The sequence below is a fragment of the Nocardioides sp. F233 genome (assembly GCF_057813895.1).
On the sequence record NZ_JBVASH010000003.1, the window covers coordinates 110,943 to 340,453 of the forward strand.

Genomic DNA, 229,511 nt, shown 5'->3' on the forward strand with positions numbered 1-229,511 from the left:
TCTACGCCCCCGACGCGCCCAAGGAGTTCGCCGGTCAGCTGGTCGTCGGCACGGCGTACCTGGACGACCCGCAGGTGGCGAAGCTGCAGAAGGTCTTCTTCGACCCGCGGGTCCAGGAGTACCTCGCCACGAACGACGACCCGAACCTGTCCGGCCAGCTGGCCCCGGTCTCGGCGAGCTGACGCGGGTCCGGAGGGACTCAGGCCGCGAGCCTCCGCGCGTGCGCGACGAGCGCCGCGTGGAGGTCGCGGACCGCGGCTCGGACGTGATCGGTCCTGCGCTGCAGCAGGACCAGGGTGACCCGGGTGGCGTCGTCCGCGATCGGGCGGGCGGTGATCAGCCCGGCGAGCTCCAGCGGATCGCCGAGGACGCTGTAGTCGGGGAGCACGGTCACGCCCAAGCCCTGGGAGACCATGAACTTGCCCATCTCGGCACCGTCGGTCGTGTGGCACACGCGCGGCATCCTGCTCCCGAAGATCCGGTGGGCGAACCGGTGCATGACGTAGCCGGCGCGCATCGCGACGAAGCGCTCCTCGCGCAGCTGGTCGACGCTCACCTCGTCCCCGGCGGCCAGCGGATGGTCGGCCGGCATCACGACGACAGGGCGCCCGTGCAGCAGGGCGGTGCCGAGCAGGTCGTGGGCGGGCTCGTCGCCGGCCAGCAGGTTCACCAGCCCCAGGTCGAGCGATCCCTCGAGCAGGCCCTGGTGGATCTCGGCCTGCTGGACGTTGAGGACCTCGACGGTCGCGTTCGGGGCGGAGTCCTGGAACTCGCGTGAGGCCGGCACCAGCAGGGTCGAGGTGGCCGCGTTGACCGTGCCGATCCGGACGGTGCGGCTCACGTTGTGCTGGTCGCCCGCAGATGTCCGGAGCCGGTCGACCGCATCCAGGACGGCGACCATGTTCGGCAGCAGGTCCAGGCCCTGGCGACTGATCCGGGCGCCGGTACGACGGCGGTCGAGCAGGGTCACCCCGAGCTCCCGCTCGAGCTTGCTCACCGCCTCGCTGAGCGCGGGCTGCGAGATGTGCAGGCTCTCGCTCGCGCGCCGCAACGACCCGTGCTGTGTCACGGCGGCGACGTACTCCAGCTGCTCGATCCTCATGACGTCCCCTCAAATGCAGTAAGTACAGTTAGTTACTATGAAAAGCGTAGCGCAGCACGCCCGGGGCCGGATCTGCGTGGAGTGGAAGGCGCTGCCGATGGCTCCGTCGTCCATTGCGACGGCGAAACGCACCGTTGGGCCTTGTTCGGCCCGTCAAAGACAAGCAATCTGATCGACATACCCGAATTGAGGAGCAGCGATGACCAGCAATCCGACCCGCGCGCCCGAGCCGTTGAAGTTCGCCTACTGGGTGCCGAACGTGAGCGGCGGCCTCGTGGTGAGCAAGATCGAGCAGCGCACCGACTGGGGCCTGGACTACAACCTCGAGCTCGCCCGGCTCGCCGAGGCCAACGGCTTCGACTACGCCCTGTCGCAGGTGCGTTACATCGCGTCGTACGGCGCCGCCTACCAGCACGAGTCGACCTCGATCAGTCTCGCGATCGCGCTGGCGACCGAGCGGCTCAAGGTGATCGCGGCGGTCCACCCGGGACTGTGGCAGCCGGGCGTGCTCGCCAAGCTGGTCGCGAGCTCCGACCAGTACACCAAGGGCCGGTTCTGCGTGAACGTCGTCAGCGGGTGGTTCAAGGACGAGTTCACCAAGCTCGGCGAGCCGTGGCTCGAGCACGGCGAGCGCTACCGCCGCTCGGAGGAGTTCATCCGCTACCTGCGGGAGATCTGGACCAGCGAGCACGCCGAGCTCAACGGCGACTTCTACCGGCTGCACGACTTCGACCTCAAGCCGAAGCCGTACGACGTACCCGGGCGCGCGCACCCCGAGATCTTCATGGGCGGCAACTCGACCGACGCCCGCGGCATGGGCGGCCGGGTCGCCGACTGGTACTTCATGAACGGCAACACGCCCGACGGCATCGCCGAGCAGATCCACGACGTCAGCGACGTCGCCGCGGTCAACGGCCGGGCCGGGCAGGTGCGCTTCGGTGTCAACGGCTTCCTCATCGGCCGGAGCACGGAGGCACAGGCGCGCGACGTACTGCGCGAGATCGTCGACAAGGCCGACCGTGAGGCGGTCGAAGGGTTCGGGTCCGCGGTCAAGCAGGCCGGGCAGTCGACGGGCGACAAGGTCGGCATGTGGCAGGACTCGGAGTTCGCCGACCTCGTGCAGTACAACGACGGCTTCCGTACCGGCCTGATCGGCACGCCGGAGCAGATCGCCCACCGGATGCTGGAGTACAAGCGCCGGGGCGTGGACCTGTTCCTGCTCGGCTTCCTGCACTTCCAGGAGGACGTGCAGTACTTCGGGCGCGAGGTGCTCCCGATCGTGCGGGAGCTCGAGGCGGCGGAGCTGGAGCGGGTCTGATGCCGGTCCCCGTCCTGTCCGACCACGAGGCGCTCGCCGTCGCCGCCGAGTTCGGCGAGCGGTTCGCCAAGGGCGCCGCCGCGCGCGACGCCGACCGGGTGCTGCCCGTCGACGAGCTGGACGAGCTGTCCGCGTCGGGGCTGCTCGCGGTGACCGTGCCTGCGGCGTACGGCGGCGCCGGACTCCCGGCGTCGGTGCTGGCCGAGGCGTTCCGGCTGCTGGCCACCGGCGACCCGAGCGTCGCGCAGATCCCGCACAGCCACTTCGTCTACGTCAACGCACTCAGCCACCAGGGCACGCCCGACCAGCAGGCGTTCTTCTTCGGCGAGGTCCTGGCAGGCAAGCGTTTCGGCAACGCCCAGTCCGAGATCGGCAGCCGCCACGTGCGTGACTTCCGGACCACGTTGCGGCCCGACGGCGCCGACGGCTGGGTGCTCGACGGGGAGAAGGGCTATGCCACCGGCGCCCTGCTCGCCGACTGGATCCCGGTGCTGAGCCACCTCGGCGTCGACGGGCCGTTGCACGTCGCCTGGGTCGAGCGGCACGCCGCGGGCGTGAGCGTCGTCGACGACTGGAACGGCATGGGCCAGCGCACGACGGCCAGCGGCACGGTGCGGCTCGTCGGCGTCGCCGTCAGCGCGGACCGGGTCACGCCGTACCACCTGACCTTCGAGGGGCCGCAGACCTACGGCGCCTTCGCGCAGCTGCTGCACGCGGCCATCGACGCGGGCATCGCCCGCGCCGCCCTCGCCGATGCGGCGGAGTTCGTCACCACCAAGAGCCGGCCCTACCCGGACGCCATCGCGGAGCTCGGCATCTCCCGGCACGCCGACGACCCCACGGTCGTCCAGGCCTTCGGCGAGCTCGAGCTCTCGGTGCGGGCGGCGGAGGCGCTGGTCGCCGCGGCCGGTCGCGCGGTCGACCGGGCCGACGCCGATCTCGATGCAGAATCGGCCGGTGCCGCGAGCCTCGCGGTCGCGGCGGCGCGGGCCGCGACGACCAGCGCGAGCCTGGAGGCGGGAACGCGGCTCTTCGAGGTCAGCGGGACCCGGTCCGCCCACGACTCCCTCAACCTGCACCGCCACTGGCGCAATGCGCGCACCCACACCCTCCACGACCCGGCCGCCTGGAAGGTGCGCCACCTGGGGCGCTGGGCCCTCGACGGCCAGCTGCCTCCCAACCACGGCCAGCTCTGACCACCCACCCGCGGACTCGCAGAAGGACGACATGACTCAACAGCTCAAGTTCCACTGGTTCCTGCCCACCAACGGCGGCGACGGACGACACGTGGTCGGCGGGGGACACGGCGTCACCTCGTTCGCGGGAGAGCGGCCGAACTCGGTCGCCTACCTCGGCCAGATCGCGCGCAGCGCCGAGCAGCTCGGCTTCGAGGCGGCCCTGACCCCGACGGGGGCCTGGTGCGAGGACGCCTGGGTCTCGACGGCCATGCTGAGCTCGTTGTCGGACCGGCTGAAGTTCCTCGTCGCCTTCCGGCCCGGTCTCACCTCGCCGTTCCTCGCGGCCCAGATGGCCGGCACCTTCCAGAACCTGTCCGGCGGCCGGCTGTTGCTGAACGTGGTCACCGGGGGTGAGTCCCACGAGCAGCGGATGTACGGCGACCACCTCGACAAGGAGGGCCGCTACGAGCGCTGCGACGAGTTCCTGCACCTGGTCCGCGCGCTGTGGGCGGGGGAGACCGTCACCCACGAGGGCGAGCACTACCGGCTCGACGACGCGGTGCTGGCGCAGATCCCCGACCCGCTGCCGGAGATCTACTTCGGAGGATCGTCGCCGGCCGCCGGCCGGGTGGCCGCCAGGCACGTCGACGTCTACCTCACCTGGGGCGAGCCGCCGGCCGCCGTACGGGAGAAGATCGAGTGGGTCTCCAAGCTGGCCGCCGACGAGGGGCGTCAGCTGCGCTTCGGCATCCGGCTCCACTCGATCGCCCGCGACACGTCCGAGGCCGCCTGGGCCGAGGCGAACCGGCTCCTCGACGGCATCGACGACGAGCAGATCGCGCAGGTCCAGGGGGGCCTGCGGCGCAGCGAGTCGGTGGGCCAGGCCCGGATGCTGGCGCTCAACGGCGGCAGCAGGGACTCGCTGGAGATCCACCCGAACCTGTGGGCCGGGGTCGGTCTCGTCCGGGGCGGCGCCGGTACTGCCATGGTCGGCAGCTTCGCCGAGATCGCGGACCTCGTCGAGCAGTACGTCGAGGTGGGGATCTCGGAGTTCGTGATGTCCGGCTACCCCCACCTCGAGGAGTCCTACTGGTTCGGCGAGGGTGTGCTGCCCGAGCTGGCCCGGCGGGGCCTGTGGTCGCACCCGGCTCCGGCCGCCCGGTCGGTCGCAGCGGTGCCCTTCGGTGGCCGTCAGGTGGTGTCGTGAGCACAGCGGTCGTCGTCGGCAATCCCAGGCCGGCGTCGCGCACCCTCGCCGTCGCCACGCTGCTCGCCGGCCAGCTGACCGGCACGACGCCCGGCCCGGTCGTCGACCTCGCCACCGTGGGCGCCGGCCTGCTGGAGCTGGACGACCCGGGGATCCGGCGCCTGGTCGAGCAGGTGGAGCAGGCGGACGTCGTGGTGTTCGCGTGCCCGACCTACAAGGGGACGTACACCGGGCTGCTCAAGCTCTTCCTCGACCGGTTCGAGGCGCGGCCCCGACCCGCGCTCGCCGTACCGCTGATGCTGGGGGCGAGTCCCGGGCACTCCCTGGCTGCCGAGCTGACCCTGCGTCCGGTGCTGACCGAACTCGGCTTCACCACCGTGCGCGGCCTGTACGTCCTCGACAGCCAGCACGACGATCCGGCCGCGTACGCGACCTGGCTGGAGCAGGTCCGGCCGGTCGCCTCCGCCCTCCACCGATCGGGAGCATCCGCATGAGCGTCACCGCACTGACCACCAACCAGGACCTCGACCCGGGGCGGCTCCGTGAGGCCTTCGGCGTCTTCCCGAGCGGCGTCGTCGCCGTGGCCGCCGAGGTCGACGGCGCGCTGACCGGGCTCGCCGCGAGCTCCTTCACCTCGGTCAGCCTCGACCCGCCGTTGGTCTCGTTCTCGGTGGCGAACACCTCGAAGACCTGGCCGGACCTGCGCCGTGCCGACCATCTCGGGCTCACCGTACTGGCCGAGCACCACGGTGACGTGTGCCGGCGGCTGGCAGGCCCGGTCGAGCACCGCTTCGACGACGTCGAGGTGACGGTGAGCCCCGAAGGCGCGGTGCTGCTGGACGACGGGCTCGCCCGCTTCGACTGCACCATCCACCACGAGGTCCAGGCGGGCGACCACACCCTCGTGCTGCTCGAGCTGCACGCCGTCGACCACGCCGACACGGCGCAGCCTCTGGTGTTCCACCGCAGCGGATTCGGGAGGCTCACCGCGGCCGTGTGACCTGTGCCAGCATGAGGCCATGAGCGCCGCCGACCGCACCGCCGTCGTCAAGCTGCTCAAGGCACGCGGTGCCAAGGCGCGCCGCGGTCACCTGCGGATCCCGGTCGGCGAGCTGTTCTGGTACGTCGACGTGCTCGCCGACGGCGTCGGCCCGACCGCGCCCCTGCGGCTCGAGGTCGGCTGCTGGACCGGCGCACTCCCGCCCGAGCCCGACGGCGGGGCCGTCGACTGTCCGCTGCTGATGGACGTGCCGCTCGGCATCGACCCGGTCGGCGCGACGGCGACGCTCCTCGACAAGCTCACCGCGCTCGGCGACCTCGCCACGCTCGGCCGCAGCCTGGGCGACCTGCCCGGCGCGCTGGTGGACCAGCGGCTGCGGGACCTGTTGTAGCGCTCGGCGTACCCCGGAAGACACGCACGGCAGGTTGCAGCAAGTGGAAACCTGCTGTGCGTGTCACACGCCGTGCTCGGCGAGGGTGATCATGAGATCGCGGTGGTCGAGGATGTCGTCGAGGGGCGGTGGAGGCGGCCCCAACCGCCAGCCCTGCGGGTGGCTGCCGGCTCGTGCTGCCGCGGCCACCATCCGATCGATCACCAGTTGCCGGTCGTGGAGATCGGCGCCGACGACCTCGACGTACTCCAGGCCGGCGCGCCGGAACAGGTCTTCGCGGCGTACGTCCGTGCGGTGGCGCGAGCGGTGGCGATGGATGGATCCGGCGAACTCGCCGACGATGCCGCGGTCGGGGTCGAGCAGGTCGGGGCGGCCGAGGAACCGGCCGTCGAGGTCGAGGACATCGTGGTTGACCAGCGGCCGCGGCCATCCGGCGTCGAGCTGCCAGATCAACCGGAAGCGGGGCTCCTGAGGAGAGGCGCTGCACTCGTCCGCCAGTGCGAGTGCTTCCCGGGCCAAGCGACTGCCGCGCGCACCCGGGCGCCGATCGAGGTGGGCGCCGAACCGGCGGATCGTCGTCAGGTGCGCCGCCATGGTCATGTCGATGGCCACGACTGCCTCGCGCAGGTCGTCGAGTCGCGCGAGATGGTCGAGAAGAGCCCGTTCGGGGGATGTGCAGCGCACGCCGTGCACGAGCACGATGTCAGCGTCGGGGAGGCGGTCACGCACGACCTGCACCTCTGGGGTGGACCTGAGACGGGCGCCGCCCTCGACGAGGAGCACGGGTACCGGAGTCCTGGCGTCAGGTCGGAGGCCGTCGAAGTAGGCGGCCCGGTGCAGACGGAGGGATGCCCATCCCGTGATGACGCCGCGGCCGCGCGATCGTGCGAACGCCTCGACGATGCGTTGCTCGGGCGTTGATCCGTCGATCGACGTCGGTACGTAGAGGTTCACCCCGGTACGTCGCCAGCGCGGGCCGGCAGCCCGGCCGCGCGTCGGTCCCGTGCGTCCGCAGGGATCCACCGGCACCGGCCAGGTCAGCTGCGGTCGCCCACGCAGTCTCGGTTGCCACTCGTCCGTCATGCACCGTGCCGTGCCCGCGGTGCCCAGTGCGGCAAACGCGGGAGGTCGGCGCCTGTGGACGGCCGTGAGAGCGCAGAAGACGCAGACGGCAGGTCCCGGACGCCCGGAACCTGCCGTGCGTGTCAGACCTCCTGGGTCAGCAGGCCCGTGTCGACGTCGTAGATGAATCCGCCGACCTTGACCGAGTCGGGGATGAGCGGGTGCGAGGTGACCTTGCGGACGTCCTCGGCGAGGCTCGCCTTCTGGTCCTCGATCACGTGGAAGGCGTGCCAGGTGACGTCCTGGCCGACGGCGGCGCCGATCTTGTCGTGGATCTCGGCCTCGGTGCTCGACGCCATCGCGCAGCGGGTGTGCGGGATCACGAGGATCCGGTCGACGTTGAGCAGGTGGGCGCCGAGGACGAGCGCCTCGAGCGCGGCCTCGGTGATGCGGCCACCGGGGTTGCGGAAGATCTTGGCGTCGCCGTAGTCGAGGCCGAGCATCCGCAGCGGGTCGATGCGGGAGTCCATGCAGGTCACGATCGCGACACCGGCATGGGCCTTGCCGTCGAACCCGCCCTGGTCGAAGGTCGCGGCGTAGTCGCGGTTGGCCTTCAGCAGATCGTCGAAATCACCCATGACCCTCAGGTTAGCCGCCCGCGCGCAGCACCTCGGCGGTGTCCACGTCCCGGGTGGGGGCGCGCGAGAGGAGCGCCACAGCGAGCACGGCGGCCGCGAACGCTGCCGCGGACGCACCGCGGAAGACCGCCTGCTCCTGCAGGATGCCGAGCTCGCTGATGCCGAGGCTGGGGTCGGCGGCGCGGGCGGCGTACAGGCGGCGCAGGCCGATCGTGGTCAGCGCGGAGATGCCGACCAGCATGCCGACCATCCGCGCGACCACCACGAGGGCGCTGGCGAGGCCGTGGGTGTCGTCGTCGGTGGTGGCGAGGATCGCGGCGTTGACGGGCGCGAGGGCCAGGCCGAAGCCGAAGCCGCCGACGACCAGCGGGACATTGGACGCGAACCCGTCGAGGCTGTGCGCGCCCCACTGGCCCATCACCAGGAAGGCCCCGCTGGCGGCGAGCATGCCGACGGCGGTGAGAACCCCGGCATTGGCACGCCGCAGCAGCCAGCCACCCACGACCGCACCGATCGGGAGGGCGGCCAGGAAGCGCAGCAGGATCAGCGCCGCGCCGAGCTGGGACTCCTTCTCGGTGGTCGTGCGGGCGAACAGCGGGATGTCGACGAGGGCCGCGATCAGGGCCCAGCCGACGAGGAAGCTGACGAGGAGGGAACCCCACGCGGGCACCGCGCGCAGCGCGCCACGGGGCACGATCGGGGCGTCGGCCCGGCGCAGGTGCAGCACCAGCAGCACCGCGGCCACGGCCGAGCCCGTGAGGAACCACGGGCCCTGCGGCGAGAACACCGCCACCTCAGGGTCGGCGGTCGCGAACGCCAGCACGATGCCGCCGAGGACGACCGCCAGCAGGCCCGCGCCGGGCAGGTCGGCGGCGAGCAGGTGGCCGAGCCAGCCGCGCAGGTCGACCAGCGCCCGCGGCCGGAACCAGCACCACGCCACCAGTAACACGCTGGCCACGACCGCCGCGACGCCCACCGGGGTGACCCAGCGGCTGCCGCCGTCGACGTACGGGATGAAGAGCCGGCCCCAGGTCAGGTCGCGCTGCAGGCTGCCGGGCTCGACGAAGGTGAGGAAGCCGGCGACCAGGGTCGCGGCGAGGAGCAGGATGCCGATGACGTCGGGGAGCCGTCGGGGAGCGTCTCGATACGCCGCCTGCGCTCCTTCGTCGCTCCGGCGGCTACTCGACGAGCTCACGAGCCCGACGGCGACCACGAGCAGCGCACCGACGGCGAGGTTGATCGCGAAGATCCCGCGCCAGGAGGTGAAGGAGAGCACGAGGGCGCCGAACAGCGGGCCGAGGACACTGCCGAACTCCTGGACCGCGGAGACGATGCCGAGGGGGAGACCCCGCCGGTCGACGGGGTACAGCGCGGCCACCAGCGACATGGTCGCCGGGACCAGCCCGCCGCCGCCCATGCCCTGCAGGAACCGGCCGGCGACCATGCTGGGCAGGTCGTAGGAGATCGCAGTGACCAGGGAGCCGGCGGAGAACACCACGAGCGACATCGCCAGGACCGGGACCTGGCCACGCAGGTCGGCGATCCGGCCCACGAGAGGCAGGATCGCGACGTAGCCCAGCAGGAAGCCGGACACGATCGGGGCGGCCCGCTGGAGCTCCTCGACCGGGATGCCGGCGCCGGCCATCATGTCGGGCAGCGCGAGCACGACGACGTACGTGTCGATCGCCGCGAACGCCACGGCGACCGCGCAGAAGGCCAGCAGCAGCCGGTTCGCCGCGCTCATCGCAGTGGGCTCACTGGGGAGCCGAGATGTCCTTCGTGACGCCGTACTTCGTGACGTCGATGGTGTACGTCAGCGGCTCGGAGTCCTTGAAGAAGACGCCGGTCAGCCGCGCGGTGCGCAGGTAGCCCTTGTCGTCGAGGCGGTACGTCGCCTTGAAGTCGTCTCCCTCGGCGCACGGCAGGATCTTGCGGATCGCGTCGCCCGTGGCGGTGCCGGCGTAGGTGTGGAAGATCTCCTTGTTGTCCGTGCCGCCGCGCTCGGACTTGCCGGCCTTCACGTCCGTGCTGGTGGTGAGCACGGTGGAGACGCCGGTCGACGGGTCGAGCAGCTTCGCCGGGTCGGGGGCGCACAGCTTCGCCGGCTGGTACTTGTCGGTCCAGCCGATCACGGGGGCGTCGATCCACAGCGTGCCGTCGACCGAGACGACGTTGATCGAGCTCGCCTCGAACCCGCTGACCCGGCCCGCGACGGTGCCCTCGAAGGCCGGCGGATCGGCGACGATGGTGCCGCTCGCTGCCGACAGGTAGTCGGTGCCGGGGTCGTCGCCGGTCGACAGGGAGACCTCGATGCCGCTGGTGTCGTCGAGCAGCTTCTTGGCCTTGGCCCCGGCGTCGGACCACGACGCGGCCTTCGAGCCGCCGTCGTCACCCGAGCAGGCGGTCAGGCCGCCGACGGCGACGAGAGCGGAGAGCAGGCCGGCGGCCACGCGGGTCGGGGTCGTCATGCGCTCACCCTGACACACCCAGGGTCACGGCAAGCGGACCAGCCGCTGCGGCGAGCGCCTGGCTGCTCGGTACGCCGGACCCGTCGCGGCGGCCGTTGGCCTCGGGCAGGTCGACCGGGGCACCACTCGCGGCCGAGGCCCGGGCGGGCGCGGGGCCGGCCCAGGCGAACACGATGGTGTCCTCGCCCTTGAGGAAGCGGTGGCAGCGCACCCCGCCGGTGGCACGTCCCTTGGCGGGGTACTCCCAGAAGTCGGTCACCTTGACCGAGCCGGGCTCGGTGCCGGGCAGGGCGGTCGAGGAGCCGGACGAGGTCACCAGGACCACGCCGCCGGGGGAGTTGAGGTCGAGCACGCCGAACCAGACCACGCGCTCGCGGTCGGTCACCCGCACGCCGGCCATGCCGCCGCCGGAGCGACCCTGCGGACGGACCGAGTCGGCGGGGTAGTGGAGCAGCTGTGCGTCGGAGGTGACGAAGCAGAGCTCCTCCTGACCGGTGCGCAGCTCGACCGCGCCGACGACCTCGTCGCCGTCCTTGAGGCCGATGACGTCCCACTCGTCCTTGCCGAGCACCTCGGGGTTGACCCGCTTGATCACGCCCTGCTTGGTGCCGAGCGCGAGGCCGGGGCCCTCGGCGGTGAGCGTCGTCAGCGCGAGCGCCCGCTCGCCGGCGCCCAGCTCGAGCACCTCGGTGAGCGGCAGGCCGCCCTGGAGGTTGGGCTCGTTGGCCGACGGCGGGATCGCCGGGAGGTCGAGGACCGCGAGCCGGATCAGTCGTCCGGCGGAGGTGAGCACGCCGATGTCGGCGCGGGCCGTCGTACGGACGGCGGAGACGACCACGTCGTGGTTGGCGCGGCCGCCGCCGGTGCCGATCTCGTCGGCGTTGCTGGTGCGGGCCAGGAGCCCGGTCGAGGACAGCAGCGCGAAGCACGGGTCGTCGGCGACCTCGAGCGGCGCGGCCGCGGCGGCGACCGCCGTGGTGCCGGCCGACTCGAGCAGGACGGTACGACGCGGCGTGCCGAACGTCTTGGCGACGTCGCCCAGCTCCGTGGAGACCAGCTTCTTGAGCAGGCCCTCGTCGCCGAGGATCGCGTCGAGCTCCTCGATCTCCTTGCGCAGCTCCTCCTGCTCCTTCTCGAGCTCGAGGCGCGAGAACCTCGTGAGCCGGCGCAGCTGCATCTCGAGGATGTACTCGGCCTGGATCTCGGAGAGCTCGAAGACGCTCATCAGCCGCTCCTTGGCGGCCGCCGAGTTGTCGCTGGTGCGGATGACCTGGATGACCTCGTCGATGTCGAGGAGGGCCAGCAGCAGGCCGTCGACCAGGTGGAGACGGGCGGCCTTCTTGTTGCGGCGGAACTGCGAGCGGCGGCGCACGACCTCGTAGCGGTGCTCGAGGAAGACGTCGAGCATCTCCTTGAGGCCCATCGTGCGGGGCTGGCCGTCGACGAGGGCGACGTTGTTGATGCCGAACGAGTCCTCGAGCGGGGTCAGCTTGTAGAGCTGCTCGAGAAGCGCCTCGGGCACGAACCCGTTCTTGACCTCGATGACCAGGCGCAGGCCGTTCTCGCGGTCGGTGAGGTCCTTGATGTCGGCGATGCCCTGCAGCTTCTTGGACTGGACGAGCACCTTGATCCGCTCGACGACCTTCTCGGTGCCGACACCGTAGGGCAGCTCGGTGACCACGATGCCCTTGCGGCGCCCGATCGTCTCGACCCGGGCGGTGGCGCGCATCTTGAACACGCCGCGGCCCGACTCGTAGGCGTCACGGATGCCGTCGAGGCCGACGATCTTGCCGCCGGTCGGCAGGTCGGGGCCCGGGATGAAGCGCATCAGGCCGTCGATGTCGGTCTTCGGGTGCTGGATCAGGTGGCGCAGCGCCTGGACCACCTCGACCAGGTTGTGGGGCGCCATGTTGGTCGCCATGCCGACCGCGATGCCCGTCGTACCGTTGACGACCAGGCTGGGGATCGCCGAGGGGAGCACGGTGGGCTCGTACTCGCGGCTGTCGTAATTGGGCTTGAAGTCGACGGTGTCCTCGTCGATCGACTCCGTCATCGCCAGCGCGGCCGGCGCCATCCGGCACTCCGTGTAACGCATCGCGGCCGGCGGGTCGTCGGGCGAGCCGAAGTTGCCGTGGCCGTCGATGTAGGGCAGCCGCAGCGACCACGACTGGGCGGTGCGGACGAGGGCGTCGTAGATCGCGCCGTCGCCGTGCGGGTGCAGCCGACCCATGACCTCACCGACGACACGGGCGGACTTCACGTGCCCCCGGTCGGGCCGGAGGTTCATGTCGTTCATCGTGTAGAGGATCCGGCGCTGCACCGGCTTGAGCCCGTCGCGCGCGTCGGGCAGCGCCCGGGAGTAGATGACGGAGTAGGCGTACTCCAGGAACGACGACTGCATCTCGTCGCGGATGTCGGTGTCGAGGATGTGCTCCTCGAAGTCCTCAGGGAGGGGATCCTGCTTGGTACGCCGTGCCATGGGCGCCATTGTTCCGGGTGGGACCGACAGGTGGAGCAGGGGCACGCCGAAGTGGGCGCTCGGGGTGGCTGCGATGAGTTCGGCGGCGCCGGCGGGTCTGCCCCGGCATGGCGACAGTGATGATGCACGCGGTGGCCTCGCTCGACGGGTTCATCGCCGACGACCACGACGACGTCGGACCGCTCTTCGAGTGGTACTTCAACGGCAGCCTCCCGCTCACCGGGGACGGCTCCGGGCACGGCTCGTTCGCGGTGTCGGAGGCGTCGGCGGCCTACGTCCGCCCGATGTGGGAGAGCATCCGGGTGATCATCCAGGGCAGACGGCTCTTCGACCAGACGAACGGGTGGGAGGCGAGTCCGCCGGCGGGGGAGCACCTGTTCGTGGTGTCGCACCGGCCGAAGCCGGAGGGGTGGCACCCGGAGGCCGACGTACCGTTCTTCGACGACGTGACCGCCGCGGTCACCGAGGCGAAGCGGGTCGCCGGGGACGGCGTGGTGGCGCTCTGCGCGGGCGAGATGGGCGGGAGCGCACTGGCGGCGGGCCTGGTGGACGTGGTCGCGATCGACGTGGTGCCCGTCGTGTTCGGGTCCGGGAAGCGCTACTTCGGATCGGTCGACGCCCAGCACCTCCTCGAGGACCCCGAGGTCGTCGTCCAGGGGGACCGGGTCCTGCACCTCAAGTACCGCGTGCGCCGCTGACGGGTGTGGCGCGGGCCGATAGATTTCTCCCCGTGAGCCCCGGCGACCCGACCCCCACCGACGAGATCGAGGCGCCCCCGGCGCACTGGGAGGGCGACGTCCTGCTCCGCGACGGACGCACGGCGCACATCCGGCCGATCCGTCCCGAGGACGACGAGCTGCTCGTCGAGTTCTACGCGCGGGTCTCCGACGAGTCGAAGTACTACCGCTTCTTCTCCCCGATGCCGGTGCTGTCCGAGCGCGACGTACGCCGGTTCACCCACGTCGACCACCGCGACCGGGTCGCCCTCGTGCTGATCCTCCAGGAGCGGATGATCGCTGTCGGCCGCTACGACGTCGTCGAGAACCGCGAGGCCGAGGTCGCCTTCCTGGTCGAGGACGAGCACCAGGGCCGCGGCATCGCCCAGCTGCTCCTCGAGCACCTGGCCCAGGCCGGTCGCGAGCGCGGGGTGGACCGGTTCACCGCCGAGGTGCTGCCCGACAACTCCCGGATGATCCAGACCTTCCGCGACGCCGGCTACAAGGTGGTCAGCGGCTACCACGACGGCGTGATCACCCTCGAGTTCCCGATCGACCCGACCGACACCGCGATCGGGGTGATGCGCGACCGCGAGCACGCGGCCGAGGCCGAGTCGATCGACCGCTTCTTCCACCCGCGCTCGGTCGCGATCATCGGTGCCAGCCGCCGCCAGGACACGATCGGCCAGGTGCTGGTGCGCAACCTGGTCAACGGCGGCTTCACCGGTCGGGTCCACGTCGTCAACCCCAGCGCGCCCGCGGTGTCGGGCTTCCCGGCGTACAAGAACGTCAACCAGGTCCCCGACGACGTCGACGTCGCGATCGTCGCCGTGCCCGCGGACGCGGTCACCGACGTGGTGCTCGACTGCGCCAACAAGGGCGTGCACGGCCTGATCGTGATCTCGTCGGGCTTCGCCGAGACCGGCGAGGAGGGCCGCAAGCGGCAGCGCCACCTGGCCGGGCTGTGCCGGTCCTACGGACTGCGGCTGATCGGCCCCAACTGCCTGGGCGTGATCAACACCGAGCCGGCGGTGCAGGTCAACGCGTCGCTGTCGTCGGTGATGCCGGCCCGCGGCCGTGCGGGCTTCTTCTGCCAGTCCGGTGCGCTCGGCTCGGCGATCCTCGAGAAGGTCAAGAACCGGGGCCTCGGCATCTCGACGTTCGTCAGCGCGGGCAACCGCGCCGACGTCTCCGGCAACGACCTCCTGCAGTACTGGGAGGAGGACGACGCCACCGAGGTCGTCATGATGTACCTCGAGTCGATCGGTAACCCGCGCAAGTTCTCCCGCATCGCCCGCCGGGTCTCGGCCCGCAAGCCGATCGTCGCGGTCCGTTCCGGTCGTACGACGCAGGGCGTGCCGATGGGCCACACGGTCCGCCGGATCGGGGCCCCGCAGGCCGCGGTCGACGCGATGTTCCGTCAGGCCGGCGTGATCCAGGTCGACACCCTCGACGACATGTTCGACGTCGCCCAGCTGCTCGCGCACCAGCCGTTGCCGCGCGGACGCCGGGTCGCGATCGTCGGCAACTCCGACGCCCTCGGCCTGCTCGCCGCCGACGCCGCGTCCGCGGTCGGCCTGGTCGTCAACCGCTCGGTCGCCCTCGGTGCCGACGCCACCGCCGAGGACTTCGAGGACGCCCTGGACGACGCGATCGACGATCCCGACGTCGACTCGGTCATCGCCGTGTACATCCCGCCGCTCGACGTGTCCGGCGAGGAGGTCGCCAACGTGCTGGCGGCCGTCGGGGAGCAGTCCGACAAGCCGCTCGTGTCGTCCTTCCTCGGTGCCGAGGGAATCCCCGAGCTGCTGCGGGTCCCCGATGTCGCCGGATCCTCGGCGGGACGCGGCTCGGTGCCGTCGTACCCGGCCGTGGAGGCGGCGGTCCGGGCGCTGGCCCGGGTGGTGGAGTACGCCGTGTGGCTGCACGCGCCCGACGGCCCGGCGGCCGACGCGGGCGAGGTCGACGCGCGCAGCGCCCGGCGGCTGGTCGACCGGGTCCTCGCCGACCCCGACGTGGTCGCCGCCGACCGCGAGGTCGAGCTCGACCAGGACCAGGTCCGTGCGTTGCTGCACGCCTACGGCATCGAGCTGTGGCCCTCCGAGTCCGTCGCCGACGTCGACGCCGCGGTTGCCGCGGGCGAGCGGCTCGGGTGGGACGTCGTGCTCAAGTCGACGCTGGCCTCGGTGCGCGAGCGCCCCGACCAGATCCACGTGTGGCGCAACATCCCCAACGGGCCCGAGATGAGGGAGGCATGGGGCTACCTGGCCGGCCTGATCGACCCGGGTGTCGGGCGGTTCGTCGTGCAGCGCAACGCGCCGACCGGCGTACCGATCTCCGTGCGGTCCTTCGAGGACCCGCTGTTCGGGCCGGTGGTGTCGTTCGGCATCTCCGGTCCGGTCATCGACCTGCTGGGGGACTGGTCGTACCGGATCCCGCCGCTGAGCGCGCACGAGGTGTCGGGGATGGTGCGCGAGGTGAAGAGCTCGCCGCTGCTGTTCGGCTACCGCGGTGCCGACCCGGTCCAGGTGTCGGCGATCGAGGACCTGATCACGCGGGTCGCCGCGCTGCAGGGCGACCTGCCGCAGGTCAGCGCGCTGGAGCTGTCGCTGGTGCTCGCCGGCGTCGACTCGGCCGCCGTGCTCACCGCGTCGGCGCGCGTGGCTGCGGTCAAGGACCCGCGGCCGGACTCGCTGGTGCGCCGGATGCCCGATCTCGTCACCACGATCCCCGAGTGAGTGGTCCTTCGCAGACGCCGGCGACGGGCGTGCGAAGATGCCGCCATGACTGACCGGGACCGGAGCGCCGAGCTGAGCGCTGCGATCAACCGCACCGGCTACTACCCGGAGGTCGTCGCCGATGCGGTCGTCGACGCGGTCGCGGGCGAGCCCGTGGTGTCGTACTACGTCCACCACGAGCCGACCTTCGAGCGCGACGAGGTACGCCGGCACCAGACCGTGGTCGTGCTGACCCCGTCGCGGCTGATCCTGGCTCACACCGACGAGCACGCGGGCGACGACCTGCTGCCCGAGCCGTACACGTCCACCTCGACCGAGGCGGTCAGCCTGCGCTCGGTGGCGTCGGTGGTCGTGACCCGGATGACGACCAACCCGACCGCCGGCCCGCGCCCGCCCGCCGAGGCGGTGCTGACCATCGGCTGGGGCGCGGTCAACCGGGTCGACCTCGAGCCGGCCGGGTGCAACGACCCGCAGTGCGAGGCCGACCACGGCTACACCGGCACCCTGTCCTCCGACGACTTCTCGCTGCGCGTCTCGGCCGCTGCCGACGGCACGGACGCGGTCGGCGGGCTGCTGTCGTTCGCGGCGTCGCTGTCGGCGCTGACCCGGGGCTGACGCGAGTGGCGGCGGTGGAGTCCGTGGAGGAGAGCGCGGGGGCTGCCTTCTGCGAGCCGGCGTACGGCGTCCGCTCGCTCGGGGACATCGTCCCCGCGGCGGCGCACGCCCTCGGCAGCCCGCTCGGACCGGCGCCGACCGGGCTGGTGCTGCCCGGCGCGGCGTCGTACGTCATCTTCCTGATCGACGGGCTCGGCGCCCGGCTGCTCGAGAAGTACGCCCACGCGGCGCCGTACCTCTCCGCGCTCCTCGAGACCTCCTCGCCCGCGACCGCCAGCGTGCCGTCGACGACCTCGACCTCGCTGACCACGCTCGGCACCGGCCTGATGCCGGGCGCGCACGGACTGGTCGGCTTCACCACCCGGATCCCCGGCACCAACGACCTCCTGAACGCGCTGATCTGGGACGCCGACATCGACCCGGTCCAGTGGCAGCCGCACCAGACCACGTTCTCGTCGCTGCAGGCAGCCGGCGTGCGGGTCACGGTGGTCAACAAACGCGAGTTCAACGGCAGTGGCCTGACCGTCGCGGCCCACCGGGGCGCGGAGTACGTCGGCGTCGACCGGGTCGGCGAGCGGATCGCCGCCGTCGTGGCTGCCTCCGCCCCCGCTCCGCGGCAGCCCACGCTGACCTACGTCTACGACGGCGACCTCGACTGGACCGGCCACCGCTGGGGCGTCGCCTCCAGCCAGTGGCTGCAGCAGCTCGCCATGATCGACCACGAGGCCGAGCAACTGCGCGAGGCGCTGCCCGCCGACCGGCGCCTGGTCGTCATCGCGGACCACGGCATGGTCGACGTACCCGCCTCGTCGCGGATCGACGTGTCCGCCGACGACGACCTGCGCTCCGGCATCGCCCTGGTCGGTGGCGAGGCACGGTTCCGGCACCTCTACTGCACCGGCGGCGCGGTGCCCGACGTCGTCGCCACCTGGCAGGAGCTGCTGGGGGACCGGGCCGAGGTGATGACCCGCGCCGAGGCGATCGTCCGCGGCTGGTTCGGACCCGTCGATCCTGCCGTGCTGCCCCGGATCGGCGACGTGGTGGTCGCGTGCCGTGGCGACTTCGCGGTGCTGTCGACCGACGGGTTCCCGTACGAGAACAAGCTGATCGGGATGCACGGCTCGCTCACGGCGGACGAGATGCTGATCCCGGTGCTCGTCGACTGAGGTTCCTGGTGACGGTGGACCAACCTCGCCCCTAGGGTGCGTGCATGCTCCCTAGGCTCCTCGCGGTGCTGTGCGCCGCCACCCTGATCCCGCTCGCGTTCGCCGTCCCCGTGGCGTATGCGGACCAGTCGTTCAGCGGGACCATCGACGGCAGCGAGGAGTGGTGGGACGGCTACACGCTCCCCGATTACGCGACCCAGACCTGTGGGCCGGCGGGCGCCGAGCACGGTGACCCGCTGCCCACCGACACGGTCACCTTCGTCTCCGAAGCCGCCGGGCGCCGTCGCTTCGTCCTGCGCTCCTCGACCGATCCGGCAGCCTTCCTCGGCATGTGGATCTATCGCAACGGGGTGTGCGTGGCGGCCGACGCCCAACCGGGCAACCCGCCCGAGGTGGACGATGCCGAAGAGCTGGTCATTCGGGGCGTGGAGCTCGCCGTCGACGACGTCGTCGTGGTCAAGATCCTCGGCAACATCCCGCTCCCGGGGACCTGGCACGGTCCGGTGCCGTGGAAGCTGAGCGTCGAGCAGCCCGGCACGGCGAACGCGAGGACGACGGGACGGGGTGCGCGGTACGTCGACCCCGCGTACCAGGTCCGCTGCTCGGACGGCGTGACGTCGGCGAGCCTGACGAAGCGGCTGCTGGCACGGATCGAGCGTGTTCGGTCGGTGAGCTTCAACGCCGGTCCCGTGCGGCTCCGCACGCTCACCGGGACGAAGCTCGCCAGGATCGCGAGGAGGGCGAGGAACGGCAAACCGGTCCGGCTCGCCGGCGTCCCGGCCGGTACGACGTCCCTGACGGCGGTCGTCACGTTCGACAACGGGAGGAAGGCCCGGGCCGCCCGGTCCTACAGCGCCTGCTGACCCCCGTCCTGGCGCCGCTTCCGGGGGCCCTTATGGTGCGCCCATGAAAATCTCTCGGGTTCTCGCGGTGCTGTGCGCTGCCACCCTCGCTCCGGTCGCCCTGTCCGTCCCCGCCGCGCACGCGGACCAGTCCTGGTCGGGTCAGGTGACCAGTGCCGACCCGTCGGCGGAGTTCATCCGCCCGGTCCATGCCACCGAGCGCTGCGGGTCCGGGGCTGATCGGGGCACGTTCAACTACGACTCGGTGACCTTCACCTCCACGACCGATGGACCGCGACGCTTCGTCCTCCACGGCGGCCCGGGCTTCCAGGACTTCAGCATCTTCGTCCACGTCAACGGAGTCTGCGCCAAGGCCGACGACGACACCGACAACGCTGACGAGTACACAGCGAAGACCATCGACGTCGACAACGTCCAGGTCGCCAAGGGTGACAAGGTCGAGGTCCGAATCATCCGCTCCACCAGCCCGTGGCGGCTCGATGTCCTGCAGCCCGGGTCCTCGAACGGCCCCACGAGCGGCACGGCGACCACGTACGTGGCCCTGCCCGAGCAGGTGGTGTGCGCGACGGGCACTGCCAGCGCGACCCTGACGAAGGCGACGAGGCAGGCCGCACGCAAGGGCAAGGTCCGCTCGATCGTCTTCACCGCCAACGGCCAGAAGGTCGCCAAGGTCAAGGCGCGCGGCGTGCGCAAGGCCGTCAAGAAGGGCGTCCTGCTCCAAGGCATCCCGAAGGGCGCCGTCACCCTCGACGTCGTCGTGAAGCTCAAGGGCGGCAAGAAGGCCACTGCCAGCCGGCCTTACAGCGCTTGCTGAGACCGTTCGCCGAAAAGCGGTGACAGGGCGGACGGCAGCCCCTAGCGTCGAAGCCATGAATGCCCCCAAGCTCCTGGCAGCCCTCGGCGCTGCCGTCCTGCTCCCGCTGACCGTCGGCGTACCTGCCGCCCATGCCGACGAGTCCTTCTCGGGCACGATCGAGGGCACCGAACAGACCAAGGTGTTCCGCGAGCCGATCGTCGCGACCGACCAGTGCGACCCGGCGGGTACGCCCTCCGCTCCGGTGCCCTACGACGCGGTCGAGTATCTCTCCCAGACCAGCGGTCCGCGCCGGATCGTCGTCACGGGGGCTGTCGGAGGCCCGCCCATGGCGCTGCCGTTCGCGGTCTACGCCTATCGCAACGGCGTCTGCGTCGCCGCGGACTATGCGACCCCGAGCGACACGGCCGAGTTCGCTGAGGTCCAGGCAGGGGTCCTCGACCTCGACAACGTCGTGTTCGCTGCTGGTGACCAGGTTCGGATCGAACTCATCGCCTTCGCCATGCCCGCCGCTTGGAAGATCTCGGTCCTGCAGCCGGGCACCGCGTCCGTGGCTGCGCCGGCGATCGGCAACGCCGGCAAGTACGCCGGTCTCGGGTCCCAGATCGACTGCACCACCCACTCGACTCCGGTCACCCTGACGAAGAAGCTCGCCAAGCACGTCGACGACGTGACCTGGGTCAAGATCAAGGCCAACGGCGCCACGGTCAAGAAGCTCAAGGGCAGCAAGCTCGCGAAGGCTGCGAAGAAGGCGAGGAAGGGCCACCCGTACGTGGTGAGCGGCGTACCGGCCGGCACGACCCAGCTGAGCGTCGAGATCAAGCTCGAGAACGGCAAGAAGAAGACGCTGTCCCGCGCGTACAGCGCCTGCTGATCAGCTGAAGGGCAGCGGCTCGGGCGACAGGCTGACGGCCCGCGCCCGGGCCGCGGTCACGCCGCGCCGGTGGTGCTGGCGGCACAGGACCTCGTAGGCGACGTCGGCCTCGTCGATCGCGGCGGGCGGGTGCTCGGTGGGGTCGACGTCGCCGACCACGATCACCTCGCCCTCGGTGACCATCACGCCGTTCTCCGTGCGGGCGTTGTGGGTCGCGCGCTTCCCGCACCAGCACAGGGCCTCCACCTGGAGCACCTCGGTTCGGTCTGCCAGCTCGACCAGGCGGGCCGCGCCGGGGAACAGGCGGGTGCGGAAGTCGGTGAGGATGCCGAAGCAGAACACGTCGATCTGCAGCTCGTCGACGATCTTGGCCAGCTGGTCGATCTGCTCCGCGGTGTAGAACTGGGCCTCGTCGCAGATGAAGTAGTCGATCCGGGCGCCCTGGGTGAGGGCGTCGACGGTGTAGCGCCAGAAGTCGAGGTCGGGGGCGACCTCCTCGGCGTCGGCCACCAGGCCCAGCCGGGAGGACACCATCGCGGTGCCGGCGCGGTCGTGGCTGGTGAACAACCGGCCCCGCCGCCCGCGAGCCGCGTGGTTGTGGTTGGTCTGCAGGGCCAGGGTCGACTTGCCGGCGTCCATCGTCCCGGTACGGAAGATCAGGTCGGCCACCGGCGCATCCTCTCACCCATCTTGGGGACGAATTGCACCGCATCTGGTGAAGAAGCCCTGATTTGGCTGCGCAACCGCGATTCGCGGGAGAACACTGGAGGCCCCAGACCAGGAAGAAGGTGGACCATGGGGGTCGCCACCGGGCGTGGCGGGCAACGTGTCCGTCGGGCCATCACGATCATCTCGGTGCTAGCGGCCATCGCCGTCGTCCTGACCACGACCGGAGTCGTCGGCGGTCGCACGTCCTCACCCCCCGGTGCGGACCGCGTGACTGCCGCCACCGGCCACGGTACGACGGCCCCGGACGCCCCGGCGGGCGCGCCCCCGGCGGCGGTCGAGCCCGGTGCCGGCGCGTCGGCGGCGGTCGTCCGCAACGTCTCCACCACGGAGGGGCACGGCGACCGGTTGGTCGACGCTCCGGCAGCGGCCGTGGCGGCGTACCAACGCGCAGCGACGGTCATCGACGCGGCCGCTCCCTGCAACCTCGACTGGCTGGTGCTGGCCGCGATCGGGCGGCTCGCGTCGAACCACGGCCAGGGCGACGACCTCAGCCACCGGATCACGGTCAAGGGCCGGATCAAGCCGGCGATGGTCGGACGTCCGCTGAACGGCAGGGGCGGGCGCAGCCAAGTCTCCGACACCGACGCCGGCGACCTCGACGGCAACCCGCGCTGGGATGCGCCATTGGGGCCGATGGGACTGCTGCCCGAGACCTGGTCGCAGGTCGCGGTCGACGCCGACGGCGACGGGGTGCGCAACGTGCAGGACCTCGACGACGCCACGCTCGGCGCCGCGGTCCTGCTCTGCGCCAGCGGCAAGGACCTGACCCACCCCAAGGCGTTGCGCAAGGCACTGCACGCCTATGACGCCACCCCGCACTTCGCCCGCACCGTGCGCCGCCTCGTCGACGAGTACCAGGCCGAGACCACGGCGATGTCGGCCCTCCTGATCGGACCGGTCACCGTTCCGATCTACCTGCCGGGCGATTGCGGCTGTACCGGTGTCGAGGCAGCCCTCGCCCGCACCCGTTCGGCGCTGGGCATCGTGCCGGTGACGCCGGAGCCGGCGGAGCCCGCTGCACCGGAGGTCCCGCCGTCGACCGAGCCCGAGCCGCAGCCGCTGCCCGACCAGCAGCCCGACCCGGACCCGGACCCCGAGCCGTCGCCCGAGCAGACGCCGGACCCGACCCCGACCCCGGCCCCGGACCCGCAGCCGCCGGTCGACGAGCCGACGCCCGAGCAGGCGCCGGCCGACGTACCGCCGCCCGAGGACGCGCCGAGCGACGAGCCGCCCGCGACCGAACCCACCAGCGAACCCACGCCGGAGGCTGGCCCGACCTCCTAGGGTGAGGGAGTGACGACGGACGCACTTCTCGGGACCAGCGACCTGCCCCACCAGCTGCCACGGTTCGCGGACATCGACGACCGCGACTACGCCCCGGCGATCGAGGCCGCCATGGCCGAGCAGCTCGCCGCGGTCGCCGCGATCACCGGGGATCCGGCGGCACCGACCTTTGCCAACACGCTGGTCCCGCTCGAGCTGAGCGGGACCACGCTGGGACGGGTGCTGCGCGTGTTCTGGAACAAGGCCAGCGCCGACGCCAACCCCGACATCGACGCCGTCCGCGCCGCCTTCGCGCCTCGGCTCGCCGCGCACAGCGACGCGATCCTGCTCGACCCGGCGCTGTGGGCCCGGCTCCAGGAGGTGTACGACGACCGGGCGGGCCTGGACCCCGAGTCGGCGTACCTCGTCGAGCGGTACGTCACCGAGCTCCGGCTCGCCGGCGCCGCGCTGGGGGAGGACGACAAGGCGCGCCTGCGTGAGCTCAACGAGCGGATCTCCAGCCAGGAGACGGCGTTCGAGCTGGCCCTGCAGGCCGACAGCAACGACCTCGCCGTCGTCGTCGACGACCCGGCGACGCTGGACGGGCTGACGCCGGGGGAGCTGTCGGCGGCAGCGGCCGCGGCGCAGGCGCGGGGTCTCGAGGGGCGCCACCTGCTGACGCTGGTGCTGCCCACCGCGCACCCGCACCTCGCCTCGCTCACCGACCGTGATCTGCGCCGCCGCCTCTCTGAGGCCCAGCGCAGCCGCGGCAGCCGGGGCGGCGAGCACGACACCCGCGCCACGGCACTCGACATCCTGAAGCTGCGCGCCGAGCGCGCCCGGCTGCTCGGCTTCGAGAACCACGCGGCCTCGGTGACCGCCGACAACACCGCCGGTACGCCGCAGGCGGTGCGCACGCTGCTCGAGCGGCTCGCCGTACCGGCTGCCCGCAACGCCCGCGCCGAGCAGGACGCGATGTCCGAGCTCGCCGGCTTCCCGGTCGAGCCGTGGGACTGGCCGTTCTACGCCGAGCGGGTCCGCAGTGCGCGGTACGACGTCGACCTGGCCGCGCTGCGCCCGTGGTTCGAGGCCGAGCGGGTCCTGCGCGACGGCGTCTTCTTCGCCGCCGGCCGGCTCTACGGGCTCACCTTCGAAGAGCGCCCCGACCTGCCCGGCTACCACCCGGACGTCCGGGTGTTCGAGGTGAGCCGTGACGGCACGCCGATCGGGCTCTACCTCCTCGACCTCTACACGCGTGACACCAAGCGTGGCGGTGCGTGGATGAGCAGCTTCGTCACCCAGTCCGGCCTGCTCGGCATCGAGACGTCGGTCGTCGTCAACAACCTCAACGTGCCCAAGCCGGCCGCGGGGGAGGCGACCCTGCTGACCTGGGACGAGACCCGCACGCTGTTCCACGAGTTCGGCCACGCGCTGCACGGGCTGCTCGCCCGGGCGACGTACCCCAAGTTCGGCGGGACCGCCGTCTTCCGCGACTTCGTCGAGTACCCCTCGCAGGTCAACGAGATGTGGGTGCTGTGGCCCGAGGTCCTCGCGAGCTACGCCGTCCACCACGAGACCGGCGAGCCGATCCCCGCCGACGTCGTCGAGCGGCTGCGCGCGGCCGAGACGTTCAACGAGGGCTTCGCGACCAGCGAGTACCTCGCCGCCGCGCTGATCGACCTCGCCTGGCACGAGCTCGGCCCCGACGACGTGCCCACGTCGGTCGAGGAGGTCGCCGCCTTCGAGCAGCGCGCCCTCGCTGCCGCCGGGCTCGACAATCCCGCGGTGCCGCCGCGCTACTCCACGCCGTACTTCGCCCACAGCTGCAGCTCCGGCTACGCCTCGGCCTACTACTCCTACATCTGGAGCGAGGTCCTCGACGCCGACACCGTCGCGTGGTTCGGCGAGAACGGCGGGCTGACCCGCGAGAACGGCGAGGCGTACCTGCGCCACGTCATCGGCATCGGCGGCACCCGCGACCCGCTCGAGTCCTACGCGCAGTGGCGCGGCCGGCCCGCGCCGATCGAGCCGCTGCTGGCACGGCGCGGGCTGACCTGAGTCAGCAGCCTGTGGAGGACGGGCGCACGGTCCTGCCTGATCGCGGATCCTTCCGGGCATGGTCCCGGAGGAGTGGAAGCGCGTCGCTGCGTCGCAGGCAGGGCTGCTCACGCGCGGTCAGCTGAGCGCGCTCGGCATCGACCGCTGGGCGGTCCGGCACCGCCTGGCCACGTAGCGGTGGGTCGCGCACACCCCGACGGTCATCGGTACGACGACCGGCGAGCTGACGCGCTCGCACGTGAGGTGGATCGGCGTCCTGCACGGTGGTCCGGATGCGCTTGTCGGGGACCTCTCCGCTGCTGAGGTCGCCGGGCTGCGGAACTGGCAGCGGGAGGTGGTCACCGTCCTCGTCCCGCACGGGACCTCCGTCGGCGCCGGGTTCCCGGGCGTGCGGTTCGTACGGACCCGCCGCCCGCTGCGGGAGTGGCGGCGCCGGGGCGGTGGCCTGCCCCTGTGTCGTCTCGAACCCGCTGTGCTGCGCTTCGCCTCGACCCAGAGGAACCCGCGTGTCGCGGAAGGTGTGCTGGCCGCGGTGGTGCAGCAGCAACTGACGTCTCCCGAGACGCTGCTGGAGTGGGTGGACAGGATGCAGCCGCTGCAGGGCGCCGAGCGGTTCCGCCGGGCGCTGGCCGGCTGCGGTTCCCCGACTGCGAGTGGCGCCTGGCCGACGGGCGGGTGCTGGTGCTCGAGGTCGACGGCGGCTTCCACCGCGAGGTGGAGCACTGGGAGGACGACATCGCTCGTCAGCGTGCCCTGGCCTCGCCGTACCGGATGGTGGTGCGGTGCACGGCCCGGGAGCTGCGGGACGAGCCCGAGCGGGTCGCGCGGGACCTGCGGCTGCTCGGCGTTCCCGCGGTCTGAGGTTGGGTGGGTGAGAGTGACCCATGGGTCACTCTCACCCACCCAACTCGCTCAGAACGTGTGCTCGGGCGCCGGGAACGCGCCCGACTTCACCTCGGAGTCGTACGAGCGGGCGGCGTCGAGGAGCACCGAGCGCAGGTCGGCGTACTGCTTGACGAAGCGGGGCAGCTTGCCGGTGCGCAGGCCGAAGGCGTCCTGCCAGACGAGGACCTGGCCGTCGCACTGGTTGCCGGCGCCGATGCCGATCGTGGGGATCTCGAGCTTGGCGGTGACCTCGGCTGCCACGTCGCCGGGGACCATCTCCATGACGACGGAGAACGCGCCGGCCTCCTGGACGGCGAGGGCGTCGCGCAGGATCCGGTCGGCGGCGTCGCCGCGGCCCTGGACCCGGTAGCCGCCGAGGGCGTGCTCGGACTGCGGGGTGAAGCCGATGTGGGCCATGACGGGGATGCCGCCGCGGGTCATCTTCTCGATCTGGGGGACCATCTCGACGCCGCCCTCGAGCTTCACGCAGTGCGCGCCGCCCTCCTTCATGAACCGGACGGCGGTCAGGTAGCCCTGCTCGGGCGAGGCCTGGTACGAGCCGAACGGGAGGTCGCCGACCACGAGGGCGCGCGACACCGAGCGGCTGACCGCACGAGTCAGCGGGATCAGCTCGTCGACGGTCACCGGCAGTGAGGTCGCGTTGCCGAGGACGTTGTTGGACGCGCTGTCGCCGACGAGGAGGACCTCGACGCCGGCCTCGTCGAAGATCTGCGCGGTCAGCTGGTCGTAGCTGGTGAGCATCGAGAAGCGCTCGCCGCGCTCCTTGAGATCACGCAGGTGGTGGGTCCGGACGCGCTTGATCGGCGCGGATCCGGGGGCCGCCGCGGGGGCGGTGCCGCCGCCGTACGGGGCGGTCTCTTCGGGGGTGGTGCTGCTCATCGTCGAGCTCCGTTCCGGGTGACTCGCGGCCCACTCGTGTGGGTCCACGTTCGTTTGACGGGCACTGACGAGGCTAGTCCGGTACGACGGCCGCGCGCGCTGTGTGCTCCATCACCCCGAGCCCGGGGAACCGGCCGCATCGGCCGCCGCCTCCAGCTCCGTGACGACGATCCGCCGCATCCCCAGCAGTGCCCGGCTCGCAGCCTCCGCCCGCCGCGCGTCCGGGTCGGCGAGCAGGTCGTGCAGCCGCGCCGGTACGACCTGCCACGACAACCCGAACCGGTCCTTGAGCCACCCGCACACCGACTCCTGGCCGCCGTCGGCGAGCGAGTCCCAGTAGTAGTCGACCTCGGACTGGTCGCGGCACACGATCGAGAAGGACACCGCCTCGGTGAAGGCGATCTCGGGGCCGCCGTTGACGCCGCGGAAGGTCAGCCCGTCGAGGGTGAACTCGCCCGCCACCGGGCCGAGGTGGGTGATCGAGGAGTTCGGGAAGATCGCGGTGTAGAAGCGGGCCGCCTCCTCCAGCCGGTCGTCGAACCACAGGCAGGGCTGGATGTGGCTGCTGGCGATGCTCATGCCGGGAAGACCGGGGCCGCCCCGCGGACTCATCGGCTCCCTAGACTCACACCGTGGACTTCTACTCGGCCTACGCCCACGGGTTCGCCCGGGTCGCGGCGGTGACCCTGCCCGTCGCGATCGCGGACCCCGCCACCAACGCTGCCCGCGTCCTCGAGCAGGCCCGTGCCCTGCACGACGACGGCGTGGCGATCGCGGTGTTCCCCGAGCTGGGGCTGACCGGGTACGCCGTCGACGACCTCTTCCTCCAGGACACCCTGCTCGACGCGGTGCGCGAGGCGATCCTCGACCTGACCGTGGCCTCGGCCGACCTGCGGCCGGTGCTGGTGGTCGGGGCGCCGCTGGCGAGCGGCAACCGGATCTTCAACTGTGCCGTGGTGATCCACGGCGGGCGGGTGCTCGGCGTGGCGCCGAAGTCCTACCTGCCGACGTACCGCGAGTTCTACGAGGCCCGCTGGTTCGCAGCCGGGGCGACCCGGAGTGCCGCCGAGGACAGCATCGAGCTCAACGGCGAGGACGTCCCGTTCGGCAACGACCTGATCTTCTCGGCCTCCGACGTGCGCGGGCTCCACCTGCACGTCGAGGTCTGCGAGGACATGTGGGTGCCGATCCCGCCGAGCGCGACCGCCGCGCTGGCCGGGGCGACCGTGCTCGCCAACCTCTCGGGCAGCCCGATCACCATCGCGCGGGCCGAGGACCGGCACCTGCTCGCCCGCAGCGCGAGCGCGCGGTGCAACGCGGCGTACGTCTATGCCGCGGCCGGCCAGGGGGAGTCGACGACCGACCTCTCGTGGGACGGCCAGACGATGGTCTACGAGATGGGCGACCTGCTGGGGGAGAGCGAGCGGTTCCCCGACGGGCCGCGGGCCACGGTGGTCGACGTCGACCTCGACCGGCTGCGCCAGGAGCGGATGCGTCAGGGCACCTTCGACGGCAACCGGCTCGCCGAGGGCGTCGAGCCGTCGCAGTTCACGCGGGTCGCGTTCGAGCTCGAGCCGCCGGCCGGCGACATCGGGCTGCGGCGCAAGGTCGACCGGTTCCCGTTCGTTCCCGACGACCCGGCCCGCCTCGCGCAGGACTGCTACGAGGCCTACAACATCCAGGTCTCCGGCCTCGAGCAGCGGCTCTCCGCGATCGGCCAGCCGAAGATCGTGATCGGTGTGAGCGGGGGCCTCGACTCGACCCACGCCCTGATCGTCGCAGCCAAGGCGATGGACCGGCTCGGCCGCCCGCGCAGCGACATCCACGCGTTCACCATGCCGGGCTTCGCGACGGGCGAGACGACCAAGTCGTACGCCACCCGCCTCGCGACCGCGCTCGGCTGCACCTTCGCCGAGCTCGACATCAAGCCGGCCGCGACCCAGATGCTGCACGACCTCGACCACCCGTTCAGCGACGGCGAGCCGGTCTACGACATCACCTTCGAGAACGTCCAGGCCGGCCTGCGCACCGACTACCTGTTCCGGCTCGCCAACCACCGTGGCGGGATCGTGCTCGGCACCGGCGACCTGTCCGAGCTGGCGCTCGGCTGGTGTACGTACGGCGTCGGCGACCAGATGTCGCACTACAACGTCAACGCGGGCGTGCCGAAGACCCTGATCCAGCACCTGATCCGCTGGGTGATCGACACCGACCAGCTCCACGACGGGCACTACGACGACGAGGCCGACCAGGTCCTCCAGGCGATCCTGGAGCAGGAGATCACCCCCGAGCTGATCCCCGGCGGCGAGCAGCGCACCGAGGACTCGGTCGGCCCGTACGCGCTGCAGGACTTCACGCTCTACCACGTGCTGCGCCGCGGCTACCGGCCCAGCAAGATCGCGTTCCTGGCCCACCACGCGTGGGGGAGCGGCGAGGCGTCGTACGACCTCGCGACGATCCGCAAGTGGCTCGAGGTGTTCGTCCGGCGCTTCTTCAGCAGCCAGTTCAAGCGCTCGGCGCTGCCGAACGGGCCGAAGGTCAGTCCCGGCGGCACCATGTCGCCGCGCGGCGACTGGCGGATGCCGTCGGACGCCAGCCCGGTCGCGTGGCTGGCAGAGCTGGACGCGGACGTTCCGACGGATTGATCTCGGACACCCGCCTGCAGCCCTGTCACTGCCCTACGATGGGTCGACGTGCATGAGTTCGGGATCGAGGATCGCCACGCCCTCGATGCCGTCGCGAGCTGGATCTCCGATCGGCTGTCCCACCCCGAGAAGTTCGCATCGCTCGGCGGCGTCCAGCACGTGTCGCTTCCGACGGTGAGCGCGACCGGGATCGGGATCGAAGCCACCTGGAAGGTGCTGCGCGACGCGATCCTGCCGACGGCGTTCCCCGTGGACCACCCCCGCTACCTGGCGTTCGTCGGCGGCGCGCCAACACCCGCTGCGGTGCTCGCGGACGCGGCGCTGTCGGCGGCGTCGGTCTACGGCGGCAGCGAGCTCGAGGCCGGCGCGGTCGTGGCGGCGGAGCGGGCCGCGGTTCGTTGGCTGTGCGACATCGTCGGCTATCCGCAGCAGGCACACGGAACCTTCGTGAGCGGCGGCTCCATGGCCAACCTGAGCGCGCTGGTGGCCGCGCGCCACGGGCGAGTGGCCGCCGGGCGACCGTTGCCGCGCATCGTCGTCGCGGGAGCGGGGGCACACGCGTCCGTGGCGGCCGCGGCCGCGATCATGGGGTGCACTCTCGTGCAGGCCGGACCGAGGGACGGCGCGCTGCGAGGCGCCGACCTGGCGCCCGTGCTGAACGAGCTCGATGCCGACGACGTGGTCGCCGTCGTGGCGAGCGCCGGGGCGACCAACAGCGGGAGGGTCGACGCGCTCGACGAGGTCGCCGCTGCTTGCGCGTCGCACCGGATCTGGCTGCACGTCGATGCCGCCTACGGCGGCGCGGCGCTCCTGGTGCCGGCCTCGCGCCCGGTGTTCGAGGGCATCGATCGCGCCGACTCCGTCACCATCGACCCCCACAAGTGGCTCTTCACGCCATTTGACTGCGCTGCGGTGCTGTATCGCGACCCACAGGTCGCGCGGGCTGCGCACCGACAGACCGCCGACTACCTCGAGTCGGCCCAGGACGTCGGCACGGACAACCCAGCCGACTACGCCGTGCACCTGACTCGGCGGGCGCGCGGTCTGCCGGTGTGGGCCTCCGTGGTGGCGAACGGGACCGACGCCTATCGCCGTGCCGTCGAGGCCTGCCTGAGCACCGCCAGGTACGCCGCCGAGCGGATCGCGGCGAGCCCGGTGCTGGAGCTCGTCGCCGAGCCGCAGCTGTCCGTCGTGCTCTTCCGTCGACGCGGGTGGACCCCGACGGCCCACCAGCAGTGGTCGCACGATGCGCGCTCTCATGGCCTGGCGCTGGTCACCCCCACCTCCTTCGGCGGCGAGACCGTCCTGCGATTCTGCTTCGTCAATCCCCGGACCGCTCCACTCGACGTCGATCTGGTGCTGGCCAGCGTGGAGAGGGGATCGCGGGCCGGATGACGTGCCTGGTGAAAATGTCTCGTGAATGTGGTAAGGAGGGCCCCGAGCCCGCCGACTGGAATCTCGGGCCCCACCTGGGCCGTTCGGAGCAGTGAGGGAGGTCGATGGCCGTGCGCAGCTGGAGCGTGTCCGGGTCGCGATCGCCCCGTGTAGCGCTCGCCGAGCGTGTGGTGGCCCGCCTGTCCTGGCTGTGGCTGGTCGTGGGGCTGGCGGCCAACCAGGTCGCACAGTCGGCCACGCACGAGACGAGCCAGGCGATCCTGCTCACCACCCTCTCGATCTTCTTCCCGATGCTGCTCCTCCGCCTCGCGCTGGCGGCGCGCCTGTACCCGGGACGGCGTGCGGGCCTGCTCCTGCTGCTCGCTGCGGTCTTCGCCTGGTCGTTGGGGTCGATGGCGGTCAATGCCGAGAGCGCAGCCACGCGTGCGCACTTCCCGGCGCCCGGCGAGTGGCTGTTCCTGGTCTCGTATGTCGGCATGGCCGGGTACCTGATGCTCGACGTCGACCGGCGACAGATGCGTCCGACGCGGGGGTGGCTCGACATCGCCGTCATCTGCGGCGCAACGTCCTGTCTGTCGTCGCTTCTCCTGGTGACCCCGATCCGGTTGGCGTCCGGCCAGGAAGGGGCGCCGCTCCTGCTCGCCCTGATCTACCCGCTGGCCGACCTGGTCCTCCTGCTCGCGGTCCTCGGGCAGGCGCTCCTCCACGCCCGAGGCGACCGCTGGAAGACGGTCATGCTGGGCGTCGCGTTCGCGTTGCTGGCCGGAGCGGACTCGGGTTTCACCCTTCAAGCCTCAGCCCGCACCTACGACTTCGCCAATGTCAGCAACGCGCTCTGGGGCGGCGCCTTCGCGCTCCTCGTGGCAGCGGCGTGCCGCCCGCCCCAATCGGTCATCCGTACCGTCCCCAAGGCTGCTGGCACTGCCGTCCTGGTCAGCGCTGGTGCGGTGGCCACTGCCGTACTGACGATCCGGCCGGACGAGACCCTCGCGTACTACACGCTGCCTCCAGCGCTGCTGACGATGGTGGCGGTCGCCTGGCGGTTGGGGCTGGCGCTCAAGGACGCCAACCGTGCGACCGAGGCGTTCGCCCTGTCGCAGACCGACGACCTCACCAAGCTTCCCAACCGGAGAGCGGTGCGGGTCCGGTTGGAGGCTGGTCTTACCGCCCGCAAGCCGCTGGCGTTGATGATGCTCGACCTCGATGGCTTCAAGGAGATCAACGACGCGCTCGGGCACCACGTCGGCGACACCGTGCTCCGGTTGGTCGCGGTGCGGATGCGCGAGGCGGTCGACCAGCACGACCTGGTCGCGCGGCTCGGAGGGGACGAGTTCGCGATCATCCTCGGGTCCGACGACGAGATCGAGCTGATGGAGGTCGCGCACCAGGTGCTGCGGGACCTCGGGCAGCCGATCGCCGTGGACGGCATCGAGGTCTGCCCGTCGGGCTCGATCGGGATCACGATCGCCCAGGTCGACGATGTCGACGGCGGCGAGATGCTGCGCCGGGCTGACGTCGCCATGTACCAGGCGAAGAGCTCGAGCATGGGGGCGGCACTCTATGACGCCGAGCTGGACGACTTCTCCCGCTCTCGACTGCAGCTGGCCGAGGACCTCCGCAAGGGCATCGTCGATGACCAGATCGAGGTCTGGTACCAGCCGCAGCTGGACGTTGCCACGATGCGGATCTCCGGTCTGGAGGCCTTGGTGCGATGGCGCCATCCCGTGGATGGCGTGATCAGCCCCGTCTCCTTCCTGCCGGCGGCGCGACGGGCCGGACTGATGGGGGCGCTGTCGGAGACGGTCGCGCGACAGGCCGTGCGAGACCATGTCCGTCATCTCGATGCGGGCCTCGACCTGCGGGTCGCCATCAACTGCGCCCCTACCGAGCTACTCGGACAGGCCTTCCTCCCGCATCTCTACGCCGCCATCGAGGAGAGCGAGATCCCCGTCGACGGCCTGGTTCTCGAGGTGACCGAGGACTCCTTCCTCGCCGACCCTCAGCACACCCGTGAGGTGTTGCAGGACCTGCGCAGCCACGGCGTCCAGGTCTCGATCGACGACTACGGCACCGGGTTCTCCTCGCTCACCTACCTGCGCAATCTCCCCGTCCAGGAGCTGAAGATCGACCGCTCGCTCGTGGCCAACGTGGCGACCGACACCCGCAGCAGGATGATCGTGGCATCGACGATCCAGCTCGCTCACGCTCTCGACATGCGGATCGTCGCCGAGGGGGTGGAGAATGCCGCAGACCTCGGCGCCCTGATCGAGATGGGTATCGACACCGTGCAGGGCTATCACCTCGCCCGTCCGATGCCGGCCAGCGACGTCGTGGGCTGGGTGCGCAGCTGGCGCGCCGACGCGCTCGCCCAGGGCCAGCACGCTGCTGACCGCATGATGGCAGGATGAGACCACGGAGGACCTGGCGCCTGGCCGGTCCGGACGACGAGGAAGCTGTCATGAGCGCTGCGCCCCTGCGGTTCGTGCTCGACCCGGTGGGTGAGGAGCTCGCCGCTGCCATGCGGTGTGAGGCCGACGTCTTCCTGGAGAGGTACGGCAACACCGCGGAGGAGTTCGCGTCCGAGTACGGACCGTACCTCGCCTCGACCGGCTTCATGACCGTGCTGGACGAGCGGGGGGAAGCCGTGGCGACGGCACGATTCATCGCGCCGGGACCGGCAGGCCTGAAGACGCTCAACGACGTGGCGCGTCCACCGTGGGAGGTCGACGGTCTGCGCTCGGCCCGCGCGGCCGGGGTCGATCCCAGCCGGACCTGGGACATCGCCACGGTCGCGGTCAGGCCGGGTGCCGGACGCGAGGGCCTGTGCGCGGCCGCGCTCTACCACGGCATCGTGACAGCGGCCTTCGCCAACGACGTCGAGTTCGTCGTCATGATCATGGACTCGCACCCGCGACGCCTGCTCACGGAGCTCGGGATGCCGACCCAGGTCCTCCCCGGCACGATGACGGGGGAGTACCTGGGTTCGGAGAACAGCACCCCTCTGTGGGCCAACCTGCACCGGATGTTCGATCGGCAGCGCCACGAGGTGCCGGACGCCTACCGGTTGATCTTCCAGGGCATCGGCCTGGACGGGATCGCCCTGCCGAAGGACTGGACGTGGCGTCCGGCGAATGCCGCCGACGACCGTCGACGGTGAGATGACCGTCGGGCGCCGGCCCAGCCAAGTGGCTGGCGGTGCCGGCGGCCGACGTCCCCACAGACTGACGGTTGCTACGCCTCGCGCCGGTGGTCACCTCGCATCATCCGCGCCATGCAGAAGCAGCACGCGGCGAGCGCAACCATGCCCAGCCCGAGGTAGGCCATCTGGTCCACGCTGAACAGGTTGACCGCGAGCAGGACGAACCAGATGCCGAGCACGTCGGCGCCGAACTGCGGCATGGCGGCGACGAGCAGCCCGATCAGGAGCGTGATCGCGCCGACCCACATCACCGCGTCGGCAGCGTTGCCGGGCAGGAAGTTGTTGGCCCACGTCGAGATCGAGCCCTCCCACGTGGTGCTGTCGGTGACGGCGTTGGTCATCATGTCGAGCCCCCACAGGACGGGGAGCGCGACGAAGGTCGCCCAGAGAGCCACGCGGCTCTGGTGGGCGGCGTCGACGGTGGCGAAGTGCGTGAGGTCGTGCATCTCCTCGCGCATGTCGTGGGTGAGGTTGTCCCACGCGTGGGTGCTGGCCATGGTTGGCCCCTTTCTCGAGCGGTCCCCTGTTTGTAAGGGACATCACGATTGACGGTAGACCTGCGGCGATCTTTCGACAAGACTCGTGTCCGCTAGAAAATCTGGGGAGGGAGCAGGTCATGGACGAGGCGTTCGGACAGCGGGTGGCGCGGGTCGGCTCCCTGGCCGATCCGGTACGACGGGCGCTGTACCGCTTCGTCGCGGAGCAGCCCGGCGCGGTGAGCCGCGACCAGGCGGCCAGCGGCGTCGACGTACCGCGGCACACGGCGAAATTCCACCTCGAGCGGCTGGTCGACGAGGGCCTGCTCGTCACCGAGTTCCGGCGGCTGACGGGTCGCACCGGGCCGGGTGCGGGCCGGCCCGCGAAGCTGTACCGCCGTTCGCGCCGCGAGCTGACCGTGAGCCTGCCGAGCCGGCGCTACGACCTCGCGGGGCAGGTGCTCGCCGACGCGGTGGAGCGGACCCTGGCTGGGACGCCGATGCCGGACGCGCTGGCTGCGGCCGCGGACGACGCGGCCGATTCGGTCACCGGAGGTGTCGTCGAGGGGCAGCCGCTGATCGAGACGCTCACCCCGCTCGGCTACGAGCCGCGGGCGGAGGACGACGGCTCGCTCTGCCTGGTCAACTGCCCCTTCGACCGGCTCGCGGCCGACCACCGCGACCTGGTCTGCGGGGTCAACCGGAGCTTCCTGTCGGCGCTCGCCCGCCGGTTCGGTGCCACCGTCGAGCCGGTCGAGCCGGGCCCGGGGTGCTGCGCGCGGGTCAGGCCAGCGCGGCCGTGATCGCGTCGAAGGTCGCGAGCGTGCTGAACAGCTTCCACGCGTGCTGCCGCTCGGGCGAGCTCAGCAGCTTGGCGGCGACGACGCCGGACCCTTCTGCTGCAGGGTCGGCAGGAAGCCGTACTGCCCGGTGCGCCGGCGTACCCGCTGGCCTCGAGCGCCGGGACGTCGTCGGTCACCGGCCGGGCCGGGTTGAGCAGGCCTTGCCCGGCGGGCACGCTGGCGACCGGGCCGCCCGGCGACTTGCCCACCGGCATCAGCAGGTGTTGCGTGCCGGGCGTCATGCCCCGCGTATGGTGCTCGGTCACGGCGCGCTCGTTCGCCGACCAGTTCCTGGCGCCGCTCGACGCCACGGCGCGGAGTCGGGGATCGACCGGTTCGACCTGTGGTTCGCCCTCCGGGTGACCCGCTCCGGATCGGCATCGAGGAGGGACGCATGACCGGCACCCACATCCGCAACGGCGGCGACGTCGTGGTCGAGACGCTCACGGCGCTCGGCGTCACCCACGTCTTCGGCATCCCGGGCCAGCACGCCCTCGGGCTGTTCGACGCGATCCGGCGCAGTGACCTGGAGTTCGTCAGCTCGCGCGTGGAGAACAACTCCGCCTTCGGGGCCGACGGCTACGCCCGCGTCGCCGACCGGGTCGCCGTCATGTTCGTCTCCACCGGGCCCGGCGCGCTGACCGCGCTCGGCGCGTTGCAGGAGGCCTACACGACCGGCGTACCGGTCCTGGTCATCAGCAGCCAGGTGCCACGGCGCGGGATCGGTGGGCGCCGCAACGGCCTGCTGCACCAGACCGACGACCAGCAGAAGAGCGCCCAGAACGTCACCAAGTCCACCGCCGTGGTCCTGGACGCGGCGCACGTCCCGTCCGCGATCGCCGACGCCTGGGCGCTCGCGCAGGCCGTGCCGTCCGGGCCGACCTGGGTCGAGATCCCGCAGGACGTGCTGCTCGAGGACGCCCCGGTGCCGCCGGTGACCTCCGCCGTCACCGACATCCCGCAGCGGCCCGCCCGCGCCGAGCTGGCCGACGAGGCCGCGCGCCTCCTGGCCGCGGCCGAGCGCCCGGTGATCCTCGCCGGCGGGGGTGTACGACGCTCCCGCACCGGCCCGGCCGAGCTGGTCCGGGTCGCCGAGGCGCTGGGTGCGCCGGTCGTGTCGACCGTCGGCGGCAAGGGCGCGATCTCCTTCGCCCACCCGCTCTCGGCGGCCAGCTGGATCGAGGACCGGCACACCACCGACCTGCTGGAGCAGGCCGACGTCCTGCTCGCCGTCGGTACGACGATCGGCGAGGTCACGAGCAACTACTTCACCTTCGCGCCCCAGGGGCGGCTGATCCAGGTCGACGCGGAGCCGCGGGTGCTCGGCTCCAACTACCCGTGCCTCGGCATCCACGCCGATGCCGGACTCGCGCTCGGCGCGATCGCCGACCGGCTGCCCGACGCGGGCGACGAGGCCCGGCGGCAGGGGGCGGCGGTCGCGGCCCGGCTCCGGCAGCAGGTCGAGGAGCGTCTGGCCGGGCAGGACCTGGCGCCCGAGCGGGCGCTCCTCGCGGACCTGCGGGCCGCCGTACCGGACGAGATGCACACGTTCTGGGACATGACCATCGCCGGCTACTGGGCCTGGTCGGTCTGGGACCCGCGCGAGGCTGGCTTCCACTCGGCGCAGGGTGCCGGCGGGCTCGGCTTCGCCTTCCCGGCCGCGCTGTCGGCGGCGATCGCGGACGGCCGGCCGACGCTGGCGGTGTCGGGCGACGGCGGGGCGATGTACGGCATCGCCGAGCTGGCCACCGCCCGGCAGCACGACGCCGACGTCACCTGGCTGATCATCGACGACGGGGGCTACGGGATCCTGCGGGAGTACATGAACGGCGCGTTCGGCGCGGCCACCGCGACCGAGCTGGCCCGGCCGTCGTTCGTGGACGTCGCCCGCGCGTTCGGCGTCGCGGCGCACGAGGCGACGCCCGCGACGATCGGGTCCGTGCTCGCGGAGGCGCTGGCCGAGCGCGGGCCGTCGGTCGTGGTGCTGCCGATGCACCTGCGGATGTTCGCGCTCACCTGAGCCGCACGCGACGATGCGCCGGGCCCGAGCCCGGCGCATCGTGGAGTCGGGATCAGCCCGTCAGCTCAGCGGGGTCGCGGTGATCGTGGCCGAGGTGACCTTGATCTCGCCGCTGCGCGCGGTGCCCTGGTTCTCGTCGTACCCGAACGCGAGCAGGCCGACCTTGGTCGGCGCGGTCAGCGTGATGACCGTCGTGCCGCTGACGGAGCGGTGGCGGTTCTTGACCGTCGGCATCAGGGTGTTGGGGCTGATGTCGCCCTCGCCGTCCTGCCAGCGGAACGCGTTGTCGCCGTTCTTGTCGAGCCACAGCGAGAGCTGCGGGAAGACGTCGACCGAGCCGTCGGTCGCGTCGACCGAGCTCTCGAAGGCGCCGTCGACGGTGACGAGGTATGTGCCCGCCGGCAGCGTCAGCGCGGTGTTCAGGTTGGTGTTGTTGTCGTTGATCGGGCCACCGATGTGGGCGATGACGACGTCGTCGGCCAGGGTCGCGACCTCGACGCCGTTGACGCCGACGGCCTGCGCGGGCGCGGCACCGCGAGCGCCGGGCGCGAGGTCGGCCAGCGCGATCGAGCCGTCCGCGATGTCGGCGCCGGTCAGGTCGCCGTCCTTCACGTCGCTGCTCTTGAGCGTGCCGTCCTTGACGTCCTTCGACTTGATCGTCTCGTTCTTGATGTCCTTCGACGTGATCAGGTCGGCGGCGACGGACCCGCTCGCCCCGAGGCCCACGACGATGGTGGCGCCCACGGCGACGGCAGCGGTGCGGCTCTTCCAGACAGACATTGTGGTTCTCCCCACTTGTGTTTCTCACTACGAGGACCGGGACCTCCCGGCCGGGACCATGGTCCCGGGACCCCCCGGCCCAAATCGGTGATGTTTCACCAAAGAGTCGCGCTGCAACACGCCCGTCACCCGGGATCACTAGGCTGCGGCCATGGGTAAGCAAGAGGACTTCGTCCTGCGCGCTCTCGAGGAGCGCGACGTCCGGTTCGTGCGGCTCTGGTTCACCGACGTCCTGGGCTTCCTCAAGTCCGTGGCGGTCGCTCCGGCCGAGCTCGAGGGTGCCTTCTCCGAGGGCATCGGGTTCGACGGTTCGGCCATCGAGGGCTTCGCCCGGGTCTACGAGGCCGACATGCTGGCCCTGCCCGACCCGACCACCTTCCAGATCCTGCCGTGGCGCAGCACCGAGGGCCCGGCCACCGCGCGGATGTTCTGCGACATCGTCATGCCGGACGGCTCGGCGTCGTACGCCGATCCGCGCAACGTCCTCAAGCGGACCCTCGGCAAGGCAGCCGAGCAGGGCTTCACCTTCTACACGCACCCCGAGATCGAGTTCTACCTGTTCAAGGACGAGCCGAGCTCGGGCGACGAGCCGGTCCCGATCGACCGCAGCGGCTACTTCGACCACGCGGCGCACTCCCACGGCTCGGACTTCCGCCGCGAGGCGATCACCATGCTCGAGGCGATGGGGATCTCGGTGGAGTTCAGCCACCACGAGGGCGGTCCCGGCCAGCAGGAGATCGACCTGCGGTACGCCGACGCGCTGACCACCGCCGACAACATCATGACCTTCCGCACGGTCATCAGGGAGGTCGCGCTGAGTCAGGGGATCTGGGCAACCTTCATGCCCAAGCCGTTCACCACCCATCCCGGCTCCGGCATGCACACGCACCTCTCGCTCTTCGAGGGCGACCAGAACGCCTTCTACGAGGCGGGTGCGGAGTACCAGCTCTCGCGGACCGGGCGCCAGTTCATCGCCGGCATCCTGCGCCACGCCAGCGAGATCAGCGTCGTGACCAACCAGTGGGTCAACTCCTACAAGCGGATGATGTTCGGCGGCGAGGCGCCGTCGTACATCTGCTGGGGCCACAACAACCGCTCCGCCATGGTCCGAGTGCCGATGTACAAGCCGATGAAGGGCCAGTCGACGCGCGTCGAGCTGCGCACCATCGACTCGGCCTGCAACCCCTACCTCGCGTACGCCGCCGTGCTGGCCGCCGGTCTCAAGGGCATCGAGAACGACTACGAGCTGCCGCGCGAGGCCGAGGACGACGTGTGGGCGCTGACCGAGCGCGAGCGCCGCAGCCTCGGCATCGAGCCGCTCCCCAAGAGCCTGCACGACGCCATCGCGATCGCCGAGCACTCCGAGCTGCTCGCCGACACGCTGGGGGAGCAGGTCTTCGACTACTTCCTGCGCAACAAGCGGGCCGAGTGGGACGAGTACCGCGGTCAGGTCTCGGCCTTCGAGCGGGACCGGATGCTCCCGGTCCTGTAGGCCTGGATCCAGGACCTGCCGTGAACCGGGCCACCCAGCGCACCGAGCTGCTCCGGCTCGGGTTCGTCGAGCTCGACCGCGCGGTCGCGGACCTGGAGCAGCTCGGTCCGGGCGCCGGTGACCTGCTCGCGCTGCTGGGTCGGACCGCCGACCCGGACGCCGCCCTGCGTGGGCTGTGCCGCCTGGCCGACGCCGTCGACGACCGGGACGAGCTGCTCGCCGCCGTCGGCGACGACGAGGGCACGGCGATGCGGCTGCTCTGCGTCCTGGGCGCGAGCGCCGCGCTCGCCGACCACCTGGCCACCCATCCCGGTCAGTGGCGCGAGCTGGCCGACCCGGACCTCGGCTCCACCCGCCCGGCCGCCTGGGCGGTGCGTGCCGCGTTGATCGCGGCGGTCACCGACAGGCCCGACCACGAGGCCGTCGACGCGCTGCGGGTGGAGTACCGGCGCCACCTGCTGCGCCTCGCCGCCCGCGACCTGACCCACCACCTCGGCGTCGACGACGCCGCGGCCGAGCTGTCCGACCTCGCCGCCGGGACCCTGGACGCCGCGCTGGTCGTGGCCCGGGCGCGCGTCGGGGAGGCGGCGGTCGGCGTACGGCTGGCGGTGGTGGCGATGGGCAAGTGCGGCGGGCACGAGCTCAACTACGTCTCCGACGTCGACGTGCTCTTCGTCCACGAGGGCGACGAGCGGGTCGCGGCGCGACTGGCCGCCCAGTTGATGCAGGTCTGCGCCGACCACACCGCCGAGGGCACGATCTGGCCGGTCGACGCGGCGCTGCGACCGGAGGGCAAGGCGGGCCCGCTGAGCCGGACCCTGGCCAGCCACCAGAGCTACTACGAGCGCTGGGCCGAGGCGTGGGAGTTCCAGGCCCTGCTCAAGGCACGGCCCGTTGCGGGCGACCTCGAGCTCGGCCGCGAGTTCGTCGCGATGGTCGCACCGATGGTGTGGACCGCGGCGGACCGCGAGGGCTTCGTCGACGCCGCGCGGGCGATGCGGCGCCGGGTGCTCGACCACATCCCGGCCCGCGAGGCCGACCGCCAGCTCAAGCTCGGTGCCGGCGGGCTGCGCGACGTCGAGTTCGCGGTCCAGCTGCTCCAGCTCGTCCACGGCCGGGCCGACGAGTCGATCCGCCCGCCCACGACGCTGAGCGCGCTGGCCCGGCTCACCGAGGGCGGTTACGTCGGCCGCGAGGACGGCGAGTCCCTGCACCGCGCCTACGCGTTCCTGCGCCAGCTCGAGCACCGGATCCAGCTGCACCGGCTGCAGCGCACCCACGTCGTGCCTTCCGACGAGGCATCGCTGCGCCGGCTCGGCCGCAGCCTCGGCTTCTTCAAGGAGTCCCAGAAGAAGCTCGAGGAGACCTGGCAGGACCACCGCCGCGAGGTCAGCCGGCTGCACCAGAAGATCTTCTACCGCCCGCTGCTCACCGCCGTCGCGCGCATCGGTGCAGACGAGGTGCGGCTGTCCTCGGAGGCCGCCGGCGCTCGCCTCGCTGCGCTCGGGTACGCCGACCCGCAGGCCGCGCTGCGCAACCTGGAGGCGCTGACCAGCGGCGTCAGTCGCACCGCCGCCATCCAGCGCACCCTGCTGCCGGCGATGCTGCAGTGGTTCGCCGAGTGCCCCGACCCCGACGGCGGCCTGTTCGGCTTCCGCCGGATCAGCGAGGCGCTCGGCCGCACTCCCTGGTACCTCTCCACGCTGCGCGACGAGGGCGAGGCCGCTGAGCGACTGGCCCACCTGCTCGCGACCTCCCGCTACTGCACCGACCTGCTCGAGCGCGAGCCCGCCGGCGTCCGGCTGCTCGGTGGTGACCTCCACCCGCTCGGCTCGGCCGCGCTCACCGACGAGATGCTCGCCACCGGCGGGCGCCAGGAGGGCTTCGAGAAGGGCGTGCGAGCCGTGCGCGCCGTACGCCGTCGCGAGCTGCTGCGGATCGCCGCCGGCGACGTCCTCGGCCTGATCGACGTCGCCGACGTCGGCTTCGCGCTGACCCGGCTCACCGACGCGACGCTCGAGGCCACGTTGCGCGGCGCGATCGAGTCGACCGCCCGCGCCCGCGGCATCGAGACCGTCCCGACCCGGATCGCGATCGTCGCGATGGGTCGGTACGGCGGCTTCGAGCTGTCCTACGGCAGCGACGCCGACGTGCTGTTCGTCCACGAGCCGGTCGAGGGCGCCGACGCCCACGAGGCCACGACCTTCGCGCGCCTGGTCGCCGAGGAGGTGCGCCGGGTGCTCGCCGTACCCGGTCCCGACCCGGCGCTCGTCGTCGATGCCGACCTGCGCCCCGAGGGCCGCCAGGGACCGCTGGTCCGCACCCTCGACGCGTACGCCGCCTACTACGCCAAGTGGTCGCACGTCTGGGAGGCCCAGGCCCTCCTGCGCGCCGACGCCGTCGTCGGCGACCTCGACCTCCGCGAACGGTTCACCGCCCTCGTCGACCCGCTGCGCTACCCGGTCGGCGGGCTCACCGAGGACGACGCGATCGAGGTACGCCGGATCAAGGGCCGCGTCGACAAGGAGCGCCTCCCGCGCGGCGCCGACCCCGCCCTCCACCTCAAGCTCGGGCGCGGGGGACTGGCCGACATCGAGTGGACCGTCCAGCTGCTCCAGCTGCGCCACGGCGCCGAGGTCCCCGGCCTGCGCACCACGCAGACCCTGGCCGCCCTCACCGCCGCCGCCGAGGCCGACCTGATCACCCACGACGACGCCCTCACCCTCGGCGCGTCCTGGCGCCTCGCCACCCGGGTCCGCAACGCCGTCCTGCTCGCCCGGGGCCGGGCGGGCGACGAGTTCCCCCGCGCGGTGCTCGAGCGGCGCGCCGTCGCCGGCATCCTCGGCTACCAGCTCACCGAGACCGACCGGCTCCTCGACGACTACCTGCGGGTCACCCGGCACGCGCACGCCGTGGTGGACCGGGTGTTCTGGGAGTAAATAGGCGCCGGGCCGCGACCTCTGGGGGGGTCGGTCGCGGCCCGACATCGCACATCATAGACACATCACCGGACCGTTGGGGGCAGAAGGGTGAGGTTGACCTGACACGTGTCCACATTTGCCGTCGGAGTGCGCGTGCCGAGGCGGCCGGACGCTGAGCCGTCAGCTCGTACGGCGGTGCGCTCGGGTCGGCATGCATCGCATCTAGTTGAACATTCAAGTATATTGGGGTCATGACCTCCTTCCCCGAGCCCGTCGTGCTCCGCCGGGGCGGCGACGACCCCGACGCGCCCGTCGTCGTCCTGCTGCACGGCCGCGGCGCCGACGAGGCGTCGATCATCGGCCTCGTCGACCACCTGCCCGACGGTCCGTCGTACGTCGCCGTGCGGGCGCCGATCGCCGAGGGCGGCGGCTACGCGTGGTTCGCCAACCGCGGCATCGGCCGACCGGTCGCGGCCTCGCTGGCCGAGACGATGGCGTGGTTCCGGGCCTGGCTCGACGCCGAGCACCCCGAAGGCCCCGAGGCGCGGCCGGTCGTGCTGGTCGGCTTCAGCGGGGGAGCGGCCTTCGCGGGCGGACTCGTGCTCGCGCACCCCGGCCGCTTCGCCGGCGCCGCGATCCTGCACGGCACGCTGCCGTTCGACGCGGGAGTGCCCGTCACGCCGGGCCGGCTGGCCGGCGTACCCGTCTTCGTCGCGCAGGGCGACGCCGACCAGGTCATCCCGCGCGAGCTGCTCGACGAGACCTGGGCCTACCTGACCGGCGACGCCGGCTCGGTCACCACGACCTGGCGGGACGCCGGAGGGCACGGTGTGTCGGCAGGTGCGGTCGCCGCGCTGGGTGAGTGGCTCGCGAACCTCTCAGCCTGAGGTCACTGGCGCGGGCCCGGTGCGCTGCGTGCAGGACTCACGGTGTCATTTCGGCGCTCGCTCCGCTCGCGCATGTCGCGCCGCCTGCCAACGCCGTTTCTTCCTCCCCCGCTCGCTCGTTCCTCGCTCGCTCCTCCGTCCAGAAACGGCGGGCGGCGCGACGGAAGCCCGTTCGGGACTGGCGTGTCTCCAACAGGACTCGCGGTGTCATTGTGGCGCTCGCTCCGCTCGCGCATGTCGCGCCGCCTGCCAACGCCGTTTCTTCCTCCCCCGCTCGCTCGTTCCTCGCTCGCTCCTCCGTCCAGAAACGGCGGGCTGCGCGACGGAAGCCCGTTCGGGACTGGCGTGTCTCCAACAGGACTCGCGGTGTTGGTTGGGCGCTCGCTCCGCTCAGCCCAGACCATGCGGGGCGCCCGACGGCTCAGCTGGGTGACGTTCGGCCGCGCATGACATGCGGCTGATGCACGGGGAAGCTACCGCGGCCCGTCAGGGTAGATGCTGCGGGTCTCTGCCCGCTCGTAGCCCCGCGGCAGGTAGTCCCGGACCCAGATCTTCGGCAGCGCCTTGGCGACCGAGAGCGTCACGTAGACCATCGTGTTGATCGCGACGAACGCGGCGAGGACGGCGAACGCGTGCGAGCGGACCAGCGACTCGGGGAAGAGGATGCCGAGCGTGGAGAGCAGCGGGGCGTTCATGCGTCCACCTTGTGGCGCACGGGCGCGGGGGTGTGCTCGCCCCACTGGGCGTTGCGGCCGAGGGACATGTCGATGATCCCCTTGAGGTAGACGATGTCGAGGAACAGTGCGTAGAAGAGCTCGGGGAACAGCGTCGCGGCGAGGATCCGGGCCCGCCAGCCGCCGCGCCACACGGTCGCGATCCGCTCGATCGTGAAGACCAGGCCGGTGCCGAGCCAGAACGGGAACCACACCCAGCTGTCGAACGACAGCGCCATGAGCAGCATCAGGAACAGGTAGGCGAACAGCGCGATCACGCCGTACCCGATGCCGAGCTGCTGGGCCCAGTAGCGGAACGTCGAGGGGCGCAGGCCGTACTCGCCGAGGTTCTCCAGGGCGCCGCGCTGCCAGCGCAGCCGCTGGGTCCACAGGGTGCGCCAGGTCGGCATCACCTCGGTGACGACGGTGCAGTCCGACGGCGAGATGATCAGCCCGCCGAGCGACTTGAGCGCGAGGGTGATCTCGTTGTCCTCGGTGAGGACGAGGGTGTCGTAGACGTCCCCGGGTACGCCGGGCAGCAGCTTGCCGCGCTCGGAGGCGACCGTGCGCAGCGCGCGCGGGCGGAACACCGTGGCGGTACCGGTGAGGACGAAGACCCGGCCGCGGCGGCGGCGCAGGTCACGGGCGTAGCGGGTGTACTCGTTGCGCTGGAACTGGCCGATCAGGCCCTTGCCGTCCTCGCCGTAGAACAGGCCGCCGACCGCCATCAGGGCGCGGTCCTCGGTCATCCGGCGTATGACGGAGTCGAGGAAGCCGTCGTCGAGGACGGTGTCGGCGTCCATCACCATGACCAGGTCGTTCTCGCCCTGGGAGGGGAGGATCCGGGCCAGGGCCTGGTTCAGCGCGCCGGCCTTCTTGTGGACGTTGTCGACGCTCTCGATCACCTCGGCGCCGCAGCGGCGCGCGATGGCGACGGTGTCGTCGGTGCAGTTGTCGGCGACGACGATGACCCGCTCGGGGGAGCGGGACTGGGCGGTGAGTGACGCGAGGGTGGCCGCGATGCCCTGGGCCTCGTTGTGGGCCGGGACCAGGACGGTCAGCGTCACCTCGCCGTGGAAGAGGCCACGGGTGTCGGCCATCACGTGGCGCGGGGAGAGAGGAAGGTGGGTGCCGTCGTCGCTGCGACGAGCCTTGTTGGCGATCCGGCGCTCGAGCGTCGCGACCCCGGCCGCGAAGAGCAGGGCGATGCCGGCAGCCGCGGCGAGCGTCGGCACGGTGGGTGCCTCCGTGTCGTAGAGCACGTGCCACACACCGAGCACGAGGCCGTCCGACGGCTTCGCCCGACCGTGGGCGGTGTCGGACACCGACCACCACAACAAACCGGCACCAGCCAGTGCCGTCCCGAGAATGAGCAGTCCTACTGCTCGTTGCAACCAGCGCACGAGATCCCCTTCCCTCCACGACGACCCTAGGCAGGCGGGGGGCGAAACGCCGAAGAACGGCCCGTTGCCGTCCGATCGACAGCCGAACTCAGGACCAACGTCCCGATCCCCTCCGATCCTGCGGTCCCGAGCCGAACACAGAGTCATGCTCCGCGACGCGACCGACGACGAGCGGCTCCGGCTCATCATCGAGGCGGTGCCGAGTGCGATGGTGCTCGTCGACGCGAACGGCCGGATCGTCCTGGTCAACTCCGAGGCCGAGCGGGCCTTCGGCTACACCCGCGAGGAGCTGCTGGCCCTCGGCGTCGAGGACCTGATGCCGGAGCGGTTCCGCGCGCGGCACGGGCTCGAGCGGACGTCGTACGCCGTTCGCCCGGACCGCCGGGCGATGGGTGTCGGGCGCGAGCTGTTCGGCCTGCGCCGGGACGGCACCGAGATGCCGATCGAGATCGGCCTCAACCCGATCATCGTGGGGCAGGAGCGCTACGTCCTCGCCTCGATCATCGACATCACCGAGCGGCTGCGCGGCCAGGAGGCACTGGTCGCGGCGCGGGAGGACGCGCTGCGGCGCTCGATCCTCGACACCATGCCGTTCAGCATCATCGCCACCGACGCGAGCGGACGGATCGTCACCGCCAACCCGGCTGCGGCCGACCTGGTCGGCCGGGCACAGGACGAGCTGATCGGGCGCTCGCTGGTCCAGATCGACGGCTCCCAGCGCCAGCTCTACCCGGACGGGACGCCGGTGCTCGCCCACGCGCTCGGCGACGAGGCGGAGTGGACCTACCGACGCAGGGACGGCAGTGCCGTGCCGGTGCACGAGTGGATCGTGCCGCTGGCGCCGGAGGACGGTGCGCCGGGCGGATTCCTGGTCGTCGCGTACGACATCACCCAGCGGATCGAGGCCCGCGAGCGGATCGAGCACATCGTCACCCACGACAGCCTGACCAACCTGCCCAACCGCTCGCTGCTCGTACGGCACCTCGACCAGGCGCTGGAGCGGGCGGAGCGCGAGGGCACCGAGCTGGTCCTGGTCCTGATCGACCTCGACCAGTTCAAGCGGATCAACGACTCGCTGGGCCACCACATCGGTGACGAGCTGCTCATCGTCGTGGCCGAGCGGCTCCTGGCCTGGACCCGGTCCGATGACCTCGTCGCCCGACTGGGGGGCGACGAGTTCGTGATGGTGCTCGAGGACCTGGTCCCCGGCGCCGACCTGGACCGCCGGCTCCAGGAGCTGATGGCCGACGTGCTCGCGCCGGTCGTCGTGCACGGCTACGAGCTCGCGGTCACGGCCAGTGTCGGGGGGACGCGCTGCCCCGCGGACGGCCGTGACCCGGGCACGCTGCTCAAGAACGTCGACATCGCGATGTACCAGGCCAAGGCGGCCGGCCGCAACGAGATCCGCTGGTTCGAGCCCGCGATGCTCGAGGAGAACAACGACCGGCTCTCGCTGTCGGCCGCACTGCGCCAGGCCCTCGACCAGGACGAGCTCTCGCTCGTCTACCAGCCGCAGGTCGACCTGCTCACCGGCGAGGTCGTCGGCGTCGAGGCCCTCGCCCGCTGGACCAGCCCGAGCCTCGGACCGGTCCCGCCCGACCGGTTCATCCCGGTCGCGGAGGACGGCGGCATGATCGCCCAGCTCGGTGGCTGGGTCCTCTCGACGGCCTGTACGGCGCTCGCCCGGGTCCAGGACCAGATCGGGCGCCCCCTGCGTCTCGCGGTGAACGTGTCACCGCGCCAGCTGCGCGGCCGTGCCTGGCTGGACGAGATCGCGGAGGCGATCGAGCTGGCCGGCATCCAGCCCTCGCAGCTCGAGGTCGAGATCACCGAGGGCCTGCTCATCGAGGACCACGGCGACGTCGTCGCGATGCTCGAGTCGCTGCGCTCGCTCGGCGTCTCGATCGTCGTCGACGACTTCGGTCGCGGCTACAGCAGCCTCGCGTACCTGACCCGCTTCCCGATCGACAAGCTCAAGATCGACCGCTCGTTCGTCCAGGAGATCAGCACCGCGGAGAACGCCGCCATCGTCGACGCGATCATCGTGATGGCCCACGCCCTCGGCATGACGGTCGTCGCCGAGGGGGTCGAGACGCCGGCACAGGAGCAGTACCTGCGCGAGCGCGGCTGCGACGAGGTGCAGGGCTACCTGTACAGCCCCGGTGTCCCCGCCGGGTCGCTGGAGATGGTGACCCGGGCACTGTCGCGCCAGTAGCCCCGAGCCCGTCGAGTAGCTGCGAGCGCTAGCGAGCGGCGTATCGAGACGCCTTGAGTTCGGAGTTCGTCGAGTAGCTGCGAGCGCTAGCGAGCGGCGTATCGAGACGCCTTGAGTGGCCCCTGTGGATGAGCGTTCGACAGCCAAGCGCGGGTGTTCCACCGTGGCGCGCATGGCTTTCGTCTACATCCTGCGCTGCGCAGACGGCTCCTACTATGTCGGCAGCACCCATCACATCGAGAAGCGGCTGTGGGAGCACAACGCCGGTCTCGGGGCTGCCTACACGCGTCGCCCAGGCCGGCGTCCTGTCGAGCTGGCGTGGGCGTACGAGTGCGCTCACATCCGCGAGGCCTTCAATTTCGAGAAGCAGATCCAGGGGTGGTCACGGGCCAAGAGGGAGGCGCTGATCCGCGGTGACTACGCCGCCCTTCCGGCCCTGGCGAAGAAGGACTTCGCCCGGGGCGAGTAGATGCGTCTCGATACGCCCTCGACTAGCGCCTCGGGCTACTCGACGAGCTCAGCGTCAGTACGACTTGGGCAGGCCCAGCATCTGGGTGCCGATGTGGGCGAGCACCAGCTCCTCGGCGACGGGGATGTTCTTGGCGATCCGGGCGTCGCGGAAGATCCGCTCGACCGGGTACTCCTTGGAGTACGCCATCCCGCCGAGGGTCTGGAAGGCCTGGTTGGCGGCCTCCCAGCCGACCTGGGCGCCGGTGAGCTTGGCGACGTTGGCCTCGTTCCCGCAGGGGCGGCCCTGGTCGAAGAGCCAGGCGGCGTGGTACGTCATCAGCCGGCCGAGCTCGGTCTTGGCCTTGATCTGGGCGAGCGGGAACTGCAGGCCCTGGTTGGCGCCGATGGGGCGCCCGAACACCTCCCGTGACCGGGCGTAGTCGCAGGCGATCCGGAGGGCGGCGTCCGCCGTACCGATGCCGCCGGAGGCCGCGAGGATGCGCTCGGGGTTGAGGACGTCCCAGAGCACGGCGAAGCCGGCGTCGACCTCGCCGATGACGTTGGCGGCGGGCACCCGGACGTCGTCGAGGAAGACCTGGCTGGACTGCAGGATGTTGCTGCCCATCTTGGGGATCGGCGTGTACGACAGGGTGCCGTCGGCCAGGGCCTGCTTCACGTCGACGAGGAAGAGCGTGAAGCCGGCGGTGCGGGGCAGTCCGCGCTCGCGGGTCTCCGCGGCCGGGATGGTGCGGGTGACGGCGACCATCCAGTCGGCGTTCTCGACGTTGGAGATCCAGACCTTCTGGCCCTTGATGACGAACTCGTCGCCGTCGCGGCGGGCAGCAGTCTTGATCTCGATCGCGTTGCTGCCGGCGTCGGGCTCGGTGAGGGCGAGGCAGAACTGGAGCGATCCCTCCGCCAGGCCGGGCAGGATCCGCTGCTTCTGCTCGTCGCTGCCGTGCCGGGTCAGCGTCATCGCGCCGAAGCCGGGCGTGGTGACGTAGAAGAAGGTGCCGGCGACGCCGCCGGAGGCGCACAGGGTCATGTTGGCGACGGCCAGCTCGAGCAGGCCCTGCCCGCCGCCGCCGTACTCCTCGGGCACGCAGAGCCCGAACCAGCCGCCGTTGCCGAGGTCGTCGAAGACCTCCTGTGGAAAGCGGTGCTCCTCCTCGCAGCGCGACCAGTACGTGTGGTCGTAGCGGGCGGCGACGGCGGCGACACCCTCGCGGACGGCGAGGGCGCTCTCGGGCAGGTCGAAGTCCATGGTTCTCCTCCGCAGGTCAGACGAGGGGGCGGCGGAACCGGCGGCGCAGCCGCATGTCGGTGAGCCACAGGTTGAACGGGAAGTTCCGCAGCACGCGGGGGAGCCGACGCTCGACGGCACCGAGCGTGCGCAGCAGCCGGTCGAAGCGACGTTGCTGGCGCGCGGTCCACGGCAGGCCCATCGCGTCGCGGAACAGCGGCGGCAGGAAGCCGGTCGTCACGAACAGCACGAACGGCGCGAGCAGGTGGAACGGCTTGGGGAAGTTCTGCAGCCGGGTCAGCGACAGCAGGTACGACGCCACGGCCGGATCGATGTCGACCTCCGCCTCTGCCTCCTCCCAGTAACGCTGGAAGGCGGCCCGGTCGGCCGGCCAGGCGTCGGCGGGCATCTGCAGGGTGGTGCCGAACCGGGCGCAGTGGGCGTAGAGCGCGTCGGCCTCGGCGTCGGGGAGCGGGCCGTGCATCTTCTCGATCATGTCGACGGTGCCGTAGTAGAGGCAGGCCGCGACCCAGGTCTGCAGCCGCGGGTCCATCGCGCGGTACTGCACCTTCTCGCCGGGCCGCGACACCACCTGTGCGTGCTGGCGGTTGACCTCCTTGCGGAAGGCGGTCCGGTCAGCCTCGTCGCCGAGCAGGGCGACGGCGAGGTAGGTGAACGTGGTCCGGCCGCGCTTGAAGGGCCGCTTGGTGGCGGCGCCGTCGTGGACCCGGCTGTTCATCACGCCGTACCCGACCCCGGGCCAGCTCAGCTGCATGATCACGTTGGCCGGCCCGGCGAGGTGCGCGCCGATGCCGGAGACGTGGTCACGCATGTCGAAGCCCACGGGGACAGGGAGGTCGCGGACCTTCGGAGCCGGGGTGCTGGTCGCCATGGCGGCAACGCTAGCCTTTTGTTGGCAGGCTGCCAATAGTAGGTTGGGGCCATGACCGAGACGGCCCGACGCCAGCGCCTCGCCCCGGACGAGCGGCGCGAGCAGATCCTGGTGGCCGCCGAGCGGCTGTTCGCCGCGCAGTCGTACGCCGAGGTGTCGACCACCCGGATCGCCGACGAGGCCGGCGTCGCACGGGGCCTGCTCAACCACTACTTCGGCGACAAGCGGACCCTCTACCTCGAGGTCGTACGACGCGCCTCGCTGCTGCCCACGCTCGAGGACGTCCCGCTCCCGTCCGGCTCGCTGACCGCCCGGGTCGACGCGGCCGTGCACTGGTTCCTGGGCTCGATCACGCCCGAGCGGGCGACGTACCTGACCGTCCGAGCGGCCGAGGGCGTGGGGGAGGACGCCGAGGTCCGCGCCATCCTGGACCAGGCGCACGACCTGGCGGCGGGCCGGGTGCTGGAGATGGTCGGCGGTGACCCGCACGACCCGGCGGCGCGGGCCGTGGTGCGCTCCTTCGGCGAGCTGGCCCGGGGCGCGATCCGGGAGTGGTCGAGGGAGGCGACGCTCAGCCGCGAGCAGGCGCACCTGCTGCTGCGCGAGGCTCTCCTGGCCATCGTGCGCCGCGTGCTTCCCGGTCTCTGAGGCCGGGGCTGCCGGGGGGCTTGGCGTCGTACATCGCGCGGTCGGCGGCTGCGAGCAGCGAGCGGGCGGTGCTGGTGCGCTCGGAGACGGCCGCACCCACGCTGGCCGTGATCCGGTCGTACGGCGCGTCGGACGCCTGGCCGTAGGGGAGCGCGACCCGCTTGCGGATCCGCTCGGCGCACAGCTCCAGCTCGGCCGGGTCGCCCAGTCCGGGGCAGAGCACGACGAACTCGTCGCCGCCGAGCCGGGCCACGGTGTCGCCGGGGCGGGCCACGTCGGTCAGCCGGTGGGCGATCTCGACGAGCAGCAGGTCGCCCTCGTCGTGGCCCCAGGCGTCGTTGACCAGCTTGAACCCGTCGAGGTCCAGGAGCAGGACGCCGACCGTCTGCGGCGGCTCGCTGCTCAGCAGCTCCTCGAGGCGCTGGTTCAGCAGCGCCCGGTTGGCCAGACCTGTCAGCGGGTCGCGCAGCGCGAGGTCGCGCAGCTCGGCGATCAGCTCGTTGCGCGAGTCCCGGAACAGGGCGAGCGTCAGCACCACCAGGGCGACGCTCCCGACCATGCCCTGGGCGAGCACGGCCTGCCGCTCCGGGGGGAGGTCCTGCAGCACCCCGCGGTCGAGGAGGGTGCCGGTCATGATCGCCACCCCAGCACCCGCCGCGAAGAGGGTGCTGGTGGTGGTCGTGTAGCGCAGCGACACCCACAGGGCCGGAAGCATCACGGCGAAGGCAGTCGGGTTGCCGGGATTGACCCAGAAGACGCGGACGAACACGAGCATCACGACGACCGCGCAGGCGACCGTCTCGACGACGCGCGCCGTCGTGAAGTGCGGTCGGCGCCACTGGGCGTCACGCAGGCGCAGCACCACCACCAGGCCGACGAGCGCGGTGACGCCGTTGCGGACGGCGAACAGGGCGAACGTCTCGGGGAGGTCGGGGTGTCCCCGTAGGGCGAAGAAGGCCGTCGCGAGCGCGGCTGCGCAGACCGTTCCCGCCGCCACGGCTGCCGTCACCCGGCCGAGGTCGGCCGGGGCGCGCAGGACGACCGGGCGACCGCCGTACCCGAGCGCCGTGACCGTGACCGCAGCCAGGACGAGGTTGACGCCGGAGAACCAGGCCGCCAGTCCGACCGGAGCGCCGGTGGTGAGGTTGACGCCGAAGGTCAGTGCCCCGAGGCCGACCCAGTGGATGGCTGCCTGCACACGCGGGAGGTCGTGTGCATGCAGCCCCCACAGGACGGCGACCGCGGCCGCGGGCCACACGAGCGACACCTCGCTGCCGTCGACCCGGGTCGCCCGGCCGACGAGAATGGCCAGGGCGTACGCCACCGCGAACCCGGCCCCGGGCAGCACGGCCCGAAAGACGCGTCGTGCCACGGCTCGTGCTCCCCTCTCCTCGACTGCTCTCACGGGGCACATCGGCAGGGGGTACGACGACCGAAGCAGTCTGGTGAGGCCCTTGCCGCGAGCGTGGGCAGGGCTGCAGCCTGGCTCAGCACTCGATGACGTTGACGGCCAGGCCGCCGCGCGAGGTCTCCTTGTACTTGGTCTTCATGTCGGCGCCGGTCTCCCGCATCGTCTTGAGCGCCTTGTCGAGGCTGACCTTGTGCGAGCCGGTGCCGTGGGTCGACAGCCGGGCCGCGTTGATCGCCTTGACCGAGGCGATCGCGTTGCGCTCGATGCAGGGGATCTGGACCAGGCCGCCGACCGGGTCGCAGGTCAGGCCGAGGTTGTGCTCGATGCCGATCTCGGCAGCGTTCTCGACCTGCTCCGGGGAGCCGCCGATGACCTCGCACAACGCGCCGGCGGCCATCGCGCAGGCCGAGCCGACCTCGCCCTGGCAGCCGACCTCCGCGCCGGAGATGGACGCGTTCATCTTGGCCAGGATGCCGATGGCGGCGCCGGTCAGCAGGAACCGGACGATGCCGTCGTCGACCTGCTCCTGGGGCAGGTCCTTGGCCACGAAGCGCACCCAGTAGTGCAGCACTGCCGGCACGATGCCGGCCGCGCCGTTGGTGGGTGCGGTGACGATCCGGCCGCCCGACGCGTTCTGCTCGTTGACCGCCAGTGCGTACAGGTTGACCCAGTCGATGACGTCGAGCGGGTCGTCGCTGCCGGCCGCGCAGAGCGTGGCGTACAGCTCCGGCGCTCGCCGTGGAACCTTGAGCCCACCGGGGAGGACGCCCTCGCGGTGACAGCCCTCCTCGACGCAGGCCACCATCACCTGCCAGATCTCCAGCAGCCCGGCCCGGACCTCGGCCTCGGTACGCCAGGTCAGCTCGTTGGCGAGCATGACGTCCGAGACGCTCATCCCGGCCTCCCGGCACACCGCGAGCATCTCGCCGCCGGTCGTGAACGGGTGCGGCAGCACCGTGTCGTCCACGACCACCCGGTCGGCACCGACCTGGGTCTCGTCGACCACGAAGCCGCCGCCCACCGAGTAGTAGGTGCGGGCGCGCAGCTCGGCGCCGTCGGCGTCGTACGCCGTGAACACCATGCCGTTCGGGTGGGCCGGCAGCGACTGGCGCCGGTGCATGACGACGTCGTCGGCCTCGAAGTGGATGACCTGCTCTCCGGCGAGCCGGAGCTGCTCGCGCTCGAGGATGGCCGCCACCCGGGCGTCGTACGTCGCCGTGTCGGTGGTCGCCGGGTCGTCACCCTCGAGCCCGAGGATGACGGCCTTGACCGAGCCGTGGCCGTGGCCGGTCGCGCCGAGCGAGCCGAACAGCTCGGCCCGCACGCGCGCGACGCGCGGCAGCTCCCCGTCGGCCGCGAGGCCGGCGGCGAAGGTGTGCGCCGCGCGCATCGGGCCGACCGTGTGCGAGGACGACGGCCCGATGCCGATGGAGTAGAGGTCGAAGACGCTCAGCGCCATCACTGGCTCCTGAGTTCCATGGCTCGACGGTACAACCGACCTGCACGGTAGGACGAGCGCACGAGTGGCCCGGACAGCACGCCGCTGAAGCCGATCTCCTCGGCCTCGGTGGCGAGCTCGACGAACTCCTCGGGCTTGACCCACCGCTCGACGGGGTGGTGGCGGACCGAAGGGCGGAGGTACTGCGTGATCGTGACGAGCTCGCAGCCTGCGTCGTGGAGGTCCTGGAGCGCGACCGAGACCTCCTCGCGGGTCTCGCCCATGCCGAGGATGAGGTTGGACTTGGTGACCAGTCCGAACTCGCGCGCGGCCGTCAGCACACCCAGCGACCGGTCATAGCGGAACGCGGGGCGGATCCGCTTGAAGATCCGCGGCACGGTCTCCACGTTGTGCGCGAGGACCTCGGGGCGTGACTCGAACACCTCGGCCAGGAGCGAGGGGTCGCCGTTGAAGTCGGGGACCAGGTTCTCCACGCCGGTGTCGGGGTTGAGCTCGTGGATCGCCCGGACGGTCTCGGCGTACAGCCAGGCACCGCCGTCGGGGAGGTCGTCGCGGGCGACGCCGGTGATGGTGGCGTACTTCAGGCCCATCGTCTGGACCGACTCCGCGACCCGTCGCGGCTCGTCACGGTCCAGCGGCTGCGGCTTGCCGGTGTCGATCTGGCAGAAGTCGCAGCGCCTCGTGCACTGGTCGCCACCGATGAGGAAGGTGGCCTCCTTGTCCTCCCAACACTCGAAGATGTTGGGACAACCGGCCTCCTCGCACACCGTGTGGAGGCCTTCGGACTGCACCAGCTTCTTCAGGCCGCGGTACTCCGGGCCCATCACCGCCTTCGTGCGGATCCACGACGGCTTGCGCTCGATCGGGGTCTCCGCGTTGCGGACCTCCAGCCGGAGGAGCTTGCGCCCCTCCGGCACCACGGCCGTCATGCCGAGGCGATCAGGGCGTCGTACGCCGCGGCGTCCATCAGCTCGCCGTTCGCGGTCACCTTGACGATGAACAGCCAGCCCTCGCCGAACGGGTCGCTGTTGACCAGGCTCGGGTCGGCGTCGACGGCGTCGTTGACCTCGACCACCTCGCCGGTGACGGGCGAGTAGAGGTCGCTGACCGACTTGGTCGACTCCAGCTCGCCGCAGGACTCGCCGGCGGTGACGGTGCTGCCGACGGCCGGCAGGTCGACGTAGACCACGTCGCCGAGGGCGTCGGCGGCGTACGCGGTGACGCCGATCTTGGCGTTGTCACCGTCGACGGCGATCCACTCGTGCTCGGCGGTGTACTGGAGGTGGGTGGGGTTGCTCATGGTGTTCTCCTGGAAGTTCGGTGGGGCGTCGCTGGGACGGTCAGCTGTTGCGCTTGTAGAAGGGGAGCTCGACGACGTCGGCGTCCTCGAGGGTGCCGCGCAGCGACACCTGGACCCGGGTGCCCGGGGCGGCCAGCGCCGGCGGGACATAGGCCATCGCGATCGGCTTCTCCAGCGTGGGCGAGGGCGAGCCGCTGGTGACGACGCCGACCTCGGCGCCGGTGGCGGGGTCGACGACCGGGTAGCCCGCACGGGGCGAGCGGCGGCCGGTCGAGACCAGGCCGACGAGGGTCCGCTGGGGGCCCTCCTCCTTGCGCCGGGCCAGCGCCGCCTGGCCGACGAAGCCCTCGGGCTTGTCGAGGACGACGACCCGGCCCAGGTTGGCCTCGTACGGCGTGGTGTCGCGGTCCAGCTCGTGGCCGTAGAGCGGCATCCCGGCCTCCAGGCGCAGGGTGTCGCGGCAGGCGAGGCCGGCGGGGACCAGGCCGTGGGGCTCGCCGGCCTTGCTCAGCGCGTCCCAGACGGCGGCGGCGTCGCCGGGCTTGCAGTAGACCTCGAAGCCGTCCTCGCCGGTGTAGCCGGTGCGGGCGAGCAGCACGTCGATGCCGGCGACCGTGCCGGCGTCGATCGCGTAGTACTTCAGCGACGGGACGTCGAGCTCGGTCAGGCCGGCGAGGATCTCCGCGGACGCGGGACCCTGGACCGCGAGCAGCGCCCAGTCGATCGAGGTGTCGGTGACCGTGACGTCGTAGCCCGCGGCGCGGGCGACCAGCTCGGGGGCGACGACGGCGACGTTGCTGGCGTTCGCGACGACGAGGTAGTGCTCCTCGGCGAGGCGGTAGACGACGAGGTCGTCGATGATGCCGCCGTCCTCGGCGCAGATCATCGAGTAGCGCGCGCGGCCGATGCCGATCGCGGACGGGCGGCCGACCAGGGCGTGGTCGAGCGCGGCGCCGGCGCCGGGGCCGACCAGCTCGATCTCGCCCATGTGGGTGAGGTCGAACAGCCCGGCCGTCGTACGCACGGCGCGGTGCTCGGCGGTCTCCGAGCCGTAGCGGACCGGCATCTGCCAGCCGGCGAAGTCGGTGAACGACGCGCCGAGGGCGGCATGGACGTCGTGCAGCGGCGTGAGCCGCGGGGTCGCTGAAGGTGTGGTCATCGGGAGGCTTCCTCGTGAAGAGCGCAGCGGTACGCCGTGCTCGTGGCTGGGTTGCCTCCCCGCTCTGTCATCGCTACCTGAGAGCTTCACCGCCCGGTCGGGCGGCTTGCACCGTGGGTGCGGGCCGGTGGATCCGGTCCGTCTTTCCAGAGTTCGCCTCGTCCCGGCGGTCAGGGGGCCTGAGAGATTCTTGGGGAGATTTGCTCCTTCGGCGCCCGTCCTCGTGGGACTGGGACTCTCCCGCCGGGGTTCGAACGGCGCGATGTTGAGTTGTGACGCGCATCATGGCGCAGGGCGAGCATACGGCATCCGCCGGCCGGCGCCCGTACCATCGGGCGGTGCCTCACCCCGACACCGAGGAGCAGCTGACCGGGATCGACCCGGACGAGCTCGCCATCACCCTCAAGGTCCTTCGCCAGGTCCCGCTGCTCGACCCCGAGCACGACGACGTGCGCACCATGAAGCGCGCTGCGTCGTACATGTACAAGCTGATCAAGAAGCAGCGGCGGGCCGAGATCCGGATGGAGCGGCAGCGGCACGACCAGGACATCATCGAGCTGACGGCGACCGGGTCGCCGATGCGGATCGACGACGAGACCGCCGGCATCCCGCTGGTCTCCACCGCGCAGGGCGCCTTCGCCGGTGAGCTGCTCACCGCGCGCGGCTGCTACATCTGCAAGGAGGACTTCACCCTCGTCGACGCGTTCTACCACTGGCTGTGCCCGCGCTGCGCGGCGATGAGCCACGCCAAGCGCGACCAGCGCACCGACCTCACGGGCAAGCGCGCGCTCCTGACGGGCGGCCGCGCCAAGATCGGCATGTACATCGCGCTGCGCCTGCTCCGCGACGGTGCGCACACGACGATCACGACCCGGTTCCCGAAGGACGCCGTACGCCGGTTCGCCGCGATGGAGGACTCCGCCGACTGGCTGCACCGGCTCAAGGTCGTCGGCATCGACCTGCGCGACCCCACCCAGGTCATCTCGCTGACCGACGACGTCGCCGCCGACGGCCCGCTCGACATCATCATCAACAACGCCTGCCAGACCGTACGGCGCCTGCCCGGCGCCTACACGCACCTGATCGACGGCGAGAACACGGCGCTGCCCTCGGCCGAGTCGCTGGGCGTCAAGGCGCTGCCGGAGATGGTCACCTTCGACCGGATCTCCGAGGCGCACCCCGCCGCCATCGCCGGTGCCCTGTCCTCGACCGCCGTCGCCCACCACGACGGGGAGTCGGCCGAGGCCGCGCTCGCCTCCCGCAACGCGGCCTCGATGACCGCGCTCGCGCTCAAGGCCGGCGGTGCCTCGCTGGAGGCGCACCTGGCCGGGACCGCGATCGACGCCGGCGGCCTGATCCCCGACATCCAGGACAACAACTCCTGGACCCAGGTGCTCGACGAGGTCGACCCGCTGGAGCTGCTCGAGGTGCAGTTCTGCAACTCGATCGCGCCGTTCCTCATCAACTCGCGGCTCCGCCCCGCGCTGCGCGCCGCGGTGCACAACGGTGCCCGCCGCGCGTACATCGTCAACGTCTCGGCGATGGAGGGGCAGTTCTCCCGCCGCTACAAGGGCGCGGGGCACCCGCACACCAACATGGCCAAGGCCGCGCTCAACATGATGACCCGGACCTCGTCGGGTGAGATGTTCGAGACCGACAAGATCCTGATGACGGCCGTCGACACCGGCTGGATCACCGACGAGCGACCGCACCACGAGAAGCTGCGGATCGCGGCCGAGGGCTGGCACGCCCCGCTCGACCTCGTCGACGGCGCGGCGCGAGTCTACGACCCGATCGTGCGTGGCGAGGCGGGGGAGGACCTGTACGGCTGCTTCGTGAAGGACTACGCGTCCTCACCCTGGTGAGTCGGTGAGTACGGTCCGATCGGGCTTGTCATCACCCTTTTTTGGTACGAACCGTGCATCTTCGCGAACTTTGGCCGATGGTGAAGGCATGCGTCGCCTGCTGTCGTTGATGACCGTCCTCGCCGTCTCGCTCGGTGTGCTGTCCGCGCTGTCCCCGGCCAGCGCCGCCGCACGCCCCTCGGCCCCCTGGGTGTCGGCCCAGGCCGTGACGGGTGGCACCGTCACGGTGAGCCTCGACTGGGACTACGCCGGTCCGGGTCGCTACGAGCTCCTCGTCTCCTCTGCGGGACCGGACGTGTACCCGGGCGACGCGGTCCAGAAGCGGGTGCCGGCCGGCCCGACCCACGCCGACGTGACCGGCCTGACGCCGGGCACCACCTACTGCTACGCGGTGACGCTCGAGGGCAACGGTGGCGAGCGCAGCTGCAAGGTCACCCCGCCGGCCTCGCGGGCCGTCGTCCCGACCTCGTTGGCCACCACCGCCGCCACCTTCAACCTGCGCTGCGGCTCGAAGTCGAAGTGCAACAGCGGCTGGACGTGGAAGAAGCGGCAGAAGCAGGTCGTCGCCGACATCGACCGGATGAACGCCGACATCATGGTGTTCGTCGAGGGCCACGTCGCCCACAAGTACGGCAAGAAGAAGCGCTGGATCGGCAAGGCCATGGCGCAGCGCGGCTACACGCTGGCCTGCCAGACCCAGAAGAGCAAGAAGCGCAAGCTCTACAGCCAGACCGCGTACGTCCGTGCCAGCGTGTACGACGTCGTCGACGCCAGGAACAACAGCAAGGGCACCCGGTTCACGATGTTCGGCGACCGCGACCACGGCTACTGCCAGGCACTGGTGCAGCACCGGGCGAGCGGCAAGCAGGTCGCGATCGCCGCGGTCCACCTGCGTGACGGCAAGGCGGACGGCACCCGCCAGCAGGAGACCGCCTACGTGCTCAACCGGGTCACCGGAGCCTTCCCCGGCCGGCCCACCGTCGTGCTGGGCGACTTCAACTCGCACCGCGGCCTCGACCGCCGCGGACAGACCGACACGCCCCGCCTGGTCATGGAGAGCGCCGGGTTCGCCGACTCCGGCGACATCGCCGCCCACCTGACCTACCCGAACCTCAACTCCGCGCACGCCTTCAAGGTCAACCCGCCGCGCTCGACCACCTGGCCGACCCACGTCGACCGGATCTTCGTCTCGCCGGGCATCACGGTGCCGAGCTGGGAGAACATCGCGGTGCTCGTGGGCGGGCGGTACGCCACCCCGATGGCCTCCGACCACAACCCGATCAAGGCGACCCTGTACATCCCCTGACCTTCCTCCCGGGGCACTAGGGTCGAGGCATGGCCGAGGAGATCCCCGCGATCGCGACCGACGTCCCGCCCAGCGGCCCTGGCTGTGCCGAGTGCACGGCCGTCGAGGGCTGGTGGGTCCACCTGCGGCGGTGCGCGGCGTGCGGGCACGTCGGGTGCTGCGACAGCTCGCCCGCCCAGCACGCGTCCGCGCACTTCCGCGAGAGCGGGCACCCGATCGTGCAGTCGTACGAGCCGGGGGAGGACTGGTTCTGGGACTACGCCAGCGAGGACTACTACGCCGGACCTGAGCTGGCCGCCCCCTCCAGCCACCCCGACGACCAGCCGGTCCCCGGGCCGCGTGGCGCGGTCCCGGTGAACTGGCGGGACCTCGTGCACTGATGCTGCCAGCGGTCCTGCTGGGACTGGCCCTGGCTGCGGGGCCGGTCGTGACCCCGCCCCCGGGCGGGGTCGACATCGACTACCAGCTCGGTGGTGCCGTCTCGCCCGCCCCGAACGTGGGGATCGTGGCCCGCGACCGGCGGGCCGCGCCGGAGCCGGCGCACTACAACGTCTGCTACGTCAACGGCTTCCAGACCCAGCCCGGCGAGCGCAGCCTCTGGCGCCGCCATCCGGGCCTCGTGCTGCGCGACGGCGGCGTGCCGGTCGTCGACGAGGCGTGGGGCGAGCAGCTGCTCGACATCCGAACGGCCGGCAGGCGGGAGCGGCTCGCCCGCATCGTCGGCCGGTGGATCGACCGCTGCGCCCATGACGGGTACGACGCCGTCGAGATCGACAACCTCGACTCGTTCACCCGCAGCCACGGCCTGCTCCGCCCACGCCACGCGAAGAGGTACGCGCGGCTGCTCACCGCCCGTGCCCACGCCGCCGGGCTGGCCATCGGCCAGAAGAACTGGGCGTCGCTCGACGGCCGCACCCTCGGCTTCGACTTCGCGGTCGCCGAGGAGTGCGGCCGTTACGACGAGTGCGGGCGCTACGTCGCGTCGTACGGCGACCGGGTGCTCGTGGTCGAGTACCGCCGGCGCGACTTCCGGCGCACCTGTGCGGCGTACGGCGCCCGGCTCGGTGTCGTGCTCCGCGACCGTGACCTGGCCCCGGAGGGTCGCCGGGCCTGGTGCTGACGGCCGCCCGCCCGCTCAGGCGAGCGTGACCTCGACCGGCACGGCGTTGCGCAGCGTGTGACCGACCGGCGAGCTGGCGAGCACCGCGGTGTGGAGTGCCTCCAGCTCCTCGCGGGGCGCGGGGGAGTCGAGGGTGACGGTGGCGCGGATCGTGTCGAACCCGGCGTGCCCCTCGGCGAGGCCGAGGAAGACGTGGAGGTCGAGGTCGCCCTGCAGGTCGATGCGCAGGTCGCGGACCTCGATGCCGGCGACGGTGGCGTTGGCGGCGTACCCGACGGCGAGGCAGTTGCCCAGGGCGCCGAGCAGCTGCTCGACCGGGTTGGGGGCGGTGTCGCCGCCGCCGAGGGCCGGCGGCTCGTCGGAGCGGACCGGGGCGAAGCCGCGCACGCTGGCGTGGGAGGCGAAGGCGCCGTCCCAGGTGACGTGGGCGGCCCACGTGGTGGCCGCCTTCGTCGGGTCGTCCTGGACGGCCCGGACCAGGCCGGTGACGGCCTCGAGGTCGACGTCGTTGAGGCGGGTGCTGGTGGAGGTGGTGGTCATGGATCAAATATGAGTGGTTCGCTCATATTTGACGAGGGGCTGGGCGAGGTCGTGGCGGCGTGGCCGGGAACGCCTTGCACCGGCCGCGGCCCTGAGCGTCGCCGCGACGACCGTGCGGGTCTCGGCCGGGTCGATGACGTCGTCGATCTCGAAGACCCGCGCCGCGTTGAGGGCGCTGGCGTGGGTGCGCAGGTCCGCAGTGTGCCGGGCGACCGTCGCCTCGCGCTCGTCCTCGGGCAGTGCCGCCAGCTCGCGCGCCATCGCCAGGCGGACGGCGCCCTCCAGCCCCATCGGCCCGAGGTGGGCGTCGGGCCAGGCCACCGTGAGCAACGGCCGGTGCGTGCTGCCGCCGAGCATCGCCTGGGCGCCGAGCCCGTAGCCGCGACGCAGCACCACGCCGACCAGCGGCACGCTCAGCCGCGCGCCGGCGGTCACCATCCGCGAGGCGTGCCGCACCAGCCCGGTCCGCTCGGCGTCCGGGCCGACCATGAAGCCGGGGGTGTCGACGAGCGAGACGACCGGCAGCCCCCAGCGCTCGCACAGCTCGAGGAAGTCGGCGGCCTTCGTGGACGCGTCCGCGGTCAGTGCGCCGGCCAGGTGGGTGGACTGGTTGGCGACGATGCCGAGCGGGATGCCCTCGACCCGCGCGAAGGCGGTGACCAGCTCGGGTGCCCACGCCTCGCGCAGCCAGGTCACGCTGTCGACGTCGGCGAGCGCCTCCACGACCGGGCGCACGTCGAAGGCCTCCCGGTCGTTGGCCGGCAGCATCGTGCGCAGTGCCGTGGGGTCCCCGGCCTCGCCGGGCACGACCCCGCCATCGAGGTAGCCCAGCAGCCGTCGTACGACGGCGACGGCCTCCTCCTCGTCGGCGACCACGATGTCGATGACGCCGTTGGCGGCCTGCTCGTCGACCGGACCGATCTCCTCCGCGGCGTACTGCCCGAGCCCGCCGCCCGCGATCATCGCCGGCCCGGCCATGCCGAGGTTCGCGTCCGGGGTGGCCACCCGCAGGTCAGCGCAGCCCGCGAGCACCGCATTGCCGGCGAAGCAGCGCCCGGACACGACCGCGATCCGCGGGACGACACCCTCCAGCTCGCCCCACAGCGCGAACGAACCGACGTCGAGAGCGGAGACGATCGGCAGGTCGACGTCGCCGGGCCGTCCGCCACCGCCCTCGGTGAAGAACACCGTCGGCAGGCCCATTCGGCCGATCAGCTCGATCAGGCGGTCCGACTTGCGGTGCCCGCGCATGCCCTGGGTGCCGGCCATGACGAGGTAGTCGTAGGACAGCACCGCTGCCGGTCGCCCGTCGATGGTCGCGGTGCCGCCGATGATGCCGTCCGCGGGCGCCTCGACGACGAGCTCGGCCAGCGGGCGGCGCTGCTCCTGCGCGGCGGTGATGAAGCGGCCGTACTCCACGAAGGAGCCCGCGTCGACGAGGTCGGCGATGTTCTCGCGAGCGGTACGACGACCACGGGCGTGCCAGCGGGCGACCTGGTCGGGACGGGCCTCGTCGGTGGTGAGGAAGCGGCGGGCGATCAGCTCGGTGAGGCCCGGCGCGGGCGCGCCATCAGGTGCGTCGGTCACCCGGCCATCATGGCGCAGTCGGGCCGCTGTCCCCGTGGCGGTGCACGACCTGCCACCCACCCGGCTCCCGGCGGTACACCTGCGTCACCCGCAGCACGTAGCTCCGCTCCTCGCCGTCGACGACGGCCGTGGTGTGCTCCCGGTGGACGGTGTACGCGAGGTCGCCGCTGACGTCGGCCGCGACCACCTCGACGTCCGCGGCGACGCTGCCGTCGAAGGACTCGGCCAGCGCGTCGAACACCGCCCGCACGGCATCCGGCCCGGTGGCGTCGTACCACGCACCGAAGAGGGTGACCGGCGCCTGCCGCGACCAGGTGCCGTCGCGGGGTGCCGCGTCGCCTCCGTGGAGCGCGTTCTCGGCCGCGCGCCACGTCGTACCGAACCAGTCGAGGAACTCCGCACGCTCGTCCATGCCTGCAGGAGACGCCCGGACGACCGCGGTGTCAACGGGGGACCGAGGCCGGATCTCCGGTGAGGACCCGCAGCGCGAGCGCGGTGGTCGACTCCATGTCGAGGTGGCCGACCACCCGATCGACGCGCGCGATGTCGAGGGGGAGCAGGCCGGGGGTGCCCGGGATGTCGGGAGTGAGGCCGAGGTCGAGGTCGGTCCGGCCGGCCATCATCCGCAGGTTAAACTCGTAGGTGTCGCGCGCACCCGGCGCCGAGAGCCGCTTGAGCACGGTCGCGCCGGTACGACGCGCGCCGGTCTCCTCCGCCCACGCATCCAGCGCCGCGACCACCGAGCGACCCTCGTCGTGCTCGATGTCGGCCCAGATCTCCCGCATCGACCCGATGTGGGAGAGCAGGTAGGCGGCGGTCTTCTCGCCGATCCCGGCGACCCCGGGCAGGTTGTCGCTGGCGTCGCCGCGCACCGCGGCGAACTCGAGGTAGCGCTCCGCCGGGACGCCGTACATCGAGCGCAGGTGCGCGGAGGTCAGCAGCGGAGAGCCGTTGATGCCGCCGTTGATCAGCCGCAGCACCCGCGTGTGGTCGCTGATGTGGGCGAACGAGTCGCGGTCGGAGGTGATGATCACGCAGTCCCAGCCGTTCTCGCCGGCCCAGGTCGCGGCCGACGCGTTGACGTCGTCGGCCTCCAGCCCGGGGGGAGTGAGCGTGGCCATGCCGAGGGCGTCGAGCAGCGCCCCGGCCCGGTCCAGCTGGTCGACGAGGTCCGGGTCCTTCTCGGCCCGACCGGCCTTGTAGTCCGGGTACGCGTCACGGCGGTCGGACGCGACGCGGTCGTCGAGCCCGAAGATCACCGCGTCCGGTGCGAACTGGTCGATCGACTCGATGATCTGGCGCAGCATGCCGTGCAGCGCCCACGCCGGCCGCCCGCCCCGGTCGCGATGCCGGGTGTGGGCGCGCGCATGGTGGTTGCGGTGCAGCAGCGACGGAGCGTCGACAGCGAGCAGCAGCCTGCGGGGGCGGTCCGGGACGGGGTTCATGGCGATCCGGTCGATCCTAGGCGGCTGGACGTCACCGCTAGGAACCCTTGTTGAGCGGGGAGTCCTTGCGCGCGACCATGTCGAACCGCTCCTCGGGCGACAGTGCCCGGAACGGCTCGAGCATCTCCAGGCCGTAGCCACTGACCTCCGCCGCGTCGGTCGCCGGGACGACGGAGTGGACCACGCGGTCGTCGTACAGGTGCAGGAGGGTGAAGGCCTGGTGCGCGTCGACGCCGGAGAGCAGGCGCCCGTCGGGGGCGAGCTCGGAGGTGTAGCAGCTCGCGGAGGCGACGGAGACGGGGACGCCGGCGAAGGTGGAGTACGACGTGAAGTGGAAGTGGCCGCCGAGGATCCCGCGCACGTCGGAGCCCGCGACCACCTCGGCCAGGCGCGGCTGGTCGTGCAGCTCGATCAGCTCGGCCAGGCGCAGCAGCGGCACCGGGATCGGCGGGTGGTGCAGCGCGAGCAGGGTGCCGTGGGGTGCCGGTTCGCTGAGCACGTCGGCGAGCCAGGCGAGCTGCTCGGCGGACAGCTCGCCGTGGTGCCAGCCGGGGACGCTGGTGTCGAGCGCGACGATCCGCAGCCCGGCCACGTCGTGCACCCGGTCCTGCGGCTCGTCGCTCTCGATGCCGAACAGCCCGCGGCTGTAGGCCCGGCGGTCGTCGTGGTTGCCCATCACCCACACGACCTCGGCCCCGAGCTCGGCGGCCGCCGGCTCGACGACCTCGCGAAGCCGCTGGTACGCCGCCGGCTCGCCCTTGTCGGCCAGGTCGCCGGTGAACACCAGCGCCTGGGGCGGCGTGGGCAGCCGGCGCAGTCGCTCGAGCGCGCGCTCGAGGTGCGCCGTGGTGTCGATGACGCCGTACTGCAGGCTGCCGGCGAGCAGGTGCGGATCGCTCAGGTGGGCGACGACGTGGGTCGGGTCGGGGTACTGGCCGAGGGGCTCCACGGACAGGAGCGTAGGTCCTCGCACCTCCGGGCCGGGTGGCGCGCTACGCTTCGAACATGCGTTCGGTCCGAGGTGGTGCGGCGGCCCAGGAGTGCCTGCCGCTCGACCTGCCCCCGCCGATGCCGCCCGCGCCCCGCGAGCGGCCGGCCCAGGTGCAAGCCGACGGCGAGGACGTGCGGATCCGGCTGCGCAACGATGCGCTCGCCTCCCACGGGTGGCCGGCCGGGACCGAGCTGCTGGTCTCGACCGCCCGGCGCCCGCGCCGCGGGGAAGTGGCGCTGGTCCGGGAGGGCGGTCGGCTGAAGATCGGCGTGCTCGAGATCCAGTTCGGGCGCTCGGCGCTGCGCACCGACCACGGTGCGACGCTGGTCGGGTCGTCGGCCCGGATGGTGGGGGTGGTGACCGTGGCGGGTGCGCCGCTCGCGGGGATGCCGGCCGTCGTACCCGAGGCGTGAGGCAGGCTGGGGCCATGAGCCCCGACCTGCTGCTGGCCCGGCGCGACGTCGCGTTCCTGCTCCACGAGTGGCTCGACGTGGCTGCGCTGTGCTCGCGGGAGCGGTACGCCGAGCACAGCCGCGACACCTTCGACGCGGTCCTCGACCTGTCCGCCGAGCTGGCTGCCGAGCACTTCGCGCCGCACAACGCGCTCAGCGACGCCCACGAGCCGCAGTTCGACGGCGAGACGGTGACGATCGTGCCCGAGGTGGGCGCGGCGGTGCGGGCGTTCGCGGAGGCCGGGCTGGTGTCGGCGGCGATGGACGAGTCGGTCGGCGGCGGTCAGCTGCCCCACGTCGTGCAGCAGGCCTGCTTCGCCTGGTTCCAGGCGGCCAACGTGTCGACGTCGGGCTACCCGATGCTCACCATGGCCAACGCCAACCTGCTGCTCGCCCACGCCTCGCCCGATCAGGTCGCCCGGTTCGTGCCGCCGATGCTCGACGGGCGCTGGTTCGGGACCATGTGCCTCTCCGAGCCGCAGGCCGGCTCGTCGCTGGCCGACGTCGCGACCCGCGCCGTGCGCCAGGCGGACGGCACCTTCCGCCTGTTCGGCAGCAAGATGTGGATCTCGGGCGGCGACCACGAGCTGGGGGAGAACATCGTCCACCTCGTCCTCGCCCGGGTCGAGGGCGCACCGCCGGGGGTGAAGGGGCTCTCGCTGTTCGCGACACCGAAGTACGTCGTCGACGGCTCGGGTGAGCGCGGGGAGCGCAACGACGTCACCCTGGCCGGCCTCAACCACAAGATGGGCTTCCGCGGCACGGTCAACACGGTGCTCAACTTCGGTGAGGGCCGGCACCTCCCGGGTGGCGCGCCGGGCGCGGTCGGCGAGCTCGTCGGCGAGGAGGGCCGTGGCCTCGCGGTCATGTTCCACATGATGAACGAGGCCCGGATCGGTGTGGGTGCGGGCGCGGTGGCGCTCGGCTACACGGGCTACCTACGTGCGCTCGCCTACGCGCGTGAGCGGGTCCAGGGCCGACCGCTCGCCGGCAAGGACCCCGCCGCGTCGCCGGTTCCGATCGCCGGGCACGCCGACGTACGCCGGATGCTGCTCGCCTCGAAGTCGTACGTCGAGGGCGGGCTCGCCCTCGTGCTGAAGGCCGCGCACCTGCTGGACGACCAGCACACCCACCCCGACCCGGACGCGAGGGAGCGCGCGGGCGCGCTGCTCGACGTCCTGACCCCGGTCGTGAAGAGCTGGCCCTCCCAGTGGTGCCTGGTGGCCAACGACCTGGCGATCCAGGTGCACGGCGGCTACGGCTACACGCGGGAGTACGGCGTCGAGCAGCTCTACCGCGACAACCGGCTCAACCCGATCCACGAGGGCACTCACGGCATCCAGGCCCTCGACCTGCTCGGGCGCAAGCTGGTCATGGACGGCGGCGCCGGCCTGGCGGTCCTCGTCGAGGCGATCACCGGGACCGTCGAGCGGGCGCAGGCGACGGGTGTGGCCGAGCTGGCGTCGTACGCCGACCGGGTCGCGGTCGCCACCGCCGGCCTCGCGGACGCCGTCGCCGCGGCCTGGTCGACCGGCGACCCGGCCGCCGCCCTCGTGAACGCGACGACCGGCCTCGAGGCCGCCGGCCACGTCGTGGTCGCGTGGACCTGGCTCGACCAGCTGGTGGCGGTCGGTGACCGCGAGGGCGCGTTCTACGACGGCAAGCGTGCCGCGGGCCGGTACTTCCTCACCCACGAACTGCCCAAGGTCGGCCCGATGCTCGACCTTCTCGCCGGCGGCGACCAGCTGTTCAACGAGGTCGACCCGGCGACCTTCTGAGGCACGACCTAGGTGGCGCAGGCGCCCAGTGCCTCGCCGAAGAGGGCTCCCCACGCGTCCTCGATGTGCTCGAGGCCGCGACCGTTGGCGAGGTTGGGGTTCGAGCTGCCCTCACCGATCGTCTTGTCGCTGCGGGTCGTGAAGCCCTCCGGGCCGCCGTGCCCGAGCCAGTAGGCCACGAAGCAGTCCGGGTCGAAGCCGGGCGGGAAGTCGGGGCTGTGCGCGAACTCGTCGACCGTGACGCGTACCCAGCGGCTCGAGTGCGTGGCGCTGGCGTCGCCCTGGTCGGAGCGGCTGACGTTGTAGCAGTCATGGGCCGAAGCAGGACCACTCGCTGCGACGAGCAATGCTGTGGCGGCCGTAGTGGCGATCGCGAGACTGCGCTTTCTCATGGTGGCTCCGTTGTCTCGGGTGGGCGCGTCGGCAGGGGCACCGGCGCCTCCTCAGCGTGCTCGTCCCGTCGTCGCCACGCACCACCGAAATCGGGCATCTGCCCGCCCGATCCGCCGGCGTAGCCTCGAGTCATGACGGGCGAGCCCTCCAGCATGTTCGAGGCGATCTACGCCGGAGCGGACGCCGGTCAGGCCAAGCCGCCCTGGGACCACGGCGCGGCTCGGCCACAGCTCGTGGAATGGGCTGAGGCGCGAGACCTGGCGGGCGGTGGCCGCGAGGCGCTCGTGGTGGGCTGCGGCTACGGCGCCGACGCCGAGTACCTCGCACAGCTCGGGTACCGGACCACGGCCTTCGACTTCGCGCCGACCGCGATCGCCGCAGCGCGGCGCAAGCACCCCGGCAGTGCGGTGGACTACGCCGTCGCCGACGTCCTGGACCTCCCGCTGGATTGGCAGGGCAGGTTCGACCTCGTGGTGGAGAGCCTGACCGTGCAGTCGATGCCGCCCGACCAGCACACGTCGGCCGCCCAGGCCATAGCAGCGCTGGTGGCTCCGGCGGGCATGCTGCTGGTCCTCGCGACCACGCGGGAGGACGGGGTTGAGGTCGCTGGACCGCCGTGGCCGCTGACCCGGGCAGAGGTGGAGGAGTTCGCGAGCGGCGGACTCGACCTGCGTCGGGTGGAGCGGATCGAGAACGGTGCGTGGTGGCGTGCCGAGCTGGCCAGACGGGTGTGACGCGGGCGGCCTCGATCGCCCTGCGGGGCGGTGCTGGAGTTTGGGGATCCGTGCCCTGGGCCCACTTGCTGCGGAGGGGCACAAGCATCGCGGCAGATCCGGGCTATTGCGAGGTGACCTGAATCTCCGGTTGCCCAACGCCGAATGGGGACAGCGTGGAATCCTTGGGGGCGTGCCCTTTCCAGCGGCGATCGATCCAGAGATGGTTGGTAGGTACCCGGCCCTCGCTCATGCGGGCGGCGGCTACGTGTGGGACGAAGTCTTGGAGTATCGCGTCTGGTGCTCCCCGGGCAGGGGTGCCGAAGACGTCGCCGACGGAGACGACTACTTCTACGCGTTCGGGACCTACGAGGAGGCGAGCGCAGCGTCTGAGGTCTTGACCGGATCCGACGAGCCGCTGGCGCTAGTGCGACAGCGTGAGTACATCGATGAACCCGGGGCTGGGGATTACCGGCACGTTAGGGAGGAGCGCGTCGCTGAATGGCCGGTCGAGTTCTTGTCCCGACCGAGCCGCGACGACCGCACCATTCCAGAGTTCCTCGCCCCCGATGCGCCCCCGAACCGGCTCGCCATCCTGCGCGGCGAGGCCCCTCGCACCACGGCATAGCTACAACCGCTCGTCGGCATTGCCAGGCGAGCCGCGGCATGAGGGTGCCTCTCGGGCTCCGCTCAGACGACGATCAGCCGCTCGCCCAGATGGATCTGATAGCTCTCGAAGTTCTTGTTCGAGTCAAAGACTTGCAGGACCGACCCGTCTGCCCAGCACAGCGTCAGGGTCCCGGGTTCTGCGACCTCGGCTTCGGTCACGACGACGCCGAGGCGATCCGCGAGGACCTGGGCCGCATCCAGTGGCCGGCCATACCTGTGTGCCTCGCCCCCACTTCCCGTTATTGAGAACTCAGACTCAATGATGAGAGCAATTCCGTTGAGGCTATCCAGCCGTAGCTGAACCTGGTGTTCGGTGAGGTCGATCGATTCCAGGGAGCAGAGTTGAGTCCACGGGCGTGGTGTACGACGGGCCCGGCCTGGGCGTGGCGTCCTGACATAGCGACGGCCACCGCGTGATCCTTCAGAAGACCTGCGAAAGCACGACTGAAGGAGAACCAAACGATGACCGTCGACCCCAACTCTATTGACCTGCCCGCGTTCATGGCTGATCACCTGCAGCGTGCCGAGCCCGACCTGCTCCGGAACATGTTGTCCACGTTCGTGCAGGCGTTGATGTCGGCCGAGGCCGACGCGATCTGCGGCGCCCCGTATGGCGAGCGCTCGGCGGAGCGGACCAACTCCCGCAACGGCTACCGGACCCGGGACTTCGACACCCGTACCGGGACGATGGAGGTCGCGATCCCCAAGCTGCGTGAGGGGTCCTACTTCCCGGACTGGCTGCTCGAGCGCCGTCGGCGTGCCGAGCGGGCGCTGACCACGGAGGTCGCGACCTGCTACCTGCTGGGTGTCTCGACGCGGCGGATGGAGAAGCTCGTCGAGACCCTCGGCATCACCAGGTTGTCGAAGTCGCAAGTCAGCGTGATGGCCAAGGAGCTCGACGCGCACGTCGAGGACTTCCGCACCCGACCACTCGACCAAGGTCCGTACACGTTCGTGGCCGCGGACGCGTTGACGATGAAGGTCCGCGAGGGTGGCCGGGTGGTCAACACCCACGTCCTGGTCGCGACCGGCGTCAACGCCGATGGTCACCGCGAGATCCTCGGTGTGGACATCTGCTCGGCCGAGTCCGAAGCCGGCTGGCTGACCCTGTTCCGCGGCTTGAACGCCCGCGGCCTGAGCGGGGTCAAGCTGGTCACTTCCGATGCCCACGCCGGCCTCGTCGCCGCGGTCGGCGCGACGATGGGCGGCGTCTCCTGGCAACGCTGCCGCACCCACTACGCCGCGAACCTGATGGCGATCTGCCCCAAGCACGCCTGGGGTGGCGTGAAGGCGTTGCTGCACAGCGTCTACGACCAGCCCGATGCCAAGGCCGTGCACGCCCAGTTCGACAAGCTCCTCGACACCGTGGCCGACAAGCTGCCCGAGGTCCATGACCATCTCGACGAAGCCCGTGCCGACATCCTCGCCTTCACCGCGTTCCCCAAGGAGATCTGGCGCCAGATCTGGTCCAACAACCCCAATGAGCGGCTCAACCGCGAGATCCGTCGCCGCACCGACGTGGTCGGGATCTTCCCCGACCGCACCTCCGCGATCCGGCTCATCGGCGCCGTCCTGGCCGAGCAACACGACGACTGGATCGAAGGCCGCCGCTACCTCGGACTCGACGTCCTGGCCCGGTCCCGGATCGCGCTGATCACCACCGACGAGACCACCACCGAACAGGAGGACCTGACACCCGCTGCACTCACTGCCTAGAGTGCAGCCACCGGATCACGCGGTGGCCCCTTCATCCACCACGACCGTGGACTCGACCAGGGAGCAGCCCTTGAGAGTGCCTACGTCGGTGCCGACCTTGAGTCCGAACATGATCGCAGTTTGTCAGCCGGCGTCGTCCCCCTGCCGGCTCATCGGCATGATCGCGCGGTTCGCAGCATGTCCGGATGGCCGCAGCACCCGCCGGCTGCGCCATCAGTCCGCGTTGTCCCAGCCCTCGTCAATCACCTCGAGGATTGCCCGTGGGATGTCATCGAGCACTGAGGTTTGTAGGGCGAAGATCATGCTGGAGTCCTCAGGAGACCCGCCGATGGCAAGGACGAGTACACCGTCCGAGACGTGCCACCAGACTTCGAGCCCCATTGTGGTGCCTAGGCGGAAGTCGGCTTGTTCGCACGACCCGATCCGTGGAACGTCCGCAAGGCGGTCCCACTCGGCTGGCTTCGCCCAGATCGACAGCAGCCACGAGGTTGCCGCGAGCGTCACCGCGACGATGTCTCCGATGCCGTCGTCGAGAAGCATGTCAGCATCTACACCGACGTTCTCCATGGGGCGAAGGCTGCAGGAAGCGAAACCGCACGCACATCGGCATCACTGAGCGGATCGCGCCAGATGACCAAGTTGCGTAAGCGTGGCGAAACGGCCCAAACGAGACTCCCTCTCGTGAGCCGTGACATCTTCGTCCAGGACGTCCCGCAGGGCATCTCAAGTGTTGATGAGATCCCAGACGGCTGGGAGCCACAACCGCTTCCGTTCGGGCACGCCGAGGTGCTGGAGGCGGTGCGCGACCTCGCGCCAGACGCCGACTCGAGTGACCCTGAGTGGATGCACGTCTCACTGCCCGGTGTCGATGTCGAAGTCAACGTGACCGAGGGGTCTCCCCTGAAGTCGTTCGCCCTGCACGTGCGCGCCACCGACCATCGCGGGGCAGACACCTGGGTGCGCCGGCTCCTGGACCGGTTGGGCGCCTGTATGTTCGATCCTGAGTCCGAGAACGGCATCTTCCAGGCGTAGCCGCCTCACCGCTCATCGGCATGACCGCGCGGATCGCGGAGGATGGACGCAGATCCAGGCCTCCCTGTCGATGTGTGGCGCGAAGGTCTGGCTAGGGGATTTCAAGGACACCGTCATTCGACGTCCTTACTCTCAAAGCGTGGGCGCAGGTGATTCCGCACGCTACGAGGCTCAGCAGTCACTGCTCGACGCTGACGAGTTCGAGCGACTTGCTGCCGAGAAGCGTCAAGTGGCGCGGAACTACGAGAAGGGTGCGCGCGGAGAAGCGGCGGTCGCCACTCGACTCACCGCCCTTGAGGTTCTCGGGTGGCGGGTTCTCCCAGATCGGCGATGGGGCCGGAACGCCAATATTGACTTCTTGCTTGTTGGCCCCGGAGGTGTCGTCGTTGTCGACGCCAAGAACTGGAACTTGCTGCAAATCCACGGCGGGCATGTGTTTCGCGGCGATGACCCGGTTGACGACGAGATCGAGAAGCTCCGAGATCTGGTCGCTTCCGTGGCGGAGCGCCTCGACGACACTGGCATCACTGCCCAGGCGATCTCAGCGGCACTTGTGTTCGTGGGTCGAAAGTTGAAGGAGCAGGCGAAAGGAATACACCTTCTCGGGGAGTGGGATGTTGCGGCGTGGGCCACCCACTTGGGCACACGCCTCTCCCCGAGCCAGGTGGACTTCATCGCCGACAGACTGGCGGTGGAGTTCCCCGCCTACGAACTGTCGAACCGAGCACGCAGGCGCCAGCCGAAGCCCCACGTGCCAGTGCCGTTGGAATCGGCGAGCACGGCGGAGGCGTTCTTCGATCTGGATGAACTGGCAGATGCGCTCTGCCAGAACGCATTGCGAGGTCCGATCGAGGAGTGGATGACCTTCCTCCACCCTGACCAGAACAGACTCGTTCGCACGTCGTGGGGCGGGCCAGCGCGAGTGAGAGGCGGTGCGGGCACGGGAAAGACAGTCGTCGGCCTTCATCGCGCCGCATACCTCGCAACCAGGCAGGGGCGAAGGGTCCTGTTCGTGTCCTTCGTCCGCACTCTCCCCCTGGTCCAACGGAATCTCTGCGCGAGACTCGCGCCGGGTGCGGTCGATCGCATTGAGTTCACTGGGCTTCACCGATTGGCGGGCGCGATCCTCGATGATGCCGGAATCAGGCTTCGCGTCGATACCAAGCAGGTCGACAACGCGTGGGCGCGAGCGTGGCTTGCCGTCGGACGTGACAGCGTCCTCGGGAGCCTTGATGACCGGCCGGCGTACTGGAAAGAAGAGGTCGACTACGTCATCAAGGGTCGAGCGATCCGAAACCCGGCGGAGTACCTCGCACTCGCACGCGTTGGTCGGAAGACGCCGATGCGTGTCGAGCAGCGTGAAGCAATGTGGCGCTTGTATGTGGAGTACGAGGAGCGGCTGCGTCACGCAGGTATCCATGACTTCAACGACATGCTGATCCAGGCGACGCTGGCTGTCCGAGACGGTCTATCGGTGCAGCCTTACGACTCAATCATCGTGGACGAGGTTCAGGACCTGAACTTGGTTGGCCTACAGATGCTTCGAGAGATCGCCGGAGACGGTGCCGACAGCCTTCTGCTCATTGGCGATGGACAGCAGGCCATCTATCCCGGGGGATTCACGCTCGCCGAGGCCGGAATCGCCGTTACCGGCCGAGCCACCGTCCTCCGCACCAACTATCGAAACACTCGTGAGATCGTGACGTTCGCGCAGAGCGTCGTCGCGAGCGACTCCTTTGACGATCTTGAAGGAACGTCGGAGTCGGGCAAGCAAAGCCTCGAGACCAGAAGGTCTGGCCCGCCGCCTCGAGTCCAACATCATTGCAGTTTCACCCAACTGTCCGAGGCGCTGGTGAGTGCCATCCGGGTTGAGGTCACCGCCGGCAACTCTCTAGGGGATATCGCGGTCTTGGTGGAGACGCGAAGACAACTCGATCGAGTGTTGAAGACGCTCATCGCCCGCGGTTTCGACGCCATCGACCTCGCAGACTACGACGGGCGAACGGCGAACCAACTCCGCGTCGGCACGTTCAAGCGCGCCAAGGGCCTCGAGTTCAAGCAGGTGTTCTTGCCCGGTCTTCGAGAAGCTCCACCCGAGCAATGGCGCGGCGAATCAGAGGATGCCTACGCGGAGCGCGCCGAGCGGCATCGCCGCGAAGTCTTCGTAGGCATGACTCGCGCACGAGACCAACTGTGGGTCGGCTACCTGACTGCGTAAGCCCTCACGCTTCTTCGTGTTCCCACGTTCGCGGGCGAGTAGGGGCACGCCCTCATCGGCATGGCCGTTCGGGGCCCTCAGCACGGCATGAGCGTGCGGTCATCGGGCACACTCAGCCCGTGAGCGACGGCCAGCGATTCCCGAGACCCCCACGCGGGCAACGTCACCTCTTTGCCGTCTGCCGGTTCGACGGGGGGGCTCAAGGGAAACGCCCCCACGGATGCGTTCGTCCTGACCCGCGGCTATTGGTCTGAGAACGAGGCCAACGGAAAAGCCGCGGAGTTGAACGATGCCGTAGTCGACCAGTCGACGGTCTACTTCGTCTTGCCGGTGCGGGTCGCTGAGCCAGACTGATCGCATGACCGCTCATCGGCAGATCCGGACGTCCGATGCGCAGCGAACGGACGCATGCATTGACCAATGAGTGGCGTCGGGTCAGGCAGGCGCGCCGAGCTCGTAGCGGACGTCGTACCGCGGGCGGTACGCCTCGCCGACCAGCGTGCCGTTGGAGTTGCGAACCGGCTCGACCACGGTCGTGCCGTACCGGGACACCACCCGGACCAGGCCGTGCGGGGTCTCCCACCGGTAGGCGCCCAGTCCGAGCTGGCGGGTGCGGTAGGGGAGATGAGTCTTGGCCCGGTGGTGTCGGCGGGTGAGTGGGGCGTCGTTGAGATCGCCAGTCTGACCGGGCGGTCCGTCCTTGTCGTACGGCGTGACGTGGTCGTGGTCGAGACGGCGGGTGCGGGAGGCGGAGTGGGGGAAGACGTCGCCGCCGGTGCGGAGGTGGGTGCGCACCTTGCAGGCCGCGGGGTGCTCGTAGGCATCGACGGCAGCGCCCGTGTTGAGGTCGATGACCGGGTGCAGGTCGATGGAGCGGTGGCGCAGCAGGGCCGCGACCTGCTCGAGCAGCATCGGTCCCAGGTCCTCCACGCGGGCGACGCCGGTGGCGAAGCCGGCGAGGACGGCGGCGTCGATGTGGACGTAGATCGTGGCCTTGCGCGGGGTGCGGCCAGGCTGGGGCGCCGGGGTCGCCTCGGGCTCACGGAGGCCTTCGAGGAAGCGGACGGCGGCGTAGGGGTCGGCGAGCAGCTCGACCGCGCGGGCACGGAACTGGTCCATGGTGGGGACGTCGTCCTCGTCGTCGGGGACGTGCTGGTCGGCCAAAGCCTGCGCAACCTCGTCGACGCTCGTGGTGAACTCGAGGGCTCCTGCATGCGGGAGCCTGAGAGTGATCGGCTGGACGCCTGCCTGGCCGTCGATGTCGGCGACCGCGTCGCCGCCGCGGCGACGTCGGGCGAACACGCCGATGCGGGCCTCCTCGGCAGCGATACGCTCGCGGTGGGCCGCGGGGTCGGCCTCGATGATGCGCGCCTCGGCGAGCTCGATGAGCTTGCCCGGCGTCAGGTCGTGGGCCGCGGCAACGGAGATGTCGACGATCTCGACCGCCGCGCGGGAGAGCTTGCGGGAGAGGTCGGCGATCCTCCGGGCGACCCACACCTCGACCTCGAGGCGCAGCACGCGCTCCCACAGGCGGGGGAGGCGGTGGCGCAGGTCGAGCGCTGCCGCTGCGCGGTTGGACGTGGCGATCCACCCGGCGTGGCTGGCGACTGCGAACTCGGCCATGCACAGCTCGGAGGTCTCCGGCGTGCCCTCGCCGCCGAGACGCACGAGGCGGTCGCCACCCAACCGCGGCGGTACGGCGCCCGGCTGGGACTGCGGGTCGACCGAGTGCAGATCGCACCAGGCGAGCAGACGCAGCAGCCCGTCGACCTCCAGCTGCCTCTTCTGGCGCACGCCGGACTCCTCGGCAGCGAGCAGCTCCGCTGCGCTGAGGTTCTCGGGGGTCGGCATGTTCAGATTCTACTCGAACACATGTTCGAATTCAATCCGGCGTAGGGGCGCGGGCTCAGGTGTAGGCAGCCACGCCCAGGCTCAGTCCTTCCGCACCGCATCGGCGATGTCGGCAGGAGTCGCGTCGACGTGGCCGTGGTCGGCCTGGGCGTCGATGTCGGTGACCGGTGGTGGCGCAGGCGTCCTGCGGGGACGGGGCTTCGCAACGGGCGCCGGGTCGAGACCGAGCTTCTCGGTCACGTTGACGGGCTCGTCGTGGGAGATCGTGAGCGACTGCTCACGATCCACGCCCCGGATCCGGCGAGCCGCCGTCTGTGCGACGCCCACCACTGCTCCGGCCACCGCGGCAGGTGCCTTCACCGCGGCGCCGATGATGCGCGTGATCGTGCCGATCGGGGCGAGGTGGATCACGGGGAGCTCCTCCGCTGGTCGGGTCTCGGGTACGTCCGGCCAGTACCCGTTGACGCAGGTGTCACCCGCGCCAACGGGTCGGTGGGGCAGGGGAGCGCCTCCTAGCGACGTACCAGCGCGACGTCGAACGTCGTCCCGGGCGGCGCACCGGGCCCGAACGGCGGCGGGAACCCGAGGTCGAAGCGGCCGTTGACCGCGGCGATCGTGTCGCCCTTCACCGCCATGGTGGTCGGCACGTGGAACAGGTCGGAGGTGATCGTCTGGACGACGGTGCCCCGGGACAGGTCGCCCGACAGGGCGATCTCGACGATCGTGTTCGCGAAGTTCTCCACCACGAAGAGCCGGTGCCCCTCGAGCTGGAGGCCGTCCGGGGTGCCCGGGATCAGCCCTCCGCCGGAGATCGGGATCGCAGTGCTCACGCCGGTGTCCGGGTCGACGAGCGCGACGATGCCGAGGTCGGTGTGGTTGACGACGAGCGTCGAGCCGTCCGCGGTCGCGTCGATGCCGTTGAGCCCGAACGTGCCCGGCGTGGACGTGCCGGCCGGTCCGGTCACGTGGATCGCGACGGGCGGGCCGAAGCCGCCGTCGCCGTACGGCAGCTTGTAGAGGTACGGCGCGAAGGTGTCGGTGAAGTACGCCGCCCCCGGGGTGAGCGCGACATCGTTGGTGAACGCCGTCGGTGGCCCGACCGCGACGTCCGCGACCTGGGAGCCGTCGCGGGTGTCGTAGACGTAGACGTGACCGCCGGCCCCGCCCGCCACGAACAGCAGCTTGCGTGCCTCGTCGACCCGCATGCCGACCGCGGCCCGGCCGGTGTTGTCGACGAAGACCTGCCCCTTCCCGGTGCTCAGGTCGCCGCGGTAGATGTCGCCGTCGCGGAGCGACCCGACGTAGAAGGTGTCCCCGGTCCCGATCGCGATCCCCTCGGGCTGGAAGTCGTCCGGGAGCGGGACGGTCGAGGTCGGCCGCTTCGCCGACGCGGGCGAGGCGAGCAGCGCCGTGGCGGTGACCGCCACGAGGGCGAGCCGGATCAGGCGCATGGCACGCTCAGCCGACCGACGCGATGAAGCCCAGTGCCTCGCCGGAGATGGCGGCCAGGTCCCCGACCTCGACGACCGGGACGACCTCCATGTCGAACCAGGTCCCGAAGATCGCCATGTCGCGCACGACCGCGTTGATGTCGTCCGTCGTGACGACGGCGAACCCGCCCTTGGCGTCGGCTCGGCCCAGGAACTGCTCGAACGTGACGCTCTCGGCGGGCGTCCACTTGCCGAAGACCTGCAGGGACCGGGCGGTCTCCGCCTCGCCGACGTAGGGCTTTGCCAGCCACGAGATGACGTACTTCATGATGACCTCCTCGAGGAATGGAATGTCGGCCGCCGGCGCCGCATGCCCGAGATCCCGTGCGAAGGAGTGGGAGCGACCTCCCAGCGGACGCTACGCCGCCGCGGAGCGGCGGGCATCCGCCATTGGTGGTATGCGCGAGAGCCCTCGATCCGGGCGCAGCGACGTCGACTGCCGCACCAGGTCGGGGCGTCAGCGAGGTGCGCGCAGATCCTGCGCGCGGATCACGGCGAGCAGGCCGACTGCCGCGGTGGCCGCGAGCAGGACGCCTGCCCAGGCGACTCCCCATGAGACGAGACCGTCCGACGCGATGTTGTCGATGAGGTCCCCGTCGAACATGCCGGCCACGAGGCTGATCAGGCAGAACGCGCCGAGCAGGACCGCTGCGATCCTGCCGACCGGAGGCCGCACGTTGCCTGCGGCCAGCCACGCAAGGACGAGCTGCGCGGCGCCGATGGGCAGCGGCACCGTGTTCTCGGTGTCGAAGCCCCATGCCTCGTTCCAGGTGTCCGCACCCAGGGCGAGGGCGATGAAGCCACCGATCACGTCGCAGACGAGCAGTACCAGCATGGTGAGGAGGAGAGCTCGTCCAGAGGTCACCGACGGCAGGGTCCGGAGGCGCTGGAAGGGTGGAGGTCGATCGCGGCCGGGCGGCAAGCGCATGACGACGAGTATCGACCACGACCGCTCCTTGGTGCAGTGGTGAGGAGACGACCCACCCGACCGCCGCGGTACGGCGGCCGACGAAGTCTGGTCGACGCGACCAGAGCCTGCCTGCGCCCACGTCGTACCCCTGTGTGATGCTTTTCGTTCGCACCTAGCAGGCCACATCACGACGACGGACACCGGGGGACAGGGTTGAGCGACATCGCCGCCGAGCTGGCGCGGGTCAAGGGCGCCTTCGCGCAGCCGACCCTGACCCTGCTCCACCAGCGGCAGGCGCCGGTCGTGATCACCATCTTCCGGGCGGCGTTCGGGCGCAACAACAAGCCGATCCCGACCGCGCGGCTGCACACCCAGGTCGAGGAGCACCTCGCCGAGATCCGCAGCGCGGGTGACACGGACCTGCCGACGGGCAGTGGGCGCGACATCTGCCAGCGGTGGATGCGGGGGCAGTGGCTGGTGCGGTCGCTGGACGAGCAGGGCAACGAGGTCTACTCGCTGACCTCCCACGCGCAGCAGGCGCTGGAGCTGGTCAAGAACCTCGCGCGCGACCGGGCGACGCTGAGCGAGCACCGGATCACGACCATCCTGAGCACCGTACGACGGTTCAACTCCGAGGCGAACCCGGACCGCAGCGCCCGGGTGACGCTGCTCAACGACGAGATCGCGCGGCTCAAGGTCGAGCGCGACCGGCTGGTCGACGGGGCCGAGATGGTGAGCGCGACCGAGGACTACATGCTCGAGGGGTTCACCGAGCTGCTGTCGCTGATCAGCGCGCTGCCGAGTGACTTCGCGCGGGTCGAGGAGCGGTTCGCGACCATCCGGACCGAGATCCTGGCGGCGTTCCGGGCCGAGGACCGTCCGGCGGGCGAGGTCATCGACGACTACCTGGCGCGGGCCGACGCGCTGATGACGGCGACCCAGGAGGGGCGGGCGTTCGAGGGGGCCTTCGCGCTGCTGCGCGACGACGGCATGGTGACCCAGCTGCGCGAGGACCTCAACGCGCTGCTCGAGCACCCGCTGTCGCCGGGCATCCTCGGGGAGGCCGACCGGGCCGAGCTGCGGGGGACCGTCAAGCTGGTGCGCGACGGCCTCGACCGGGTGCTGGCCCAGCGCAGCCGGGTGACGGCCACGCTCAAGGAGTACATCGTCTCCCACGACGCCGCCCGCGACCGCGAGCTGGAGCAGACCCTGCGCCAGGTCGAGTCCGAGCTGATGACGTGGATGTCGACGACCGGGCCACGGGCCACCCACGAGGTCTCGCTGTTGCCGAGCCGGATCAACGTCGACCACCTGCGCGAGCGGTTCCACGACCCGGCCGACGACGTGCTGCCGGCTCCGATCAGCGCGGCCGACCCGTCCGAGGCGCCGAGACTGTCGCTCGAGGAGCTGATGGCCCAGGGCGGTCCCCAGCTCGGCTCGCTGCGCCAGCGGCTCGACGACGCGCTCGGCGACCTGCTGCCGGCGGGCTCGCTCGGCGAGCTGTTCGAGGCGCTCGAGCCGTCGCTGCGGCGTCCGGTGGAGATCTTCGGCCTGCTGCACCTCGCAGCCGACCGCGCGTGGGAGACCGAGGACGAGCTCGAGTCGTTCGCCGCCGTACGCCCCGACGGGTCGCGCCGTACCTTCGCGGTGCCGCGCACCCCACTTCCCGATCCCGACCTCGAGCAGACCCCAGAGGAGATCCGCCGGTGACCGTCGAGCTGGACGAGCCCGTCAACGACTTCGACGACCTCGACGAGGTCGCCGACGAGAACTCGGTCTCCCTGTTCGAGGGCGACGAGGGCGGGCTGGAGTACGCGCAGCGGCACGCGCTGGTCACGCTGCTCAAGCAGCGGTTCATCAGCGCTCGCACCCACCCGCGCGACTGGCAGGTGCTGGTCGAGAACGAGCGGGTGATCCGCTCGCGACTCAACGACCTCTTCCTCGACCTCCAGGTCGACCCGACCCGCGAGGTCGCGTGGAAGCGGCAGGCCACCTCCGAGACGGCCAGCCGGTTCCCGACCCTGCTCCACGACACCTCCTGGTCGCGCGAGGAGACCCTCGTGCTCGTCCACCTGCGCGACCGGCTTCGGGCCGGGCTGGCGAGCGGCGACGCCCGGGTCTACATCGACCGCGAGGACATCGTCGAGTACGTCGCCAGCTTCCGCCCGGGCCACGCCACCGACGAGGCCGGCGACGAGAAGAGGGCCCGCAACGCCGTGGTCAGCGTCGTGAAGGCCGGCCTGCTCATCGGCTCGGCAGCCGACGACCGCTACGAGATCAGCGAGGCCGTCGAGCCGCTGCTGCCGCTCGAGCTGCTCCAGGAGCTGCTCGAAGCGCTGCAGAAGGCCAACGGCTCCGAGACGGAGCCGGAGCCCCGGGACGACGACCTGTTCGAGGAGGAGGACGCCTGATGTCCGTCGACGAGATGGAGCAGGTCGAGGGCACCGACGGCCTCTTCGACAAGGAGGTCGTGGCGACGCCCGCCGACGACACCGTCCAGTGGCGCGCCGCGCTGCTGCAGCTGGTCAACTGGGGTGGCTTCGGCGGCCTGACCACGGTTCCCCTGCGTGGCGACGCGACGATGATCTCCGGCGCCTCGGGCGTCGGCAAGAGCACCATCCTCGACGCCTACACGGCACTGATGATGCCGTCCGACACGAAGTTCAACGGAGCCTCCAACGACGCCGTCGCGGGCCGCGCCCGCAGCGCCGGCCAGCGCAACCTGCTGTCCTACCTGCGCGGTGCCGTCGACGTCGTCGACAACCCCAGGACCGGACGGCCCGAGGAGAAGCTGCTGCGCGGCAAGGGCTCCGACACCTGGGGCGCGGTCGCGATGACCTTCGTCAACGACCAGGGCGGCCGGTTCACCGCGCTGCGCACCTACTACGTCCCGCGCCGTGCCGCCCGCTCCGGTGAGGTGCAGATGCAGCTCGCCACCCACGAGGGTGCACTGTCGCTGGAGACCCTGGAGGTCGCCGTACCCGAGCGCTTCCACGCCAACACGCTGAAGAAGCTGTTCCCCGGCATCCGCGTGCACCGCACGTACGCCGAGTTCGCGGCCGTGCTGCACGCCCGGCTCGGCATCGGTGCCAACGGCGACGGCTCCAAGGCGCTGCGCCTGCTGGCCCGGATCCAGGCCGGCAACCAGGTCCGCAGTGTCGACGAGCTCTACAAGGACATGGTCCTCGAGCGGCCGACGACGTACGCCGCCGCGGACCGGGCGATCGAGCACTTCGACGACCTCGACGCGTCCTACACCGCGATGCGGACCGAGGAGCAGAAGCTCGAGCTGCTCGAGCCGATCACCGACCTCCACGAGCGCAAGGTCGCCGCGACCAAGCGACTCGCCGAGCTCGACTCGTACGGCGTCACGCTGTCCGGCGACACCCCGCTGCGGCTGTGGCTGCTGCGCACCCACCTGCGCCTGATCGAGGCGGCCGTCGCCGGCAACCGCGACTCCCGGCAGGGCACCGTCGAGGCACTCACCGCGACCCGGTCCGCCGAGACCACGCTCGCCGGCGACCTCGAGGCGGCGAAGGAGGCGCACCGCGCTGCCGGCGGTGGCGACCTGCAGGCGCTCGCTTCCCAGGCCGAGCACGAGCGGGTGATCCGCGAGGAGCGCGGCAACCGGCTCTCCGAGCTCGAGGAGCGGGTCTACCCGCTGGTCGGGCTCACCGATGCGGACGCCCCCGACCTCGAGTCCGCGCTCGACTCGGCGACCGCGTTCGCCGAGCTGCAGCTGCTGGCCCGCAAGCGGCTCACCGCCGGCGAGGCCGAGCAGGCCACGCTGCGCGCCCAGCGCGACCGGGTGCGTGACGCGCTGGTGCCGCTGAAGAACGAGCAGTCCGTGCTCAAGCGCGAGCGGGCCTCGATGGAGAACCGCAACGGTCGGGTGCCGTCGTACCTCCACGACCTGCGGGCCGCCGTCGCCGACGCGAGTGGGCTGTCCGTCGACGAGCTGCCGTTCGTCGCGGAGCTGATGGACCTCGCGCCCGAGGAGGCGCGCTGGCGCACCGCGATCGAGACCGTGCTGGGCGGTACGGCCCGGATGATGCTGGTCCCGATCGGCCGGCTGGCGGAGTTCTCCAGCGCCATCGACGGGCTGCGGCTGCCCGGCCGGCTGACCTTCCAGGGCGTCGAGCTCGACCTCCCCGAGACCGGCCCGGCCGACCCCGAGCGGGTCGCCGGCAAGCTGCTGTTCAAGGACTCGCCGTTCTCCGGCTGGGTCCAGCAGCACGTCGAGGAGCCGTCGCGCAACGCCTTCTGCGTCGAGAGCGCCGCTGAGCTCGACGGACCCGGGTTCCGGGTCACCGCCGCCGGCCAGACCCGCAACGGCGACCGCGGCACCCATGGCCGCAGCGACCACCGCAACATCATCGGCTTCTCCAACGAGGACGCGATCGCCGAGATCGACGGCCAGCTCGAGGAGCTCGAGCGGAAGATGGAGCAGGTCGACGCCAAGCTCGCCGACCTCGACCGCCGCGGGCGGCTGCTGGAGCAGCAGCGCAAGGCGTACGACGCCATCGCGATGGTCCGCTTCGACGACGTCGACGTCGCGGGCAGCGACCGTCGGATCGCCGAGCTCGAGCAGCGGCGTACCGACATCCTCACCTCCGACGACCAGCTCAAGGTGCTCCAGGCCCAGATCGACGAGCTGGTCCACCGGCTCGACGACGCGCGCCAGGAGCGGTTCGCGCTCGAGCAGAAGCAGCGCGAGCTCAACTCCGGGCACAGCGAGCTCGTCGACTCCGAGGACCTGGTCAAGGACCGGCTCGAGGCGATGGAGAAGGGCGGTGCGGTCGAGCTGAGCGAGGAGCAGGAGGCCGCGCTGGCCGCCGACTTCGCCGCAGCCGCCGCCCCGGCGGACCCCGAGGACCTCGACCGGTTCGCCGACAACTCCCACCGGCTGGGGGAGCGGCTGCGCACCGCCGTCGCCGACGCCGACGCCGAGATGCGGCGCTGCGACGACGACCTGGCGCTGATCTTCAAGCACTACAAGTTCCAATGGGACTCGCCCAACCTCGGCGCCACCTCGGACTCGTACGCCGACTACGCCCGGATCCTCGACGACATCCGCGGCACCGGACTCGCCGAGCGCCGCGCCGAGTGGCGTCGCCGGCTCACCGAGTGGAGCGGCCAGGACCTGGTGCCGCTGCTCGGCGCGATGTCGTCCTCGGTCGAGGAGATCGAGGACCGGCTCGAGCCGATCAACGCGATCCTGCGGCGCCTGGAGTTCGGCGGCGCCTCCGGCGACCGGCTGCGGATCCGGCTGCGCCGGCTCGCGCCGGCCCACGTGCAGGTGTTCCACAAGGACCTGCGCGCCCTGTCGTCCGGGGTCAGCGGCGAGCTCGACGAGGCCGGGCTCGAGAAGAGGTTCACCGACCTCAGCCGGTTCATGCAGCAGCTGCGCAAGCCGGCCCAGTCCGGCGACGGCCCGGCCCTCACCACGGACCGCGACCGGCTGCTCGACGTACGCCGGCACGTGGAGATCAGCGCCGAGCGCTACGACCACCTCACCGGTGAGCTGCGGGCGACGTACCGCACGCTGGGGGAGAAGTCCGGTGGCGAGAGCCAGGAGCTGGTGGCGTTCATCGTCGGCTCCGCGCTGCGCTTCCGGCTGGGCGACGAGATGCGTTCGCGGCCGCGGTTCGCGCCGGTGTTCCTCGACGAGGGCTTCGTGAAGGCCGACTCGGAGTTCGCCGGCCGCGCCGTGCAGGCGTGGAAGGGCCTCGGGTTCCAGCTGATCATCGGCGTCCCGCTCGACAAGGTGACCGGCCTGGAGCCGCACATGGACGAGCTGCTGGCGATCACCAAGAACACCACGACCCACCAGTCGTGGATCACACCGATCACCAACGCGGAGCCGGCCGAGTCCTGATCGTCAGGGCTTGTCGCCCTGCAGGTCGGTGAAACGGACGCCGTCCAGGCCGGCGATGGTGATCCACGCGCCGTTGTCGCTCGGCAGGGGACGGCCGACGATCGCGGTGCAGGCTGCCGGCTCGTCGCCGCAGAGCCGGGCCACGACGGCGCCGTCCAGGTCCCCGACGTCGAACGGCTTGCGGGCCGAGAAGCCGGGGCCGCCCTCGGTGATCGACGTCCCGTCCCACAGCAGGGTGCGGGGCCCGTCGTCGCCGGGCACGGTGAGCACGGCCTGGACCTGGAGCAGGATCACCTCGAGCACCTTCGGTGAGCCGGTCTCCTTCACCAGCGCCTCGGTCATCGCGTCCGTCGCGGCGGTGGAGAACAGGTCGACGTCGCCGGTCGACTCGACGTGGACCTCGCTGCGGGTGGTGGTCGTCGTGGTCGTGGACGACGCGCTGTCGTCGTCGACTGCGTTGACGACCAGCGCCGTGATGCCGACGCCGGCGCCGCCGAGGACCACGAGGACCCCGACGACCAGCATGCCGATCCGGCCGCGGAGCCGGCGGCGTTCCGTGCCCGCGTCGTACGTCGCGTAGGTCGCGCTGCCGTACGGGCGGTGCGTGGGCGGCGGTGGAGGGGGCGGCGGCGGGGTGCTGCCGTCCCCGGGTGCGTCGTACGGGCGCCACTGGTCGGTCACGGGCGTGATCCTAGGTGCTGACCTGGATCTGGACCGGGGTCGCGCCGGGCGTCGTGATGGTGAGCGTCGCCGTGTCGTTGTTCCCGGTCTTCGTGATCGTGAAGGTCTGGTCGACGTCCCAGTCCGTCGACGTGAACGTCAACTCGGGGACGGAGATGTGTGCCTTGTTGCCGGAGTAGGCGAGGGTGACGGTGACCGGGCCGCTCGGCTGGAAGGCCAGGTGGACGTCGATGTCCGCGCTGGCGCCGGGCGACGCCAGGTCGATCGGGCCCGTCGGGTCGACCACGAGCGCCTGGGTGTCGTCGTCGACGACCGTGACCGTCACCTGGCGTTGCTGGGTCCCGAGCGCCACGGTCACGGTAACGGGATCGTCGGCGAGGTCGATGTCCTGCACGCCGTCCACCGGGACGAGAGCCGAGGTCTGGCCCGTCAGGATCGTGACGGTGCCGGGCACGGTCGCCGCTCCGGGCGGCGAGCTGCTGGCAGTGACGACGACGTCCGTCAGCGCTGGGACGTCGAGGGACACGACGAAGGAGGTGGTGGCGCCCTCGGTGACGGTCACCGTGCTGGGCGACGCCGACAGGGTGTACGCCGGTCCTGTCGTGACCTGCAGGTCGGTCGCCGGGCCGTCGCCCGCCGGGCCGTGCGGGACCACCCGGTAGGTGTAGCTCATGAGCGGCGAGGCGCTCGTGTCGACGTACGACGGCGTCGTGGTGGTGCCGAGGTCGCTGAACTCCCCGCCGTCCACACTGCGCCGCACCGCGTAGTCGGTCACCGGACCGGTCGCGGGCGAGGTCCACGCCAGCCCGACCGTGTACGACGTCGGACTGGTCCGGGTGAGGACGGGGGAGTCGAACGTGACCTGCCCCGGCGGCAGGGTGGTGTCGTCGACCACGACCGCCACGGTCTGCTGCTGGCCCCCGAGGGTCGCGGTGACCGTGGCGGCCTCGTCGTCCACGTCGTCGTCCGCGGCAGCGGTCACGGTGACCGTGGCGGAGCTCGAGCCGGCCGGGACCGTCACCGTGCTGTCCACGCTGACGGACGGGTCGGAGGACGCGAGGGACACCACGGTGTCGGCGAGGGCGGCGAGGCCGAGGCCGACGTCGCAGGTCGTGGTGGTGCCCTCGTCGAGCGTCAAGGTTCCGGTCGACACGGAGAGGACGTAGGGCGGTGCTGCGCCCGGTCCGATCGGGCCTGCCCAGGCCCCGCATCCCGCCTGGTTGCAGGCCCGGACCCGGTAGCTGTGGTCGAGCGCGTCGGCGCCGGGCGTCGACGAGGTCAGCGGCGCGTCGACCTGGGTCGTCGCGGAGCCGGGCGCCTCCTCGACCAGGTAGTGGCTCACCGGGTAGCCACCGTCGCTCGCGGGCGGCGACCAGGTCAGCAGGTAGGTCGCCTGCTCGGTGTTCCACGCCAGGCTCAGGTCCTGCGGCTCGGTCGGCGCGCCGGTGGGCATGGCCGCGACGGTAGCGCTGGCCGGGCCGAAGCCGACCCGGACCGTCGTGGACCGTGCGCTCACCCGGAACAGGTGCTCGACCCCGTTGGTCAAGGGGCCTGCAGAGAACGACGGGGCGGTGGTCTCACCGGCGAGGGTCCAGGTCGTGCCGCCGTCCACGCTCTGCTCGACACGGTAGAGCCCGGCCGCCGTCTCGCCGGGGGCGCCGCCGGTGGCCGGCACCCAGGTGAGCGCGACCGTGCCGTTGCCGGGGGTGGCGGTCAGCCCGGTCGGTGCGCCCGGAGGCGTCCGGGCGGTGTAGGGCCCGGTGCCGGCGAGGTCGCCGAACCCGGCGGCGTTGTGCGCCCGGATCCGCACCCAGTACCGGGCGCCCGGGACGAGTCCCGAGAGCAGCACCGGGTTGGTGGAGGTGCCCGGCGCGGGCGCGTCCACGGCGAGCGCCCAGCTGCTGCCGTTGGTCGAGGTCTCGACGCGGTAGAAGTCGATCGGGGCGCCGTTGCTCGCAGGTGCCTTCCAGTAGGTGCCGAGGGCGGCGGCATAGCTGTCGGCCTCGGGCGCGCCCGGTGCATCGGGGACGGTGCGTGGCGTGACCCGGACGCCGGTGCTCGGCTTGCCCCAGTGCGCCTTGCCGCGGGCCCGCACCCGGAACTCGTACGACGTCCCGTTGGCCAGCCCGGTGGCCCGCCACGACAACGTCCGACCGCTCACGGTCGCGACCGTCGTCCAGCCGGAGCCGGAGCGACGCTGGACGCCGTACCTCCGGATCGCCGAGCCACCGCGTCGGGCGGGCACCTGCCAGGTCACGGTCGCCGATCCGGCGTCGGCGACCGCGGCGACAGCGCGGGGCGCCGACGGCCTGCCGGCGGCCGAGGCGGAGCCGGCGGTGACCAGGCCGAGGCCGGTGAGGAGCAGGAGCATCGCCAGGAGCCGGGCGAGCATCGTCATCGCAGAGTCCCTCCTTCGGGCGGGACGCTACGGCGCGGGCACCGGCGCCGGACCGGGTTCAGCGAACCTTTACCTTCAGCCCCGCGCCGGCCCGGCCGGCCTCACTCCCCGTGGTACGACATCACGTGCTTGATCCGGGTGTAGTCCTCGAGCCCGTACATCGACAGGTCCTTGCCGTAGCCGGAGTGCTTGAAGCCGCCGTGCGGCATCTCGGACACGAAGGGGATGTGGGTGTTGATCCACACCACGCCGAAGTCGAGGTGCTTGGACATCCGCAGCGCGCGGCCGTGGTCCTTGGTCCACACCGAGGAGGACAGCCCGTACTGCACGTCGTTGGCGAAGCGCACGGCCTCGGCCTCGTCGGCGAACTGCTGGACGGTGATGACCGGGCCGAAGATCTCGTTCTGGATCACCTCGTCGTCCTGGCGCAGGCCCGAGACGACGGTGGCGTCGTAGAAGTAGCCACCCTCGCCGCCGGCGACGGTGGGCCGACTGCCACCGGCCTCGATCCGCGCGTGGTCGGGGAGTCGGTCGACCATGCCGGCGACGCGGGCCAGCTGGTCGGGGTTGTTGAGGGCGCCGTACGCCACCGCCGGGTCGTCGGGCATTCCCGTCCGCGTCGCCCGGGCCTGCTCGGCCAGGGCGGCGACCAGCTCGTCGTGGATACCTGCGCCGGCGAGGACACGGGTGGCGGCGGTGCAGTCCTGGCCGGCGTTGAAGTAGCCCGCACCGGCGATCGCGGCGGCGGCCGCCTCGACGTCGGCGTCGTCGAAGACCACGACCGGGGCCTTGCCACCGAGCTCGAGGTGGACCCGCTTGAGGTCGGTCGCGGCCGAGGCGGCGACCTCCATGCCGGCGCGCACCGAACCGGTGATCGCCACCAGTTGCGGCGTCCTGTGCTCGACCAGCGCGCGGCCGGCGGTGCGGTCGCCACAGACCACGTTGAGCACGCCCGCGGGCAGGAACTCGGCGGCGACCTCGGCGAGCAGCACCGTGCTGGCCGGGGTCGTGTCGCTCGGCTTGAGGACGATCGTGTTGCCGGCGGCCAGCGCGGGCGCGATCTTCCAGATCGCCATCATCAGCGGGTAGTTCCAGGGAGTCACCTGGCCGACGACGCCGATCGGCTCGCGTCGGATCCAGGAGGTGTGGTCCTTGAGGTACTCGCCCGCGCTCTTGCCCTCGAGCACCCGGGCGGCGCCGGCGAAGAAGCGGAACTCGTCGACGCTCGGCGGCATCTCCTCGTCGGCAGTGATGCCGATCGGCTTGCCGGTGTTCTCGCACTCGGCCCGCACGAAGTCGTCGGCCCGGTCCTCGATCGCCTGCGCGATGCGCAGCAGCGCTTCCTGCCGCTCCTTCGGGGTGGTCTCGCCCCAGGTCTCGAAGGCCCGCTCGGCGGCGCGCATCGCGCGGTCGACGTCCTCGGCGTCGCTGGCGGGTGCGGTGGTGTAGGCCTGGCCGGTCGCCGGGTTGACGACGTCGTAGGTCGCTCCGGAGGCGGCGTCGACGGATGCGCCGTCGATGAAGTTGCGCAGGGGGGTCATGGCTGGCGAGCGTAACCAGCCTGCCCGTCGTACGGAAGCCCGGGGGCAACGAAATCCGTTGCAAACGTGCCAAACGACCACTGATTCACTTGCTGTTTGCGGGAAGGAAGGTCAAGATGGGCGGGTGGTAGACGCAACGGCGCACGACGCCCTCCAGAAGTCCGCGCGGGATCACCTGTGGATGCACTTCACCCGCATGTCGTCGTACGACACGGCGGACGTGCCGATCATCGTCCGCGGTGACGGCGCGTACGTGTGGGATGCCCAGGGACGCAAGTACCTCGACGCCCTCGGTGGGCTCTTCGTGAGCCAGCTCGGCCATGGGCGCACCGACCTCGCCGAGGTGGCGGCCAAGCAGGCCTCCGAGCTCGCGTTCTTCCCGCTGTGGTCCTACGCCCACCCGACCGCGATCGAGCTCGCCGAGAAGATCGCGGGCTACGCGCCCGGCGACCTCAACCGCGTCTTCTTCACCTCCGGTGGCGGCGAGGCCGTCGAGTCGGCCTGGAAGCTGGCCAAGAACTACTTCAAGCTCGTCGGAAAGCCCGGCAAGCACAAGGTCATCAGCCGCGCCATCGCCTATCACGGCACCACCCAGGGAGCGCTCTCCATCACCGGCCTGCCGGGCCTCAAGGCGCCCTTCGAGCCGCTCGTGCCCTCGACCTTCCGGGTGCCCAACACCAACGCGTACCGCGCCTCCGAGATCACCGGCGGCTTCCTCGACGGCTCCGACCCCGAGGCCTTCGGCCGCTGGGCCGCGGACCAGATCGCCGTCGCCATCGAGAACGAGGGCGCCGACACCGTCGCGGCCGTCTTCCTCGAGCCGGTCCAGAACGCCGGCGGCTGCTTCCCGCCGCCGCCGGGATACTTCCAGCGGGTGCGTGAGATCTGCGACCAGTACGACGTCCTGCTGGTCTCCGACGAGGTCATCTGCGCCTACGGCCGACTCGGCCACATGTTCGGTGCCGAGCGCTACGGCTACCAGCCCGACATCATCACCTCGGCCAAGGGCCTGACCTCCGGCTACTCGCCGCTCGGCGCGATGATCGCCAGCGACAAGATCTACGAGCCCTTCGCCCATGGCACCGAGACCTTCCTGCACGGCTACACCTTCGGCGGTCACCCGGTCTCCACGGCGGTGGCGCTGAAGAACATGGAGATCTTCGAGGACGAGAAGATCAACGAGGGCGTCCGCGAGCGGGAGGGAGCCTTCCGGGGCACCCTGGAGAAGCTGCTCGACCTGCCCATCGTCGGCGACGTCCGCGGCGACGGCTTCTTCTACGGCATCGAGCTGGTCAAGGACAAGGCCACCAAGGAGACCTTCGACGAGGACGAGTCGGAGCGACTCCTGCGCGGCTTCCTGTCCAAGGCCCTGTACGACGCCGGGCTCTACTGCCGCGCCGACGACCGGGGCGACCCGGTCATCCAGCTCTCGCCGCCGCTGATCTGCGGCCAGGAGCACTTCGACGAGATGGAGCAGAAGCTCCGCGCCGTCCTCACCGAGGCGGCGGGGCTGCTGTAGCCGCGGGGACGCGCAGCAGCACGCCACCACACAGCGGCGGTCGGGGACGGTGGGGGTCCCGGGCCGCCGCTTCGTCGTGTGAGCTCGTCGAGTAGGAGCGAGCGCCAGCGAGCGACGTATCGAGGCGCGGTGAGGCGTCTCGATACGCTCTCGCCTAGCGGATCGGGCTACTCGACGAGCTACGCGGCGGCCTTCTTGCGGGTGACCAGCATGTTGGTGAGCACCAGGAACAGCGAGATCAGGAACATGACCGTGCCGACGACGTTGACCTGCATCGGGATACCGCGCTGGGCGACGCCCCACACGAACATCGGGAAGGTGACGGTCTGGCCGGCGTTGAGGTTCGTGATGATGAAGTCGTCGAAGGACAGCGAGAAGCTGAGCAGGGCCGCGGCGGCGATGCCGGGGAAGACGAGCGGGAAGGTCACCCGCCAGAAGGTCGTCCACTCGTTGGCGTAGAGGTCCATCGCGGCTTGCTCGAGGTTCTCGTCGAGGCCGGACAATCGTGCCTTCACGGTCACGATGACGAAGGACAGGCAGAACATCACGTGGGCGATGAAGATCGTCCAGAAGCCCAGCCGGCCGCCGAAGCCGCCGGCGACGAACAGCGCCAGCAGCGAGGAGCCCATCACGATCTCGGGGGAGGCCATCGGCAGGAAGATCACCGTGTTGGCGACCGAGCGGCCGATGAAGTCGTGCCGGACCAGGGCGAACGCCGCGAGGGTGCCGAGCAGGGTGGCCACGAGGGTGGCGAGCAGGCCGATCTCGATGCTGCGTACGACGGCCGCGCACATGCCGTCCGGACGGCACGGGTTGGCCCAGTTGTTCCAGGTGAAGTCGCGGAACGCGTAGACGTTGCGGGACTTGCTGTTGTCGTTGAAGCTCATCAGCATCACGACGGCGATCGGCACGAACATGTAGACCAGGACGAGCAGCCCGGCCGCCAGCACCAGGTGCTCGCTGATCCACCGCCCGGCGCGCTGCACCCCGTTCATACGAGCTCCTCCGTCCCCGCGGTGCGGATGTAGACCATCACCATCGCGACGATGATCGCCATCAGGATCACCGAGAGGGCGCCGGCGGTGGCGTAGTCACCGGTGCTGGTGAACAGGTTCTGGATGACGTTGCCGACCATGCGCTGGTTGGGGCTGCCCAGCAGTGCCGCGTTGATGTAGTCGCCGGCGGCCGGGATGAAGGTCAACAGGGTGCCCGCCACGACGCCCGGCTTGGACAGCGGCAGGGTCACCTTGAGGAAGCCCCGCGTGGGGGAGGCGTAGAGGTCGCTGGCGGCCTCGATCAGCCGGCCGTCGATCTTCTCGAGGCTGGCGTAGAGCGGCAGCACCATGAACGGGAGGAAGTTGTAGACGAGGCCGGCGATCACCGCGACCGGTGTCGCGAGCAGCCGGCCGTCGGCACCGAGCACGTGCAGGAACTGCAGGGTGTTCACGACGAACCCGTCGTCGGCGAGGATCAGCTTCCAGGACAGGGTGCGCACCAGGAAGCTGGTGAAGAACGGCGCGATCACCAGCACCAGCAACAGGTTGCGCCACCGGCCCGCCTTGAACGCGATGGCGTACGCCAGCACGTAGCCGAGCACCAGGCAGATCGCCGTGGCGGCGCCGGCGTACCACAGCGAGCGGAAGAGCGGTTCCCAGAACTCGTTGAGCGCGTCCACGAAGTTCGCGAAGCGGTAGTCGACGTCGTACCCGGTCAGCACCGAGCCCTTCGGGTTGAAGAGGCTGGTCGCGAGCAGGGAGTAGAACGGGATCACGAAGAACAGCGCGAGCCACAGGCCCGCGGGCAGCATCAGCCAGTAGCCGGTGAAGCGTCCCCGCCGCATGGCCTAGGCCTCCTCGATGACGCCGGCGTTGACGTCCTGGCTGGCGGGGAGCAGGAACGCGAACTCGGGTCGCCACGACACGTCGACCTTGGTGCCCTTGTCGAGCACGGCGCGTCGGCCGGTGTTCTGCTCGAAGGACATCAGCTCCTGGCCCCACGGCATCATCACGAGGTACTGCGTGCTGACGCCGACGAAGCTGACGTCGGTGATGATGCCGCCGGTCATGTGGTTGCCGGGCGCGTCGATCGGCTCACCGGCCGGGGCGACGAGCACCTTCTCGGGCCGGATGCCGACCCAGCCGTCGCCGTTGCGGGTGTGCGCGCGGTCGGCGGGGATCGAGACCTGGATGCCGTGCATGTCGACCCGTACGACGTCGCTGTCGGCGCTGGCGACGGTGCCGGGGATCAGGTTCGACTGGCCGAGGAAGTTGGCGACGAAGGTGGTGCGTGGGTTCTCGTACAGCTCGGCGGGGGAGCCCATCTGCTCGATCACGCCGCCGTTCATGACGGCGATCGTGTCGGCCATCGTCATCGCCTCCTCCTGGTCGTGCGTGACGTGCACGAAGGTGAGGCCGACCTCGGTCTGGATCCGCTTGAGCTCGATCTGCATCGCCCGGCGCAGCTTGAGGTCGAGTGCACCGAGCGGCTCGTCGAGCAGGAGCACCTCGGGCCGGTTGATCAGTGCCCGGGCCAGGGCGACGCGCTGCTGCTGGCCACCCGACATCTGCGGCGGCTTCTTGCCGGCCTGCGACTCGAGCTCGACCAGCGCGAGCATCTCCTTGACCTGCTGGTCGACGTCCTTGACCTTGCGCCGGCGCAGGCCGAAGGCAACGTTCTCGCGGATGTCGAGGTGCGGGAAGAGCGCGTAGTTCTGGAAGACCGTGTTGACCGGACGGCGGTACGGCTTCTCGTAGGTGATCTCGTCGTCGCCGAGGTGGATCGTGCCCGAGGTCGGCACCTCGAGCCCGGCGACCATCCGCAGGGTGGTGGTCTTGCCACAGCCGGACGGGCCGAGCAGTGCGAAGAAGCTGCCGGCGGGGACCTCGAGGTCGAGGGAGCGCACGGCCGTGAAGGTCGCGAACTCCTTGGTGAGCGCGGTGAGCCGGAGACTCCGGCCGCTGTCAGCCGCCAATGACATCGGCGAAATCTCCTTCGTAGGCGCGGATCTGGAACTCCTCGAGGGCCATGAACGAGTGCATCGTCTTCAGCGACTCGGCGGACGGGAAGATCAGCTGGTTGTCAACGAGGCTCGGGTCGACCTTCTCCATCGCCTCCTGGGCGCCCTTGACCGGGCAGATGTACCAGACGTACGCCGCGAGCTTCGCGGCCACTTCGGGCTCGTAGTAGTAGTTGATCCACTCCTCCGCGTTGCCCTGGTGGCCGGCGAGGTTCGGGATCAGCATGTTGTCGGACCAGATCATCTGGCCCTCCTCCGGCGAGACGAACACGAGGTTCTCGTCCTCGGCGGCCGCGACGTCACCGGACCACGCCTCGCAGGCCAGGATGTTCCCGGCGGACAGGTCCTGGATGTAGTCGTTGCCGGTGAACGCCCGCACCTGGCCGTCGTTGCGGGCCTTGCGCAGCCGGTCGATGGCGTTGTCCCAGTCGTTCTGGTCGAAGTTCGCCGGGTCGGCGCCCTCGGTCAGCATGATCAGGCCCATCGTGTCGCGCATCTCGGTGAGCAGCGAGATCCGGCCGCGCAGGTCGGAGCGGGTGAGCAGCTCCTCGAAGGAGCGCACCTCCTTGACCTTCGACTTGTTGTAGGCGATGCCGGTCAGGCCGCTCTGCCAGGGCGCGGAGTACGTGCGGTCCGGGTCCCAGCCGACGTGCTGGAGCGAGTCGATCAGGTTGGCGTGGACGTTGGGAACCTTCGCCTTGTCGAGCGGCTGGATCCAGCCGACCTGGATCATCCGGGCCGCCATCCAGTCGGTGAGCACGAACATGTCGCGCTTCGAGGACTGGCACGAGCCGAGCTGGTTGACGACCTTCGCGAAGAACTCGAGGTTGTCGTTGACATCGGCGGTGTAGCTGACCTTGATGCCGGTCCGGTCCTCGAACTCGGTGAGCGTGGACTTGTAGTCCCCGTCGTCCTCGTCGATGTAGCCGGGCCAGTTCGACACGACCAGCCGCTTGTCGGACGACGACAGGTCGCGGGTCCGGCAGCTCGCCGGATCCTGCTTGCGGTCAGGGGTGCCGAAGAGCGGGAGCACACCGAGACTGGCACCGCCGAGCAGGAGCCCGGCACCTCCTCGAAGTGCCGCCCTGCGACTCAGACGGGCATTGACCAACTGATTGCACCTCCCCAGAACAGAACGTGCCGATCGTGACATGGCCCACGTCACATGACAAGCGATTCCGAAGCCGATTAACCAGATTGCAACGGAATCCGTACTTGAGTGTTGCAACGCGGGGTCCGAGCCTGTGAGGATCGGCCTGTGTCCAAGCCGAAGTCACCGCCCCTCGATGACGTCTCGAAGGCCATCATCGCCGAGCTCCAGGAGGACGGCCGGCGCTCGTACGCCGCCATCGGCAAGGCGGTCGGCCTCTCCGAGGCGGCCGTGCGCCAGCGGGTCCAGCGGCTCGTCGACAGCGGCGTGATGCAGGTCGTGGCGGTCACCGATCCCACGGAGATCGGCTTCGCCCGCCAGGCGATGATCGGGATCCGCGCCACGGGCGAGCTCGAGCCGATCGCCGACGCCCTCGCCGAGTTCACCGAGGTCGACTACGTCGTGATCACGGCCGGCTCGTTCGACCTCCTCGCCGAGGTCGTCGCCGAGAGCGACGAGCACCTGCTCGAGATCATCTCGCGCCGGATCCGGACCATCCCCGGCGTGCTGAGCACCGAGACCCTGCTGTACCTCAAGCTGCGCAAGCAGACCTACTCGTGGGGTGTGCGCTGACCTTCCGGTGAACCGAACCGGGTGCTCGGCGGCACTAGCCGACCGACACCACGGAAGGGATGCACCATGCGTCAGCACCTCAAGGCCGGCCTGCTCTGCGCCGCGCTCGCCGGATCCACCCTCGCGCTCACCCCGACGGCCGATGCCGACGGCGCCGGCCGCGACTACACGCTCACCGACTGCGACATCCAGGTCGAGGTGACGGAGTGGACCCCGGAGCCCACCGTCACGAGGACGACCGCGGAGCTCGCGAGCTGGACGACCGAGATCTGGCTCGACCTGCCCAACCCGCTGCCGAACGGGGAGTGGGCGGAGGTCAACTTCGACCTCGGGCCGATCGACACGGACTTCCTGCCCTTCGACCTGGCCAGGGACGTGACGGTCGAGTACGACGTCGCGCTGGTCGATCGTGCGGGCCTGCCGGCGATGACCCTGACTGGCGACGACCTCGGGGGCATCGTCAGGGACGACTCGAACGTCGACTTCGCACCTCACTTCTACGACGTCCAGGCGCACACCGGGGCCCGGGAGCTGCGTCCGCGTGAGGTGAGCTTCGCGTTCTCGGGCACGGACGAGTCGGGCCTCAGGTCCGCCGTGGTGCGGGGGAAGTGCGACCCGCTGGTCAGCGCCCCGTCGTTGATGACCCAGTACGTCTACGACCTCGACGCACCGACCGACATCATCACCAGCACGGTCTCGCCCGTGCAGGTTCGCGAGCTGGCCTTCACCGCCTACAACCTGCTCGAGGCCGCACCGTCGACCGCCGACGAGAAGATCCCCGTGATGGCCTCGCTCGGCGGCTGGCCGATGAGCACCTTCCCGCTCGATGCGTCGGGCACGGTGAGCGGTGCGTTCACGATCCCGTGCTGCCTGTACGGCGCCCAGGAGCTGCGTGTCGTCAACGGCTCGCGCGTCGCCGCGATCACCGTCGTCCTCCCGGAGAAGGACGCGGCCGGGCCGAAGGGGCCGGTGGTCACCGGCGACGGCCGGCCGTCGGTCGGGCTGCGCGAGACCTTCCCAGCGAAGGTGGCCGCGGGCGGCCGTGCCCGGGGCACCGTCAAGGTGGGCACGCCCCGGGGATTCCGCGGGACCGTGAAGATCGTCGAGGGGAACCGGGTGCTCGGCACCGCCAAGGTCGTCGCCGGCCGCTCCGGCACGGTGACCCTCAAGAAGCTGTCGCGTGGCCGACACCGGCTGAGCCTGGTGTGGGCCGGCTCGGACACGTACGCCGGCTACCAGCCGACGACGCGCTCGTTCAGCATCCTCCAGCGTTGAGAACTGCTTGACGCGAGCCGGGTCACCGGCGCATGGTGGTTGCGCTATCCGAATCAGGTTGCGGATGGCGCAACCACAGGTGCCTCACGGGAGGGCGATCATGGCCGAGGTGACCCCGGAAGAATCGACCGCGCCACTGGACCGGGTCACGTTCGGCGTCGCGGCCGCCCTCGTCCTCGCCTTCCTGCTGTGGGGTGCTGTGGACTCGGACTCGATGACCACCAGCACGAGCAAGGTGCTGGCCTGGATCACGGACGACTTCGGCTGGATGTTCGTGCTCGTCAGCGCCGGGTTCCTGATCCTCTCCGGCTACCTCGCCCTGACCCGCTACGGCAACATCAGGCTCGGTCCGGACGACTCGACCCCCGAGTTCTCGACCTTCTCGTGGGTGTCGATGATGTTCGCCACCGGGATGGGGATCGGCCTGATGTTCTGGGGCGTTGCCGAGCCGCTGACCTACCTCACCTCGACCGACCCCGGCAGCACCCCTCCCGGCCGCGCCGAGGCGGGCACGCCGGAGGCAGCCCGCACCGCGATGGAGTACGCGTTCTTCCACTGGGGGCTGCACCCCTGGTCGATGTACGCCGTCATCGGCCTGGCCATCGGCTACTTCGCCTACCGCAAGGGCGCCGGCAACCTGGTGTCGGGGGCGTTCGGTCCGCTGCTGGGGCGCCGTGCCACGCAGGGACCGGGCAAGGCGATCGACGTGATCGCGATCTTCGCCACCCTGTTCGGGTCGGCCACCTCCCTGGGCCTCGGTGCCCTGCAGATCACCGGCGGGCTCGACGACGTGTTCGGCTCCGGGGACTCCAAGTGGCTCACCGTCGGCGTGATCGCCTTCCTCACGGTGTGCTTCGTGGCATCGGCGGTGAGCGGTGTCGACAAGGGCGTGCAGATCCTCTCCAACGCCAACGCGGTCGCCGCTGTGCTGCTGGTGTTCTTCCTCTTCGTGGTGGGGCCGACCGTGTTCATCATGAGCACCTTCACCGAGTCGCTGGGTGGGTACCTCACCCACCTGCCGGCCATGTCGTTCCGCACCGGAGCATTCGGTGGCGACGCGTTCATCAGTGGCTGGACGATCTTCTACTGGGCCTGGTGGGTGTCCTGGACGCCCTTCGTCGGCATGTTCATCGCCCGGATCTCGAAGGGGCGGACGATCCGCGAGTTCGTGGTCTACGTGATCGCGGTGCCCAGCTTGGTCTCGTTCGTGTGGTTCTCGATCATGGCCGGGTCCGCCTTCGACGTGCAGCTGAGCGGCGCCGACGACCTGGGGGCCGTGCTCGCGAAGGAAGGCACCGAGAGCGCCCTGTTCACGACGCTGCGCGAGTACCCGATCGCCTCGGTCACCGTGGTCCTCGCCGTGTTCCTGATCGCGATCTTCTTCATCACGGGTGCCGACTCCGCCTCGATCGTGATGGGAATGCTCAGCCAGCACGGCAAGGAGGAGCCGATGCGGTGGCTGGTCGTCTTCTGGGGCGTCGCCCAGGGCGCGGTGGCGTCGATCCTGCTGTGGTCGGGCGGACTGGGCGCCCTGCAGACCCTGGTGATCATCGTCGCCGGGCCGTTCATGCTGATCATCGTGGCGATGTGCGTGTCCCTCGTGAAGTCCCTGCGCGCCGAGCCCTACGAGTCCACGCTGCCGGCGCGCGTGCGCCGCGCGGTCCTGCATGCGCAGAAGTACGACCTGGTCGAGCACCAGACCGTCGCCCTGGCCAGCCTGGGTGCCGATCCCGCCCCCGAGGACGAGGTCCTGTGATGCGCACCCAGGACCGGGCCACGGTCCGCCGGCTGCTCGGCAACGCCCGCTACGAGATCCTCCCGACGGCGACCATCGAGGCGAAGATCCTCGAGGCGGTCCCGACCGAGGTGCCCCTGACCGTCACCGCCTCGCCGTCGATGGGACTCGAGCGCACCGTCGGCACCGCGGAACGGTTGGCTGCAGCCGGCTACACCGTCGTCCCGCACGTGGCGGCGCGGATGGTGAGCGGCCGCTCCGAGCTCGTGGAGCTGGTCGCCCGGCTGACCGCGGCCGGCATCACGAACGTCTTCGTGCCCGGCGGCGACGCCGACCCGGTCGGCGACTACCACGACGCGGTGTCGCTGCTGGAGGACCTCACCGCGATCGGCAGTCCCTTCGCGCACATCGGCGTGACCGGCTACCCCGAGAGCCACCCGAAGATCCACGACGACCTGACGGTGCAGTCGATGTGGGACAAGCGCAAGCACGCGACGTACATCGTCAGCAACCTCACCTTCGACCCGGCGGTGCTCAAGGACTGGCTGCAACGCGTACGACGGCGCGGGGTCGAGCTGCCGCTCCTGCTCGGTGTCCCGGGTCCGGTCGACCGGACCAAGCTGCTCGGCATGGCGACCAAGATCGGCGTCGGCGACTCGACGCGGTTCCTGGCCAAGCAGAAGGGCCTGATGACCCGCCTGGTCGCGCCCGGCGGGTTCACGGGGGAGTCGTTCGTGGAGAAGTGTGCGCCGACCCTCGGCGATCCACTGATGCGGGTGGCCGGCCTGCACCTCTACACCTTCAACCAGGTGGCCGAGACGGAGGCGTGGCGCCAGGACTGGCTGGCTCGGATCGACGGCTGAGCCTCGGGGGAGCGTCAGGTTCGCGGGTAGAGCTGCACGAGGACGTCACCCTCGAGCGGCTCGCCAGCGCGGCCGCAGCTTCGCCCCGCACCCTCGCCCGCCGCTTCCAGCGTGACATCGGGACCACGCCCATGCGCTGGGTGGCGGCTGAACGCATCGCGATCGCCAAGCGCCTGCTCGAGACGACCGACCTCCCGCTCGACCGGATCAGCCACGACGCCGGCTACTACTCGCCCACGACCTTCCGGACCAGCTTCACCGCCGACGTCGGGGTCACGCCGGGGCGGTACCGGCTTCGCTTCGCGAGTCGCACCATGCGTCCGTGACGAGGTGGGCCAGCGCCGACTCCAGGCCGGTGTGTCCGGTGTCGACCACGCTCAGCGGCAGGCCGATCGCCGCGGCAGCCTGCTCGGCCAGCGCCTGCAGCTCGTCGTCCGGTTCCTGGGCGAGCCACACGACCCGGGTGTAGGAGCCGAAGTAGTCGTCGCGCAGCTCCGGGTAGCGGTCCAGGCCGAGCTCGCGCAGCACCGTGCGGGCGAACGAGCGGACCAGGAAGTCGGTCAGCACGTAGGTGCCGGGCTGCTCCTCGAAGAACCGTGCCAGCCGCTCCGGTCCGGCGAGGACGTCGTAGCAGTGCAGCCCGGGCAACCGCGCGAGGCCGAGCTCGGCGCACACGTCGTCGAGCGCGCCGTAGGTGCCGCAGTCGGCGTACCCGATCGCGACCCGGTGACCTGCTGCGAGCAGCCGCTCGGCCAGGGGACGCACCTCGCCGGCGATCAGGTGCGGCTGGTTGTGCAGCAGCGGGGGGAGGGGGTGCACGGTGACCGGCCAGCCACGCCGCGCGGCGATCTCCGCCGCCGGCTGGGCGAGTGCGCCGCAGGCGATCAGGTCGAGGGCAGGCTCAGAACCCGAGCTGGTCGACGAACCGGTCGTTGAAGTCGGCGCGGTCCGAGAGCTCGACATAGGTCACCTCCTGCAGCAGGGCCGCGGCGCCGGCGCGCTCGCGCACGGACAACAGAGCCATCTTCGCGCCCTCACCGGCCACGTTGCCGGCCGAGACGATCCGCAGCACGGGCAGCTTCGGGACCAGCCCGATCCGGACCGCGGAGGCGGGGGAGATGTAGCTGCCGAACGAGCCTGCCATCAGCACCTGCTGGACGTCGCGGTGCTCGAGGCCGAGCTCCTCGAGCAGCAGCGTCCAGCCGGTGGAGATCGCCGCCTTCGCGAACTGCAGTTCACGCACGTCGCGCTGCGAGAGCACCACGCACTCCTCGGGTACGGCGCCCGCGTGCGGACGGTGCAGCACGAAGACCCGCTCCTCGCCGATCCGGGTCAGCCGGTCGGCCAGCGCCGGCGCGACCTCGGGTGCCTGCTCGTCGGGCACGAACCGACCCGAGGCGTCCAGCAGCCCGACCCGCACCAGCTCGGCCACCGCGTCGACGAGCCCGGACCCGCACAGGCCCTTCGGCTCGACGTCGCCGATCACGCCGAGCTGGACGGCGTCCTCGGCTGTCGTGCCGAGCTTGATCACCTCGATGGCACCGTCGGCGGCGCGCATGCCGCACTTGATCGCGCCACCCTCGAACGCCGGCCCCGCGGGAGCGGCGGTCGACAGGATCCGGTCGCCGTCGCTGACCACGAGCTCGCAGTTGGTGCCGACGTCGATGAACAGCCGGGTCCGCTTGTCGCGGTCCATGCCGGTGGCGAGCATCCCGGCGACGATGTCGCCGCCGACGTACGCGCCCAGGGCGGGGAAGAAGACCACCCGGGCCCGGGGATGGAGGTCGAGCCCCACGTCGGTGGCCAGCACCGTCGGCGGCTGCGCGGTGGACATCACGAAGGGAGCGACGCCGAGAGGCTCCGGGTCGATGCCCAGCACCAGCGCCGTCATGGTCGCGTTGCCGGCGATCGCGACCTCGTAGACGTGCTGCGGATCGACGCCACCCTCGCGGCACACCTGCGCGGCCAGCTCCGCGAGGGTCGCGGCCGCCGCCTGCTGCAGCCGGGGCAGCGTCTCCGGATCCATCATGGTCGCGCTGATCCGGGTGATCACGTCACCGCCGTACGGCTGCTGCTTGTTGAGCATCGAGGCCACCCCGACCGGCGTGCCGAGGGCGACGTCCAGCAGGGTCGCCACCACCGTGGTGGTGCCGAGGTCGAAGGCGATCGCGTAGCGCTGAGCGGTGGTGTCGCCGGGCTCGACGTCGATGAGGACCTCGTCGACGACGACCGCGGTGACCTTCCAGTCCGCCGCCCGCAGCACGTGGGGGAGCCGGCGCAGCACGTGCAGGTCGGGCTGCGGGGCGAGGTCGTCGACCGCCGCGAGCAGCCGGTCGAGGTCGGTGCGCTGGTCGGCGAGGTCGGGCTCGGTCAGCTCGACGTACCTCTTCTGCACGGCGGGACGCAGGATCACCTGGCGGCCCACGCCGACGGTCGCGGCCTTCGGGCGCGTGGTCAGCGGAGGCACGTCGACCTTGAGGTCGCGCGTCGCCTGCACCAGGCAAGCGAGCCGCCAGCCGTCGTCGAGCTGGTCGCGGGTGAACGTGCGGACGTCGTGGCGGGAGATGGGCGTGGCGGTGTCGACGCGCACCTTGCACTTGTGGCAGGTGCCGTGGCCGCCGCAGGTGGAGTCGATGGCGATGCCGTTCCACGACGCGGAGTCGAAGACCGTCACGCCGGGCGGCACCCGCACGCTGCGCTGCGTGGGCGGAGCGCCGCCGGCGTCCTCGACGGTGAACGACAGCTCGACCCGGCCGGTGCCGTCGTGGGTCACCAGCTCCGTACCGGGGCTGGCCATCAGCCCCTCGCGGCCGACGTGGTCGAGCGAGAAGTCCGGGCCCGGCGCCTCCGCGTCCGAGGTCATGCGGCGCTCATCCGGCCGTCACGCCGTCGCCGCCTGCCGGGCGCGGTGCGCGGCGATCCACGCGCCGCCCCACTCGTCGTGGCCGAGCAGCAGGTCGGCGGCCTTGACCGCCTCGACGATCTGGGGCGTGCGGGTGTCCATGATCGCGGACGTGAGCCCGGCCTGCATGGCCATCGGCAGGAAGGTGGCGCCGAGGGCGTGCCGCGACGGCATCCCGAAGGACACGTTCGACGCACCGCAGGTCATGTTGACGCCGAACTCGTCGCGGATGCGCCGCATCGTCTCCAGCACGGTGACCACGACGGTCTGGTCGGCGCCGATCGGCATGGCGAGTGGGTCGATCACGATGTCCGCGGCCGCGATGCCGTACTCCGTGGTCGCGACCCGGATGATCTTGCGGGTCAGCTCGACCCGCTTCTCGACCTCCATCGGGATCTCGTCCTCGTCGTTGGGCAGGGCGATGATCGCCGCGTCGTACTTCTTGACCAGCGGCAGGATCTGCGCCATCCGCTCGTCCTCGGCGGTGATCGAGTTGACCAGCGCGCGGCCCTGGTAGACCGCCAGCCCGGCCTCGAGCGCCTCGACGACGGAGGAGTCGATGCAGATCGGCTTGTCGGTGATCTTCTGGACCAACGTGATCGCCTTGGCGAGCAGGTCGGCCTCGTCGGTGAGGGGGACGCCCATGTTGATGTCGAGCACATCGGCACCGCCCTCGACCTGGGCCTGGACGTCGCGCTCGATCGCGGAGAGGTCGCCGGCGCGCAGCTGCTCCTGGAAGATGCGGCGGCCGGTCGGGTTGATCCGCTCGCCGATCAGGCAGAAGCGGGTGTCGTGCCCGATCACGACCTCCTGCGTGGCGGAGCGCAGCCGGGTCTCGAGACGAGGGGCGCTCATGCGGGGACCGTCGCGCGCTTCTCGTGGAGCAGCGCCTTGGCGCGCTTCACGGTCTGCGAGGCGTCGGCGGCGTACCCGTCGGCGCCGACCGCGTCGGCGTACTCCTGGGTGACCGGCGCACCGCCGACCATGACGATGACGTCGTTGCGCAGGCCGGCCTTCTCGAGGGCGTTCATGTTGGCCTTGAACATCGGCATCGTGGTGGTGAGGAAGGCCGAGAAGCCGACGATGTCGGGCTGGTGCTCCTCGATCGCGGCGACGAACTTCTCCGGCGCCACCTGCACACCGAGGTCGATCACCTCGAAGCCGGCGCCCTCCAGCATGATGTTGACCAGGTTCTTGCCGATGTCGTGGACGTCGCCCTTGACCGTGCCCATCAGGAACTTGCCGATCGTCTCGACGCCGGTCTCCGCCAGCAGCGGTCGCAACCGCTCCATGGCGCCGGCCATCGCCCGGCCGGCGATGAGCATCTCGGGCACGAAGAAGTCGCCGCGCTCGAAGCGGGCGCCGACCTCCTCCAGCGAGGGGATGAGTGCGTCGAAGAGCAGCGTCTGCGGCTCCATGTCGAGCGCGAGCCCGTCGTTGGTCAGCTCGAGCACGCGCGGAGCGTTGCCGACCAGCGTCTCGTCGTACAGGCCCTGCAGGATCTCTTCTGGGGTCATGCCACGCCCTCCTTGCGCGTGTGCCGACGAAGCAGCCCGGATAGCTGCTCCGCTCGGTCGCTCAACTTTCGTCCGATCTCGTCGCGCCGCTCGACCAGGCGCGGCGTGGGACCCGAGATGCCCAGGGCCGCCACCACCTCGCCGCCGCGGCCACGCACCGGCGCGGCGATGCCGGACAGTCCGATCTCGAGCTCGTCGACGGTGCCGGCCCAACCACGACGCACCACCTGGGCGAACTCGCGCCGCAGCGCGGCGCGGTCGGTGATCGTGTGCGGGGTCAGCTGCTCGAGCTCCCCGGTGGGAAGGTCTGCGACGCCGTGGGCCAGGAGCACCTTGCCGAGCGCCGAGCAGTGCGCGGGCACGTCCACGGCCGTCCAGTCGCGGGTGCCGAGCAGGTACGTCGAGTCGACCTGGGCGACCTGCACGACCCGGTCGCCGCGGCACACCGAGAGGTGCACGGTCTCACCGGTGTCGGCGCCCACCTTGTCCATCGTGGACCGGGCCAGCCGGACCAGCTCCTCCCACGGGTCGTGGCGGGCGGCGTACAGCCAGAACAGCGGGCCGGCGACGTAGGAGCCGGCGTCGTTGCGCTCGAGCAGCTCCGTGCGCTCGAGCGCGGCCAGCATCCGCGAGGTCGTCGACTTGGGCAGCCCGCAGATCTCCTGCAGGTCCGCGAAGGCCAGCGGCTCGTCGGCACGCACGACCGTCGCGACGAGCAGGGCGGCGCGATCGACCGCCTGCGTGCCGGTGCTGGGGGGCGTGCTCATCGGATGCTCACGAGGGGGTTCCGTTCGGTCTCACAAGAGTTCCATGATGTGGAACTCGGTTCCCATATCATGAGGCTAGGATGCGGAAGGATTCCCGGTCAAGGACCCTAGGAGGCTCGATGTTCCACAACCGGATGCCGCGCTACGAGGTGCTCTCCGCTGAAGCGATGGCCACCCTCGACAAGGGTTGGCGCAGGTTGATGACCGAGATCGGCGTCGAGTTCATGGACGAGCGCGCGCTCGAGCTGTTCCGCAAGGCGGGCCAGCGGGTCGAGGGCAACACCGTGTTCCTCGACCCGGACTTCGTCCTGGCGCAGGTCGCGAAGGCGCCGGCGGAGTTCGACGTCCAGGCCCGCAACCCGGCCAACAACATCCACATCGGCGGCGACTCGATGGCCTTCGGCGCCGTCTACGGGCCGCCGTTCGTGCGCCAGGGTGAGGTCCGCCGCGACGCGACCATGGACGACTTCACCAACTTCACCAAGCTCGCCCAGTCCTTCCCGGTCCTCGACTCCGCCGGCGGCGTCATCTGCGAGCCCAACGACACGCCGCTCGACAGCCGGCACCTCGACATGACCCTTGCCCTGCAGACGCTGACCGACAAGGTCTACATGGGCAACGTCGTCTCGGGCGTCAATGCCGCCGACACCCTGGCGATGACCTCGATCCTGTTCGGCTCCCGCGAGGCGATCGAGGCGACGCCGGCCACCATCTCGCTGATCAACTGCAACTCGCCGCTGCGCTGGGACGACCGCATGCTCGAGGCGCAGTTCGAGTACTCCGGTGCGGGCCAGCCGGTCGTGCTGACGCCGTTCATCCTGATGGGTGCGATGTCGCCCGTGACGATCCCGGCGGCCCTGGTGCAGCAGATCGTCGAGGCGCTCTCCGGCATCGCGCTCTCGCAGCTGATCCGGCCCGGTACGCCGGTGATCTTCGGGTCCTTCCTGTCCAACATCGACATGCAGTCGGGCTCGCCGACCTTCGGTACCCCCGAGTCGGGCCTGGGCCTGCTGTGCACCGGCCAGATCGCCCGGCACTTCGGGCTGCCCTTCCGCACCGGCGGCGGCCTGACGTCCTCCCAGGTGGCCGACGCGCAGGCCGGCTACGAGGCGCTGATGACGATGCTGCCGACCTTCCTGGCCGGCGCGAACTGGGTGATGCACTCCGCCGGCTGGCTGGAGGGTGGCCTGGTCGCCGGCTACGAGAAGTTCATCGTCGACATCGAGCTGCTGCAGATGATGCAGGCCGAGTTCACGCCGCTGGAGATCGACGAGGACTCGATGGCCTTCGGTGCGCACGAGGAGGTCGGTCACGGCGGCCACTTCCTCGGCGCGATGCACACCATGGAGCGCTTCCGCACCTGCTTCTACCGGCCGTTGCTGTCCTCCTCGGAGAACTACGAGCGCTGGATGCGGGGAGGCGGCAAGGACGCGAACGCCCGCGCCGAGGTGATCTACCGCAAGAAGCTCGAGGAGTACGAGGCGCCGCCACTCGACGCGGCGATCGAGGAGGAGCTGCGCGAGTACGTCGTCCGGCGTCGGGCCGAGCTCGGTGACTGAGCGGGCCTCGGGCGTGGCCAGCGCCCCGTCCGGCGACTTCGTCCTGGTCCTCACCTGCCCCGACCGGCCCGGCGTGGTGCACGCCGTGTCGGGCTTCCTGGTGGCCCACGGCGGCAACATCATCGAGAGCCAGCAGTTCGGCGACCTGAACACCGGCCGGTTCTTCATGCGGCTCGACTTCGTCGTCGCCAGCGAGGGGTCGAGCGCCGATGAGCTGCGCCGGGCCTTCGTCGAGGTGGCCGACCGGTTCGAGATGACCTTCGAGCTGTGGGACGCGCGGGCGCCGTACCGAACGCTGATCATGGTCTCCAAGCACCTGCACTGCCTCAACGACCTGCTCTTCCGCTACAGCACCGGGTCCCTCCAGATCGAGATCCCCGCGGTCGTCTCCAACCACCGCGACGCCGAGCCCCTGGCGCGGGCGCACGGACTGGAGTTCGTGCACATCCCGGTCACGCCGGACACGAAGGAGCAGGCCGAGGACCAGCTGCGTGACCTGATCGCCCGGCACGACGTCGACCTGGTCGTGCTGGCCCGCTACATGCAGGTGCTGTCGGACCGGATGTGCTCCGAGCTCAGCGGGCGGGCCATCAACATCCATCACTCGTTCCTGCCGAGCTTCAAGGGCGCCAAGCCCTACCACCAGGCCTTCGACCGGGGCGTGAAGCTCGTCGGCGCGACGGCCCACTACGTCACCGCCGACCTCGACGAGGGCCCGATCATCGAGCAGGACGTGGTGCGGGTGGACCACGGCTTCAACCAGGACCAGCTGGTGACCGCGGGCCGCGACGTCGAGGCTCAGGTGCTCTCGCGCGCCGTGCGCTGGCACGCCGAGTCACGGGTCCTGCTCAACGGTCATCGCACCGTCGTCTTCCGCTGACGGGGCGACCGCACGTCCGTTGACGTGTGCCGCATGAGGCCTATCGTTGCGCCATGAGCAACAGCGAGGCAGCCACCGTCCAGTCGGTCGACCGGGCGCTGACCATCCTGGAGGTGCTGGCCAGGCTCGGCACGGCCGGCGTCACCGAGATCGCGGCCGAGCTCGAGGTCCACAAGTCGACCGCGTTCCGGCTCGTCTCCACCCTGGAGGCGCACCGGCTCGTCGAGCAGGCGGGGGACCGGGGGCGGTACTCGCTCGGCGTGGGCCTGCTCCGCCTCGCGGGCGCCACGACCGCCCGGCTCGACCTCGTGCAGGAGGCGCGCCCGATCACCCGGCAGCTGGCGGCCGACACGGGGGAGACGGTCAACCTGACGGTGCGCGCCGAGCATGCGGCGCTCTACCTCGACCAGGTCGCGGGCTCCTCCGCGCTGCAGTCCCACAACTGGGTGGGGCAGCACATCCCGCTGCATGCGACGAGCAACGGCAAGGTGCTGCTCAGCGAGCTCACGCCCGAGCAGCTGGCCGAGGCGCTCGGCTCGCTGGCGCGGTTCACGCCGGCCACCATCACCAGCAAGGCCCAGCTGCGCAAGGAGCTGGCGACGATCCGCGAACAGGGCTACTCCCTGGCGATCGACGAGCTCGAGGTCGGTCTCACGGCCGTGGCCGCGCCGATCCGCAACGCCCACGGCGACGTCATCGCGTCGATCAGCGTCTCCGGTCCCACGTTCCGGCTCTCGTCGGAGCGGCTGGAGGCGGTGATTCCCCAGTGCCTGGCGGCCGCCGAGGAGATCTCGCACCGGCTCGGCTGGAGCTGGCGCGAGTGAACGCGGAGTGAACTGGATCACAGGGGGTCCTTGACGGGAGGGCGGGATCGCAGCATTCTCAGATCGTTGCGCAACGAGAAGTGATGTGCGTGATACGCAACACCATTCCAAGAGCGGGGTGCCACTGTGCCGGATCTGTTCGTCGACGGGGAGTGGTGTGCGCCTGCCGCTGGCGGCCGCCGGCAGATCCGCTGTCCCGCGGACGGCACCCTGGTCGCCGAGGTCGATGAGGCCAGCGCCGACGACACCCGCGACGCCATCGCCGCCGCCCACCGGGCCTTCCACGCTGGTCCCTGGCCCGGTACGCCGGCCCGCGAGCGGGGCGACCTGCTGCTGCGGGTGGCCGACCTGCTCACGCGTGACAAGGCCGCGCTGGCGCGGATGGAGTCGCTCGACACCGGCAAGCGCCTGGTCGAGTCGGAGTACGACATCGACGACATCGTCGGCGTCTTCCGTCACTACGGGCGGATCGCCGCCGAGGACGCCGGTCGTGTCATCGACACGGGAAACCCCGACGTCGTCAGCCGGATCGTGCACGAGCCCGTCGGCGTGTGCGGCCTGATCGCCCCCTGGAACTACCCCTTGCTGCAGGTCGCCTGGAAGGTCGCGCCCTGTCTCGCCGCCGGCAACACCTTCGTGCTCAAGCCCAGTGAGCTGACGCCGCACACCGCGATCCACCTGATGCGCCTGCTCACCGAGGCCGGACTGCCCGCCGGAGTGGGCAACCTGGTCCTCGGTGCCGGGCCGGACGCCGGTGCGCCGCTGGCCGAGGACCCGCGGGTCGACCTGGTCTCCTTCACCGGCGGCCTGGCCACCGGACGGCGCCTGATGGCGGCCGCGGCCGGCACCGTCAAGAAGGTGGCGCTGGAGCTGGGCGGCAAGAACCCCAACATCGTGTTCGCCGACGCCGACCTCGAGGTCGCCCTCGACTTCGCGCTCACGGCGGTCTTCCTGCACTCCGGGCAGGTGTGCTCGGCCGGCGCCCGACTGCTCGTCGAGGAGTCCGTCCACGACTCCTTCGTCGAGGCCCTGGTCGAGCGGGCGGGCCGGATCCGGCTCGGTGGCCCCTTCGACGACAAGGCCGAGACCGGTCCGCTGACCAGCGCGGCGCACCGCGACAAGGTGGAGGCGTACGTCGCCGCCGGGCTCGCCGAGGGGGCGGTGCTGCGCTGCGGTGGCCGGCGTCCTGACGACCCGGAGCTGGCCGACGGCTACTACTACCTCCCCACCGTGCTCGACGGCTGTCGCAGCGACATGTCCGTCACCCAGGACGAGTCCTTCGGCCCGGTGCTGACCGTCGAGACGTTCATCGACGAGGACGAGGCGGTCCGGATCGCGAACGACAGCATCTACGGCCTCGCCGGCGCGGTGTGGACCCAGGACGCCGGCAGGGGCCAGCGGGTCGCCGGCCGGCTGCGCATGGGCACGGTGTGGATCAACGACTACCACCCGTACGTCCCGCAGGCCGAGTGGGGCGGCTTCAAGCAGTCCGGCACCGGCCGCGAGCTCGGCCTCGCCGGACTCGAGGAGTACCGCGAGACCAAGCACGTGTGGCACAACATCCGACCGGCCGAGCAGCGCTGGTTCGCCGGATAGACGGGACGGGGCACAGATGGGTGCGGAGCGGTACGACTACGTGATCGTGGGCGGAGGCTCCGCGGGGTGTGCCCTGGCCAACCGGCTCTCCGCCGACCCGGGCACCACGGTGCTGGTGCTGGAGGCCGGGCGCTCCGACTACCGGATCGATCCGTTCATCCACATGCCGGCGGCCCTGCCGATCCCGATCGGCAACCGGCTCTACGACTGGAAGTACGAGACCGATCCCGAGCCGCACATGGGCGGCCGGCGGGTCTTCCACGCCCGGGGCAAGGTCCTGGGCGGGTCGAGCAGCATCAACGGGATGATCTTCCAGCGGGGCAACCCGATGGACTACGAGCGCTGGTCGCGCGACCCGGGCATGGAGACCTGGGACTACCTGCACTGCCTGCCCTACTTCAAGCGGATGGAGACCCGCTACCTCGTCGACGGGAGCGTCGGCGCCGACGACTGGCGTGGCGGGGACGGTCCGCTCCGGCTCGAGCAGGGCCCGGCGAAGAACCCGCTCTTCGCCGCCTTCTTCGCGGCCGCGCAGGAGGCGGGCTACCCGCTCACCGACGACGTGAACGGCTACCGCCAGGAGGGCTTCGCCCGCTTCGACCGCAACGTCTACCGCGGCCGTCGGTGGTCGGCGGCGCGGGCCTACCTGCACCCGGTCAGGAGCCGCAGCAACCTCACCGTCAAGACCTACGCGTTCGTCACGTCGGTCAACTTCGAGGGCAAGCGGGCCGTGGGCGTGGACTACACGCAGGCCCGGCGTACGCACACCACGCGCGCCGGCGAGGTCATCCTGTGCGGCGGCGCGATCAACACCCCGCAGCTCCTCCAGCTCTCCGGGATCGGTGACGAGGCGCTGCTGCGCCAGCACGGGATCCCCGTCGTCCACCACCTGCCCGGCGTGGGGGAGAACCTCCAGGACCACCTCGAGGTCTACATCCAGTACGCGTCGAAGCAGCCGGTCTCGATCGCGCCCGGCCTGCGCCTGCGCGAGCGGCCCCGCATCGGCTACCAGTGGCTCTTCCACCGCAGCGGCCTCGGCGCGACGAACCACTTCGAGGGCGGCGGCTTCTGCCGCAGCAACGACGAGGTCGACTACCCGAACCTGATGTTCCACTTCCTGCCCATCGCGATCCGGTACGACGGCTCGGCACCGGAGAACCTCGAGAAGGGCGCCCACGGCTACCAGGTCCACATCGGCCCGATGTACGCCGACACCCGCGGCTGGGTACGGATCAGGAGCAGGGACCCGCGGGTCCACCCGAGCATGCAGTTCAACTACCTCTCCACGCCGACCGACCGCAAGGAGTGGGTCGAGGCGGTGCGGGTGGCCCGCGACATCCTCAACCAGCCCGCCTTCGCGCCGTACAACGACGGCGAGCTGTCGCCGGGCCCGTCGGTGGCGACCGATGACGAGATCCTCGACTGGGTGCGGGCCGACGCCGAGACGGCACTGCACCCCTCCTGCACGGCGAAGATGGGCATCGACGAGATGTCGGTGGTCGACCCGACCTCGATGCGGGTCCACGGCACCGAGGGCCTGCGGGTCGTCGATGCCTCGGTGTTCCCGTACGTCACCAACGGCAACATCTACGCGCCGGTGATGATGGTGGCCGAGAAGGCCGCGGACCTGATCGCGGGCAACACGCCGCTGCCGGCGCTCGACGTGCCCTACTACCGCTACCGCGACGACATGCCACTCCATCCACCCAGCGACAGCCGCAACCGTGAGGAGCACAGATGAGCGTGGCGACCGAGAAGGACTCCGCAACCGTGACGTCCGCCGAGAGCGCGCTGTCGGTGCGCAACCTGTGGAAGATCTTCGGCCCCCGCGCCGACCGGATCATCGGTACGCCGGACGCGCAGCTCTCGCGCGCCGAGCTGAAGGCGAAGACGGGCTGCGTGGCGGGCGTCAAGGACGTGTCGTTCGAAGTGGCACCGGGCGAGGTCTTCGTCGTGATGGGCCTGTCCGGGTCGGGGAAGTCGACCCTGGTCCGCTGCCTGACCCGGTTGATCGAGCCGACCGCCGGGTCGGTGGAGATCGACGGGATCGACGTCACGACCGCCTCCGACGCCCAGCTGCGCGACCTGCGCCGCAACCGGGTCTCGATGGTCTTCCAGCACTTCGGGCTGCTGCCGCACCGCCAGGTGATCGACAACATCGCCTACGGGCTCGAGATCCGCGGCATGAAGAAGAAGGAGCGCCGGGCCAAGGCGGAGGAGGTCGTGTCCCTCGTCGGGCTCGACGGCTTCTCGCACTCCTACCCCGACCAGCTCTCCGGCGGCATGCAGCAGCGCGTCGGCCTGGCCCGCGCACTCGCGGGCGACCCGAGCATCCTGCTGTTCGACGAGCCCTTCTCCGCGCTCGACCCGCTGATCCGCCGGGACATGCAGAACGAGGTGATCCGGCTGCACCGCGACCTGCGCAAGACGATGGTCTTCATCACCCACGACCTGCAGGAGGCGCTCAAGCTCGGCGACCGGATCCTGATCATGCGCGACGGCGAGATCGTGCAGATCGGCGCACCGGACGAGGTCGTGGGAGCGCCGGTCGACGACTACGTGCGGGACTTCGTCTCCGAGGTGCCCCGCTCCCACGTGCTCACCCTCAAGTGGGTGATGCGCGAGCCGCGGCCCGACGACTCGATGGACGGGCCGGTGATGTCGTGCGACACCATCGTGCGGCAGGCGGCGAAGGCGGCCCTGGCCTCCGAGCACCCCGTCCGCGTGGTCGACGGCGATCGCGTCATCGGGATCGTGGACGACGACGCGATCCTGCGGGTCGTGGTCGCGGAGGAAGAGGCCCACCAGTGAGTGCCACCCTCACCCCGCCGGCCGCTGCGCCGCCGACCCCGGATCCGAGGCGGAGCGGCCGCAACGTCGGCAACGTCCCCCGGTGGGCCTGGGTGCTCGGCGTGGTGGTGCTCTGGGTGGTCGTGTGGGCGCTGACCAAGGGCACGCACACCCTGACGCCGGCCGGCCGCGAGCACACCGACGTCCAGACCGCGCTCGGGGGCTTCCGGGACGACGTGCTGGCCGGCCGCGCCCACAACCCGGTCATCCAGTTCACCTACGACATCGGCGCCTGGTTCACCTCGGTGGTCGACTGGTTCCAGCGGCTGGTGTCCGTCCCCGACTTCCCACGTCCGGTGCCCCAGGTCGGTTGGCTGGGCGTGGCCGCCGTCGCGACCTGGGTGGGACTGGCCGTCGCCGGCTGGCGGATCGCGGTGCTGGTGGCGCTGTCGTTCGTCTCCTTCGGCGTGTTCGGCTACTGGTCCGACGCCATCGACCTGCTGATCGTCACCTTCGTCGCGGTCGGCGTCTCGGTGCTGATCGGGATGCCGCTCGCGGTCCTGGTCGGCACGGGCAACCGCGCCGTCAACGCCGTGACCAACACGGTGCTGGACGTCTTCCAGACGATGCCGACCTTCGTCTACCTGCTGCCGATCGTGCTGTTCTTCGGCATCGGGGCCGCGGGCGCGGTCGTCTGCACGCTGGTCTACGCGCTGCCGCCGATCATCCGGATCGCCGGCCACGGCATCCGCAACGTGTCCACGACGACGATCGAGGCGACCGACTCGGCCGGCCAGACCTGGTGGCAGCGGCTCACCAAGGTGCAGCTGCCGATGGCCCGCAAGACCATCGTCGTGGGGCTCAACCAGACGATCATGGCGGCGCTGTCGATGGCCACGATCGCGTCGTACGTCGACGGCCCTGGCCTGGGCCAGCCGGTGCTGGACGCGCTGGTCAAGAACGACGTCGGCGGCGCCTTCGTCCCGGGTGCGCTCATCGTGGTGATGGCGGTGATGCTCGACCGGTCGACGACCGCGGCCAGCGAGTACTCCGAGATCGCAGCGCGCGGCGGCCTGGACCTGCGGCTGCGGCGGATCGTCCTGGCCGGGGCGGCGGTGCCGGTGGTGGTCGCGGTCTACCTCTCGCGAACCTACCCGTGGGCGGCCGAGTTCTCCGACCCCGGCTGGACGCCGAATGTCGCCGACGGCGTCGACAGCTTCTTCGTGTGGTTCACCGACACCTTCCGGGGCTTCACCCAGGGCTTCAAGGACCTGGTCAGCGCCGTGCTCCTCGACCCGCTCCAGTCGCTGCTGTCCGAGTCGCCGTGGTGGCTGGCTGCAGGCGCGCTCCTCGCGCTGGCCGTGGTCGTCGGTGGGATCCGGGCGCTCGTGCCGACCGTGGTCTGCATCGGCGGCCTGCTCTACTTCGGTCTCTGGCACGACGCGATGGTGACCCTCAACATGACGCTGGTCGGCACCGTGCTCGTGATGCTGCTGGCCGTGGTCCTCGGCGTCGCGATGGCGCGCAGCCGGGCCGTCGACGTCGTGCTCCGCCCGACCCTGGATGCCGGGCAGACCATCCCACCGTTCGTCTACCTGATCCCGGTGCTGGCGCTGTTCGGCCCGACCCGGTTCACGGCCATCGTCGCCGGCGTGGTCTACGCGGCGCCCGTCGCGATCAAGCTGGTGGCCGACGGGGTACGCGCCGTGTCCCCGTCGACGATCGAGGCGGGGCGGTCCACCGGGTCGACCCGGTGGCAGGAGATCGTCAAGGTGCAGCTCCCGATGGCCCGCCCCTCCCTGGTGCTCGCTGCCAACCAGGGCCTGCTCTACGTCCTGGCCATGGCCGTCATCGGCGGCCTGGTCGGCGCCGGCGCCCTGGGGTACGACGTCGTGCTCGGCTTCGCGCGGTCGGAGGAGTGGGGCAAGGGAGCGGCCGCCGGCATCAGCATCGTCCTGCTCGGGATCATGGTCGACCGGATCGCCCGGGCGGCCGCGCACCGCTCCGGCGCCCCAGCCGCCCGGTAGCGCACACAGCCTGCAACACGTCCGACACGACAACCAAGGAGAAAGAGTGCGACACATCAGTTGGAGGGCGACCGGCCTCACCTCGGTTGCGGCGTCCGTGGCGATCCTGCTCGCCGCCTGTGGCGGCGGCACGATCGACGAGCAGACCAAGGCCAACGAGTCCAAGGCCGGCGGCGCCGGTGACTGCGGCGAGCTCAACATCGCGGTCAACCCGTGGGTCGGCGACGAGGCCAGCAGCTACGTCGTGGGCCGGGTGGCGAGCCAGCAGCTCGGCTGCAAGGTCAACTACAAGGAGCTCAAGGAGGACGTGTCCTGGCAGGGCTTCGGCACCGGCGACGTCGACGTCGTGATCGAGGACTGGGGCCACCCCGACCTCGAGAAGAAGTTCTTCGCCGACCAGGGCGACGGCAGCGCCACGGACCTCGGCCCGAACGGCAACATCGGCATCATCGGCTGGTACGTCCCGCCGTGGCTCGCCAAGGAGCACCCCGACATCCTGGAGTGGAAGAACCTCAACGAGTACGCCAAGGAGTTCGCGACCTCCGAGTCGGGAGGCAAGGGCCAGTTCCTGGGCGCGGACCCGTCGTACGTCCAGTTCGACGAGGCGATCATCAGCAACCTGAAGCTGGACTTCAAGGTGGTCTTCTCCGGGAGTGAGGCGGCCAGCATCACCGCCTTCCAGCAGGCCGAGAAGAACAAGGAGTTCCTGATCGGCTACTTCTACGAGCCGCAGTGGCTCTTCGCCGAGGTCCCACTCGAGAAGGTGGCGCTGCCGCCGTACGAGGACGGTTGCCAGGACGTCCCGGCCAAGGTCGCCTGCGACTACCCGGAGACGGAGCTGAAGAAGGTCGTCTCCACCTCGTGGCAGAAGGAGGGCGGCCCGGGCGTCGACCTGGTGACGAACTTCAAGTGGACCAACGACGACCAGAACCAGGTCGCCAAGTACATCGCCGAGGACAAGCTGAAGCCCGAGGAGGCCGCGGACAAGTGGATCGCCGACAACCAGGACAAGGTCGACGCCTGGCTCCAGTGACCGCGCGCTGACCCGCGACCCGACGATCCTGCGCCCGGCTGGGCATTGACACCCGGCCGGGCGCAGGCGATTCTGGATCTGTCTCGCATTGCGCATTCAGTTGCGCAATACGCAACTCATCGGCTCACTCTTCCAAGGAGTCCCCATGGCCACCGTTCCCACCTCGGCCGGCGTCGTCGTGATCGGCGCGGGCATCGTCGGCAACAGCCTGGTGCACCACCTCGCGCGCCTGGGCTGGCGCGACATCGTGCAGATCGACAAGGGGGCGCTGCCCAACCCGGGCGGCTCCACCGGGCATGCGTCGAACTTCATCTTCCCCGTCGACCACTCCCGCGAGATCACCGACCTCACGCTCGACTCGGTGCGGCAGTACCAGGAGATGGGCGTCTTCACGCAGTCCGGCGGCTTCGAGATCGCGCGCACCGAGGAGCGCATGGAGGAGCTGCGGCGGCGGATGTCGAGCGCGAAGGCCTGGGGGATCGAGGCGGAGCTGGTGAGCCCGGAGTTCGTGAAGGAGAAGGTGCCCTTCATCGAGACCGACCAGTTCATCGGGGCGTTCTGGACGCCGAGCGTCGGCGTGGTCGACTCGCTGCGGGCCGGCACCATCATGCGCGAGGCGGCGCTCGCGACCGGCGAGCTCACCGTCGTCCCGACGGTCGAGGTGATCGGGATGGACACCGAGGAGGGGGCCGACGGTCACCGCCGGATCGTCCGGGTGCGCACCGACGGCGGTGACATCGAGACCACCCACGTCGTGATCGCCGCGGGCGTGTGGAGCCCCAAGCTGGGCGACATGGCCGGCATCAGCATCCCGCTCACCCCGGCCGTGCACCAGATGATCAGCGTCGGCCCGTGCCCGCAGCTGGCCGAGCGCGAGGGTGAGATCTCCTTCCCGATCATCCGCGACATGGACACCTTCTGCTACGAGCGCCAGCACGGCGCCGACATGGAGGTCGGCTCCTACGCCCACCGCGCGATCCTGCACGAGCCCGAGGACATCCCCTCGATCGAGCAGTCGAAGCTGTCGCCGACCGAGCTGCCCTTCACCTCCGAGGACTTCGACCCGCAGCTCGAGCAGGCCTACGAGCTGATGCCCGAGCTGCTCGGCGCCGAGGGCGCGGAGATGCGCTACGCGATCAACGGACTGCTGTCGCTGACCTGCGACGGTGCGCCGATCCTGGGGGAGAGCCAGGTCAAGGGGCTGTGGACCGCGTCGGCGGTGTGGATCAAGGAAGGCCCCGGCGTCGGTCGAGCGGTCGCCGAGTGGATGACGCAGGGCTGGTCCGAGATCGACGTCCACCACAGCGACATCGCCCGCTTCCACGCCCACCAGATGCGCCGCGAGCACACGCGGCTGCGCACGACCGAGTCGTTCATCAAGACCTACGGCATCGTGCACCCGGCCGAGCAGTACGAGTCGGACCGCGACCAGCGGCTCGCACCGATGCACGACGCGCAGAAGAAGCTCGGCGCCTTCTTCTTCGAGACCGCCGGCTGGGAGCGTCCGCACTGGTACGAGTCGAACGCCCCGCTCCTGGAGGTGTACGGCGACGCGGTGATGCCGCGCGAGCACGAGTGGGACGCCCGTTGGTGGAGCCCGATCATCAACGCCGAGCACCTGCGCATGCGCGAGGCCGCCGGCGTGGTGGACCTGTCCGCCTTCGCGGTCTTCGACATCACCGGGCCGGGTGCGCTCGACACCGTGCAGCGCACCTGCGTGGCCCAGTGCGACGTCGCGGTCGGCAAGGTGATCTACACCCCGGTCCTCAACGCAGCCGGCGGCTTCCTGTCCGACCTCACCGTGATGCGCCTGGGGGAGGAGCACTTCCGGGTGGTCACCGGCGGCGCGCACGGCATGGCGGACCGCAAGACGTTCGGCGACCAGGTCACCGATCCCGGCACCACGCTGGTCGACGTCACCGACCAGGTCTCGACGATCGGGCTGTGGGGCCCGCGGGCGCGCGACGTCCTCGCGTCGCTGACCTCCGACGACGTCTCCGACGAGGGCTTCGGGTTCCTGAGCTGTCGCGAGATCACCGTCGCGGGCGTCGCGGTGCTCGCCTCGCGGATCTCGTACGTCGGCGAGCTGGGCTGGGAGCTCTACGTCGCCATGGAGGACGCGGCCCGGCTCTGGGACGCGCTGCTCGAGGCCGGGGCGCCGCACGGCGCCGTACCCGTCGGCATCGGCGTCTACGGCACGACCGGCCGGATCGAGAAGGGCTACCGCGCCTACGGCTACGAGCTCGACTCGGAACGGAGCATCGTCGAGGCCGGGATGCAGCGACCCAAGGTCAAGGCCGCCGACTTCGTCGGCAAGGAGGCCTACCTGGCCCAGCGTGAGCAGGCACCGGCGACGGTGCTCTGCACGATGACCGTCGACGACCACACCTCCGCCTCGGGGACCAAGCGCTACATGCTCGGCGGCGAGCCGGTCCTGACCCGCGAGGGCGGCACGCTCACCGACGGGCACGGGCACCACCCCTACGTCACGAGCGCCGGCTCCGCGCCCTCGCTCGGCAAGCACGTGCTGCTGGCCTACCTCCCGCCCGACCAGGCCGTCCTGGGCAACCAGCTCGCGGTGTCGTACATGGAGGAGCTGTACCCGGTCACGGTCGCCTCGGTCGACGCCACCGCGCTCCTCGACCCGCAGAACGAGCGCATCCGATGAGTGAGGCACTCGACGTCCTGGTCTGCGTGAAGCGGGTCGTGGACTCCACCGGCGAGGTGGTCCTGACCGAGGACGAGCAGTCGGTCGACGGGCGGTACGCCGGCTTCACGCTGAGCAACCACGAGGAGTGCGCGATCGAGCTCGCCGTGCAGACCGCCGCCGCGACGGGAGGCAGCGCCTCGGTGCTGACCCTGGGCGGGGCCGAGTCGGTCGACCAGCTGCGCTCGGCGCTCGCGGTCGGCTGCACCGCGGCCACCCACGTCGAGGCCGATCCTGGCGCCTTCGGCCCCGCCGACGTCGCCCGCGAGATCGCCGCCGTGGTCCGGGACCACGAGGGCGCCGGGCGGCGGCACGACCTGGTGCTGCTCGGCAACGACGCGGCGGACACCGGCGACTTCCAGGTCGGGATCCGGCTCGCCCACGAGCTCGGGCGTCCGGTGGTCAACGGGGCGGCGACGGTCATCGTCGAGGACGGTCACGTGGTCGCCGGCGTCAAGGGTCCCGACGGCAGGGAGACCTACCGGGTCCCGCTGCCCGCGGTGGTCACCGTGCTGGAGGGCGGCGTCGAGCCGCGCTACCCCACGGTGCCCGGGCGGATGAAGGCGAAGAAGGTCGAGATCGAGCAGCGCACGCCCGCGACCGACCCGGTCGGCCCGAACCGCCGCCGGCTCCGGCTGCCGCCGCCGCAGCCGAGCGAGGTCCAGGTGCTCGGCAAGGGCGCCGACGCGGCCGCGGCGGTGGTCGACCTGTTCGAGCAGCTGGGCGTGGTGGCGCGATGATCCTCGTCCTGGTCGAGACCGACGCGACCGGCGCCGTCGAGGTGTCCCGCGAGACGCTGTCCTTCGCTCGGGACCTGTCCGCTGCGGGCGGCGGCGTACCCGTCGACGCGGTGGTCGTCGGCGCCCTGCCGTGCCCGGTGGAGGAGCTGGCCGCCCAGCTGGCGACGTACGGCGTGCGCGACGTGCACCACGCCACGGGCGATGCGTTCAGTGCCTACGGCGGTGCGGCCTGGGCCAGCGCTGTTCAGTCGGTGCGCGAGACCGTCGGGTCCGTGGTGGTGACCGCCGCCGGGACGCCGCGCGGCATGGAGGTGCTGGCCCACCTGGCCGCCCGCGCCGGCGTGGCGATGGCGGCCAACGTGGTGGCGTTCGACGGCCTGGCGCCCTTCACGGTGACCCGGCAGGTGGTCGGCGGAGCCGCGCTCGAGGACATGGTCCTGGGCGAGCGGCCGGCGATCTTCACCGTCGCCGGGCACGCCGTGGAGGCGACGCCCGCCGCGACGCCGGGCGACGGACGCGTGGTCACGACGGCGCCCGAGGTCGCTCCTGCCGACCTGGTGGCTCGCGTGGTGTCGGCCGAGCCCGCGCAGCAGGACCTCTCCGGCGGCCTGAAGTCGGCCCGGGTGGTCGTCGGTGCCGGTCGCGGTGCCGGCAGCGCCGACGGGTTCGGTGACCTGCTCGAGCTGGTCGACCTCCTCGACGGCGCGCTCGGCGTCTCGCGCGTGGTCACCAGCCTCGGTTGGCGACCCCACCACGAGCAGGTCGGTCAGACCGGGAGCCGGATCTCACCGGACCTGTACGTCGCCTGCGGCATCTCGGGCGCGATCCAGCACTGGGCGGGCTGTGCGAGCGCGAAGACGATCCTGGCCATCAACACCGACCCGGACGCGCCGATGGTCGCCAAGGCCCACTACGCCGTCATCGGCGACCTGCACGAGGTCGTCCCCGCGATCAACGAGGAGATCCGCCGCAGGCGAAGCTCCTAGGCTTTCTTTGCGCTGGTCGGCAGGTCGGGACGCGCCGGCGTGACCCGGACGCCGGTCGCGGCCAACGCGTAGCTCGCCAGCTGCTGCTCGGCCCGCTCGAGGGTCAGTGATGAGTTGTGGGCCAGCAGGTGCAGGCCGAAGGCGTCCTCGAGTGCCACGAAGTTGCGGGCGATCGCGTCGGCGTCGTCGGCCAGGGTGAACACGCCGGTGGCGCGCCCGACCTCGAGCACCGCGGTGTAGAGCGAGACCTCGCGGTCGAACAGCAGGGTCATCAAGGTGGCGTGCATCGGACTGCGGCTGGCGCTGACCGAGATCTCGTCGAGCACCTGGCTGAGCAGCAGGTCCTCGCCGCGGGGTAGGCCGGAATGCATCAACCGGGCCAGCTTCTCGACGGGGGAGAGGTCGCCCGCGACGACCTGCTGGCGCGACCAGTAGTAGCGGTCGGTCGCGGCCTGGTGGGCGGCCTCGACGAGCCCGTCGAGCTCGGGGTAGTAGTACGCGACCAGGCGCGGCGAGATGCCGGCCTCCTCGGCGATGTTCTTCATCGTGACGCCGCTCAGGCCGTGCCGGGCGATCACCGTCAGCGTCGCCGCGATGAGGTGCTCGCGGCGGGCCGCCTGGTCCTTGCGTCGTGCCATGGCGACCACCGTAGCGCCCTGCCCGATTTCCGGCGCGTCGTTGACAGCAGTGGGTGACCCGAGTCATATTTGCGCCGAAGCGCAAAGAAAGGATCCCGCGTGCGCACTCACCAGGACTGGCTCGCCGAGGCCGCCAAGGTCGTCCTCCCGACCCGCCCGTTCGTCGGTGGCGGCTTCGTCGACGCCGACACGGCCACCTTCGAGAACCGCAACCCGGCCACGGGCGCCCTGCTCGCCGAGGTCAGCGACGCCGGCGCCGAGGGCGTCGACCGCGCCGTGCGTGCGGCCCGGGCCGCCTTCGACTCCGGGGTCTGGAGCCGCGCCGGGGTGTCCTTCCGTCGCGAGCGGATGCTCCGCTTCGCCGACCTGTTGGCCGACCACGCTGCCGAGCTGGCCGTCCTCGACTCCCTCGACATGGGCAAGCGGGTCGTCGACGCCCACGAGCTCGACGTGCCGTTCTCGGTCAACCTGTTCCGCTACTACGCCGAGGCGATCGACAAGATCAACGACGAGGTCGCCCCGACCCCGCCGGGCACCCTCGGCCTGATCCGCCGGGTGCCGCTCGGCGTCGTCGGTGCGGTCGTGCCGTGGAACTACCCGGTCGACATGCTCGCCTGGAAGGTCGCCCCGGCGATGGCCGCGGGCAACAGCGTCGTCCTCAAGCCCGCCGAGCAGTCGCCGTCCTCCGCGCTGCGGATCGCCGAGCTCGCCGCCGAGGCCGGCATCCCCGACGGCGTCCTCAACGTCGTCCCCGGCCTGGGCGAGACCACCGGCAAGGCCCTCGGCCTGCACCCGGACGTCGACGTCCTCGCGTTCACCGGCTCGACCGAGGTCGGCGCCTACTTCCTGCAGTACGCCGGCCAGTCCAACCTCAAGCAGGTCTGGCTCGAGTGCGGCGGCAAGAGCCCCCACCTCGTCTTCGCCGACGCCGAGGACCTCGCGGCCACCGCGAAGCAGACCGCCTTCGGCATCTGGTTCAACCAGGGCGCGGTGTGCTCGGCGCACTCCCGCGTCCTCGTCCAGCGTGAGGTGCACGACGAGTTCGTGTCGCTGGTCGCGGCCGAGGCGGCGGCGTACGCCCCCGGCGACCCGCTCGACCCCGCCGCCGGGATGGGCGCGATCGTCTCGCCCGAGCAGACCGACCGGATCATGCAGTTCGTCGACGAGGCGCGGACGACCTCCGCCCGCCTGGTCACCGGCGGCGAGCGGCTCACCCGCGACGGCAGCGACTGCTACGTGCAGCCGACCGTCTTCGACGGAGTCGACCCGGCGTCGACCCTCGCTCGCGAGGAGGTGTTCGGGCCGGTGCTCGCGATCTCGCCGTTCGACACCGAGGACGAGGCGGTCACGCTCGCCAACGACACGGCGTACGGCCTCGCCGCCTCCGTCGCCACCAGCAACCTCGGCCGCGCCCACCGGCTGGCCGAGCGGATCCATGCCGGGACCGTCACGGTCAACGGCGTGGACGCCTTCAGCGCCTGGACCCCGTTCGGGGGGTTCAAGGGCTCCGGGTTCGGCCGCGACCTCTCGCTGCACGCCCTCGACAAGTACGTCGGTCTGAAGACCGTCTGGATCAACCACTGAATCCTGGAGCACCCATGTCAGACACCGTTCGCCCCACGGAGCTCGCCGCCGAGCAGCAGGCACTGCTGCACCGCACGCTCGGCCGCTTCGACATCATCTTCCTGCTCATCGCCGCCGTCGTCGGCCTCGAGACGCTCGGCCAGGTCTCGACGTACGGCGCCGAGGCGTTCACGTGGGCGCTCGTGCTCGCCGTGTTCTTCCTCGTGCCCTACGGCCTGATCTTCGCCGAGACGGGTGCCGCCTTCAGCGAGGAGGGCGGTGCGTACACCTGGGTCCGCGACGCCTTCGGCCGCCCGGCCGCGGCGGTCGCCTCGCTGCTCAACTGGGTCACCCAGCCGGTGTGGGTCGGCGGCTCGATGTCGTTCCTGGCTGCCGAGACGGTGAGCACCTACATCACCCCGCTGCCGGCAGGCTCCTTCGCCGACTACGTCTTCAAGTTCGTCTTCATCTGGATCACCGTGCTCGCGGCCGTCGTGAGCCTGCAGAAGGGCAAGTGGCTGCCGACCAGCGGTGCCGTGCTCAAGATCGGCGTGCTGGTCCTGTTCGTGGTGACCACGGCGATCTACGCCGTGCAGCACGGTGTCGAGGGCCTCGGCGCCGGCGACTTCAGCCCCACCCTGCTCGGCCTGTTCGGCTCGGTCCCGATCCTGCTGTTCGCCTACCTCGGCTTCGAGTCGGGCAACAGCGCTGCCGGCGAGATGGAGAACCCGGGCCGCGACGTACCCGTCTCGATCGCCCGCTCCTGCGCGACCGCGGCGTTCTGCTACCTGGTGCCGATCCTCTCGATCCTGCTGGTGGTGCCCAAGGACGACATCACCGGCATCGGCGGCTTCCTGGACGCCGTGAAGACCGTGTTCTCCGTGTACGGCGACGCGGCCGGCCCGATGCTCAAGATCACCGCGATCGTCGTGGTCTACGTGCTGATGAGCCAGGGCTCGGCGTGGATGATCATCTCCGACCGGATGCAGGCGATGACCGCTGCGGACGGTTCGTTCTTCGGTGGATACTTCGGCCGCTTCCACCCCGGCCTGGGCACCCCGGTGCGCGTCAACATGCTCTCGGGCGCGACCGCCACCGTCTTCATGCTCGCCGCGATGATCGTCTCCGGCACGGGCGGCGCGATCTTCGGCGTGGTGCTGACGATCTCGATCTCCACCTTCCTGCTCGCCTACCTCTTCGTCATCCCCGCCGCGATCAAGCTGCGCCGGATGTACCCCGACGTCGAGCGCCCGTTCCGGGTGCCGGTCTCCGACCGCGGCTTCGCGCTGCTCGGCTGGCTGGCCTTCGCCTGGATCGTGCTCGGCTCCTGGGTCGCCGTCTTCCCCGGCGCCCTCGAGCGCGTCTTCGGCCTCGACTACCCGTTCAAGGACTACTGGGGCGTCTCCCAGGGGACCTTCGAGGCCTTCACCCTGGGCACCCTCGCCGTGATCGCCGCCCTCGGTGCCATCGGCTACGTGTGCGGCCGCTCCGTGCGGGCCGGCAGTGCCCCCGGCAGCACCGACAACCCCGACAACCAGATCAAGGAATCCGTCCGATGACGTCGCCGTACGACATCCTCTTCGAGCCCGTGCAGATCGGGCCGGTCACCACGAAGAACCGCTTCTACCAGGTGCCCCACTGCAACGGCATGGGCTACCGCGACCCGAGCGCCCAGGCCTCGATGCGCAAGATCAAGGCCGAGGGTGGCTGGTCGGTGGTGTGCACCGAGCAGGTCGAGATCCACGCGACCTCCGACATCGCGCCGTTCATCGAGCTGCGGATCTGGGACGACCAGGACCTGCCCGCGCTCAAGCGGATCGCCGACGCGATCCACGAGGGCGGCGGCCTCGCCGGCATCGAGCTGGCCCACAACGGCATGAACGCGCCGAACCAGCTCAGCCGCGAGACCCCGCTCGGGCCGCAGCACCTCCCGGTCGCGCCCGACACCATCGCGCCGGTCCAGGCCCGCGCGATGACCACGCAGGACATCGACGACCTGCGGCGCTGGCACCGCAACGCCGTACGCCGCTCGCTGGAGGCGGGCTACGACGTCGTCTACGTCTACGGCGCCCACGGCTACGGCGCCCCGCACCACTTCCTCTCGCGCCGGTACAACAACCGCACGGACGAGTACGGCGGCTCGCTCGAGAACCGGATGCGGCTGCTGAAGGAGCTGCTCGAGGACACGATCGACGAGGTCGCCGGCCGCGCCGCCGTGGCCTGCCGGATCACGGTCGAGGAGGAGATCGACGGCGGCATCACCCGCGAGGACATCGAGGGCGTGCTGCGCGAGCTCGGCGAGCTCCCGGACCTGTGGGACTTCGCGATGGGCAGCTGGGAGGGCGACTCGGTCACCTCGCGGTTCGCGCCGGAGGGCCGCCAGGAGGAGTTCGTCGCCGGGCTCAAGAAGCTCACCACCAAGCCCGTCGTCGGCGTCGGCCGGTTCACCTCGCCCGACGCGATGGTGCGCCAGGTCAAGGCCGGCATCCTCGACCTGATCGGTGCCGCCCGCCCCTCGATCGCCGACCCGTTCCTCCCGAACAAGATCCGCGACGGCAGGCTGAACCTGATCCGCGAGTGCATCGGCTGCAACATCTGCGTGTCCGGCGACCTCACCATGTCGCCGATCCGCTGCACCCAGAACCCCAGCATGGGTGAGGAGTGGCGCCGCGGCTGGCACCCCGAGAAGATCCGCGCCAAGGAGAGCGACGCGCGCATCCTCGTCGTCGGCGCCGGCCCGTCCGGCCTCGAGGCGGCCCGTGCGCTCGGCGTACGCGGCTACGACGTCGTGCTCGCCGAGGCCGGCCGCGACCTCGGCGGCCGCGTGACGCAGGAGTCCGCGCTGCCGGGCCTGTCGGCGTGGGGCCGGGTGAAGGAGTACCGCGAGGCCGTCCTCGCCGAGCTCCCCAACGTCGAGATCTACCGCGAGAGCCCGATGAGCGGCGAGGACATCGTCGAGTTCGGGTTCGAGCACGTCATCACCGCCACTGGCGCCACCTGGCGCACCGACGGCGTCGCGCGCTTCCACACCACGCCGATGCCGATCGCCGAGGGCGCCCAGGTGCTCGGACCGGACGACCTGTTCGCCGGCCGCCTGCCCGACGGCAAGAAGGTCGTCGTGTACGACGACGACCACTACTACCTCGGCGGCGTCGTCGCGGAGCTGCTCGCGCAGAAGGGCTACGACGTCTCGATCGTCACGCCCGCGCCGCAGGTCTCGTCGTGGACCAACAACACCTTCGAGATCAACCGGGTCCAGCGCCGGATCATCGAGAACGGCATCACCCGGGTGCTCGACCACGCCGTCGTGGCGGTCGGTACGGGCGGCGTGACCGTCCGTGAGACCTACACCGGCCTCGAGCGCGACCTCGACTGCGACGCCGTCGTCATGGTCACCGCCCGCCTGCCCAAGGAGGAGCTCTACCTCGACCTCGTCGCCCGCCGCGACGCCGGCGAGATCGCCTCCGTGCGCGGCATCGGCGACGCCTGGGCCCCGGGCACCATCGCCGCGGCGGTGTGGTCGGGACGCCGTGCGGCCGAGGAGTTCGACGCCGTCCTGCCGTCGAACGACGAGGTGCCGTTCCGGCGCGAGGTCACCCAGCTGGCCTGAGGCGCAAACACGCCGGCTGGGCACACAGCCGCACCCCGGTCTCCTCGTGAGGCCGGGGTGCGGTGCTTTTCTCGCCCGGTGGTTGAGGTGTGACGAGCGCCAGCGAGGAGCCTCGCAACCTCCGGGTTGCTGTGCGTGGGTGAGAGGGCCGGCGTTCTTGTGTCGTGTTCCGGGGGTTTCGAGGCTCGGCGCCGGGGCGCCTCTCACCTCAACCGCCGGTGGAGATGCCGAAGGCCCGGACCCCTCCGGGGCCCGGGCCTTCGGCTCGGTGCGGCTGAGCGCCGTTGATCAGCCGCGCGCTGCGCGGTCGTACGCCGCGTAGCTGCGCTGGATGGCGATGTGTCCCGCGATGTGCTTGGCGTCGTGCCACACGCCCCAGATGAAGCTGGAGCCGCGGCGCGAGAGCCAGGGGAGGCCGACGAAGTAGACGCCGGGCTCGGTGGAGACGCCGCGGCGGTGGGCCGGGCGGCCGTTCTCGTCGAGCGCGTCGACCTGCAGCCAGCTGTAGTCGGTCGCGAAGCCGGTCGCCCAGATCACCGTGGTGACCCCGGCGGCGGCCAGGTCGAGGGCGAGCAGCGGCGTGGTGACGGCCTGCGGGTCGGCGCCGAGGACGCGGGCCTCCGGCTCCTCGGGCAGGTCGATGCCGTGGCGGGCGACGTACTCGTCGGCGGCGTCGAGCAGCGCGAGGTAGTTGGCGTCGCCGTTCGCGACGTTCTCGGCGAGGTCCTCGCGGAAGGTGAGCGTGCCGGCGTCGTACGTGTCGGTCATGCCGACGAGCTGGATGCCGGTCGCCTCGAGGGCCCGGAAGTCGATGGTGTGGCCGCCGCGGGCGCCGCTGACGGCGATCGTGACGTGCTCGGCACCGGCGGCGGGGGTCTCGAGGTCCCACAGGCCCAGCACGCCGAGCCACCAGCAGAAGTCGCGACCGCGGTAGCTGCGCGGGGGACGGTCGTGCGGGCCGACGGAGAGGAAGACCTGACGGCCCGAGCGCTGCAGCTCGTCGGCGATCTGTACGCCGGACGAGCCGGCGCCGACCACCAGGACCGCGCCCTCGGGGAGCTGGTCGGGGTTGCGGTAGCTGCTGGAGTGCATCTGCAGCTCGACGGCGCCGTCGGGCACGATCGGCGGGTAGACCGGCTTCTGGAAGGGGCCGGTCGCGGCGACCACGTAGCGCGCGTCGATGACGCCCTCGGAGGTCTCGACGCGGAAGCCGGGGCGGCCCTCGTGCCGGGTGACTGAGGTGACCTCGACGCCGGTCCGGATGGGGGCGTTGATCTTCTCGGCGTACGCCTCGAAGTAGCCGGCGACCTGGTCCTTGGTGGCGAACTCGTCCGCGGCCACGTCCTGGAACTCCAGGCCGGGGAAGCGGTCGTGCCAGGCCGGGCCGTTCGCGACGAGCGAGTCCCACCGCATGGTGCGCCAGCGCTCGGCGATCCGCTCGCGCTCGAGCACGAGGTGCGGAACGCCGTTGTCGCTCAGGTGCTCACTCATCGCCACACCGGCCTGACCGGCGCCGACGACGAGGACCTCGATCTGTTCGTTCGTCATGTCTCGATCCTCCGGGCCGGTGACTACCGCTGTCCAACAGATGTTGTCGGCCTTCTGCATCGACTGAACAGATGCAATGGCCGACGAGTCATCGAGCGGGCAGATGCAAGAGTTCGGAAAGATCTGTTGGACACATGGCTCGGATCTCCGGTGGACTGGCTCCATGAGCATCGTCGTCGGCGGCCACACCCGCATCCGTCCGTTCAACACCAGCGTCACCTACCCGGAGCAGAACCTCGACAACGACCTGTGCCAGGCCGTCGTCGCGGGCAACACGGTGTACGTCCGCGGTCAGATCGGACAGAACCTCGACACCAGCGAGTCCGTCGGCATCGGCGACGTCGAGGCGCAGACCGAGCAGGCGATGGCCAACATCACGATGCTGCTCGAGGAGGCCGGGGCCCGCATGGAGCACCTGGTCAAGCTCACCATCTACATCGTCGACCCGCGCTACCGCGAGACCGTCTACCGGACCATCGGCCGCTGGACCAAGGGTGTCCACCCGATCTCGACCGGCATCGTCGTCTCCGCCCTCGCCCGCCCGGAGTGGCTGGTCGAGGTCGACGCGATCGCGGTGATCTCCGAGTGACCTTCTCCGTCCTCGCGACCGACGGCAAGGGCGCCGTCGGCATCGCCGTCACCTCCTCCAGCCCGGCCGTCGCCGCGCGGTGCATCCACCTGCGCCCCGGCGTGGGTGGTGCGTCCTCGCAGAACATCACCGACCCGCGCCTGGGCGCCGAGCTCCTCGACGCCCTCGAGAGCGGTCTCGACGCCGAGGCCGCGCTGGCGAAGGTCACCGACGGTCGCGAGCACATCGAGCACCGTCAGCTCACCGTGCTCTCCCCGGACGGCGCCGGCGCTGCGTTCAGCGGCACCGGATCGCTCGGGGTCCACCACCACGTCGTTGCGCCCGACGTGGTGGCGGCCGGCAACCTGCTGGCCGGCACCGCGGTCGTGGACGCCGTCGCCGCGGCGTTCACGACCGCCACCGGCGAGCTCGAGGAGCGGTTGCTCGTCGCGCTTGAGGCCGGCCTGGCCGCCGGCGGCGAGGCCGGACCGGTCCGCTCGGCCGGCCTGTCCGTCGTCCGCGACGTCGCCTGGCGGGTCACGGACCTGCGCGTCGACTGGAGCGACGACCCGATCGGCCAGCTCCGCGAGCTGCTCGGGGTCTGGCTGCCCCAGCGCGACGACTACGTCACCCGCGGGCTGGACCCCACCGTCGCGCCGTCGTACGGCGTCCCCGGGGACGAGTGAGATGACCAAGCAGGCCGCTGCCGCCACGATCGGCTCCGACGCCGAGCGCCTGATCGCGCTCTCCGAGCAGCTCCACGCCAACCCCGAGCTCGGCTGGGAGGAGCACAACTCCTCGCGCTGGGTCGCCGAGGCCCTTTCCGAGGTCGGGTACGACGTCACGCCGGCCTACCTCGGCCTGGAGACCGCCTTCCGCGCCACCATCGGCAGCGGCCCGTTCCGGCTCGGCCTGTGCGCCGAGTACGACGCCCTGCCGGGCCTGGGCCACGCGTGCGGCCACAACCTGATCTCCGCGATCACCGTCGGCGCCGCCCGCGCGCTGGCCCCGCTCGCCGACGCCGCCGGCCTGACGATCGAGGTCTACGGCACCCCGGCCGAGGAGGGCGGCGGCGGCAAGATCGAGCTGCTCGAGCGCGGCGCCTTCGCCGGCCTCGACCTGGCGATGATGGCCCACCCGGCTCCGGTCGACGTCGCGGAGGCGGAGCCGTTCGCGGTGTCGCACTCCCACGTGGAGTACCGCGGCAAGGGGGCCCACGCGGCGGCGTACCCCGAGCAGGGCGTCAACGCCGCCGACGCGTTCACCATCGCGCAGGTCGCGATCGGCATGCTGCGTCAGCAGCTCCCGCCGTCGGTGCGCGTGCACGGCGTGATGACCAACGGGGGAGAGGCGCCCAACGCGATCCCGGCGCGCACCGAGGGCCGCTGGTACGTCCGCGCCGAGTCGATGGCCCAGCTCGCCGAGACCGAGGACCGGGTCTGGAAGTGCTTCGAGGCCGGGGCGCTGGCCACCGGCGCGAGCCTGGAGATCACCCCCGAGAGCAAGCCGTACGCCGAGTTCCGCACCTTCGCGCCGGCACTGGAGGCCTACCGGCGCAATGCGCAGGACCTGGGGCGCACCTTCGACGAGACCTCACCTGCGCGACGGATGAACCGCGCCTCCACCGACATGGGCAACGTCTCCCAGGTGGTCAACGCGATCCACCCCTACATCGGCATCAACTCGGGCACGGCGCTCAACCACCAGCCCGAGTTCGCCGCGCACTGCGTCGGCGGCGACGCCGAGAAGGCGCTGCTCGACGCCGCCACCGCGCTGGCCTGGACCGCGCTCGACGTTGCCGGGGAGGCGACCGCACGATGACCACCGAGGTGTTCCCCACCCGCACCGAGCACGACTCGCTCGGCCCGCACGAGGTCCCCGCGACGGCCTACTGGGGCGTCCACACGGCCCGGGCGCTGCGCAACTTCCCCGTGAGCGGTACGACGGTCGGCAGCCACCGCGAGCTCGTCGCCGCGCTCGGCGCGGTCAAGCTCGCGGCCGCGCGGGCGAACCGCGACCTCGGGCTGCTCGACGAACGCCGCTACGACGCCATCGCGGCGGCAGCGGAGGAGGTCCGGGCCGGCCTGCTCGACGACCAGTTCGTCGTCGACGTGATCCAGGGCGGGGCCGGCACCTCGACCAACATGAACGCCAACGAGGTGGTCGCGAACCGGGCGCTGGAGCTGCTCGGGCTGCCGCGGGGCAGCTACGACGAGATCCACCCTCTCGACCACGTGAACCGGTGCCAGTCGACCAACGACGTGTACCCGACCGCCGTACGGCTGGCCCTGGTGGCGGCCATCGACCGCGTCTCGGTGGCCACGGCCGCCCTGGCGGAGGCGTTCGCGGCGAAGGCCGACGAGTTCCGCGACGTGCTGAAGATCGGCCGCACCCAGCTGCAGGACGCGGTCCCGATGACGGTGGGCCAGGAGCTCGGCGCGTTCGCGACGACGCTGCGCGAGGAGCTCGCCCGGCTGGCCGACTCGCGGGTGCTGCTGTGCGAGATCAATCTCGGCGCCACCGCCATCGGTACCGGCATCACCGCCCACCCGGGCTACCGCCGGCTCGCGGTCGAGCACCTTGCCGCGATCACCGGCCTGCCCGTCGTGGGAGCAGGTGACCTCGTCGAGGCGACCAACGACACCGGCGCCTTCGTCCAGGTCTCCGGCGTCCTCAAGCGCGTGGTCGTCAAGGCCTCGAAGATCTGCAACGACCTGCGACTGCTCGGCTCGGGCCCACAGGCCGGACTCGCCGAGCTGCAGCTCCCTGCCCGTCAGGCCGGGTCGAGCATCATGCCCGGCAAGGTGAACCCGGTGATCCCCGAGATGGTCAACCAGGTCGCCTTCTGGGTGATCGGCAACGACCTCACCGTCACCATGGCCGCCGAGGCCGGACAGCTCCAGCTCAACGCGTTCGAGCCGGTGATGGGCCACGGCCTGCTCCAGGGCTTCACCTGGACGGCGGCCGCCTTCGACTCGCTGCGTGAGCTGTGCGTCGACGGCATCACCGTCGACGCCGCCAAGCTCGCGGCCGCAGCCGCCGGCAACGCCGGCCTGGCCACCGCCCTCACGCCGCTGCTCGGCTACGCCCGGTCAGCGGAGATCGCCAAGGCCGCGCTGAGCGGCGCCGGTGACGTCCGGGAGCTGGCCCTGGCCACCGGCGGGATCGATCCGGAGGTCCTCGACGCCCTGTTGCGCCCCGAGACCCTCGCGAACCTCGACGCGTCAGGCTCCCACGAGGCCTGACCTGCGGCAGGATGGCCGCATGGCCGAACCTGCCTTCACCCTGACCCAGCTGCGGTACTTCGCCGCGGCTGCCGAGCAGGGCAGCATGACGGCTGCCTCCAGACAGCTGATGGTCTCCCAGTCGGCCGTGTCCACGGCCGTGGCCCAGCTGGAGAAGGAGCTCGGGGTCCAGTTGCTGCTGCGCCACCACGCGCGCGGACTGACGCTGACCGCGGCCGGCGAGGAGTTCCACCGCGAGCTGCGCAGCTACCTCGTGCACACCAGCGAGCTGGTCGAGGTGGCCCGTTCGGCCGGTCAGGCGCTCGTCGGCGAGCTCGCGGTCGGCTGCTTCACGACCCTCGGTCCCTTCGAGCTGCCGCGCCTGCTGGCGGCGTGCGAGGCCGACCACCCCGGCATCCACGTCTCGGTGGTCGAGGACGAGCACGCCGTCCTCAAGCAGGCACTGCGCTCGGGGCGCTGCGAGCTGGCGCTGATGTACGGCTACGACCTCGACGACGACATCGACCACGTCCGGATCGGCCTCGCGGCGCCGTACGTCCTGGTTGGCAAGGGACACCGCCTGGCCCGCCGCAAGAAGGTCGCCCTCGCCGAGCTCGAGGGCGACCCGATGGTGCTGCTCGACCTGCCGCACAGCGGCCAGTACCTCGAGCGGATCGTGGCGTCGGCCGGCTTCCGGCCCGAGATCCGGCACCGAACCGCCGGGTTCGAGACGGTGCGGGCGATGGTGGCCAACGGCCAGGGCTGGTCGGTCCTCAACCAGCGACCGGCCAGCCACACGACGTACGACGGCGCCGAGGTCGTCACGCTCGAGATCACCGACCCGGTGGAGCCGCTGGAGATCGTGCTGGCCTCGATGAAGGGGGTCCGGCTGACGGCGCGGGCCCAGGCGTTCCTCCGGTCCTCGGTCCGGGCAGCACGAAGGGCAGGCCGCCCGGACTGATCCGGGGCGACCTGCCCTTCGGCAGGGGTGCGAGGTCAGGCGGCGACGGGCGTCGCCAGCTCGCTCGGGGCCAGCTTCCGGCCGCGGGCCAGGAAGTAGTAGACCGGAGCGGTCGCGACCAGGCCGATGATCCAGCTCAGGTCGGCACCGTCGAGCTTGTCGGCGATCGGGCCGGTGTAGAGCGGCGTGGCCATGAACGGGATCTGGACCAGGATGCCGATGACGTAGGCGAGGATCGCCTGGCCGTTGAACCGGCCGTAGATGCCGCCGTCGGCCGCGAAGATCGAGTCGAGGTCGTAGTTGCCGCGGTGGATCAGGTAGAAGTCGATCAGGTTGATCGCGGTCCACGGCACCAGCACGACGAGCAGCGCGAGCACGATGTCGACGAAGTGCCCGATGAAGTCGCCGGAGACGCCGATGGCGAAGTACGTCGACGCGGCCATCACGACGAGCGAGAGCACCATCCGGCTGCGGGCCGTCGGGATCCAGCGGGCGACGAAGGTCTGCACGCAGGTGATGATCGAGAGCACGGTGCCGTACAGGTTCAGCGCGTTGTGGCTGATGACCGAGAGCAGGAACAGGACCAGCAGCGGGGTGCCGAAGGCGCCGGTGGTGTCGCGGACGCCGGTCATCACCTCGACGCCGGGCTTCATCGCCAGGGCGACGATCGCACCGAACGCGAAGGGCAGGATCGAGCCGAGGGTGCAGCCGAGGTAGGTCGCCTTGAAGGTCGCGCGGACGCCGACGTCGGCGGGCAGGTAGCGCGAGTAGTCGGACACGTAGGGCGCGAAGGCGATCTGCCACAGCGCACCGAGCGAGACGGTCGCGAGGAAGCCGGCGGTGCTGTAGCCGCCCTGGGTCCAGAAGCCGGCCGGGACGCCGGCGACGAAGATGGCGAGCGTGCCGAGCACGATGCCGATGCCGAGCACCCAGGTGGCGACCTTGTTGAGCGAGTGGATGACCTTGTAGCCGATGACGGCGATCAGGCCCGAGCCCAGTGCGCCGAGCACGATGCCCGCCTCGACGGGGATCGGGTCGGCGATGCCGTGCAGCGACTGGCCGGCGAGCACGATGTTCGAGGCGAAGAACGCGAGGTACATGACAGCAGCGATCACGACGACGATCAGGGCGCCGAACGAGCCGAACTGGCCGCGGCTCTGGATCATCTGCGGGATGCCCATCTGCGGGCCCTGGGCCGAGTGCAGCGCCATGAAGACGCCGCCGACGAGGTGGCCGACCACGATGGCGACGAGGCACCAGAAGAGGTCGAGGCCGAAGACGGTGACACCGGCGGCGCCCGTCACGACGGGCAGCGGGGCGATGTTCGTCCCGAACCACAGGGTGAAGAGGTCGCGGACCTTGCCGTGGCGGTCCTGCGGTGGGACGTAGCCGATGGTGTGCTTCTCGACGACGGACTGGTCGGTCATGGTTCTACTCCAAAGGTTGTGAGGCGCACCACCCATGGTCCAGACGATCCGGGTCCTCTGGCAAACGAATCCTTTTGGATCAATGCATCGGTTCAGCAGATGGCTGGGCGACCCGCCGCCGGCCCAGCGCGTAGAGCGCGAACCCGGTCGTCAACAGCAGGCCGAGCAGCATCCCGATCCGCTGGCCGAACTGCGCCGGGTGCGCGGCGTCGAGCGCCGCGTAGACGGCGAGGTGGTCGCCGACGTACCAGAGCAGGTACGCCGTCGGCGGCACCAGCCAGCTCAGCGGGTGCCACCAGCGCACCGCGTGGTGGTTGCGGCCCACCAGCACGAAGTCGAGCACGACCAGTGACGGCGTCACGACGTGCTCGAGCAGCGACCAGGCGTGCCACAGGTTGCCGTTCTGCATCGGCACGTAGGCCAGACCGACGAGCACCATCAGGGTGGTCAGCGCGCCGCGCAGCCAGGGGGAGCGGGGCTCGCGCACCGCCAGGCCGAGGAAGCACACGGCCACGGCGAGGTTGGAGAGCTGGGACAGCGCGGTCCACCACACGTCGTACTCCCGCGCCGCGAGGACCACCCCGCTCGCCGCGCTGGCGACGACGAGGAGGCGCCAGAGCGCGACGGGGACCGTGTTCACCGGGGAATGGTGTCACGTTCACCATTCGTTCACCCAGTGAACACGGCCTCCGAGGTGCGCGTCAGGCGGTCGCGATCGCGGCGTCGCGGGCGTCGGACGGCGTGGTCGTCCTGGTGCGGCGCCGGACGGTCTCGGCCACGACCAGCACCACCAGGTTCGGCGCGAGCGCGATCAGGCCGGAGTCCCAGCTGCCGATCGGGACCTCGAAGAAGGTGATCCAGGCGACCGTCACGACACCGACGACCATGCCCAGCAGCACCGGCACCGCGCCCACGGTCACCTTCCGGCGCAGGCCGATCAGGGTTGCCGGAGCCATCTGGGTGAGTCCGCCGTAGGTGAGCAGCAGCAGCGAGGCGATGTCGGAGTTCGCCAGGCCGAAGACGAGGGACAGGCCGATCGCGACGATGACGAACACCGTGTTCAGCCGGAACCGGAGCGACTCGCGCACCGGCACCAGGTTGGTGGACACGAGCGAGGAGATCCCCATCGCGATCGCCGCTGCCGGCACCATGGCGGCGGAGGCGCCGGCGATGGCGACGACGGCCACCAGCCACGACGGGAGGGTCGCGTTGGCGGTGTCCAGCAGCACGTGGTTGCCGGTCGTGTCGGCCGCGAGCTCCTGGGTGGCGGTGAGGCCGACGATGATCGGGGCGAAGAGCATCAGCTGGTAGAGCGCGAGCCACTTGTAGTTGCTGCGCAGGACCTCGCCCGACTTGGCCGCGAGGACCGGCGGCCACAGGTGGGGGAAGGTGTTCAGGCCGGCGCCGATGCTGGTGACGATGACGGCGGTCAGGAAGAAGGTCGTGTCCCAGCCGGGCTGGCTGAGGTCGAGCAGCTGCGGTCCCACGCTGTGGACGTGCGCGAAGGTGTCCGGGATGCCGGCGATGCCGAAGACGGCGCCGCCCAGGACGATCAGCAGCGCGGCGATCATCAGCACGTCCTTGACCACGGCGACGCGGGCGATGCCGCGGATCCCGGACCAGACCACGAAGACCACGACGAGCAGGCTCGCGACGACCATGGACAGGCCGCGTCCCGCCTCGCTGCCGGTCGCGAGCTCGACGATGAGGCCCAGGCCCGTGATCTGGAGCTGCAGGTAGGGCAGCAGGAAGATCGCGCCGACGAGGGCGGACACCTTGCCGAGGGCCGGGCTGTTGAAGCGGTCGGTGAAGAAGTCCGCCTGCGTGAGGTAGCCGCGCTCCTCGCCCAGCTGCCTGATCCGGGGCGCGACGAAGTAGAGGCCGATCGAGCAGATCGAGAGGTAGGCGAGGGCGAAGACGCCCACCACGCCGCCCCCGAAGGCGATGCCGGCGAGGCCGAGGAAGCTGAACGTCGTCAGCGAGTCGCCGGCCTGGAGGAACCAGGAGGTCCAGCGCGGGAAGCCGCGACCGCTGACGGTCCAGTCGGCCATGTTCGTGCTGCGCCGCCCGCTCATGCCGAGCGCGCCGAGAGCGACGATGCCGATGATGATGGCGGTGGTGAGGATCATCGCTGCTCCTCCTCGGTCTCGTGCTGGGCGTCCGACGCGGCGAGCTCGGCGGCGTCCGCTGCCGCCCCGCCGTCGCGGCGGTAGCTCGCCTCGACGATCTGGAGGGCGACGACGGTGCCGACGACCCAGACGGCGGTCCAGACGAGGACGGACGGCAGGCCGAACCACAGGTGGGGGCCGTTGACGAACGGCAGCGGCGTGGCGAGGAAGCCGACGACCGGTACGGCGGCGATCGCGAGCCGCCGGGGGCTGGCGAGGGTGGGGGCGGACGAGGTCACGAGAGGTCCTCCGGGAGGCGAGGGGTGCAACGGCCGTGGCCGGTCGCTGCTTCGAATGCTGCGGCGATGGAGAGCAGCGCGGAGTCGGTGCGGGCCCGGGTGACGACCTGGAGGCCGACGGGCAGCCCGCCGGGCGTGAACCCCGCCGGCACCGAGATCGCAGGCACGCCGAGGGGAGTGAGGAGGTAGCTGGCGGCCATCCAGTCCAGGTAGGTGTGCAGGGCCGTGCCCTCGATGTCCGTCGGCCACGGCTGCTCGACCGGGAAGGGGGCGACCTGGCTGACCGGGGCCAGCAGGACGTCGTACTCGTCGAAGAAGCGGTGCGCGGCCCGCTGCAGCCGGGTGACCTCGGCGAACGCCTGCATCACGTCGCGGCCGGAGTGCCCCTGGCCCTGGCGGACGTTCCAGACCAGGTCGGGCTTGAGCGCGCCGGGCTGCTCGTCGAGCAGGTGGCCCCACATCAGGTCGAACTCGGCGGCGCGCAGCGTGCGGAAGGCATCGTCGGAGCCGTCGAGGTCGAGGCAGGCGTCCTCGACGTGCGCGCCGAGCTCGGCGAAGACCTTGACCGCGGGCTCGAGCACGTCGAGCACCTGGGCCTCCACCGGGACCCGGCCGCCGAGCGTCGGCGCCCAGGCGACCCGCAGGCCGCGCAGGTCGGCCGGCGTGACCGGTGCGGAGCCGGGGCGGTCGCCGTGGTGGGAGAGCGGGTCGTCGCGGTGGGGACCGGCCAGCACGGAGAGCAGCAGGGCGGTGTCGTCGACGGTCCGGCCCATCGGGCCGGAGACGGCCAGGGGAGTGAAGGCGACCCCGGTGGTGGGCTCGGGGACCAGACCCGGCGTCGGGCGCAGGCCGACGACGTTGCACATCCCGGCCGGGTTGCGCAGCGACCCGCCCATGTCGCTGCCGTCGGCGATCGGCTGGAAGCGGGCCGCCAGTGCCGCTGCCGCGCCACCGCTGCTGCCACCCGCGGTGCGGCCGATCGCGTAGGGGTTGTGGGTGGCGCCGAAGACCTCGTTGAAGGTGTGGGAGCCGGCCGCGAACTCCGGCACGTTGGTCTTGCCCACCCGGACCGCGCCCGCCGCCTGGATCCGGCGAACGACCTCGTCGTCGGCCGTCGGGACGTTCTCGGCGTGCAGCGGGGAGCCGTACGTCGTGCGCAGGCCGGCCGTGGCGTGGGTGTCCTTGAACGAGATCGGGACGCCGTGCAGCGGTGCCAGGGGTACGCCGGCCGCCCGGCGCCGCGTGGCCTCGTCGTCAGCCGCGGCGGCGGCGCGCTCGGCGCCCTCGCGGTCGAGGGTCACGATCGCGTTGACCGTCGGGTTGTGCCGGTCGATCCGCTCGAGGTGGGCCGCCAGCACCTCCCGTGCGGAGAACGCGCCCTGCTGCTGGCCCTCGACCAGCTCGCGGGCGGTGGCTTCGGTGAGGTCGTTGACCACGGAACTCCTCCAGAGGTGCTCGAGCGGCGGGCCCGGAATCGCCGGGTGACTCACGCCACACTGTTGTTTGAGCCACAGTCTTTGCCATGATGTCGATTCAGGTCAAGAGATCAAATGAAAAGAATGAAATGAGACAAATGGCGAGGCGTTCATGAACATGAAAGCCGTGCTGCCCGGTTCGCGAGGTCGGGTGCCGGATACTGGCCCGGTGTCGAGTGCCCCCCTGGACCCGTTGTCGCAGCGGATCGTCGGTGCCCTGCAGGTCGACGGGCGCGCGTCCTGGCGCAAGATCGCCGAGGTGCTCGACGAGCCCGTGCGCACCGTCGCCCGACGCGGTGCGGCCCTGCTCGAGGAGCGCACCGTCCAGGTCGTGGGCCTGCCGAACACCAACCCGACCCATCTCGTGCGGGTGCGTTGCCGGGCCGGCGCGACCTCCTCCGTCGCCGCGGCCGTCGCGGCCCGCCGCGACACCGTCTTCGTGTACGCCGTCGGTCGTGCCCCGGAGGTCGTCGCCGAGGTGATGACGCCGTATGCCGCTGTTCCTGGCCTCGTGCTCGACGAGCTGCCCGCCCTCGACGGTGTCGAAGGGGTGCAGGTCGACGCCGCGCTGCTGTACTTCCGCACGATCGCGGAGTGGTCGCCGGGCCTGCTCACCGCCGAGGAGAGTGCCGCACTCGGGGGCGCCGCGCCCGCCGAGCCCTTCTCGCCCGAGACGCACTTCCAGCTCGACGAGGGCGAGCTGGCACTGATCGACGCTCTCGTCGCCGACGGCCGCACCCCGCTGCAGGACGTCGCCGAGCTCCTCGGCTGCTCCGACGCCACCGCCCGCCGCCGGGTCGAGCAGCTCGTCGACCGCGGCGCGCTACGGATCCGTGCCGTGGTCGAGCCCGCCCTCCTCGGCCTTCCCGTCGAGACGCTGCTGAGCGTGCGGGTCCCGCCTGCCCGGGTCGACGCGGTCGGCCGGGCGCTCGTCGCGTCCCCGCTCGTGCGCTACTGCGCGTTCGTCGCCGGCGAGGACCAGCTCCTCGTCGACGTGACGACCCGCGACGTCGACGGGCTGCGCGCGCTGCTGACCGACCCGGCCTGGACCGACGGGGTCGACCACGTCGCCGCCACGCCGCTGCTGCGTGCCTACAAGCGCGGCGGGGTGCTCGTCGCTCGATAGGGTCGCTCCATGAGCGCTGACTGGCGGGCCGACACCGTCGAGAAGATCCGGTCCCTGATCGTGGCGGCGGAGCCCGCCGTGGTCGAGGAGGCCAAGTGGAAGAAGGCCTCCAACCCCGACGGCGTGCCGACCTTCAGCGCCGACGGGCTGGTCTGCACCGTCGAGACCTACAAGGACAAGGTCAAGACCACCTTCGCCAAGGGTGCCTCGCTCGAGGACCCGACCGGCATCTTCAACGCCAGCATGGACGCCGGCGTCCGGCGCGCGGTCGACGTGTTCGAGGGCGAGGTCATCGACGACGACGCGTTCATCGCGCTGGTCCGCGAGGCCGTCGCGCTCAACCGCGGCTGACCCCCTGCCGAGCATGCACTTCGTCGGGATCGACCTCGCCTGGGGCGACCGCAGGCCCACTGGGCTCGCGGTCGTCGACGGCGACGGCACCCTCGTGACGGTCGCGGCGGTCCAGGACGACGACGAGATCGTCGCCGCGCTGGCGCCGTACGTCGAGGGGGACTGCCTGGTCGCGATCGACGCGCCGATCGTCGTACCGAACGAGACCGGCAATCGGCCGGCGGAGGCGGCGCTCAACAAGGACTTCGCGCGCTTCGACGCCGGCGCCCACCCCTCCAACCGGGGCAAGCCGGAGTTCCGCGAGCAGCCCCGCGCGGCTCGGGTGGCGGCCAGGCTCGGTCTCGACATCAACCCGCGCTCGCGCCGGCCGCGCCGCGCGATCGAGGTCTACCCGCACCCCGCCACCGTCGCGCTGTTCCGCCTTGGCCGGACCTTGAAGTACAAGGACAAGGCCGGTCGCGACCTCGAGCAGCTCCGGGCCGAGCTGGTCGTGCTGATCGGCCTCGTCGAGGGCCTGGCCGCCGCCGAGCCGCCGCTGCACGTCGCTGCACTCCCGGTCTGGCAGGAGCTGCGCTCCGCCGCCGAGACGGCGACCCGCAAGAGCGAGCTGCGCGTCGTCGAGGACCAGGTCGACGCCGTCGTGTGCGCCTACATCGGGCTGTTCGCCGAGCGTCGGCCCGAGCACACCACGACGTACGGCGACCTGGAGACCGGCTACATCGTCACCCCGACGCTGCCCGCCGATCTCGAGCCCACCCCGCGCCCGCGTCGCGGCTCGCCGCCGCTCGACGTCGGCTCCGCCGTACGCCGCTACGCCGAGCTGCAGCCCGGCCTGCGCGCCGTCACCGACGGTTTCGTGGCGCTGGTGACCTCGATCCTCGACGAGGCCGGCATCAACTACCTGACCGTCACCGGGCGCACGAAGTCGGTCTCCTCCTTCGCGGCGAAGGCCGCCCGCACCGTCGACGGGCGCCCGCTCCACACCGACCCCCTGCACGAGATCACCGACCAGGTCGGCGTCCGCGTCATCACCTACGTCCACAGTGACGTGCAGGCAGTCGTCGACCTCCTCGACGACCAGGTCGTCGTCCACGACGACCGCGACCTCGGCCAGGAGACCGCCAGCGAGGGCCGGTTCGGCTACTCCAGCCGCCACCTGCTGGTCGGGCTCGAGCCCGGCTCCGACGGCCCGCTGCAGGGGCACCAGGCGGCGATCCAGATCCGCACCGTGCTGCAGCACGCGTGGGCCGAGTTCGAGCACGACATCCGCTACAAGGGCAGCGTCCCGCCCGAGCACGTCCTCGAGCTGGACCGCCGCTTCACCCTCGCCGCCGGTCTTCTCGAGCTCGCCGACCGTGAGTTCTCCACCATCCGCGACCTGCTGCAGGGCCCGGCCGGCTCCGCCGCCACCGGCGAGGACGACCCGTTCGACGAGGACGACCCGCGGATCAGCCCGCGCGAGCTGGCGGCCTTCCTCGCCGGTCAGTACGCCGACGCCGGCTGGTCGCGCACCGACCACTACACCTGGATCTCCGCGCTGCTCCTCGAGCTCGGCATCACCTCGCTCGCCGCGCTCGGCGACACCCTCCGCTCCGTCGACGAGGACGCGTTGCGCGAGCGGATGGGCTACCGCTACCCGCCGGGCGCCGTACGTCGCCTCGACGATGCGCTGCTCTGGGCCCACGGTGAGAGGTACGCCGACCTGCGCGGCAACGCCGACCGCGCGCCCGCGCTCCGGGCCCGGTGGGCGAAGATGCACGGCGAGGACTGATCGATCAGCGCTCGGCCGCCAGTCCGGCGGCCGTGAAGCGGGCGAGCTCGTCGACGAACACCGGGTCCAGTCCGGCGGGTCCGATCTTGCCCTCCGGCTTGCCCTGGTCGGCGCCGGCGAGGGACCCGAGCATCGAGAACATCGCGATGCCGAGCCGGAACCGGACCGCCGTGCTCTCGTAGTCGCGCAGTGCCCGCACGGCCGCGGCGTGGAAGAGCTCGGACGCGCTGGGCTCGCCGTCATCCAGGTCGGCCCAGGCGGCGGCGCGGTGATGGGCGAGCTGGGTGATCAGCTTCATCCAGGCCAGGCCGGCCTGCGGGTCGGCCGCGATCATGGCCACCATCGGGAGCAGGACGGCGTCGACCACGTCGCGTGTCGTCACCGGTTCTGGGTGCTCGACGAGCGCTGCGAGTCCGGCGCGCATGCTGCGGGTCAACGGCTCGCCGCGGCGGGCGACGACCGCGTCGACCAGGTCCTGGCGCTGCGGGAAGTGGTAGAGCACCCCGGCCGAGGACACCCCTGCGGTCCGCCCGATCGCGCGCAGGGAGTCGGTCCCGACGCCGTTGGCGGCGAACAGCTGCTCGGCGGTGTCGAGGAGCCGGGCCCGGACGTCGACGTCGGTGCGCGGGCCCGGCCGGTTCGCTCGCGTCGTCATGACGGAACCCTTGACAGCAATCTGATCACTTGCTCAGATTACGCCATGTCGAGCAGTCCAGACCAGCAGCCCGAGCAGCTCAACGAGCTGGGCTACTACGCCGTGACCCACCACCCCGCCGACGCCCGCGTCCTGTTCCCGGAGGCCACTGCCGCCGAGAGTCTGGGGCTCGGGTCCTGCCACATCAGCGAGCGGTTCACGGTCAAGGAGGCGGGCTCGCTCGCCGGCGGTGTCGCCGGCCGGGCCCCCTCGCTGGGGATCGCGAGCGCCGCGATCAACCACCACACCCGGCACCCGATGATCACCGCGACGCTCGGCTCGACGCTGCACCAGATGACCGAGGGCCGCTACGCGATGGCGTTCGGCCGCGGCGCCGCGCAGCACTGGAAGGCGATCGGCCTGCCGGTCGTCACCGAGGCCGCGCTGCGCGACTTCATGGGCCTGCTGCGCCAGGTGTGGCGGGACGGCTACGCGCTCGACCACGACGGACCGGCCGGCTCCTGGCCCGTCGTGCACAACCAGAGCGGGCTCGGCGAGGGACCGCCGCTCGGCCTGGTCGCGGTCGGGCCGCGGACCATGGAGCTGGCGGGGGAGACCTGCGACTTCGTCATCATGCACACCTTCTTCGGCGAGCAGGCGACCCGCTCGTCGATCGAGGCCGTGCGCCGCGGCGCCGAACGAGCCGGCCGGGACCCGGACGCGATCCGGATCTGGTCCTGCCTCGCCACGGTTCCGGACGGCCTGTCCGCCGACGACCGGGTACGCCGGGGCGTGGGCCGCCTGGTCACCTACCTGCAGGCGTACGGCGACGTCCTGGTCGCGGTCAACGGCTGGGACCCCGCTGCCTGGGAGCGACTGCGGACCGCGCCGGTCTTCGTCGACGCAGCGGCGGCGGGCGCCATCGACGCGTCGGCGGACGCCGAGACGCTGCACCGGATCGCCGACCTGGTCCCGGACGAGTGGCTCGAGGCCTCGGCCCACGGGACCTCGGAGCAGGCGGCGGCCACGATCGTCCGCGAGCTCGAGCTCGGCTGCCACTCGGTGATCCTGCACGGCGCCGAGCCCGACGAGCTGGCTCCGATCGTCGAGGCCTACCGTGCCGTACGGCCCACCCTGGCCCGCCCCGTCGCCACCAACCCGGGGCGGTTCCTCTAGGCATGGCCTAGGGTCGGGCGGGTCATGGCGCGCGACCTCTACATCCTCGACCTCGACGACATGCAGCAGTCGGCCGTCGACCTCGCCGACCCGACTCGCCTGGTCTTCGACTACGTCCGCCGGATCGGCGACCTCCTCGACGTGATGCCGCCCGGGCCGCTGCGCGTGCTGCACGTCGGTGGTGCGGCGATGACCCTGCCGCGCTACGTCGCCGCCACCCGGCCCCGCTCGTCGCAGATCGTGCTCGAGCCCGCGGTCCAGGTCGTCGAGCAGGTCCGCGCCGAGGCGCCGCTGCCGCCCCGCAGCGGGATCAAGGTGCGCCCGGTCGACGGCGAGACCGGGATCCTCGCGGTGCGCGACGACTCGCAGGACGTGGTCATCCTCGACGCCTTCGCCGCCGGGCAGGTGCCCGCGTCGCTGACGTCGGCCGGGTTCGTGGAGCAGGTCGGGCGGGTGCTGGCGCCGGGCGGGATGTTCGTCGCGAACCTGGTCGACCGGCCGCCGTACCCGCGGGTGCGGGCGTTCGTCGCCGCTGCCCGCACGCTCGGTGACGTCGTCGTCGGCGCGGAGCCCGCGACCCTCAAGGGCCGGCGGGAGGGCAACCTGATCATCGCCAGCGGCGCGGCCCCGGCGGGTGCCTTCGGGGAGCCGTCGCCCCTGGAGTACCGGGTGTTCCGCGACCGTGCGGTGGCCGACACCTTCGGCGGAGGTCGGCCGGCGCATTGACGCCGCGCCCGTTGCGCGTCGTGGTGCCGGCACGACACCGAATCCACCGGTTCCGGTGGGCTGGATGTGCGGATGCTGCGGTTGCGTAGTGCTGGCGTTCCAGGAGGCAGCGACGACGGAGTCGGGTGGTGGGCACCGTCGCGCTGTCGGCTTTCGTCCGATCTCGGGTCATCGGCGGAGATCGGATCAACCAGGTTCATCCGATCCCCGCCGGTAACAGGATCCGGCAGGTTTCGCGACCGAAAGCCGACCGCGGAACCTGACCGTCCGCCGACTTTCCTCGTTGCTGCCTTTCGGAGCTGTGCCGACGACGGCACCGCAGCCCGCTCACACCCAGGCCCGCCGAACCGGTGGGTTCGGAGTCTGGAAGCACTCGTGCGGGTCCGACCGTGGGGGAGCCGGACCGCACGAGTGTGTCTGCTGCTCGCAGCGTCAGCCGTTGAGCGCCCGGAACTCCGTCCAGATCGCGGCGCACTCCTCGCGTCCCTCGGCCAGGTGCACGAGGTCCATCGTGCTGGTGTCGCTGCCGTCGAGGTAGCGGCGCAGGTGCATGTCCGAGAAGCCGTTGTCCGCCGCGTCGTCGCGCGTCGAGGCGTAGTAGCACTCGGTGATGCCGGCCCACATCATCACGGCCACGCACATCGGGCACGGCTCGCAGGTGGCGTACATGACCATGCCCGACAGGTCGAGCGTGCCGAGCTTGCGGCAGGCCTCGCGTACGGCGACCATCTCGGCGTGACCCGAGGGGTCGGTGTCCTTCAGGACCGTGTTGCCGACGCTGACGACGACCTCGCCGTCGTTGACGAGCGTGGCGCCGAACGGGCCGCCGGTGCCGGCCCGCATGCCCTCGACGGTGATGTCGGCGGCCTGGGCGAACCAGGCGTCGACCTGCTCCGGGCTGGCGGACGGGCTGGCGGACGGGGCGGGGGTGGTGCTCATGAGGTTGCCTTTCGCGAGCCGAGGATCGTCAGCGTGTAGCCGACGAACCCGATGAGCAGGCCGGAGAAGAACGCGAGGTTCTTGACGTCGACGAGGAAGCCGACCTCCTTCAGCCCGGGGAGCGTGCCGGCCATGGTGAACACGAAGCTGACCACCAGCACCCCGATGGCGCGCCAGTTGTAGGCCACCTGCGGCGCCTTCGGGTCCGCGTAGATGTTGTCGAGGTCGACGGTGCGCTTCCGCTCCACGAAGTACGACGCCAGCATGATCCCGGCGATCGGGCCGAACATCGAGCCGATGAACGAGTAGAACAGGAAGAGTGCGTCGGTCGCCTCGAGGAACTTCCACGGCAGGAACAGCGTGCCCACCACCGCGGTGATGATCGCCCCGTTGCGCACCGTGAACCGCGCCGGCCACTCGGCGGTGAGCTGCAGGCCCGCCGGCAGCATGTTGCCGAACACACAGAACGCGGTCATGCCGACGTTCATCGACAAGATCAGCAGCACGACGACGAACGGGTTGCCGATCGAGTTGATCGCGTCCACGAAGATCGTCGGCCGGTTGACGTCGAAGTCGCCGTGCGTGCTGACGCTGAGCGAGGCCATGAAGGAGACCGTCACCAGCGTGAACAGCAGGTACGACGCGATGACGCCGACCGGGAAGCCGAGGGCCGGGGCCCTCGTGGACGTGGCGTTGCGGGTGTAGTCGCCGGTGTTGACGATCGGGCCGGCCCAGTTGGAGACCAGCGCCGCGACGCAGCCGACGAACACCAGCGGCGTCACCTCGGACTGCACGGGGTGCAGCTCGAAGATGTCGGAGAAGCTGCCGACGTTCTTGATGGCCAGCACCACGCCGATGACGATCAGGACGTAGACCGCCGGGTTCGCCCAGGTGCTGAACGTCCCGAGGAACTTCTGGCCCGCGAGGAAGAGCGCCACCGTGATCGACCACATGATCAGGTACGAGATCGCCGTGGGGACGGCGAGCCCGAGGATCGAGCCGTCGAGGTCGGCGTACCCGGGGAAGATCTTGTCCATCACGACGTCCAGTGCCTGCGCGCTGGAGACCGTCGAGAGGCCGAAGAACACGATGCCCGCGATGGTGCCGCGGATCGCGGCCGGGAGCAGCGCGCCCCTGGAGCCGAACGAGTCGCGCAGCAGCATCGCGAACGGTACGCCGTACCGCGCCGAGGCCTGGCCGTTGAGGATGTACCCCGCCGACACGATCACCGCGCTGAGCAGGATCGCCGCGACGACCTGCTTGGCCGAGAGGCCGAGCGCGAAGAAGCCGACCACCGTGAAGTAGGACAGGATGTTGTGGATCGGTCCCATCCACACGGTGACGAACTGCGGGGTCGACCAGGTCCGGTCCTGCGGACGGACCGGGAGGACGTCCTCGGCGTAGCCGCGGGCGGCGTACGTCGCGACGGCCTCGGCTCCCGGGTCGACCAGGTCGAGACCACTAGAGGTCGTGGACATGCCAACCCATCCCTTCAGGCACCGATGGTGTCGGAGAGCGCGACGATCGCCTGCTGGAAGGCCTCCAGCGGCGGGTGCACGATGCCGGCGCCGATCATGCCGATGCCCGGGTCCTTGTGGGCGATGGCGGTGTTGATCAGCGGCAGGATGCCGGTCTCGATGACCTTGCGGACGTCGATGCCGGTCGGCACGCCCATGAAGTCCAGCGCCGGGATGGTGACGTTGGGGTTGTTGGTCGTGGTGATGGCGTTCATCGTCTTCGAGTAGCCCATCGCCTCCTGCACGGTGCCGCCGACGAGGGCGACGATCGCGGGAGCCGCGGCCATGGCGAAGCCGCCGATGCCGAAGGTCTCGGTGATGGCCGAGTCGCCCATGTCGAGGCCGGAGTCGGCCTCGGTGTAGCCGGCGAACATCGGGCCGATGACCTGCTGCGCGGGACCGGTGAACCACTGGTCGCCGGTGCCGGAGACGCGGATGCCGAAGTCGACGCCGTTGCGGCACATGGCCGTGACGACGGTCGAGTTCTCGATGCCCACGGCGGCGTCCATCGCGGCCTTCGCGGTGACCATCCAGGTCGGGCCGGAGAAGTAGTCCGACGACGCGACGAAGTCGAAGACCTCGCGCTTCTCCCTGGTCGTGAAGTCCGTCTCGAGGATGTACGGCGCGAGCGCCTGGATCAGCAGCGTCGTACCGGCGACGTTGCGGTTGTGCGCCTCGTCGCCCATGTGCAGGGCCTGGGAGAGCAGCAGGCGCAGGTCGAGGCCGCCCTCGTTGAGCTCCATGGCGCCGGCCAGGATCGGGCCGAAGACGTCGCGCATCCAGTTGAGGCGGTCGATGACCGACTTGTCGTTGGCGCCGAACCGCAGGATCTTGGAGAGCTGCTCCGACAGGTTCGTGTAGGCGGTGTTGCCGTGGGTGCGGTTGGTGACCTTGTGGACCCACATGCTGGCGCTGGTGACACCGGCCATCGAGCCGACCGACTGGTGCTCGTGACAGGGGGAGAAGGTGATCTCGCCCGAGGCCGCGAGCTCGGCGGCCTCGTCGAGATCCTTGGCGAGACCCTCGAAGACGAGCGCGCCGGTGACGGCACCCTTCATCGGGCCCGACATCCGCTCCCAGCTGATCGGGGGACCGGCGTGCAGGATGGTCGTCTTCGTCATCCCGGGCACGGTGTCGATCGCCTGGCCGAAGCCCTCCAGGAAGGGCTGCGCGGCGAGGACGCGACTGACGGCCTCCTCGTTGGCGGCGTTGATCTTCTCGGCGAGATCGGGGCGCTCGAGGCGACCGAGGGCCGCGATGATCTCCGGGTCACCGCCGCCCGGCGGGGTCCAGTCCATCCGGACCGGTGCCACGCCCTGGGCGGTGAGGTCCTCGGCGAACATGTCGAGACCGAGGTTGACCGGCTTGAGGCCGGTCGAGAACAGGCTGTTGATGCTCATCAGTGGTCACCCTTCGCAACGAATTCGCGGGCCAGCAGGCCGAGATTGGTGGAGGAGGAGGCGATGGTCACGCCGGCGGCCTCGAGCTGCGCCACCTGGCCGGCGATGGCCGGGGTGTCGAGGTCGGTGCCGAGGACGTAGCCGAGGATCTCCAGGTGCTGGCCGCGCGCGGCAGCCTTGGCCTTGGCCTCCTCGATGGCGGGGATGGTCACGCCGACCGGGTCCTCGTGGGAGCCGAAGCCGAGGATGAAGTCCATCGTGATGACGCCGACCTCGGGGTCGTCGGCCTCCTGGACGAGGCGCTGCAGGCGCAGCGACGGGTCGATCATCGGGTGCGGGCGACCGTCGGTGAAGTCGTCGTCACCCATGTCGAGGAAGGTGTGCTCCTTCGACGGGTCGGTCGCACCGAGGACGTACGACGGGTCCTTCTGGATGTTCGAGTAGACGTTGTCGTACGTCGCGAGGGCCGCGAACATCGCCTCGTCGCACAGGGTGCCGCCGCAGAACAGGCCGCGGACGTACTTCTGCTCGGGGGCCAGCTTGGCGCGGGTCTCCTCGATGAGCGGGAGGTTGAGGGCGTGCAGGTCGAGCGTGGACTCGTCGACGCCGGTGGCGAGCACGGCGGCCAGTGCGGCGGGCTTGGTGCCCGACACCAGCTGCACGTTGGGGTGGCCCGACTCCGTGCGCGGCGAGCCGAGGAAGCAGACCACGGCCGGCTTGCCGGTCGCGCCGAGGACGCCGAGCACCTTCTCGGCGACCTCCTCGGCCGGGGGCTTGGAGACGACCACGATGACCTCGGTCTCCGGGTCGGCCGCGAGGGCCTCGATGCCGTCGACCATCATCAGGCCGCCGACCTCGGCGGACAGATCGCGGCCTCCGGTGCCGATCAGCTGCGAGACGCCGCCGCCGAAGTCGTGCACCCGGACCGAGATCTCCTGGCTGCCGGTGCCCGAGGCGCCGACGATGCCGATCGAGCCACGGCGTACGGCGTTCGAGAAGGCGAGGCCGGTGCCGTTGATGATCGCCGTACCGCAGTCGGGACCCATGAGCAGCAGGCCCTTGTCGTGGGCGAGCGTCTTGAGCTCGATCTCGTCCTCGACCGACACGTTGTCGGAGAAGATCATCACGTGCTTGTCGGCGACGAGCGCCTTGCGGGCCTCGCGGGCGGCGAAGGCGCCGTTGACCGAGATGAGGACGAGGTTGCTGTCCGGGACCTCGGAGAACGCGCCGTCGAGCGTGCGGTAGCGGACCTCGGCGGTGCCCTCGGCGCCCTTGTTCTTGCGGGCGAGGATGTCGTTGACGGCCTGGATCGCGTCCTCGACGAGGTCGTCCGCGGCGTCGATCACGATCATCAGGTCGCTCGGCTTGGCGGCGTCGATGGCGGGGTCGTTGACGCCGACGTTGGCGAGGACCTCCTTGTTCATCGGCGTGGCCATGCCCAGCAGGGCCTGGGTGACGCCCTCGACGGCGTTGGCCTTGGTGCTCATGGACATGAGCGAGACCGAGTCGAGGTAGGTGTTCTTGCGGATGTCGATGTACCTGGTCATCTCAGGTCCTTTCAGAGGTAGCGCTCGATCACGGCGGCGAGGTCGTCGAACCCGCGCTTGCGCGCGAGGTCGAGGGGCGTGACGCCCCACTCGTCCGTCATGCCGGGCTTGGCGCCGTGCTCGAGCAGCAGCTCCGCGGTCTGCTGGCGGACCGGGCCGCCGTCGCCGAGGATGATGGTCTCGATCAGGGCGGTCCACCCGAGCGTGTTGGTCAGGTTGACGTTGATGTTCGTGTTCTCGAGCAGGTAGCGGACGATCTCGAGGTGGCCCTTCTCCGCGGCCGGGGTGAGGCCGTTGCCGCCGAAGCGGGTGAGCCGCTTCAGGTCGGTGCCTGCCTCGACCATGATCGTCACGAGCTCGAGGTCGTCGTGGATGCACCCGTGGATGAACGGGTTGAAGCAGGTCTGGTCCTGCGCGTCGATGTCGACGCCCTCGCCGATCAGGAAGCGCACCACGTCGTAGTGCTTGGCCCGTGCGGCCGCCAGGACGGCGCTCGCCTCCTCCCGGTCCAGCGCGTCCTTGTCGGCGCCGTCGGCGAGGGCGGCGCGTACGCCGTCCAGGTCGCCGGCCGCCGCGGCGGCGAGGTACCGCTCCTCGGCTGAGGGTGTGGTCACGAGATCTCCTTCGGGTGGGTGGGATCCGCGAGGCGGTCCGCCTCGCGCAGGTCTGCCTCGAGCTCGAGCCCGAGACGGAAGCCGGTGAGGATGTCGGCGCCCGACGTGTGGCCGATGGCGCGCACCCGCAGCACCGCGTCGACCAGGGTCGGGGTGGTGCCGGTCGCGCTCAGCGCCGAGACGAGGACGTGGATCCGCTGACGCCCGCGGCCGGCCAGGGCCTCGGTCAGGGTGGCCGCGCTGACGGCGGTCGTGCGCTCCTCCAGGGGAGTGCCTCCGAGGACCGCCTCGGTCAGTGCCGGCCGGACCCGGTCGAGCAGCATCCCCCCGGCCGCGGCGAGCACCGCGAGGCCGGTCAGCACGTCGTCGCCGCTCGGGGTCAGCCCGGAGCCGAGGCCGACCAGGCGGGAGGCCGCAGCTGTGGTCGCATCCGGGTCGTCCGCGCGGACGGCGTCGGCCAGGACCGTCGTACGACGGCCGAGCTCCTCGGCGGTGAGGACGTCGAACGGCGTGCGGTTGGCCGGGGGCAGCAGGTGCCGCTCGATGGTGGCGGCCGCGGCCCGCAGGTCCTCGGGGGCCAGCGTGGCCAGTGCCGACGCGTCGGCGGGGGAGGGCTGCCAGCGCGCCGCCCCGGCGAGGACGACGGTCGTGCCGTCGTACTCGTGGGTCAGGGCGGGACCGAACCGGATCGGGTCGTCGAGGTGCCAGTCGATCCGCGCCCAGTCGGCGGCGGCGATCCGGACGGTGCGCGGCGCGTCGTCGAGCTCGTCGCTCGACAGGCAGCAGAGCAGACCGTCCGGCGTGCGCAGGTTGACGACCTTCGCGTGCACGGAGTGGACGGCGCCGGTGCGCCCGTCGGTGGGGAGCCCGTCGGCGAGCAGGGCGTCGACGGAGACGGCGTCGACCAGCCGTACCGCGTGCTCTCCTGCTGTCGCCACCACCCGGGACTCCTTCGTCTGGGTTTCGTGAGGGGGTTCTGTGAGCGGGGTCTCAATCCCGCAGTTGATGGTATACCATTCTTCGAAATGGTATACCAAGACGTACCCCATCGAGCAGGAGGAAGTTCATGCGAGTCGTAGTGGCACTGGGCGGGAACGCTCTCGCGCGTCGAGGCGAGCCGATGACGGCCGAGTACCTGCGGGCCAACGTCCGCTCCACGTGCCAGGCGCTCGCGGAGCTGGCCCGCACCACCGAGCTGGTCATCACGCACGGCAACGGGCCGCAGGTCGGTCTGCTGGCCCTGCAGAACCTCGCCTACCAGGACGTCGCGGCGTACCCGCTCGACATCCTCGGCGCCGAGACCCAGGGCATGATCGGCTACGTCGTGCAGCAGGAGCTGGCCAACGCCGTCAAGGGCGAGCGCGAGGTCGCCGGCATCATCACGACCACCGTCGTCTCCGAGGACGACCCGGCCTTCGACCGGCCCACCAAGCTGATCGGCCCCCAGTACTCCGCGCACGACGCCGCCGAGGCCGCGGCCGAGTACCGCTGGACCATCGCCAAGGACGGCAACGCCTTCCGCCGCGTCGTCCCGTCGCCGCAGCCCCTCGCCATCGTCCAGGCGCCGCTCATCCAGCGCCTGCTCGAGGGCGGCACGCTGTGCGTGTGCGTCGGTGGCGGCGGCGTGCCGGTGCGCCTCGACAGCAAGGGCCGCCACGTCGGCGTCCAGGCCGTCGTCGACAAGGACCAGGCCAGCGCCGCGCTCGCCGCCGAGATCGGCGCCGACGTGCTCATCATGCTCACCGACGGCGACTACGTCAGCGAGAACTGGGGCACCCCCGAGCAGCGCGACATCGTCACCGCCTCGGCCGACGCCATCTCGAAGCTGGCCTTCGCCGAGGGTTCCATGCAGCCCAAGGTGGACGCCGCGATCCGCGTCGCCCGTGCCGGCGGCCGGGTCCTCATCGGTCCGCTCGACCGGCTCGACGACCTCCTCGCCCGCAAGGTCGGCACCGAGATCGTGCCGACCCTCGACGAGGGCATCGTCTTCCTCCAGCGCGAGCCCGCCGCCTGACGGGTCCGAGCGTGTCCAGCCGGGAGTCCTCGCGGGTCGCGGACTGGTTGCGTCACCAGATCCTCGATGGCGAGCGCGCGCCGGGGAGCCGGCTCGTCGAGCGCGACCTCGCCACCGAGGTCGGCGTGAGCCGGGTCCCCGTCCGCGAGGCGCTCTCGATGCTCGACGCCGAGGGCCTGGTGACCCTGCGTCCGCACACGTGGGCCGTGGTCCGCGAGCTCTCGCCGGCGGACCTCGCCGATCTCGACGAGGTCCGCACGGCGCTGGAGGTGCTCACCTTCCGGCTCGCCACGCAGCGTCGTACGGCGGTCGGGCTGGCCCGGCTGCGCGAGGCGCTCGAGGCCGAGCTGGCCGGCGCCCGGGCCGGCGACCGCGTGGCAGCGCGCCGCGCGGCCGCCGACTTCCACGAGGTCGTCACCGACATCGCCGGCAACCGGCTGCTGAGCGACCTCGGTCAGACCATGCGCAGCCGGCTGCGGTGGCTGCTCGGCCAGCACGACGACCTGCTGCACGTCACCGCTGAGCACCAGGTGCTGTACGACGCCATCGTGGCCGGCGACGTCGCCGTGATCGAGCGCCTGGTGCTCGACCACATCGCGAGCAGCCACCGCCAGCGGCTCGAGCACGAGCGGGCGCTGCGCGGGTTCGGCGGTGGGTGACCGGGACGACGAGCACGCCGGCCTACCGAGACCCGAGGTCCCGGGACTCCTCCCACCGCCGGTGCGCCGCGAGGACCGTGCTCCACAACCGGTCCCGCTGCTCGGGGGCCAGGTCGTCGAGCGGCAGGTCGAACACGTCGGCCAGCAGCTCGAACCAGGCCGCGCGGTCGGTGACCGGCGCGTCGGATCGGGCGCCCTCGCCGATCCGGCTGAGCACCAGGCCGCGCACCACGTCGACCCCGGTCGCGTCGCGGCGCTCGGCCATCGCGACCTGCACGAAGCCGGACTCGGCGGACGTCGAGAGCCGCTGGTGCTGGACCACGAAGTCCTGCTGCCGGGCGACGCCGGTGGTCCACGCCATGCCGGTGAACCCGCCCGCCGGGTCATGGCTCAGGTGCCAGCCCGTCCCGTCGGCCGACTCCTCGAGCGTCAGGTCGAAGGGTGCCTGCCGGTGGGCCCCGGCGACCAGCGGGAGCGGGTCGTGGAGGGCGTCGCCGAGCCCGCTGTCGACGTACCAGGTGCCGGTGGGGTTGGTCTCGCTCGGGAGGCCGCTGACGGTCAGCACCAGGTGGTTGCCGACGGCGGTCGGGCTCGGTCCGTCCGGGCCGTGCACCCCGCCGACGTGCGCGGTGGTCGCGTAGCCGAGCGAGGTCAGCAGCAGCCCGAGGGCGCCGTTGAGGTGGTAGCAGTAGCCGCCGCGCCGGTCGTGCGCGATCCGGCGGGCGGCCGTGTGCGGGTCGATGTCCCAGGCCTGGCCGGCCTGGATCCACAGCGTCTCGTAGGGAATCCGCTCGGCGTGCCGCTGGACGATGCGCCGCAGGGCCGCGGCCGACGGTGGTTCGGCGGCGACCCCGAGACGGTCGAGGTAGTCCTGCTGGAGCCGGGGGTCCAGCCTGTCGGTGAACACCCCGGCATTGTGCCTGTCAGGCCATCTCGGGCACGTGCAGGTGTGCGTAGGCGAGGTCGAACTCGTGCACCTCGACCACCACTCCGGAGGCCTCCTCCGCCGTACGGTTGCGCATCTCGTCGGCCATCGCGCGGCTGGCGACCATCGCGTCGTGCGACTCCCAGGCCGTCGTCGCGCAGCCCAGGCCGGTGGCCCGGTCGACGAGCAGGCTGGCGCTGCAGAAGCCGTCCATCTCCTCCAGGCGGGGGAGCAGCGCGACCCGGAAGGTCTCGGTCATCGTGTCGAGATCGCCCTCGAGCCAGCTGACCCGGCAGCACGCGCCGTGGTGGCTGCGGTGCATGGCGACGATCTCCCAGCTGTCGACCTGCATCGAGGCGCCGAGGACATCGCGTGCGCGGTCGCGCATCGGCCGCAGCATCGTGTCGCTGGCGGTCATCGCCTCCTCGGTCTGCCACGAGCTGGTCGCGATGCAGTAGCCGGTTGCCCGGTCGACCAGCAGCGAGAGCCCGAGGCAGCCCTCGGCCTCGGCGAGCATCGGGGCGGCCTCGTCCTCGACGAACTTCATGCCCGCGTCGATGTTGGCGGGGTTGCCGTGGAACGTGCTCGAACGTGCGTACACGACCCACTCCTCTCAGGGGCAGGGCGATGCCCGACCGGCATCGCCGGTAGCTCCCTGCTTACTCCTGAGCGGGGCGACACGCCAGCCCTCTGGCGCCGCAGGATCAGGCGTCGACGGGCCGCTCGTTGTAGGCGCCGGCGAGCTCCTGGCCGGTCAGCGCGTGGATGGCGTCCATGATCTCGTCGGTCGCCTCCCGCCGCGCCCGGCCGGGAGCGACACCCTCGAAGCGCCCGGCGAAGTCCAGCGGCTTCCCGAACCGCACGGTCACCTTGGCCCGCCGGGGGAACCGTGCGTCGACCGGCTGCAGCTCGTCGGTGCCGGTCAGCCCGACCGGGACCACGGGTACGCCGGCCGTCAGCGCCAGCTGCGCGACCCCGGTCCGGCCGCGGTACAGCCGTCCGTCGCGCGAGCGGGTGCCCTCGGGGTAGATGCCGAACGCCTCGCCCCGGCCGAGCACCTCGAGCGCCACGTCGAGCGAGTTCAGCGCCGCGCGGGTGTCGTTGCGGTCGACCGGCACCATGCCGAGGCCCTCGAACCAGGCCTTGCTGAGCCGTCCCTTGATCCCCGGTCCGGTGAAGTACTCCGCCTTCGCCAGGAACACGACCTTGCGCGGCGCCACGATCGGGATCACCACGCTGTCGGCGAAGCTCAGGTGGTTGCTGGCGAACAGCACCGGCCCGGTCAGCGGCACGTTGGCGACGCCCTCGATCGTCGGTCGCCACACCGCGCGGGCCACGGGCGGGACAACGGAGTGGAGGACCTCGTACAGCACGGGCTCAGCCTAGGCCCCGGGCAGACCCGTGCTTTCCCCATTCCACGGGATGCCACCGCCCGGCCCCGCAGGGATCGTGAGGGTAGGGAGGGGCCACGAGGCCAGGAGGCCAGGCATGACGAAGTGGTGCGGCCCCGACGAGGCCGGGTACGACGAGCAGCGCGCTCTCTTCAACGCCATGATCGACAAGCGGCCCCGCGTCATCGCGGCCTGCGCCGGACCGGCGGACGTCAAGGAGGCGCTCGACCGCGCCGCCCGTGACGGGCTCGCGGTCGCCGTGCGCTCCGGTGGTCACTCGGTGGCCGGGCAGTCGACCAACGACGACGGCCTGGTGGTCGACGTACGTCCCATGAAGTCGATCGAGCTCGACGTCGCGGCCCGGCGTGCGCGGGTCGGCGCTGGTTGCACCTGGGGCGAGTTCGACGCCGCGGCGCAGGAGCACGGCCTGGCCACGACCGGCGGCCGGGTCTCCACGACGGGCGTCGCGGGGCTGACCCTCGGCGGCGGCTCCGGCTGGCTGGAGCGCCAGCACGGCCTCAGCTGCGACAACCTGCTCGCCCTCGAGCTGGTCACCGCCGACGGCCGTGCGCTGCGCGCCGACGAGAGCCAGCACCAGGACCTGCTCTGGGCCAGCAAGGGCGGCGGCGGCAACTTCGGTGTCGTGACCGCGCTGGAGTTCCAGCTGCACCCGGTCGGCCCGATGATCATCGGCGGGCTGATGCTGTGGCCGCTCGACCAAGGCCCGGAGGTCGCCCGCGCCTTCCGGGACTGGGCGGAGGACGCGCCCGAGGAGCTCGGCTCCGCGCTCGTCGTCATCAGCGGACCGCCCGAGGAGTTCATCCCCGCGCACCTGCAGGGCCAGCCGCTCATCGGCCTCGCCGTCTGCTGGAACGGCGACCATGCCGCCGGGAACGACCTGGTCCAGGTCATGCGCGACCTCGCCCCGGAGGTCGACCTGGTCGGCCCGATGCCGTACGCCGGCCTCCAGTCGATGATCGACGACCCGCCCGGCCTGCGGCAGTACTGGAGCGCCGACTACCACGACAGCTTCCCCGACGCCGCCCTCGACGTCTTCCTCGACGCCGGCGCCCGCCGTCCCTCCCCGATGACCCAGCACCTCCTGCTCCCGTGGGGCGGCGCCCTCGCCCGCGTCGACGCCGACGCCACCCCGCTCAACCAGCGCGCCGCCCGCTGGATCAGCCACCCGTTCGCGACCTGGCTGGACGAGTCCGAGGACGAGGACAACATCGCCTGGGTCCGCGACTACCGCCGGGCGAACGCACCGTTCACCACGGGCGGGGTCTACCTCAACTTCATCGGCGACGAGGGCGACGAGCGGATCCGCGCGGCCTTCGGTGCCGAGAAGTACGAGCGCCTCGTCGCCATCAAGTCGGAGTACGACCCCGACAACGTGTTCGCGGGCAACCAGAACATCCGCCCGCGCGCCACCGTCTGAGCATCCGAGCAGAGGAGAAGCCATGTCCGACAAGCAGAGCATCGACACCCCGCACGAGCGCCGTGCCTTCCAGGCCCACGGCCACATGGACGTCGTCACCCTCGGTGACTTCACCCTCGGCCGCGGCACCTTCGAGCCCGGCTGGCGCTGGTCGAACGACGTCAAGCCGATCGCCGGGACCGATTCCTGCCAGGTCCACCACACCGGCATCTGCATCTCCGGCCAGATGGCCATCAAGCCCGACGACGGCGAGGAGTTCAGCATCGGGCCCGGCGACGTGATCGACCTCGACCCGGGCCACGACGCCTGGACGGTCGGCGACGAGGCCTGCGTCATCCTCGACACCGGGGTCGCGGCGTACGCCAAGCCGAGCTGAGCGGGAGTCCGGTCAGCCGAGTTCTCCGCTCGTCAGTGACGGATTCCTGCATCCCCGGGCGCTGAGCCGATCGTCCTCTACGTTCGGCGCATGGTCGACGAGCTGCCTGCGCGGATCCGGCGAGGCTACGCGCTGGGTGGTGTCGCCACCGGCGTCTACGGGACGGTGCCGTCCCTGCTGCTGATGCCCTACCTCACCGAGGAGCTGGGCGTCGGCGCGCTGCTCGCCGGGCTCGTCGTGTTCGCGCCCAAGGCCTGGGACTTCGTCTGCAACCCGCTGGCCGGCCGCCTCAGCGATCGGGTACGACGCCACGACCGCCGCCGTCCCTTCCTCCTGGTCGCCGGCCCGCTCATGGGAGTGGGCCTGGCGTTCGTCTTCACCGGACCGAGCACGCCCTTCCTGCTCGCCCTGGCCTGGGTGCTGCTCGCCAACCTGGTCGCCGCGACGGCGTACGCGTTCTTCCAGGTGCCCTACCTCGCGATGTCGGCCGAGGTCACCGGCGACTACGGCGTGCGCACGCAGATGATGGCGTGGCGGGTCGGCGTGGTGACCACAGCGATCGCCGTCTCCGGGGTGGTCGCGCCGTGGCTGGCGACGACCACGGGCGGCTACCGCGCGATGGGGGCACTCGCCGGACTGGTCGTCGTCGCCGGCTCGCTGGCGGTCTGGTGGTGCACGCGCGGCGCTCCGGTGGTTCGCGCCGAGAGCGCCGGGGGAGGGCTGCGTGACCAGCTGCGGGTCGTCCTCGGCAACGTCCACGCGCGGCCGCTGATCGCCGCCCTGGTGCTGCAGGCCGCGGGCACGAGCATGCTGCTCGCCGCGGTCGCGTACGCCGCCCGGGTGCTGCTCGGCGACACCGCCAACGGCAGCTACCTGTTCGCCGCCTTCGTGCTGCCCGGCGTCCTGTCCGCGCCGCTGTGGGCCTGGCTCGGGCGTCGCCGCGGCAAGAAGGGCGGCTACCTCGTCGCCACCGCCGTCCTGGCCTGCGGCCTGGTCGCGATGGTCGACGCCTGGTCCGGCAGCCTGACGTGGTGCCTGGTCTGGTCGGCGGTCACGGGAGCCGGGTACGCCGGCATCCAGGTCTTCCCGCTCGCGATGCTCCCCGATGTCGCCGCCCACGACGCCCGCACCTCCGGGCACAACCGGATCGGCCTGTTCTCCGGCGTCTGGGCCGGGTGCGAGCTGCTCGGCTTCGCGCTCGGGCCCGGGCTGCTCGGCGTGGTGCTGGCGATCGGCGGCTACGAGGGCGGCCTCGACGCGTACGACGCCCCGGCCCGGCTCGCCGTCCTCGCCGGCACCTCCGTCGTGCCGGCCGCGCTGGTGCTGCTCAGCCTCGTCGCGATCCGCGCGTACCGCCTCGACGAGGCGCTGCGCGACGCTCCGTCGGGTCCAGCACCTGCCCCTGTCGCTTGACCGGGCGCAGCACCGTCAGCCGGCTGCGCACCTGCCAGCCCTGCGCCAGCGCGGCGAGCTCGGCCTCGATCCCCGGCAGCTGACCGAGCGAGGCCAGTCGCACGCCGAGGGTCAGGTTGCCGGCGCCGATCGTCTGCACGCAGCGGTGCACCGGCGCGGCCGCTGCCAGCGCCCGACCTGCCCGGTCGGGGTCGTCGACCTCGACCTCGAGCAGCACGCCACGCCCCAGCCCCGCGGCGGGCGTCGCCAGGTCGCAGCCCAGCTGGATCGCCCCTGATCGCAGCGCCCGGTCCAGGCCGCGTCGTACCGTCGGCTCGGATCCGCCCACCCGCGCCGCGAGCTCCTGCCCGCTCAGCCGGGCGTCGTCGCCGAGCGCCGCGAGCAGCTCGTCGACCAGCGCGGCCCGGGGTGGCGCCGGGACCGGGGCACCGGCGCGGGGGAGCAGCGCGCGCCGCTGCGAGGCCGAGCAGATCCCCAGCCGCCAGCCGGCGTCCTCGGCGTGCACGGCCGCGACGACCCGGCGCTCGACGAGCTCGCCCACGCACAGTGCTGCGAGCTCGTCGACGCGCTGGCGGACCTCGCCCAGTCCCGAGCCGAGCACCACGACGCCGAGGTCCGCCGTACCGGACACGAGGTCGACGGTGTGCGCCCAGTCCGGTGCCGCGGCGCGCTGGGCGGCCTCCTCGGCGGCACCTGGTGCCGTGCGCAGCAACGCGAGCGTCGCGTCGACGTACGGCGTGAGTCGCGCCGCCGACGGCCGGACCACCCACCAGGCGAGCCGTTCCTCGTGCAGCCGGCGCCAGCGGCGGGCCGCGGTCACCGCGTCGATGTCGAGCACCGAGGCGATCGTCGTCCACGGCGCCCGCGGGTTCACCTGGAGCGCGTCGATCAGCGCGAGGTCGATCTCGGGCAGGATCTCGAGGTGACCGATCCCGTCATCGGTGGGCGTCATGTGAGCAGTCTTGACCATGACTGGTCGAACGCTGTCGGTTTCCGGCGCCCGGACGGTTCGTCATGACGAAGTCCTAGGGTCGTCGACATGAGCCGGCGCACCGCTGACGTGGCCCACGTCGACCAGTTGATGGCGACCATCGAGGACCTGGTCGCGATGGCGCCGCGCGCGACCGGGACGCCGGGCGGCGAGCAGGCGGCGGCGTACGTCGCCGACCGGTTCCGCCGCGCCGGCCTCGACGAGGTGTGGGTCGAGGAGACCGACTCCTTCGCCTGGGAGCCCCTGCTGACCGCGTTGTCGATCGATGGCGACGAGGTCGCGTGCGCGCCGATCCGGCACTGCGCGCTGCCCGGCCACGAGCACGTCGGCACCCTCGGCACCGGCCCCGACGGCGTCGAGGCCGTGGTCGTCGACATCGGCGCCGACGGCGTCGGCGACCACGACGTCGCCGGCCGGATCGTGCTCTTCGACCTGACCTTCGACCTGCCGCAGTGGGCCCTGCTGCCGCTCAGCGAGTACGTCCACGACCCCGACCGGCGGATGCTCAACCGCGAGGCGCTCGGCTCCCGCAACCCCTACATCACCTCGCTCACCCGCACGATGCGCGACGCCGCGGCGGCCGGCGCGGTCGGGGTGATCGGTGTGCTCCGCGACTACCCGGAGTCGCTCGGCTACCACAACGAGTACTACCGCCGGGTCCTGCTCACCCTGCCCGGTGTGTGGATCACGCGCAGCGCGGGGGAGTCGTTGCGTCGTCGCCTGCACGCCGGTTCCGTCGCGTCCCTGCACCTCGTCGCCGAGCGACGCCGGGTCACGGCCCGCACCGTCGTCGGCGTGCTCCACGGGGCCACGCCGGAGACGGTCATGGTCCAGTCCCACCACGACTCCATCGGTCCCGGCGCCGTCGAGGACGCCAGCGGTACGGCGGAGGTCGTCGCGCTCGCCGAGCACGCCGTCGACCGCGCGCGGGCCGGACGCCCCTGGGACAAGACGCTGATGTTCGTCACCTTCGACAGCCACTTCACCGGCTACCAGGCGCACCGGGACTTCGCGCGCCGCTACACGATCGACCCCGGCTCCCCGTACCGGCTGGCTCTCAACCTGACCGTCGAGCACGTCGGGCTCCGCGCGCGTCGTACCGCTGACGGTTCGTTCGAGACGCTCGACCACAGCGAGCCGCGCGCGTTCTTCGAGAACGTGTCACTGCCGATGAAGCTCGCGCTGGTCCGCGCCATCCGCCGCCACGGGCTCGGCGCGACGTCGGTGCTCAACGCCAGCCTGCTGGAGTTCACCCTCGACGGCATGCCCACCGACGCGTCGTTCACCTTCACGGCCGGCGTACCCACGATCAGCCTGGTCTCCGGCCCGCTCTACCTGTACGACGACGCCGACACCCTCGACAAGATCGACGTCGACCAGCTGGTCCCCGTCGCGAACGCCTTCGCCGACCTGATGGCCGCCGCCGACGTGCGGACCGCGGGGCGGCTCGGGCTGATCCCGCGTGCGGCCCGGCGGCTGCTGCCGCGGGGGCGCTGGTGAGCGCGCCGGCCATCCTGTCGCGTCAGCCCGCGCGGGGGCGGGCGGCGCTGGCCGCGGCGGGGGAGTCCTGGCGGGTGTCGTACGCCGCGACCTCGGTCTGGGGCGATCCGACCGTCCTGACCGGGCTCGTCCACCTGCCTGCCGGCGCCGCACCCGCTGGCGGCTGGCCCGTCGTCACCTACGGGCACATGACCACCGGCGGCAGCGACCGCTCCGCGCCCAGCACTGCGGTCGACGGGCACCCGGAGCTGCGCCGGATGACCCAGGGCGATGCCTTCGTCGCGCACCTGCTGCGCGCCGGGATCGCCGTTCTGCAGCCCGACTACGAGGGCCTCGGCAGTCCGGGGCCGCACCCGTACCTGGTCGGTCCCACCCTGGCGACCTCCGTTCTCGACCTGCTCGTGGCGGCGCGCGCGTCCTTCGACCTGTCGGACCGCTGGGTAACCGCAGGTCACTCCGAGGGTGCCGTTGCCGCCCTCCACGCCGCTGCGCTCGGTGCGCCCGCCGGAGCTTCATTGGCGGGGTGCGCGGTGTTCGCCCCCGTCACCCGGATGGACCAGACCATCGGTCTCTCGCTGCGCTGGCCCGTGACCCCGCCCGGCTTCGGCGTCGTCCCTGCCCTCGTCGCACTGATGATCGACGGTGCCGCGACCGTCGATCCCGAGCTGGCCCGCGTGCTGACCGCCGACGGGCTGAGCGACCGTGCCCGCGCGCTGTGGCCCGAGCTCGCCGAGCGCACCCTCACCGAGCTCGCTGATCGCTCCTCGTTCGGAGGCCTCGCGCCGGCCGCGCTCCTCGGCACCCGCGGGGACGTCGTACGTGAGCGGTTGCTTGCCTCGTTGCGCGCCCAGGACATCGCCCACCTGTCCCTGCCTGCCGGGATGCCGCTGCGGATCGACGCCGCCGCCGCCGACGAGGTCGCCCCCTTCTGGCTGACCCGGTCGCTGGTCCGCGGCTACCGCGACGCCGGCCTGCGGGTCGAGCCGCACTGGTGGCGCACCGGCCACTCCGGCGTACTTGCTCCCGGTCGCGCGCCGGAGCCGGCCGCGGCGTGGGTGGCGCACCTGCTCGCGCCGCGCTGAACCGCTGTATCAACCCGTACCCACGCGACCTCCTCTCTGCATGAGCGGTGCCGCCGGCACCGCGTGAGCGAGGAGACAGGCGATGACAACACAAGACGCACCGTTCTCGCAGCGCGAGCTGTGGGAGCGCGACGACGTGCCGGTCGGGGACGACCAGCGGCCGTGGGGCTACGTCACCGAGTCAGCCCGGCTGCTGATGCCGGCCGACGGAGCCGAGGGCGAGGTCCGGCTGCGCGAGGCGGGGGAGCAGTTCGCGGGCCTCCCGGTGCTGCACGCGGACCGGCTGCTGCTGCCCGGTGTGCCGGGACGGGACGCCAACCTCGGGGAGGCGCTGACGCGCAGCCTTGCCGAGCGGGCGGAGGCGGCCCTGGTCCGCGACCGTCGTACGCCGCGCGACGCGCGGGGCGAGATGGGGACGCCGTACCGGCCCCGTGGCGTGCCCTCGGGCATGCACCCGAAGGTGGTCAGCTCCCTGCGCGACACCGCCTTCGGCCTGAACGCACGCGGCACGCGCACGCGGCTGTCGAACCACAGCACCATCATCGGCGGGGAGTCGCGGTCGCTGGTCTACCCCGACGCGTACCCGTACACCGCGGTCTGCAAGCTCTACGTCTACCACCAGGCGACGCCCGGCGGAGCGTGGATCTACGACAGCGAGGCGACGGGCTACATGATCGGCCGGAGCACCATGATGACCAGTGGACACGTGCAGCCCAACGCCGGCTCCGGCTGGATGATCAAGGTCATCCCGGCCTGCTGGAACGGCCAGTCGGTGTTCGGAGCGGGCTTCCTGAGCTACGTGTCGGGCTACTGGTCCTGGAACTCCGACTCGGGCAGCGACATCAAGATCTGCGGCCTCTACGACCCGATCGGCGACCGCACCGGCTACTTCGGCTACCGCCACTACAGCTCGTCGTGGGAGGACGGCGACTACTGGACGATGGCCGGCTACCCCTACGACATCAGCCTCACCTCGATGTCCCACGAGACCGCGATCGCCGTACGTGACGACGACGACGGCGACGACATCAACGTCAACGGCTCCACCTACGACACCACCCAGGTGGAGAGCGACGCCGACGAGGCGTCCGGCGCGTCCGGCGCGCCGCTGTGGGGGTGGTGGGACGACGGCCCGTACGCGATCGGCGTCCACCACGGCGTCGAGTACGACGGCACGCTGTTCGGCACCGAGACCTACTCGTGCGCCTCGGGCGGCGACGGGTTCGTGGCTGCCGCGGGCTGGGGCCGCAGCATGTGGGGGTGAGTCGTCCGGTCAGTCGACCGACGGCGTGACGTCGAGCCGGTAGTCGCCCTCGGCGCAGGCGGTGAGCACCCAGCCCCCGGGGACCTGCTCGGCGACCAGGTCGGTGAGCCCCTTCGGCTTCACGACCGGGTCCGCCGGTCCCGGCACCCACACCCGCAGCCCGCAGGTCAGCGCGTCGACGGTTCCCCGCAGCGTCAGGGTGGCCGAGTCCGCGGCCGTCCCGGACACTCCGGCCGCCAGGCTGGTGATCCGTCCGGGCGCGGCCTGCGGGTAGGCCCGCGACAGCACGCCGAGCAGCTGCTCGTTGCGGGGTGCGTCCTCGCCGGTCGTGCAGTCCTGCGGGACGAGCGCGAGCCCGAGGTCGCCGATGCCGTTCTGCGGATCGCCGCAGGACTGCTTCCACACCCAGTACGCGCTGCCGAGGATCCGCTGGTCCTCCTCGGTCGCGTACCGGGTGATGTGCCCGGCGATCGACTTCTCGTCGCCCCAGTAGCCGTACTCGCCCGACCACAGCGGCATGCCGTGCTCGTCGGCGACGCGCTGCGCCAGCTCGAACTGCCGCTCGGTGCTGACGATCGGTGGCAGCCCGAGCGAGGCGTCCATGGTGATCGACTCGGCGTACAGGTGCGGTGAGAACGCGACGTTGAGGTCGTCGGTGAAGCCGATCGCGGGCCCGCTGTCGATGCCGACGCCCGACCACAGGATGCTCGGCTCGACGAACACGATCTGCGGCGCACCTGCCTCGCGGATCGCGTCGATCGCCTGCGCGTAGAACTCGCCGAGCTTCGTCGACGTCGTCACCGGCGGGGTCTCGCCGAAGCCCGGCTCGTTGATCAGGTCGAAGCCCGCCACTGCCTTCTCGTCGGCGAACTCGCCGGCCAGCTCGCCCCAGGTGCGGACGAGGGCCGTCCGGATGCCGTCGGTGTCGAACCAGAAGTGCTCGAAGGCGCGGTCGCCGGCCGGCGAGATGTCGCGACCCGTGAACGAGCAGCGCGGTGCCCCGTCGAAGTGCGTCGCCCAGCCGGGCGCCCCGTCGTACCCCCACATCGGCTCGGTGCCGGGCCGGCAGCTGGTGCCCTTCGCGGTCGGCGCGTTCGACCAGCCGTCCTGGTGCATGTCGAGCACGGTGCGGATCCCGTGTGCCTTGCCCCACGCGACGGCCTGCTTCACCCGGGCGACGTACGCCGGATCGAGCGAGCCCCGCTCCGGCTCGAGGGCCGACCACGACAGGCCGAGACGCACCACGTCGAAGCCGTACGCCGCCATCGCGGCGTAGTCGTCCTCGCTCAGCTCGCGGGTCGCCGGGACCTCGGGCCGGGCCTGGTAGAAGTCGACGAGCTGGTTGACGTTGACGCCGCGCAGCAGGACCTGGTTGCCCTCGCCGTCGGTGATCCGTCCCTTCTCGACGCGCAGGAAGCCGACCGGCACGGATGCCTCGTTGTGGGCCGTGGCGACCGCCGGCGAGGAGGCGACGAGGGACGCGGTGATCGCGGCCACCGCGCCGACGGCCACGGATGCCGCCGCCGTGCGGGCGAGGCCTGCGGTCCGGTTCGCCAGCGCGCGGTCGCTGACGAGCACGACCGCGCCGACCAGCCAGCCGGTGCACGCGCCGTACGACAGGCCGTCGGCGACGTGGATGTAGCCCGCCAGCAGCGGCCACAGGTCGCCCCGGAAGCCGCCGTCCACGACGAGCCCGATGACCGACTGAGCGACCCCGAAGAGCCCGCCCGCGACGAGGGTCCCGAGCCAGACGCCGAGCAGACCCGGGACACGTCGGTGCGCCCACCGCAGGCCGAGCCAGCCGGCACCGCCCAGCAGCACCATCGCCGCCACCATGCCGAGGACCCCGGCCGCACCGTCGCCGGCGTGCGGCGTCGGGATGCCCGGTGCGTAGGCCGCCCCGGTCCACCACGACCCCGCCAGCAGCGGCGCCGCCGTTCCGAAGGCGACGGCGCCGGCCCACGTGCTGATCGACGCGGGCGCGGGAGCGTCGTGCGGAGCGTGACCCGCATCGTCCTGTCGCCGGTCGGCGAGCCGCACGACCCCCGCGACCACCAGCGCCGTCGGCACCGCCTTCGCCGTGGTGTACCCGCTGGCCCATGCAGAGACAGCGAGGTCGCCGGTCATCGCCAGGCAGGTCGCGCTCTTCGCGAGCAGCGCCGCGAGCACGACCCCGGCGCTCATCGTCCAGGAGCGCCCGCCCGCCCGGACCGCGCTCCACCACACGACGGCGAGCAGCACCGGCACGAACACGACGTACCGGGCGAGCGGCCACCACAGGTCGGCCTGCGGCGTGCCACCGGGCCACCCGACGAGCGCGAGAAGGCCCGTCGGGTCGGCCGCGGCCTGGGCCAGCAGCAGTGCGGATGTTGCGACGACAGCGACGACCGGACGGCGAACCGAGCGCATGTGACTCCATCGGGAGGGGGACTGGTCACGCAAGCATCGGGACGTCAGCAGGCCCGGTCAAGAGGAAGTGGGACATTTGACCCACATGCGGACAGTCCTGTTCCGCGGACTGTGCCGACTCGATAGATTCCGGACATGACGGACGTCGCGCTGGTCACGGGTACCTCGTCGGGCATGGGCATGCACGCGGCCGTTGCGCTCGCGAGACGCGGACTGCACGTCGTGGCGACCCTGCGGGATCCGCAGCGCGCGGGCGACCTGCGCGCGGCGGCCGACGAGGCCGGCGTCGACCTCGACGTCCGTGCCCTCGACGTCGTCGACCACGCCGCCGCGGCCCGCCTGGTCGAGGACGTGTGCGCCGAGCACGGGGCCATCGACGTCCTGGTCAACAACGCGGGCCGGGGGAGCGTCGGCACCGCCGAACAGCTGTCGATCGCCCAGGTCCAGGCCCAGCTCGACCTCAACTACCTCGCCCCGGTGAACCTCGCGAAGCTCGTCCTGCCCGGCATGCGCGAACGCGGCCGCGGCCGCATCCTCACCGTCACCAGCGTCGGTGGCGCCGTCGGCCAGCCCTTCGCGGACGCCTACTGCGGCGCGAAGTTCGCCGTCGAGGGTTTCATGCAGTCCCTGGCCGTGGTGGCCGAGCGCTTCGGTGTGTGGGTCAGCGTCATGGAGCCTGCGGCCGTGTCGAGCTCCTTCGTCGCCAACGTCGAGCGCCCCGACCTCGACGGCCCGTACGCCGACCTGCTCGCCGCCTACGTCGCCCGCACCACCGGCGTCTTCGCCCATGCCCAGACGCCCGAGTCCGCGGGCGAGGCGATCGCCGCCGCCGTCACGAGCGACGACCACCGGTTCCGCTGGCAGAGCTCCGACACGGCGTCCGCCTTCGTCGGCGTGTCACTTGCCGATCTCGACGGTCAGCGGGTCCTCGACTTCACCCGCCCCTGGATCGCCTGACCCCGACTCCGGGTCCATCTCCGGCAGCAGCCGGCCCAGCCACCCGGGCAGCCACCAGTTCGCGTCGCCCAGCAGCGTCATGGTGGCTGGCACGAGCACCAGGCGGACGACGGTCGCGTCGAGGAAGATCGCCGTGGCCAGTCCCACCCCCATCATCTTCACCACGGGGTCGCTGCCCAGGACGAAGCCCGAGAAGACCGCCACCATGATCAGGGCGGCCGCGGTGATGATGCGCCCGGTGCCGGCGATGCCCGCGACGACCGCGCGGGTGTTGTCGCCGTGGTCGCGGTACTCCTCACGCACTCGCGACAGCAGGAACACCTCGTAGTCCATGGACAGACCGAACAGGATCGCGAACATGAACAGCGGGATGAACGACACGATCGGCACCGTCGACTCCACCCCGATCAGGCCGGCCGCGCAGCCCCACTGGAAGACCATGACGAGCACGCCGTACGCCGCGCCGACGCTCAGCAGGTTCAGCACGACCGCCTTCAGCGGCACCAATACCGAGCGGAACAGCACCGTGAGCAGGAGGAACGACAGCAGCAGCACCGCCGCCACGAAGCGCGGCATCCGCTCCTGCACCCGGTCGCCGAGGTCGGCGAAGGTGGCGGTCTGACCGCCGACATGGGCGGTCGCCGCGGTGCCGTCGAGCGCCGCCGGGATGACCTCGCTGCGGAGCCTCGCGACGGTCTCCCGGGTGGTCTCGTCCTGGGGCGACGTGGTCGGCTGCGCCACCAGGATCGCCACGCCTGTGGTGGGATCGACGGTCGGCTCGCCGACCGAGGTGATGCCCGGGTCGGTTGCCACGGCCTCGGCGAGCGGCTCCACGACGGACCCGTCCTGCGAGATGTCGACCGCGATCACCAAGGGACCGTTGGCCCCGGGACCGAATCCGTCGGCGATCAGGTCGTAGGCCCGGCGTTCGGTCCTCGACTCGGGCTTGGTCCCGTCGTCCGGGAAGCCCAGGTTGAGCGCGAGGACGGGTGCGGCCAGGGCGGTCATCAGGACCGCTCCGCCGATCAGGTACGCCGTCGCGTTGCGGGTCACGTGAGCGCCCCACCGGTACCAGCCCGTGCTCGGCCGGTGCGGCGTGCGTCGACGTCCGTTGATCCGGTGTCCCGCCAGTCCGAGGAGTGCCGGCAGCAGGGTGACCGAGGCGAGCACCATCACGAGCACCATCGCGGAGATCGCGACCCCACCACCGGTCACGAACGGGATCCCTGCGACGAGCAGCCCGAGGATCGCCACGACGACCGTGCCGCCGGCGAAGATCACCGCCTGTCCTGCCGTTGCCAGGGCGCGGCCGGCCGCTTCGGCGACCGGCATCCCCAGGGCAAGGTGCTCGCGGTGCCGGGTGACCAGGAAGAGGGCGTAGTCGATGCCGACGCCGAGCCCGACCATGGCCGCGAGCTGCGGCGCCCACGCCGGGATGTCGACCAGGTACGTCACCAGCTTCATCGAGGTGATGCCGATGACCAGACCGAACAGCGCCAACCCGATCGGCAGCCCCATCGCGACGAAGGAGCCGAAGGCGATCAGCAGCACGATCATCGCGACGATCATCCCCGCGACCTCGCCCAGCCCGGTGGGCGCTTCCTCGAACGCGAAGAACAGGTCGCCGCCGGCCTCCAGCGTCACCGACGACTCCGCACGCAGGTCGGCGACGGCGTCCTCGAGGTTGTCGAGGTCGGACTTCGTGAGGTCCGCGACCGCGGGGTACTGCACGCGCACCAGTGCGATGGTGCCGTCCGGAGAGACGCTGCTCGTCGTGTCCAGGACGTGCGGGAGCGCCGCGAGAGCGGCCTCCACCGGCACCAGCTGCGCCGCAGCGTCCTGGGCCTCGAGGACGACCTGGGCGGTGACCCCGCCCTCGTCGGCCTGCGCATCGGCGAGCAGCTCCGCCGCTTGGTAGGAGTCGAGGCCGGGGGCCTCGAAGCTCTCCTCGAGATCGCGCCCGAAGGAGACGGAGGAGGCGATGACGACAGCCGCGAGGACGACCCAGGCGCCGATGGCGACCCACGGGCGGGTAGCAGCAGACCGGCCGAGCCGGTAGAGGAGGTTCGACATGCCCTCCACGGTGGACCGGCGGCGAGCGACATACATCGGGCCTGGGAGTGGGGGAGTCCTCGGCCGAAAGTACGACGAGCAGCTCGTGCTCGTGCCCCTGACGACGAGCGTCACCGCTCTCTAGGGTGAGGGCGTGCCCGCCGCCTTCATCCGCTCGATCCTCGCCGAGCCCCGTGCCCCGGACCCGCCGGCGCGGGCGTGGTGGGACTGGGCCCTGGTGGGCGCCTTGCTGGTCACGGCGACGGGTGAGGGGATCCTCCGCGACGACGTACCGGCGCGTCCCTTGGCCACCGTGGTCGCGCTCCTGGTGATCCCGGTGCTGCTCTGGCGGCGTACCCATCCGCTGCTGGCCACCGCCGTCGGCTTCGGCGGCGCGATGGTGCTGCAGCTCCCGATGATCCTCGACGGCATCGCCAACGCGGGGCTCAACTCCATGGTCTGCGTCCTGCTGCTGCCCTACTCGTTGTACCGCTGGGCGTCGGGACGTGAGGCGCTGATCGGTACGGCGATCGTCGCCGTGCCTGCCGGTCTGGGGCTTGCCACCAGCGAGACCCTCGGGGACGTGGTCGGTGGTTCCATCGTGCTGGTCGCAGCGTTCGCCCTCGGGGCGGCGATGCGCTACCGCGCGGTTGCGCGTCAGCGTGAGGTGCAGCAGGTCCGGACGCTCGAGCGCGGTGAGCTCGCCCGCGAGCTGCACGACGCCGTCGCGCACCACGTGTCGGCCATCGCGATCCAGGCCCAGGCGGGGCGGGCGGTGGCAGCCACCGATCCGGCGTCGGCGGTCGAGGTGCTGGCAGCGATCGAGGCGGAGGCGTCGCGGACCCTGTACGAGATGCGCACGATGGTCGGGGTGCTCCGCGACGGCGAGGCGGCCGACTTCGCGCCGCAGCGAGGAATCGGCGATCTGGACCAGCTGACCCGGATGAGCCCCGTGGTGCAGGTGCACCGCGCCGGCGACCTCGCCGGCCTGCCGCAACCGGTGGAGGCCGCGGTCTACCGGATCTGTCAGGAGTCGGTCACCAACGCGATCCGGCACTCGCTGAACGCCACCGTGGTCACCGTGGAGGTCACCGGCGACGTCGGCGTCGTACGGTTGCGTGTGCACGACGACGGAGAAGCAGCCCGCCCCGCGACCACCGTGGGCTACGGCCTGCTCGGCATGGCCGAGCGAGCCAAGCTGCTCGGCGGCGCCTGCCAGGCCGGGCCGGACCCGGCCGGCGGCTGGACCGTCGAGGCGACCCTCCCGCGGGAGGTCCCGCGATGACGATCCGGGTGGTGGTCGCCGACGACCAGCTGCTGGTCCGCACCGGGCTCACCATGATCCTCAACGCGCAGCCCGGGATCGAGGTCGTCGGCGAGGCGACGGACGGTCACGAGGCGGTGGCCGTGGCACGAGAGCTGCGTCCCGACGTCTGCCTCTTCGACATCCGGATGCCCGGCATCGACGGCGTCGAGGCCACCCGCCGGCTCGCCGGCCCCGGCGTCGAGGACCCCCTGGCCGTCGTGATCATCACGACCTTCGATCTCGACGAGTACATCCACGGCGCACTCAAGGCCGGCGCCCGAGGCTTCCTCCTCAAGGACGCCGGGCCCGAGCTGCTGGTCCAGGCGATCCACGCCGCCGCGAACGGCGACGCGCTCATCTCACCGGACATCACCCGCCGCCTGCTCTCCACCCTGGCCGGCCTGGAACGAGCCTCCCCGCCGACCCAGCCGATCGAGCCGCTCACCGAGCGTGAGGAAGAAGTGCTCCTCACCGTCGCCCGCGGCCGCACCAACGCCGAGATCGCCGACGAGCTGCACATCACCCTGAGCACGGTGAAGACCCACGTCGGTGCGCTGATGAACAAGCTCGGCGCCCGCAACCGCGTCGAGGTCGCGATGTGGGCGTACGAGACCGGGCGCGTCAAGGGATAGCGCCTGCTGACGTCCGATCGCGGTCGAGGCCAAGGATCAAGGAGGCCATCACCGAGCTGCGGACGATCGTGCTCGCCCTCGGCTCGCGAACACCCACGGCGTGGGTCCCGCGCTCGCGACGTTCAGGTCGTCACCCGGTCCGAGCCTTCCAGATAGGTCGCCAGCATACGTTCGAGAAGCACACCCGCAGCGGCCAATTGCTCGTCGCGTGCAGCTCCCTGGGCCAGCACGGCCACGGTTGCCTTGATTCCGTCGAAGGCCCCGACGAGGACGGTCGCCAACCCGTCAGCATCCACATGGGGGCTTGCCTCGCCGGCCGTCTGGGCTTCGCGCACCAGATCGGCGACGAAGTCGATCCATCGCTGGGTCAACGCGGCCGCATGCGGCCGTGCGGTGGGCACCTCTGCCAGCGAGCTGGTGAGCCGGGTCACGGCCCAGGCGTCGGGGTGGCTGCGATGAAGTGCCAGCATCGCCGGCGTCAGCCCGCGAAGCCGTGGCAACCCTGGTCGGAGCGGAGCCAGGCTCTCCCGTACCGCCTCCAGCCACTGCTCGTGCTTCGCCTCGAGCGCCGCAACTGCCAGGACTTCCTTGCTGTCGAAATGGAAGTACACCGCACCCTTCGTCATGCCTGTTGCCGCGATCAGGTCGGCCATCCGGGCGCGATCGAACCCGACGTCGGCGAACACGCCTGCGGCGGCGTTGAGGATGTGGGCCCGCGAGGCCGCCCCTTTCGGGGTACGTGCCGGGCCGTCACCTGCGCCGGGCACGTCGAGTTCGTCAACAAGGGTCTTGCGCGATCCCTTCATGGGAGGCATCCTAGCGAAGGAAAACAAACCAACCATGCGGTTTTTTGAGGAGAAGCATGTCCACCACTCTTGGCCCGCCGGCGGTGCTCATCACCGGCGCTTCATCCGGAATCGGGCGAGCTTTTGCCGATCACCACGCGAGTGAGGGTTCACGGCTCGTGCTGGTCGCGCGTCGCGAGGCGCGCCTCAACGAGCTCGCTGCTGACCTGAGGGCCCGAAAGGGCGTCGAGGTCGACGTGATCGCGGCCGATCTGGCGGCCCCGAACGCCGCCGCGACGCTCACCGATGACCTGGCCGAGCGGCACCTCGAGATCGGAACCTTGATCAACAACGCCGGAGTCGGTGCCCATGGCGATGTCGCTGACGCCGACCCGGAGTCGCTGGTCGCCCAGATCAACCTCAACGTCGCCAGTCTCACCGATCTCAGCGTCCGCCTTCTTCCGGCGATGGTGGCTCGTCGGAGCGGCACGATCATCAACGTCGCCAGCACGGCCGCGTTCCAGCCCGTGCCGCACATGGCGGTCTACGCGGCCACCAAGGCCTACGTCCTCTCCTTCACCCGGGCGTTGTGGGCCGAGACTCGAGGCACCGGTGTCGCGGTGCTCGCATTGTGTCCGGGAGCTACCGACACCGAGTTCTTCGACATCGTCGGCGAAGCCGCGTCGGTGGGCAGTCGCCGCACCCCGGAGCAGGTCGTCCAGACGGCCCTCCGTGCGCTCGAGCGTCACCGGCCGAGCGCTGTCGACGGCGTCGCGAACGCTGCCTTGGCTCGCCTGGCTGCGCGACTGCCCGAACGCGTCGCGATCTCTGCGGCCGAGCGCTCCGTCCGCCCGTGAACGACAACCAAACCCAGTTGGAGGAGACCGCCATGCACATCCACGACTTCGCCGAAGCGGCCGCGGCTGCAGTGAACGCCCACGACGTCGACGCAGTGACCGCCCTGTGGGCCGAGCCTGCGCTCTACCATTCAGCGCTCACCGGACCCCAGGAAGGGCTCGGCGCTCTCCGTGATCGCGAGACCGCCCTCTTTGCCGGCTTCAGCGACTTGCGCGCCACCTGCACCCCGCTCGGCCAGGAGGACAGCACCGGCGTCATGCTCGTGCGGTTCGCCGGTACCCACGACGGCATCTACGCTGGGCTGGCACCCACGGGCCGACCCATTGACCTCGAGATGGTGGCAATCATCGAGTTCGACGACCATGGTCGTGTCGTCGGCGAACGTGTGGTCCTGGACACCTCGGCAGTCCTCGCCCAGCTGGGCGCCTGAGCCGCATCTGCGCGTGCGTCAGGCGTGGTTCCTTTCCGGGACCGTGCGCAGAGGTGGTGCGCGCTGGAATGGCGATCGTGCACCTCGAAATGCTCGATGGCCCCGCGGGACGCCCCGGGGCCATCGGTCGAGCACGTCAGCAGGACTCGCTCAGCTCACGACTCTGGCGTCGCAGCAGGCCACCCGGTGTTCCGGCCGTCGCGTGCCGGAGCGGCTCCGCCGTGGTTCACGCACGAGGGCGTGGGCTGAGTCGACGGCATGGACCGCCTTGGCCCCGCTGTCTAGCCGCGACGACACCGGCCGCCACAGTCGCTTCCGAGTCAGCGAAGCGGATCATCGGGCAAGATCCGCTGTACGTTGTGCGGTGCCGCTCCGCGGCCCGATGCCTTTGACAGGAGAGCCCATGCCCCACGACCCGAGCCAGGCGAATGTCGTCCGGCCCTTCACCCGGCAATCCACCGTGCTCGAACTGGCCTCGACACTGCCCGGGCGTGCGTTCAAGGCGATGATCGTGCGCCAACTCCCTCCGGTCGCCACCGAGAAGGAGCGTCAGGAGCTGGAGGACATGACGGTGGGTCTTCCTCTGGAGACCCTGGTTGAGCTGTCCGAGGGCAAGCTCACGTGGGGGATCGCCGACTCCATCGTCGATCTCGCGAACCGCAAGCCGCACCGCCTGATCCCTCGGGGTGTGGGCGCGGGTGCGCGCGTCCTGAAGAAGGTCACGCGCGCGGTCCGCCGCTGATCGCGCGCACGATCGCATCGACGCGTGGTCGTTCCGCGTCCTGACGCTGACGTACCCCGCGATTCGCAGGTGGTCACGTCGTCGGCAGTGGCGGCATCCCGGCGACCTTGCCTTGCAATGCCGATGGCCCCGGGACTCCCCGGGGCCATCGCCATTGCGAGCCGGCAGAGCCAGCTCAGCTCACGACTCAGATGTCGTAGTTCTGACTGACTGACCCATGCTGACCTGCGCAAACGGCGAAGAAGGCCGGCTGTTTGTACCGGAGTTGTAACAGGCTACCCCGTGTTCTCGGTCGTCCTGGCCGCGTTTGACGGACAACTACGTCTAAGCGAACATATATGTCATGTCGTTGCTCGCCGTCTCCGATGCTGCTGTGAGGCTCGGCATCTCGACGCGACAGGTCCAGCACCTGGTCGCGCGGGGCGATCTGCGCTCACTGGCCAGGGGAGTGGTCGACGAGACCTCAGTCGAACGACTGCTGGCCGTTCGCCGCGGTTCCCACACGAGGGCGTGGGCTGAGTCGACGGCCTGGGCCGCAGTGGCCCTGCTGTCTGGACTGGACGCGGGGTGGCTGGGGGAGAGCCAGCGATCCCGGCTCAGAGGACGCCTCCGCGGGCTCGGTGCTGAGGAACTCATCGAGCGCGCGCGTGGGCGAGCCAGCGTCAGCAGGTACGTGGCACACCGCAGCGCAGGGGAGCGGCTTCGTTCGGAGCTGGTCGACACAGCGTCGGCGGCTGAGCGACTGGGATTGGCAGCGACGAACGTGATCGATGGCTACCTGGCCGCGACTGCCGCGAAAGCGGTTGTGTCGCGACACAGCCTGATTCGCGATGACACCGGGATCGTGACGCTGCGCGCGACGTCCATGGATCTCGATGTGCTCCGTGAGCTGGTCAGCGCCAGCGATGTCTTGGCTGCACTCGATCTGGCCGAGTCCCTCGATGTCCGCGAGAGGCGCGCCGGAGTCGACGCTCTTGGCCGAGCTCTGGACGTGTTCCGTGCCTGAGCGGCCGACCATCGACGTGGCCACGCCCGTCGGTGGCTGGGGCGCACCTTGGCCGAACGTCGCCGAGATCGAGGCTGTGTTGTCCCATGACAAGTGGACTCTCGTCAGAGCGCAGAGCTCGCCTCTCGCAGGGTCTCCAGCGCGGCCAAGGCGTGCGGCCCGAAGTCTGAGCCGTCGTGTGCGTCCACCCAGGCGGCGTACCCTTGCTTGAAGGCGAGTACGCCCATCTCGGCGGCGAGGTGGGCCACGGGCTCGGCGAATCCCCTAGCGACCAGCGCTTCAGTCATGGCGACTGAAAGACCGATCCGCTTGAGCGCCTCGCGCTCCTGGAGCTCGGCGCTCGACGCAATCGCAGCCTTCATCTGAGGGGCGATCTCGCGGTTCATCGGGCCGAACGCCTCGCTGGCTCGCTGGAGTCCGACAGCGACTGCGCCTAGCGGCGTCGCCTCAGCTGTCGCCGCGGAAATGCCCTCGGCAAGCAGCTGGCTCAGTAGGGCCTGACCGGCGGAGAGTAGCTCACGTTTGTCCGGAAAGTGCCGAAAGAACGTGCTCTTGGTGACGCCGGCACGCTCGGTGATCTCAGCGACAGTCGTCGCGTCGTATCCCTGATCGGCGAAGAGTTCGACCGCTGATACGACCAATCGCTCCCGTGCTCCGGGTTGCCACCTTGCCATGCGGCAGATCCTAGGCGATGGCACCCTTGTCCCATCACTTTGGTAGGGTGATGGGACAAAAGTCCCATCACCCCATCTGGAGTCACCATGAAGGTCTTCGTCACCGGCGCAACCGGCAACATCGGTTCGGCGGTCGTCACTGAGCTCACCGCTCACTCGCACCAAGTCATTGGGCTTGCCCGGTCGGCGGCCTCGGCCGCCAAACTGTCGTCCTTCGGAGCCTCCTCGGTCCGGGGTGGGCTATCTGATCTCGATGTCGTACGTGCCGCTGCGGCCGACGCGGACGGTGTGATCCACCTCGCCTTCAGCAACGACTTCTCCAGTCCCCAAACGCTGGCTGCGGGCATTGCGGAGGAAACAGCGGCGATCGATGCGATCGGCGCTTCAATGGTCGGCAGCGACAAGCCACTCGTCGTCTGTTCCGGCACGCCAGGAATCCCCGGCAGGGCCTCAGTCGAGACCGACCCGCTGCTCACTGAGGGGCCCGTCGGAGGTCGTGCCCTGACGGTCACGCGTACCCTCGCCCTGCGGAACCGGGGCGTCCGAACCTCTGCCGTTCGCCTGCCGCGCACCGTCCACCAGAACGGGGAGGGGGGCTTCGCTGGTCTACTCACCCAGATCGCGCGCAGTTCGGGGGTCTCCGGCTACCCGGGCGACGGCACCCAGCGGTGGCCCGCGGTCCACTCCGCCGACGCGGCCGCGCTCTTCAGGATTGCCCTGGAGGCGGCTCCCGCCGGATCGTCGTGGCACGCGGTCGCCGACGAAGGCGATCAGGTAGGAGAGATCGCGAACGTCATCGGCCGCCGTCTCGGAGTTCCGGTTCAACCGGTTCCAGTGGAGGCATACGGGCCGATCGGTGCGATCTTCGCGCTCGACCAGCCCGCCTCCAGCCTGCACACGCGCGAGAAGCTGGGCTGGGAGCCGACTCACCCATCGTTGCTCGAGGACTTGGAATCCATTCGGCCCTGACTCCCCCGGCGACTCGACTGCGCTCACTGCCGGAGGCGGCCGCGGTCGTCACCGGGTGTGCCAGTCGGCAGACGGGGCCATCAGCGCACGAGTTGCGAGCTGTGCCACGTCGGCGCGGACAGGGGTACGCACTGCCGCGCTCTTGGCGGTGCGAAATCTTGACTACATCACAGAAAGGCACGCCAATGACCACTGATCGCCGCCTGGACCCCGAGCTCGCTGCTGCTTTGGCGCAGATTCCCAGAGGGCCCAATGGGGTGTTTGACTTCTCTGACATCGCTACCGCCCGCGTGGCGGTGCGAGCCTTCGCCGAGCAGGTCCCCGCCGCGGTACCCCGAGACCCAAGCGTCGAGGTAGAGGATCAGTCGGCGGATGGGACGGTGATCGCGCCGCCTACGCGGTCGGCGTGCCTCTGCACGTCCTGCGACACGCATCGCGGCTGCAGTCGTATTGATGATCCGAGATCGGGATTTCCCCGGGCCGCTCTTCCGAGTGCTCGACTACCCGATGCTCGACGACCACAACGCCACCCGTCCAGCCACGAGGTCGTCGACATCGGCATCGTCGACCGCCGCATCAGTCTGCTCGCCTGGGATGCGGTGCTGGGTGGTCCGCGTGGAGGCTGACGGCCTCACGCCCTACGCCGCTCCGGCGCGCTCCATGACCTCACTGGCGTCGCACCCGCGTCCATTGCGGTGGGTGACCACGACCTCTTCCGTGACGAGGACCTGGCCTACGCTCATCTGCTCCTAGCGTCGGGATCCCTGGTGGAATTGCATCTCTGTGCCGGGGCGTACCACGCTTTCGACCTCTTCGCGCTGGCCTCCGCTGTCCCGCAGTCGTTCACCGGCAGTTGGTACTGCTATCTCGGCCGCCACTTCGGGGCGGCTGCGATCGAGAGGATCGACGAGCCGTCCGAGCCGTCCGAGCCGTCGGCCGAGACCTGAGCGGGCGACCGGACGCGCTGTAGACGCCCGCCGGCTCCGGCTGGCGCCGTGGGGCTCCTGGTGCACACCGGCCGCGCGCGGCTTGACTGCGGTGAGCTCGGCCGGTCCGGCGCCGCGATCGCCTGCTCGTTCCGGTCCTCGGGTGGTCTGAGGTGCTGCCCGACCGCTGCGCCTCAGAGGCCAGAAAGGCTCGGGGGGTCGGGACGCAACGGGTGCGCACCCTCGGGGCGCAGACCGTCGAAGACGATGCCTAGATATCGCTCCCACAGGTGGGGCATGGGATCTGAAAGGTAGTCCACCACGTGGCCGGGGGCGCACATCAGGAGAATCACGTCGACCCCGGTGACATCGGCTCGGATCGCTCCGGCGAGCTTGGCGCGTTCGACCAGGTCGCCGATCGTGACGTAGAGGCGATCGCGCAGCTCGAGCACTTCGGGGTTCCTCTCGCTGGCACGCAGCAGAAAGGACAGGTCCCGCTGCTGCTTTCCTGCGGCCTCGGTGAGGAACTCCAGCAGGGCTGGGCCGGCATCGCGGGCACGCAGGAGGTCCCGTCCGAGCGCGTCGAGCGCGTCGACGTGGGTGCGGACGATGGCAGCGATCAGATCGTCCTTGGTGGGGAAGTGGCGGAACACCGTTCCCTTCCCCACGCCGGCCCTTCGAGCGATATCCGCCACGGAGGCCTCGAGGCCGCGTTCGGCGAACTCGTCCTGCGCCGCGGCCAGCAGAAGGTCGCGGTTGCGGACGGCGTCGGCCCGCCGGGGGCGTGAAGGCGTGGACACGGGTGCATACTACCAAGTTGACCGAACGGTCCGTTTATGGCTAGCGTCGTCGATAACGTGACCAATCGGTCCGGTTAGATTGGAGAACATGATGAAAGCCCTCGTTGCTACGCAGTACGGCGGTCCCGAACTGCTGTCGATCGAAGACGTGCCGATACCGCGGCCTGGACCTGGACAACTCCTGGTACGAGTCGCGGCGTCGACGATCAACGCCACTGATCTCCAGGTGATCACCGGCGTATACCGCGATGTGCTTGAACTCGAGTTTCCCTACGTCCTCGGCAACGACTTCGCCGGCACCGTCACCGAGGTCGGTCGCGACGTGACCGGGTTCGTGGTCGGTGACGAGGTGTTCGGTCAAGCGATGCCTCGCCCGCTGCGCGTCGTCGCGGCGGCCGACCGACCGTCGATCAGCACTGGGGCCATGGCGGAGTACGTCGTGATCGAGGCGGACACCCCGCTGGTGGCGCATCGCCCCTCGTCGGTTTCGGTGCAGCAGGCGGCCGCCCTCGGAATCGCAGGATTTACGGCGCGTGCGATATTGGCCACCACCCAGGTCCAGCCAGGCGAGTCCGTCCTGGTCATCGGCGCCACTGGCGGCGTGGGCACCTCCCTTGTGCCACTCCTGGCCACCGCTGGGGCGCACATCACGGCGACTGCCGGCACTCCTGCGGACGGTGAGGTTCTGCGCGGTCTCGGCGCGCACGAGGTCATCGGATTCAGTGCCACGGAGTACCCCGACGACGTCGACGTGGTGGTCAACCTCGTTTTTCCCGGCGACCGGCTGGCCCCAGTCGCGAGAGCGATCCGCCCTGGCGGACGCCTGACCACGATCATCTTTCCGGCCCCGAGCCCGGACGACCTCGGCCGTGACGATGTGGTCCTCCAGTACGTCAGCGACCTCGAGTGCCGACTTGGCGACATGGCCGACGTGGCACGGGCGGCAGCCGCTGGCGCTTTGACCGCGACCGTCGGGCGCACCCTCCGGCTCTCGGACGGGGTCGAGGCCGCAGTCAGCTTCTCCCGTCAGGAGGTCGTCGGCAAGATCGTGGTGACGATGTGACGCCCGGAGGCCGACGAATCCCCTTGACTCTGCTGGACCTGGCGCCGATCCCGTCCGACGGCACCGCGACCGACGCCGTCGCGATGAGCGTCGAGTTGGCTCGGGCCGCCGAGAGGTCGGGGTATGACCGGGTTTGGTACGCCGAGCACCACGGAACGACGACTGCCTCGGCGGCACCGGCCGTGCTGGCGGCGCACGTGGCGAGCCGCACGAAGACGATTCGGGTCGGCGCGGGCGGGGTGATGCTTCCGAACCACTCTCCGCTCTCGATCGCGGAGCAGTTCGGGACGCTCGCCGCCATGTATCCGAATCGGATCGACCTGGGGGTGGGGCGTGCGACGGGCGCCGACGCGGGGATGGCGTACGCCCTGCGTCGTGATGGCGCGAGTGACACCTTCGAACAGGATGTTGCCGAATTGCGCGCCTTTCTCGGCGAGGACAGCCTGATCCCGGGCGTCGTCGCTGTGCCGGGGCAGGGTACCCGCGTGCCGATCACCATCCTGGGGTCCTCGTTGTTCGGAGCACGCCTGGCTGCCAAGATGGGGCTGCCCTTTGCCTTCGCGGCGCACTTCTCACCGGGTGACCTCGACCAGGCGGTCGCGACGTATCGACGTCAGTTCAAGCCGTCTGCTGAGCACTCCGAGCCCTACCTGATGATCACGGCCAACGTGATCGCCTCCGACGATGCAGCATCCGTCTCGTCCAACCTCCGCGGCATGCTTCGTTTCGAGGCGCGCAAGGTTCTGACGAGGCGGCCGGGTGATCAGTCCTTAACGGACGCGCAGGTGGACACCTTTCTCGACTCGCCGCAGGGCGCGGCCGCAGCCCAGATGTTCCGGCACGCCGCGACCGGCAACCCGTCGGAGGTGGTTCGGGCGTTGGAGACCCTGGCGCAGCGAACGGGCGCCGATGAGCTCATCCTTGTCCATCAGTCGCCGGATCCGGAACATCGGATCCGCTCGCTCGTACTGACGGGCCGCGCCATGACCTGAGTGCCTTGAGGTCGTCGCGTGTCGACTCTCGGCGGGAACCTGCACCTGCCGGGATCGGCACGGTTCCGGAAGGTGGGGGCGGACCTGCGTGCGGCGATCGTCTTCTCGAAATGCCGTTGCAGGCTGGCCTCATCCGCCTGCAGGTGATGCCAGGTGCGGCTCCAACAGCCGCAGCGTTAGCTCGTAGGCGTCGTTGACGCGGGCCACGTCATGAGTGGCAGCCACGTCGAGGTGCAACCCGCGGATGACGGCCATGACGAGTGTGCTGACCACCTGCGCTTCTGCCTCAGGCCGTCCGCTGCTGACCAGTGCGTCGGAGAGGGGCGTCATCCAGTCGCGGACGACGGACTGCTCGAACCACTCGTACCGCTCCGGGTCCCTCAGCGCCATGCCGTACAGCTCGAACAAGAAGGCGAACTGGCGGTCATAGCCCGGGGTGAGCCACAAGGCCCACAGTCCGCGTAGCACATCGACCGGACGTCCCGCGCTGCTCTCCCACACGTTGTTGAGTGCGTCCACCATCGCGCCATGGAGTCCGCGACACACTTCGCGCACCAAGTCGTCCTTGCTTCCGAGTTGCCGGTTCAGCGACGTGATGGAGGTGCCGATGGCCTCGGCCAACGGGCGCAGGGTCAACTGGGACACGCCGACCTCGAGCGCGTACTCGGTGGCGGCGGCGAGCAGCTCCGGGCGCCTGTTCTGCCAGCGTCGAGCACGACCGTCCACCGTGGGCGCCGGGTCCACCGGCCTTGGCGTCACGCACAGATCGTACAAGCAGCCTTCGAGTCGTCGGCGACCCCGACGCCCACGGAAGGGGAAGGTCGATGCTGTGCCGGCAGCACAGTTGCCGCCTGAGGTATGAGCAATCAGCCCATTCTCACGCTCACTGACCGCGATTTAGCGTGGCGCAGGCCACACCGAGACCGTGTAATCCGACAGCCAGGTCGGACCCGCGGCGAGGTCGAGATCGTGAACGTGAGGTTCGACAAATGAATGAGATCAACACCTGGAGCGCGACGCGGGTCGCGTCGGCTGTCCGCTCGGGGGACATCAGCTCTCGTGAGGCCGTCGAGGCCTCGCTGGCGCGTCTCGACGAGGTCGAGCCGATCACGAATGCCTTCGAGGACCGCGCCGAGGATGCGCTCGCGCGTGCCGATGAGGCAGATGCCCGACGCCGTCGTGGAGAGCAGCTCGGCCCCTTGCACGGCGTGCCGATCGCCGTCAAGGACAACCACGACGTGAAGGGCCTCCCGACGACCCACGGTGTCCCTGCACTCGCAGGGCTGCCGCCCGCTTCCGAGACCTGCCCTCCGGTCGACCGGTACGTCGAGAGCGGGGCGATCATCATCGGCCGCACGCGGATGCCTCCGTTCGGCATGCGATGGACGACGCAGAGCGACTTCTTCGGGCCGACCCGCAACCCGCACGACCCGACGGTGACCGCCGGCGCGTCCACAGGTGGTGGTGCCGCTGCCGTGGCAACCGGTGTCGTCCCGATCGCCCAGGGCAACGACATCGGTGGTTCTCTGCGATATCCGGCGACGGTCTGCGGTGTGGTCGCCCTGCGCCCAACAGTTGGCATGGTGCCGTGGTGGACCTCGCCCCAGGGCCTCGGGATGCGTGTCTCCAGCCGTGAGTTCCAGGTCGACGGCCCGATCGCACGTCATGTCGAGGACCTGCGCCTCGCGCTGTCGGTCGTTGCCAAGCCGGACCCGCGTGATCCCGACGCAACCCCCGGCTATGCCGCAGCTCGCGTGACCCGACCGCGGATCGGAGTCGTGCTCGACCCCGGTGACGCACCTTTCGCGGGGTCGGGCACGCCTGAAATTGAGAAGTCGGTCCGGGAGGTCGCTGCGACCCTGCGGTCTGACGGGTACGAGGTCGACGAGATCGTCGTCCCCCAGCTAGGTGAGGCGGCGAGCCTGTGGTTGCGCCTCGCCTTCGCGGACTTCGTCCTGTCGGGACTCGGCGACCAGATCGACGAGTTCGCCGACGAGGGCATGCAGTTCAAGTTCAGGTCCGTCGTGTCACTGGTCGAGGAGGCGTACGGCCCTACCGACCTACGGGCCTACCTCGAAGGTCAGGAGCGTCGTTCCCTGATCCGCCGCGAGTTGTCCGAACTCATGACCAGGTACCCGGTGCTGCTCCTGCCGAACTCGGGGGAGCCAGCCTTCGCGCTCGGCAGCGACGTCACCAGTCGCGACCGGGTCCACGATCTCCTCCGCCACCAGTGGCCGAACCTTGCCGTGCCCTTCATGGCACTGCCCGGCGTAGGGATCGCGACCCATGTCCGCCCCCGACAGTCGCCACTGGGCGTCCAGTTGATCGGTCGTGCCTTCGACGAGGCGACGCTCCTGGACATCGCGGCGGCGCTCCAGGAACGCATGCCCGTGCCCAGCCCCGTCGAACCCGTCCCGCCGCACGCAACCCGCTGACCGTCGTCCCGCCGGGGCCGGTCGAGGACGCACCAGCACCGGACAAGAAACCGCCCCGCCCGACCGGGTCGGGCGCGAGCTAGGAGGCTCACATGAATTACCGGAACACCCTGTGCAGTGCCGCCGCCGCGGTTGCACTGCTGTCGACAGCGGCATGCTCGGGCGGCTCGTCGACCGATGACGGAGGCGACGACACGTTCTCGGTCGGCATCGTCCGGTTCGCGCCCAGTGAGGTGACGACGGAGGGCGCCATCAAGGAGTACGTCAAGCTCGCCGAGGCCGCCGGGTGGGAAGTCACGACCGCCAACCCCGACGCGGCCGTCGACAAGGCGATCGGCGCCATGCAGGACTTCGTGCAGAAGAAGGTCGACCTGATCGTCGTGGGCTCCTTCGACTCCACCACGCTGACCTCTGGACTCCGCTCGGCGACCGAGGCGGGCATCCCGGTCGCTTCGATCGCCGGGGGCATCGCCGACGGCGTGACCTACAACCTCGGCGTCGCCAACGGGATCGAGATCCCCGACCAGATGATCGAGGACATGGGTGGCGAGGGCCGCAGCCTCGTTCTCAGCTACACCCCGGGACCGCCGTGCCAGATCCGTGAGAAGGCGCTCGACGAGGCCCTCGAGGACACCGGCATCACGGCCGATCGCCAGGAGGTGACCATCCCGGGGCAGCTCGAGTCCAGCCAGCGGCTCACGACTGCATGGCTCGCGAAGAACCCCGCCGACGGCGAGCCGCTGTCGGTCTGGGCCTGCTGGGACGACCCCGCTCTCGGCGCCTATGTCGCCATCGAGCAGGCGAAGCGGACCGACGTGAAGATCTACGGGTACAACGGCACACCGGCAGGACTTCGCGCTCTCAAGGAAGGAAAGATCCGAGCGACGTCGGCTCCCGACCTCGCCGCGGCAGCGAAGCTCCTCTTCGATGCCACTCCCTCGCTCGTCGAAGGGGGTGCTGACGCCGAACCTCAGGACGTGGAGACGCCCTACAACCTCGTCACCAGCGACACCATCGACGAGTACCTCGTCGCGCACCCCGGTGCGGATGGATCCTGAGGACCGGTTGCGATGAATCACCGTCCAGAGCCCGGCGACGCTCCACATCTCCCGATCGGGGCCGGCGAGGAGGTCCTCAGAGGGTCGCTCCGCGTCGAGGGAATCTCCAAGAGCTTCGGCGGAAGCCGGGCTCTGGACGACGTCTCCCTCACCGTCCGACCAGGATCCGTGCACGCGCTGTGTGGCGCAAACGGCGCCGGCAAGTCCACTCTCATCAAGGTGATTGCGGGTCTCGAACACGCCGATACCGGGGTCATCGAGCTCGACGGGGAACCCGTGCGTGTCGCGAATCCCCGCCATGCGGCTGACCTCGGTCTCGGTTTCATCCACCAGGAGCTGAACCTGGTTCCCACGTTCTCGGTCCTCCGGAACCTGGCCATGGGTTCGGGGCGGACAGGCCGTTGGGGGCAGCTCGACCTGCGGCGCCTCTCCCGCGACGCTGTCGTGGTCCTCGAACGGCTTCAAGCCGACATCTCACTGAGTGCCCAGGTGGACAAACTGTCGGTGGCGGACCGGTGGATGGTCTCGCTGGCCCGCTCACTCATGCGTCCGGCCCGCTTCATCGCGATGGACGAGCCGACCGCGTCCTTCACCGACGATGAGGCGCACCGCCTCATCAAGGTCATCGATGAGCTGACCTCCACCGGCGTCGGGATCCTCTACGTCTCCCACCGCCTCGACGAGGTGCTGTCGATCTCCGACGAGATCACCGTGTTCCGCAACGGGCGGCTGGTGACGACCCTCGCGGCGCGGGAGACGGACCGGGCTGCGCTGACCACCCACATCGTGGGCCGCGAGGTCGAACGAGTCGTCGCCAGTGAACAGGGCGATCCTGGCGGAACCGAGCGAGCGGTGCGTCTGCGAGCGCTGGGCCTGAGCCGAAGCCCGCACGTTCTCAACGCCTCGTTCGACGTCAAAGTCGGAGAGATCGTCGGCATCGCGGGACTCGTCGGCGCCGGACGCACCGAGCTGGCCCGTCTGCTCGTCGGCGCCGACCGGGCGACTGCGGGGCGCATGGAGCTCGACGGGGCCGGGTACGCGCCTCGCTCGCCTCATCAGGCGATCCGGTCCGGCGTCGCGCTGGTGCCTGAGGAGCGACGCAGCCAGGGCCTGGTACTGACGGGCTCGGTCGAGGACAACCTGGCCATGGCCGAGCACGGAGCCGCCCGGCGTACCCTGCGTCCCTTCAGCCCGCGTCGCTCGCGTCGCACGGCAGAGGCGCTGATCGAACGGTTCGCCATCAAGACGCGATCCTCACGCACCGCTGTTCACCTCCTGAGCGGCGGCAACCAGCAGAAGGCAGTCGTCGGCAAGTACGTCCGCACCGGTCCGGGCCTGCTCGTCATGGACGAGCCGACCGTCGGCGTCGACGTCGGAGCTCGTGCGGAGATCTATCGGATCATCGGCGAGCTCGCCTCAGACGGGACCTCGGTCCTCGTCATCTCCAGCGACTTCGAGGAACTCGCCATCTGTCACCGGGTGCTGGTCATGCGTGCCGGCCGGATCATCGCCGAGGTGCCCGCCTCGCAGTTCGACAAAGACCATCTCACCGCCCTGAGCTTCGGGGCCCCCGATGCGGAGGAAGCATGAGCGCCACGACCACCGTCACCAGCGACGTCCCCGACAACGACAGCCCTGGATTCGACTACTTCGATTGGTTCGGAAGATACGGCGCACTCGTAGTGCTGGCGCTGCTCGTCACCGTCGCCTCGGCCGCCGCACCCGAAACTTTTCCGACCCTCGACAACGCCATCAACGTGCTCAACCAGAGTGCGTTGGCAGCCATCATCGCGATGGGCCTGACCTTCGTCCTGGTCACCGGTGAGTTCGATCTCGGCATCGGCAACGCAGCCAGTCTCGCCGGCGTCGCGGCCTGCGCCCTCATGGTCGATGCCGGGTTCGGGATCGTCGCCGCACTCCTGTCCGTGCTGGTCCTCGGCGCCGCCATCGGCATCGTCAACGGCTTCATCGTCACCTTCATGAACGTGTCGGCGCTGGTCGCGACCCTGGGCACGGGGACGGTCGTCATCGGCGTGAACTACGTCATCTCGGACGGCACACCGGTCGCCCTGCAGGACCCTGACACCTTCCTGGACATCACCTTCGGTCGGCTTTTCGGTGTTCCGTACCCGGTGTACGTGATGGTGCTGGTGGCGGCCGTCCTGTGGTGGCTGCTCAACCGGACCGTCCTAGGCCAGGCCATGCAGGCGGTCGGCGGGAACCGCGTGGCCGCAGAGCTGTCGGGCATCCGCGTGGACCGCGTGCGCATCATCGCGTTCGCCGTCTGCTCGATGTGCGCCGGGCTGACCGGCTTCCTCCTTGCTTCCCGCACGGGTAGTGCGACGCTCGCAGCAGGGGATCCCTACCTGCTCAGCTCGTTCGCTGCGGCCTTCTTCGGCTCGGCGGTCCTCCGCGACGGCCAGTTCCACATCGTAGGCACGCTCGTCGGTGTCATCACGGTGTCCGTCGGCTTCAACGCGATCGCATTGATAGGACTCGCGACCTACTCCCAGTACCTGTTCCAGGGGATCCTCCTTATCGTGGGCGTGGGGGTGGGCTCTCTCGCCCGGCTGCGCGCCGCGGCCTGAGCACGATGAGCTCCCTTGGGAGGAGCCCCTCGTCGCTGTGGCACGGTCAGGCCGCCATGAACGGGGTGGAGGGACACCGCATCGTGTTCGTGCGAGGCCGCGGGACCATGGTGTACGACGAGAGCGGCAAGGAGTACTTCGACGCACCGGCCTCCTTGTGGCTGACCAACGTGGGTCACGGCCGGGTCGAGATCGCCGAAGCGATGCGGGAACAGGCCGGACGCCTCGAGTACTACTCGTCGTTCGGCAGGTTCACTACCGATGTGACCCTCGCGCTGGCGGAAAGGGTCGCAAGGCTCAGTCCGCTGGGCAGCACCAAGGTCCTCTTCACCTCGGGTGGGAGCGACGGCATCGATCTCGCCGCGAAGCTGGCACGACGTTACTGGGACGCCGTCGGCAGGGGCGAGAAGACGGTCGTCGTGACCCGTGATCTCGCCTACCACGGTCTCCACGCCTTCGGCACCAGCATGACCGGCATCGCTGCCAACCAGGAGGGCATCGGTCGGCTCGTTCCCGACGTGGCCAGGGTGCCGCTGCACGACATCGACGCTCTCGAAGCACTGTTCGTCAGGGAAGCGGGTCGGATCGCAGCGTTCTTCACCGAGCCGGTCCTCGGCACCGGTGGGGTCCACCTCCCTGAGGCGGACTACATGCGGCGCGTCAACGAGCTGTGCCGTCGGCACGACGTCCTTCTCGTCGCCGACGAGGTCATCACGGGGTTCGGGCGACTCGGTCAGTGGTTCGGCAGCTCGCGAGTGGGTCTTGAGCCGGACATCATCGTGACAGCCAAGGGCATCAGCTCCGGGTACGCGCCGCTGGGCGCCGTGCTCGTGGGCTCGCGCGTCGCAGATCCGTTCTTCGGTCCCCAGGCGCTGACCTTTCGCCACGGCATGACCTATGCCGGGCATTCCGTCTCGGCAGCGGCGGGCCTCGCCAACCTCGACATCCTCGAGAGCGAGCGGCTGGTCGAGCGGGTGCGTGACCTCGAGGCGCCGCTCTTCAACGAGCTGGCGAGGCTGGAGTGTCATGACACCGTGCGTGAGGTACGTGGCGGGCTGGGGTTGATGGTCGGCATCGAGATGGTCGATGCGGAAGCAGCGCAGCAGGTCTCCGAGGTGTGCCTGGGGGAGGGATTCATCGTCCGGGTCATCACCGGTGGCACTCTTCAGGTCTCGCCGCCGTTCACCACCCCGGTCGAGGAGATATTCGCCCTCGGTGCGGTGCTCGACACGACGATCGGCTCTCTCCGTCGGTGACGGTCGAGGCTCACACCTTCTCGAGGGAGTGGAGCACGGTGAGCGCGGCCTGAAGTTCGAAACGGGAGTCCGCGAGCGGGTACCCCAACATGGCCTCGGCGCGCTTGATGCGGTTGTTGACCGTGTTGCGGTGGAGGTGCAGTGCCTGGGCGGTGCGCAACGGACTCAGGTGAGCGCCCAGGTAAATCCGCACGGTGTCCCGCAGCTGCCGCAGCTCGATGCCTTCGCCGGCGAGGTCACGGAGTTGTCGACGCGCGAACGTGACCGCCTGGTCACGGTCTGCCAGCAGCAGTGAGAGCAGTGCGATGCGGTCGTAGTCGGTGACAGAAGGCGCCGGACGCAGACCACGGGATACATGCTCGAACACGATCCGTGCCTCTTCGTGCCCGGCGCGGAATCCGTTCACGCCCGTCGTGCCGGTCCCGATCGCAACGTGGACGCCCATGGCGCGCTCGCGGAGGAGCGACTCCACGTGCGCCGTGTTGACCTTCTCCGACGGCCGCACGTTCGCCCATCCGTAGGCCGTGCGCGCGCTGGCCTGCACGACGAGCCGTGCCCGTGCCGGCAGCACCCGTGCCACGGCCGTCGCGGCGTCCAGAACGGTCGCGTGGTCGGCGCCGTCGCCAGGAGTCGCCCAGCAGATGAAGGCCAGGTGCCGGCCCAGCAGTGGATAGCCGAGCAGGTCGGCCCCAGGGTCGCTGCCGGTCAATACGCTTTTGACTGCGTCGATGCGCTCGGCCGGGGACCCGACCGTGACCAGCTCCCGACGCATCTGTTCGGAGACGTCGCGTTCGACGCGCGTGAGAAATTCCGACAGCACGCGGAACGCGACACGCGAGCTGCGCGACAACATGTCTGCGTCGGAGCACTCCACCGCCAGGGCCGGCGCCAGGAAGTCGTTCCAAAGCACGTCCTGGCCGTAGTGATAGATGCGGGCGAGGTCGACCTGCGTCAGACCGAGTCGGGCCGCGAGTCGAGCAGCCTCCAAGGCGTCGGCGGGTGTGCCCGCCTTCCACGCTCCGTGCTCGAGCATGGTGAAGAGCAACGCCAGGTTGGCCTCCATGCTCTCCATTTCCGCGCGCTCGGGGACGAGCAGGTAGCCCGGTACAGCGCGTTCCAGGGCGCTGTGGAGGCCTTCGAGCATGTCTGACTTCCGCTTGAGGAGCGCTCGGCCGGCGCCCGCCAGGGCGGCGCGTTCGTCGGGTGAGAGGTCGAGGTACTCCATAGGCCGAAGGGTACGTCCGTCAGCGGTCGGGATGGTGTGTTTTCTGCCCACTATCGCGCTCAGGAGTGTGCTACGGGCACATTGTGGCGGGCCCGCTGCGTTCCTAACGTCGGACGCACCGTGGCCGCTGAGTCGGATCCACGAGCGACGTCGACGCTCAGGTCCGACGTCTAGGGACCTTGGGAGCAGTGGTGAGCGAAATCTGGAAGCTGTCGGCGACGCAGGTGGCCCATGCCATCGCCGAAGGAGATATCAGTTCCCGCGAGGCCGTCGAGGCTTCGCTGGAGCGACTGGCCCAGGTCGAGCCGCACCTCAACGCATTCAGCGATCACGTCGCTGACGCCGTGAGACACGCAGACGAGGCCGATGTCCGCCGCGCCCGCGGTGAGTCGCTGGGGGCGTTGCACGGCGTGCCGATCGCAGTCAAGGAGAACCACGATCTCGTCGGGTTCCCCACGACGCACGGGGTGCCGGCACTGAGGGACGCGGTGCCCGCTCGACGCAACGGACCACCTGTGGAGCGGTACGTGGAGGCCGGCGCCGTCATCATCGGCCGTACCCGCATGCCACCGTTCGGCCAGCGTTGGACCACGCAGAGTGACTTCTACGGTCCTACGCGCAACCCGTACGACCCGTCCGTGACCGCCGGCGGTTCCACGGGCGGCGGCGCCGCGGCCGTTGCGGCTGGTGTGGTCTCCATCGCTCAAGGCAACGACATGGGTGGGTCCCTGCGCTACCCGGCTTCGGTCTGCGGCGTGACGGCCCTTCGCCCCACGGTGAGGAAGGTGCCGTGGTGGACCTCCGGCGAGAACGAGGGCATCCGACTCGCCTCGCGTGAGTTCCTGGTCGATGGCCCGCTCGCTCGCAATGTCGCAGACCTGCGACTTGCGTTGTCGGTCATCGCCCGTCCTGACGCGCGGGACCCCGAGGCGACCCCCGGACACGCGCTCCCCGCCACCGACTCGCCTCGTATCGGTGTGGTGGTCGATCCCGGGGACATGCCCTTCGCGGGAGCGAGCTCGCCCGAGGTCGATGCGTCGCTCCGCGCCGCCGCCGCGACCCTGCGCTCCTGTGGTTACGAGGTCGATGAGATCTCCGTCCCCGCGCTGGGCGAGGCCGCCGGGCTCTGGTTGCAGATGACCTTCGAGGACTACGGCGTGGCCTCATTCGCGTCCGAGCTCGACGCGTTCGGCGACGACGGCATGCGCTTCAAGTGGAACGCGGTCACACGTCTCGTACGGGAGGAGTTCGGTGACCGCAGCCTCGAGGGGTACCTCGCCGCGGTCCAGCGACGCTCGTTGCTGCGCCGGACGATCTCGGAGTTGATGGTCGACTATCCCGTCCTGCTGCTTCCCAACTCGGGGGAGGAGCCGTTCGGGCTGGGCGGTGACGTGACCAGCCTCGACAGGGTGAGGGAGCTCCTGCGCAGCCAGTGGCCGAGCCTGTCCGTCCCCTTCATGGCGCTCCCCGGTGTCGGTCTGGCCACCCAGCCTCGGGCCGGCCGGGCGCCCCTGGGTGTCCACCTCATCGGTCGCGCCTTCGACGAGGAGACGATCCTGCGGGTGGCCGAGCAGATCGAGGCCACCACGTCGTTCGGTGAACCCGTCGACCCCGTCCTTCCCGTCGGTTCGCGGTCGTGAGCAGAGGAGCGCCGGTGGAGGATCGCGGGGGCGACCTGTCGGCGGAAACGGTCGCTGTCCACGGCGTCGCTGTGCCCAGCGGTCTTCTGATCGGCGGGGGCTGGAGAGCAGCGAGCGACGGTGCCACGTTGGCTGTGGTCAATCCGGCCGCCGAGTCCGTCATCGCGAGGGTGGCCGACGGCACCGCACGGGACGGGGTCGCGGCGGCGCGCGCCGCCGCGCGGGCGCAGGAGGGATGGTCGTCGACGGCCCCTCGTGACCGCTCGGACATCCTGCACCGCTCTTTCGTGGCGATGATGGAGCGGCAAGAAGAGCTCGCTCTGGTCATCACGCTCGAGATGGGCAAGCCGCTGGCCGAGGCGCGTGGCGAGGTGGCGTACGCGGCAGAGTTCTTCCGCTGGTTCGCTGAGGAAGCGGTGAGGATCGACGGCGGGTACGCCCGACGTCCCGACGGCCTGGCCAAGACCATCGTGCTGCGGCAGCCCGTCGGACCGTGCCTGCTGATCACGCCCTGGAACTTCCCGCTCGCCATGGGCGCCAGGAAGATCGGGCCTGCCGTCGCCGCCGGATGCACGATGGTCCTCAAGCCCGCGCCGCAGACGCCGCTCTCCAGTCTCCTTCTCGCCTCGATCCTGCAGGAAGCTGGTTTGCCCGACGGCGTGCTGAACGTCGTCACGACCTCCAGGGCGAGTGAGGTGGTCGGGCCGATCCTGACGGGTGGGGAGATCCGCAAGCTGTCGTTCACCGGCTCGACGCAGGTCGGAAAGATCCTCCTGGGGCAGGCTGCGGAGAAGGTCGTGCGCAGCTCGCTGGAGCTGGGTGGGAACGCTCCCTTCCTGGTCATGGCCGACGCAGATCTCGATGTGGCGGTCGAGGCCGCCGTCCAGGCGAAGATGCGCAACATGGGGGAGGCGTGCACGGCCGCCAACCGCTTCTACGCCCACGCCGCGATCAGCGAGGAGTTCTCGACGAGGCTGGCTGATCGGCTCTCGGCGATGCAGGTCGGCGACGGGCTCGTCGATGGCGTGCAGGTCGGGCCGATGATCGATGCGGCCGGGCGCGACAAGGTGCTCGGGTTGATGGCGGACGCGGTTGGACGGGGGGCCCGGATCGTCGCGGGAGGCAGTGCTCCTGAGGGGCCCGGGTTCTTCGTCGAGCCGACCGTCCTGGTCGACGTTCCGGCGGACTCGGAGCTGCTCGCCACGGAGATCTTCGGGCCGGTGGCGGCGATCCAGACGTTCGAGACCGTCGAGGAGGTGATGCGCGCGGCCAATGGCACGGAGTGGGGACTGGCCGGCTACGTGATGACCCAGGACGTCGATCTCGCGTTCGAGATCAGCGAGAAGCTCGAGGTCGGGATGGTCGGGCTCAACGCCGGTGTCGTCTCTGACCCTTCGGCTCCCTTCGGTGGGATCAAGCAGTCCGGTCTCGGGCGTGAAGGCGGGCGCGTGGGCATCGACGAGTTCCTCGACACCAAGTACATCTCCATGCCGGTCCGGGAGGGCGCCCGACTGCCTGCTCCCTGAGCATCCACGGTGGCGTCGAAGGAGTCGCCATCCCTATTTACCGAAACGATCGATTCGGATACTTTTGCGTGACACCCTGACCTAGGAGACGACATGACGAACCGAGCAACAGCCATCACCGGCGTGACCCTGATCGATGGGACCGGACGCCAGCCCATCACCCCGGCGACGGTCGTCTTCGAGGGTGATCGCATCATCGCGGCCGGCCGCGAAGCCGACGTGGTTCTCCCCCCGGAAGCGACACTGGTCGACGGCGTCGGCAAGTGGCTGATCCCGGGCTTCGTGAACGGCAACGTGCACCTCCTCGACGCCTGGATGTTCATGATCGGGCCGGGGACCATCGAGTACCTGGCACGGTGGGAAGGCCGCTTCGTCGAGGTGATCGAGGAAGCCGCCCAGCTCGTGCTGCGCAACGGAGTGACGACCGTGTTCGACACCTACAACGCTGTGGACCACGTTCTCGCCGCCCGCGACCGCATCAACGCCGGGACGTCGCAAGGAGCTCGGATCTTCGCGGCGGGTGCCATTGTCGGCATGGGTGGGCCCTTCAGTGCCGACTTCCACTTCGCGGGCCGCCGAGCCGCCTCGCAGTCGTTCGTCAACCGCATCGACGAGGCTTTCGAGGCGGGAGTGGGCCACCAGCTCAGCACCCTTCCCCGTGCCGAGGTCCGCGCGCGGGTGCGGGACTACCTCGCCCGTGGCGTGGACCTGCTCAAGATCGCGGTGAGCGACCACATCTTCATGAACGTGGGCTTCGACCGGTCCTACCAGACATTCAGCCGCGAGGTGCTCGACGTGATCGTCGAAGAGGCCCGCTATGCCGAGGTGCCGGTCCTCACCCACAGCCTGTCAGTCGAGTCGCTCGACACCTCGGTCCAGCTGGGGGCAGACGTTCTGATCCACGCCAATTACACGATGGGTCAGCCCTACCCGCACGAGCTCGTGGACCGGATCGCGGCGAGCGACTCGTGGGCAGAGCTGCAGACGATCCACGCCGACCACACGAAGGGGCTCGAGGCGGCAGGGAACTGGGCCGCGCAGCTCGGCGGGGGAGCGTACGCGGAGAACGAGCGGGTCCTCATCGGCGCCAACGCCAAGATCATCATGGGTACCGACGCCGGCTGTCCCAGTGTCGACCACCTCGCGGACCTCACCCCGGCTGAGCGGGACGACCGTCCGTGGACGATCGGAGGTGACCACTTCCACTGGACCCAGTCGATGGTGGAGAAGGGCATGTCGACTCTCGAAGCCATCTCGGCTGCGACGCTGAACGTGGCCAAGGCCTACCGGAAGGACGAGCTGATCGGCTCGGTGGAGGTCGGCAAGATCGCTGACCTCGTTCTCCTCGACGCCAGCCCCGTCGATGACATCCGCAATCTCCGAGCCATCAACACCGTCTTCCAGGGCGGTCGGGCGGTCGACCGCGAGAGTCTCCCGACTCAGGCCCTGGTGACGGCGCATCCCCGCGCCATCGGCTGAAGCCCATCAGGGCGGGTTCGCGATCGCGCCGACCGCTGCGTGGGTGATCCGAGTCTGGGCTGCTGCGCGTGCAGGTGACATGCGACTCGGTTCTGCGTGGCGTTGAGCGGCGGAGTGACGCATGGCGGCTCGCGGCACATCTTGCTGCGAATGGGCGATGGCCCCGGGGAGTCCCGGGGCCATCGATCGACCGAATATGAGTAATCCGATCAACTAGCGAACTAAATGTCGTAGTACAGCTCGAACTCGTGCGGGTGCGGCCGCAGCTGCACGGGCGCGATCTCGTTCTCCCGCTTGTAGGACGTCCACGTCTCGATCAGGTCGGGCGTGAACACGTTGCCGACGGTGAGGAAGTCGTGGTCGGCCTCGAGGGCCTCGAGCACGGCGCCGAGCGAGGTCGGGACCTGAGCGATCTCGGCCATCTCGTCCGGCGGGAGCTCGTAGATGTCCTTGTCGACCGGGGCGGGCGGCTCGGTCTTGTTCTGGATGCCGTCGAGGCCGGCGAGCATCAGGGCCGAGAAGGCGAGGTAGGGGTTCGCCGACGGGTCGGGGAAGCGGGCCTCGACGCGCTTGGCCTTGGGGTTGCTGCCGGTGATCGGGATGCGGATCGAGGCGGAGCGGTTGCGCGAGGAGTAGACCAGCGAGATCGGGGCCTCGTAGCCGGGGACCAGGCGGTGGAACGAGTTCACGGTCGGGTTGGTGAACGCGAGCAGCGCCGGGGCGTGGGCCAGGATGCCGCCGATGTACCAGCGGGCGAGGTCCGACAGACCGCCGTACCCGGTCTCGTCGTAGAACAGCGGCGAGCCGTCCTTCCACAGCGAGGAGTGGACGTGCATGCCCGAGCCGTTGTCGCCGAAGATCGGCTTCGGCATGAAGGTGACGGACTTGCCCTGCTCCCAGGCGGTGTTCTTGATGAGGTACTTGAACTTCATCACGTCGTCCGCGGCCTTGAGCAGCGTGTCGAAGCGGTAGTTGATCTCCGCCTGGCCGGCGGTGCCGACCTCGTGGTGGGCGCGCTCGACCTGGAGGCCGCAGGCCTCGAGGTTCTTGACCATGTCGGCGCGCAGGTCGCTGTAGTGGTCGTACGGCTCGACGGGGAAGTAGCCACCCTTGAGGCGGGTCTTGTAGCCCTTGTTCTGGCCGTCGTCCTTGCCGGAGTTCCACCAGCCCTCGACGGAGTCGATGTGGTAGTAGCCCTCGTTGACGCCGGTGGAGTACCGCACGTTGTCGAAGATGTAGAACTCGGCCTCGGGCGCGAAGAACGCGGTGTCCGCGATGCCGGTGGAGGAGAGGTACGCCAGCGCCTTCTTCGCGATGTTGCGCGGGTCGCGGGAGTACGCCTCTCCCGTGATCGGGTCGTGGATGAAGAAGTTGACGTTGAGGGTCTTCGACTTGCGGAAGGGGTCGATGTACGCCGTCGTCGGGTCGGGGAAGAGCGACATGTCCGACTCGTTGATCGCCTGGAAGCCGCGGATCGAGGAGCCGTCGAAGCCCAGGCCGTCGTCGAACACGGACTGGTCGAAGGACGAGGCCGGCACGGTGAAGTGCTGCATCACACCGGGCAGGTCGCAGAAGCGGACGTCGATCATCTCGACGCCCTCGTCCTTGATGTACTTGAGCAGCTCTTCGCTGTTGTTGAACATTCGGTCCTCCTCGGCTGCGGCGCCGCGGCCCAGCCATCGGTTCAGCCTGTGGCGATCGGGGGCACCGGTACGGCGATGGGCCGGAACCCTCCCCGGCAACCTACCGAATGACCTGTTGCCGACGCAGCACCGGTTTGTTTCGTCCGTGTTAACAACGCGCGCACGCCGAACTGCCCCGACCCTCATCGGGGCCGGGGCAGCTGGGGACCGCTGGGTCAGCGGATGAAGAGCATCTCCTGGTACGTCGGCAGCGACCACAGGTCGTCGGCGACGACGGCCTCGAGCGCGTCGGCGGCCTCGCGGACGGCGAGCATCGCGGGCAGGATCGCGTCGCGGTGGTACGCCGCCTCCTCGAGACCATGGTGGCCCTCGGCGCCGGCCTGGGCGGCGACGAGCGCGGCGATCCCGGTACGGAGCGAGGTCACCAGCTCGGTGACGGCGAGCAGGTCGGTGGTGTCGGCCTCGACGCCGGCTGCCTTGAGCGACGCGACGTTGGTGGCGAGCTCGGTCTGGTAGCGGACCGCGGACGGGAGGATCGTCGTACGCGCGATCTCCTCGGTCAGGTTCGCCTCGACGTTGATCGTCATGACGTACTGCTCGACACCGACCTCGAAGCGGGACTCGAGCTCGGCCTCGCTGAAGACGCCGTACGTCGAGAACAGCTTCTTGGCCTCCGGGGTCTGGTACTCCGGCAGCGCGTCGACCGTCGTCCGCAGGTTCTTGAGACCCCGCTGCGCGGCCTCGGCGTGCCACTCCTCGGAGTAGCCGTTGCCGTTGAAGACGACCGCGCCGTGCTGCTCGACGACCTTGGCCAGGACCGACTGGACCGCGTCGTTGAACTCGCTGCCCTTGGCGACAGCGGCCTCGAGCTCGGTGGCCAGGTAGTCGAGCGCCTCGGCCATGATCGTGTTGATCACGACCATCGGCGCGGCGACGGTCTGGTTCGAGCCGGCGGCGCGGAACTCGAAGCGGTTGCCGGTGAAGGCCATCGGCGAGGTGCGGTTGCGGTCGCCGGCGTCCTTGGTCAGGTCGGGCAGCGTGTCGACGCCGACCGAGAGGACGCCCTTCTGCTTCGACGAGGTGGCGCCGCCCTTCGCGATCTGCTCGAAGACGTCCTGGAGCTGGTCGCCCAGGAAGATCGAGATGATGGCCGGCGGGGCCTCGTTGGCGCCGAGGCGGTGGTCGTTGCCGGCGCTGGCGATCGAGAGCCGCAGCAGGCCGCCGTACAGGTGGACGGCGCGGATCACGGCGGCGCAGAAGACGAGGAACTGCGCGTTGTCGTGCGGGTTGTCGCCCGGGTTGAGGAAGTTGCCCTGGTTGCCGTTGCCGAACGAGAAGTTCACGTGCTTGCCCGAGCCGTTGACGCCGGCGAACGGCTTCTCGTGGAAGAGGCACTCGAAGCCGTGCGTCTTCGCGATCGACTTGAACGTCGACATGAGCACCTGCTGGTGGTCCGAGGCGAGGTTGGCCCGCTCGAAGACCGGCGCGATCTCGAACTGGCCGGGCGCGACCTCGTTGTGGCGGGTCTTCGCCGGGACGCCGAGCTTGAACAGCGCGCGCTCGGTGTCGTGCATGAAGCCCAGCACCCGCTCCGGGATGGCGCCGAAGTAGTGGTCGTCGAACTCCTGGCCCTTCGGCGGCTTCGCGCCGAACAGGGTGCGGCCGGCGTTGAGCAGGTCGGGGCGCGAGTTCACGAAGGCGGTGTCGACCAGGAAGTACTCCTGCTCGGGGCCGCAGTACGACACGACGTTGTCGATGTCCTTGTGGCCGAACAGCGCCAGGACGCGCTTGGCCTGCTCCGACATCGCGTTCTGCGAGCGCAGCAGCGGGGTCTTGTGGTCGAGCGCCTCGCCGGTCATCGAGACGAAGATCGTCGGGATGCACAGGGTGTTGCCGTTGGGGTTCTCGAGGATGTACGCCGGCGACTGGACGTCCCAGCCGGTGTAGCCACGGGCCTCGAAGGTCGCGCGGATGCCGCCGTTGGGGAAGGAGCTCGCGTCGGGCTCACCCTGGACCAGGGTCTTGCCGGAGAACTCCCAGACCGCCGTACCGTCGCCGACCGGCTCCATGAACGAGTCGTGCTTCTCGGCGGTGAGGCCGGTGAGCGGGTAGAAGACGTGCGCGTAGTGCGTCACACCCTTCTCCATCGCCCAGTCCTTCATCGCCGAGGCGACGATGTCAGCCACCGCGGGGTCCAGCTTCTGGCCGTTCTGGATGGTCGCGAAGACCGACTTGAACACCGACTTCGGCAGGCGCTTCTGCATCACCGAGAGGGAGAAGACGTTCTCGCCGTAGATGGCGCCCGTCTTCTCGTCGACGTCGAAGAACGCCGCCGGCACCTCGTTCGCCTCGATGTTGCGGATCGCGCCCAAGCGGGTCGGGTTCGAAGTCATGTGAACTCCCTGGTGGTCTCAACAGATGCCGTCGCGCAAGCGACGCACTGGTGACGTTAGGGCGTCCAGATTTCACAGGGTTGCCCGAATGTTTCGGCCGTGTAACAGGTTCACCGGCCGCGGCCCCGACGGAGCCCGGGGGAGGCCCCGCTAGCGTTGGAGGGTGATCGAGAACGCTTCCTGGGGTCGCCGGATCCTCGCCCTGCTCGTGGACTGGCTGCTGAGCACCCTGGTCGTGATCGCGATCTTCGGCTTCGACGAGTACTCCAAGCCCGGCTCGTTCGCCTCCGGCGCCGTCCTCATCGTCTTCGTCATCGAGTCCGGTCTGCTGACCTGGCTCGGCGGTGGCTCGGCGGGCAAGCTGCTGACCGGCCTGTGCGTCGTACCCGCTGACGGGCACCTGCGCCGCCTCAATCCGATCAAGGCCATCGGCCGCCAGGTCCTCGTCGCGCTCGTCATCCCGCCGCTGGTGTTCCGTCCCGATGGCCGTGGGCTGCACGACCTGTTCGCCGGTACATCGACCGTCACCTTCGCGACGCTGCGCACCCTGACCAAGTAGGTCTCACACCCCGGGGCGGCTGCCTGTGGAAGAGGCGGGCGGACCGGCGCCGGGGCGATGCACGCTGTCCGCCATGGTCCAGCGCACTCGCCACATGACGCCGCCGGCCGTCGACTCCCGGCGGCCCGGCTTGGTGTGGCCGGTGGCCGTTGATCCAGCCGGCGTCAGCGGCCCGACGCCCTCACAGGCGCGAGGGCCTCGTTGGGAGGCAGGGCCACGGGGCCTCTACCTGCCGGCCGATCGAGACCCGACGTTGGCCGTCGAGCAGCGGATCGTCACGGCCGCCGCTCTCCTTCCGCCGGGCGGCGCCGTGACCGGCTGGGCTGCGTTGCGGTGGGCAGGTGCCGGTCACCTCGACGGCCGGCAGCGACGTCACGAGCTGCCGGTGGAGCTCGCCGTGCCGAGGCACGCCATCCGGCAGCGTGCCGGCATCGCCATCACCTCGGAAGCTGCCCTGTTGGAGAACCTGGTCGACCACGACGGCCTCACCCTGACCGCTCATCCCGGGTCTGTGGCGTACGCCGTACGTCGTGCGTCGAGTCTCGTGGAGGCCGTGGCGCTGATCGATCGAGCCTGCGCGGCCGACCTGGTCTCCCTGGCTGAGCTCGACGCGTGGCAGGCCGCGCTCGGCGGCGCTCGGTGGGTCTCACGGCTGCGGAAGGCGATCGGCCTTGCCGACGAGAACTGCTGGTCGCCGATGGAGACCACGATGCGCATGATCTGGGTGGACCTCGGCCTGACGGACATCGTGTGCAACCGCGCTGTCTTCGACCTCAGCGGTCGTTTCATGGGGACCCCGGACCTGCTCGATCTCGCAACCGGCACGGTTGGTGAGTACGACAGCTTCCTTCACCTCAACGGTGAGCAGCGTGGCGTGGACGTCCGGCGCGAGGGCGTCTTCCGGCGTGCTGGACTGGAGTACGTCGAGATGGTCACCGCCGACCTCCGTGATACCGCCGACTTCCGCGCGGCGCCGAACGCCGCTGGACGATCGTCCCGCCGGTGGATTGGGTGGAGACCCATACCGTCGAGATGCGTCGAGCCCTGACGGACCGCCAGCGCTCACGCCTCCTGCGGTGGCAGAGCCTCGATCACTGATGCGGCCCGCCGAGATCGACGTTCCGGTCGTTCGTGGGGCCGGGGAACGACGGGAACGTCGATCTCGAGGGTGCTCAGTAGCCCACGAGCTTGGGCTTCGCCTCGATGGCTCGCAGTGGTTGGCCGGGCCCGTCGATGGTGACGGTGCCGGGGATGGTCTGCCAGGGGCCGTCGGCGACCTGGTAGCGGCCCGTGTAGGTGGTCGAGAGGCTCGGCAGGTAGTCGCCCTTGAGCTTGTAGTTGTGGGTGATGGTGAGCTTCGGGTAGGCCGCGCCGGGTTCGGTGGTGCTGGTGGCCTCGCCGTCGCCGAAGTGCCAGGTGTAGGTGGCGGGGGTGGCTTCGATCGTGACGGGTTGGTCGAGGAGGGTGACCGTCACGGTGATCGGGGTCGTGGTGGTGGTGTAGAAGTTGGTCTTGAAGTTGACCAGGGTCAGGCCGTCGGGTGGCTGGATCACGAGCGTGCCCGCGGGGAGCTTGAGCTCGGTAAAGGCCTTCTGGGCGTCGGCGACAGTCACTGTCTTGGTCGTTGTGTGCGACTCCGCGCAATAGCTCACGTCGGTACCTAGATCGTTTTCCGTGACCTCTGACGCTGATGCGCAGGCAGACGCAGACGGAAGCAGTTCAGGAATCTGCTGAGCCTTCGGCGGATGCTCATCGTCCTGCCCCTCGCGCGTACCCGAGTACCAGAGCGAATCGTCGCTGGTCCCGCCGCGGTCGTCCGCGGATGCGGGACCCGAAGCGAGGAGCAGGCTCGCCAGAGCAGCGACGACGGCGGTCCTCATCTGATCTCCATGACATCGACGCGCCAATGGCCTTCCGGCGTCCAGATGAGGTACATCTCGAAGGTCGCAGCGCCGGGCTCGATGGCTTCTTCGGTGCCATCGCGATCGATCAACGTCTGGGCGTCGTGCTGCGTTGCAACAGTGGCGTGGAAACCGGTGAGTTCGCCCGAATCGATCGAGAGCGGCCGGATCGCGCTGATGGCAACCGTGTGGTCTCCACCGATCACGTGACCGCCGCCTCGGTACTGCTTGCGGATCCGCTTGATGCCACCGTTGCATCCGCCACAGTTGGCATTGGACACAGCGCGGAGCGCCTTCACGTTCCCAGTCACCTGGGCGTAGTTGATCAGCTCCCAGTAGTACTGGATGAACGCCCGTGCCCCGGCCTCACTCGCTTCGGCAGCAGCAGCGGGCAGCTCCGGCTCGACCGGATCAGGCGCAGCCGACGTGGGCGTCTCCATCTTCCCCGTCGGGGTCCATGTCGAGGACGGGTCCCGCGGCGACACCTCGCCGTGCGAGCACCCAGCAAGCGCCAGCAGCACAGCAGCCGCGACGGCGGCGCGGATCGTCGTACGCAAAGGTCCACCCGAGAATTGCAGCGCCCGGACCGGGGACGCGTTCGCGACGCTATCCCGATCCGGGCGGCAGGCGCCACCAGCAGGCGACGAGCTGTGGAGAGAGGAGGATCAGCGACCGCGGAGGTTGCCGCGCATCCCCTTCATCGAGGTCGGCACCGGGCCGCGGGGGAGCGGGACCTTCGGGCGCTGGGCGTCGAGGGCGCGCAGGCGCTGGCGGATCTCGGTGATCTCGGCGGGTTTGACCTGGCGGCCGAGCTTCTGGACGTGGCGGACCAGCTTGTTGAGCGGGACCTGGCCCTCGTCCTTGCCGACGAGTACGTCGTGCACCGGGTAGTCGCCGGCAACGCGCTCGTGCTTCTTGTGCTCGCTGGCCATCAGTGCCTTGAGGCGGGCCGGGTTGCCCTCACCGACCAGGACGATGCCCGGGGGGCCGACGACGCGGTGGACCATGTCCTGCTGCTTGGTGAAGCCGACGACCTCCTCGATCACCCAGCCGCGGCGCAGCATGGTGAGCGCGCGGGCGGCGGCGCCGAGCTGGCCGTCGAGGCGGGCGAACGCGGCCTTCTGGGCGCGGCGGCCGAACACGATCATCACGGCGAGCAGGCCGATGAGGAAGCTCGCGATGCCGGCGAGGATCCAGCTGAAGACCGAGTTGTTGTGGGGCAGGACCAGCCGGAACAGTGCCAGGCCGAGGCCGCCGAAGACCAGGAACGAGCCGAGCATCCACCAGCGGATGGCCGGGTCGACCTCCCGGGACATCTTGTAGGTCTCGAGGATCTGCCGGCGACGGCTCATCGTGGACGGGTCGAGTGGCGTGTTCGACATGGGGTGCTGCGGTCTCCTCAGGCAGTTGCTTCGGCGCGGGCGTCCCGCGCGGCCATCGCCTGACGATACAGACGACCCGCCCGGTACGACGAACGCACGAGTGGCCCGGACAGCACGCCGGCGAAGCCGATCTCCTCGGCCTCGGTGGCGAGCTCGACGAACTCCTCGGGCTTGACCCACCGCTCGACGGGGTGGTGGCGGACGGAGGGGCGCAGGTACTGCGTGATCGTGACGAGCTCACAGCCGGCGTCGTACAGGTCCTGGAGTGCGACCGAGACCTCCTCGCGGGTCTCGCCCATGCCGAGGATGAGGTTGGACTTGGTGACCAGTCCGAACTCGCGCGCGGCCGTCAGCACACCCAGCGACCGGTCGTAGCGGAACGCGGGGCGGATCCGCTTGAAGATCCGCGGCACGGTCTCCAGGTTGTGGGCGAGGACCTCGGGGCGTGACTCGAACACCTCGGCCAACAGCGAGGGATCGCCGTTGAAGTCGGGGACCAGGTTCTCCACGCCGGTGTCGGGGTTGAGCTCGTGGATCGCGCGGACGGTCTCGGCGTACAGCCAGGCGCCGCCGTCGGGCAGGTCGTCGCGGGCGACGCCGGTGATGGTGGCGTACTTCAGACCCATGGTCTGGACCGACTCCGCGACCCGTCGCGGCTCGTCACGGTCCAACGGCTCCGGGCGACCCGTGTCGATCTGGCAGAAGTCGCAGCGCCTCGTGCACTGGTCGCCACCGATGAGGAAGGTCGCCTCACGATCCTCCCAGCACTCGAAGATGTTGGGGCAGCCGGCTTCCTGGCAGACGGTGTGGAGTCCCTCGGACTTCACCAGCTTCTGCAGGGCGGTGTACTCCGGCCCCATCTTGGCGCGGGTCTTGATCCAGGAGGGCTTGCGCTCGATCGGGGTCTCCGCGTTGCGGACCTCCAGGCGGAGGAGCTTGCGCCCCTCGGGTGTCGCACTCACCGGCTCAGCCTACTCGGGGATAGCTGACGACCGGCACGGCCACCTTCGCCGGGTCGGGGCGCGGCTCGTAGTCGGGGGTGAGGACGTAGTCCTTCCACTCCAGCAGCTCGGCCAGGTGGCGTCGTACCGACTCGAGGATCTCGCGCACGGGTACGTCGCGCCCCAGTTCGGCGCTCAGCGAGGTGACTCCCGCATCCGAGATGCCGCAGGGGACGAACCGGTCGTACCAGCTGAGGTCGACGTCGCAGTTCAGCGCGAAGCCGTGCATGGCGACGCCGTTGCGGACCCGGATGCCGATGGCCGCGATCTTGCGCTCGCCACCCTTCTCGTCGGCCTTGAGCCACACGCCGGTGCGGCCCGGGATCCGCGCGGTCGTGACGCCGAGCTCGGCGCAGACCGCGATGATCGCCTCCTCGAGGCGGCGGACGTAGTCGACGACCTTGACGTGGTCGGGCAGCCGGACGATCGGGTACGCCACCAGCTGGCCCGGGCCGTGGAACGTGATCTTGCCGCCGCGGTCGACCTCGATGATCGGCGCGCCGCCGGGGTCGGCAGGGCGCTCGTGGGCCTCGGTACGGCGGCTGGCGGTGAAGACGGGCGGGTGCTCGACGAGGAGCACGGTGTCGGTCAGCTCGCCGGCGACGACCTGCGCGTGCAGCTCGCGCTGCAGGTCCCACGCCGTGACGTAGTCGATGTAGTCCGGTCCCAGTCCGTCGTCGCGGAAGGTCAGCGTCACCCGTCGAGCCTACTCCGCGGCCTGTGGATGAAATCAGCCACCTGTCGGAGGTCGGGTTCAAGATCGTTCCCATGCGGATCTCGGGCCCTCGGGCCGTTCTTCTCGGGACCGCCGCAGTCGTCCTCACGGTCGTCGCGGTGGTCGCGGGTCTGGTGCTGCGCGCGGGCGCCCCACCGCCATCCGGTACGTCGACCGCCGGCCCACGCGCCGGGGTGGCTCCCGCTGCGGGTCGGGTCGACGTGGCCCGGGCCGTGGACTCGCTGGCGGTGCTGCGTGACTGGGACCGGGACCGTGCTCGGTCCTGGGCAGCAGGCGACGTCGGCGCGCTGCGGGCGCTCTACGTGCGGGGCTCGCCCGTGGGCGCGCGTGACGTGGCGATGCTTCGGGCCTGGCTGCGGCGCGGACTGCGGGTCGAGAGGATGGCGATGCAGGTGCTCGCCGTCGAGCTGCGGCGGCGCACCGATCGTCGGATCGTGCTCGTCGTGACCGACCGGCTGTCCGGCGCGATCGGCGTGCGGCCCAGGTCGGGGGAGCGAGTGGCGCTGCCGCGCGACGGGCCGTCGACGCGGCGCCTGGTGTTCGTCCGCTCGGGCGACGCCTGGCTGCTCGCCTCGGCTCAGGTAGCGGAGCCGCGTAGCCCGGTTGCGAGCACGGACTCGACGTCCGGGTCGTTGAACCCGTAGCCGAGGTCGAGCAGGGCGGCCGGACGCAGGTTGAGCGAGCCGAGCAGCTCGTCGGCCATCGGTCCGGCAGCCAGCCGGATCGTGACCGCGGGCGCCGGCAGCACCGCCGGGCGGTGGACCAGCGTTGCCAGCGCCCGGGTGAACTCCGCGTTGGTCGGCGTGACCGGCGCGCACAGGTTGAAGGGCCCCGACGCCGTCGGGTGCTCGACGAGGAACGCTGCGGCGCCGACCCAGTCGCGCAGCGAGATGAGGGGGTAGTACTGACGACCATTGCCCAGGCGACCGCCGAGACCGGCGAGGAACTGGAGGCGCTGCTGCTGCAGCGGCGCGTGGCTCCGGTCCTGGACGGGCGCGGTGCGCAGTCGTACGACGCGCGCGCCGGCCCCGGCAGCAGGCTCGGTCGCGGCCTCCCACTCACGGGCGACGCGGGTGAGCAGGGCGTGGCCCCGGGTGTCGGAGGCCTCGGTCAGCTCGGCCGGTCCGTGGTCGCCGTACCAGCTGACGCCGGACGCGTTGACCAGTGCGGGCGGGTTCGGGGCTGCGGCGATCGTGGCCGCGAGCAGGCCGGTGGTGGCACGGCGGCTGGTCATGACGTCGCGCGCCCACTTCTTGGAGTGGGGGTTGCCGATCAGGGGTGAGCCGGCGAGGTTGACGACGACGTCGGCAGCCTGGACCAGCTCGGTGTCGACGACGCCGGTCTGCGGGTCCCAGCGGGACTCGTGCGCCGACCGATGCGGTGCCGGGTCACGACGGACCAGGCAGGTCACGTCGTGGCCTCGGCCGCGCAGCTCGGTGACGAGCTGGCGGCCGAGGAAGCCGGACGAGCCGGCGACCACGACGTTCACGGCTGACTCGGCTCAGACCTCGAACTGACCGGCCTCGAGGCGCTTCTTGAGGTCACGCAGGAAGCGACCGGCGTCGGCGCCGTCGACCACGCGGTGGTCGTAGGTGAGCGCGAAGTAGACCATGTGGCGCACCGCGATGGTCTCGCCGAGGTCCTCGTCGTCGATCACCACGGGACGCTTGACCACGGCACCGGGGCCGAGGATGGCGACCTGCGGCTGGTTGATGATCGGGGTGTCCCACAGCGCGCCGAAGCTGCCGAGGTTGGTGATGGTGAAGGTCCCGCCGGAGAGCTCGTCGGGACCGATCTTGTTGGTCCGGGTGCGCTCGGCGACGTCGGAGATCTTCTTCGCCAGGCCCGAGATCGACAGGTCGCCCGCGTCCTTGACGACCGGGGTCAGCAGGCCCTTGTCGGTGTCGACGGCGAACGCGACGTTCTCGCGGTCGTAGTAGGTGATCTCGCCCTTCTCGAGGTCGAGGTTGGCGTTGAGCGACGGGTGCTGCTTGAGGGTGTCGATCGCTGCCTTGGTGAAGAACGGCAGGTACGTCAGCTTGACGCCCTCGCGCGCCAGGAACTCCGCCTTCACGCTCTCGCGCAGCCGGGCGATGTTGGTGACGTCGATCTCGACCACCTGGGTGAGCTGGGCGGAGACGTGCAGCGACTCCACCATCCGCTCGGCGATGATCTTGCGCAGCCGGCTGACCTTGACCGTCTGGCCGCGCAGCGGGGACGGCGTGGCCGGAGCAGCAGCCGACGCCGCGGGGGCGGCGGCCGGCGCGGCGGCAGCGGCGGGCGCCTTCGACGCGGCGGCGTCGAGGACGTCCTGCTTGCGGATCCGGCCACCCACACCCGAGCCGTTGACCTGGCCGAGGTCGACGCCGTGCTGGGCAGCGAGCTTGCGGACCAGCGGAGTCACGTAGCCGGGGCCGTCGGTAGCGTCGGCCGAGTGAGCCGGAGCAGCCGGGGCCGGGGCGGCGGGTGCCGGAGCAGCAGCGGCGGCCGGCGCGGGGGCCGGGGCAGCGGGTGCGGGGGCAGCCGGAGCGGGGGCAGCCGGAGCGGGGGCGGCGGGAGCCGGGGCCTCAGCGGCCGGAGCCGGAGCGGCCGGAGCCGGAGCAGCCGGAGCCGGAGCAGCGGCCGGCGTACCCGATCCGATGATGGCGAGCTCGGCGCCGACCTCGACGGTCTCGTCCTCGGCGGCCTTGATCTCGAGCAGCGTGCCGGCGACGGGCGAGGGGATCTCGGTGTCGACCTTGTCGGTGGAGACCTCGAGCAGCGGCTCGTCGACGGCGACGGCGTCACCGACCTGCTTGAGCCAGCGGGTGACGGTTCCCTCGGTGACCGACTCGCCCAGGGCGGGCAGGGTCACCGCGGTGCCGTTGGCGGCACCACCGGACGCGGCGGGAGCGGCAGCAGCAGGCGCCTCCTCGACCGGAGCCGCAGCAGCCGGAGCAGCGGGAGCAGCGGGAGCCTCCTCGACCGGAGCCGGAGCAGCAGGTGCCTCAGCAGCGGGAGCAGGGGCAGCGGCAGCCTCGCCGGCCTCGCCGACGACGGCCAGCACGGCGCCGACCTCGACCGTGTCGTCCTCGTTCGCGCGGATCTCGACCAGCGTGCCGGCAACGGGAGACGGGATCTCCGTGTCCACCTTGTCGGTGCTGACCTCGAGCAGGGGCTCGTCGATCGCGATCTGGTCGCCGACCTGCTTGAGCCAGCGAGTGACGGTGCCTTCGGTGACGGACTCACCGAGCGCGGGGAGAGTGACTTCGGTCGCCATGGGTCTCATCCTTGCACCACGAGCGAGCCAACTCGCAACGGCCCACCCACGGTTCGGGCAAACTGGAACCATGGGTTTGTTCGACCGGTTCCGCGGGCGCTCGAAGGTACGCATGAGTAACCCCGCGCGAGACGCCACGCGCACCGGCTCCACGCGGGTCCGGGCAGCCGACCGCGCCGACGAGGAGCACCTGACCACCTGGCTCCAGGCACGCCGTGGCGTCGAGGGATTCGTCGAGCCGCGTACCGCCGTCAGCGAGGTCACCCTGCTGCTGGTCGCCCACGACGGCGAGTGGACCCGACGCCGGGTGCCGTCGATCAACTGGGCCCACGACTTCTGCAACCGCCACCAGGTCCCGTCGTACGACGCCGCGGTGGTCGGCATCCCGCAGCGGATGCGGGACTACAACTCCCGGGTCAGGCAGGCACAGAAGCAGCGGGAGCAGCAGCGGCGCCAGCAGTCGCACGACTCCTGAGGTACTCCAGCAGGGTCGCGACGCCGTAGCCGGTCGCGCCGGTCGCGAGGTGACCGGCCGGGCCGCCCTTGTTGAAGGTCGGGCCGGCGATGTCGAGGTGCGCCCACGGCAGGCCGCCGGTGAACTCGCGCAGGAAGGCGGCGGCGAACAGGCCGCCGCCCCAGCGGATGCCGTCGTACTGCGCGAGGTCAGCGATGGTCGAGCCGTGGATGCGCTCGTCCATGGACTCCGGGATCGGCATCGGCCAGCCGTCCTCGCCGGCTGCGGCGCCGGCGGCGAGCACGGCCGCGACGACCTCGTCGTCGCCCATGACGCCGGCCATCTTCTCGCCGAGCGCCATCACCATGTGGCCGGTGAGGGTGGCGATGTCGAGGATCACGTCCGGCGCGGCCTCGACCGCGCGGCCGAGCGCGTCGGCGAGCACGAGGCGACCCTCGGCGTCGGTGTTGGTGACCTCGACCGTGGTGCCGTCGTACGTCGTCAGCACGTCGCCGGGACGCATCGACGCCTCGCCGACCATGTTCTCGGCGAGGGCGGCGTACGCGGAGATCCGCACCGGCAGGCCGAGACGGGCGGCGGCGAGGGTGGCCTGGACGACGGCGGCCGCGCCGGCCATGTCCTCCTTCATGGTGGCCATGCTGGCGGCCGGCTTGATCCACAGACCGCCGGAGTCGAAGGTGATGCCCTTGCCGACCAGCGCGACGTGGGTGACGGCGTCCTTGGGGGCGTAGCTGAGCTCGACGAGGCGCGGGGGAGCAGCCGACCCTGCGCCGACGGCGAGCAGGCCGCCGCAGCCGAGCTCGGCGAGGCGGTCCTCGTCGAGGACGGTGACCTTCACCTGGGCGGCGCCCTTGTCGAGCCCCTTGTTGGTCGACTTCACCGCGGCGGCGATCGCGTCGGCGAAGGCCGGCGGCGTCAGGTCGCCCGGGGGAGTGTTCACCCAGTCGCGGGCGGCGACGACCGCGTCGACGAGGACCTGGGCCGGCTCGACGGCCGCCACGACGTCGGTACGGCGCGCGGCGGGCGTCAGCACGACCACCTCGGCCGGCGTGGTCGGGGTGGCGGGCTTGCTCTTGTAGGTCGTGAACGCGTACCCGCCGAGCCGGTAGCCCTCCACGACCGCGCGGACCAGCTCGGGGGTGTCGGCGGGCAGGGCCAGTGCGACCGAGGCGGCGTTGGTGACGGCACGGGCGGCGTTGCCGGCGGCGCGTCGTACGGCGGCCGCGTCAGGCTCGGCGCCCAGGCCGACCAGCACCAGCAGGGGAGAGGCGATGGTGCCGCCGGTCGGCACCTTGGCGACCTCCCCGGCCGCGCCCTTGACGCCGATGGTGGTGAGCAGGCCGGCGAGCTTGCGCCCGTACGCCGCCGCGACGTCCTCGGCCCCCGGAGCCAGCTTCCCGTCGGGCAGCACCCCGACGACGACCGCTTCGGCGCGGGTCTTGGCAGGGCTGGCCGTGCGGAGGGCGAAGGTGGTCACACGTCGCAGGGTATCCGTGCTCCCCGGACGCCACCTCATGCCATAGATTCCGGACCATGGCCGACGCGACCCCGTCCCCGCTGACCAGCCCGCTGCACGACCGGCACGAGGCGCTCGGCGCCAAGTTCTCGGAGTTCGGCGGCTGGCTGATGCCGCTGGAGTACCCGACCGGCGTCGTCAAGGAGCACGCCGCGGTCCGCAGCGGCGTCGGCATCTTCGATGTCAGCCACCTCGGCAAGCTCGTGGTCCGCGGCCCGGGCGCGGTCGAGTTCCTCAACGCCACGCTCACCAACGACCTGCACCGGATCGGTCCCGGCAAGGCGCAGTACAGCCTCGTCGTCGACGACGCGACCGGCGGGATCGTCGACGACGTCTTCACCTACTACCGTGACGACGACCACGTGCTCGTCGTGCCGAACGCCGCCAACAACGACGAGGTACGCCGCCGGCTGGTCGAGGCCGCGCCCGAGGGCATCGAGGTGCTCGACCACCACCGCGACTACGTCGTCCTCGCGGTCCAGGGCACGACGTCCGACGAGGTCGTCGCAGGCGTCGGACTTCCGGTCGGCCACGACTACCTGACCTTCGTCGAGGCGCCGTTCGAGGGCGCCGAGGTCGTCGTGTGCCGCACCGGCTACACCGGCGAGCGCGGCTACGAGCTGATCGCGCCGTCCGAGGTCGCCCCGGCCCTGTGGGACGCGCTGATGAAGGCCGGCGAGCCGTACGGCCTCGTGCCGGCTGGCCTCGGCGCCCGCGACACCCTGCGCACCGAGATGGGATACCCGCTCCACGGCCAGGATATCTCCCCGGACATCACCCCCAACGAGGCCCGCCTCGGGTGGGCGGTCGGCTGGAAGAAGCCCGCGTTCTGGGGCCGCGACAAGCTGCTCGCCGAGCGCGAGGAGGGCCCGCGCCGCAAGCTGGTCGGCCTGGTCTCGACCGGCCGCGCGATCCCGCGCCCGCACATGAGCGTGCGGCTGCTGCGCGACGTCCCGCTCGGCGAGGTCACCTCCGGCACCTTCTCGCCGACCATGAAGAAGGGCATCGCCCTCGCGCTCGTCTCGACGGTGGTCGACGACGGGGCCGAGGTGATGGTCGACGTACGCGGCCGGCCCGAGGTCTTCCAGATCACCAAGCCGCCGTTCGTCCAGCCCTCCGTGCGAGAGTCCTGACATGAGCCTTCCCGAGCAGCCCGCGCCGTACCGCCCCTCCGCCCCGGCCGAGAACCCGTGGCACTGGCGCCTCGAGGACGCCACGGGTGCCGAGGTGACGCTGAGCGGCGCTGAGGCGACGGAGTACGCCGACGTCGCGTTCCCCAACCAGGGCGACGCCGAGTCGTGGATCGGGGAGACCTGGTCCGCGCTCGCCGACCTGGGTGTCACGCACGTGACCCTCTTCGAGGTCGACCGCGAGGTCTACGGACCGATGTCGCTGTCCGCATGAGCGCAAGTACGACGACCCGCGCCTTCCGGCAGGTCGACGTCTTCACGGCCGAGCCGCTGCTCGGCAACCCGGTCGCGGTGGTGCACGGCGCCGACGGGATGAGCGAGGAGGAGATGCAGCGCTTCGCCCGTTGGACCAACCTCAGCGAGACGACCTTCCTGCTGGAGCCGACCGAGCCGGGCGCCGACTACCGGCTGCGGATCTTCACGACCGAGACCGAGCTGCCGTTCGCCGGCCACCCGACCCTGGGCTCGGCGCACGCGTGGCTCGAGCAGGGCGGCGCGCCGGCGGGGGACCGGATCGTGCAGCAGTGCGGCGTCGGGCTCGTCGAGCTGCGCCGCACCCGTGGTCGACTCGCGTTCGCGGCTCCCGACCTGCTCCGCTCCGGACCGGTCGAGGACGCCCTCGCCGACGAGATCGCCGCCGCGCTCGGCATCGACCGGGCGGACGTCCTCGACATCGCCTGGGCCGACAACGGCCCGGGCTGGGTCGGCGTCCGGCTCGCCTCGGCCGAGCAGGTCCTCGCCCTGAGGCCCGACCACGGCCGGCTGCCGGTCGACGTCGGGGTCGTCGGGCCGTACCCCGACGGAGCGGAGTGCGCGGTCGAGGTGCGGGCGTTCGCGCCGCACGCGGCGGGCATCGCCGAGGATCCGGTCACCGGGTCGCTCAACGCCTCGCTCGCGCAGTGGCTGACCGCCGACGGCACCCTCCCGCCGTCGTACGTCGCCTCGCAGGGCACCGTGATCGGCCGCCGCGGCCGGATCCACGTCGACACCGATGACGCCGGCACCATCTGGATCGGCGGCGACACCCTGACGACCATCCACGGGACGGTCGCGCTGTGACGACCGCCCGCCGACTAGCCTGAAGCCGTGCGCGCGTACCTCGACCTCGTCCAGCGGATCCTCGACGAGGGCGCCGAGAAGGGCGATCGCACCGGCACCGGCACGCTGAGCGTGTTCGGTCACCAGATGCGCTTCGACCTCACCGAGGGCTTCCCGCTGGTGACCACCAAGAAGATCCACACCCGGTCGGTCTTCGGCGAGCTGCTCTGGTTCCTGCGCGGCGACACCAACGTGCGCTGGCTGCAGGAGCGCGGCATCACGATCTGGGACGAGTGGGCCGACGAGAACGGCGACCTCGGCCCCGTGTACGGCGCCCAGTGGCGCTCGTGGCCCACCCCCGACGGCGGCCACATCGACCAGCTCGCCCAGGTCATCGACCAGGTCCGAGCCAACCCCGACAGCCGCCGCCACATCGTCTCGGCGTGGAACCCGAGCCAGGTCGACGACATGGCGCTGCCGCCGTGCCACAGCCTGTTCCAGTTCTACGTCGCCGACGGCCGGCTGAGCTGCCAGCTCTACCAGCGCTCGGCCGACGTCTTCCTCGGCGTGCCGTTCAACATCGCGTCGTACGCCCTGCTCACCCACATGGTCGCCCAGGTCGCCGGCCTCGGCGTCGGCGACTTCGTGCACACGCTCGGCGACGCGCACCTCTACTCCAACCACCTCGAGCAGGCCCGGCTCCAGCTCACCCGCGATCCGCGGCCGCTGCCCACGCTGGTCCTCAACCCCGCCGTGACCGAGATCGACGCCTTCGAGCTCGAGGACATCACGGTCGAGGGCTACGACCCGCACCCCGCGATCAGGGCGCCGATCGCCGTATGAGCACTCCTGCCGGACGGCGGGTCACGATGGTGGCCGCCGTCGCCGAGAACGGTGTCATCGGCGCCGACGCCGACATCCCGTGGAAGATCTCCGAGGACTTCCAGCACTTCAAGGCCACCACGACGGGCCACGTGCTGATCCTGGGCCGGACCACCCACGAGGGCATCGGCCGCCCGCTGCCGGGCCGCACCACCGTCGTGCTGACCCGCGACCCCGACTACGCCGCCGAGGGGGTCGAGGTCGCCCACTCGATCATCGACGCCCTCGCGCTCGCCGACCGGATCCTCGAGGGCCAGCCGGACGACCGCCAGGTGATGATCGGCGGGGGAGCGGCGGTCTACGCCGCCGCGATGCCGTACGCCGACGAGCAGGTCATCTCCGAGATCCCGATGTCGCCCGAGGGCGACACGCACTACCCCGAGTTCAGCCCGAAGCGCTGGGCCGAGGTGCGCCGCGAGCCACGCGACGGGTTCACCATCGTGTGGTGGGAGCGGGTCTTCGCCTGCGGCGGCTCCTGACCACGCGGCTGACCACGCGACTGGCAGGGTAGGAGCCATGGAGCTCCGTGTCTTCACCGAACCGCAGCAGGGTGCGACGTACGACGACCTGCTGGCCGTCGCCCTCGAGGCCGAGAGGCTCGGCTTCGGCGCCTTCTTCCGCAGCGACCACTACCTGCACATGAGCGGCGACGGGCTGCCCGGCTCGACCGACGCGTGGACCACGCTCGCCGGTCTGGCCCGTGACACGAGCACCATCCGGCTCGGCACGATGATGACCAGCGCCACCTTCCGGTACCCCGGCGTGCTCGCCGTCCAGGTCGCGCAGGTCGACCAGATGAGCGGCGGCCGGGTCGAGCTCGGCATCGGCGCCGGCTGGTTCACCCAGGAGCACACCGCCTACGGCATCCCGTTCCCCGACACCCGCGAGCGCTTCGAGCGGTACGCCGAGCAGCTCGAGCTGATCACCGGTCTGTGGTCGACGCCGGTCGGCGAGCTGTACGCCTTCGACGGCCGGCACTACCAGCTCAAGGACAGCCCGGCGCTGCCGAAGCCGGTTCAGTCGAACGGCCTGCGCGGCGGCGTACCGCTGCTCATCGGCGGCAAGGGCGCCCACAAGACGCCGGCCCTGGCCGCGGCGTACGCCGACGAGTTCAACCTGCCCTTCGTCGACGAGGAATTCACCGCCGTCCAGTTCGGCCGGGTCCGCCGCGCCGCCGAGGAGATCGGCCGCGACCCGGACTCGATCACGTGGTCCAACGCGCTGGTCCTCTGCGTCGGCGAGGACGAGGCGACCATCGCTCGGCGGGCCGCCGCCATCGGCCGCGAGGTCGACGAGCTGCGCGAGAACGGTCTGGCCGGAACGCCCGACGAGGTGGTCGACAAGATCCGCCGGTACGGCGACCTGGGCGCCCAGCGGATCTACCTCCAGGTCCTCGACCTCACGGACCTCGACCACCTGCGGCTGGTCGCGGCGGAGGTCATGCCGCACGTGTGAAGTCGGTGACCGCGGCGAGCAGGCCCGCGGGATCGGCGAGCATCGGCAGGTGGCCGGTCGCCAGCTCGCGGCGGAAGTCGCCGCCGAGGGCCGCGGCGCTGCTGCGCTGGAGCGCCGGCGGCACGTCGCGGTCGGCGGTGGTGTGCACGTAGCCAGCCCGCGCGGGCTCGCCGCCGCGGGGCGCCGCCGTCACGAACAACGGGCGCGCCTCGGGCGTGAAGTCCGCGACCAGCCGATCGACGGTCGCGCTGGGCAGGCCCGCGCCCAGCCCGGCGCGCAGCTGCTTCTCCGGTGGCCGGGTGCCGGCGAGCCGCAGGATCACGGGCAGCAGCCAGCGCTGGGGAGCGGGCAGCGCGCCCGTGAACGAGCGGCCGGGCACCGGCCACACGGCGGCCACTCCGAGGACGCCGGCCACCCGGTCCGGCGCGCCGGCCAGCAGCGCCTGCGCCACGACCCCGCCGACCGAGTGCGCCACCACGGTGAACCGCGGCCAGTCGACCGCGGCGAGCGCCGCGGCGGCGTACTCCACCGGTCCGGCGTCGGGGGAGTCCGGACGGGGTGCGACGGCCGACTCGCCGAGGCCGGCGCGGACGTCGTCCCAGATCCAGGCGGGCAGGCCGGAGCCGCTGAGGAAGAGCACGGGTTCGGTCATGTTCCCGACCCTGCCACCGGCCACCGACAGCGGCGGGACGACGGCAACGTGAGGGAAACCGGCCGGGGACGATAGCCTTGACCCATGACTTCTGCACCCTTCGGCACCATGCTGACCGCGATGGTCACGCCGTTCCTCGAGGACGGCTCGGTCGACCTGGACGGGGTGCAGAAGGTCGCCAAGCACCTGGTCGACAACGGCAACGACGGCATCGTCGTGTCGGGCACGACCGGCGAGTCCCCGACCACCACGGGCGCCGAGGACGGCGAGACCCTCGCCGCGGTCAAGGACGCGGTCGGCGACCGGGCCAAGGTCGTCGCCGGTGTCGGCACCAACGACACCCGCCACTCCGTCGAGCTCGCGAAGCAGGCCGAGAAGGTCGGCGCCGACGGGCTGCTGCTCGTCACGCCCTACTACAACAAGCCCAGCCAGCCCGGTGTGCTCAACCACTTCCGCCAGGTCGTCGACGCGACCGCCGTACCCGTCATGCTCTACGACGTCCCGGGCCGCACCGGCACCAAGATCGCGCTCGAGACCTACGCCGCCGCGTCGGACTGGGAGACCGTCGTCGCGATCAAGGAGGCGACCGGCGACATCTCGCGGACCGCCCAGCTGGTCGACCTCGGCTACGCCGTCTACTCCGGCGACGACGTCAACACCCTCGGCTACCTCGCCTACGGCGCCACCGGCCTGGTCTCGGTCGTCGGCCACGTCGCCGGCACCCAGCTGCGCACCATGATCGACACCTTCCTCGCCGGTGACCACGCCGAGGCGCTGCGCATCCACACCGGCCTGATACCCGCCTTCGAGGCGATCATGGGCGTGCCCAACTACGGCGCGACCACCGCCAAGGCGGCACTCGAGCTGCTCGGGGTCCTGTCCAACCGCACGGTGCGAGCGCCACTGATGGCGCTCGACGACGCGGAGGTCGCCGACCTCCGTGCCGGCCTCGCCGCGGCGGGCCTGCTCTGATGAGCCACCCGCACCCCGAGCTCTCCGCCCCGCCGAAGCTCCCCAAGGGCGGCCTGCGCGTCATCCCGCTGGGCGGCCTCGGCGAGGTCGGCCGCAACATGACCGTCTTCGAGTACGACGGCCGGCTGCTCATCGTCGACTGCGGCGTGCTCTTCCCCGACGACCACCACCCGGGCGTCGACCTGATCCTCCCCGACTTCGCGGCGATCCGGGACCGGCTCGACGCCGTCGAGGCGCTCGTCCTCACCCACGGGCACGAGGACCACATCGGCGCGACGCCGTACCTCCTGCGCGAGCGGCCGGACATCCCGCTCGTCGGCTCGCAGCTGACGCTCGCGCTGCTCAACTCCAAGCTGCGCGAGCACCGGCTGCGCAACACGCCGTTCCACACGGTCAAGGAGGGCGACCGGATCTCGTTCGGCCCCTTCGACCTGGAGTTCGTCGCGGTCAACCACTCGATCCCCGACGCGCTCGCGGTCGCGATCCGCACGGGCGCCGGCATGGTGCTCCACACCGGCGACTTCAAGATGGACCAGCTGCCACTCGACGGCCGGATCACCGACCTGCGGGCGTTCGCCCGGCTGGGTGAGGAGGGCGTCGACCTCTTCCTCACCGACTCCACCAACGCCGACGTCCCCGGCTTCACCACGGCCGAGCGCAAGATCACGCCGGTGCTGGAGCAGGCCTTCGCCGAGTCGAAGCAGCGGATCATCGTCGCCTGCTTCGCCTCCCACGTCCATCGCGTCCAGCAGGTCCTCGACACCGCGGTGAAGCACAACCGCAAGGTCGCCTACGTCGGCCGCTCGATGGTCCGCAACATGGCGATCGCCCGCGACCTCGGCTACCTCCACGTCCCGCCGGGCGTCATGGTCGACGCCAAGGAGCTCGCCGATCTCGCGCCCGACCGACAGGTGCTCATCTCGACCGGTTCGCAGGGTGAGCCGCTCAGTGCCCTGGCCCGGATCGCGCAGCGCAGCCACAACTTCGTGCACCTCGAGGAGGGCGACACCGTCGTCCTCGCCTCGAGCCTGATCCCCGGCAACGAGAACGCCGTCTACCGGGTGATCAACGGACTGTCCCGCCTCGGCGCCAACGTCGTCCACAAGGGCAACGCCCTGGTCCACGTCAGCGGCCACGCCAGCGCCGGTGAGCTGCTCTACTGCTACAACATCGTCAAGCCGAAGAACGTGCTGCCCGTCCACGGCGAGGTCCGGCACATGCTCGCCAACGGCGAGCTGGCCAAGGCCACCGGCGTCGAGAACGTCGTGTACGCCGAGGACGGCGTCGTGGTCGACCTCGTCGACGGCGTGGCCTCCGTGGTCGGCAAGGTCGAGTGCGGCTACGTGTTCGTCGACGGCCAGTCGGTCGGCGACGTCACCGAGTCCGAGCTCAAGGACCGCAGGATCCTCGGCGAGGAGGGCTTCGTCTCGGTGATCGTGGTCGTCGACTCCGTCGCCGGCAAGGTCTCCGCCGGCCCCGAGATCCATGCCCGCGGCCACGCCTGGGCCGACTCCGACTTCGACTCGGTCAAGCAGCCGATCATCGACGCGGTCAACCGGTCGCTGACCGAGGGCAGCACCGACACCTACCAGCTGCAGCAGGTGATCCGCCGGACCATCGGCCGTTGGGTGAGCAACACCCACAAGCGCCGTCCGATGATCATACCGGTGGTCGTCGAGGCCTAGGGAGCAAGCAAGGCGCGCAGCGCCGGGCCTGAGACCTCGCCGGGCTCAGCCCATCTTGCGGGCTGCGATCCGCGAGATCTGTGCGAGCTTGCGTGCCTTGACGGTGCCCGGCTCCATGACGGTCATGATCAGCACCCGCTTGCCGTCGCGCACCACGACGGTCGTGACCTCCTGGGGGCCGTCCTGGAAGTACTTGACCGTGCGGAAGGCGACCCGCTGGTCGCCGACCCGCGGCACCTTCGCCGGACGGACCGTGGAGTTGACGCCGGCCCAGTACTGGGCGCAGGCGGTGACGTGGGCCTTGGCGCTGCGGAGGATCAGCCTGGCCTGCTGGGCCTGACCGAACTGGACGAGGTACGCGTTGAACGTGCGCGGCTCCTCAGCCATGCCGTACCCGGTGCCGAACTCGCGACCTGATCTGCCCTGCGCCTCCGCCGGCGTCGAGCAGGCCTCCGGGTTCGGGTAGCGCAGCACCTTCTCCTTCCACGCCGACGTCGCGAGGTTGTTGTTGTGCCTGAGCTGGGGGAACACCTTCAGGACGTCGGCACGGCTGACCATGTCGTGATCGCGCACCGCTGCCTGGGCGCCGGGCGCGCTGGTGGCGAGCAGTGCGGTCACCGTGGTGGCGACGACGGCGAGACGGGTGGCCAGACGGCGGGGACGGCTGGGGTGCATGACGATCCTCCGAGCAGGAGCGAGGGGTGGAAGGGCGAGCGTACGAAACCGGCGCCCGCCCAGCGGGGAGTACCCGCCGGACGGACGCCGGACCTGTGTGTCGCTGTCGGCTACTGCTTGCCCTTCAGCTTGATCGTCACCGTCGCGGTGAAGGCGGCGATCTTGGCGTCACCGGGGTAGCTCACGGTCGCCTTGACCTTGCGCACGCCCTGCTTCCACAGCTTGCGGAGCTGCTTCTTGGCCTTGATCGTCAGCACGCCGTTGACCACGGTCCCGGTGTACTGCTTGCCCTTGATCGTGACGGTCACCGGGCCGGCCAGCGGGACACCACCGGCGGTGGCGATGCTGATCGTGACAGTGCCCTTCTTGGCGCTCGCCTTCGGGGCAACGGTCGCGGTGCCGGGAGCCGGCGGGTTCACGACGGGCGCGGTGCAGACGCTGAGCTCCACGTTGTCGATGTACCAGCCGTTGTTGCCGTTGCAGCCATCCATGCCGAAGTCGAACCGGAACTGCACGGTGTCGCCGGGACGGCTGATCATCGACAGGTCGACGATCGAGGTGCCCCAGGCGCCGGTCGGGACGCCACCGTCGGAGCCGGTGAACGCCTCCTCGCCCGCCATCGGGTTGGTGTTGCCGCCCGCCGCGGTCTCGAGCTCGCCGCCGGGCGCGTTGTAGAGCCAGGCGTTGGCCGGCACCAGGTCGTACGGCGAGCCGTTGACGCTGACCTTGACGTTGCCGCCGTCGAACCCGACCTCGGACGCCACGTAGTGGTCGAACGAGAACCGGGGGAGTGCGCCCTCGGGGACGGTCAGGGTCGGCGTGGTCCGGCTCACCCGCGAGGAGTAGTCGTTCGGGTTGCCGACCTTGCAGGTGCCGAAGTTGCCGTCGTCGCCCTTGTCGTCGAAGTACAGGACGGCCGAGCCGCCCTTGTGCTGGACGCCGCCCTTCGAGACCTCGGGAAGGGTGGTGACGACCTTCGACGGGAAGTGCGAGCCGGGTGCCACGACGTCCTCGGCCCAGGCGGCCGGGATGCCCGACTCGAAGCCTTCGGACCACAACGTCTTGGTCACCGTGTCGGAACCACAGCTGACCGTGCCGCGGTGGAACATCGGCTTGAAGTTGCACTGCACCGGCTCCGTGCGCAGCTCGGTGGCCTGGGCCGCCTTCGCCACGTTCGCGCAGTCGGTGGCGTTGATCGGCGTGTCGAGGACGCCCGCGTCGTCGGCGCTGCCGCCCTCGAGGTTCGGGCCGCTGTCGCCCAGGGTCAGCTTCTTCAGCGTGGTGTTGCCGGTCAGGTCGGCGCAGGACTGCTCCAGGCCGTCGGCAAGCTCGGCGAAGCCCGACGTCGACGTCAGGTAGTTCGTCTGCGTGTGCCAGAAGATGTGCGCCGCCTTGTCGAGGCCCAGCGCGCCGATGGTCTGCCCGTTGTAGGTGCCACCGTCCACGAGCAGCGCGTAGGTGTGGTTGACCACGCCGGAGTTGGTGTGCACGCCACCGCTGTCGTCGGTGTCGCAGAAGTACTCCTCGTCCGACACCTTGCCCGGGTCGCCGTAGCAGGTCGGGTTCCACATGTCGCGGATCGCGCCGCCGAAGGCCGGGTCATCCTCACCGGACAGCCACCGGAAGCTCGAGTCGCGCGAGCCGGGAGGCTCGGCGTCGGTCAGCGTGATCGTCAGCGGACCGGCCGCGGCCTTGATCTTGGTGCCGTCGGCCTGGCTGACCATGGCGCCGACCAGGTCGGAGAAGCCGGCCACCGACTGCACGCCGGGGCGGTTGTTGCCGAAGATGATGCCGGTCGCGTCGGCGTCCTCGGCGTTCGCGATCTTGTCGGCGAAGGCGCACAGCCCGCGGTCGACGTACACGAACTTGCCGGCGATGGCGGCCGCGTTGTCGAACGGGGAGCAGCCGTCGGTGTCGGTGCCGACCACCTCGCCACCGTCCTCCTCGACCGCGTCGGTCCCGACGACGAGCGGGCCGGTCTGGCCGTCGATGATCGGGCCGAAGGCCGCAGCGGCTGCGGTGCAGTCGCCGACCTCGTTCAGCGGGGTCACCACGACGCCGATGGCGCCGCGGGTGCCCTCGGAGCACTTGCCGTCGGTGCGGTGCGTCTCCTCGTCCGGTGCGTTGAACCGGCCGTTGAGCATGTCGACCGTCTCGCCCCAGATGTCCGAGTAGGCCTCGTTCATCGCGCCGGGCTGCCACTGGTAGAGCAGGCCGGAGGTCTTCTCGGTGTAGGCGTGCCCCCACTCGTGGGCCACGGTGTCGTCGGAGGAGACGCCGGAGCAGTAGTTGGTGGAGGTGCCGTTCCAGTTGGCGTTCGGGCAGGCGATGTCAGGGTCGTTGTTGACCGTGATCATCTTGCCGCCCGCGCCGTCCCAGGAGTCGCGGCCGAACGAGTTCTTGAAGAACCAGTACGCCTCGCCGGTGCCCTGGACCTCGCTCTTCTGGTCGGGGTCCAGCGTGCCGGGGAAGGCGTCGCCCTCCTTCCACACGATCGGAGCGTCGACCGAGGTCTCGTGCAGCTCACGGTCGAGAGCGTGCGCGATCATCGTGTAGCGGTTGACCGGCTTGCCGGTGGTCGCGTCGAGCACGGAGGTCTCGCGTACCTGCTTTCCGTCGGTGACCTCGACGACCCAGGCCAGCAGGTTGCGGCCCTCGACGCCCTGGATCGCGCCCATCCGGTAGACCATCAGGTCCGCCTTGGTGGCACTCAGGTCGCTCGCCTTCGGCTTCTTCGTCGCGGCGTCGCCCTGGCCGGCCGGTGCGTCGGCGGCGAGCTTGATCGCCTTGGCGACCGCTGCGTCCTTGTCGAGGTGCGGCGTCACGTCGACGTCGACCTTCGGTACGACGTACCCGGTCACCGACGTCAGGTCGCCCTGCGCGTCGACGTGCGCGCGCAGCTTCGCGCCGAACACCGGCACGCCCTGGTAGGACTGCCCGAAGTCGACGGTGAAGCCGGCGGGCGTCTGGGTGGTGGCGGTCTGCTGCAGCTGGGCGGCGGTCGCACCGAACGCGCGGGCGTACTTGTCGACGTACCCGCTGGCCTTGGCCTCGGCCCCACTGCGGGACTTGCCCGACTGCTCGGACGGGTACAGGTCGCCGGTCGCGCTGATGAAGCTGACCTTGTCGGTGGCCGGCGAAGTCGTCACCGCGACGTTGCCGCTGGCCTCGCCGCGCATCTGCTGCACGACGGACGGGTCCTTCGGCGCTGCCACCGTCGCTGTCGACGGGATGACCACGAGGGCCGCCCCGACGAGAGAGAGTCCGACGCCCTTCCTCAGGGCGTCAGGAAGGTTGAGTCTCACGATGTTCTCCTCGAGATAGAACGTGCCCTCGACAGGCCTAGGGGGTGCCGGCTCCCGAGCACGTTCCCGGCACCCTAGGGGGCAGGAATGCGGACGGTCCAGAGGTTCAGAGCAAACTCTGCGTCAGGTGGGCCGGTGGGCCGCAGGAACTTCGGGCGCTGCCTCGCCCGCGTGGCGGGCGAACTCGCCCGCCACGACCGCCTGGTCCCGGACCGCGCGGTGAGCTCGCCGAGCTCGGCGACGTTCACGCCGCGCGGGTACGACGACTGCTCGCCAACGCGACGGCGCCGCCCCGGACGAGGCCCAGGTCATGGTGCAGGGCCCACGCGAGACACACCGCCCTGTGGTCCCTGTGACTGGTGGGACGATCGCCTAGGTTTGGTGTCATGGCGACCCGTACGTCTTCCCCGCCGGCGTCGCGCAGCAGGACCAGCTCTTCCTCCCGCTCGGGCGTGAAGAAGACAGCCAGCTCGCGTACCCGGAGTACGACCACCAAGAAGCGACCGCCGGCCAAGAAGTCGGCGGCGAAGCGGCCTGCCCCGCGGGCGGTGCGCACCGGCCCCGGTCCTGTGCTGCGCGCCTTCACAGCGCTCGGCAGGGGAGTGGTCGCCCTGTGGCTCGCCTTCGCGCACGGCATCGGCGCGGTCACCCGCGGCGTCGGTCACGGCGCCCGGGACATCGATCCCGAGCAGCGCCGCGACGGCTTCGGCCTGCTGCTGGTCGCCGTCGCGCTGATCATCACCGGAGCGGTCTGGTTCGAGGTGCCCGGTGGCGTCATGGAGTTCACCCGCGCCGCGGTGTCCGGATCGGTCGGCAAGATCGGCTGGTTCGTGCCGCTGCTCGTGCTGGCCGCCGGCTGGCGGGTCATGCGCGACCCGGTCGGCAACGGCCCGGCCGGGCGCCAGGTCATCGGCTGGACCGCGTTCGCCTTCGGCCTGCTCGGCATCGTCCACATCGCCAACGGCAGCCCCGAGCCCGTGCAGGGCGACACCACGCCGCTGCGTGACGGCGGCGGCGCGGTCGGGTACGTCGTCTCCGCCCTGCTCCTCGACCTGCTCCGCGCGCCGGCGGTCGTCGTACCGCTGCTGGCGCTGCTCGCCTTCTTCGGGATCCTCGTGATCACCGCGACGCCGCTGTACCGCGTGCCCGACCGACTGCGCGAGATCGGCGACCTGCTGCTGGGCCGCCACCACGAGTACGGCGACGCGCAGCCGCTCAGCATCGACGACACCTTCGAGCGGATGGGCGACCCGGCGTACGACTCCCCGGTCCTCGCCGAGCCCAAGAAGCGGCGCCGCAAGAAGGACGAGGAGCCGAGCCCGACCGAGGAGTCGATGGAGCTGCTCACGCCCATCGACGTACCGCTCGTCGACGACGAGCCGATCGACCCGGAGGCGGGCTCCAACGCCCTCATCGCCCGCCGGCTGGCGCAGTCCGCGACCGCTGACGACGAGACCGGTGAGCTCGAGCCGCCGCCGCACGCCGACCTGCCGCAGCGCGTCGAGCAGCTCGCCCTGTCCGGCGACATCGTCTACACGCTGCCCGACACCACCGCACTCAAGCCCGGCGACCCGCACCGCGCCCGGTCCAAGGCAAGCGACGACGTCGTGTCGCGCCTGCAGGGCGTGCTCGACGAGTTCAACGTCGACGCGCAGGTCATCGGCTACACCCGCGGTCCGACGGTCACCCGCTACGAGATCGAGCTCGGCACCGGCGTCAAGGTCGAGAAGATCCTCGGCGTCCAGCGCAACATCTCCTATGCCGTCGGCTCGGAGGACGTCCGCATCCTCAGCCCGATCCCCGGCAAGTCCGCGGTCGGCGTCGAGATCCCCAACACCGACAAGGAGATCGTCTCCCTCGGCGACGTGCTCCGCTCCAACGTCGCGCGCACCGACCACCACCCGCTGATCGCGGGCCTCGGCAAGGACGTCGAGGGCGGCTTCGTCGTCGCGAACCTCGCGAAGATGCCGCACCTGCTGGTCGCCGGTGCCACCGGCTCCGGCAAGTCGAGCTTCATCAACTCGATGATCACCTCGGTGCTGATGCGCTCCACGCCCGACGAGGTGCGGATGATCATGGTCGACCCCAAGCGGGTCGAGCTGAACGCCTACGAGGGCGTCCCGCACCTGATCACGCCGATCATCACCAACCCCAAGAAGGCCGCCGAGGCCCTCGAGTGGGTCTGCCGCGAGATGGACATGCGGTACGACGACCTCGCCAACTTCGGCTTCCGGCACATCAACGACTTCAACAAGGCCGTCCGCGAGGGCAAGGTCGAGGTCCCGCCGGGCAGCGAGCGCACGCTGACGCCGTACCCGTACCTGCTGGTGATCGTCGACGAGCTCGCCGACCTGATGATGGTCGCCCCGCGCGACGTCGAGAGCTCGATCGTCCGGATCACCCAGCTCGCCCGCGCCGCCGGCATCCACCTGGTGCTCGCGACGCAGCGCCCGTCGGTCGACGTCGTGACCGGTCTGATCAAGGCGAACGTCCCGTCCCGACTGGCTTTCGCGACCTCCAGCCTCGCCGACAGCCGCGTCATCCTCGACACCCCGGGTGCCGAGAAGCTGGTCGGCCAGGGTGACGGACTGTTCCTGCCCATGGGTGCCTCCAAGCCGATCCGCGTGCAGGGCTCGTGGGTCAGCGAGCCGGAGATCCAGCAGGTCGTCAAGCACTGCAAGGGCCAGCTCGAGCCGAGCTACCGCGAGGACGTCACCGCGCCGGCGGCGTCCAGCAAGGTGCTCGACGACGACATCGGCGACGACATGGACCTGGTCATCCAGGCGATCGAGCTCGTGGTCTCCACGCAGTTCGGCTCCACGTCGATGCTGCAGCGCAAGCTCCGCGTCGGCTTCGCCAAGGCCGGCCGGCTGATGGACATCCTCGAGAGCCGTGGCGTGGTCGGACCCAGCGAGGGGTCCAAGGCGCGCGACGTGCTGGTCAAGCCCGATGAGATCGATGCCGTGATCATGACCATCCAGGGGGAGGCGTGAGCGAGATGACCGAGACCACGGACCAGCCGACCGAGAAGCCGGGCGAGCACCGGATCGAGGTCCGCCGCAACGTCGCCCTGTCGGCGTCCGTCGGCGGGTTCTCCGCCCTGCTCACGGTCGCCTTCGCGGTGCGCGCGTTCAGCGGCGGCAGCACCCTGGACTGGCTGTCCTTCGGTGTGCTGGCGCTGGTGACCGTGGCCCACGTGGCCTCCCTCGTCGACGGTCGCGCGCCGCTCCTGGTCGCCGACGACCACGGCGTACGACTGCGGCACGGTGCCACGTGGCGTGGAATCGCCTGGCCCGAGATCGACTGCCTCGAGCACCTGCCGCGACGCGGCCTGGTCCGGGACGGGCACATCCTGGTCGACGGGTACGACGACCAGCAGCTCGTCGTACCGCTGACGTTGGCGACGCGCGTCGTCGGCGTCGAGTCCGGCTCCCTGAGCGACGCGCTCGCGGACCTGGCCGACGGCCGCGCGGACGTCGTCGAGGTCGTGCCGGGCCTGTCCGACGAGACCGCCGCGTCGCGCAGCGAGTCGGTGCCCAAGCTGAGCGACCTGTACGCCGACGAGGAGCCCGTCGCACCCGAGGCCCGGCGCGGCATCGCGGCCCGGGTGGCCGCAGGCCTGTCGGGACGAGCGGGCGACGACGTGGTCGAGGAGACCTCGGACGAGGCCGACTTCGAGGACACCGGGGAGGTGATCCTCGCCGAGGACACCGAGACCACCGACGAGTTCGCCGCCGTGGAGGAGGAGCCGCCGGCTCCGGAGCGCACGACCGTGCTCGCCGCGCGGGTCGAGCTGGACCGCCCGACCCTGGTCCGGGCGCCCGTCGTCGAGGCGCCGCATCCCGTCGATCTCGAGGAGAGCGGTGCGGTCACGGTCGTCCTCGACGACCTGGCGGTGCGTCCGGCTGCCCAGCCCGTGATCGGCCCCGAGCTGACCGCGGCCCGCGACCGGCTGCGCCTCACGATCGACCAGCTCTCCGAGCGGACCCGGATCCGTCCCCACGTGATCGAGGCGATCGAGGTCGACGACTTCGCGCCCTGCGGTGGCGACTTCTACGCCCGTGGCCACCTGCGCACCCTGGCCCGGGTCCTCGGCATCGACGCGGGGCCGCTCGTGGCGTCGTACGACGAGACCTACGCCGACGCCCCGGTCGACCCGCGCCGCGTGTTCGAGGCCGAGCTCGCGACCGGCACCGGCGGCTCGATCCGCAGCACCCGCGGCGGCCGCAACTGGTCGGTGCTCATCGCCGCGGTGATGGGTGCGGTGCTGATCTGGTCGGTGGCCAAGCTGGTGATGGGCGGGCCCGTCGCCGTCGGCGAGACGCCGGTCCTCAACCAGAGCGGCGGCATCTCCAAGGCCGCCGCCGCGAAGGGCGACCCGGTCAAGCTGACCCTGGTCGCGGCCGGCGGGGGAGCCCAGCTGGTCATCCGCGACGCTGCCGGCGAGATCGTCTTCGACGGCAACCTGGCCTTCGGGCAGACCTCCGAGCTCAAGGTGGTCCCGCCGGTGCGGATCTGGAGCTCCGACGGCTCGGTGACCTACGCCATCGGCGCCAAGAAGCCGCAGGCGCTCGGCGACACCGGTGCCGAGGCCTCCAAGACCGTCGCCGGCTCCTGATCACACGACCGAGGAATGCCGGCGGGCCCCCGTCCGCCGGTATCCTCGACCGGACATGACCAGCACACCCACGAACCCCGTCTCGGTCGCGCTGCTCACCCTCGGGTGCGCACGCAACGACGTCGACTCCGAGGAGCTGGCCGGCCGCCTCGCCGCGGACGGCTTCACGCTCGTCGACGACCCGGAGGACGCCGACACGGTCGTGGTCAACACGTGCGGCTTCGTCGACGCGGCCAAGAAGGACTCGATCGACACCCTGCTCGCCGCCGCCGACCTCAAGGAGACCGGCCGGCCGCAGGCAGTCGTGGCGGTGGGCTGTCTGGCGGAGCGGTACGGCGAGGAGCTCGCCGACTCGTTGCCCGAGGCCGATGCCGTGCTGGGCTTCGACGACTACCAGGACATCTCCGGGCGACTGCGCTCGATCCTCGCCGGTGAGCGGCCGCACCCGCACACCCCGCGCGACCGGCGGCTGCTGCTGCCGATCAGCCCCGCCGAGCGGCAGGCCGCTGTCGAGACCGCCGAGACCGCCGGGTTCGGCGCCGACTTCGACATCGCCATCCCCGGCCGCTCCGCGATCCGGCGCCGCCTCGACGGTGGCCCGATGGCCCCGCTCAAGCTGGCCAGCGGCTGCGACCGGCGTTGCACCTTCTGCGCGATCCCCATGTTCCGCGGCTCGTTCGTCAGCCGCCGGCCCTCCGACGTGCTGCAGGAGGCCCACTGGCTGGCCGACCAGGGCGTCAAGGAGCTGTTCCTCGTCTCGGAGAACTCCACCTCCTACGGCAAGGACCTCGGCGACCTCGGCCTGCTCGAGACGCTGCTGCCCGAGCTGACCGCGATCGACGGCATCGAGCGGGTCCGGGTCTCCTACCTGCAGCCCGCCGAGACCCGCCCGGGACTGGTCCGCGCCATCGCGACGACGCCCGGCGTGGCGCCGTACTTCGACCTGTCCTTCCAGCACGCCAGCGCCACGGTGCTGCGCCGGATGCGCCGCTTCGGCGACCCGGAGAGCTTCCTCGGCCTGCTCGACCAGGTGCGCGAGCTCGCGCCCGAGGCCGGCGTGCGGTCCAACGTGATCGTCGGGTTCCCGGGGGAGACTGAGGAGGAGTTCCAGACGCTGTGTGACTTCCTGGTCGCCGCGCGGATGGACGTCACCGGCGTGTTCGGCTACTCCGACGAGGACGGCACGGAGGCCGAGAAGCTCGACGGCAAGCTCGACGAGGACGAGATCAACGCCCGCGTCCAGCACCTCAACGACCTCGTCTCCGAGCTCACCGCGCAGCGCGCGGAGGAGCGGATCGGCAGCACCGTCGAGGTGCTCGTCGAGGAGCTCGACCCCGACGAGACCGGCGACGGCACGGTCGAGGGCCGCGCCGCCCAGCAGGGCCCCGAGGTCGACGGCACCACCCGGGTGCTCGGCGTACCCGGTGCGCGCGTGGGTGACCTCGTCACCGCGGTCGTCGTTGCCACCGATGGCGTCGACCTGATCGCCGAACCGGCAGGAGGACAGGGATGAGCGAGACCAGCACGGGGCAGACCCCGGCCGCGGCCAAGCCGAGCAACTGGAACCTCCCCAACGCGCTGACGACGCTGCGGATCGTGCTGGTGCCCTTCTACGGCTGGGCGCTGCTGTACGACGGCGGCGACTCGATCACCTGGCGCACGGTCGCCTGGGGGATCTTCTTCGTCGCCATGGTCACCGACAAGGTCGACGGCGACATCGCGCGCGCCCGCAACCTGGTCACCGACTTCGGCAAGATCGCCGACCCGATCGCCGACAAGGCGATCACCGGCATGGCCTTCATCGGGCTGTCGATCATCATGGACACCTGGTGGATGTGGACGATCACGATCGTCGTCCTGGTCCGCGAGTGGGCCGTCACCCTGCTGCGCCTCTCGGTGCTCAAGTCGGTCGTCATCGCCGCCGCCCAGAGCGGCAAGTGGAAGACTGCCGCCCAGGCCCTCGCCCTCGGCTTCCTGACCCTGCCGCTGCGCGAGGTCGACGGCTGGCTCGACGTCCCCGGCGAGATCACCTACGGCGTCGCGATCGCGCTGCTGCTCGTCGCCTTCGTGCTGACGATCTGGTCGGGCTACGAGTTCTTCCGCGACGTGTGGAAGCAGCGGGACTCGATCCGCAAGCCGTCGGCGGCCTGAGGCCGTCCGACTGCCCGTGCCTGTCTGGCGTGGGCAGTCACTGAGATCGTCCCGTCCACGGGACCGCAAGGGCAACATCTGACGGCTGGGCGTCGCCTTTTCGTCACTTGATTTTCCTCAACCCCTTGCCGGAGCGACCGAGGCGCAGCCTAGGTTAAGGACCCTTCCCTCCGTTCTCGCTGATCTGTCTCGGGCGTGCGCGTTCGGCTGTCCTGTGCCGTTTTGACGACCTCGGAAGTAGTCCATGCGTTCAGCGAAGCAGTTCCTCCTCGGCTCCCTCGGTGCAGCACTCGCCCTCTCGGGAATCACCGCGCTCCAGACGATGCCGGCGTCCGCCAGTGTGTCGGCGAAGATCTCCACGTTCCCCTACACCCAGGACTGGTCGGGCCTGACAGCCACGAGCACCTGGGCGGACTTCCCGGGGGTCGAGGGTTTCTCCGCCGGCACCTCCATCGCCGCGGCGAACCTGCCGAACACGACGGACGTCGGCACGCTGACCGCGGAGGGCACGCTGACCTCATCGCTGGTCGCGCGCACGGGGAACACACCTAACCTCGACTCCAACGGTGGCGTGCTGACCTACGGCAACGCGACGGACAAGACTGTCGCGCTCGGCGCGACGAGCGGCGTGACGACCCCGATGCTCGTCCTTCACCTGGACACCACGGGCAAGAGCGGGCTGGGGGTGGCCTATGACGTTCAGGACCTCGACAGTGGCGCCGACGACCAGCCGACCCGGGTCGCGCTGCAGTACCGCGTCGGGACGTCCGGCGCCTACACGAACGTCCCGGCGGGCTATCTCGCCGACGCCACGGGCGTCAGCAACCCGACGGTGACGTCCACCCACGTGGCGGCCACGCTGCCGGCAGCTGCGGACGGCCAGCCGGACGTCTACGTCCGCGTGATCACCCTCGACAACGCCAGCGGCAGCAACGAGCACGTCGGCATCGACAACATCTCGATCACGACTGGCGGCGTGGTCACGCCCGACCCGCTCTCCGCGACCGACCCGGGCGACAAGGTCTTCAACAAGGGCCAGGCGATCACGCCGATCACGCTGCAGGCGAGTGGTGGTACGTCGCCCTACACATGGTCGGTCACGACCGGCACGCTGCCGGATGGCCTGTCGCTGGCAGGCAACCAGATCTCCGGGACGCCGACGACCGCCTCGCCGAGTCCTGTCGAGATCACGGTGACGGCGACTGACTCCGCGACGCCGACGCCCGCGACGGCCACCGTGACCTTCACCATCCGGGTCGACGAGCCTCTGACGATCACCCCGATCGCCGAGCTCCAGGGCACGGGCGCGCGCTCGCCGTTCGCCGGCGCCGACAACAACCAGGGCGCCGAGACGAAGGCGACCGAGGGCGTCGTGACCGCGGCGTACTACACGGGCGGCTTCAACGGGATCTACATCCAGACGCCCGGCGTCGACACCGCGGACGCCTCCGACGGCATCTTCGTCTACGGCGGCTCGACCAACGCCAACATCCCGGCGGGCATCCAGGTCGGCGACTCGGTGCGGGTGACCGGCAAGATCGCGGAGTTCTTCAACCTGACCCAGATCGTCCCGGGCGCGGCCGGTGTCGAGGTGCTGCCGAGCTCGCTGGGCACGGTCACTCCGCGCACGTTCACCTACCCCACCACCGACGCCGAGCGTGAGACGTACGAGGGCGAGCTGGTCGCGCCGCAGGGCACGTTCACGATCAGCAATGTCTACGCGACCAACCAGTACGGCGAGATCGGGCTCGCGTCCGGTGAGGGACCGCTGAAGCAGCCCAGCGAGTACGCCGACGCGACGAACAACGCCGCGCTGCAGGCAATCAAGGAGGAGAACGCCGGACGAGCGCTCGTGCTCGACGACGGCGCGACGACCAACTACCTGCAGAACCAGACCACGAAGGCGCTGCCGCTGCCGTGGCTGACGGGTGTGGACGGCAACGCCGTCGCTTCGCCGCCGCGCGTCGGCGCGTCGGTCGACTTCCACCAGCCGGTGATCCTTGACTACCGCAACGACGTGTGGAAGGTCCAGCCCCAGGCACAGGTCGTGAAGAACGGCGCGGCCGTGGCGACCTTCGAGGACACGCGCGCCCAGAACTTGCACCCGGCTGACGTGCTCAAGGCCACCGGCGACGTGAAGATCGCGACCTTCAACGTCCTCAACTACTTCAACACCACGGGTGAGGCGTACTCGGCGGCCGGTCCGCAGCAGAACCCGCCGCTCGACACGTTCTGCACCTACTACACCGACCGCGGTCCGGGCACCTCGCAGAAGATCAGCAACAACTCCTGTGGTGTGCGCCTGCTCGACGACCCGAGCACGCCGGCCAACGAGTCCAACGGCAACGACGGCCGCGGGCCCCGTGGTGCGGCCACCGACGTGAGCCTGGCGCGCCAGGAGGAGAAGCTGGCGCACGCGATCGTCGACATGGGCGCCGACGTGATCGGCCTCGAGGAGGTCGAGAACTCGATCAAGCTCCCGGGCGAGACCAACCGCGACGACGCGCTCGCGAGGATCGTCCAGCTGCTCAACGCGATCGAGGGCGCCGGCACCTGGAAGTACGTCAAGAGCCCCGGTGAGGCGACCACCGCCGCCGCTGTCGGCGAGCAGGACACGATCCGGCCGGCGCTGATCTACAAGCCCGCCGCGGTGACGCCCGTCGGGCAGTCCGACATCCTGTTCGGCACCGATGAGTTCGCCAACGCCCGCGAGCCGCTGGCCCAGGCGTTCAAGAAGGCTGGTGCTCCCGACAGCGACGCGTTCGCACTGATCGTCAACCACTTCAAGTCCAAGGGCGACAACGCCTCTCCGAACCCGCCGGCCACCGGCGACAACGCCAACAACGACGACACCGGCGCGTTCAACGGCGACCGGAAGCGCCAGGCGGCCCGCCTCGTGCAGTTCGCCGACGACTTCGCCGCCGAGCGCGACATCGATGCAGTGTTCCTCGCCGGTGACTTCAACTCCTACTCCGAGGAGGAGCCGGTCGGGATCATCGAGACCGGTGGGTACACCGCGATCGAGTCCGACACCGACGGCGAGGAGAGCTACTCGCACTCGGGTCTGTCGGGCTCGCTCGACCACGTCTTCGCCAATGCGGCGGGCCAGGCGATGGTGACCGGCGCGGACATCTGGGAGATCAACGCCAACGAGCCGATCTCCTACGAGTACAGCCGCTACAACTACAACGTCACCGACCTGTGGCAGCCGAACCTGCCGTTCGCCACCTCGGACCACAACCCCGAGGTCGTCGGCCTGAACCTGCCGGACACCACCGCGCCGGCGTACGACGAGGTCCAGGTCATCGGCACCAACGACTTCCACGGCCGGCTGCTGCCCGACGGCGGCAACGCTGCCGGCGCTGCCCCGTTCGCCAGTGCGGTCAAGGAGCTGCGCGAGGAGAACCCGAACACGGTCTTCGTCGCCGCCGGCGACCTGGTCGGGGCGTCGACCTTCGAGTCCTTCATCCAGCAGGACGAGCCGACCATCGACGCGCTCAACACGATGGGCCTGGAGGTCTCGGCCGCCGGCAACCACGAGTTCGACAAGTCCTACGCCGACTTCGAAGGCCGTATCCGCGACCGGGCGAACTGGGAGTACATCGCCTCCAACCTCGAGTACGACGACTCGATCGCGCCCGCCGACCGACTTGCCGAGACCTGGGTCAAGGACATCGACGGCAAGCGGATCGGCTTCGTCGGTGCGGTGACCGAGGATCTCCCGGCCCTGGTCAACCCCGCCGGCATCGACGGGATCACCGTCACCGACATCGTCGACGCGGCCAACGCAGCCGCCGCCTCCCTGCGCTCGGCATCCAACCCGGGCGGCCCGGTCGACCTGGTCGTCCTGCTGGTCCACGAGGGCGCGCCAACGGCCGACTGCTCGGCCGGCACGAACGCCTCCACGACGTGGGGCAACATCGTGCAGAACACGTCCTCCGACGTCGACGCGATCATCTCGGGGCACACCCACCTCGCCTACAACTGCACGTACCCGGTGGCCGACTGGAACGGGCGCGCGGTCACCAAGCGACCGGTGGTCTCGGCCGGTCAGTACGGCACGAACCTGAACAAGCTGGTCTTCAAGTTCGCGGCGGGCACCGACGACCTGATGGCGATCAGCCAGGACGTCATCGCGACCGCCGGCGTCGGATACGCGCCGGAGCCGAGCGTCCAGGCGATCGTCACCGCCGCCAAGGACTACGCCGACACGGCCGGCGCCCAGGTCCTCGGCCAGATGACCGGACCCTTCAAGCGGGCGAGGTACACCTCGTCTGCCGGCGCGACGGAGAACCGCGGCGGTGAGTCGACCCTCGGCAACCAGATCGCGGAGATCCAGCGCTGGGCGACCGACGCCGCGGGCATCGACACCGACATCGCGTTCATGAACCCGGGTGGACTGCGGGCAGACATGGACGGCACCGACACCGGCAGCGTCAACGACCTGACCTACCGCCAGGCCGCCGACGTGCAGCCCTTCGCCAACACGCTGGTCAACATGAGGCTGACCGGCGCGCAGATCGAGCAGGTCCTCGAGGAGCAGTGGCAGCGCAACGCCCAGGGCGGCGTCCCGTCGCGGCCGTTCCTGCGCCTCGGCGTCTCGAAGGGCTTCACCTACACCTACGTCGAGAAGCCGGTCACGATCAGCGCGCCGAACGCGGCCCCGGTCAACACCTTCCAGGGTGAGGTCACCGGGATGTGGCTCGACGGCGAGCCCGTCGACGCCGCCCACGTCTACTCGGTCACCGTCAACTCCTTCCTCGGCGAGGGTGGCGACAACTTCTGGGAGCTCGCCGACGGCGCCGAGAAGGTCGACACCGGCAAGGTCGACCTCGAGGCGATGGTCGACTACATGAAGCAGTACGACACCGAGGCCCTGCCGGTCGACTACAG

Annotated in this window: 199 protein-coding genes, 1 pseudogene and 2 riboswitches (2 of these 202 cut by a window edge); of the genes and pseudogenes, 117 read left to right on the top strand and 83 right to left on the bottom strand. The window is 70.7% G+C overall.

What is annotated here, in order from left to right; translation table 11 throughout:
• Positions 1–182, top strand: partial view of a MetQ/NlpA family ABC transporter substrate-binding protein gene (locus tag ACZYRU_RS11890; protein WP_488957307.1) — the final stretch only. It extends 754 nt beyond the left edge of the window; 182 of the gene's 936 nt are visible here — the last part of the coding sequence; the start codon falls outside the window, past its left edge; the stop codon is at positions 180–182.
• Positions 183–199: 17 nt separating this feature from the next.
• On the opposite strand, the gene ACZYRU_RS11895 is transcribed toward ACZYRU_RS11890, so the two are convergent.
• Positions 200–1,102, bottom strand: coding sequence for a LysR family transcriptional regulator (locus tag ACZYRU_RS11895; protein ID WP_488957308.1), 903 nt, complete (start codon positions 1,100–1,102; stop codon positions 200–202).
• Between the two features lie 199 nt (positions 1,103–1,301).
• Here ACZYRU_RS11895 and sfnG point away from each other — a divergent pair, with 199 nt between their 5' ends.
• The 6 genes from sfnG to ACZYRU_RS11925 are packed head-to-tail and all read left to right on the top strand — an operon-like array spanning position 1,302 to position 6,196.
• The gene (gene sfnG / locus ACZYRU_RS11900; RefSeq protein WP_488957309.1) at positions 1,302–2,420 is read left to right on the top strand and encodes a dimethylsulfone monooxygenase SfnG; all 1,119 of its coding nucleotides are present in this window, start codon (positions 1,302–1,304) and stop codon (positions 2,418–2,420) included.
• Entirely contained in the window at positions 2,420–3,616 is a 1,197-nt protein-coding gene (locus ACZYRU_RS11905; RefSeq protein WP_488957310.1) for an SfnB family sulfur acquisition oxidoreductase, read from the top strand. The genes sfnG and ACZYRU_RS11905 overlap by 1 nt, the downstream gene beginning before the upstream one ends.
• A gap of 31 nt (positions 3,617–3,647) precedes the next feature.
• Positions 3,648–4,805: an LLM class flavin-dependent oxidoreductase gene (locus ACZYRU_RS11910; protein WP_488957311.1), complete on the top strand. Its 1,158-nt coding sequence runs from the start codon at positions 3,648–3,650 to the stop codon at positions 4,803–4,805.
• Positions 4,802–5,299: an NAD(P)H-dependent oxidoreductase gene (locus ACZYRU_RS11915; protein ID WP_488957312.1), complete on the top strand. Its 498-nt coding sequence runs from the start codon at positions 4,802–4,804 to the stop codon at positions 5,297–5,299. Before ACZYRU_RS11910 ends, ACZYRU_RS11915 begins: the two co-directional genes overlap by 4 nt.
• Complete coding sequence (locus tag ACZYRU_RS11920; RefSeq protein WP_488957313.1) at positions 5,296–5,805, top strand: flavin reductase family protein; 510 nt, start codon at positions 5,296–5,298, stop codon at positions 5,803–5,805. Before ACZYRU_RS11915 ends, ACZYRU_RS11920 begins: the two co-directional genes overlap by 4 nt.
• Positions 5,806–5,824: 19 nt before the next feature.
• A complete protein-coding gene (locus ACZYRU_RS11925) occupies positions 5,825–6,196 on the top strand; it encodes a hypothetical protein (RefSeq protein WP_488957314.1) in 372 nt (123 codons plus the stop codon).
• A gap of 63 nt (positions 6,197–6,259) precedes the next feature.
• On the opposite strand, the gene ACZYRU_RS11930 is transcribed toward ACZYRU_RS11925, so the two are convergent.
• The 5 genes from ACZYRU_RS11930 to ACZYRU_RS11950 form a co-directional block, all read right to left on the bottom strand.
• Positions 6,260–6,925: a hypothetical protein gene (locus ACZYRU_RS11930; RefSeq protein ID WP_488957315.1), complete on the bottom strand. Its 666-nt coding sequence runs from the start codon at positions 6,923–6,925 to the stop codon at positions 6,260–6,262.
• Between the two features lie 476 nt (positions 6,926–7,401).
• The gene (locus ACZYRU_RS11935; protein WP_488957316.1) at positions 7,402–7,896 is read right to left on the bottom strand and encodes a beta-class carbonic anhydrase; all 495 of its coding nucleotides are present in this window, start codon (positions 7,894–7,896) and stop codon (positions 7,402–7,404) included.
• A 10-nt stretch (positions 7,897–7,906) separates the two neighbouring features.
• A complete protein-coding gene (locus tag ACZYRU_RS11940; protein WP_488957317.1) occupies positions 7,907–9,640 on the bottom strand; it encodes an MFS transporter in 1,734 nt (577 codons plus the stop codon).
• Between the two features lie 10 nt (positions 9,641–9,650).
• Entirely contained in the window at positions 9,651–10,364 is a 714-nt protein-coding gene (locus tag ACZYRU_RS11945) for an LppX_LprAFG lipoprotein (RefSeq protein WP_488957318.1), read from the bottom strand.
• A gap of 4 nt (positions 10,365–10,368) precedes the next feature.
• Positions 10,369–12,843, bottom strand: a complete 2,475-nt coding sequence (locus tag ACZYRU_RS11950) for a DNA gyrase/topoisomerase IV subunit A (RefSeq protein WP_488957319.1) — start codon at positions 12,841–12,843, stop codon at positions 10,369–10,371.
• 107 nt (positions 12,844–12,950) lie between these two features.
• Between ACZYRU_RS11950 and ACZYRU_RS11955 the strand changes: the two genes are divergently transcribed.
• Genes ACZYRU_RS11955 through ACZYRU_RS11985 form a run of 7 tightly spaced genes read left to right on the top strand, consistent with a single transcriptional unit; the run spans position 12,951 to position 20,629 of the window.
• On the top strand, positions 12,951–13,541 hold the full coding sequence (locus ACZYRU_RS11955) for a dihydrofolate reductase family protein (RefSeq protein WP_488957320.1): 591 nt from the start codon (positions 12,951–12,953) through the stop codon (positions 13,539–13,541).
• A gap of 32 nt (positions 13,542–13,573) precedes the next feature.
• Positions 13,574–16,297 carry a bifunctional acetate--CoA ligase family protein/GNAT family N-acetyltransferase gene (locus ACZYRU_RS11960; RefSeq protein ID WP_488957321.1) on the top strand — a complete coding sequence of 908 codons (2,724 nt, stop codon included), beginning with the start codon at positions 13,574–13,576 and terminating at the stop codon, positions 16,295–16,297.
• Positions 16,298–16,342: 45 nt separating this feature from the next.
• Entirely contained in the window at positions 16,343–16,912 is a 570-nt protein-coding gene (locus ACZYRU_RS11965; protein ID WP_488957322.1) for a DUF5998 family protein, read from the top strand.
• A gap of 23 nt (positions 16,913–16,935) precedes the next feature.
• Positions 16,936–18,078, top strand: coding sequence for an alkaline phosphatase family protein (locus ACZYRU_RS11970; protein ID WP_488957323.1), 1,143 nt, complete (start codon positions 16,936–16,938; stop codon positions 18,076–18,078).
• 44 nt (positions 18,079–18,122) lie between these two features.
• The gene (locus tag ACZYRU_RS11975; RefSeq protein ID WP_488957324.1) at positions 18,123–18,941 is read left to right on the top strand and encodes a hypothetical protein; all 819 of its coding nucleotides are present in this window, start codon (positions 18,123–18,125) and stop codon (positions 18,939–18,941) included.
• A 43-nt stretch (positions 18,942–18,984) separates the two neighbouring features.
• Positions 18,985–19,755 (top strand): hypothetical protein, encoded by a 771-nt coding sequence (locus tag ACZYRU_RS11980; RefSeq protein ID WP_488957325.1) that lies wholly within the window; start codon positions 18,985–18,987, stop codon positions 19,753–19,755.
• Between the two features lie 55 nt (positions 19,756–19,810).
• Positions 19,811–20,629 (top strand): hypothetical protein, encoded by an 819-nt coding sequence (locus ACZYRU_RS11985; RefSeq protein ID WP_488957326.1) that lies wholly within the window; start codon positions 19,811–19,813, stop codon positions 20,627–20,629.
• Here ACZYRU_RS11985 and ACZYRU_RS11990 read toward each other — a convergent pair whose 3' ends face one another.
• Complete coding sequence (locus tag ACZYRU_RS11990; RefSeq protein WP_488957327.1) at positions 20,630–21,298, bottom strand: thymidine kinase; 669 nt, start codon at positions 21,296–21,298, stop codon at positions 20,630–20,632.
• Between the two features lie 126 nt (positions 21,299–21,424).
• Between ACZYRU_RS11990 and ACZYRU_RS11995 the strand changes: the two genes are divergently transcribed.
• The 3 genes from ACZYRU_RS11995 (at position 21,425) to ACZYRU_RS12005 (ending at position 25,540) form a co-directional block, all read left to right on the top strand.
• Positions 21,425–22,642, top strand: a complete 1,218-nt coding sequence (locus tag ACZYRU_RS11995) for a lysozyme family protein (protein WP_488957328.1) — start codon at positions 21,425–21,427, stop codon at positions 22,640–22,642.
• Between the two features lie 9 nt (positions 22,643–22,651).
• Positions 22,652–24,679, top strand: coding sequence for a M3 family metallopeptidase (locus ACZYRU_RS12000; RefSeq protein ID WP_488957329.1), 2,028 nt, complete (start codon positions 22,652–22,654; stop codon positions 24,677–24,679).
• Positions 24,680–25,252: 573 nt separating this feature from the next.
• Positions 25,253–25,540 (top strand): hypothetical protein, encoded by a 288-nt coding sequence (locus tag ACZYRU_RS12005; RefSeq protein ID WP_488957330.1) that lies wholly within the window; start codon positions 25,253–25,255, stop codon positions 25,538–25,540.
• Positions 25,541–25,591: 51 nt separating this feature from the next.
• Here the strand turns inward: ACZYRU_RS12005 and panB are convergent, their stop codons facing one another.
• The gene (gene panB / locus ACZYRU_RS12010) at positions 25,592–26,464 is read right to left on the bottom strand and encodes a 3-methyl-2-oxobutanoate hydroxymethyltransferase (protein ID WP_488957331.1); all 873 of its coding nucleotides are present in this window, start codon (positions 26,462–26,464) and stop codon (positions 25,592–25,594) included.
• Between the two features lie 111 nt (positions 26,465–26,575).
• Positions 26,576–27,043 carry a VOC family protein gene (locus tag ACZYRU_RS12015; protein WP_488957332.1) on the bottom strand — a complete coding sequence of 156 codons (468 nt, stop codon included), beginning with the start codon at positions 27,041–27,043 and terminating at the stop codon, positions 26,576–26,578.
• 53 nt (positions 27,044–27,096) lie between these two features.
• On the opposite strand from ACZYRU_RS12015, the gene ACZYRU_RS12020 reads away from it, so the two are divergent.
• From ACZYRU_RS12020 to ACZYRU_RS12035, 4 genes are all read left to right on the top strand, one after another.
• Positions 27,097–29,109, top strand: coding sequence for an NAD(+) synthase (locus tag ACZYRU_RS12020; RefSeq protein ID WP_488957333.1), 2,013 nt, complete (start codon positions 27,097–27,099; stop codon positions 29,107–29,109).
• 48 nt (positions 29,110–29,157) lie between these two features.
• Positions 29,158–30,504: a pyridoxal phosphate-dependent decarboxylase family protein gene (locus ACZYRU_RS12025; protein WP_488957334.1), complete on the top strand. Its 1,347-nt coding sequence runs from the start codon at positions 29,158–29,160 to the stop codon at positions 30,502–30,504.
• A 104-nt stretch (positions 30,505–30,608) separates the two neighbouring features.
• Positions 30,609–32,912: a putative bifunctional diguanylate cyclase/phosphodiesterase gene (locus ACZYRU_RS12030; RefSeq protein ID WP_488957335.1), complete on the top strand. Its 2,304-nt coding sequence runs from the start codon at positions 30,609–30,611 to the stop codon at positions 32,910–32,912.
• Positions 32,913–32,962: 50 nt separating this feature from the next.
• Positions 32,963–33,661: a hypothetical protein gene (locus ACZYRU_RS12035; RefSeq protein WP_488957336.1), complete on the top strand. Its 699-nt coding sequence runs from the start codon at positions 32,963–32,965 to the stop codon at positions 33,659–33,661.
• A gap of 74 nt (positions 33,662–33,735) precedes the next feature.
• On the opposite strand, the gene ACZYRU_RS12040 is transcribed toward ACZYRU_RS12035, so the two are convergent.
• A complete protein-coding gene (locus ACZYRU_RS12040) occupies positions 33,736–34,200 on the bottom strand; it encodes a hypothetical protein (RefSeq protein ID WP_488957337.1) in 465 nt (154 codons plus the stop codon).
• A gap of 119 nt (positions 34,201–34,319) precedes the next feature.
• Between ACZYRU_RS12040 and ACZYRU_RS12045 the strand changes: the two genes are divergently transcribed.
• The gene (locus ACZYRU_RS12045) at positions 34,320–34,982 is read left to right on the top strand and encodes a helix-turn-helix transcriptional regulator (protein ID WP_488957338.1); all 663 of its coding nucleotides are present in this window, start codon (positions 34,320–34,322) and stop codon (positions 34,980–34,982) included.
• Positions 34,983–35,415: 433 nt separating this feature from the next.
• A complete protein-coding gene (locus ACZYRU_RS12050) occupies positions 35,416–37,041 on the top strand; it encodes a thiamine pyrophosphate-binding protein (protein ID WP_488957339.1) in 1,626 nt (541 codons plus the stop codon).
• 60 nt (positions 37,042–37,101) lie between these two features.
• Here the strand turns inward: ACZYRU_RS12050 and ACZYRU_RS12055 are convergent, their stop codons facing one another.
• A complete protein-coding gene (locus ACZYRU_RS12055; RefSeq protein WP_488957340.1) occupies positions 37,102–37,821 on the bottom strand; it encodes a hypothetical protein in 720 nt (239 codons plus the stop codon).
• A 151-nt stretch (positions 37,822–37,972) separates the two neighbouring features.
• Between ACZYRU_RS12055 and glnA (ACZYRU_RS12060) the strand changes: the two genes are divergently transcribed.
• The 3 genes from glnA (ACZYRU_RS12060) (at position 37,973) to ACZYRU_RS12070 (ending at position 43,121) form a co-directional block, all read left to right on the top strand.
• Positions 37,973–39,313: a type I glutamate--ammonia ligase gene (gene glnA / locus ACZYRU_RS12060; protein ID WP_488957341.1), complete on the top strand. Its 1,341-nt coding sequence runs from the start codon at positions 37,973–37,975 to the stop codon at positions 39,311–39,313.
• Positions 39,314–39,333: 20 nt separating this feature from the next.
• Positions 39,334–42,252, top strand: a complete 2,919-nt coding sequence (locus ACZYRU_RS12065) for a bifunctional [glutamine synthetase] adenylyltransferase/[glutamine synthetase]-adenylyl-L-tyrosine phosphorylase (protein ID WP_488957342.1) — start codon at positions 39,334–39,336, stop codon at positions 42,250–42,252.
• Between the two features lie 233 nt (positions 42,253–42,485).
• Positions 42,486–43,121: an alpha/beta hydrolase gene (locus ACZYRU_RS12070; protein ID WP_488957343.1), complete on the top strand. Its 636-nt coding sequence runs from the start codon at positions 42,486–42,488 to the stop codon at positions 43,119–43,121.
• A 473-nt stretch (positions 43,122–43,594) separates the two neighbouring features.
• Here ACZYRU_RS12070 and ACZYRU_RS12075 read toward each other — a convergent pair whose 3' ends face one another.
• Positions 43,595–43,816 (bottom strand): hypothetical protein, encoded by a 222-nt coding sequence (locus ACZYRU_RS12075; RefSeq protein WP_488957344.1) that lies wholly within the window; start codon positions 43,814–43,816, stop codon positions 43,595–43,597.
• Positions 43,813–45,159 carry a glycosyltransferase family 2 protein gene (locus ACZYRU_RS12080; RefSeq protein ID WP_488957345.1) on the bottom strand — a complete coding sequence of 449 codons (1,347 nt, stop codon included), beginning with the start codon at positions 45,157–45,159 and terminating at the stop codon, positions 43,813–43,815. The genes ACZYRU_RS12075 and ACZYRU_RS12080 overlap by 4 nt, the downstream gene beginning before the upstream one ends.
• A gap of 223 nt (positions 45,160–45,382) precedes the next feature.
• Here ACZYRU_RS12080 and ACZYRU_RS12085 point away from each other — a divergent pair, with 223 nt between their 5' ends.
• Positions 45,383–47,452 carry a putative bifunctional diguanylate cyclase/phosphodiesterase gene (locus ACZYRU_RS12085; RefSeq protein ID WP_488957346.1) on the top strand — a complete coding sequence of 690 codons (2,070 nt, stop codon included), beginning with the start codon at positions 45,383–45,385 and terminating at the stop codon, positions 47,450–47,452.
• A gap of 172 nt (positions 47,453–47,624) precedes the next feature.
• Entirely contained in the window at positions 47,625–47,921 is a 297-nt protein-coding gene (locus ACZYRU_RS12090; protein ID WP_488957347.1) for a GIY-YIG nuclease family protein, read from the top strand.
• 54 nt (positions 47,922–47,975) lie between these two features.
• Here ACZYRU_RS12090 and ACZYRU_RS12095 read toward each other — a convergent pair whose 3' ends face one another.
• Together ACZYRU_RS12095 and ACZYRU_RS12100 are read right to left on the bottom strand one after the other, a co-directional pair.
• On the bottom strand, positions 47,976–49,166 hold the full coding sequence (locus ACZYRU_RS12095) for an acyl-CoA dehydrogenase family protein (RefSeq protein WP_488957348.1): 1,191 nt from the start codon (positions 49,164–49,166) through the stop codon (positions 47,976–47,978).
• A gap of 16 nt (positions 49,167–49,182) precedes the next feature.
• Positions 49,183–50,037: an oxygenase MpaB family protein gene (locus tag ACZYRU_RS12100; protein ID WP_488957349.1), complete on the bottom strand. Its 855-nt coding sequence runs from the start codon at positions 50,035–50,037 to the stop codon at positions 49,183–49,185.
• A gap of 51 nt (positions 50,038–50,088) precedes the next feature.
• Here ACZYRU_RS12100 and ACZYRU_RS12105 point away from each other — a divergent pair, with 51 nt between their 5' ends.
• Positions 50,089–50,685 (top strand): TetR/AcrR family transcriptional regulator, encoded by a 597-nt coding sequence (locus ACZYRU_RS12105; RefSeq protein ID WP_488957350.1) that lies wholly within the window; start codon positions 50,089–50,091, stop codon positions 50,683–50,685.
• On the opposite strand, the gene ACZYRU_RS12110 is transcribed toward ACZYRU_RS12105, so the two are convergent.
• The 5 genes from ACZYRU_RS12110 to gcvT (ACZYRU_RS12130) all read right to left on the bottom strand — a co-directional run bounded on the left by ACZYRU_RS12110 (position 50,609) and on the right by gcvT (ACZYRU_RS12130) (position 56,014).
• Positions 50,609–52,057: a diguanylate cyclase domain-containing protein gene (locus ACZYRU_RS12110; RefSeq protein WP_488957351.1), complete on the bottom strand. Its 1,449-nt coding sequence runs from the start codon at positions 52,055–52,057 to the stop codon at positions 50,609–50,611. The two genes, ACZYRU_RS12105 and ACZYRU_RS12110, sit on opposite strands and share 77 nt — an antisense overlap.
• Positions 52,058–52,172: 115 nt before the next feature.
• Positions 52,173–53,555 (bottom strand): L-serine ammonia-lyase, encoded by a 1,383-nt coding sequence (locus ACZYRU_RS12115; RefSeq protein WP_488957352.1) that lies wholly within the window; start codon positions 53,553–53,555, stop codon positions 52,173–52,175.
• Entirely contained in the window at positions 53,555–54,484 is a 930-nt protein-coding gene (gene lipA / locus ACZYRU_RS12120) for a lipoyl synthase (protein WP_488957353.1), read from the bottom strand. Before lipA (ACZYRU_RS12120) ends, ACZYRU_RS12115 begins: the two co-directional genes overlap by 1 nt.
• Entirely contained in the window at positions 54,481–54,855 is a 375-nt protein-coding gene (gene gcvH, locus ACZYRU_RS12125) for a glycine cleavage system protein GcvH (RefSeq protein WP_488957354.1), read from the bottom strand. Before gcvH ends, lipA (ACZYRU_RS12120) begins: the two co-directional genes overlap by 4 nt.
• Before the next feature lie 40 nt (positions 54,856–54,895).
• On the bottom strand, positions 54,896–56,014 hold the full coding sequence (gcvT, locus tag ACZYRU_RS12130) for a glycine cleavage system aminomethyltransferase GcvT (protein ID WP_488957355.1): 1,119 nt from the start codon (positions 56,012–56,014) through the stop codon (positions 54,896–54,898).
• Between the two features lie 54 nt (positions 56,015–56,068).
• A riboswitch (glycine riboswitch) is annotated at positions 56,069–56,171 on the bottom strand.
• Positions 56,172–56,267: riboswitch (glycine riboswitch) on the bottom strand.
• 85 nt (positions 56,268–56,352) lie between these two features.
• Between gcvT (ACZYRU_RS12130) and ACZYRU_RS12135 the strand changes: the two genes are divergently transcribed.
• From ACZYRU_RS12135 to ACZYRU_RS12150, 4 genes are all read left to right on the top strand, one after another.
• Entirely contained in the window at positions 56,353–57,879 is a 1,527-nt protein-coding gene (locus ACZYRU_RS12135; protein ID WP_488957356.1) for an SDR family NAD(P)-dependent oxidoreductase, read from the top strand.
• Between the two features lie 88 nt (positions 57,880–57,967).
• The gene (locus tag ACZYRU_RS12140; protein WP_488957357.1) at positions 57,968–59,185 is read left to right on the top strand and encodes an endonuclease/exonuclease/phosphatase family protein; all 1,218 of its coding nucleotides are present in this window, start codon (positions 57,968–57,970) and stop codon (positions 59,183–59,185) included.
• A gap of 29 nt (positions 59,186–59,214) precedes the next feature.
• A complete protein-coding gene (locus tag ACZYRU_RS12145) occupies positions 59,215–59,565 on the top strand; it encodes a UBP-type zinc finger domain-containing protein (RefSeq protein ID WP_488957358.1) in 351 nt (116 codons plus the stop codon).
• Positions 59,565–60,305, top strand: coding sequence for an endo alpha-1,4 polygalactosaminidase (locus ACZYRU_RS12150; RefSeq protein ID WP_488957359.1), 741 nt, complete (start codon positions 59,565–59,567; stop codon positions 60,303–60,305). Before ACZYRU_RS12145 ends, ACZYRU_RS12150 begins: the two co-directional genes overlap by 1 nt.
• Before the next feature lie 15 nt (positions 60,306–60,320).
• Here the strand turns inward: ACZYRU_RS12150 and ACZYRU_RS12155 are convergent, their stop codons facing one another.
• From ACZYRU_RS12155 to ACZYRU_RS12175, 5 genes are read right to left on the bottom strand one after another with little or no spacing between them, the layout of a single operon-like run.
• Complete coding sequence (locus ACZYRU_RS12155; RefSeq protein ID WP_488957360.1) at positions 60,321–60,845, bottom strand: OsmC family protein; 525 nt, start codon at positions 60,843–60,845, stop codon at positions 60,321–60,323.
• 3 nt (positions 60,846–60,848) lie between these two features.
• On the bottom strand, positions 60,849–62,432 hold the full coding sequence (locus tag ACZYRU_RS12160) for an acyl-CoA carboxylase subunit beta (RefSeq protein ID WP_488957361.1): 1,584 nt from the start codon (positions 62,430–62,432) through the stop codon (positions 60,849–60,851).
• Positions 62,433–62,439: 7 nt separating this feature from the next.
• Positions 62,440–62,844 (bottom strand): nuclear transport factor 2 family protein, encoded by a 405-nt coding sequence (locus tag ACZYRU_RS12165; RefSeq protein ID WP_488957362.1) that lies wholly within the window; start codon positions 62,842–62,844, stop codon positions 62,440–62,442.
• A 31-nt stretch (positions 62,845–62,875) separates the two neighbouring features.
• Positions 62,876–63,877 carry a 5'-3' exonuclease gene (locus tag ACZYRU_RS12170; protein ID WP_488957363.1) on the bottom strand — a complete coding sequence of 334 codons (1,002 nt, stop codon included), beginning with the start codon at positions 63,875–63,877 and terminating at the stop codon, positions 62,876–62,878.
• Positions 63,878–63,914: 37 nt separating this feature from the next.
• Positions 63,915–64,826: a metallophosphoesterase gene (locus ACZYRU_RS12175; RefSeq protein WP_488957364.1), complete on the bottom strand. Its 912-nt coding sequence runs from the start codon at positions 64,824–64,826 to the stop codon at positions 63,915–63,917.
• Between the two features lie 56 nt (positions 64,827–64,882).
• Between ACZYRU_RS12175 and ACZYRU_RS12180 the strand changes: the two genes are divergently transcribed.
• Positions 64,883–65,281, top strand: coding sequence for a hypothetical protein (locus ACZYRU_RS12180; RefSeq protein WP_488957365.1), 399 nt, complete (start codon positions 64,883–64,885; stop codon positions 65,279–65,281).
• A 14-nt stretch (positions 65,282–65,295) separates the two neighbouring features.
• Positions 65,296–67,098, top strand: a complete 1,803-nt coding sequence (locus tag ACZYRU_RS12185; protein ID WP_488957366.1) for an acyl-CoA dehydrogenase — start codon at positions 65,296–65,298, stop codon at positions 67,096–67,098.
• Positions 67,099–67,106: 8 nt separating this feature from the next.
• Here the strand turns inward: ACZYRU_RS12185 and ACZYRU_RS12190 are convergent, their stop codons facing one another.
• Positions 67,107–67,490: a hypothetical protein gene (locus ACZYRU_RS12190; protein WP_488957367.1), complete on the bottom strand. Its 384-nt coding sequence runs from the start codon at positions 67,488–67,490 to the stop codon at positions 67,107–67,109.
• 132 nt (positions 67,491–67,622) lie between these two features.
• Here ACZYRU_RS12190 and ACZYRU_RS12195 point away from each other — a divergent pair, with 132 nt between their 5' ends.
• Positions 67,623–68,225, top strand: coding sequence for a class I SAM-dependent methyltransferase (locus tag ACZYRU_RS12195; RefSeq protein WP_488957368.1), 603 nt, complete (start codon positions 67,623–67,625; stop codon positions 68,223–68,225).
• Between the two features lie 172 nt (positions 68,226–68,397).
• Entirely contained in the window at positions 68,398–68,832 is a 435-nt protein-coding gene (locus tag ACZYRU_RS12200; protein ID WP_488957369.1) for a hypothetical protein, read from the top strand.
• A gap of 62 nt (positions 68,833–68,894) precedes the next feature.
• Here ACZYRU_RS12200 and ACZYRU_RS12205 read toward each other — a convergent pair whose 3' ends face one another.
• Complete coding sequence (locus ACZYRU_RS12205) at positions 68,895–69,386, bottom strand: DUF6188 family protein (RefSeq protein WP_488957370.1); 492 nt, start codon at positions 69,384–69,386, stop codon at positions 68,895–68,897.
• Here ACZYRU_RS12205 and ACZYRU_RS12210 point away from each other — a divergent pair.
• Positions 69,336–70,589 carry an IS256 family transposase gene (locus tag ACZYRU_RS12210; protein WP_488957371.1) on the top strand — a complete coding sequence of 418 codons (1,254 nt, stop codon included), beginning with the start codon at positions 69,336–69,338 and terminating at the stop codon, positions 70,587–70,589. The two genes, ACZYRU_RS12205 and ACZYRU_RS12210, sit on opposite strands and share 51 nt — an antisense overlap.
• A gap of 213 nt (positions 70,590–70,802) precedes the next feature.
• Here the strand turns inward: ACZYRU_RS12210 and ACZYRU_RS12215 are convergent, their stop codons facing one another.
• Complete coding sequence (locus tag ACZYRU_RS12215; RefSeq protein ID WP_488957372.1) at positions 70,803–71,156, bottom strand: hypothetical protein; 354 nt, start codon at positions 71,154–71,156, stop codon at positions 70,803–70,805.
• 114 nt (positions 71,157–71,270) lie between these two features.
• Here ACZYRU_RS12215 and ACZYRU_RS12220 point away from each other — a divergent pair, with 114 nt between their 5' ends.
• Positions 71,271–71,621 (top strand): hypothetical protein, encoded by a 351-nt coding sequence (locus tag ACZYRU_RS12220; protein WP_488957373.1) that lies wholly within the window; start codon positions 71,271–71,273, stop codon positions 71,619–71,621.
• 139 nt (positions 71,622–71,760) lie between these two features.
• Entirely contained in the window at positions 71,761–73,839 is a 2,079-nt protein-coding gene (locus tag ACZYRU_RS12225) for a UvrD-helicase domain-containing protein (protein ID WP_488957374.1), read from the top strand.
• Positions 73,840–74,274: 435 nt separating this feature from the next.
• Here the strand turns inward: ACZYRU_RS12225 and ACZYRU_RS12230 are convergent, their stop codons facing one another.
• The 5 genes from ACZYRU_RS12230 to ACZYRU_RS12250 form a co-directional block, all read right to left on the bottom strand.
• Positions 74,275–75,690, bottom strand: coding sequence for a hypothetical protein (locus tag ACZYRU_RS12230; RefSeq protein WP_488957375.1), 1,416 nt, complete (start codon positions 75,688–75,690; stop codon positions 74,275–74,277).
• An 81-nt stretch (positions 75,691–75,771) separates the two neighbouring features.
• The gene (locus ACZYRU_RS12235) at positions 75,772–76,101 is read right to left on the bottom strand and encodes a hypothetical protein (protein WP_488957376.1); all 330 of its coding nucleotides are present in this window, start codon (positions 76,099–76,101) and stop codon (positions 75,772–75,774) included.
• Positions 76,102–76,202: 101 nt separating this feature from the next.
• Positions 76,203–77,141, bottom strand: a complete 939-nt coding sequence (locus ACZYRU_RS12240; RefSeq protein WP_488957377.1) for an SMP-30/gluconolactonase/LRE family protein — start codon at positions 77,139–77,141, stop codon at positions 76,203–76,205.
• Positions 77,142–77,148: 7 nt separating this feature from the next.
• The gene (locus ACZYRU_RS12245; protein WP_488957378.1) at positions 77,149–77,448 is read right to left on the bottom strand and encodes a DUF3303 domain-containing protein; all 300 of its coding nucleotides are present in this window, start codon (positions 77,446–77,448) and stop codon (positions 77,149–77,151) included.
• Positions 77,449–77,637: 189 nt separating this feature from the next.
• Entirely contained in the window at positions 77,638–78,045 is a 408-nt protein-coding gene (locus tag ACZYRU_RS12250) for a hypothetical protein (protein WP_488957379.1), read from the bottom strand.
• A gap of 258 nt (positions 78,046–78,303) precedes the next feature.
• Here ACZYRU_RS12250 and ACZYRU_RS12255 point away from each other — a divergent pair, with 258 nt between their 5' ends.
• From ACZYRU_RS12255 to ACZYRU_RS12265, 3 genes are read left to right on the top strand one after another with little or no spacing between them, the layout of a single operon-like run.
• On the top strand, positions 78,304–79,800 hold the full coding sequence (locus ACZYRU_RS12255) for a DUF3375 domain-containing protein (protein ID WP_488957380.1): 1,497 nt from the start codon (positions 78,304–78,306) through the stop codon (positions 79,798–79,800).
• Complete coding sequence (locus ACZYRU_RS12260) at positions 79,797–80,501, top strand: DUF4194 domain-containing protein (protein ID WP_488957381.1); 705 nt, start codon at positions 79,797–79,799, stop codon at positions 80,499–80,501. The genes ACZYRU_RS12255 and ACZYRU_RS12260 overlap by 4 nt, the downstream gene beginning before the upstream one ends.
• The gene (locus tag ACZYRU_RS12265) at positions 80,501–83,968 is read left to right on the top strand and encodes an ATP-binding protein (RefSeq protein WP_488957382.1); all 3,468 of its coding nucleotides are present in this window, start codon (positions 80,501–80,503) and stop codon (positions 83,966–83,968) included. Before ACZYRU_RS12260 ends, ACZYRU_RS12265 begins: the two co-directional genes overlap by 1 nt.
• Before the next feature lie 3 nt (positions 83,969–83,971).
• On the opposite strand, the gene ACZYRU_RS12270 is transcribed toward ACZYRU_RS12265, so the two are convergent.
• The 3 genes from ACZYRU_RS12270 to ACZYRU_RS12280 all read right to left on the bottom strand — a co-directional run bounded on the left by ACZYRU_RS12270 (position 83,972) and on the right by ACZYRU_RS12280 (position 88,588).
• The gene (locus ACZYRU_RS12270; RefSeq protein ID WP_488957383.1) at positions 83,972–84,649 is read right to left on the bottom strand and encodes a hypothetical protein; all 678 of its coding nucleotides are present in this window, start codon (positions 84,647–84,649) and stop codon (positions 83,972–83,974) included.
• A 10-nt stretch (positions 84,650–84,659) separates the two neighbouring features.
• On the bottom strand, positions 84,660–87,047 hold the full coding sequence (locus tag ACZYRU_RS12275) for a fibronectin type III domain-containing protein (RefSeq protein ID WP_488957384.1): 2,388 nt from the start codon (positions 87,045–87,047) through the stop codon (positions 84,660–84,662).
• A 101-nt stretch (positions 87,048–87,148) separates the two neighbouring features.
• Positions 87,149–88,588 carry a gamma-aminobutyraldehyde dehydrogenase gene (locus tag ACZYRU_RS12280; RefSeq protein WP_488957385.1) on the bottom strand — a complete coding sequence of 480 codons (1,440 nt, stop codon included), beginning with the start codon at positions 88,586–88,588 and terminating at the stop codon, positions 87,149–87,151.
• 124 nt (positions 88,589–88,712) lie between these two features.
• On the opposite strand from ACZYRU_RS12280, the gene ACZYRU_RS12285 reads away from it, so the two are divergent.
• Entirely contained in the window at positions 88,713–90,107 is a 1,395-nt protein-coding gene (locus ACZYRU_RS12285) for an aspartate aminotransferase family protein (protein WP_488957386.1), read from the top strand.
• Positions 90,108–90,286: 179 nt separating this feature from the next.
• Here the strand turns inward: ACZYRU_RS12285 and ACZYRU_RS12290 are convergent, their stop codons facing one another.
• Genes ACZYRU_RS12290 through ACZYRU_RS12305 form a run of 4 tightly spaced genes read right to left on the bottom strand, consistent with a single transcriptional unit; the run spans position 90,287 to position 94,156 of the window.
• A complete protein-coding gene (locus ACZYRU_RS12290) occupies positions 90,287–91,102 on the bottom strand; it encodes an ABC transporter permease (RefSeq protein ID WP_488957387.1) in 816 nt (271 codons plus the stop codon).
• On the bottom strand, positions 91,099–91,947 hold the full coding sequence (locus tag ACZYRU_RS12295; RefSeq protein ID WP_488957388.1) for an ABC transporter permease: 849 nt from the start codon (positions 91,945–91,947) through the stop codon (positions 91,099–91,101). Before ACZYRU_RS12295 ends, ACZYRU_RS12290 begins: the two co-directional genes overlap by 4 nt.
• 3 nt (positions 91,948–91,950) lie before the next feature.
• Positions 91,951–93,084, bottom strand: a complete 1,134-nt coding sequence (locus ACZYRU_RS12300) for an ABC transporter ATP-binding protein (RefSeq protein ID WP_488957389.1) — start codon at positions 93,082–93,084, stop codon at positions 91,951–91,953.
• Entirely contained in the window at positions 93,068–94,156 is a 1,089-nt protein-coding gene (locus tag ACZYRU_RS12305; protein WP_488957390.1) for a polyamine ABC transporter substrate-binding protein, read from the bottom strand. Before ACZYRU_RS12305 ends, ACZYRU_RS12300 begins: the two co-directional genes overlap by 17 nt.
• Before the next feature lie 225 nt (positions 94,157–94,381).
• On the opposite strand from ACZYRU_RS12305, the gene ACZYRU_RS12310 reads away from it, so the two are divergent.
• The 5 genes from ACZYRU_RS12310 (at position 94,382) to ACZYRU_RS12330 (ending at position 99,045) form a co-directional block, all read left to right on the top strand.
• A complete protein-coding gene (locus ACZYRU_RS12310; RefSeq protein WP_179725630.1) occupies positions 94,382–94,846 on the top strand; it encodes an AsnC family transcriptional regulator in 465 nt (154 codons plus the stop codon).
• A gap of 66 nt (positions 94,847–94,912) precedes the next feature.
• On the top strand, positions 94,913–96,121 hold the full coding sequence (locus ACZYRU_RS12315) for a hypothetical protein (protein WP_488957391.1): 1,209 nt from the start codon (positions 94,913–94,915) through the stop codon (positions 96,119–96,121).
• 100 nt (positions 96,122–96,221) lie between these two features.
• Positions 96,222–97,877 carry a BCCT family transporter gene (locus ACZYRU_RS12320; protein ID WP_488957392.1) on the top strand — a complete coding sequence of 552 codons (1,656 nt, stop codon included), beginning with the start codon at positions 96,222–96,224 and terminating at the stop codon, positions 97,875–97,877.
• Entirely contained in the window at positions 97,877–98,719 is an 843-nt protein-coding gene (locus ACZYRU_RS12325; RefSeq protein ID WP_488957393.1) for a methylenetetrahydrofolate reductase, read from the top strand. The genes ACZYRU_RS12320 and ACZYRU_RS12325 overlap by 1 nt, the downstream gene beginning before the upstream one ends.
• A complete protein-coding gene (locus tag ACZYRU_RS12330) occupies positions 98,683–99,045 on the top strand; it encodes a helix-turn-helix domain-containing protein (RefSeq protein WP_488957394.1) in 363 nt (120 codons plus the stop codon). The genes ACZYRU_RS12325 and ACZYRU_RS12330 overlap by 37 nt, the downstream gene beginning before the upstream one ends.
• Here the strand turns inward: ACZYRU_RS12330 and ACZYRU_RS12335 are convergent.
• Genes ACZYRU_RS12335 through ACZYRU_RS12355 form a run of 5 tightly spaced genes read right to left on the bottom strand, consistent with a single transcriptional unit; the run spans position 98,993 to position 103,905 of the window.
• Complete coding sequence (locus tag ACZYRU_RS12335; RefSeq protein WP_488957395.1) at positions 98,993–99,682, bottom strand: DUF1638 domain-containing protein; 690 nt, start codon at positions 99,680–99,682, stop codon at positions 98,993–98,995. The two genes, ACZYRU_RS12330 and ACZYRU_RS12335, sit on opposite strands and share 53 nt — an antisense overlap.
• Positions 99,621–101,582, bottom strand: coding sequence for an ASKHA domain-containing protein (locus tag ACZYRU_RS12340; protein WP_488957396.1), 1,962 nt, complete (start codon positions 101,580–101,582; stop codon positions 99,621–99,623). Before ACZYRU_RS12340 ends, ACZYRU_RS12335 begins: the two co-directional genes overlap by 62 nt.
• 18 nt (positions 101,583–101,600) lie before the next feature.
• The gene (locus tag ACZYRU_RS12345) at positions 101,601–102,476 is read right to left on the bottom strand and encodes a dihydropteroate synthase (protein WP_488957397.1); all 876 of its coding nucleotides are present in this window, start codon (positions 102,474–102,476) and stop codon (positions 101,601–101,603) included.
• Positions 102,473–103,138 carry a corrinoid protein gene (locus ACZYRU_RS12350; protein WP_488957398.1) on the bottom strand — a complete coding sequence of 222 codons (666 nt, stop codon included), beginning with the start codon at positions 103,136–103,138 and terminating at the stop codon, positions 102,473–102,475. The genes ACZYRU_RS12345 and ACZYRU_RS12350 overlap by 4 nt, the downstream gene beginning before the upstream one ends.
• Positions 103,135–103,905 (bottom strand): IclR family transcriptional regulator, encoded by a 771-nt coding sequence (locus ACZYRU_RS12355; RefSeq protein WP_488957399.1) that lies wholly within the window; start codon positions 103,903–103,905, stop codon positions 103,135–103,137. Before ACZYRU_RS12355 ends, ACZYRU_RS12350 begins: the two co-directional genes overlap by 4 nt.
• Before the next feature lie 119 nt (positions 103,906–104,024).
• Between ACZYRU_RS12355 and ACZYRU_RS12360 the strand changes: the two genes are divergently transcribed.
• The 11 genes from ACZYRU_RS12360 to ACZYRU_RS12410 all read left to right on the top strand — a co-directional run bounded on the left by ACZYRU_RS12360 (position 104,025) and on the right by ACZYRU_RS12410 (position 119,047).
• A complete protein-coding gene (locus ACZYRU_RS12360) occupies positions 104,025–105,464 on the top strand; it encodes a trimethylamine methyltransferase family protein (protein ID WP_488957400.1) in 1,440 nt (479 codons plus the stop codon).
• Positions 105,457–106,344, top strand: coding sequence for a formyltetrahydrofolate deformylase (gene purU, locus ACZYRU_RS12365; RefSeq protein WP_488957401.1), 888 nt, complete (start codon positions 105,457–105,459; stop codon positions 106,342–106,344). Before ACZYRU_RS12360 ends, purU begins: the two co-directional genes overlap by 8 nt.
• Before the next feature lie 53 nt (positions 106,345–106,397).
• The gene (locus tag ACZYRU_RS12370; protein ID WP_488957402.1) at positions 106,398–107,168 is read left to right on the top strand and encodes an IclR family transcriptional regulator; all 771 of its coding nucleotides are present in this window, start codon (positions 106,398–106,400) and stop codon (positions 107,166–107,168) included.
• A 126-nt stretch (positions 107,169–107,294) separates the two neighbouring features.
• On the top strand, positions 107,295–108,764 hold the full coding sequence (locus tag ACZYRU_RS12375; protein ID WP_488957403.1) for an aldehyde dehydrogenase family protein: 1,470 nt from the start codon (positions 107,295–107,297) through the stop codon (positions 108,762–108,764).
• A 16-nt stretch (positions 108,765–108,780) separates the two neighbouring features.
• A complete protein-coding gene (gene betA, locus ACZYRU_RS12380) occupies positions 108,781–110,505 on the top strand; it encodes a choline dehydrogenase (RefSeq protein WP_488957404.1) in 1,725 nt (574 codons plus the stop codon).
• On the top strand, positions 110,502–111,575 hold the full coding sequence (locus ACZYRU_RS12385) for a quaternary amine ABC transporter ATP-binding protein (RefSeq protein ID WP_488957405.1): 1,074 nt from the start codon (positions 110,502–110,504) through the stop codon (positions 111,573–111,575). The genes betA and ACZYRU_RS12385 overlap by 4 nt, the downstream gene beginning before the upstream one ends.
• Positions 111,572–113,581: an ABC transporter permease gene (locus ACZYRU_RS12390; RefSeq protein ID WP_488957406.1), complete on the top strand. Its 2,010-nt coding sequence runs from the start codon at positions 111,572–111,574 to the stop codon at positions 113,579–113,581. Before ACZYRU_RS12385 ends, ACZYRU_RS12390 begins: the two co-directional genes overlap by 4 nt.
• 46 nt (positions 113,582–113,627) lie before the next feature.
• Positions 113,628–114,614, top strand: a complete 987-nt coding sequence (locus ACZYRU_RS12395; RefSeq protein WP_488957407.1) for an ABC transporter substrate-binding protein — start codon at positions 113,628–113,630, stop codon at positions 114,612–114,614.
• A 145-nt stretch (positions 114,615–114,759) separates the two neighbouring features.
• Positions 114,760–117,282 carry a GcvT family protein gene (locus ACZYRU_RS12400; RefSeq protein WP_488957408.1) on the top strand — a complete coding sequence of 841 codons (2,523 nt, stop codon included), beginning with the start codon at positions 114,760–114,762 and terminating at the stop codon, positions 117,280–117,282.
• Positions 117,279–118,061 (top strand): electron transfer flavoprotein subunit beta/FixA family protein, encoded by a 783-nt coding sequence (locus ACZYRU_RS12405; protein ID WP_488957409.1) that lies wholly within the window; start codon positions 117,279–117,281, stop codon positions 118,059–118,061. The genes ACZYRU_RS12400 and ACZYRU_RS12405 overlap by 4 nt, the downstream gene beginning before the upstream one ends.
• Positions 118,058–119,047, top strand: coding sequence for an electron transfer flavoprotein subunit alpha/FixB family protein (locus ACZYRU_RS12410; RefSeq protein WP_488957410.1), 990 nt, complete (start codon positions 118,058–118,060; stop codon positions 119,045–119,047). The genes ACZYRU_RS12405 and ACZYRU_RS12410 overlap by 4 nt, the downstream gene beginning before the upstream one ends.
• Here the strand turns inward: ACZYRU_RS12410 and ACZYRU_RS12415 are convergent.
• Positions 119,044–119,685, bottom strand: coding sequence for a TetR/AcrR family transcriptional regulator (locus tag ACZYRU_RS12415; RefSeq protein ID WP_488957411.1), 642 nt, complete (start codon positions 119,683–119,685; stop codon positions 119,044–119,046). The two genes, ACZYRU_RS12410 and ACZYRU_RS12415, sit on opposite strands and share 4 nt — an antisense overlap.
• Positions 119,686–119,784: 99 nt before the next feature.
• Here ACZYRU_RS12415 and ACZYRU_RS12420 point away from each other — a divergent pair, with 99 nt between their 5' ends.
• From ACZYRU_RS12420 to ACZYRU_RS12430, 3 genes are read left to right on the top strand one after another with little or no spacing between them, the layout of a single operon-like run.
• On the top strand, positions 119,785–121,269 hold the full coding sequence (locus ACZYRU_RS12420) for an aldehyde dehydrogenase (protein WP_488957412.1): 1,485 nt from the start codon (positions 119,785–119,787) through the stop codon (positions 121,267–121,269).
• A 14-nt stretch (positions 121,270–121,283) separates the two neighbouring features.
• A complete protein-coding gene (locus ACZYRU_RS12425; protein WP_488957413.1) occupies positions 121,284–122,807 on the top strand; it encodes an APC family permease in 1,524 nt (507 codons plus the stop codon).
• Complete coding sequence (locus ACZYRU_RS12430) at positions 122,804–124,858, top strand: oxidoreductase (protein WP_488957414.1); 2,055 nt, start codon at positions 122,804–122,806, stop codon at positions 124,856–124,858. Before ACZYRU_RS12425 ends, ACZYRU_RS12430 begins: the two co-directional genes overlap by 4 nt.
• 288 nt (positions 124,859–125,146) lie before the next feature.
• Here the strand turns inward: ACZYRU_RS12430 and ACZYRU_RS12435 are convergent, their stop codons facing one another.
• Positions 125,147–126,406 (bottom strand): flavin-containing monooxygenase, encoded by a 1,260-nt coding sequence (locus tag ACZYRU_RS12435; RefSeq protein WP_488957415.1) that lies wholly within the window; start codon positions 126,404–126,406, stop codon positions 125,147–125,149.
• A gap of 163 nt (positions 126,407–126,569) precedes the next feature.
• Here ACZYRU_RS12435 and ACZYRU_RS12440 point away from each other — a divergent pair, with 163 nt between their 5' ends.
• The 5 genes from ACZYRU_RS12440 to ACZYRU_RS12460 are packed head-to-tail and all read left to right on the top strand — an operon-like array spanning position 126,570 to position 131,159.
• Positions 126,570–126,995 carry a RidA family protein gene (locus ACZYRU_RS12440; protein WP_488957416.1) on the top strand — a complete coding sequence of 142 codons (426 nt, stop codon included), beginning with the start codon at positions 126,570–126,572 and terminating at the stop codon, positions 126,993–126,995.
• On the top strand, positions 126,992–127,660 hold the full coding sequence (locus ACZYRU_RS12445; RefSeq protein WP_488957417.1) for a DUF1028 domain-containing protein: 669 nt from the start codon (positions 126,992–126,994) through the stop codon (positions 127,658–127,660). Before ACZYRU_RS12440 ends, ACZYRU_RS12445 begins: the two co-directional genes overlap by 4 nt.
• A 1-nt stretch (position 127,661) precedes the next feature.
• A complete protein-coding gene (locus ACZYRU_RS12450; protein WP_488957418.1) occupies positions 127,662–128,795 on the top strand; it encodes a M20 family metallopeptidase in 1,134 nt (377 codons plus the stop codon).
• Positions 128,792–130,219, top strand: coding sequence for an aspartate ammonia-lyase (locus tag ACZYRU_RS12455; RefSeq protein ID WP_488957419.1), 1,428 nt, complete (start codon positions 128,792–128,794; stop codon positions 130,217–130,219). Before ACZYRU_RS12450 ends, ACZYRU_RS12455 begins: the two co-directional genes overlap by 4 nt.
• Positions 130,220–130,238: 19 nt before the next feature.
• Positions 130,239–131,159: a LysR family transcriptional regulator gene (locus ACZYRU_RS12460; RefSeq protein WP_488957420.1), complete on the top strand. Its 921-nt coding sequence runs from the start codon at positions 130,239–130,241 to the stop codon at positions 131,157–131,159.
• 35 nt (positions 131,160–131,194) lie between these two features.
• Here ACZYRU_RS12460 and ACZYRU_RS12465 read toward each other — a convergent pair whose 3' ends face one another.
• From ACZYRU_RS12465 to ACZYRU_RS12485, 5 genes are all read right to left on the bottom strand, one after another.
• The gene (locus ACZYRU_RS12465; protein WP_488957421.1) at positions 131,195–132,586 is read right to left on the bottom strand and encodes a purine-cytosine permease family protein; all 1,392 of its coding nucleotides are present in this window, start codon (positions 132,584–132,586) and stop codon (positions 131,195–131,197) included.
• Positions 132,587–132,665: 79 nt separating this feature from the next.
• On the bottom strand, positions 132,666–133,226 hold the full coding sequence (locus tag ACZYRU_RS12470; RefSeq protein ID WP_488957422.1) for a hypothetical protein: 561 nt from the start codon (positions 133,224–133,226) through the stop codon (positions 132,666–132,668).
• 61 nt (positions 133,227–133,287) lie between these two features.
• Positions 133,288–134,715, bottom strand: a complete 1,428-nt coding sequence (locus ACZYRU_RS12475) for a sodium:solute symporter family protein (protein ID WP_488957423.1) — start codon at positions 134,713–134,715, stop codon at positions 133,288–133,290.
• On the bottom strand, positions 134,712–134,993 hold the full coding sequence (locus ACZYRU_RS12480; RefSeq protein ID WP_488957424.1) for a hypothetical protein: 282 nt from the start codon (positions 134,991–134,993) through the stop codon (positions 134,712–134,714). The genes ACZYRU_RS12475 and ACZYRU_RS12480 overlap by 4 nt, the downstream gene beginning before the upstream one ends.
• Positions 134,990–136,429 carry an amidase gene (locus ACZYRU_RS12485; protein WP_488957425.1) on the bottom strand — a complete coding sequence of 480 codons (1,440 nt, stop codon included), beginning with the start codon at positions 136,427–136,429 and terminating at the stop codon, positions 134,990–134,992. The genes ACZYRU_RS12480 and ACZYRU_RS12485 overlap by 4 nt, the downstream gene beginning before the upstream one ends.
• Positions 136,430–136,637: 208 nt before the next feature.
• On the opposite strand from ACZYRU_RS12485, the gene ACZYRU_RS12490 reads away from it, so the two are divergent.
• Genes ACZYRU_RS12490 through ACZYRU_RS12500 form a run of 3 tightly spaced genes read left to right on the top strand, consistent with a single transcriptional unit; the run spans position 136,638 to position 139,716 of the window.
• Entirely contained in the window at positions 136,638–137,594 is a 957-nt protein-coding gene (locus tag ACZYRU_RS12490) for an AsnC family transcriptional regulator (protein ID WP_488957426.1), read from the top strand.
• 9 nt (positions 137,595–137,603) lie between these two features.
• Complete coding sequence (locus ACZYRU_RS12495; RefSeq protein WP_488957427.1) at positions 137,604–137,945, top strand: DUF1801 domain-containing protein; 342 nt, start codon at positions 137,604–137,606, stop codon at positions 137,943–137,945.
• A 13-nt stretch (positions 137,946–137,958) separates the two neighbouring features.
• Positions 137,959–139,716, top strand: a complete 1,758-nt coding sequence (locus ACZYRU_RS12500) for a DUF429 domain-containing protein (RefSeq protein ID WP_488957428.1) — start codon at positions 137,959–137,961, stop codon at positions 139,714–139,716.
• 4 nt (positions 139,717–139,720) lie between these two features.
• Here the strand turns inward: ACZYRU_RS12500 and ACZYRU_RS12505 are convergent, their stop codons facing one another.
• On the bottom strand, positions 139,721–140,371 hold the full coding sequence (locus ACZYRU_RS12505; protein ID WP_488957429.1) for a TetR/AcrR family transcriptional regulator: 651 nt from the start codon (positions 140,369–140,371) through the stop codon (positions 139,721–139,723).
• A gap of 45 nt (positions 140,372–140,416) precedes the next feature.
• On the opposite strand from ACZYRU_RS12505, the gene ACZYRU_RS12510 reads away from it, so the two are divergent.
• Positions 140,417–141,526 carry a TIGR03857 family LLM class F420-dependent oxidoreductase gene (locus tag ACZYRU_RS12510; RefSeq protein WP_488957430.1) on the top strand — a complete coding sequence of 370 codons (1,110 nt, stop codon included), beginning with the start codon at positions 140,417–140,419 and terminating at the stop codon, positions 141,524–141,526.
• 24 nt (positions 141,527–141,550) lie between these two features.
• The gene (locus ACZYRU_RS12515) at positions 141,551–142,252 is read left to right on the top strand and encodes a spermidine synthase (RefSeq protein WP_488957431.1); all 702 of its coding nucleotides are present in this window, start codon (positions 141,551–141,553) and stop codon (positions 142,250–142,252) included.
• Between the two features lie 432 nt (positions 142,253–142,684).
• Here ACZYRU_RS12515 and ACZYRU_RS12520 read toward each other — a convergent pair whose 3' ends face one another.
• From ACZYRU_RS12520 to ACZYRU_RS12545, 6 genes are read right to left on the bottom strand one after another with little or no spacing between them, the layout of a single operon-like run.
• Positions 142,685–143,191: a nucleoside deaminase gene (locus ACZYRU_RS12520; protein ID WP_488957432.1), complete on the bottom strand. Its 507-nt coding sequence runs from the start codon at positions 143,189–143,191 to the stop codon at positions 142,685–142,687.
• Positions 143,188–144,669 carry a cytosine permease gene (locus tag ACZYRU_RS12525; RefSeq protein WP_488957433.1) on the bottom strand — a complete coding sequence of 494 codons (1,482 nt, stop codon included), beginning with the start codon at positions 144,667–144,669 and terminating at the stop codon, positions 143,188–143,190. The genes ACZYRU_RS12520 and ACZYRU_RS12525 overlap by 4 nt, the downstream gene beginning before the upstream one ends.
• Before the next feature lie 14 nt (positions 144,670–144,683).
• A complete protein-coding gene (locus tag ACZYRU_RS12530) occupies positions 144,684–146,108 on the bottom strand; it encodes a YlbE family protein (RefSeq protein ID WP_488957434.1) in 1,425 nt (474 codons plus the stop codon).
• Complete coding sequence (gene fdrA, locus ACZYRU_RS12535) at positions 146,108–147,655, bottom strand: acyl-CoA synthetase FdrA (protein WP_488957435.1); 1,548 nt, start codon at positions 147,653–147,655, stop codon at positions 146,108–146,110. The genes ACZYRU_RS12530 and fdrA overlap by 1 nt, the downstream gene beginning before the upstream one ends.
• An 11-nt stretch (positions 147,656–147,666) precedes the next feature.
• Positions 147,667–148,269: an ankyrin repeat domain-containing protein gene (locus ACZYRU_RS12540; protein ID WP_488957436.1), complete on the bottom strand. Its 603-nt coding sequence runs from the start codon at positions 148,267–148,269 to the stop codon at positions 147,667–147,669.
• Positions 148,266–149,207 (bottom strand): oxamate carbamoyltransferase subunit AllH family protein, encoded by a 942-nt coding sequence (locus ACZYRU_RS12545; protein WP_488957437.1) that lies wholly within the window; start codon positions 149,205–149,207, stop codon positions 148,266–148,268. The genes ACZYRU_RS12540 and ACZYRU_RS12545 overlap by 4 nt, the downstream gene beginning before the upstream one ends.
• A gap of 128 nt (positions 149,208–149,335) precedes the next feature.
• Here ACZYRU_RS12545 and ACZYRU_RS12550 point away from each other — a divergent pair, with 128 nt between their 5' ends.
• Together ACZYRU_RS12550 and ACZYRU_RS12555 are read left to right on the top strand one after the other, a co-directional pair.
• Positions 149,336–150,283, top strand: coding sequence for a carbamate kinase (locus tag ACZYRU_RS12550; protein ID WP_488957438.1), 948 nt, complete (start codon positions 149,336–149,338; stop codon positions 150,281–150,283).
• Between the two features lie 11 nt (positions 150,284–150,294).
• Entirely contained in the window at positions 150,295–150,942 is a 648-nt protein-coding gene (locus ACZYRU_RS12555; protein ID WP_488957439.1) for a GntR family transcriptional regulator, read from the top strand.
• A gap of 22 nt (positions 150,943–150,964) precedes the next feature.
• On the opposite strand, the gene ACZYRU_RS12560 is transcribed toward ACZYRU_RS12555, so the two are convergent.
• The 3 genes from ACZYRU_RS12560 to ACZYRU_RS12570 form a co-directional block, all read right to left on the bottom strand.
• Positions 150,965–151,849, bottom strand: coding sequence for an arylamine N-acetyltransferase family protein (locus ACZYRU_RS12560; RefSeq protein ID WP_488957440.1), 885 nt, complete (start codon positions 151,847–151,849; stop codon positions 150,965–150,967).
• Between the two features lie 16 nt (positions 151,850–151,865).
• On the bottom strand, positions 151,866–152,468 hold the full coding sequence (locus ACZYRU_RS12565) for a hypothetical protein (RefSeq protein ID WP_488957441.1): 603 nt from the start codon (positions 152,466–152,468) through the stop codon (positions 151,866–151,868).
• 103 nt (positions 152,469–152,571) lie between these two features.
• Positions 152,572–153,240: a lysophospholipid acyltransferase family protein gene (locus ACZYRU_RS12570; protein ID WP_488957442.1), complete on the bottom strand. Its 669-nt coding sequence runs from the start codon at positions 153,238–153,240 to the stop codon at positions 152,572–152,574.
• Positions 153,241–153,355: 115 nt separating this feature from the next.
• Between ACZYRU_RS12570 and ACZYRU_RS12575 the strand changes: the two genes are divergently transcribed.
• The 3 genes from ACZYRU_RS12575 (at position 153,356) to ACZYRU_RS12585 (ending at position 156,485) form a co-directional block, all read left to right on the top strand.
• The gene (locus ACZYRU_RS12575; RefSeq protein WP_488957443.1) at positions 153,356–154,696 is read left to right on the top strand and encodes an FAD-binding oxidoreductase; all 1,341 of its coding nucleotides are present in this window, start codon (positions 153,356–153,358) and stop codon (positions 154,694–154,696) included.
• A 22-nt stretch (positions 154,697–154,718) separates the two neighbouring features.
• Complete coding sequence (locus tag ACZYRU_RS12580; RefSeq protein ID WP_488957444.1) at positions 154,719–155,072, top strand: cupin domain-containing protein; 354 nt, start codon at positions 154,719–154,721, stop codon at positions 155,070–155,072.
• Positions 155,073–155,162: 90 nt separating this feature from the next.
• Positions 155,163–156,485 (top strand): MFS transporter, encoded by a 1,323-nt coding sequence (locus ACZYRU_RS12585; RefSeq protein WP_488957445.1) that lies wholly within the window; start codon positions 155,163–155,165, stop codon positions 156,483–156,485.
• Here ACZYRU_RS12585 and ACZYRU_RS12590 read toward each other — a convergent pair.
• Entirely contained in the window at positions 156,400–157,437 is a 1,038-nt protein-coding gene (locus tag ACZYRU_RS12590) for an Lrp/AsnC family transcriptional regulator (protein WP_488957446.1), read from the bottom strand. The two genes, ACZYRU_RS12585 and ACZYRU_RS12590, sit on opposite strands and share 86 nt — an antisense overlap.
• Positions 157,438–157,524: 87 nt before the next feature.
• On the opposite strand from ACZYRU_RS12590, the gene ACZYRU_RS12595 reads away from it, so the two are divergent.
• The 3 genes from ACZYRU_RS12595 to ACZYRU_RS12605 all read left to right on the top strand — a co-directional run bounded on the left by ACZYRU_RS12595 (position 157,525) and on the right by ACZYRU_RS12605 (position 161,322).
• Entirely contained in the window at positions 157,525–158,976 is a 1,452-nt protein-coding gene (locus ACZYRU_RS12595; protein ID WP_488957447.1) for a M28 family peptidase, read from the top strand.
• A complete protein-coding gene (locus ACZYRU_RS12600) occupies positions 158,973–160,058 on the top strand; it encodes a lipase family protein (RefSeq protein WP_488957448.1) in 1,086 nt (361 codons plus the stop codon). Before ACZYRU_RS12595 ends, ACZYRU_RS12600 begins: the two co-directional genes overlap by 4 nt.
• Positions 160,059–160,140: 82 nt before the next feature.
• The gene (locus ACZYRU_RS12605) at positions 160,141–161,322 is read left to right on the top strand and encodes a trypsin-like serine peptidase (protein WP_488957449.1); all 1,182 of its coding nucleotides are present in this window, start codon (positions 160,141–160,143) and stop codon (positions 161,320–161,322) included.
• 9 nt (positions 161,323–161,331) lie between these two features.
• On the opposite strand, the gene ACZYRU_RS12610 is transcribed toward ACZYRU_RS12605, so the two are convergent.
• Positions 161,332–163,731 carry a glycoside hydrolase family 5 protein gene (locus tag ACZYRU_RS12610; RefSeq protein ID WP_488957450.1) on the bottom strand — a complete coding sequence of 800 codons (2,400 nt, stop codon included), beginning with the start codon at positions 163,729–163,731 and terminating at the stop codon, positions 161,332–161,334.
• A 135-nt stretch (positions 163,732–163,866) separates the two neighbouring features.
• Between ACZYRU_RS12610 and ACZYRU_RS12615 the strand changes: the two genes are divergently transcribed.
• Positions 163,867–164,688 carry an SDR family NAD(P)-dependent oxidoreductase gene (locus tag ACZYRU_RS12615; protein ID WP_488957451.1) on the top strand — a complete coding sequence of 274 codons (822 nt, stop codon included), beginning with the start codon at positions 163,867–163,869 and terminating at the stop codon, positions 164,686–164,688.
• On the opposite strand, the gene ACZYRU_RS12620 is transcribed toward ACZYRU_RS12615, so the two are convergent.
• A complete protein-coding gene (locus ACZYRU_RS12620; RefSeq protein WP_488957452.1) occupies positions 164,629–166,761 on the bottom strand; it encodes an MMPL family transporter in 2,133 nt (710 codons plus the stop codon). The genes ACZYRU_RS12615 and ACZYRU_RS12620 overlap by 60 nt on opposite strands.
• Before the next feature lie 133 nt (positions 166,762–166,894).
• Here ACZYRU_RS12620 and ACZYRU_RS12625 point away from each other — a divergent pair, with 133 nt between their 5' ends.
• Together ACZYRU_RS12625 and ACZYRU_RS12630 are read left to right on the top strand one after the other, a co-directional pair.
• Complete coding sequence (locus ACZYRU_RS12625; RefSeq protein ID WP_488957453.1) at positions 166,895–168,025, top strand: sensor histidine kinase; 1,131 nt, start codon at positions 166,895–166,897, stop codon at positions 168,023–168,025.
• Entirely contained in the window at positions 168,022–168,678 is a 657-nt protein-coding gene (locus ACZYRU_RS12630; protein ID WP_488957454.1) for a response regulator, read from the top strand. The genes ACZYRU_RS12625 and ACZYRU_RS12630 overlap by 4 nt, the downstream gene beginning before the upstream one ends.
• 122 nt (positions 168,679–168,800) lie before the next feature.
• Here ACZYRU_RS12630 and ACZYRU_RS12635 read toward each other — a convergent pair whose 3' ends face one another.
• On the bottom strand, positions 168,801–169,484 hold the full coding sequence (locus ACZYRU_RS12635) for a TetR family transcriptional regulator (protein ID WP_488957455.1): 684 nt from the start codon (positions 169,482–169,484) through the stop codon (positions 168,801–168,803).
• A gap of 56 nt (positions 169,485–169,540) precedes the next feature.
• Here ACZYRU_RS12635 and ACZYRU_RS12640 point away from each other — a divergent pair, with 56 nt between their 5' ends.
• From ACZYRU_RS12640 to ACZYRU_RS12655, 4 genes are all read left to right on the top strand, one after another.
• Positions 169,541–170,320, top strand: a complete 780-nt coding sequence (locus ACZYRU_RS12640; RefSeq protein ID WP_488957456.1) for an SDR family NAD(P)-dependent oxidoreductase — start codon at positions 169,541–169,543, stop codon at positions 170,318–170,320.
• Positions 170,321–170,352: 32 nt separating this feature from the next.
• Entirely contained in the window at positions 170,353–170,751 is a 399-nt protein-coding gene (locus ACZYRU_RS12645) for an ester cyclase (RefSeq protein WP_488957457.1), read from the top strand.
• A 403-nt stretch (positions 170,752–171,154) separates the two neighbouring features.
• Positions 171,155–171,493: a hypothetical protein gene (locus ACZYRU_RS12650; RefSeq protein ID WP_488957458.1), complete on the top strand. Its 339-nt coding sequence runs from the start codon at positions 171,155–171,157 to the stop codon at positions 171,491–171,493.
• A gap of 343 nt (positions 171,494–171,836) precedes the next feature.
• The gene (locus ACZYRU_RS12655) at positions 171,837–172,499 is read left to right on the top strand and encodes a hypothetical protein (protein ID WP_056893292.1); all 663 of its coding nucleotides are present in this window, start codon (positions 171,837–171,839) and stop codon (positions 172,497–172,499) included.
• A gap of 104 nt (positions 172,500–172,603) precedes the next feature.
• On the opposite strand, the gene ACZYRU_RS12660 is transcribed toward ACZYRU_RS12655, so the two are convergent.
• The gene (locus tag ACZYRU_RS12660) at positions 172,604–173,173 is read right to left on the bottom strand and encodes a TetR/AcrR family transcriptional regulator (protein WP_056893293.1); all 570 of its coding nucleotides are present in this window, start codon (positions 173,171–173,173) and stop codon (positions 172,604–172,606) included.
• An 87-nt stretch (positions 173,174–173,260) separates the two neighbouring features.
• Here ACZYRU_RS12660 and ACZYRU_RS12665 point away from each other — a divergent pair, with 87 nt between their 5' ends.
• Positions 173,261–174,142 (top strand): SDR family oxidoreductase, encoded by an 882-nt coding sequence (locus ACZYRU_RS12665; protein WP_056893294.1) that lies wholly within the window; start codon positions 173,261–173,263, stop codon positions 174,140–174,142.
• Positions 174,143–174,813: 671 nt separating this feature from the next.
• Positions 174,814–175,089 (top strand): annotated as a pseudogene (locus ACZYRU_RS12670) (alpha/beta hydrolase fold domain-containing protein); the annotation flags it as partial.
• 173 nt (positions 175,090–175,262) lie between these two features.
• Here the strand turns inward: ACZYRU_RS12670 and ACZYRU_RS12675 are convergent.
• The gene (locus ACZYRU_RS12675; protein ID WP_056893296.1) at positions 175,263–175,868 is read right to left on the bottom strand and encodes a TetR/AcrR family transcriptional regulator; all 606 of its coding nucleotides are present in this window, start codon (positions 175,866–175,868) and stop codon (positions 175,263–175,265) included.
• Between the two features lie 88 nt (positions 175,869–175,956).
• Between ACZYRU_RS12675 and ACZYRU_RS12680 the strand changes: the two genes are divergently transcribed.
• On the top strand, positions 175,957–176,931 hold the full coding sequence (locus tag ACZYRU_RS12680) for a quinone oxidoreductase family protein (protein ID WP_200952714.1): 975 nt from the start codon (positions 175,957–175,959) through the stop codon (positions 176,929–176,931).
• Positions 176,932–176,954: 23 nt separating this feature from the next.
• The gene (locus tag ACZYRU_RS12685; RefSeq protein ID WP_200952715.1) at positions 176,955–177,923 is read left to right on the top strand and encodes an LLM class flavin-dependent oxidoreductase; all 969 of its coding nucleotides are present in this window, start codon (positions 176,955–176,957) and stop codon (positions 177,921–177,923) included.
• Between the two features lie 129 nt (positions 177,924–178,052).
• On the opposite strand, the gene ACZYRU_RS12690 is transcribed toward ACZYRU_RS12685, so the two are convergent.
• Complete coding sequence (locus tag ACZYRU_RS12690) at positions 178,053–178,682, bottom strand: TetR/AcrR family transcriptional regulator (protein ID WP_162261038.1); 630 nt, start codon at positions 178,680–178,682, stop codon at positions 178,053–178,055.
• Positions 178,683–178,912: 230 nt separating this feature from the next.
• On the opposite strand from ACZYRU_RS12690, the gene ACZYRU_RS12695 reads away from it, so the two are divergent.
• The 5 genes from ACZYRU_RS12695 to ACZYRU_RS12715 all read left to right on the top strand — a co-directional run bounded on the left by ACZYRU_RS12695 (position 178,913) and on the right by ACZYRU_RS12715 (position 185,260).
• Positions 178,913–180,358, top strand: coding sequence for an amidase (locus tag ACZYRU_RS12695; RefSeq protein ID WP_056893298.1), 1,446 nt, complete (start codon positions 178,913–178,915; stop codon positions 180,356–180,358).
• 92 nt (positions 180,359–180,450) lie between these two features.
• Positions 180,451–181,416 (top strand): sugar ABC transporter substrate-binding protein, encoded by a 966-nt coding sequence (locus tag ACZYRU_RS12700; protein WP_056893299.1) that lies wholly within the window; start codon positions 180,451–180,453, stop codon positions 181,414–181,416.
• Positions 181,417–181,428: 12 nt separating this feature from the next.
• On the top strand, positions 181,429–183,006 hold the full coding sequence (locus ACZYRU_RS12705; protein ID WP_082612141.1) for a sugar ABC transporter ATP-binding protein: 1,578 nt from the start codon (positions 181,429–181,431) through the stop codon (positions 183,004–183,006).
• Positions 183,003–184,004 (top strand): ABC transporter permease, encoded by a 1,002-nt coding sequence (locus tag ACZYRU_RS12710; RefSeq protein WP_056893301.1) that lies wholly within the window; start codon positions 183,003–183,005, stop codon positions 184,002–184,004. The genes ACZYRU_RS12705 and ACZYRU_RS12710 overlap by 4 nt, the downstream gene beginning before the upstream one ends.
• A gap of 56 nt (positions 184,005–184,060) precedes the next feature.
• Entirely contained in the window at positions 184,061–185,260 is a 1,200-nt protein-coding gene (locus ACZYRU_RS12715) for an aminotransferase family protein (RefSeq protein WP_056893302.1), read from the top strand.
• Positions 185,261–185,270: 10 nt separating this feature from the next.
• Here the strand turns inward: ACZYRU_RS12715 and ACZYRU_RS12720 are convergent, their stop codons facing one another.
• A complete protein-coding gene (locus tag ACZYRU_RS12720) occupies positions 185,271–186,485 on the bottom strand; it encodes a PucR family transcriptional regulator (RefSeq protein ID WP_488957459.1) in 1,215 nt (404 codons plus the stop codon).
• Positions 186,486–186,676: 191 nt separating this feature from the next.
• Between ACZYRU_RS12720 and ACZYRU_RS12725 the strand changes: the two genes are divergently transcribed.
• The 3 genes from ACZYRU_RS12725 to ACZYRU_RS12735 all read left to right on the top strand — a co-directional run bounded on the left by ACZYRU_RS12725 (position 186,677) and on the right by ACZYRU_RS12735 (position 191,130).
• Entirely contained in the window at positions 186,677–188,125 is a 1,449-nt protein-coding gene (locus ACZYRU_RS12725) for an amidase (protein WP_162261040.1), read from the top strand.
• A 14-nt stretch (positions 188,126–188,139) separates the two neighbouring features.
• Complete coding sequence (locus ACZYRU_RS12730; RefSeq protein ID WP_488957460.1) at positions 188,140–189,651, top strand: NAD-dependent succinate-semialdehyde dehydrogenase; 1,512 nt, start codon at positions 188,140–188,142, stop codon at positions 189,649–189,651.
• Between the two features lie 93 nt (positions 189,652–189,744).
• Positions 189,745–191,130 (top strand): amidohydrolase family protein, encoded by a 1,386-nt coding sequence (locus tag ACZYRU_RS12735; RefSeq protein WP_056893305.1) that lies wholly within the window; start codon positions 189,745–189,747, stop codon positions 191,128–191,130.
• A gap of 221 nt (positions 191,131–191,351) precedes the next feature.
• Here ACZYRU_RS12735 and glnA (ACZYRU_RS12740) read toward each other — a convergent pair whose 3' ends face one another.
• Complete coding sequence (gene glnA / locus ACZYRU_RS12740; protein WP_488957461.1) at positions 191,352–192,773, bottom strand: type I glutamate--ammonia ligase; 1,422 nt, start codon at positions 192,771–192,773, stop codon at positions 191,352–191,354.
• 215 nt (positions 192,774–192,988) lie between these two features.
• Positions 192,989–195,166: a glutamine synthetase III family protein gene (locus ACZYRU_RS12745; protein ID WP_488957462.1), complete on the bottom strand. Its 2,178-nt coding sequence runs from the start codon at positions 195,164–195,166 to the stop codon at positions 192,989–192,991.
• A 163-nt stretch (positions 195,167–195,329) separates the two neighbouring features.
• Here ACZYRU_RS12745 and ACZYRU_RS12750 point away from each other — a divergent pair, with 163 nt between their 5' ends.
• Complete coding sequence (locus ACZYRU_RS12750; RefSeq protein ID WP_488957463.1) at positions 195,330–195,725, top strand: RDD family protein; 396 nt, start codon at positions 195,330–195,332, stop codon at positions 195,723–195,725.
• Positions 195,726–196,110: 385 nt separating this feature from the next.
• Positions 196,111–196,773, top strand: coding sequence for a hypothetical protein (locus tag ACZYRU_RS12755; RefSeq protein WP_488957464.1), 663 nt, complete (start codon positions 196,111–196,113; stop codon positions 196,771–196,773).
• A 124-nt stretch (positions 196,774–196,897) separates the two neighbouring features.
• On the opposite strand, the gene ACZYRU_RS12760 is transcribed toward ACZYRU_RS12755, so the two are convergent.
• The 5 genes from ACZYRU_RS12760 to lipB form a co-directional block, all read right to left on the bottom strand.
• Positions 196,898–197,338 (bottom strand): PKD domain-containing protein, encoded by a 441-nt coding sequence (locus ACZYRU_RS12760; protein WP_488957465.1) that lies wholly within the window; start codon positions 197,336–197,338, stop codon positions 196,898–196,900.
• 263 nt (positions 197,339–197,601) lie between these two features.
• Complete coding sequence (locus ACZYRU_RS12765) at positions 197,602–198,183, bottom strand: DUF6318 family protein (RefSeq protein WP_488957466.1); 582 nt, start codon at positions 198,181–198,183, stop codon at positions 197,602–197,604.
• A 108-nt stretch (positions 198,184–198,291) separates the two neighbouring features.
• The gene (locus ACZYRU_RS12770; protein ID WP_488957467.1) at positions 198,292–199,008 is read right to left on the bottom strand and encodes a DUF4191 domain-containing protein; all 717 of its coding nucleotides are present in this window, start codon (positions 199,006–199,008) and stop codon (positions 198,292–198,294) included.
• A 17-nt stretch (positions 199,009–199,025) separates the two neighbouring features.
• Entirely contained in the window at positions 199,026–199,970 is a 945-nt protein-coding gene (lipA, locus tag ACZYRU_RS12775; protein ID WP_488957468.1) for a lipoyl synthase, read from the bottom strand.
• A 4-nt stretch (positions 199,971–199,974) separates the two neighbouring features.
• On the bottom strand, positions 199,975–200,706 hold the full coding sequence (gene lipB, locus ACZYRU_RS12780) for a lipoyl(octanoyl) transferase LipB (protein WP_488957469.1): 732 nt from the start codon (positions 200,704–200,706) through the stop codon (positions 199,975–199,977).
• A 71-nt stretch (positions 200,707–200,777) separates the two neighbouring features.
• Between lipB and ACZYRU_RS12785 the strand changes: the two genes are divergently transcribed.
• Positions 200,778–201,389: a hypothetical protein gene (locus ACZYRU_RS12785; protein ID WP_488957470.1), complete on the top strand. Its 612-nt coding sequence runs from the start codon at positions 200,778–200,780 to the stop codon at positions 201,387–201,389.
• Here the strand turns inward: ACZYRU_RS12785 and ACZYRU_RS12790 are convergent.
• On the bottom strand, positions 201,323–202,234 hold the full coding sequence (locus ACZYRU_RS12790) for a TIGR01777 family oxidoreductase (RefSeq protein WP_488957471.1): 912 nt from the start codon (positions 202,232–202,234) through the stop codon (positions 201,323–201,325). The two genes, ACZYRU_RS12785 and ACZYRU_RS12790, sit on opposite strands and share 67 nt — an antisense overlap.
• 12 nt (positions 202,235–202,246) lie before the next feature.
• Positions 202,247–204,004, bottom strand: coding sequence for a 2-oxoglutarate dehydrogenase, E2 component, dihydrolipoamide succinyltransferase (gene sucB / locus ACZYRU_RS12795; RefSeq protein ID WP_488957472.1), 1,758 nt, complete (start codon positions 204,002–204,004; stop codon positions 202,247–202,249).
• 112 nt (positions 204,005–204,116) lie between these two features.
• Between sucB and ACZYRU_RS12800 the strand changes: the two genes are divergently transcribed.
• Entirely contained in the window at positions 204,117–204,479 is a 363-nt protein-coding gene (locus tag ACZYRU_RS12800; protein ID WP_488957473.1) for a hypothetical protein, read from the top strand.
• Here the strand turns inward: ACZYRU_RS12800 and ACZYRU_RS12805 are convergent.
• Positions 204,421–205,956 carry a leucyl aminopeptidase gene (locus ACZYRU_RS12805; RefSeq protein WP_488957474.1) on the bottom strand — a complete coding sequence of 512 codons (1,536 nt, stop codon included), beginning with the start codon at positions 205,954–205,956 and terminating at the stop codon, positions 204,421–204,423. The two genes, ACZYRU_RS12800 and ACZYRU_RS12805, sit on opposite strands and share 59 nt — an antisense overlap.
• A gap of 56 nt (positions 205,957–206,012) precedes the next feature.
• Here ACZYRU_RS12805 and gcvT (ACZYRU_RS12810) point away from each other — a divergent pair, with 56 nt between their 5' ends.
• The 6 genes from gcvT (ACZYRU_RS12810) to ACZYRU_RS12835 are packed head-to-tail and all read left to right on the top strand — an operon-like array spanning position 206,013 to position 210,560.
• A complete protein-coding gene (gcvT, locus tag ACZYRU_RS12810) occupies positions 206,013–207,128 on the top strand; it encodes a glycine cleavage system aminomethyltransferase GcvT (protein WP_488957475.1) in 1,116 nt (371 codons plus the stop codon).
• Between the two features lies 1 nt (position 207,129).
• Positions 207,130–207,399, top strand: coding sequence for a hypothetical protein (locus ACZYRU_RS12815; protein ID WP_488957476.1), 270 nt, complete (start codon positions 207,130–207,132; stop codon positions 207,397–207,399).
• Entirely contained in the window at positions 207,396–208,244 is an 849-nt protein-coding gene (locus tag ACZYRU_RS12820; protein ID WP_488957477.1) for a PhzF family phenazine biosynthesis protein, read from the top strand. Before ACZYRU_RS12815 ends, ACZYRU_RS12820 begins: the two co-directional genes overlap by 4 nt.
• 27 nt (positions 208,245–208,271) lie before the next feature.
• Positions 208,272–209,066 carry a thymidylate synthase gene (locus ACZYRU_RS12825; protein WP_488957478.1) on the top strand — a complete coding sequence of 265 codons (795 nt, stop codon included), beginning with the start codon at positions 208,272–208,274 and terminating at the stop codon, positions 209,064–209,066.
• Positions 209,063–209,584: a dihydrofolate reductase gene (locus tag ACZYRU_RS12830; protein WP_488957479.1), complete on the top strand. Its 522-nt coding sequence runs from the start codon at positions 209,063–209,065 to the stop codon at positions 209,582–209,584. The genes ACZYRU_RS12825 and ACZYRU_RS12830 overlap by 4 nt, the downstream gene beginning before the upstream one ends.
• 37 nt (positions 209,585–209,621) lie before the next feature.
• A complete protein-coding gene (locus ACZYRU_RS12835; RefSeq protein ID WP_488957480.1) occupies positions 209,622–210,560 on the top strand; it encodes an LLM class F420-dependent oxidoreductase in 939 nt (312 codons plus the stop codon).
• On the opposite strand, the gene ACZYRU_RS12840 is transcribed toward ACZYRU_RS12835, so the two are convergent.
• Positions 210,544–211,212 (bottom strand): alpha/beta fold hydrolase, encoded by a 669-nt coding sequence (locus ACZYRU_RS12840; RefSeq protein WP_488957481.1) that lies wholly within the window; start codon positions 211,210–211,212, stop codon positions 210,544–210,546. The two genes, ACZYRU_RS12835 and ACZYRU_RS12840, sit on opposite strands and share 17 nt — an antisense overlap.
• A gap of 84 nt (positions 211,213–211,296) precedes the next feature.
• Between ACZYRU_RS12840 and dapA the strand changes: the two genes are divergently transcribed.
• Both dapA and ACZYRU_RS12850 read left to right on the top strand, forming a co-directional pair.
• Entirely contained in the window at positions 211,297–212,184 is an 888-nt protein-coding gene (gene dapA, locus ACZYRU_RS12845; RefSeq protein ID WP_488957482.1) for a 4-hydroxy-tetrahydrodipicolinate synthase, read from the top strand.
• A complete protein-coding gene (locus tag ACZYRU_RS12850; RefSeq protein WP_488957483.1) occupies positions 212,184–213,869 on the top strand; it encodes a ribonuclease J in 1,686 nt (561 codons plus the stop codon). The genes dapA and ACZYRU_RS12850 overlap by 1 nt, the downstream gene beginning before the upstream one ends.
• A 45-nt stretch (positions 213,870–213,914) precedes the next feature.
• On the opposite strand, the gene ACZYRU_RS12855 is transcribed toward ACZYRU_RS12850, so the two are convergent.
• Together ACZYRU_RS12855 and ACZYRU_RS12860 are read right to left on the bottom strand one after the other, a co-directional pair.
• Entirely contained in the window at positions 213,915–214,544 is a 630-nt protein-coding gene (locus ACZYRU_RS12855; protein ID WP_488957484.1) for a hypothetical protein, read from the bottom strand.
• Positions 214,545–214,654: 110 nt separating this feature from the next.
• Positions 214,655–217,849 (bottom strand): M4 family metallopeptidase, encoded by a 3,195-nt coding sequence (locus tag ACZYRU_RS12860; RefSeq protein ID WP_488957485.1) that lies wholly within the window; start codon positions 217,847–217,849, stop codon positions 214,655–214,657.
• Between the two features lie 386 nt (positions 217,850–218,235).
• Here ACZYRU_RS12860 and ACZYRU_RS12865 point away from each other — a divergent pair, with 386 nt between their 5' ends.
• The 5 genes from ACZYRU_RS12865 to ACZYRU_RS12885 form a co-directional block, all read left to right on the top strand.
• On the top strand, positions 218,236–220,842 hold the full coding sequence (locus tag ACZYRU_RS12865; protein WP_488957486.1) for an FtsK/SpoIIIE family DNA translocase: 2,607 nt from the start codon (positions 218,236–218,238) through the stop codon (positions 220,840–220,842).
• Positions 220,843–220,847: 5 nt separating this feature from the next.
• Positions 220,848–222,467: a helix-turn-helix domain-containing protein gene (locus tag ACZYRU_RS12870; RefSeq protein ID WP_488958077.1), complete on the top strand. Its 1,620-nt coding sequence runs from the start codon at positions 220,848–220,850 to the stop codon at positions 222,465–222,467.
• Between the two features lie 55 nt (positions 222,468–222,522).
• On the top strand, positions 222,523–223,980 hold the full coding sequence (gene rimO / locus ACZYRU_RS12875; protein WP_488957487.1) for a 30S ribosomal protein S12 methylthiotransferase RimO: 1,458 nt from the start codon (positions 222,523–222,525) through the stop codon (positions 223,978–223,980).
• Positions 223,977–224,618 (top strand): CDP-diacylglycerol--glycerol-3-phosphate 3-phosphatidyltransferase, encoded by a 642-nt coding sequence (gene pgsA / locus ACZYRU_RS12880; protein WP_488957488.1) that lies wholly within the window; start codon positions 223,977–223,979, stop codon positions 224,616–224,618. Before rimO ends, pgsA begins: the two co-directional genes overlap by 4 nt.
• 244 nt (positions 224,619–224,862) lie before the next feature.
• Positions 224,863–229,511, top strand: the 5' portion of a protein-coding gene (locus ACZYRU_RS12885) for an ExeM/NucH family extracellular endonuclease (protein ID WP_488957489.1). It continues 3,139 nt past the right edge of the window; the window shows 4,649 of its 7,788 coding nt (coding positions 1–4,649); the start codon lies at positions 224,863–224,865; its stop codon lies off the right edge, out of view.

Excerpts from the sequence above, each read along its gene's own strand:
- ACZYRU_RS12710 (WP_056893301.1), top strand. The coding sequence starts at position 183,003 with ATGAGCGCCACGACCACCGTCACCAGCGACGTCCCCGACAACGACAGC.
- gcvT (WP_488957355.1), bottom strand. The coding sequence starts at position 56,014 with ATGACCACACCTTCAGCGACCCCGCGGCTCACGCCGCTGCACGACGTC.
- fdrA (WP_488957435.1), bottom strand. The coding sequence starts at position 147,655 with ATGACCAGGTACATCGACATCCGCAAGAACACCTACCTCGACTCGGTC.
- ACZYRU_RS12495 (WP_488957427.1), top strand. The coding sequence starts at position 137,604 with ATGAGCGCTGACTGGCGGGCCGACACCGTCGAGAAGATCCGGTCCCTG.
- ACZYRU_RS12070 (WP_488957343.1), top strand. The coding sequence starts at position 42,486 with ATGACCTCCTTCCCCGAGCCCGTCGTGCTCCGCCGGGGCGGCGACGAC.
- ACZYRU_RS12400 (WP_488957408.1), top strand. The coding sequence starts at position 114,760 with ATGGCCACCGTTCCCACCTCGGCCGGCGTCGTCGTGATCGGCGCGGGC.
- sucB (WP_488957472.1), bottom strand. The coding sequence starts at position 204,004 with ATGGCGACCGAAGTCACTCTCCCCGCGCTCGGTGAGTCCGTCACCGAA.
- ACZYRU_RS12800 (WP_488957473.1), top strand. The coding sequence starts at position 204,117 with ATGAGTAACCCCGCGCGAGACGCCACGCGCACCGGCTCCACGCGGGTC.
- ACZYRU_RS12360 (WP_488957400.1), top strand. The coding sequence starts at position 104,025 with ATGTTCCACAACCGGATGCCGCGCTACGAGGTGCTCTCCGCTGAAGCG.
- ACZYRU_RS12605 (WP_488957449.1), top strand. The coding sequence starts at position 160,141 with ATGACAACACAAGACGCACCGTTCTCGCAGCGCGAGCTGTGGGAGCGC.
- ACZYRU_RS12245 (WP_488957378.1), bottom strand. The coding sequence starts at position 77,448 with ATGAAGTACGTCATCTCGTGGCTGGCAAAGCCCTACGTCGGCGAGGCG.
- ACZYRU_RS11945 (WP_488957318.1), bottom strand. The coding sequence starts at position 10,364 with ATGACGACCCCGACCCGCGTGGCCGCCGGCCTGCTCTCCGCTCTCGTC.
- ACZYRU_RS12215 (WP_488957372.1), bottom strand. The coding sequence starts at position 71,156 with ATGGAGAACGTCGGTGTAGATGCTGACATGCTTCTCGACGACGGCATC.
- ACZYRU_RS12520 (WP_488957432.1), bottom strand. The coding sequence starts at position 143,191 with ATGAGCACCACCCCCGCCCCGTCCGCCAGCCCGTCCGCCAGCCCGGAG.
- ACZYRU_RS12715 (WP_056893302.1), top strand. The coding sequence starts at position 184,061 with ATGAACGGGGTGGAGGGACACCGCATCGTGTTCGTGCGAGGCCGCGGG.
- ACZYRU_RS11985 (WP_488957326.1), top strand. The coding sequence starts at position 19,811 with ATGAATGCCCCCAAGCTCCTGGCAGCCCTCGGCGCTGCCGTCCTGCTC.
- betA (WP_488957404.1), top strand. The coding sequence starts at position 108,781 with ATGGGTGCGGAGCGGTACGACTACGTGATCGTGGGCGGAGGCTCCGCG.
- ACZYRU_RS12100 (WP_488957349.1), bottom strand. The coding sequence starts at position 50,037 with ATGGCGACCAGCACCCCGGCTCCGAAGGTCCGCGACCTCCCTGTCCCC.
- ACZYRU_RS12185 (WP_488957366.1), top strand. The coding sequence starts at position 65,296 with ATGAGCCCCGACCTGCTGCTGGCCCGGCGCGACGTCGCGTTCCTGCTC.
- ACZYRU_RS11895 (WP_488957308.1), bottom strand. The coding sequence starts at position 1,102 with ATGAGGATCGAGCAGCTGGAGTACGTCGCCGCCGTGACACAGCACGGG.
- ACZYRU_RS12050 (WP_488957339.1), top strand. The coding sequence starts at position 35,416 with ATGACCGGCACCCACATCCGCAACGGCGGCGACGTCGTGGTCGAGACG.
- ACZYRU_RS12315 (WP_488957391.1), top strand. The coding sequence starts at position 94,913 with ATGCGTCAGCACCTCAAGGCCGGCCTGCTCTGCGCCGCGCTCGCCGGA.
- ACZYRU_RS12040 (WP_488957337.1), bottom strand. The coding sequence starts at position 34,200 with ATGGCCAGCACCCACGCGTGGGACAACCTCACCCACGACATGCGCGAG.
- ACZYRU_RS12095 (WP_488957348.1), bottom strand. The coding sequence starts at position 49,166 with ATGGACTTCGACCTGCCCGAGAGCGCCCTCGCCGTCCGCGAGGGTGTC.
- ACZYRU_RS12140 (WP_488957357.1), top strand. The coding sequence starts at position 57,968 with ATGCGTCGCCTGCTGTCGTTGATGACCGTCCTCGCCGTCTCGCTCGGT.
- gcvH (WP_488957354.1), bottom strand. The coding sequence starts at position 54,855 with ATGAGCAACCCCACCCACCTCCAGTACACCGCCGAGCACGAGTGGATC.
- ACZYRU_RS12695 (WP_056893298.1), top strand. The coding sequence starts at position 178,913 with ATGAATGAGATCAACACCTGGAGCGCGACGCGGGTCGCGTCGGCTGTC.
- ACZYRU_RS12705 (WP_082612141.1), top strand. The coding sequence starts at position 181,429 with ATGAATCACCGTCCAGAGCCCGGCGACGCTCCACATCTCCCGATCGGG.
- ACZYRU_RS12180 (WP_488957365.1), top strand. The coding sequence starts at position 64,883 with ATGCGTTCGGTCCGAGGTGGTGCGGCGGCCCAGGAGTGCCTGCCGCTC.
- ACZYRU_RS12385 (WP_488957405.1), top strand. The coding sequence starts at position 110,502 with ATGAGCGTGGCGACCGAGAAGGACTCCGCAACCGTGACGTCCGCCGAG.
- ACZYRU_RS12840 (WP_488957481.1), bottom strand. The coding sequence starts at position 211,212 with ATGACCGAACCCGTGCTCTTCCTCAGCGGCTCCGGCCTGCCCGCCTGG.
- dapA (WP_488957482.1), top strand. The coding sequence starts at position 211,297 with ATGACTTCTGCACCCTTCGGCACCATGCTGACCGCGATGGTCACGCCG.
- ACZYRU_RS12465 (WP_488957421.1), bottom strand. The coding sequence starts at position 132,586 with ATGACCGACCAGTCCGTCGTCGAGAAGCACACCATCGGCTACGTCCCA.
- ACZYRU_RS12680 (WP_200952714.1), top strand. The coding sequence starts at position 175,957 with ATGATGAAAGCCCTCGTTGCTACGCAGTACGGCGGTCCCGAACTGCTG.
- ACZYRU_RS12425 (WP_488957413.1), top strand. The coding sequence starts at position 121,284 with ATGTCAGACACCGTTCGCCCCACGGAGCTCGCCGCCGAGCAGCAGGCA.
- ACZYRU_RS12585 (WP_488957445.1), top strand. The coding sequence starts at position 155,163 with ATGGTCGACGAGCTGCCTGCGCGGATCCGGCGAGGCTACGCGCTGGGT.
- ACZYRU_RS12735 (WP_056893305.1), top strand. The coding sequence starts at position 189,745 with ATGACGAACCGAGCAACAGCCATCACCGGCGTGACCCTGATCGATGGG.
- ACZYRU_RS12320 (WP_488957392.1), top strand. The coding sequence starts at position 96,222 with ATGGCCGAGGTGACCCCGGAAGAATCGACCGCGCCACTGGACCGGGTC.
- ACZYRU_RS12055 (WP_488957340.1), bottom strand. The coding sequence starts at position 37,821 with ATGTCTGTCTGGAAGAGCCGCACCGCTGCCGTCGCCGTGGGCGCCACC.
- ACZYRU_RS12720 (WP_488957459.1), bottom strand. The coding sequence starts at position 186,485 with ATGGAGTACCTCGACCTCTCACCCGACGAACGCGCCGCCCTGGCGGGC.
- lipA (WP_488957353.1), bottom strand. The coding sequence starts at position 54,484 with ATGACGGCCGTGGTGCCGGAGGGGCGCAAGCTCCTCCGGCTGGAGGTC.
- ACZYRU_RS12640 (WP_488957456.1), top strand. The coding sequence starts at position 169,541 with ATGTCCACCACTCTTGGCCCGCCGGCGGTGCTCATCACCGGCGCTTCA.
- ACZYRU_RS12090 (WP_488957347.1), top strand. The coding sequence starts at position 47,625 with ATGGCTTTCGTCTACATCCTGCGCTGCGCAGACGGCTCCTACTATGTC.
- ACZYRU_RS12830 (WP_488957479.1), top strand. The coding sequence starts at position 209,063 with ATGAGCACTCCTGCCGGACGGCGGGTCACGATGGTGGCCGCCGTCGCC.
- ACZYRU_RS12610 (WP_488957450.1), bottom strand. The coding sequence starts at position 163,731 with ATGCGCTCGGTTCGCCGTCCGGTCGTCGCTGTCGTCGCAACATCCGCA.
- pgsA (WP_488957488.1), top strand. The coding sequence starts at position 223,977 with ATGAGCGAGACCAGCACGGGGCAGACCCCGGCCGCGGCCAAGCCGAGC.
- ACZYRU_RS12165 (WP_488957362.1), bottom strand. The coding sequence starts at position 62,844 with ATGGACGAGCGTGCGGAGTTCCTCGACTGGTTCGGTACGACGTGGCGC.
- ACZYRU_RS12785 (WP_488957470.1), top strand. The coding sequence starts at position 200,778 with ATGCGGATCTCGGGCCCTCGGGCCGTTCTTCTCGGGACCGCCGCAGTC.
- ACZYRU_RS12430 (WP_488957414.1), top strand. The coding sequence starts at position 122,804 with ATGACGTCGCCGTACGACATCCTCTTCGAGCCCGTGCAGATCGGGCCG.
- ACZYRU_RS11920 (WP_488957313.1), top strand. The coding sequence starts at position 5,296 with ATGAGCGTCACCGCACTGACCACCAACCAGGACCTCGACCCGGGGCGG.
- ACZYRU_RS12370 (WP_488957402.1), top strand. The coding sequence starts at position 106,398 with ATGAGCAACAGCGAGGCAGCCACCGTCCAGTCGGTCGACCGGGCGCTG.
- ACZYRU_RS12355 (WP_488957399.1), bottom strand. The coding sequence starts at position 103,905 with ATGAGCACGCCCCCCAGCACCGGCACGCAGGCGGTCGATCGCGCCGCC.
- ACZYRU_RS12230 (WP_488957375.1), bottom strand. The coding sequence starts at position 75,690 with ATGCCGACCCCCGAGAACCTCAGCGCAGCGGAGCTGCTCGCTGCCGAG.
- ACZYRU_RS11925 (WP_488957314.1), top strand. The coding sequence starts at position 5,825 with ATGAGCGCCGCCGACCGCACCGCCGTCGTCAAGCTGCTCAAGGCACGC.
- ACZYRU_RS12045 (WP_488957338.1), top strand. The coding sequence starts at position 34,320 with ATGGACGAGGCGTTCGGACAGCGGGTGGCGCGGGTCGGCTCCCTGGCC.
- ACZYRU_RS12460 (WP_488957420.1), top strand. The coding sequence starts at position 130,239 with ATGGCCGAACCTGCCTTCACCCTGACCCAGCTGCGGTACTTCGCCGCG.
- ACZYRU_RS12870 (WP_488958077.1), top strand. The coding sequence starts at position 220,848 with ATGACCGAGACCACGGACCAGCCGACCGAGAAGCCGGGCGAGCACCGG.
- ACZYRU_RS11935 (WP_488957316.1), bottom strand. The coding sequence starts at position 7,896 with ATGGGTGATTTCGACGATCTGCTGAAGGCCAACCGCGACTACGCCGCG.
- ACZYRU_RS12410 (WP_488957410.1), top strand. The coding sequence starts at position 118,058 with ATGATCCTCGTCCTGGTCGAGACCGACGCGACCGGCGCCGTCGAGGTG.
- ACZYRU_RS12865 (WP_488957486.1), top strand. The coding sequence starts at position 218,236 with ATGGCGACCCGTACGTCTTCCCCGCCGGCGTCGCGCAGCAGGACCAGC.
- sfnG (WP_488957309.1), top strand. The coding sequence starts at position 1,302 with ATGACCAGCAATCCGACCCGCGCGCCCGAGCCGTTGAAGTTCGCCTAC.
- ACZYRU_RS12085 (WP_488957346.1), top strand. The coding sequence starts at position 45,383 with ATGCTCCGCGACGCGACCGACGACGAGCGGCTCCGGCTCATCATCGAG.
- ACZYRU_RS12620 (WP_488957452.1), bottom strand. The coding sequence starts at position 166,761 with ATGTCGAACCTCCTCTACCGGCTCGGCCGGTCTGCTGCTACCCGCCCG.
- rimO (WP_488957487.1), top strand. The coding sequence starts at position 222,523 with ATGACCAGCACACCCACGAACCCCGTCTCGGTCGCGCTGCTCACCCTC.
- ACZYRU_RS12530 (WP_488957434.1), bottom strand. The coding sequence starts at position 146,108 with ATGAGCATCAACAGCCTGTTCTCGACCGGCCTCAAGCCGGTCAACCTC.
- ACZYRU_RS12325 (WP_488957393.1), top strand. The coding sequence starts at position 97,877 with ATGCGCACCCAGGACCGGGCCACGGTCCGCCGGCTGCTCGGCAACGCC.
- ACZYRU_RS12415 (WP_488957411.1), bottom strand. The coding sequence starts at position 119,685 with ATGGCACGACGCAAGGACCAGGCGGCCCGCCGCGAGCACCTCATCGCG.
- ACZYRU_RS12350 (WP_488957398.1), bottom strand. The coding sequence starts at position 103,138 with ATGACCCCAGAAGAGATCCTGCAGGGCCTGTACGACGAGACGCTGGTC.
- ACZYRU_RS12455 (WP_488957419.1), top strand. The coding sequence starts at position 128,792 with ATGACCACCGAGGTGTTCCCCACCCGCACCGAGCACGACTCGCTCGGC.
- ACZYRU_RS12630 (WP_488957454.1), top strand. The coding sequence starts at position 168,022 with ATGACGATCCGGGTGGTGGTCGCCGACGACCAGCTGCTGGTCCGCACC.
- ACZYRU_RS12150 (WP_488957359.1), top strand. The coding sequence starts at position 59,565 with ATGCTGCCAGCGGTCCTGCTGGGACTGGCCCTGGCTGCGGGGCCGGTC.
- ACZYRU_RS11995 (WP_488957328.1), top strand. The coding sequence starts at position 21,425 with ATGGGGGTCGCCACCGGGCGTGGCGGGCAACGTGTCCGTCGGGCCATC.
- ACZYRU_RS12170 (WP_488957363.1), bottom strand. The coding sequence starts at position 63,877 with ATGAACCCCGTCCCGGACCGCCCCCGCAGGCTGCTGCTCGCTGTCGAC.
- ACZYRU_RS12770 (WP_488957467.1), bottom strand. The coding sequence starts at position 199,008 with ATGTCGAACACGCCACTCGACCCGTCCACGATGAGCCGTCGCCGGCAG.
- ACZYRU_RS12815 (WP_488957476.1), top strand. The coding sequence starts at position 207,130 with ATGAGCCTTCCCGAGCAGCCCGCGCCGTACCGCCCCTCCGCCCCGGCC.
- ACZYRU_RS12580 (WP_488957444.1), top strand. The coding sequence starts at position 154,719 with ATGTCCGACAAGCAGAGCATCGACACCCCGCACGAGCGCCGTGCCTTC.
- ACZYRU_RS12340 (WP_488957396.1), bottom strand. The coding sequence starts at position 101,582 with ATGACCTCGGACGCGGAGGCGCCGGGCCCGGACTTCTCGCTCGACCAC.
- ACZYRU_RS12035 (WP_488957336.1), top strand. The coding sequence starts at position 32,963 with ATGAGCGCTGCGCCCCTGCGGTTCGTGCTCGACCCGGTGGGTGAGGAG.
- ACZYRU_RS12295 (WP_488957388.1), bottom strand. The coding sequence starts at position 91,947 with ATGCGGCGGGGACGCTTCACCGGCTACTGGCTGATGCTGCCCGCGGGC.
- ACZYRU_RS12075 (WP_488957344.1), bottom strand. The coding sequence starts at position 43,816 with ATGAACGCCCCGCTGCTCTCCACGCTCGGCATCCTCTTCCCCGAGTCG.
- ACZYRU_RS11955 (WP_488957320.1), top strand. The coding sequence starts at position 12,951 with ATGGCGACAGTGATGATGCACGCGGTGGCCTCGCTCGACGGGTTCATC.
- ACZYRU_RS12525 (WP_488957433.1), bottom strand. The coding sequence starts at position 144,669 with ATGTCCACGACCTCTAGTGGTCTCGACCTGGTCGACCCGGGAGCCGAG.
- ACZYRU_RS12595 (WP_488957447.1), top strand. The coding sequence starts at position 157,525 with ATGAGCCGGCGCACCGCTGACGTGGCCCACGTCGACCAGTTGATGGCG.
- ACZYRU_RS12190 (WP_488957367.1), bottom strand. The coding sequence starts at position 67,490 with ATGAGAAAGCGCAGTCTCGCGATCGCCACTACGGCCGCCACAGCATTG.
- ACZYRU_RS12505 (WP_488957429.1), bottom strand. The coding sequence starts at position 140,371 with ATGACGACGCGAGCGAACCGGCCGGGCCCGCGCACCGACGTCGACGTC.
- ACZYRU_RS12030 (WP_488957335.1), top strand. The coding sequence starts at position 30,609 with ATGGCCGTGCGCAGCTGGAGCGTGTCCGGGTCGCGATCGCCCCGTGTA.
- ACZYRU_RS11975 (WP_488957324.1), top strand. The coding sequence starts at position 18,123 with ATGCTCCCTAGGCTCCTCGCGGTGCTGTGCGCCGCCACCCTGATCCCG.
- glnA (WP_488957461.1), bottom strand. The coding sequence starts at position 192,773 with ATGTTCAACAACAGCGAAGAGCTGCTCAAGTACATCAAGGACGAGGGC.
- ACZYRU_RS12345 (WP_488957397.1), bottom strand. The coding sequence starts at position 102,476 with ATGAGCGCCCCTCGTCTCGAGACCCGGCTGCGCTCCGCCACGCAGGAG.
- ACZYRU_RS12745 (WP_488957462.1), bottom strand. The coding sequence starts at position 195,166 with ATGACTTCGAACCCGACCCGCTTGGGCGCGATCCGCAACATCGAGGCG.
- ACZYRU_RS12855 (WP_488957484.1), bottom strand. The coding sequence starts at position 214,544 with ATGCACCCCAGCCGTCCCCGCCGTCTGGCCACCCGTCTCGCCGTCGTC.
- ACZYRU_RS12440 (WP_488957416.1), top strand. The coding sequence starts at position 126,570 with ATGAGCATCGTCGTCGGCGGCCACACCCGCATCCGTCCGTTCAACACC.
- ACZYRU_RS12550 (WP_488957438.1), top strand. The coding sequence starts at position 149,336 with ATGCGAGTCGTAGTGGCACTGGGCGGGAACGCTCTCGCGCGTCGAGGC.
- ACZYRU_RS12635 (WP_488957455.1), bottom strand. The coding sequence starts at position 169,484 with ATGAAGGGATCGCGCAAGACCCTTGTTGACGAACTCGACGTGCCCGGC.
- ACZYRU_RS12515 (WP_488957431.1), top strand. The coding sequence starts at position 141,551 with ATGGCGCGCGACCTCTACATCCTCGACCTCGACGACATGCAGCAGTCG.
- ACZYRU_RS12405 (WP_488957409.1), top strand. The coding sequence starts at position 117,279 with ATGAGTGAGGCACTCGACGTCCTGGTCTGCGTGAAGCGGGTCGTGGAC.
- glnA (WP_488957341.1), top strand. The coding sequence starts at position 37,973 with ATGGGTAAGCAAGAGGACTTCGTCCTGCGCGCTCTCGAGGAGCGCGAC.
- ACZYRU_RS12835 (WP_488957480.1), top strand. The coding sequence starts at position 209,622 with ATGGAGCTCCGTGTCTTCACCGAACCGCAGCAGGGTGCGACGTACGAC.
- ACZYRU_RS12290 (WP_488957387.1), bottom strand. The coding sequence starts at position 91,102 with ATGAACGGGGTGCAGCGCGCCGGGCGGTGGATCAGCGAGCACCTGGTG.
- ACZYRU_RS12300 (WP_488957389.1), bottom strand. The coding sequence starts at position 93,084 with ATGTCATTGGCGGCTGACAGCGGCCGGAGTCTCCGGCTCACCGCGCTC.
- ACZYRU_RS12510 (WP_488957430.1), top strand. The coding sequence starts at position 140,417 with ATGTCGAGCAGTCCAGACCAGCAGCCCGAGCAGCTCAACGAGCTGGGC.
- ACZYRU_RS12275 (WP_488957384.1), bottom strand. The coding sequence starts at position 87,047 with ATGACGATGCTCGCCCGGCTCCTGGCGATGCTCCTGCTCCTCACCGGC.
- ACZYRU_RS11980 (WP_488957325.1), top strand. The coding sequence starts at position 18,985 with ATGAAAATCTCTCGGGTTCTCGCGGTGCTGTGCGCTGCCACCCTCGCT.
- ACZYRU_RS12280 (WP_488957385.1), bottom strand. The coding sequence starts at position 88,588 with ATGACCCCCCTGCGCAACTTCATCGACGGCGCATCCGTCGACGCCGCC.
- ACZYRU_RS12265 (WP_488957382.1), top strand. The coding sequence starts at position 80,501 with ATGTCCGTCGACGAGATGGAGCAGGTCGAGGGCACCGACGGCCTCTTC.
- ACZYRU_RS12105 (WP_488957350.1), top strand. The coding sequence starts at position 50,089 with ATGACCGAGACGGCCCGACGCCAGCGCCTCGCCCCGGACGAGCGGCGC.
- ACZYRU_RS12475 (WP_488957423.1), bottom strand. The coding sequence starts at position 134,715 with ATGATCCTCACCACCGCCATCATCATCGGCATCGTCGCTCTCGGCGCG.
- ACZYRU_RS12700 (WP_056893299.1), top strand. The coding sequence starts at position 180,451 with ATGAATTACCGGAACACCCTGTGCAGTGCCGCCGCCGCGGTTGCACTG.
- ACZYRU_RS12500 (WP_488957428.1), top strand. The coding sequence starts at position 137,959 with ATGCACTTCGTCGGGATCGACCTCGCCTGGGGCGACCGCAGGCCCACT.
- ACZYRU_RS12645 (WP_488957457.1), top strand. The coding sequence starts at position 170,353 with ATGCACATCCACGACTTCGCCGAAGCGGCCGCGGCTGCAGTGAACGCC.
- ACZYRU_RS12145 (WP_488957358.1), top strand. The coding sequence starts at position 59,215 with ATGGCCGAGGAGATCCCCGCGATCGCGACCGACGTCCCGCCCAGCGGC.
- ACZYRU_RS12015 (WP_488957332.1), bottom strand. The coding sequence starts at position 27,043 with ATGAGCATCGCCAGCAGCCACATCCAGCCCTGCCTGTGGTTCGACGAC.
- ACZYRU_RS12660 (WP_056893293.1), bottom strand. The coding sequence starts at position 173,173 with ATGGCAAGGTGGCAACCCGGAGCACGGGAGCGATTGGTCGTATCAGCG.
- ACZYRU_RS11905 (WP_488957310.1), top strand. The coding sequence starts at position 2,420 with ATGCCGGTCCCCGTCCTGTCCGACCACGAGGCGCTCGCCGTCGCCGCC.
- ACZYRU_RS12820 (WP_488957477.1), top strand. The coding sequence starts at position 207,396 with ATGAGCGCAAGTACGACGACCCGCGCCTTCCGGCAGGTCGACGTCTTC.
- ACZYRU_RS11950 (WP_488957319.1), bottom strand. The coding sequence starts at position 12,843 with ATGGCACGGCGTACCAAGCAGGATCCCCTCCCTGAGGACTTCGAGGAG.
- gcvT (WP_488957475.1), top strand. The coding sequence starts at position 206,013 with ATGGCCGACGCGACCCCGTCCCCGCTGACCAGCCCGCTGCACGACCGG.
- panB (WP_488957331.1), bottom strand. The coding sequence starts at position 26,464 with ATGAGCAGCACCACCCCCGAAGAGACCGCCCCGTACGGCGGCGGCACC.
- ACZYRU_RS12655 (WP_056893292.1), top strand. The coding sequence starts at position 171,837 with ATGTCGTTGCTCGCCGTCTCCGATGCTGCTGTGAGGCTCGGCATCTCG.
- ACZYRU_RS12195 (WP_488957368.1), top strand. The coding sequence starts at position 67,623 with ATGACGGGCGAGCCCTCCAGCATGTTCGAGGCGATCTACGCCGGAGCG.
- ACZYRU_RS12210 (WP_488957371.1), top strand. The coding sequence starts at position 69,336 with ATGACCGTCGACCCCAACTCTATTGACCTGCCCGCGTTCATGGCTGAT.
- ACZYRU_RS11910 (WP_488957311.1), top strand. The coding sequence starts at position 3,648 with ATGACTCAACAGCTCAAGTTCCACTGGTTCCTGCCCACCAACGGCGGC.
- ACZYRU_RS12240 (WP_488957377.1), bottom strand. The coding sequence starts at position 77,141 with ATGCGCCTGATCCGGCTCGCCCTCGTGGCGGTCACCGCCACGGCGCTG.
- ACZYRU_RS12850 (WP_488957483.1), top strand. The coding sequence starts at position 212,184 with ATGAGCCACCCGCACCCCGAGCTCTCCGCCCCGCCGAAGCTCCCCAAG.
- ACZYRU_RS12665 (WP_056893294.1), top strand. The coding sequence starts at position 173,261 with ATGAAGGTCTTCGTCACCGGCGCAACCGGCAACATCGGTTCGGCGGTC.
- ACZYRU_RS12575 (WP_488957443.1), top strand. The coding sequence starts at position 153,356 with ATGACGAAGTGGTGCGGCCCCGACGAGGCCGGGTACGACGAGCAGCGC.
- ACZYRU_RS12450 (WP_488957418.1), top strand. The coding sequence starts at position 127,662 with ATGACCAAGCAGGCCGCTGCCGCCACGATCGGCTCCGACGCCGAGCGC.
- ACZYRU_RS11940 (WP_488957317.1), bottom strand. The coding sequence starts at position 9,640 with ATGAGCGCGGCGAACCGGCTGCTGCTGGCCTTCTGCGCGGTCGCCGTG.
- ACZYRU_RS12335 (WP_488957395.1), bottom strand. The coding sequence starts at position 99,682 with ATGTCGAGCTCTCGGACCGCGCCGACTTCAACGACCGGTTCGTCGACC.
- ACZYRU_RS12115 (WP_488957352.1), bottom strand. The coding sequence starts at position 53,555 with ATGGCGCTGAGCGTCTTCGACCTCTACTCCATCGGCATCGGGCCGTCG.
- ACZYRU_RS12615 (WP_488957451.1), top strand. The coding sequence starts at position 163,867 with ATGACGGACGTCGCGCTGGTCACGGGTACCTCGTCGGGCATGGGCATG.
- ACZYRU_RS12590 (WP_488957446.1), bottom strand. The coding sequence starts at position 157,437 with ATGACGCCCACCGATGACGGGATCGGTCACCTCGAGATCCTGCCCGAG.
- ACZYRU_RS12650 (WP_488957458.1), top strand. The coding sequence starts at position 171,155 with ATGCCCCACGACCCGAGCCAGGCGAATGTCGTCCGGCCCTTCACCCGG.
- ACZYRU_RS11965 (WP_488957322.1), top strand. The coding sequence starts at position 16,343 with ATGACTGACCGGGACCGGAGCGCCGAGCTGAGCGCTGCGATCAACCGC.
- ACZYRU_RS12435 (WP_488957415.1), bottom strand. The coding sequence starts at position 126,406 with ATGACGAACGAACAGATCGAGGTCCTCGTCGTCGGCGCCGGTCAGGCC.
- ACZYRU_RS12155 (WP_488957360.1), bottom strand. The coding sequence starts at position 60,845 with ATGACCACCACCTCCACCAGCACCCGCCTCAACGACGTCGACCTCGAG.